General features: G+C 59.6%; 225 protein-coding genes, 1 tRNA gene, 9 pseudogenes and 1 riboswitch (1 of these 236 only partly in view). Of the genes and pseudogenes, 111 read left to right on the top strand and 124 right to left on the bottom strand.

From position 1 onward, the window contains the following. The 15 genes from R1A29_RS12885 to R1A29_RS12815 form a co-directional block, all read left to right on the top strand. Positions 1–616, top strand: partial view of a D-2-hydroxyacid dehydrogenase family protein gene (locus R1A29_RS12885; protein ID WP_438301750.1) — the 3' portion only. 338 nt of this gene lie to the left of the window's left edge; 616 of the gene's 954 nt are visible here — the last part of the coding sequence; its start codon lies beyond the left edge, outside the window; its stop codon occupies positions 614–616. A 528-nt stretch (positions 617–1,144) separates the two neighbouring features. Next, positions 1,145–2,731 carry a glycogen synthase GlgA gene (glgA, locus tag R1A29_RS12880; RefSeq protein WP_085708204.1) on the top strand — a complete coding sequence of 529 codons (1,587 nt, stop codon included), beginning with the start codon at positions 1,145–1,147 and terminating at the stop codon, positions 2,729–2,731. Between the two features lie 18 nt (positions 2,732–2,749). After that, positions 2,750–4,552, top strand: a complete 1,803-nt coding sequence (gene treZ / locus R1A29_RS12875; protein WP_438301749.1) for a malto-oligosyltrehalose trehalohydrolase — start codon at positions 2,750–2,752, stop codon at positions 4,550–4,552. Next, on the top strand, positions 4,549–6,627 hold the full coding sequence (malQ, locus tag R1A29_RS12870) for a 4-alpha-glucanotransferase (protein ID WP_438301748.1): 2,079 nt from the start codon (positions 4,549–4,551) through the stop codon (positions 6,625–6,627). The genes treZ and malQ overlap by 4 nt, the downstream gene beginning before the upstream one ends. Then, positions 6,624–9,398: a malto-oligosyltrehalose synthase gene (locus R1A29_RS12865; protein ID WP_438301747.1), complete on the top strand. Its 2,775-nt coding sequence runs from the start codon at positions 6,624–6,626 to the stop codon at positions 9,396–9,398. Before malQ ends, R1A29_RS12865 begins: the two co-directional genes overlap by 4 nt. A 29-nt stretch (positions 9,399–9,427) precedes the next feature. After that, on the top strand, positions 9,428–9,748 hold the full coding sequence (locus R1A29_RS12860) for a DUF2934 domain-containing protein (protein ID WP_438301746.1): 321 nt from the start codon (positions 9,428–9,430) through the stop codon (positions 9,746–9,748). A 103-nt stretch (positions 9,749–9,851) separates the two neighbouring features. Continuing rightward, positions 9,852–12,011, top strand: coding sequence for a glycogen debranching protein GlgX (gene glgX / locus R1A29_RS12855; protein ID WP_438301745.1), 2,160 nt, complete (start codon positions 9,852–9,854; stop codon positions 12,009–12,011). 1 nt (position 12,012) lies between these two features. Then, positions 12,013–13,011: an acyl-CoA dehydrogenase family protein gene (locus R1A29_RS12850; RefSeq protein WP_438301744.1), complete on the top strand. Its 999-nt coding sequence runs from the start codon at positions 12,013–12,015 to the stop codon at positions 13,009–13,011. Continuing rightward, positions 13,008–13,766: a PIG-L deacetylase family protein gene (locus tag R1A29_RS12845; RefSeq protein ID WP_438301743.1), complete on the top strand. Its 759-nt coding sequence runs from the start codon at positions 13,008–13,010 to the stop codon at positions 13,764–13,766. The genes R1A29_RS12850 and R1A29_RS12845 overlap by 4 nt, the downstream gene beginning before the upstream one ends. Further along, entirely contained in the window at positions 13,763–14,362 is a 600-nt protein-coding gene (locus tag R1A29_RS12840; protein ID WP_438301742.1) for an SAM-dependent methyltransferase, read from the top strand. Before R1A29_RS12845 ends, R1A29_RS12840 begins: the two co-directional genes overlap by 4 nt. After that, positions 14,359–15,018: a glycosyltransferase gene (locus R1A29_RS12835; RefSeq protein ID WP_438301741.1), complete on the top strand. Its 660-nt coding sequence runs from the start codon at positions 14,359–14,361 to the stop codon at positions 15,016–15,018. The genes R1A29_RS12840 and R1A29_RS12835 overlap by 4 nt, the downstream gene beginning before the upstream one ends. Before the next feature lie 175 nt (positions 15,019–15,193). Further along, positions 15,194–15,955, top strand: a complete 762-nt coding sequence (locus R1A29_RS12830; RefSeq protein WP_438301740.1) for a PIG-L deacetylase family protein — start codon at positions 15,194–15,196, stop codon at positions 15,953–15,955. Between the two features lie 89 nt (positions 15,956–16,044). Continuing rightward, positions 16,045–16,842, top strand: coding sequence for an endonuclease/exonuclease/phosphatase family protein (locus R1A29_RS12825; protein ID WP_438301739.1), 798 nt, complete (start codon positions 16,045–16,047; stop codon positions 16,840–16,842). A 129-nt stretch (positions 16,843–16,971) separates the two neighbouring features. Further along, positions 16,972–19,539, top strand: a complete 2,568-nt coding sequence (locus R1A29_RS12820; RefSeq protein ID WP_438301738.1) for an autotransporter outer membrane beta-barrel domain-containing protein — start codon at positions 16,972–16,974, stop codon at positions 19,537–19,539. Positions 19,540–19,862: 323 nt separating this feature from the next. Next, complete coding sequence (locus tag R1A29_RS12815; RefSeq protein WP_438301737.1) at positions 19,863–20,933, top strand: autotransporter outer membrane beta-barrel domain-containing protein; 1,071 nt, start codon at positions 19,863–19,865, stop codon at positions 20,931–20,933. 54 nt (positions 20,934–20,987) lie between these two features. On the opposite strand, the gene glgB is transcribed toward R1A29_RS12815, so the two are convergent. From glgB to R1A29_RS12800, 3 genes are read right to left on the bottom strand one after another with little or no spacing between them, the layout of a single operon-like run. Beyond that, the gene (glgB, locus tag R1A29_RS12810; protein ID WP_438301736.1) at positions 20,988–23,219 is read right to left on the bottom strand and encodes a 1,4-alpha-glucan branching protein GlgB; all 2,232 of its coding nucleotides are present in this window, start codon (positions 23,217–23,219) and stop codon (positions 20,988–20,990) included. A 2-nt stretch (positions 23,220–23,221) separates the two neighbouring features. Continuing rightward, positions 23,222–26,563 carry a maltose alpha-D-glucosyltransferase gene (gene treS, locus R1A29_RS12805; protein ID WP_438301735.1) on the bottom strand — a complete coding sequence of 1,114 codons (3,342 nt, stop codon included), beginning with the start codon at positions 26,561–26,563 and terminating at the stop codon, positions 23,222–23,224. Positions 26,564–26,602: 39 nt separating this feature from the next. Beyond that, a complete protein-coding gene (locus R1A29_RS12800) occupies positions 26,603–28,600 on the bottom strand; it encodes an alpha-1,4-glucan--maltose-1-phosphate maltosyltransferase (protein ID WP_438301734.1) in 1,998 nt (665 codons plus the stop codon). 218 nt (positions 28,601–28,818) lie between these two features. Here R1A29_RS12800 and R1A29_RS12795 point away from each other — a divergent pair, with 218 nt between their 5' ends. From R1A29_RS12795 to mapR, 4 genes are all read left to right on the top strand, one after another. Beyond that, positions 28,819–28,977 carry a hypothetical protein gene (locus R1A29_RS12795; RefSeq protein ID WP_167443771.1) on the top strand — a complete coding sequence of 53 codons (159 nt, stop codon included), beginning with the start codon at positions 28,819–28,821 and terminating at the stop codon, positions 28,975–28,977. 89 nt (positions 28,978–29,066) lie between these two features. Then, positions 29,067–29,300, top strand: a complete 234-nt coding sequence (locus R1A29_RS12790; RefSeq protein WP_119426223.1) for a DUF3203 family protein — start codon at positions 29,067–29,069, stop codon at positions 29,298–29,300. Positions 29,301–29,495: 195 nt separating this feature from the next. Next, the gene (ccoG, locus tag R1A29_RS12785; RefSeq protein WP_085708223.1) at positions 29,496–30,926 is read left to right on the top strand and encodes a cytochrome c oxidase accessory protein CcoG; all 1,431 of its coding nucleotides are present in this window, start codon (positions 29,496–29,498) and stop codon (positions 30,924–30,926) included. Positions 30,927–31,207: 281 nt separating this feature from the next. Beyond that, positions 31,208–32,617, top strand: coding sequence for a GntR family transcriptional regulator MpaR (gene mapR, locus R1A29_RS12780; RefSeq protein ID WP_085708224.1), 1,410 nt, complete (start codon positions 31,208–31,210; stop codon positions 32,615–32,617). A 340-nt stretch (positions 32,618–32,957) separates the two neighbouring features. Here mapR and R1A29_RS12775 read toward each other — a convergent pair whose 3' ends face one another. The 10 genes and pseudogenes from R1A29_RS12775 to R1A29_RS12730 all read right to left on the bottom strand — a co-directional run bounded on the left by R1A29_RS12775 (position 32,958) and on the right by R1A29_RS12730 (position 47,264). Further along, a complete protein-coding gene (locus R1A29_RS12775; protein WP_438301733.1) occupies positions 32,958–33,518 on the bottom strand; it encodes a Kelch repeat-containing protein in 561 nt (186 codons plus the stop codon). Then, a pseudogene (locus tag R1A29_RS12770) lies at positions 33,506–33,718 on the bottom strand (hypothetical protein); the annotation flags it as partial. The gene R1A29_RS12775 and the pseudogene R1A29_RS12770, both read right to left, overlap by 13 nt. 199 nt (positions 33,719–33,917) lie before the next feature. Next, positions 33,918–34,663 (bottom strand): annotated as a pseudogene (locus R1A29_RS12765) (SDR family oxidoreductase). Between the two features lie 83 nt (positions 34,664–34,746). Then, entirely contained in the window at positions 34,747–36,828 is a 2,082-nt protein-coding gene (locus R1A29_RS12760) for a putative bifunctional diguanylate cyclase/phosphodiesterase (RefSeq protein WP_438301732.1), read from the bottom strand. A 205-nt stretch (positions 36,829–37,033) separates the two neighbouring features. Further along, positions 37,034–38,503 carry an efflux transporter outer membrane subunit gene (locus R1A29_RS12755; protein ID WP_085708227.1) on the bottom strand — a complete coding sequence of 490 codons (1,470 nt, stop codon included), beginning with the start codon at positions 38,501–38,503 and terminating at the stop codon, positions 37,034–37,036. Further along, entirely contained in the window at positions 38,500–41,607 is a 3,108-nt protein-coding gene (locus R1A29_RS12750) for an efflux RND transporter permease subunit (protein ID WP_438301731.1), read from the bottom strand. Before R1A29_RS12750 ends, R1A29_RS12755 begins: the two co-directional genes overlap by 4 nt. Next, a complete protein-coding gene (locus R1A29_RS12745; protein ID WP_438301730.1) occupies positions 41,604–44,708 on the bottom strand; it encodes an MdtB/MuxB family multidrug efflux RND transporter permease subunit in 3,105 nt (1,034 codons plus the stop codon). Before R1A29_RS12745 ends, R1A29_RS12750 begins: the two co-directional genes overlap by 4 nt. Next, positions 44,705–46,012: an MdtA/MuxA family multidrug efflux RND transporter periplasmic adaptor subunit gene (locus R1A29_RS12740; protein ID WP_438301729.1), complete on the bottom strand. Its 1,308-nt coding sequence runs from the start codon at positions 46,010–46,012 to the stop codon at positions 44,705–44,707. The genes R1A29_RS12745 and R1A29_RS12740 overlap by 4 nt, the downstream gene beginning before the upstream one ends. A 175-nt stretch (positions 46,013–46,187) precedes the next feature. Then, a complete protein-coding gene (gene tpx / locus R1A29_RS12735) occupies positions 46,188–46,688 on the bottom strand; it encodes a thiol peroxidase (protein WP_085731150.1) in 501 nt (166 codons plus the stop codon). 132 nt (positions 46,689–46,820) lie between these two features. Beyond that, positions 46,821–47,264 (bottom strand): SRPBCC family protein, encoded by a 444-nt coding sequence (locus tag R1A29_RS12730; protein ID WP_438301728.1) that lies wholly within the window; start codon positions 47,262–47,264, stop codon positions 46,821–46,823. Positions 47,265–47,395: 131 nt separating this feature from the next. Between R1A29_RS12730 and R1A29_RS12725 the strand changes: the two genes are divergently transcribed. After that, complete coding sequence (locus R1A29_RS12725) at positions 47,396–47,821, top strand: YciI family protein (RefSeq protein WP_438301727.1); 426 nt, start codon at positions 47,396–47,398, stop codon at positions 47,819–47,821. 60 nt (positions 47,822–47,881) lie between these two features. Here R1A29_RS12725 and R1A29_RS12720 read toward each other — a convergent pair whose 3' ends face one another. Both R1A29_RS12720 and R1A29_RS12715 read right to left on the bottom strand, forming a co-directional pair. Further along, entirely contained in the window at positions 47,882–48,553 is a 672-nt protein-coding gene (locus tag R1A29_RS12720; protein WP_438301726.1) for a DUF3313 domain-containing protein, read from the bottom strand. A gap of 141 nt (positions 48,554–48,694) precedes the next feature. Beyond that, entirely contained in the window at positions 48,695–49,669 is a 975-nt protein-coding gene (locus R1A29_RS12715) for a hypothetical protein (RefSeq protein WP_085708235.1), read from the bottom strand. Positions 49,670–50,208: 539 nt separating this feature from the next. On the opposite strand from R1A29_RS12715, the gene R1A29_RS12710 reads away from it, so the two are divergent. The 3 genes from R1A29_RS12710 to R1A29_RS12700 are packed head-to-tail and all read left to right on the top strand — an operon-like array spanning position 50,209 to position 53,156. After that, a complete protein-coding gene (locus tag R1A29_RS12710; RefSeq protein ID WP_438301725.1) occupies positions 50,209–50,913 on the top strand; it encodes a dialkylrecorsinol condensing enzyme in 705 nt (234 codons plus the stop codon). Continuing rightward, entirely contained in the window at positions 50,910–52,067 is a 1,158-nt protein-coding gene (locus tag R1A29_RS12705) for a beta-ketoacyl-ACP synthase III (RefSeq protein WP_438301724.1), read from the top strand. The genes R1A29_RS12710 and R1A29_RS12705 overlap by 4 nt, the downstream gene beginning before the upstream one ends. 48 nt (positions 52,068–52,115) lie before the next feature. Beyond that, the gene (locus R1A29_RS12700; RefSeq protein WP_438301723.1) at positions 52,116–53,156 is read left to right on the top strand and encodes a methyltransferase; all 1,041 of its coding nucleotides are present in this window, start codon (positions 52,116–52,118) and stop codon (positions 53,154–53,156) included. A 36-nt stretch (positions 53,157–53,192) separates the two neighbouring features. Here the strand turns inward: R1A29_RS12700 and R1A29_RS12695 are convergent, their stop codons facing one another. Together R1A29_RS12695 and R1A29_RS12690 are read right to left on the bottom strand one after the other, a co-directional pair. After that, on the bottom strand, positions 53,193–53,672 hold the full coding sequence (locus R1A29_RS12695; RefSeq protein ID WP_438301722.1) for a DUF934 domain-containing protein: 480 nt from the start codon (positions 53,670–53,672) through the stop codon (positions 53,193–53,195). Further along, a complete protein-coding gene (locus R1A29_RS12690) occupies positions 53,669–55,342 on the bottom strand; it encodes a nitrite/sulfite reductase (RefSeq protein WP_438301721.1) in 1,674 nt (557 codons plus the stop codon). The genes R1A29_RS12695 and R1A29_RS12690 overlap by 4 nt, the downstream gene beginning before the upstream one ends. A gap of 325 nt (positions 55,343–55,667) precedes the next feature. Between R1A29_RS12690 and ccoN the strand changes: the two genes are divergently transcribed. Together ccoN and R1A29_RS12680 are read left to right on the top strand one after the other, a co-directional pair. Further along, positions 55,668–57,095, top strand: coding sequence for a cytochrome-c oxidase, cbb3-type subunit I (gene ccoN / locus R1A29_RS12685; protein WP_207986088.1), 1,428 nt, complete (start codon positions 55,668–55,670; stop codon positions 57,093–57,095). A gap of 15 nt (positions 57,096–57,110) precedes the next feature. Further along, the gene (locus tag R1A29_RS12680; RefSeq protein ID WP_438301719.1) at positions 57,111–57,332 is read left to right on the top strand and encodes a cbb3-type cytochrome c oxidase subunit 3; all 222 of its coding nucleotides are present in this window, start codon (positions 57,111–57,113) and stop codon (positions 57,330–57,332) included. 63 nt (positions 57,333–57,395) lie between these two features. On the opposite strand, the gene R1A29_RS12675 is transcribed toward R1A29_RS12680, so the two are convergent. Beyond that, on the bottom strand, positions 57,396–57,905 hold the full coding sequence (locus R1A29_RS12675; protein WP_438301718.1) for a GNAT family N-acetyltransferase: 510 nt from the start codon (positions 57,903–57,905) through the stop codon (positions 57,396–57,398). Positions 57,906–58,285: 380 nt separating this feature from the next. Here R1A29_RS12675 and R1A29_RS12670 point away from each other — a divergent pair, with 380 nt between their 5' ends. Further along, positions 58,286–58,636 carry a hypothetical protein gene (locus R1A29_RS12670; protein ID WP_438301717.1) on the top strand — a complete coding sequence of 117 codons (351 nt, stop codon included), beginning with the start codon at positions 58,286–58,288 and terminating at the stop codon, positions 58,634–58,636. Here the strand turns inward: R1A29_RS12670 and R1A29_RS12665 are convergent. The 13 genes from R1A29_RS12665 to R1A29_RS12605 all read right to left on the bottom strand — a co-directional run bounded on the left by R1A29_RS12665 (position 58,597) and on the right by R1A29_RS12605 (position 71,944). Then, entirely contained in the window at positions 58,597–59,574 is a 978-nt protein-coding gene (locus R1A29_RS12665) for a LysR family transcriptional regulator (RefSeq protein WP_438301716.1), read from the bottom strand. The genes R1A29_RS12670 and R1A29_RS12665 overlap by 40 nt on opposite strands. Before the next feature lie 69 nt (positions 59,575–59,643). Next, positions 59,644–60,576 carry a peptidylprolyl isomerase gene (locus R1A29_RS12660; protein WP_438302041.1) on the bottom strand — a complete coding sequence of 311 codons (933 nt, stop codon included), beginning with the start codon at positions 60,574–60,576 and terminating at the stop codon, positions 59,644–59,646. 11 nt (positions 60,577–60,587) lie between these two features. Then, entirely contained in the window at positions 60,588–61,055 is a 468-nt protein-coding gene (locus R1A29_RS12655; protein ID WP_438301715.1) for a YbjN domain-containing protein, read from the bottom strand. 17 nt (positions 61,056–61,072) lie between these two features. Beyond that, the gene (locus R1A29_RS12650) at positions 61,073–61,702 is read right to left on the bottom strand and encodes a DNA repair protein (RefSeq protein ID WP_438301714.1); all 630 of its coding nucleotides are present in this window, start codon (positions 61,700–61,702) and stop codon (positions 61,073–61,075) included. A 17-nt stretch (positions 61,703–61,719) separates the two neighbouring features. Then, positions 61,720–63,417: a putative porin gene (locus R1A29_RS12645; RefSeq protein ID WP_114882637.1), complete on the bottom strand. Its 1,698-nt coding sequence runs from the start codon at positions 63,415–63,417 to the stop codon at positions 61,720–61,722. Positions 63,418–63,456: 39 nt separating this feature from the next. Next, the gene (locus R1A29_RS12640; RefSeq protein ID WP_438301713.1) at positions 63,457–64,161 is read right to left on the bottom strand and encodes an energy transducer TonB family protein; all 705 of its coding nucleotides are present in this window, start codon (positions 64,159–64,161) and stop codon (positions 63,457–63,459) included. A 3-nt stretch (positions 64,162–64,164) separates the two neighbouring features. Continuing rightward, positions 64,165–64,590, bottom strand: a complete 426-nt coding sequence (locus tag R1A29_RS12635; RefSeq protein WP_007955109.1) for an ExbD/TolR family protein — start codon at positions 64,588–64,590, stop codon at positions 64,165–64,167. 11 nt (positions 64,591–64,601) lie between these two features. Further along, complete coding sequence (locus R1A29_RS12630) at positions 64,602–66,401, bottom strand: DUF2341 domain-containing protein (RefSeq protein WP_438301712.1); 1,800 nt, start codon at positions 66,399–66,401, stop codon at positions 64,602–64,604. Between the two features lie 15 nt (positions 66,402–66,416). Further along, positions 66,417–68,012 carry a ShlB/FhaC/HecB family hemolysin secretion/activation protein gene (locus tag R1A29_RS12625; RefSeq protein ID WP_438301710.1) on the bottom strand — a complete coding sequence of 532 codons (1,596 nt, stop codon included), beginning with the start codon at positions 68,010–68,012 and terminating at the stop codon, positions 66,417–66,419. 73 nt (positions 68,013–68,085) lie between these two features. Further along, positions 68,086–68,697, bottom strand: a complete 612-nt coding sequence (locus R1A29_RS12620; RefSeq protein WP_438301709.1) for a transposase — start codon at positions 68,695–68,697, stop codon at positions 68,086–68,088. A gap of 205 nt (positions 68,698–68,902) precedes the next feature. Beyond that, on the bottom strand, positions 68,903–70,111 hold the full coding sequence (locus R1A29_RS12615) for a DSD1 family PLP-dependent enzyme (RefSeq protein WP_438302040.1): 1,209 nt from the start codon (positions 70,109–70,111) through the stop codon (positions 68,903–68,905). Positions 70,112–70,185: 74 nt separating this feature from the next. Then, positions 70,186–71,514: a D-arabinono-1,4-lactone oxidase gene (locus tag R1A29_RS12610; protein ID WP_438302039.1), complete on the bottom strand. Its 1,329-nt coding sequence runs from the start codon at positions 71,512–71,514 to the stop codon at positions 70,186–70,188. Between the two features lie 76 nt (positions 71,515–71,590). Beyond that, complete coding sequence (locus R1A29_RS12605; protein WP_438301708.1) at positions 71,591–71,944, bottom strand: c-type cytochrome; 354 nt, start codon at positions 71,942–71,944, stop codon at positions 71,591–71,593. Between the two features lie 266 nt (positions 71,945–72,210). On the opposite strand from R1A29_RS12605, the gene R1A29_RS12600 reads away from it, so the two are divergent. Continuing rightward, positions 72,211–73,836: an NADP-dependent glyceraldehyde-3-phosphate dehydrogenase gene (locus R1A29_RS12600; RefSeq protein ID WP_438301707.1), complete on the top strand. Its 1,626-nt coding sequence runs from the start codon at positions 72,211–72,213 to the stop codon at positions 73,834–73,836. A gap of 46 nt (positions 73,837–73,882) precedes the next feature. Continuing rightward, positions 73,883–74,923, top strand: coding sequence for an FUSC family protein (locus R1A29_RS12595; protein ID WP_273536557.1), 1,041 nt, complete (start codon positions 73,883–73,885; stop codon positions 74,921–74,923). 3 nt (positions 74,924–74,926) lie between these two features. Here R1A29_RS12595 and R1A29_RS12590 read toward each other — a convergent pair whose 3' ends face one another. Continuing rightward, positions 74,927–75,820, bottom strand: coding sequence for a DMT family transporter (locus R1A29_RS12590; protein ID WP_438301706.1), 894 nt, complete (start codon positions 75,818–75,820; stop codon positions 74,927–74,929). 139 nt (positions 75,821–75,959) lie between these two features. Here R1A29_RS12590 and R1A29_RS12585 point away from each other — a divergent pair, with 139 nt between their 5' ends. Continuing rightward, entirely contained in the window at positions 75,960–76,397 is a 438-nt protein-coding gene (locus tag R1A29_RS12585) for an Lrp/AsnC family transcriptional regulator (RefSeq protein ID WP_064381847.1), read from the top strand. Positions 76,398–76,437: 40 nt separating this feature from the next. Then, complete coding sequence (locus R1A29_RS12580) at positions 76,438–76,764, top strand: YceK/YidQ family lipoprotein (protein WP_438301705.1); 327 nt, start codon at positions 76,438–76,440, stop codon at positions 76,762–76,764. Between the two features lie 72 nt (positions 76,765–76,836). On the opposite strand, the gene R1A29_RS12575 is transcribed toward R1A29_RS12580, so the two are convergent. Beyond that, a complete protein-coding gene (locus tag R1A29_RS12575) occupies positions 76,837–77,508 on the bottom strand; it encodes a Bax inhibitor-1/YccA family protein (protein WP_027613775.1) in 672 nt (223 codons plus the stop codon). A gap of 123 nt (positions 77,509–77,631) precedes the next feature. Here R1A29_RS12575 and R1A29_RS12570 point away from each other — a divergent pair. The 5 genes from R1A29_RS12570 to R1A29_RS12550 all read left to right on the top strand — a co-directional run bounded on the left by R1A29_RS12570 (position 77,632) and on the right by R1A29_RS12550 (position 80,014). Beyond that, a tRNA-Ser gene (locus R1A29_RS12570) sits at positions 77,632–77,719 on the top strand. Positions 77,720–77,984: 265 nt separating this feature from the next. Then, positions 77,985–78,194, top strand: a complete 210-nt coding sequence (locus R1A29_RS12565) for a hypothetical protein (RefSeq protein WP_438301704.1) — start codon at positions 77,985–77,987, stop codon at positions 78,192–78,194. Between the two features lie 236 nt (positions 78,195–78,430). Beyond that, a complete protein-coding gene (locus R1A29_RS12560) occupies positions 78,431–78,802 on the top strand; it encodes an NUDIX domain-containing protein (protein WP_438301703.1) in 372 nt (123 codons plus the stop codon). A gap of 319 nt (positions 78,803–79,121) precedes the next feature. Next, complete coding sequence (locus R1A29_RS12555; RefSeq protein WP_438301702.1) at positions 79,122–79,367, top strand: hypothetical protein; 246 nt, start codon at positions 79,122–79,124, stop codon at positions 79,365–79,367. 290 nt (positions 79,368–79,657) lie between these two features. After that, positions 79,658–80,014 (top strand): hypothetical protein, encoded by a 357-nt coding sequence (locus tag R1A29_RS12550; protein ID WP_438301701.1) that lies wholly within the window; start codon positions 79,658–79,660, stop codon positions 80,012–80,014. On the opposite strand, the gene R1A29_RS12545 is transcribed toward R1A29_RS12550, so the two are convergent. The 9 genes from R1A29_RS12545 to R1A29_RS12505 all read right to left on the bottom strand — a co-directional run bounded on the left by R1A29_RS12545 (position 79,986) and on the right by R1A29_RS12505 (position 88,762). Next, positions 79,986–80,507: a lysis system i-spanin subunit Rz gene (locus R1A29_RS12545; RefSeq protein ID WP_438301700.1), complete on the bottom strand. Its 522-nt coding sequence runs from the start codon at positions 80,505–80,507 to the stop codon at positions 79,986–79,988. The genes R1A29_RS12550 and R1A29_RS12545 overlap by 29 nt on opposite strands. Beyond that, positions 80,507–81,055, bottom strand: a complete 549-nt coding sequence (locus R1A29_RS12540; protein ID WP_438301699.1) for a glycoside hydrolase family 19 protein — start codon at positions 81,053–81,055, stop codon at positions 80,507–80,509. The genes R1A29_RS12545 and R1A29_RS12540 overlap by 1 nt, the downstream gene beginning before the upstream one ends. A gap of 62 nt (positions 81,056–81,117) precedes the next feature. Beyond that, a complete protein-coding gene (locus R1A29_RS12535; protein WP_438301698.1) occupies positions 81,118–81,537 on the bottom strand; it encodes a hypothetical protein in 420 nt (139 codons plus the stop codon). A gap of 5 nt (positions 81,538–81,542) precedes the next feature. After that, complete coding sequence (locus tag R1A29_RS12530) at positions 81,543–82,799, bottom strand: hypothetical protein (protein ID WP_438301697.1); 1,257 nt, start codon at positions 82,797–82,799, stop codon at positions 81,543–81,545. Positions 82,800–82,860: 61 nt separating this feature from the next. Then, positions 82,861–83,586, bottom strand: coding sequence for a hypothetical protein (locus R1A29_RS12525; protein ID WP_438301696.1), 726 nt, complete (start codon positions 83,584–83,586; stop codon positions 82,861–82,863). Between the two features lie 9 nt (positions 83,587–83,595). Then, the gene (locus tag R1A29_RS12520; protein WP_438301695.1) at positions 83,596–83,892 is read right to left on the bottom strand and encodes a hypothetical protein; all 297 of its coding nucleotides are present in this window, start codon (positions 83,890–83,892) and stop codon (positions 83,596–83,598) included. Next, positions 83,892–87,497 (bottom strand): host specificity protein J, encoded by a 3,606-nt coding sequence (locus R1A29_RS12515; RefSeq protein WP_438301694.1) that lies wholly within the window; start codon positions 87,495–87,497, stop codon positions 83,892–83,894. The genes R1A29_RS12520 and R1A29_RS12515 overlap by 1 nt, the downstream gene beginning before the upstream one ends. A 204-nt stretch (positions 87,498–87,701) precedes the next feature. Beyond that, positions 87,702–88,310 carry a tail assembly protein gene (locus R1A29_RS12510; RefSeq protein ID WP_438301693.1) on the bottom strand — a complete coding sequence of 203 codons (609 nt, stop codon included), beginning with the start codon at positions 88,308–88,310 and terminating at the stop codon, positions 87,702–87,704. A gap of 50 nt (positions 88,311–88,360) precedes the next feature. After that, positions 88,361–88,762 (bottom strand): hypothetical protein, encoded by a 402-nt coding sequence (locus R1A29_RS12505; RefSeq protein ID WP_438301692.1) that lies wholly within the window; start codon positions 88,760–88,762, stop codon positions 88,361–88,363. Here R1A29_RS12505 and R1A29_RS12500 point away from each other — a divergent pair. Further along, positions 88,761–89,357 (top strand): hypothetical protein, encoded by a 597-nt coding sequence (locus tag R1A29_RS12500; protein ID WP_438301691.1) that lies wholly within the window; start codon positions 88,761–88,763, stop codon positions 89,355–89,357. The genes R1A29_RS12505 and R1A29_RS12500 overlap by 2 nt on opposite strands. 62 nt (positions 89,358–89,419) lie before the next feature. On the opposite strand, the gene R1A29_RS12495 is transcribed toward R1A29_RS12500, so the two are convergent. The 21 genes from R1A29_RS12495 to R1A29_RS12395 form a co-directional block, all read right to left on the bottom strand. Beyond that, complete coding sequence (locus R1A29_RS12495; RefSeq protein WP_438301690.1) at positions 89,420–89,551, bottom strand: hypothetical protein; 132 nt, start codon at positions 89,549–89,551, stop codon at positions 89,420–89,422. A gap of 37 nt (positions 89,552–89,588) precedes the next feature. Beyond that, entirely contained in the window at positions 89,589–90,341 is a 753-nt protein-coding gene (locus R1A29_RS12490; protein WP_438301689.1) for a C40 family peptidase, read from the bottom strand. Between the two features lies 1 nt (position 90,342). After that, positions 90,343–91,092 (bottom strand): phage minor tail protein L, encoded by a 750-nt coding sequence (locus tag R1A29_RS12485; RefSeq protein WP_438301688.1) that lies wholly within the window; start codon positions 91,090–91,092, stop codon positions 90,343–90,345. A 9-nt stretch (positions 91,093–91,101) separates the two neighbouring features. Further along, the gene (locus tag R1A29_RS12480) at positions 91,102–91,440 is read right to left on the bottom strand and encodes a phage tail protein (RefSeq protein ID WP_438301687.1); all 339 of its coding nucleotides are present in this window, start codon (positions 91,438–91,440) and stop codon (positions 91,102–91,104) included. Further along, a complete protein-coding gene (locus tag R1A29_RS12475; RefSeq protein ID WP_438301686.1) occupies positions 91,440–94,700 on the bottom strand; it encodes a phage tail tape measure protein in 3,261 nt (1,086 codons plus the stop codon). Before R1A29_RS12475 ends, R1A29_RS12480 begins: the two co-directional genes overlap by 1 nt. Next, positions 94,697–94,999: a DUF1799 domain-containing protein gene (locus tag R1A29_RS12470; protein ID WP_438302038.1), complete on the bottom strand. Its 303-nt coding sequence runs from the start codon at positions 94,997–94,999 to the stop codon at positions 94,697–94,699. Before R1A29_RS12470 ends, R1A29_RS12475 begins: the two co-directional genes overlap by 4 nt. Before the next feature lie 14 nt (positions 95,000–95,013). Then, the gene (locus tag R1A29_RS12465) at positions 95,014–95,394 is read right to left on the bottom strand and encodes a phage tail assembly chaperone (protein WP_438301685.1); all 381 of its coding nucleotides are present in this window, start codon (positions 95,392–95,394) and stop codon (positions 95,014–95,016) included. Positions 95,395–95,403: 9 nt separating this feature from the next. Next, entirely contained in the window at positions 95,404–96,060 is a 657-nt protein-coding gene (locus R1A29_RS12460; RefSeq protein WP_438301683.1) for a phage tail protein, read from the bottom strand. Positions 96,061–96,130: 70 nt separating this feature from the next. After that, positions 96,131–96,547, bottom strand: a complete 417-nt coding sequence (locus tag R1A29_RS12455) for a phage tail terminator-like protein (protein WP_438301682.1) — start codon at positions 96,545–96,547, stop codon at positions 96,131–96,133. Further along, positions 96,544–97,197 (bottom strand): hypothetical protein, encoded by a 654-nt coding sequence (locus R1A29_RS12450; RefSeq protein ID WP_438301681.1) that lies wholly within the window; start codon positions 97,195–97,197, stop codon positions 96,544–96,546. The genes R1A29_RS12455 and R1A29_RS12450 overlap by 4 nt, the downstream gene beginning before the upstream one ends. Next, the gene (locus R1A29_RS12445) at positions 97,194–97,562 is read right to left on the bottom strand and encodes a hypothetical protein (protein ID WP_438301680.1); all 369 of its coding nucleotides are present in this window, start codon (positions 97,560–97,562) and stop codon (positions 97,194–97,196) included. Before R1A29_RS12445 ends, R1A29_RS12450 begins: the two co-directional genes overlap by 4 nt. 16 nt (positions 97,563–97,578) lie before the next feature. Then, positions 97,579–98,082 (bottom strand): DnaT-like ssDNA-binding protein, encoded by a 504-nt coding sequence (locus tag R1A29_RS12440; RefSeq protein ID WP_438301679.1) that lies wholly within the window; start codon positions 98,080–98,082, stop codon positions 97,579–97,581. A gap of 57 nt (positions 98,083–98,139) precedes the next feature. Further along, entirely contained in the window at positions 98,140–98,730 is a 591-nt protein-coding gene (locus tag R1A29_RS12435) for a hypothetical protein (RefSeq protein WP_438301678.1), read from the bottom strand. A gap of 45 nt (positions 98,731–98,775) precedes the next feature. After that, complete coding sequence (locus R1A29_RS12430; RefSeq protein WP_438301677.1) at positions 98,776–99,738, bottom strand: major capsid protein; 963 nt, start codon at positions 99,736–99,738, stop codon at positions 98,776–98,778. A gap of 12 nt (positions 99,739–99,750) precedes the next feature. Next, complete coding sequence (locus R1A29_RS12425) at positions 99,751–100,461, bottom strand: hypothetical protein (protein ID WP_438302037.1); 711 nt, start codon at positions 100,459–100,461, stop codon at positions 99,751–99,753. 101 nt (positions 100,462–100,562) lie between these two features. Continuing rightward, the gene (locus R1A29_RS12420) at positions 100,563–101,648 is read right to left on the bottom strand and encodes a minor capsid protein (RefSeq protein WP_438301676.1); all 1,086 of its coding nucleotides are present in this window, start codon (positions 101,646–101,648) and stop codon (positions 100,563–100,565) included. Beyond that, the gene (locus R1A29_RS12415) at positions 101,623–103,041 is read right to left on the bottom strand and encodes a DUF4055 domain-containing protein (protein ID WP_438301675.1); all 1,419 of its coding nucleotides are present in this window, start codon (positions 103,039–103,041) and stop codon (positions 101,623–101,625) included. The genes R1A29_RS12420 and R1A29_RS12415 overlap by 26 nt, the downstream gene beginning before the upstream one ends. After that, positions 103,038–104,339: a terminase large subunit domain-containing protein gene (locus tag R1A29_RS12410; protein ID WP_438301674.1), complete on the bottom strand. Its 1,302-nt coding sequence runs from the start codon at positions 104,337–104,339 to the stop codon at positions 103,038–103,040. The genes R1A29_RS12415 and R1A29_RS12410 overlap by 4 nt, the downstream gene beginning before the upstream one ends. Beyond that, positions 104,311–104,787 (bottom strand): DUF2280 domain-containing protein, encoded by a 477-nt coding sequence (locus R1A29_RS12405; RefSeq protein WP_438301673.1) that lies wholly within the window; start codon positions 104,785–104,787, stop codon positions 104,311–104,313. The genes R1A29_RS12410 and R1A29_RS12405 overlap by 29 nt, the downstream gene beginning before the upstream one ends. A 30-nt stretch (positions 104,788–104,817) precedes the next feature. Then, the gene (locus R1A29_RS12400; RefSeq protein ID WP_438301672.1) at positions 104,818–105,441 is read right to left on the bottom strand and encodes a putative metallopeptidase; all 624 of its coding nucleotides are present in this window, start codon (positions 105,439–105,441) and stop codon (positions 104,818–104,820) included. A 249-nt stretch (positions 105,442–105,690) separates the two neighbouring features. Further along, positions 105,691–105,933: a hypothetical protein gene (locus tag R1A29_RS12395; RefSeq protein ID WP_438301671.1), complete on the bottom strand. Its 243-nt coding sequence runs from the start codon at positions 105,931–105,933 to the stop codon at positions 105,691–105,693. A 456-nt stretch (positions 105,934–106,389) separates the two neighbouring features. Here R1A29_RS12395 and R1A29_RS12390 point away from each other — a divergent pair, with 456 nt between their 5' ends. After that, a complete protein-coding gene (locus R1A29_RS12390) occupies positions 106,390–106,596 on the top strand; it encodes a hypothetical protein (RefSeq protein WP_438301670.1) in 207 nt (68 codons plus the stop codon). Between the two features lie 220 nt (positions 106,597–106,816). Here R1A29_RS12390 and R1A29_RS12385 read toward each other — a convergent pair whose 3' ends face one another. Then, positions 106,817–107,149: a phage holin, lambda family gene (locus R1A29_RS12385; protein ID WP_438301668.1), complete on the bottom strand. Its 333-nt coding sequence runs from the start codon at positions 107,147–107,149 to the stop codon at positions 106,817–106,819. 246 nt (positions 107,150–107,395) lie between these two features. Between R1A29_RS12385 and R1A29_RS12380 the strand changes: the two genes are divergently transcribed. Next, positions 107,396–107,644, top strand: a complete 249-nt coding sequence (locus R1A29_RS12380; protein WP_248739485.1) for a DUF6555 family protein — start codon at positions 107,396–107,398, stop codon at positions 107,642–107,644. An 83-nt stretch (positions 107,645–107,727) separates the two neighbouring features. Beyond that, positions 107,728–107,964 carry a hypothetical protein gene (locus R1A29_RS12375; RefSeq protein WP_438301667.1) on the top strand — a complete coding sequence of 79 codons (237 nt, stop codon included), beginning with the start codon at positions 107,728–107,730 and terminating at the stop codon, positions 107,962–107,964. Between the two features lie 157 nt (positions 107,965–108,121). On the opposite strand, the pseudogene R1A29_RS12370 reads toward R1A29_RS12375, so the two are convergent. The 9 genes and pseudogenes from R1A29_RS12370 to R1A29_RS12330 all read right to left on the bottom strand — a co-directional run. Further along, positions 108,122–108,313 (bottom strand): annotated as a pseudogene (locus tag R1A29_RS12370) (hypothetical protein); the annotation flags it as partial. A gap of 552 nt (positions 108,314–108,865) precedes the next feature. Next, a complete protein-coding gene (locus tag R1A29_RS12365; protein ID WP_438301666.1) occupies positions 108,866–109,537 on the bottom strand; it encodes a hypothetical protein in 672 nt (223 codons plus the stop codon). Beyond that, positions 109,534–110,115: a recombination protein NinG gene (locus R1A29_RS12360; protein WP_438301665.1), complete on the bottom strand. Its 582-nt coding sequence runs from the start codon at positions 110,113–110,115 to the stop codon at positions 109,534–109,536. Before R1A29_RS12360 ends, R1A29_RS12365 begins: the two co-directional genes overlap by 4 nt. Further along, entirely contained in the window at positions 110,112–110,516 is a 405-nt protein-coding gene (locus tag R1A29_RS12355) for a recombination protein NinB (RefSeq protein WP_438301664.1), read from the bottom strand. Before R1A29_RS12355 ends, R1A29_RS12360 begins: the two co-directional genes overlap by 4 nt. Next, positions 110,513–110,776, bottom strand: a complete 264-nt coding sequence (locus tag R1A29_RS12350; protein WP_438301663.1) for a hypothetical protein — start codon at positions 110,774–110,776, stop codon at positions 110,513–110,515. Before R1A29_RS12350 ends, R1A29_RS12355 begins: the two co-directional genes overlap by 4 nt. Further along, positions 110,773–111,570, bottom strand: a complete 798-nt coding sequence (locus tag R1A29_RS12345) for a hypothetical protein (protein WP_438301661.1) — start codon at positions 111,568–111,570, stop codon at positions 110,773–110,775. Before R1A29_RS12345 ends, R1A29_RS12350 begins: the two co-directional genes overlap by 4 nt. Continuing rightward, on the bottom strand, positions 111,557–112,528 hold the full coding sequence (locus R1A29_RS12340; protein ID WP_438301660.1) for a phage replication protein: 972 nt from the start codon (positions 112,526–112,528) through the stop codon (positions 111,557–111,559). Before R1A29_RS12340 ends, R1A29_RS12345 begins: the two co-directional genes overlap by 14 nt. 179 nt (positions 112,529–112,707) lie before the next feature. Continuing rightward, entirely contained in the window at positions 112,708–113,130 is a 423-nt protein-coding gene (locus R1A29_RS12335; RefSeq protein ID WP_438302036.1) for a phage regulatory CII family protein, read from the bottom strand. An 80-nt stretch (positions 113,131–113,210) separates the two neighbouring features. Further along, positions 113,211–113,414 (bottom strand): Cro/CI family transcriptional regulator, encoded by a 204-nt coding sequence (locus tag R1A29_RS12330; protein WP_438301659.1) that lies wholly within the window; start codon positions 113,412–113,414, stop codon positions 113,211–113,213. Positions 113,415–113,530: 116 nt separating this feature from the next. Here R1A29_RS12330 and R1A29_RS12325 point away from each other — a divergent pair, with 116 nt between their 5' ends. The 5 genes from R1A29_RS12325 to R1A29_RS12305 all read left to right on the top strand — a co-directional run bounded on the left by R1A29_RS12325 (position 113,531) and on the right by R1A29_RS12305 (position 117,065). Then, positions 113,531–114,319, top strand: coding sequence for a LexA family transcriptional regulator (locus R1A29_RS12325; protein ID WP_438302035.1), 789 nt, complete (start codon positions 113,531–113,533; stop codon positions 114,317–114,319). Positions 114,320–114,360: 41 nt separating this feature from the next. Further along, entirely contained in the window at positions 114,361–114,561 is a 201-nt protein-coding gene (locus tag R1A29_RS12320; RefSeq protein WP_438301658.1) for a hypothetical protein, read from the top strand. Between the two features lie 298 nt (positions 114,562–114,859). Continuing rightward, positions 114,860–114,988, top strand: coding sequence for a hypothetical protein (locus R1A29_RS12315; protein ID WP_438301657.1), 129 nt, complete (start codon positions 114,860–114,862; stop codon positions 114,986–114,988). 433 nt (positions 114,989–115,421) lie between these two features. After that, the gene (locus R1A29_RS12310) at positions 115,422–116,237 is read left to right on the top strand and encodes a hypothetical protein (protein WP_438301656.1); all 816 of its coding nucleotides are present in this window, start codon (positions 115,422–115,424) and stop codon (positions 116,235–116,237) included. 192 nt (positions 116,238–116,429) lie between these two features. Next, entirely contained in the window at positions 116,430–117,065 is a 636-nt protein-coding gene (locus R1A29_RS12305; RefSeq protein WP_438301655.1) for a hypothetical protein, read from the top strand. A 137-nt stretch (positions 117,066–117,202) separates the two neighbouring features. Here the strand turns inward: R1A29_RS12305 and R1A29_RS12300 are convergent, their stop codons facing one another. Further along, the gene (locus R1A29_RS12300) at positions 117,203–117,424 is read right to left on the bottom strand and encodes a hypothetical protein (RefSeq protein ID WP_438301654.1); all 222 of its coding nucleotides are present in this window, start codon (positions 117,422–117,424) and stop codon (positions 117,203–117,205) included. Positions 117,425–117,569: 145 nt separating this feature from the next. On the opposite strand from R1A29_RS12300, the gene R1A29_RS12295 reads away from it, so the two are divergent. The 12 genes from R1A29_RS12295 (at position 117,570) to R1A29_RS12240 (ending at position 124,155) form a co-directional block, all read left to right on the top strand. Beyond that, positions 117,570–118,151, top strand: coding sequence for a superinfection immunity protein (locus R1A29_RS12295; RefSeq protein ID WP_438301653.1), 582 nt, complete (start codon positions 117,570–117,572; stop codon positions 118,149–118,151). Between the two features lie 438 nt (positions 118,152–118,589). Beyond that, complete coding sequence (locus R1A29_RS12290; RefSeq protein WP_438301652.1) at positions 118,590–118,775, top strand: hypothetical protein; 186 nt, start codon at positions 118,590–118,592, stop codon at positions 118,773–118,775. Continuing rightward, a complete protein-coding gene (locus R1A29_RS12285) occupies positions 118,772–118,957 on the top strand; it encodes a hypothetical protein (protein ID WP_438301651.1) in 186 nt (61 codons plus the stop codon). Before R1A29_RS12290 ends, R1A29_RS12285 begins: the two co-directional genes overlap by 4 nt. Beyond that, positions 118,954–119,790, top strand: a complete 837-nt coding sequence (locus tag R1A29_RS12280; RefSeq protein WP_438301650.1) for a hypothetical protein — start codon at positions 118,954–118,956, stop codon at positions 119,788–119,790. The genes R1A29_RS12285 and R1A29_RS12280 overlap by 4 nt, the downstream gene beginning before the upstream one ends. Positions 119,791–120,816: 1,026 nt before the next feature. Further along, positions 120,817–121,221, top strand: a complete 405-nt coding sequence (locus R1A29_RS12275; RefSeq protein ID WP_438301649.1) for a hypothetical protein — start codon at positions 120,817–120,819, stop codon at positions 121,219–121,221. Next, positions 121,218–121,409, top strand: a complete 192-nt coding sequence (locus tag R1A29_RS12270; protein WP_438301648.1) for a hypothetical protein — start codon at positions 121,218–121,220, stop codon at positions 121,407–121,409. The genes R1A29_RS12275 and R1A29_RS12270 overlap by 4 nt, the downstream gene beginning before the upstream one ends. Further along, positions 121,406–121,600 (top strand): hypothetical protein, encoded by a 195-nt coding sequence (locus R1A29_RS12265; protein ID WP_119428319.1) that lies wholly within the window; start codon positions 121,406–121,408, stop codon positions 121,598–121,600. Before R1A29_RS12270 ends, R1A29_RS12265 begins: the two co-directional genes overlap by 4 nt. A 156-nt stretch (positions 121,601–121,756) precedes the next feature. Further along, positions 121,757–122,494 carry a hypothetical protein gene (locus R1A29_RS12260; protein WP_438301647.1) on the top strand — a complete coding sequence of 246 codons (738 nt, stop codon included), beginning with the start codon at positions 121,757–121,759 and terminating at the stop codon, positions 122,492–122,494. Further along, entirely contained in the window at positions 122,491–123,054 is a 564-nt protein-coding gene (locus R1A29_RS12255) for a siphovirus Gp157 family protein (RefSeq protein WP_438301646.1), read from the top strand. The genes R1A29_RS12260 and R1A29_RS12255 overlap by 4 nt, the downstream gene beginning before the upstream one ends. A 7-nt stretch (positions 123,055–123,061) precedes the next feature. Beyond that, entirely contained in the window at positions 123,062–123,304 is a 243-nt protein-coding gene (locus tag R1A29_RS12250) for a hypothetical protein (RefSeq protein WP_438301645.1), read from the top strand. After that, positions 123,301–123,765, top strand: a complete 465-nt coding sequence (locus R1A29_RS12245; protein WP_438301644.1) for a hypothetical protein — start codon at positions 123,301–123,303, stop codon at positions 123,763–123,765. Before R1A29_RS12250 ends, R1A29_RS12245 begins: the two co-directional genes overlap by 4 nt. Positions 123,766–123,846: 81 nt before the next feature. Further along, positions 123,847–124,155: a hypothetical protein gene (locus R1A29_RS12240; protein WP_438301643.1), complete on the top strand. Its 309-nt coding sequence runs from the start codon at positions 123,847–123,849 to the stop codon at positions 124,153–124,155. On the opposite strand, the gene R1A29_RS12235 is transcribed toward R1A29_RS12240, so the two are convergent. After that, positions 124,156–124,449 carry a hypothetical protein gene (locus R1A29_RS12235; protein ID WP_438301642.1) on the bottom strand — a complete coding sequence of 98 codons (294 nt, stop codon included), beginning with the start codon at positions 124,447–124,449 and terminating at the stop codon, positions 124,156–124,158. A 133-nt stretch (positions 124,450–124,582) separates the two neighbouring features. On the opposite strand from R1A29_RS12235, the gene R1A29_RS12230 reads away from it, so the two are divergent. Continuing rightward, a complete protein-coding gene (locus R1A29_RS12230; RefSeq protein ID WP_438301641.1) occupies positions 124,583–124,945 on the top strand; it encodes a hypothetical protein in 363 nt (120 codons plus the stop codon). A 39-nt stretch (positions 124,946–124,984) separates the two neighbouring features. Here R1A29_RS12230 and R1A29_RS12225 read toward each other — a convergent pair whose 3' ends face one another. After that, the gene (locus R1A29_RS12225) at positions 124,985–125,335 is read right to left on the bottom strand and encodes a hypothetical protein (protein WP_438301640.1); all 351 of its coding nucleotides are present in this window, start codon (positions 125,333–125,335) and stop codon (positions 124,985–124,987) included. 80 nt (positions 125,336–125,415) lie between these two features. On the opposite strand from R1A29_RS12225, the gene R1A29_RS12220 reads away from it, so the two are divergent. Then, positions 125,416–126,585 carry a DNA-methyltransferase gene (locus R1A29_RS12220; protein ID WP_438301639.1) on the top strand — a complete coding sequence of 390 codons (1,170 nt, stop codon included), beginning with the start codon at positions 125,416–125,418 and terminating at the stop codon, positions 126,583–126,585. 68 nt (positions 126,586–126,653) lie between these two features. Here the strand turns inward: R1A29_RS12220 and R1A29_RS12215 are convergent, their stop codons facing one another. Further along, a complete protein-coding gene (locus R1A29_RS12215) occupies positions 126,654–127,118 on the bottom strand; it encodes a hypothetical protein (protein ID WP_438301638.1) in 465 nt (154 codons plus the stop codon). A 272-nt stretch (positions 127,119–127,390) separates the two neighbouring features. Between R1A29_RS12215 and R1A29_RS12210 the strand changes: the two genes are divergently transcribed. Then, positions 127,391–128,314 (top strand): DNA cytosine methyltransferase, encoded by a 924-nt coding sequence (locus tag R1A29_RS12210; RefSeq protein WP_438301637.1) that lies wholly within the window; start codon positions 127,391–127,393, stop codon positions 128,312–128,314. On the opposite strand, the gene R1A29_RS12205 is transcribed toward R1A29_RS12210, so the two are convergent. After that, positions 128,315–128,800: a hypothetical protein gene (locus tag R1A29_RS12205; RefSeq protein ID WP_438301636.1), complete on the bottom strand. Its 486-nt coding sequence runs from the start codon at positions 128,798–128,800 to the stop codon at positions 128,315–128,317. It abuts the gene before it with no gap. Positions 128,801–128,970: 170 nt separating this feature from the next. Here R1A29_RS12205 and R1A29_RS12200 point away from each other — a divergent pair, with 170 nt between their 5' ends. Then, positions 128,971–129,372: a hypothetical protein gene (locus R1A29_RS12200; protein ID WP_438301635.1), complete on the top strand. Its 402-nt coding sequence runs from the start codon at positions 128,971–128,973 to the stop codon at positions 129,370–129,372. A 75-nt stretch (positions 129,373–129,447) separates the two neighbouring features. On the opposite strand, the gene R1A29_RS12195 is transcribed toward R1A29_RS12200, so the two are convergent. Next, positions 129,448–129,798 (bottom strand): hypothetical protein, encoded by a 351-nt coding sequence (locus tag R1A29_RS12195; protein WP_438301634.1) that lies wholly within the window; start codon positions 129,796–129,798, stop codon positions 129,448–129,450. Between the two features lie 106 nt (positions 129,799–129,904). On the opposite strand from R1A29_RS12195, the gene R1A29_RS12190 reads away from it, so the two are divergent. The 10 genes from R1A29_RS12190 (at position 129,905) to R1A29_RS12145 (ending at position 137,511) form a co-directional block, all read left to right on the top strand. Then, entirely contained in the window at positions 129,905–130,231 is a 327-nt protein-coding gene (locus R1A29_RS12190; protein WP_438302034.1) for a hypothetical protein, read from the top strand. Between the two features lie 85 nt (positions 130,232–130,316). Further along, the gene (locus R1A29_RS12185) at positions 130,317–130,679 is read left to right on the top strand and encodes a hypothetical protein (RefSeq protein ID WP_438301633.1); all 363 of its coding nucleotides are present in this window, start codon (positions 130,317–130,319) and stop codon (positions 130,677–130,679) included. Then, a complete protein-coding gene (locus tag R1A29_RS12180) occupies positions 130,676–130,990 on the top strand; it encodes a hypothetical protein (protein WP_438301632.1) in 315 nt (104 codons plus the stop codon). Before R1A29_RS12185 ends, R1A29_RS12180 begins: the two co-directional genes overlap by 4 nt. Beyond that, positions 130,987–131,160 carry a hypothetical protein gene (locus R1A29_RS12175; RefSeq protein WP_438301631.1) on the top strand — a complete coding sequence of 58 codons (174 nt, stop codon included), beginning with the start codon at positions 130,987–130,989 and terminating at the stop codon, positions 131,158–131,160. The genes R1A29_RS12180 and R1A29_RS12175 overlap by 4 nt, the downstream gene beginning before the upstream one ends. Before the next feature lie 51 nt (positions 131,161–131,211). Continuing rightward, on the top strand, positions 131,212–131,592 hold the full coding sequence (locus tag R1A29_RS12170) for a hypothetical protein (RefSeq protein WP_438301630.1): 381 nt from the start codon (positions 131,212–131,214) through the stop codon (positions 131,590–131,592). A 36-nt stretch (positions 131,593–131,628) separates the two neighbouring features. Further along, entirely contained in the window at positions 131,629–131,871 is a 243-nt protein-coding gene (locus tag R1A29_RS12165; RefSeq protein ID WP_438301629.1) for a DUF4224 domain-containing protein, read from the top strand. Position 131,872: 1 nt separating this feature from the next. Beyond that, positions 131,873–132,922: a tyrosine-type recombinase/integrase gene (locus tag R1A29_RS12160; RefSeq protein ID WP_438301628.1), complete on the top strand. Its 1,050-nt coding sequence runs from the start codon at positions 131,873–131,875 to the stop codon at positions 132,920–132,922. 784 nt (positions 132,923–133,706) lie between these two features. After that, positions 133,707–135,314 (top strand): caspase family protein, encoded by a 1,608-nt coding sequence (locus R1A29_RS12155; protein WP_438301627.1) that lies wholly within the window; start codon positions 133,707–133,709, stop codon positions 135,312–135,314. After that, a complete protein-coding gene (locus tag R1A29_RS12150) occupies positions 135,311–136,303 on the top strand; it encodes a S1 family serine peptidase (RefSeq protein WP_438301626.1) in 993 nt (330 codons plus the stop codon). Before R1A29_RS12155 ends, R1A29_RS12150 begins: the two co-directional genes overlap by 4 nt. Next, a complete protein-coding gene (locus tag R1A29_RS12145) occupies positions 136,300–137,511 on the top strand; it encodes a hypothetical protein (protein ID WP_438301625.1) in 1,212 nt (403 codons plus the stop codon). The genes R1A29_RS12150 and R1A29_RS12145 overlap by 4 nt, the downstream gene beginning before the upstream one ends. Before the next feature lie 462 nt (positions 137,512–137,973). On the opposite strand, the gene R1A29_RS12140 is transcribed toward R1A29_RS12145, so the two are convergent. Then, the gene (locus R1A29_RS12140; protein ID WP_265814600.1) at positions 137,974–138,414 is read right to left on the bottom strand and encodes a hypothetical protein; all 441 of its coding nucleotides are present in this window, start codon (positions 138,412–138,414) and stop codon (positions 137,974–137,976) included. Between the two features lie 296 nt (positions 138,415–138,710). On the opposite strand from R1A29_RS12140, the gene R1A29_RS12135 reads away from it, so the two are divergent. Beyond that, positions 138,711–140,570: an ABC transporter ATP-binding protein gene (locus R1A29_RS12135; protein WP_438301624.1), complete on the top strand. Its 1,860-nt coding sequence runs from the start codon at positions 138,711–138,713 to the stop codon at positions 140,568–140,570. A gap of 37 nt (positions 140,571–140,607) precedes the next feature. After that, on the top strand, positions 140,608–141,672 hold the full coding sequence (locus tag R1A29_RS12130) for a YncE family protein (RefSeq protein WP_438301623.1): 1,065 nt from the start codon (positions 140,608–140,610) through the stop codon (positions 141,670–141,672). A 3-nt stretch (positions 141,673–141,675) separates the two neighbouring features. Here R1A29_RS12130 and R1A29_RS12125 read toward each other — a convergent pair whose 3' ends face one another. The 4 genes from R1A29_RS12125 to R1A29_RS12110 all read right to left on the bottom strand — a co-directional run bounded on the left by R1A29_RS12125 (position 141,676) and on the right by R1A29_RS12110 (position 148,125). Next, the gene (locus R1A29_RS12125; protein ID WP_438301622.1) at positions 141,676–144,753 is read right to left on the bottom strand and encodes an efflux RND transporter permease subunit; all 3,078 of its coding nucleotides are present in this window, start codon (positions 144,751–144,753) and stop codon (positions 141,676–141,678) included. Next, the gene (locus tag R1A29_RS12120; RefSeq protein ID WP_438301621.1) at positions 144,750–145,916 is read right to left on the bottom strand and encodes an efflux RND transporter periplasmic adaptor subunit; all 1,167 of its coding nucleotides are present in this window, start codon (positions 145,914–145,916) and stop codon (positions 144,750–144,752) included. The genes R1A29_RS12125 and R1A29_RS12120 overlap by 4 nt, the downstream gene beginning before the upstream one ends. Beyond that, positions 145,913–147,331 (bottom strand): efflux transporter outer membrane subunit, encoded by a 1,419-nt coding sequence (locus R1A29_RS12115; RefSeq protein WP_438301620.1) that lies wholly within the window; start codon positions 147,329–147,331, stop codon positions 145,913–145,915. The genes R1A29_RS12120 and R1A29_RS12115 overlap by 4 nt, the downstream gene beginning before the upstream one ends. 104 nt (positions 147,332–147,435) lie before the next feature. Further along, positions 147,436–148,125: a response regulator transcription factor gene (locus R1A29_RS12110; RefSeq protein WP_114882989.1), complete on the bottom strand. Its 690-nt coding sequence runs from the start codon at positions 148,123–148,125 to the stop codon at positions 147,436–147,438. Positions 148,126–148,242: 117 nt separating this feature from the next. On the opposite strand from R1A29_RS12110, the gene R1A29_RS12105 reads away from it, so the two are divergent. Together R1A29_RS12105 and R1A29_RS12100 are read left to right on the top strand one after the other, a co-directional pair. Beyond that, complete coding sequence (locus R1A29_RS12105) at positions 148,243–148,935, top strand: response regulator transcription factor (RefSeq protein WP_119430041.1); 693 nt, start codon at positions 148,243–148,245, stop codon at positions 148,933–148,935. Next, positions 148,913–150,286 (top strand): ATP-binding protein, encoded by a 1,374-nt coding sequence (locus tag R1A29_RS12100; RefSeq protein ID WP_438301619.1) that lies wholly within the window; start codon positions 148,913–148,915, stop codon positions 150,284–150,286. Before R1A29_RS12105 ends, R1A29_RS12100 begins: the two co-directional genes overlap by 23 nt. A 13-nt stretch (positions 150,287–150,299) precedes the next feature. Here R1A29_RS12100 and R1A29_RS12095 read toward each other — a convergent pair whose 3' ends face one another. Next, positions 150,300–151,217 (bottom strand): LysR family transcriptional regulator, encoded by a 918-nt coding sequence (locus R1A29_RS12095; RefSeq protein WP_438301618.1) that lies wholly within the window; start codon positions 151,215–151,217, stop codon positions 150,300–150,302. Positions 151,218–151,283: 66 nt separating this feature from the next. Here R1A29_RS12095 and R1A29_RS12090 point away from each other — a divergent pair, with 66 nt between their 5' ends. Both R1A29_RS12090 and R1A29_RS12085 read left to right on the top strand, forming a co-directional pair. After that, the gene (locus R1A29_RS12090) at positions 151,284–151,901 is read left to right on the top strand and encodes a LysE family translocator (RefSeq protein ID WP_438301615.1); all 618 of its coding nucleotides are present in this window, start codon (positions 151,284–151,286) and stop codon (positions 151,899–151,901) included. Positions 151,902–152,026: 125 nt separating this feature from the next. Continuing rightward, positions 152,027–152,446, top strand: a complete 420-nt coding sequence (locus tag R1A29_RS12085; protein WP_085709867.1) for an organic hydroperoxide resistance protein — start codon at positions 152,027–152,029, stop codon at positions 152,444–152,446. Between the two features lie 13 nt (positions 152,447–152,459). Here the strand turns inward: R1A29_RS12085 and R1A29_RS12080 are convergent, their stop codons facing one another. Together R1A29_RS12080 and R1A29_RS12075 are read right to left on the bottom strand one after the other, a co-directional pair. Next, positions 152,460–153,890 carry an amino acid permease gene (locus R1A29_RS12080; RefSeq protein WP_408985314.1) on the bottom strand — a complete coding sequence of 477 codons (1,431 nt, stop codon included), beginning with the start codon at positions 153,888–153,890 and terminating at the stop codon, positions 152,460–152,462. A gap of 108 nt (positions 153,891–153,998) precedes the next feature. Further along, positions 153,999–154,457 carry a GNAT family N-acetyltransferase gene (locus R1A29_RS12075; protein ID WP_438301613.1) on the bottom strand — a complete coding sequence of 153 codons (459 nt, stop codon included), beginning with the start codon at positions 154,455–154,457 and terminating at the stop codon, positions 153,999–154,001. 185 nt (positions 154,458–154,642) lie between these two features. On the opposite strand from R1A29_RS12075, the gene R1A29_RS12070 reads away from it, so the two are divergent. Next, positions 154,643–154,804 carry a hypothetical protein gene (locus R1A29_RS12070; protein WP_248741598.1) on the top strand — a complete coding sequence of 54 codons (162 nt, stop codon included), beginning with the start codon at positions 154,643–154,645 and terminating at the stop codon, positions 154,802–154,804. Positions 154,805–154,903: 99 nt separating this feature from the next. Here the strand turns inward: R1A29_RS12070 and R1A29_RS12065 are convergent, their stop codons facing one another. Together R1A29_RS12065 and R1A29_RS12060 are read right to left on the bottom strand one after the other, a co-directional pair. Next, positions 154,904–155,329: a cupin domain-containing protein gene (locus tag R1A29_RS12065; RefSeq protein WP_438301612.1), complete on the bottom strand. Its 426-nt coding sequence runs from the start codon at positions 155,327–155,329 to the stop codon at positions 154,904–154,906. A gap of 122 nt (positions 155,330–155,451) precedes the next feature. Continuing rightward, positions 155,452–156,348, bottom strand: coding sequence for a transcriptional regulator GcvA (locus R1A29_RS12060; protein WP_438301611.1), 897 nt, complete (start codon positions 156,346–156,348; stop codon positions 155,452–155,454). A gap of 107 nt (positions 156,349–156,455) precedes the next feature. On the opposite strand from R1A29_RS12060, the gene gstA reads away from it, so the two are divergent. Then, positions 156,456–157,067, top strand: coding sequence for a glutathione transferase GstA (gene gstA / locus R1A29_RS12055; RefSeq protein ID WP_438301610.1), 612 nt, complete (start codon positions 156,456–156,458; stop codon positions 157,065–157,067). 23 nt (positions 157,068–157,090) lie between these two features. Here gstA and R1A29_RS12050 read toward each other — a convergent pair whose 3' ends face one another. Next, positions 157,091–157,777 carry an alpha/beta hydrolase gene (locus tag R1A29_RS12050; protein WP_438301609.1) on the bottom strand — a complete coding sequence of 229 codons (687 nt, stop codon included), beginning with the start codon at positions 157,775–157,777 and terminating at the stop codon, positions 157,091–157,093. Between the two features lie 166 nt (positions 157,778–157,943). On the opposite strand from R1A29_RS12050, the gene R1A29_RS12045 reads away from it, so the two are divergent. Together R1A29_RS12045 and R1A29_RS12040 are read left to right on the top strand one after the other, a co-directional pair. Then, positions 157,944–158,540: a paraquat-inducible protein A gene (locus tag R1A29_RS12045; RefSeq protein WP_114882977.1), complete on the top strand. Its 597-nt coding sequence runs from the start codon at positions 157,944–157,946 to the stop codon at positions 158,538–158,540. Beyond that, positions 158,537–159,208 carry a paraquat-inducible protein A gene (locus R1A29_RS12040; RefSeq protein WP_085709859.1) on the top strand — a complete coding sequence of 224 codons (672 nt, stop codon included), beginning with the start codon at positions 158,537–158,539 and terminating at the stop codon, positions 159,206–159,208. The genes R1A29_RS12045 and R1A29_RS12040 overlap by 4 nt, the downstream gene beginning before the upstream one ends. 10 nt (positions 159,209–159,218) lie before the next feature. Here R1A29_RS12040 and R1A29_RS12035 read toward each other — a convergent pair whose 3' ends face one another. After that, on the bottom strand, positions 159,219–159,968 hold the full coding sequence (locus R1A29_RS12035) for an SDR family NAD(P)-dependent oxidoreductase (RefSeq protein WP_248741593.1): 750 nt from the start codon (positions 159,966–159,968) through the stop codon (positions 159,219–159,221). 165 nt (positions 159,969–160,133) lie between these two features. Here R1A29_RS12035 and R1A29_RS12030 point away from each other — a divergent pair, with 165 nt between their 5' ends. The 9 genes and pseudogenes from R1A29_RS12030 to R1A29_RS11990 all read left to right on the top strand — a co-directional run bounded on the left by R1A29_RS12030 (position 160,134) and on the right by R1A29_RS11990 (position 169,192). Further along, entirely contained in the window at positions 160,134–161,030 is an 897-nt protein-coding gene (locus R1A29_RS12030; protein WP_438301608.1) for a LysR family transcriptional regulator, read from the top strand. Between the two features lie 100 nt (positions 161,031–161,130). Continuing rightward, positions 161,131–161,991 carry a putative selenate ABC transporter substrate-binding protein gene (locus tag R1A29_RS12025; protein ID WP_085709856.1) on the top strand — a complete coding sequence of 287 codons (861 nt, stop codon included), beginning with the start codon at positions 161,131–161,133 and terminating at the stop codon, positions 161,989–161,991. Continuing rightward, positions 161,988–162,785, top strand: coding sequence for a phosphonate ABC transporter ATP-binding protein (locus R1A29_RS12020; protein WP_438301607.1), 798 nt, complete (start codon positions 161,988–161,990; stop codon positions 162,783–162,785). The genes R1A29_RS12025 and R1A29_RS12020 overlap by 4 nt, the downstream gene beginning before the upstream one ends. Beyond that, positions 162,779–163,606: a PhnE/PtxC family ABC transporter permease gene (locus tag R1A29_RS12015; protein ID WP_085709854.1), complete on the top strand. Its 828-nt coding sequence runs from the start codon at positions 162,779–162,781 to the stop codon at positions 163,604–163,606. The genes R1A29_RS12020 and R1A29_RS12015 overlap by 7 nt, the downstream gene beginning before the upstream one ends. After that, positions 163,603–164,369, top strand: a pseudogene (gene phnE / locus R1A29_RS12010) (phosphonate ABC transporter, permease protein PhnE). The gene R1A29_RS12015 and the pseudogene phnE overlap by 4 nt, the downstream one beginning before the upstream one ends. Before the next feature lie 408 nt (positions 164,370–164,777). Continuing rightward, positions 164,778–165,158: a metallophosphoesterase family protein gene (locus R1A29_RS12005; RefSeq protein WP_438301606.1), complete on the top strand. Its 381-nt coding sequence runs from the start codon at positions 164,778–164,780 to the stop codon at positions 165,156–165,158. A gap of 233 nt (positions 165,159–165,391) precedes the next feature. Continuing rightward, entirely contained in the window at positions 165,392–167,878 is a 2,487-nt protein-coding gene (locus R1A29_RS12000) for an NACHT domain-containing protein (protein WP_438301605.1), read from the top strand. Positions 167,879–168,119: 241 nt separating this feature from the next. Next, complete coding sequence (locus R1A29_RS11995; RefSeq protein WP_438301604.1) at positions 168,120–168,476, top strand: DUF7079 family protein; 357 nt, start codon at positions 168,120–168,122, stop codon at positions 168,474–168,476. A 356-nt stretch (positions 168,477–168,832) separates the two neighbouring features. Continuing rightward, positions 168,833–169,192, top strand: coding sequence for a DUF6124 family protein (locus tag R1A29_RS11990; protein WP_114882967.1), 360 nt, complete (start codon positions 168,833–168,835; stop codon positions 169,190–169,192). A 47-nt stretch (positions 169,193–169,239) separates the two neighbouring features. Here R1A29_RS11990 and R1A29_RS11985 read toward each other — a convergent pair whose 3' ends face one another. From R1A29_RS11985 to R1A29_RS11955, 7 genes are all read right to left on the bottom strand, one after another. Then, complete coding sequence (locus R1A29_RS11985) at positions 169,240–169,689, bottom strand: hypothetical protein (RefSeq protein ID WP_438301603.1); 450 nt, start codon at positions 169,687–169,689, stop codon at positions 169,240–169,242. 82 nt (positions 169,690–169,771) lie between these two features. After that, positions 169,772–170,596, bottom strand: a complete 825-nt coding sequence (locus R1A29_RS11980; protein ID WP_438301602.1) for an ArnT family glycosyltransferase — start codon at positions 170,594–170,596, stop codon at positions 169,772–169,774. A gap of 286 nt (positions 170,597–170,882) precedes the next feature. Then, entirely contained in the window at positions 170,883–171,404 is a 522-nt protein-coding gene (locus tag R1A29_RS11975; RefSeq protein ID WP_438301601.1) for an AidA/PixA family protein, read from the bottom strand. A gap of 322 nt (positions 171,405–171,726) precedes the next feature. Beyond that, positions 171,727–171,999, bottom strand: coding sequence for a YkgJ family cysteine cluster protein (locus tag R1A29_RS11970; protein WP_438301600.1), 273 nt, complete (start codon positions 171,997–171,999; stop codon positions 171,727–171,729). Further along, positions 171,996–173,618 (bottom strand): hypothetical protein, encoded by a 1,623-nt coding sequence (locus R1A29_RS11965; protein ID WP_438301599.1) that lies wholly within the window; start codon positions 173,616–173,618, stop codon positions 171,996–171,998. Before R1A29_RS11965 ends, R1A29_RS11970 begins: the two co-directional genes overlap by 4 nt. Positions 173,619–173,683: 65 nt before the next feature. Beyond that, positions 173,684–174,784 carry a hypothetical protein gene (locus R1A29_RS11960; protein WP_438301598.1) on the bottom strand — a complete coding sequence of 367 codons (1,101 nt, stop codon included), beginning with the start codon at positions 174,782–174,784 and terminating at the stop codon, positions 173,684–173,686. Between the two features lie 27 nt (positions 174,785–174,811). Beyond that, entirely contained in the window at positions 174,812–175,846 is a 1,035-nt protein-coding gene (locus R1A29_RS11955) for a helix-turn-helix transcriptional regulator (RefSeq protein WP_438301597.1), read from the bottom strand. Between the two features lie 735 nt (positions 175,847–176,581). Between R1A29_RS11955 and R1A29_RS11950 the strand changes: the two genes are divergently transcribed. Continuing rightward, positions 176,582–176,962: a c-type cytochrome gene (locus tag R1A29_RS11950; protein ID WP_438302033.1), complete on the top strand. Its 381-nt coding sequence runs from the start codon at positions 176,582–176,584 to the stop codon at positions 176,960–176,962. Positions 176,963–176,971: 9 nt separating this feature from the next. On the opposite strand, the gene R1A29_RS11945 is transcribed toward R1A29_RS11950, so the two are convergent. The 5 genes from R1A29_RS11945 to R1A29_RS11925 all read right to left on the bottom strand — a co-directional run bounded on the left by R1A29_RS11945 (position 176,972) and on the right by R1A29_RS11925 (position 180,393). Continuing rightward, positions 176,972–177,469 (bottom strand): hypothetical protein, encoded by a 498-nt coding sequence (locus R1A29_RS11945; protein WP_438301596.1) that lies wholly within the window; start codon positions 177,467–177,469, stop codon positions 176,972–176,974. 97 nt (positions 177,470–177,566) lie between these two features. After that, the gene (locus tag R1A29_RS11940; RefSeq protein WP_438301595.1) at positions 177,567–178,271 is read right to left on the bottom strand and encodes an alpha/beta fold hydrolase; all 705 of its coding nucleotides are present in this window, start codon (positions 178,269–178,271) and stop codon (positions 177,567–177,569) included. 108 nt (positions 178,272–178,379) lie between these two features. Further along, positions 178,380–178,898 carry a G/U mismatch-specific DNA glycosylase gene (gene mug / locus R1A29_RS11935; RefSeq protein WP_438301594.1) on the bottom strand — a complete coding sequence of 173 codons (519 nt, stop codon included), beginning with the start codon at positions 178,896–178,898 and terminating at the stop codon, positions 178,380–178,382. 73 nt (positions 178,899–178,971) lie between these two features. Then, positions 178,972–179,871, bottom strand: coding sequence for a pirin family protein (locus R1A29_RS11930; protein ID WP_438301593.1), 900 nt, complete (start codon positions 179,869–179,871; stop codon positions 178,972–178,974). Positions 179,872–179,955: 84 nt separating this feature from the next. Further along, entirely contained in the window at positions 179,956–180,393 is a 438-nt protein-coding gene (locus R1A29_RS11925; protein ID WP_119429075.1) for a DoxX family protein, read from the bottom strand. Positions 180,394–180,562: 169 nt separating this feature from the next. Between R1A29_RS11925 and R1A29_RS11920 the strand changes: the two genes are divergently transcribed. The 13 genes from R1A29_RS11920 to arsH all read left to right on the top strand — a co-directional run bounded on the left by R1A29_RS11920 (position 180,563) and on the right by arsH (position 191,664). Then, positions 180,563–181,471 carry a LysR family transcriptional regulator gene (locus tag R1A29_RS11920; protein WP_438301592.1) on the top strand — a complete coding sequence of 303 codons (909 nt, stop codon included), beginning with the start codon at positions 180,563–180,565 and terminating at the stop codon, positions 181,469–181,471. Positions 181,472–181,505: 34 nt separating this feature from the next. Further along, positions 181,506–181,711: riboswitch (cobalamin riboswitch) on the top strand. A gap of 92 nt (positions 181,712–181,803) precedes the next feature. Continuing rightward, complete coding sequence (locus R1A29_RS11915) at positions 181,804–183,741, top strand: TonB-dependent receptor plug domain-containing protein (RefSeq protein ID WP_438301591.1); 1,938 nt, start codon at positions 181,804–181,806, stop codon at positions 183,739–183,741. Further along, positions 183,741–184,100, top strand: coding sequence for a (2Fe-2S) ferredoxin domain-containing protein (locus tag R1A29_RS11910; RefSeq protein ID WP_367253497.1), 360 nt, complete (start codon positions 183,741–183,743; stop codon positions 184,098–184,100). The genes R1A29_RS11915 and R1A29_RS11910 overlap by 1 nt, the downstream gene beginning before the upstream one ends. Next, positions 184,097–185,008 (top strand): ABC transporter substrate-binding protein, encoded by a 912-nt coding sequence (locus R1A29_RS11905; protein WP_438301590.1) that lies wholly within the window; start codon positions 184,097–184,099, stop codon positions 185,006–185,008. Before R1A29_RS11910 ends, R1A29_RS11905 begins: the two co-directional genes overlap by 4 nt. A gap of 119 nt (positions 185,009–185,127) precedes the next feature. Then, positions 185,128–186,165 carry an alpha/beta hydrolase family protein gene (locus tag R1A29_RS11900; RefSeq protein ID WP_438301589.1) on the top strand — a complete coding sequence of 346 codons (1,038 nt, stop codon included), beginning with the start codon at positions 185,128–185,130 and terminating at the stop codon, positions 186,163–186,165. A gap of 65 nt (positions 186,166–186,230) precedes the next feature. Then, positions 186,231–186,554, top strand: coding sequence for a gamma-glutamylcyclotransferase family protein (locus R1A29_RS11895; protein ID WP_438301588.1), 324 nt, complete (start codon positions 186,231–186,233; stop codon positions 186,552–186,554). Beyond that, complete coding sequence (locus R1A29_RS11890) at positions 186,511–187,233, top strand: phytanoyl-CoA dioxygenase family protein (RefSeq protein WP_438301587.1); 723 nt, start codon at positions 186,511–186,513, stop codon at positions 187,231–187,233. The genes R1A29_RS11895 and R1A29_RS11890 overlap by 44 nt, the downstream gene beginning before the upstream one ends. Before the next feature lie 56 nt (positions 187,234–187,289). Next, positions 187,290–188,213: a bifunctional helix-turn-helix transcriptional regulator/GNAT family N-acetyltransferase gene (locus tag R1A29_RS11885; RefSeq protein ID WP_438301586.1), complete on the top strand. Its 924-nt coding sequence runs from the start codon at positions 187,290–187,292 to the stop codon at positions 188,211–188,213. A gap of 168 nt (positions 188,214–188,381) precedes the next feature. Beyond that, positions 188,382–189,206, top strand: coding sequence for a PDZ domain-containing protein (locus R1A29_RS11880; RefSeq protein WP_438301585.1), 825 nt, complete (start codon positions 188,382–188,384; stop codon positions 189,204–189,206). A gap of 199 nt (positions 189,207–189,405) precedes the next feature. After that, the gene (locus tag R1A29_RS11875; protein ID WP_438301584.1) at positions 189,406–190,026 is read left to right on the top strand and encodes a LysE family translocator; all 621 of its coding nucleotides are present in this window, start codon (positions 189,406–189,408) and stop codon (positions 190,024–190,026) included. A gap of 109 nt (positions 190,027–190,135) precedes the next feature. After that, positions 190,136–190,483 (top strand): metalloregulator ArsR/SmtB family transcription factor, encoded by a 348-nt coding sequence (locus R1A29_RS11870; RefSeq protein ID WP_438301583.1) that lies wholly within the window; start codon positions 190,136–190,138, stop codon positions 190,481–190,483. Between the two features lie 9 nt (positions 190,484–190,492). Continuing rightward, positions 190,493–190,963: an arsenate reductase ArsC gene (locus tag R1A29_RS11865; RefSeq protein WP_438301582.1), complete on the top strand. Its 471-nt coding sequence runs from the start codon at positions 190,493–190,495 to the stop codon at positions 190,961–190,963. 11 nt (positions 190,964–190,974) lie between these two features. Continuing rightward, complete coding sequence (arsH, locus tag R1A29_RS11860; protein WP_438301581.1) at positions 190,975–191,664, top strand: arsenical resistance protein ArsH; 690 nt, start codon at positions 190,975–190,977, stop codon at positions 191,662–191,664. 54 nt (positions 191,665–191,718) lie between these two features. Here arsH and R1A29_RS11855 read toward each other — a convergent pair whose 3' ends face one another. The 5 genes from R1A29_RS11855 to R1A29_RS11835 form a co-directional block, all read right to left on the bottom strand. Next, positions 191,719–192,069 (bottom strand): copper-binding protein, encoded by a 351-nt coding sequence (locus tag R1A29_RS11855; RefSeq protein ID WP_438301580.1) that lies wholly within the window; start codon positions 192,067–192,069, stop codon positions 191,719–191,721. Continuing rightward, positions 192,066–195,224 (bottom strand): efflux RND transporter permease subunit, encoded by a 3,159-nt coding sequence (locus R1A29_RS11850; RefSeq protein ID WP_438301579.1) that lies wholly within the window; start codon positions 195,222–195,224, stop codon positions 192,066–192,068. Before R1A29_RS11850 ends, R1A29_RS11855 begins: the two co-directional genes overlap by 4 nt. Then, positions 195,221–196,468 (bottom strand): efflux RND transporter periplasmic adaptor subunit, encoded by a 1,248-nt coding sequence (locus tag R1A29_RS11845; RefSeq protein ID WP_438301578.1) that lies wholly within the window; start codon positions 196,466–196,468, stop codon positions 195,221–195,223. The genes R1A29_RS11850 and R1A29_RS11845 overlap by 4 nt, the downstream gene beginning before the upstream one ends. Beyond that, a complete protein-coding gene (locus tag R1A29_RS11840; RefSeq protein ID WP_438301577.1) occupies positions 196,465–197,715 on the bottom strand; it encodes a TolC family protein in 1,251 nt (416 codons plus the stop codon). The genes R1A29_RS11845 and R1A29_RS11840 overlap by 4 nt, the downstream gene beginning before the upstream one ends. A 99-nt stretch (positions 197,716–197,814) precedes the next feature. Continuing rightward, positions 197,815–198,156: a hypothetical protein gene (locus tag R1A29_RS11835; protein WP_432219476.1), complete on the bottom strand. Its 342-nt coding sequence runs from the start codon at positions 198,154–198,156 to the stop codon at positions 197,815–197,817. Between the two features lie 156 nt (positions 198,157–198,312). On the opposite strand from R1A29_RS11835, the gene R1A29_RS11830 reads away from it, so the two are divergent. Continuing rightward, a complete protein-coding gene (locus R1A29_RS11830) occupies positions 198,313–200,691 on the top strand; it encodes a DUF3772 domain-containing protein (RefSeq protein WP_438301576.1) in 2,379 nt (792 codons plus the stop codon). Positions 200,692–200,720: 29 nt separating this feature from the next. On the opposite strand, the pseudogene R1A29_RS11825 reads toward R1A29_RS11830, so the two are convergent. The 3 genes and pseudogenes from R1A29_RS11825 to R1A29_RS11815 form a co-directional block, all read right to left on the bottom strand. After that, positions 200,721–201,697, bottom strand: a pseudogene (locus R1A29_RS11825) (saccharopine dehydrogenase family protein). Continuing rightward, positions 201,694–202,095: a VOC family protein gene (locus R1A29_RS11820; RefSeq protein WP_134826620.1), complete on the bottom strand. Its 402-nt coding sequence runs from the start codon at positions 202,093–202,095 to the stop codon at positions 201,694–201,696. The pseudogene R1A29_RS11825 and the gene R1A29_RS11820 overlap by 4 nt, the downstream one beginning before the upstream one ends. Before the next feature lie 27 nt (positions 202,096–202,122). Continuing rightward, positions 202,123–202,866 carry an SDR family NAD(P)-dependent oxidoreductase gene (locus tag R1A29_RS11815; RefSeq protein ID WP_438301575.1) on the bottom strand — a complete coding sequence of 248 codons (744 nt, stop codon included), beginning with the start codon at positions 202,864–202,866 and terminating at the stop codon, positions 202,123–202,125. 139 nt (positions 202,867–203,005) lie between these two features. Here R1A29_RS11815 and R1A29_RS11810 point away from each other — a divergent pair. Then, a pseudogene (locus R1A29_RS11810) lies at positions 203,006–203,892 on the top strand (AraC family transcriptional regulator N-terminal domain-containing protein). 141 nt (positions 203,893–204,033) lie between these two features. Further along, positions 204,034–204,294 (top strand): annotated as a pseudogene (gene crcB, locus R1A29_RS11805) (fluoride efflux transporter CrcB); the annotation flags it as partial. Positions 204,295–204,380: 86 nt separating this feature from the next. On the opposite strand, the gene R1A29_RS11800 reads toward crcB, so the two are convergent. From R1A29_RS11800 to R1A29_RS11785, 4 genes and pseudogenes are all read right to left on the bottom strand, one after another. Beyond that, a complete protein-coding gene (locus tag R1A29_RS11800) occupies positions 204,381–204,545 on the bottom strand; it encodes a DUF2986 domain-containing protein (RefSeq protein ID WP_438302032.1) in 165 nt (54 codons plus the stop codon). A 52-nt stretch (positions 204,546–204,597) separates the two neighbouring features. Then, positions 204,598–205,293 (bottom strand): tRNA (adenine(22)-N(1))-methyltransferase, encoded by a 696-nt coding sequence (locus R1A29_RS11795; protein ID WP_438301574.1) that lies wholly within the window; start codon positions 205,291–205,293, stop codon positions 204,598–204,600. Positions 205,294–205,386: 93 nt separating this feature from the next. Continuing rightward, positions 205,387–205,982, bottom strand: a pseudogene (locus R1A29_RS11790) (LysE family translocator). 51 nt (positions 205,983–206,033) lie between these two features. After that, positions 206,034–206,870, bottom strand: coding sequence for an AraC family transcriptional regulator (locus tag R1A29_RS11785; protein ID WP_438301573.1), 837 nt, complete (start codon positions 206,868–206,870; stop codon positions 206,034–206,036). A 160-nt stretch (positions 206,871–207,030) separates the two neighbouring features. Between R1A29_RS11785 and R1A29_RS11780 the strand changes: the two genes are divergently transcribed. After that, positions 207,031–207,225 (top strand): PLDc N-terminal domain-containing protein, encoded by a 195-nt coding sequence (locus R1A29_RS11780; protein ID WP_438301572.1) that lies wholly within the window; start codon positions 207,031–207,033, stop codon positions 207,223–207,225. A 220-nt stretch (positions 207,226–207,445) separates the two neighbouring features. Beyond that, positions 207,446–208,507 carry an alpha/beta fold hydrolase gene (locus tag R1A29_RS11775; protein ID WP_438301571.1) on the top strand — a complete coding sequence of 354 codons (1,062 nt, stop codon included), beginning with the start codon at positions 207,446–207,448 and terminating at the stop codon, positions 208,505–208,507. Positions 208,508–208,528: 21 nt separating this feature from the next. On the opposite strand, the pseudogene R1A29_RS11770 reads toward R1A29_RS11775, so the two are convergent. From R1A29_RS11770 to R1A29_RS11735, 8 genes and pseudogenes are all read right to left on the bottom strand, one after another. After that, positions 208,529–209,553 (bottom strand): annotated as a pseudogene (locus tag R1A29_RS11770) (GlxA family transcriptional regulator). A gap of 127 nt (positions 209,554–209,680) precedes the next feature. Then, positions 209,681–211,171 (bottom strand): aldehyde dehydrogenase, encoded by a 1,491-nt coding sequence (locus R1A29_RS11765; protein ID WP_438301570.1) that lies wholly within the window; start codon positions 211,169–211,171, stop codon positions 209,681–209,683. A gap of 1 nt (position 211,172) precedes the next feature. Continuing rightward, positions 211,173–212,075, bottom strand: a complete 903-nt coding sequence (locus tag R1A29_RS11760; RefSeq protein WP_438301569.1) for a dihydrodipicolinate synthase family protein — start codon at positions 212,073–212,075, stop codon at positions 211,173–211,175. Positions 212,076–212,141: 66 nt separating this feature from the next. Further along, positions 212,142–213,470, bottom strand: coding sequence for an MFS transporter (locus tag R1A29_RS11755; protein WP_438301568.1), 1,329 nt, complete (start codon positions 213,468–213,470; stop codon positions 212,142–212,144). A 63-nt stretch (positions 213,471–213,533) separates the two neighbouring features. Then, positions 213,534–214,850, bottom strand: coding sequence for an NAD(P)/FAD-dependent oxidoreductase (locus tag R1A29_RS11750; RefSeq protein WP_438301567.1), 1,317 nt, complete (start codon positions 214,848–214,850; stop codon positions 213,534–213,536). A 165-nt stretch (positions 214,851–215,015) separates the two neighbouring features. After that, entirely contained in the window at positions 215,016–216,038 is a 1,023-nt protein-coding gene (gene proX / locus R1A29_RS11745; RefSeq protein ID WP_438301566.1) for a glycine betaine/L-proline ABC transporter substrate-binding protein ProX, read from the bottom strand. Between the two features lie 42 nt (positions 216,039–216,080). Beyond that, positions 216,081–217,034 carry a glycine betaine/L-proline ABC transporter permease ProW gene (gene proW / locus R1A29_RS11740; RefSeq protein ID WP_085708380.1) on the bottom strand — a complete coding sequence of 318 codons (954 nt, stop codon included), beginning with the start codon at positions 217,032–217,034 and terminating at the stop codon, positions 216,081–216,083. A 54-nt stretch (positions 217,035–217,088) separates the two neighbouring features. Continuing rightward, positions 217,089–218,123 carry a quaternary amine ABC transporter ATP-binding protein gene (locus tag R1A29_RS11735; protein WP_432219458.1) on the bottom strand — a complete coding sequence of 345 codons (1,035 nt, stop codon included), beginning with the start codon at positions 218,121–218,123 and terminating at the stop codon, positions 217,089–217,091. Between the two features lie 366 nt (positions 218,124–218,489). Between R1A29_RS11735 and R1A29_RS11730 the strand changes: the two genes are divergently transcribed. From R1A29_RS11730 to R1A29_RS11720, 3 genes are all read left to right on the top strand, one after another. Next, on the top strand, positions 218,490–219,449 hold the full coding sequence (locus R1A29_RS11730; RefSeq protein ID WP_114882519.1) for a LysR family transcriptional regulator: 960 nt from the start codon (positions 218,490–218,492) through the stop codon (positions 219,447–219,449). Between the two features lie 123 nt (positions 219,450–219,572). After that, positions 219,573–220,913: an MmgE/PrpD family protein gene (locus tag R1A29_RS11725; RefSeq protein WP_438301565.1), complete on the top strand. Its 1,341-nt coding sequence runs from the start codon at positions 219,573–219,575 to the stop codon at positions 220,911–220,913. 103 nt (positions 220,914–221,016) lie between these two features. Next, positions 221,017–222,252, top strand: coding sequence for an aromatic ring-hydroxylating oxygenase subunit alpha (locus R1A29_RS11720; RefSeq protein ID WP_438301564.1), 1,236 nt, complete (start codon positions 221,017–221,019; stop codon positions 222,250–222,252). A gap of 27 nt (positions 222,253–222,279) precedes the next feature. Here the strand turns inward: R1A29_RS11720 and yddG are convergent, their stop codons facing one another. Further along, a complete protein-coding gene (yddG, locus tag R1A29_RS11715; protein WP_438301563.1) occupies positions 222,280–223,179 on the bottom strand; it encodes an aromatic amino acid DMT transporter YddG in 900 nt (299 codons plus the stop codon). Between the last annotated feature and the right edge of the window lie 56 nt (positions 223,180–223,235).

Here is a 223,235-nt window from a genome sequence, read left to right as displayed (position 1 = left end):
GGCGCTGATCATGGCCGCCACCCGCAATCTGGTGAACGAAGCCAACGCCTTGCGCGCCGGTCAATGGCAGCAAGGCCTTGGCGGCGACCTGCATGGCAAGACCCTTGGCATTCTCGGGCTCGGCAGCATCGGCCAACGGGTCGCGCAATTCGGTCAGGTGTTCGGCATGCGCGTCATTGCATGGAGTGAAAACCTCACCGCCGAGCGCGCCGAACAGGCCGGCGTCACCTATGTCAGCAAGCAGCAATTGTTCGAACAGGCCGACGTGCTGTCGGTGCACCTGGTGCTCAGCGACCGCAGCCGGGGATTGGTCGATGCCCGGGCGCTGGACTGGATGAAACCGACCGCACTGCTGGTCAACACGGCGCGCGGGCCGATTGTCGACGAAACAGCGCTGATCAAGGCCTTGCAGAAACAGCGCATTGGTGGTGCAGCGCTGGATGTGTTCGATGAAGAACCGCTGCCGGCGCTGCACCCGTTTCGCACGCTTGAGAATGTACTGGCCACACCTCATGTCGGGTACGTCAGCCGGCAGAACTATGAACAGTTCTTTTCGCAGATGATCGAGGACATTCAGGCCTGGTCGGCGGGAGAACCGATCCGTCTGCTGAATTAATCCAAGCCTGCTTCGCGGGCAGCTCATGCCCGTGAAGCAGCACCCGCTGCCCGCCTGCCAACACAACTGTCCGCACCGCAACAGTGCATCAGCACGTTCCTTGCGCCCGAAAACGTGACCGACCGGTCACTGTTTTGCACCGTTCGCCCCTTCAAACCTGCACTTCGTCGGTGCGATGCCCCGCTCAAAGCCACGGTTTCCGTGGCCCTGCAACACATTGTCGAACAATTCGTCCGATTGCCCTGGCCCGCTCTAGGATCTGGCCTAGACTGGTTTTCGCGAGGCAAAACCGACCGGTCACAACACGGAAATTTTGTCGAAACTTTTGCTGATCGCGACGGGTCATCTGAAAGACAGGGCCAAAGCGACTGGTTCATTCCTTGCAACGGCCTCTTCACCCATTCTGCTTGCGCGTGTTGGGTAGCGTTTGCTCACCGATGCGTGGCGCGTTTGCGCCCGGCCACAGGATTTGGCCATGGACATCGCTTGTTCAAGACAAGAATCAGATCAACAAAACGGGAGATTCATATGATCAGTGCGGCATTGGATATTCAGGGAGAGCGTGCTCACCAGCCGGTCGGCGAGTCGAGCACCGCAAGCGTTCCCGGCAGCCGGTCGATCAACGTCCCGGGCACCAGGACGCTGGCACCGGTAGCCAGTCAGAATCCCAACAAGAAGAAAGTGTTGTTCGTGACCTCGGAAATTGCCGATCTGGTGAAGACCGGTGGTCTTGGTGACGTTTCTGCCGCCCTGCCCCGCGCCATGGCGCATCTGCATGATGTCCGGGTGCTGATCCCCGGTTACCCGCAAGTGATGAACAGCGAGAATCCGATTCATATCATCGGTGAACTGGGCGGCCATGCCGCGCTGCCGCCCTGCAAAATCGGACGCATGGACATGCCTGACGGTCTGGTCATTTATGTATTGATCTGCCCTGAACTCTATGCCCGCGACGGCGGCCCTTACGGTGCCAACAACGGTCGCGACTGGCCCGACAACCACATCCGCTTTGCCCGCCTAGGCCTGGCCGCTGCCGATATCGCCGCCAACCTCGCACAAATCCACTGGTGCCCGGATCTGGTGCACGCCCACGACTGGCCGGCCGGGCTGGCGCCTGCCTACATGCACTGGCGCGGGCAACGCACGCCGACCCTGTTCACCATTCACAACCTCGCCTATCAAGGCGTGACCAGCCTCGGTTCGTGCCCGGAACTCGGGATTCCCGCCCATGCCCTGCAACAGGAAGGCATGGAGTTCTACGGCAAGATGTCGTTCCTCAAGGCCGGCATGGCCTATTCGAGCCACATCACCACGGTCAGCGCCACCTACGCGCAGGAAATCACCACCCCGGATTTCGGCTGCGGTCTCGACGGTTTTCTCGCCGCCAAGACCCAGCAAGGCTTGCTCAGCGGCATTCCCAACGGCATCGACGAGAGCTGGGACGCCGCCACCGATCCGCACCTGTTCGCGCCGTTTGCCATCGGTGACTGGGAAGGCAAAGCGATCAACGCCGCCCATGTGCGCGAACTGTTCGGCCTGAAAGACTCGGAAGGCCCGCTGTTTGCTGTGGTGTCACGGCTGGTCTATCAGAAAGGCCTGGACCTGACCGAAGCGGTGTCGGAATACATCGTGCAGAACGGTGGCCAGATCGCGATCATCGGACGTGGCGAACCCGAAGAAGAACAGGCCATGCGCGAACTGGCCCTGCGCTTTCCCGGCCAGATCGGCGTGCGCATCGGCTTCAATGAAACCGACGCCCGACGGATGTTCGCCGGCAGCGATTTCCTGCTGATGCCTTCGCGTTACGAACCTTGCGGTTTGAGCCAGATGTACGCCCAACGTTTCGGCTCGTTGCCGGTAGCACGCAACACCGGCGGGCTGGCTGACACCATCGAAAACGGCGTCACCGGGTTCCTGTTCAACGAGTCCACGGCCGACAGCTACCGCGAAGCACTGAGCCGAGCCTTCAAAGTGTTTGCCTTTCCGGACCTGCTGCACGCCATGCGTTGCCGGGCGATGGCGGCACCGTTCAACTGGTGCCAGGCCGTCGAACCCTACGCCGAACTCTACGAACAACTGGTGGCCAAGGCGCTGGGTAAAACGCACCACAAATAACCAGGGAGGTTGTCAACGATGCCGTCACGGTCCCCTGAAACCTGGCCCCACGGCGCGATCATGCTGGATGCCGACCACACGCAATTCGCGTTGTGGGCGCCGGATGCGTTTTACGTCAGCGTCGAGCTGGACAATGGCCAGTCCCTGCCGATGCTGCCGCAGGGCGATGGCTGGTTCGTGATCAAAAGCCACTGCTCCGCCGGCCGTCGCTACCGCTATAACATCGACGGCGAACTGGAGGTGCCCGACCCGGCCTCCAGGGCGCAGGACGGCGACCTCGACCGTCACAGCGTGGTGGTCGATCCGCACGCTTATCACTGGCGACACAGTACATGGCAAGGCCGGCCATGGAACGAAGCGGTGATCTACGAACTGCACGTCGGCGCTCTCGGCGGTTTTGCCGAAGTCGAGCAGCATCTGGCGCGACTGGCCGGGCTGGGCATCACCGCCATCGAGCTGATGCCGATCGCGCAGTTCCCCGGCGATCGCAACTGGGGCTATGACGGTGTGCTGCCCTTTGCGCCGCAGGCTTCCTATGGCACGCCGGAACAGCTCAAACACCTGATCGACAGTGCCCACGGTTATGGTCTGGCGGTGATTCTCGACGTGGTCTACAACCACTTCGGCCCTGACGGCAACTATCTGCACCGTTATGCCAAGGGCTTTTTTCGCGAAGACAAACACACGCCCTGGGGCGCGGCCATCGATTTCCGTCGCCGCGAAGTGCGGGACTTCTTCGTCGAAAATGCGTTGATGTGGCTGCTGGAATACCGTTTCGACGGCCTGCGCCTGGACGCGGTGCATGCCATCGAAGACCCGGATTTCCTGCAAGAACTGGCGCAGCGCATCCGCCAACAGATCGACCCTGCGCGGCATGTCTGGCTGACCGTGGAGAACGAGCACAATCAGGCCAGCCTGCTGGAAGACGCCTACGATGCCCAGTGGAACGACGACGGCCACAATGCCCTGCACGTACTGCTGACCGGCGAAACCGACGCCTATTACGCCGACTACGCCGAACATCCCACCGAACAACTGGCTCGCTGCCTGAGCCAGGGTTTTGTGTTTCAGGGTCACCTGACCCACCACGGCACGCCCCGTGGCGAGCCGAGTGAACATCTGCCGTCCACCGCGTTCGTGCTGTTCCTGCAGAATCACGACCAGATCGGCAACCGCGCTTTCGGCGAACGCCTGCATCATCTGGCCGATCCTCGCGCCCTGCAGGCCGCCACCGTGTTGTTGCTGTTGTCACCGATGATTCCGTTGATGTTCATGGGCGACGAGTTTGCCGCCGAGCAACCCTTTCTGTTTTTCACCAGCCACCACGGCGAACTCGCGAAGTTGGTGCGCGAAGGCCGGCGCAACGAGTTCGCCGCGTTCAGCGCGTTTGCCGACCCACAGCGCCGCGAGCAGATTCCCGATCCCAACGCCGAGCAGACGTTCCACGCCTCGCAACCCCGGCTGATCGGCAGCGGCACGCCGAAACAGCAGGCCACCCTGGCGCTGTATCGACAGCTGTTGCAGTTGCGCCACCAACACATCATTCCGCACTTGCCCGGTACCCAGGCACTCGGTGCTCAAGTGCTGGGGCCTGGCGCCGTCAGTGCACGCTGGCGTCTGGGGAATGGCAGCGAGCTGCGAATCGACCTGAACCTCGGCGACAGCCCGGTGGTCAACCCACCACAGGCCGAATCGGTGCGGCTGCTGCGCCAGCCGCCCGCTGCCGACCTGACGGATGAAGGGCAACTGCCCCCGTATTGCGCGCTCGTCAGCCTCACGGCCGCAACCCCTTTGCCACCCCTGGATGGAGAGCGCCTATGAGCGATGCGCAACTGGAAATTCTCGCCAGCCGAGCCGGCCTTGCGGTCGACTGGATCGACGCCAATGGCCGTCAGCAAAAAGTCGCCCCGGCGGTGCTGCGCAATGTCCTCACCGGGCTCGGTCACCCGGCCGGCTCGGCCCAGGAAATCGACGCCAGCCTGCTGGAACTGCAACAAGTGCAACAGGACCGTCAATTGCCGCCGCTGCTGACCGCCGATGTCGGCGTAGGACTGGACCTGGCGCGTTACTTCGAACCCGAAAGCCCCTGTGAGATTCATCTGGAAGACGGTACGCGGCTGTCGCTCAAACTCGATGCCGATGCGGTGCTGCCCGGTGAAATTCCAGTCGGGTATCAGCAAATCCATATCGCCGATCAACATTTCACCTTGGCCGTAGCCCCCGAGCGTTGCTACAGCGTGGGCGATGCCGTGGACAACCCGATCCCCCGCGCCTGGGGCCTGAGCGTGCAGCTTTACAGCCTGCGCCGCCCCGGCGACGGCGGTTTCGGCGACACCCAGGCCCTCGAGGAACTGGCCCGCAGCGCCGGCGAACGCGGTGCCGACGCCCTGGCGATCAGTCCGCTGCATGCGATGTTCAGCGCCGATACCGGGCGCTATAGCCCTTATTCACCGTCCAGCCGCCTGTTTCTCAATTCCTTGTATGCCGCGCCGGGGACCATCCTCGGCGAGCGCGCCCTGCGTGATGCCATCGACGCCGCAGGCCTCAATGATCAGTTCCAGCAACTGGAAAAGCTGAAACTGATCGACTGGCCCAGCGCCGCCGACGCCAAGCAAAAACTCCTGCAAGCGCTGTATGAAGGCTTCATCCGTGGCGAGCATCCGCTGCAGGCGGATTTTTCCAGCTACCGCGATGCGGGTGGCGAAGCGCTGGAGAATCACTGCCGCTTCGAGGCTATCCAGGAAATGCGCGCCGCCCGTGGCGAGAACCTCGACTGGCGCGAATGGCCCGAACACTGGCACGACCCGCGCGGCGCGGCGCTCAGTGCATTTGCCGAGGAATACGCCGAACGCATCGGCTATTTCGCGTTTTGCCAGTGGTTGATTCACCGCTGTCTTGAGCGCGCGCAAAACGCCGCCCGCAGCGCCGGCATGGGCATCGGCCTGATCGCCGACCTGGCGGTTGGTGCCGATGGCGCCGGCAGTCAGGCCTGGAGTTTTCAGGACGAGTTGCTGGCGTCACTGACCGTCGGTGCGCCACCGGACATTCTCAATCGCTCCGGCCAGGGTTGGGGCATCTCGGCGTTCTCCCCGGAAGGTCTGGTGCGCAATGGCTTTCGGGCGTTCATCGACATGCTGCGCGCCAATTTCGCTCACGCCGGCGGTCTGCGCATCGACCATGTCATGGGCCTGCAACGGCTGTGGGTGATTCCCAACGGCGCGGCGCCGGCGGACGGCGCGTACCTGTATTACCCGGTGGACGACCTGCTGCGTCTGCTGACCCTCGAATCCCACCGCCATCAAGCGATCGTGCTGGGCGAAGACCTCGGCACCGTGCCCGACGGGCTGCGGGAAAAACTGGCCGCCCGGGCCATGCTCGGCATGCGCGTGCTGTTGTTCGAACAGGACAACACCTGGTTCAAACCGATCCTCGACTGGCCGGACAACGCTTTGGCCACCACCAGCACCCACGATCTGCCGACGCTCAACGGCTGGTGGCATGGCCGGGATATCGACTGGAATGCGCGGCTCGGGCTGATCGACGCCAACGGCGAAATCGACTGGCGCCGCTATCGCGAACGTGAGCGCGACGGTTTGCGCAATGCCCTGAGCCAGGACCCGCAAAACTTTCGCGAGGAATCCCACGAGGCCGATCAGGTGGTCGACGCCAGTGTCCGCTTCCTTGGCCACACCCGCGCGCCGCTGGTGTTGCTGCCGCTGGAGGACGCGCTGGGCCTGGACGAACAGGCCAACCTGCCCGGCACCATCGACACTCATCCGAACTGGTCGCGGCGCCTGCCGGGCACCAGTGACACCTTGCTCGATGGCGTCGATGCCGCGCGGCGTCTGGAACTGCTCGCCTGTGCCCGCCTTCAGGCCGCCGAGCGTGACCAATGAGTGCAGTGCAAAACCTGACCTTGCGCGCCACGGTGCGTCTGCAGTTTCACAAGGGTTTCACTCTCGATGAGGCGGTGCCGCTGGTGGCGTACTTTGCCCGGCTCGGCATCAGCCATGTTTACGCCTCACCGCTGCTCGCCGCCCGCGCCGGCTCCATGCACGGCTACGACGTGGTGGACCCGACCCGGGTCAACCCGGAACTCGGCGGCGAACCGGCGCTGCGCCGGCTGGTCGCGGCCCTGCGTGAACACGGCATGGGGCTGATCCTCGACATCGTCTCCAACCATATGGCGGTCGGCGGTGGTGACAACCCGTGGTGGCTGGACTTGCTGGAATGGGGCCGGCTCAGTCCCTATGGCGAGTTCTTCGACATTCAATGGCACTCGCCGGACCCGTTGATGGAAGGCCAGTTGTTGCTGCCCTTCCTCGGCAGCGATTACGGCATTGCATTGCAGGATGGCACGCTGCCGCTGGTGTTCAACGCCGGGGCCGGCACCTTCCACGTCGAGCATTACGAGCATCACTTCCCGATCTGCCCCGGGGATTACGGCGAACTGCTGAAAGCCGACGAGCCGGCGAACGAAGCGCTCAAGTCGCTGGCCGATCGCTTCAGCAGCCTCAGCTACCAGACCGATGCCCGCTCGCAGGCCATCCCGCTCAAGGAAGAACTACAACAACTGGCGAGCGACCCGCACATCCTGCAAACCATCCAGCGCAACTTGACGCATTACGACTCGAAAACCGCCGAGGGCTTCCAGCGTCTGCATCAACTGCTGGAACGGCAAAGCTATCGCCTGGCCAGTTGGCGCACCGCCGCGGATGACATTAACTGGCGGCGCTTCTTCGACATCAACGAACTCGGCGGTCTGCGGGTCGAGCGGCCAGCCGTGTTCGAAGCGACCCACGGCAAGATCTTCCAGTTGATCGAAGAAGGCCTGATCGACGGCTTGCGCATCGACCACATCGACGGGCTCGCCGATCCTCGGGGTTACTGCCGCAAGCTGCGGCGACGCCTCGACTTTCTGGCACCGGGACGACACTTGCCGATCTACGTCGAGAAGATTCTCGGCGAAGGCGAAACCCTGCGCACCGACTGGGCAGTGGATGGCAGCACCGGTTACGAGTTCATGAATCAGCTGTCGCTGCTGCAACACGACTCGGCCGGCGAGCATGTGCTCGGCGACTTGTGGCAGCGCCGCACCGAGCGCCCCGCCGCGTTTATTGAAGAAGCCCGGCTGGCGCGTCAGCAGATTCTCAACGGTTCGCTGGCCAGTGATTGCGAAAGCGTTGCCCAGGCGTTGCTGCAAGTGGCGCGGGACGACCTGATGACCCGCGACCTCACGCTCGGTTCGATCCGCCGGGTGTTGCAGGCGTTGATCGTGCACTTCCCGGTGTATCGCACCTACATCACTGCAATGGGCCGTTCGGCGCAGGACGAGGTGTTTTTCCAGCAGGCCATGGAAGGTGCACGGCAGACATTGAACGAAAGCGACTGGCCGGTGCTTGAGTCCGTGTCTGCCTGGCTCGGTGGCCAGCCGTGGCGGCGCAAACCCCGTGGGCGTTCACGCAAGATTCTGCGCCATGCCTGCGTACGCTTTCAGCAACTGACCTCGCCTGCTGCCGCCAAAGCCGTGGAGGACACGGCGCTGTATCGCTCGGCAGTGCTGCTGTCGCGCAATGACGTGGGCTACAACACCGAACAGTTCAGCGCCCCGGTCAGCGATTTTCATGCGGCAAACCAGCAACGTCTGGCGACATTCCCCGACAACCTGCTGGCCACCGCCACCCACGACCACAAGCGCGGCGAAGACACCCGTGCACGGCTGGCCGTGCTCAGCGAGCGCAGCCACTGGTATGCCGAACAGGTCGAGCTGTGGCGTGCCCTCGCCCGGCCACTGCGCCATGACGATCAGGTGCCGTCGTCGGCCGACGAGCTGATCCTCTATCAAGCGTTGCTCGGCAGTTGGCCGCTGGAGCTGCACAACGACGATCAGGCGGGTTTCGCCGACTACGCCAGACGCATCTGGCAGTGGCAACAGAAAGCCCTGCGCGAAGCCAAGCTGCAAAGCAGCTGGAGTGCGCCGAACGAAGCCTATGAAAATGCCGCCCAGTCATTCACCGAGCAACTGTTGCTGGCGCCCGAAGGTGAACTGCTGCGCGGGGCGCTGGCCAAGAGCGTCAACAGCATCGCTGCTGCCGGCGCCCTCAACAGTCTGGCGCAAACCTTGCTGCACATGACCGTACCGGGTGTGCCGGATCTGTATCAGGGCAACGAGTACTGGGATTTCAGCCTGGTGGATCCGGACAACCGCCGGCCGGTGAACTACGACTTGCGAGAGCAATCCGTGAAACCCGCGCCCGTAGCGCAACTGCTGTCGAACTGGCGCGACGGGCGCATCAAGCAGGCGTTGATCAAGCAGGTACTGAACCTGCGCGCCGAACACACCGAGCTGTTCCGCCAGGGTTCGTACCAGGCCCTGGAGGTGCTGGGCAGCCAGGCGCACAACGTGCTGGCGTTTGCCCGCGAGCACGAGGGGCAACGGGCAATCGTCATCGTGCCGATCCGTTGCGCGACCCTGCTGGAAAACGGTGCCGTCCCGCAGGTCGATGCGCTGGGTTGGGGCGATACGCGGGTGGAATTACCGTTCGCCGCCTCCGACGAAAATCTGAAGGGACTTTTTTCAAGCACCGCAGTCACAAAAAACAGGGAGCTGGAGGTCAGCGCTGCGCTGGGGGATTTCCCGGTCAATCTGTTTATCCAACACTTCTAGAAGCATGAGTTCAGTTCAGGAGCATTGCGATGAGTACCGACGATAAACGCATCCGCGAATTCGCCTATCAGATCTGGGAATCGGAAGGTAAGCCAGAAGGTCAGGAATCACGCCACTGGGAGATGGCGCGCAAACTGGCCGAAGCCGAGGCACTGGCTCCGAAAAAATCGCCGAAGGCTGCCGCTGGTAAAACGGCGAGTACCAAGGCCGCTGCCCCCAAGGCAACGACGGCCAAGCCCAAAGCCACAACGGCAAAAGCCAAGCCAGCCAGCGCCGCCAAAGTGATTCCCCCGGGCGAAAAAGCCGCCGAGAAAAAGCCCCGCGCACCGCGCAAGCCCCCGGCCATCTGAGGCTTTTCCAACCGTAGAACTGAATGACCGTGTGGCGGGTTCGCTCGCCACAACGGGTTCACTCGCCCTTTAAAAATGCCCACCCCGATTTGCAGGAGCAATCATGACCCGTCCAAAGAAAGCCGAGCCCGCCGCACATGCCGAACCCACGCGAATCCGCGAGGGTCTGCCCTTCCCGCTCGGTGCGACCTGGGATGGGCTGGGGGTGAACTTTGCGCTGTTTTCCGCCAACGCCACCCGCGTCGAACTGTGCATTTTCGACGATGCCGGCGAAGTCGAACTCGAACGCATCGAACTGCCGGAATACACCGACGAGATTTTCCACGGCTATTTGCCCGACGCCCATCCAGGACTGATCTATGGCTACCGGGTCTACGGTCCCTACGATCCGGCCAACGGCCACCGCTTCAACCACAACAAGTTGCTGATCGACCCCTACGCCAAGCAATTGGTCGGCCAGTTGAAGTGGTCCGAAGCACTGTTCGGCTACACCATCGGCCACCCGGATGCCGACCTCAGTTTCGACGAGCGTGACAGCGCGCCCTTCGTGCCCAAATGCAAGGTCATCGACCCGGCGCACACCTGGGGCAACGACCACCGCGTCAGCGTGCCGTGGGACAAGACCATCATTTACGAGACTCATGTGCGCGGCATCAGCATGCGTCACCCCGCCGTGCCGGATAACGTGCGCGGCACGTTTGCCGGGCTGATGGTCGATGATGTGCTGGAGCACATCCGCAAACTCGGCGTATCCACCGTCGAGCTGTTGCCGATCCACGCCTTCGTCAACGACCAGCACTTGCTGCACAAGGGCATGACCAATTACTGGGGCTACAACAGCATTGCGTTCTTCGCCCCGGACCCGCGTTACCTGGCCAGCGGCAAGATCGCCGAGTTCAAGGAGATGGTCGCGCACCTGCACGAAGCCAATCTCGAGGTGATTCTCGACGTGGTCTACAACCACACCGCCGAGGGCAATGAACAGGGCCCGACCCTGTCAATGCGCGGGATCGACAACGCCTCGTACTACCGGTTGATGCCGGACGACAAGCGCTTCTACATCAACGATTCCGGCACCGGCAACACCCTCGACCTGAGCCACCCGTGCGTGCTGCAAATGGTCACCGACTCGTTGCGCTACTGGGCCAGCGAAATGCACGTCGACGGTTTCCGCTTCGATCTGGCGACCATCCTCGGGCGCTATCACGACGGTTTCGACGAACGCCACAGCTTCCTCGTCGCCTGCCGCCAGGATCCGGTACTGCGTCAGGTGAAACTGATCGCCGAACCCTGGGACTGCGGCCCCGGCGGCTATCAGGTCGGCAACTTCCCGCCGGGCTGGGTCGAATGGAACGACAAATTCCGCGACACCGTGCGCGCGTTCTGGAAAGGCGACGACGGTCAGCTCGCCGACTTCGCCAGCCGCATGACCGCTTCCGGCGAAATGTTCAACCAGCGGGGCCGACGGCCTTATTCGTCGGTGAACTTCGTCACCGCCCACGACGGTTTCACCCTCAACGATCTGGTGTCTTACAACGACAAGCACAACGAGGCCAACGACGAAAACAATCAGGACGGCAGCAACAACAACCTGTCCTGGAACCACGGCGTCGAAGGGCCCACCGACGATCCGGAAATCAACGCGCTGCGTCACCGGCAGATGCGCAATTTCTTCGCCACCCTGTTGCTGGCCCAAGGCACGCCGATGCTGGTGGCCGGTGACGAGTTCGCCCGCACCCAGGACGGCAACAACAATGCCTACTGCCAGGACAGCGAGATCGGCTGGGTCAACTGGGACCTGAGCGAGGACGGCAAGGCGCTGCTGAAATTCGTCAAACGCCTGATCAAGCTGCGCCTGACCTACCCGATCCTGCGGCGCGGGCGTTTTCTGGTGGGCGAATACAACGAAGACATCGGGGTCAAGGACGTGACCTGGCTGGCACCGGATGCCACGGAGATGACCACCGAGCACTGGCACGATGCGCACAACCGCTGCCTCGGCATGCTGCTCGATGGCCGTGCACAGGAAACCGGCATCCGCCGCAAGGGCGCCGACGCGACGTTGCTGCTGGTGGTCAACGCCCATCACGACATCGTCAACTTCACCTTGCCCGAAGTACCTGAAGGCAGTTTCTGGACCTGCATGATCGACACCAATCAACCGTCGATCCGGGGTCAGGAACGCTTTGACTTCGGCCATCAATACTCGGTAACCGGACGCTCGCTGTTGTTGTTCGAGCTGCAGCGGGATGAGGAAGACTGACATGGAGCTGTCTGACTATCTGGCGCTGCACGCACCGGACTATGGCGATACCGCCGCCCTTGGGCGCTGCCTGCGTGAGATGGTCGAGGCAGGACTGGATCGACTGCCGTTGCCCGGCAGCGGTCGCACACTGGAACGCTGGCAACGGCTGTCCGAGGTCGGCGGCCATGATCTGGGGTTGTGCAAGCTCTACGAAGGCCACACCGATGCGTTGGCCATCATCGAACAACTCGGCGGCTCTCCCACACCCGTCAGCACTTGGGGCATGTGGGCGGCCGAGCCACCCCAGGCACGGGTCCGCGTCACGCCTTCAGGTCATATGGTGCGATTGAACGGGCGCAAGGCCTGGTGTTCCGGAGCGGCGGTGCTCAGCCATGCACTGCTCACCGCCTGGGATGACGATGATCGCCAGCAACTGGTAGCGGTGGCCCTCGATCAACCGGGTGTGACCGTCACCGACCAAGGCTGGCAAGCCATCGGCATGGCGGCCACCGGCAGCGTCGAGGTGCTGTTCGACAATGTCGAGGCTCAGGCCATCGGCGACCCCGGGGATTACCTGCAACGACCGGGGTTCTGGCACGGCGGCATCGGCATCGCCGCGTGCTGGTATGGCGCCGCGAAAGAGATCGCCGAGCGCTTGCGCCAGCAGTGTGCGCGACATGAAGAGCCTCACGCGCTGGCCAGTCTCGGCGCCGTCGACAGCACCTTGCACGCCGCGTCTCAAGTGCTGCGTGTCAGCGCTCTGGACATCGACAGCGATCCCGGGGCCGACGCAGAACTGCTGGCCCGCCGCGTTCGCGCCGTGGTCGAAGATGCCGCCGAGCAGGTCATACGCGAGACCGGACGGGCACTCGGGGCCGGGCCGTTCTGCAAGGATCCGCACTTTGCCCGTCTGGCGGCCGACCTGCCTGTTTACCTGCGCCAGAGCCACGCCGAGCGGGATCTGGCAGCACTAGGTCAAATGATTGCGCAACAACCACGCGGATGCTGGGCGTTATGAAACGTAACCCGATCGTCGGCGAGGGAACCTCCCTGCATGAATGGCAGGGCTCACGGCATCTGACGGCGTTGGACAGCATCGACATTCTCGACCTGGTGCCGCCGGGATCGAGGGCCGTTGTGATTGCTCCACACCCGGACGACGAGGTCCTGGGATGCGGCGGACTGCTGCAGTTGCTCGCTGCAGCGGGGCGCACACTTCAACTGATTTCGGTCACGGATGGCAGCGCCAGTCATCCCGGCTCGGATCGCTGGCCGGTGGAGCGCCTGAGCGTGGTGCGCCCGCAGGAATCCGCAGAAGCCCTGCGCCGCCTCGGCCTGCCCATGCACCAGTTGCAATGGTTGCGTGGTGGCTTCCCCGACACGCAAGTCGCCGCGCGCGAGTCGATGCTGTGTGAATACCTGACCCACTACCTGCAACCCGACGATGTGATCTTCACCACCTGGCGCGAGGACGGCCACAGCGACCACGAAGCCGTCGGCCGCGCCAGCATCGAAGCGGCCCGGCGCGTGGGTGCGATTTGCCACGAACTGCCAGTCTGGACCTGGCACTGGGCAACCCCCGAAGACGCCATCGTGCCCTGGGAGCGGGCGCGCAAAATCCTGCTCAGCCCGGCGCAGGTCGCGCGCAAGCGTCATGCGGTGCATGCGTTTGCCAGTCAGTTGGAAGGCGATCCCGACGCGGGCCTGCCACCGGTGCTTGCGCCCTATGTCATCGATAGACTGCTGCAACCGTTCGAGGTGGTCTTCCTGTGAGTGTCGAGAATCGCTACTTCGAAGGCCTGTTCGCGGGCAATAACGACCCCTGGGGATTCCGCCAGCGCTGGTACGAGCAGCGCAAACGCCTCGTGACCCTGGCGGCCCTGCCCCGCCCGCACTACCGGGCAATCTTTGAACCGGGATGCGCCAACGGTGAACTGAGTGCGGCACTGGCCGAACGCTGCGATCGACTGGTGTGCTGCGACACGTCTACCGCTGCGGTCAATCTGGCGCGTACCCGACTGAGCCTGTTCGACCACACCGAGGTGCGCCACTGCCGACTGCCCGGCGAGTGGCCCGAGGAGCGTTTCGATCTGATCGTATTAAGCGAAATCGGTTACTACCTGGATCGACAGGATCTGACAGAGGTCATCCGCCGCGTCAGCGATTCACTGACCGCAGACGGGCAACTGCTGGCCTGCCACTGGCGCCCGATCATCGAAGGCTGCCCGCTCAATGCACGTCAAGTCCACGATCTGATCCACGAACAATTGCACCTGCCGCGACTGGTGCTGCATCAGGAAGCGGATTTCCTGCTGGAGGTATGGAGTCGCGAGCCCCGCTCGGTGGCCACGCTGGAGGGCTTGCGATGATCGGCATCCTGATCCCCGCGCACAACGAAGAAGAGCGGCTCGATGACTGCCTGCGCGCGGCCCTGCGCGCTGCCGCCCACGCCATGCTGGCCGGGGAGCCGGTCGAGGTGCTGGTGGTGCTCGACAGTTGCACCGACCGCTCGGCACAGATCGTCAGTCAGTACCCGGTGCTGGCGCTCACTATCGATGCGCGCAATGTAGGCCAGGCCCGGGCCGCCGGAGCGCAACAATTGCTCGAGCGCGGCGCACGCTGGATCTCCTGTTCGGATGCCGACAGCCGCGTTGCCGACGACTGGCTGGTGGCGCAGCTTGGGCTGGGTGTCGACGCGGTTTGCGGCACCGTGACAGTCGAGCACTGGCAGGATTCTCTGGATGAAGCGGCGCAAATTCGTTATCACCGCCACTACCAGGCTCGCGACGGGCACCGGCACATCCATGGCGCCAACCTTGGGGTCAGTGCACAAGCCTATCGGCGGGCCGGCGGGTTCGAGCCATTGGCCTGCGACGAGGACGTGCAACTGGTACGACAACTGGAACGTTGCGGGGCCAGTATTGCGTGGAGTCATCGGCCGCAGGTCGTCACCAGCGCCCGTCTCGACAGTCGCGCACGCGGAGGCTTTGGCGACTATCTGCGACAGCTGGCACAGACTGAATAAAAAAAAGCGGATCAGATTGATCTGCGACGCGACGAACCGCCAGTCTTGAGCAATACTCTGCATCGCGGCAATCCAGGGTTCGGAGCGCTGCCGGGTTATCAACCAGCCTTCAAGGGTCAAGCACGCATGGCCGTGCGCGACGGAAGGCCAGACATCACAAGGACGTCCTGCCCCCATGAAACCGTTATCGCTCCATGAAAGCGGCCTGCCTGCACAAATCTGGAACAGTGCGGCGCAACTCGACAACATTCCCGTCATCAGCACCCATAACCTGGTCCCGGCCGGTGCCCGCGCCGTGGTCATCGCCCCGCACTCCGGCGACGAAGTGGTCACCTGTGGCGGCCTGCTGCAGTTGCTGTGCAGTCTGGGCCATCCCCTGCAATTACTGTCGATCACCGATGGCAGTGCCAGCCATCCCGGTTCGCGCCAGTGGTCGGAGAAACGCCTGAGCGTATTTCGCCCCCAGGAAAGCGTTGAGGCCCTGCGCCGCCTGGGCCTGCCGATGCACAGCCTGAAATGGGTGCGCGGCGGCTTCACCGACAATGCCCTGCTCGACCAGGAAGCCCAGTTGAGCGAATTCATCTCCCGATACCTGCGCCCCGGCGATGTGGTGTTCAGCACCTGGCGCGAAGATGGCACCGACGATCATGAAGTGGTTGGGCGGGCCAGCGCTCAGGCTGCCCGTCAAGCCGGCGCCGCCTATCACGATGTACCGGTCTGGGCCTGGCACTGGCCGGAGCGCGATCAGGCACAGATTCCCTGGCACCGCGCACGCAAGCTGCGCCTCGACACCTGGACCGTCGCGCGCAAGAGTCACGCCACTCACGCCTACGCCAGCCAGCTCAATGGAGAGCCGGCCATCGGCATTGCACCGCTGTTGCCCAAGGCTATTCTGGAGCGTATGCGTCTGCCCTATGAAATCGTTTTCGTGGATTGATCAACCGTCGCGGGCACGTCATTCAAAGTGAACTGCCCGCTGTCCTGGCCAGTCGCATGAACAGGCAGTCATGATTCAGAGGAGCGACCGTGTCCAGCGACCCCAAACGTCATGCCATCGACGCACAACACTTGAACCCCGCCGTCATCCATCGGCTGCGGGTGTTGACGGTCAATACGCACAAGGGTTTTACCGCACTCAATCGGCGTTTCATCCTTCCCGAGCTGCGTGAAGCGGTGCGCAGCACCAGCGCTGACCTGGTGTTTCTTCAGGAAGTGGTGGGCGAACACGAACGGCATTCCAATCGCTACAACGAGTGGCCGCAAACCTCGCAATACGAGTTCCTCGCCGACAGCATGTGGAGCGATTTCGCCTACGGGCGCAACGCCGTCTACCCCGACGGCCATCACGGTAATGCGCTGCTGTCGAAGTACCCGATTCGTGAATTCCGCAACCTCGACGTCTCGATCACGGGCCCCGAACGCCGTGGCCTGCTGCATTGCGTGCTGGACGTACCGGGGCATGCCGAAGTCCATGCAATCTGCGTGCACCTGAGCCTGCTGGAAAGCCACCGGCAATTGCAGCTGCAGCTGCTCTGCCAGTTGCTGGAGTCCCTGCCGGACGATGCACCGGTGATTATCGCCGGTGATTTCAATGACTGGCAGATGCAAGGCAACGTCGCCCTCGCCCGTCGCGACTACCTGCATGAAGCCTTCGAGCGCCATCACGGGCGGCCAGCCAAGACCTACCCCGCACGTTTTCCGCTGTTGCGACTGGATCGGGTCTATCTGCGCAATGCCAGCAGTCATGACCCGCAGATTCTCGGGAGCAAACCCTGGACGCATCTGTCGGATCACTTGCCACTGGCGGTCGAGGTGCACATTTAAGGCATAAACGCCGCATTTCTGCAGTTATGCCCTCATCCACTGTCAGTTCTGACAGTAGTCGATTGTCACAAGCCTTGTTAGGTTCAAGCCATTGCGCCGCGCGTCGGCGCCAATGAGCGGAGACCTTCGATGAAAGCTCCCGGCACTCCCACTACCCGCCATTACAGCCTGCTGGCTGTTTCCATCTGGTTCTTGCTCGAATCGCCCGATCCGGCGTTCGCCCTTTGCACCTTCAATCCCACGCCCGGAGATGACCAGTACACCTGCGACAGCCCTGGCAGCACGCCGCTCACTGACCTGTCGGGAAACAACGGCCTGACGTTCCCTGCCAATGGCAACGGCAGCATTCCTGGCAACGTCACATTCGGTGCCGGAGCCGACCGTGTACTCATGCAGTCGGGCGCAATCAGGGGCGTTCTCGACATGGGCAATGGCAACAATGTGCTGCAGATCGACAACGGCACCATCAGCGGCGCCGTTCACCAGGGCAATGGCGTGGACACCTTCATCATGCATGGCGGCAACATCGCGTCGTTGAGCCAGGGTAACGAATTCGACCTGTTCATCATGACAGGCGGCACCATCACCGGTGCCTTCGAAGACGGTGACTTCGCACAAATGAGCGGCGGTACCATCGGCCGCGTCGACATGAAGCTCGATGACAATGTCTTCGAACTGTCCGGAGGACAGATCATCGGCAATCTGGTGACCGGCTTCGGCAATGACACCATCCGTATTTCCGGCGGGCGGATCGGGGGAAACCTCAGCGTCAGCGGTGGCAGTGACAGCATCACGCTCACCGGTGGCGAAATCGTCGGCGAGATACGGGCCGGCACGGGCGATGACCGGTTAGTGTGGGACGGTGGCGGTATCGTGCGCTCGGCGATCCTCATGGGGGACGGCAATGACAGTGCGCTTCTGCGCAACCTCGACGACAGCCTGCTCGCGCTGACGCCACGGATCGATGGCGGCAATGGCAGCGATGTGCTGACGTTCGACAACAGCCGCACTGCGCTTGCACCTCGTTATACCAATTGGGAAACGGTAAACCTGAACAACGGCTCACGGATGGATCTGGGCGCAGACAGTCTGACCCTTGGCGATGCCACCACAGGCCGGGGCGTACTGAATATCGACGCCAGCAGCACGCTGATATCTGCTCAAGGTGTCGTCTCGCCTGCCGTAGCCGGACAGCCTGCGACCCTCAACAACGCAGGCGTCATCGACATGACCGCCAACAACAATCGCACCAGCGATACTCTGACGGTGCAAGGCAACTACGTCGGCGCCAATGGTCAGCTGCGATTGCAGAGCGTGATTGCCGGCGATGATGCCCCCAGCGACAGACTGGTGGTCAGCAACGGCAGCCTGAGCGGCACGACAGCCATTACCGTGACCAACCTGGGCGGCAATGGCGCCCTGACCGCACAGAACGGCATTCAACTGGTGCAGGCACAGGGCAGCACACTCAGTAGCGACAACGCGTTTTCCCTGGCCAGTCCGGTGTCGGCCGGCGCGTACGATTACCGGCTGTTCAAGGGTGGCGTGACGGCAGGCACGGAAAACAATTGGTATCTGCGTTCGGCCATCGTCGCACCGGCAGTGGTAAGCGTGCCCAATCCCGATCCGGGCCTTGCGCCGATACAGGTTCCGGTGGTGGCCACTCCCGTGGCAGCCGTCGCTCCCGTCGGCAGCCCGCCGTTACCGGCGCTGCCTGCCGCTATCCCCGGCGCTGCGCCGATCGCCCTGTACCGTCCGGAGGTTCCCGTCTGGTCAGCACTGCCCCCGGCTGCAGCGCAATTGGCACTGAATGCACTGGGGACTTTCCATGATCGTCAAGGCGCTCAGCAATTGCTGGACCGGACCGGAACCTTGAGCTCCGGATGGGCCCGGCTCTATGGCAAGAACCTCGACCAGACCTGGGCAGGAACGGTGACCCCGCGCCTGGACGGCTCGCTCAGTGGCGTACAGGTTGGACATGATCTTTACAGCGAGCACTCGGATGCCATGACCTGGCGAGTCGGCCTGTTCATCGGTCACAGCCGTTTGCAGGGTGACGTCAGCGGCTTCAGCGACGCCATCGAAGACAACAGGGCTGGCAACATCAAACTGCAGGGCGACAGCTACGGGTTGTACTGGACACTGATCAACCCGCGTGGCGCTTACCTCGACACCGTACTGATGGGCACCCGCTTCGATGGCGACAGCCGCTCGGTTCGTGGCGCACGACTGGATAATCGCGGCCACGCCTTCAGTGCTTCGGTCGAAAGCGGGTATCCGCTTCCCATCAATGACAGATGGATAATCGAACCGCAGGTTCAGGTCATCCATCAGGCGGTCTCTCTCGACAGCCAGAACGACGGAATCTCACGTGTCTCCTTCGACTCCGACAGCAGCCTGACCGCTCGGCTGGGAGCCCGCATCGTCGGACATTACCGCCTTCAGGGTCAGACGCTGGAACCCTACCTGCGCGCAAATCTTTGGCACACCTTTTCCGGGACCGATTCCGTCACCTTTGCAGACACCGATGTCATCCGCAGCCAACAGAAGGCCTCCACGGCAGACATCGGCCTGGGTGTGGCGCTGCGCCTGGACCCGTCGATCAGTGTCTACGCCAGTACCGATTACAGCCGCAATATCGACAGCAACGAGCAACGCAGCGTGGCCGCCAACCTGGGTATCCGTATCGACTGGTAGACCGACCGTCGGTTGCTGAACCCCTCTACCCTGCCGCTTTCGCGGTGATACTCCATACAAACAAGAACTTATATAGATAAACAAAAACAGAAGGTTGTGACTCCCGATTCGAACCCACCGCTCATCGTCCATTTTCTTGACGCAATGTCAGCCGTCTTCTTAGCTCTACCTTACTACCCCCGGAATCACTACTCGGGGCGAACCTTCGGACACTCGTAAAACGGGCTGCCCCAGGGTTCGCCTCGCTCCATTCGGTCGCCCCTCATTCGGGGTAGGAGAGACGCCAAGGCGAGATACCGCATGCGCTAGCAAGGTAGACCTTCATGAAAACCTCACTCACCCCACACGAGATCAAAATCACCTTTTGCACCGTTTCAAGTTCTATCTTGCTCTGCTCATCCATGGAGGCGCAGGCGGGTCCTGTGGCGGTTGAGACTACGCCCTGGTATCGCCAGGACGTGCCGATCCTGACGCTGCCCGCGACCGTCATCACGCCCGATTCGCAACGCCTGAGCCCGCGCCCTGACCTGCGCGGCACAGATTTGCTCACCGAGGATCTCGCCCCCTCGGACTGGGATCAGCTGTACGGGCAGCCCTCTCGCCTGGCACAGACCGAAATCCTCGGCACCGGGTTTGCGGTGCCCGGCTCGGGGGAAGTCAAAGGGCCGGCCGTGCTGACCTTGCATGGCAGCGGCGGCCAGACCCAGCGCATCGGATTGATCGGTGGCCTGAATCAGATCCAGGGCAACAGCAACGGCCTGATCGTCAACCGCGCCCTCGCCGATCCGACCACCGACACCCTCAATCTGCAGGGCCAGAGCCTCGGTGCCTATTACAGCCTGATCGGTGCCGAAGGCTGGCATGTCGACCTGGCGGCCAGCGGTGGCCGGGTCAGTGGTTTCAGCCGCAATGAACAGGGCGCGCGCCTGGCCACGGAAGGCAGCGCGATGACCCTCTCGCTGGAAGGCGGCTTTCCGATCGGCCTGAGCGAAAACTGGGTCGTCGAGCCCCAGGCGCAGTTGATCAATCAGCGCATCACTCTCGATACGCCTTACGCGGGCTCGGGCAATGCTTCATCGACTGACATTTCGTCCTGGAGCGGCCGGGTCGGTGCCCGCCTCAAAGGCAGTTACGACCTGAGCGGTCTGCCGGTCGAGCCCTACGTGCGCACCAACCTCTGGCACACGGTTTACACCGGCAACGCGGTGACGCTCGATCAAGTGGACAAGATCAGCAGCAGCCGCAAGTCGTCGACGGTGGAACTCGGACTGGGTCTGGTGGCGAAGGTCACGCCGACCGTAAGCCTGTACGTCAGCGCTGACTACAGCAGTGATGTGGATGACAACGATCTGAACGGGCTGATCGGCAGTCTGGGGGTGCGGATGCGCTGGTAAGGAAGCTCGCGAATTCACTGCGGGAGCAAGTCGTTTGCTCCCGCAGGTTCATCATCACCCCTCGGGTTTGAGGATCAACACCGCCAACGGCGGCAGATTCAGCTCCAACGACAACGCCTGACCGTGACTGGCCACGTCTTCGGTAAACGCCCCGCCGCCGTTGCCATAGTTGGAACCGGCATAGGTGTCGGCATCACTGTTGAGCAGCTCCTTCCAGCGCCCGGCAAACGGCACGCCCACCCGGTACGACTGACGCGGCACCGGTGTGAAGTTGGCCACCACCAGCACCGGCGTCCCCTCCTTGCTCCAGCGCAGCCACGCATAGACGCTGTTGATCGCATCGTCACCGATCAGCCACTGGAACCCTTGCGGTGCATCGTCCTGCTCGTGCAGTGCCGGCTCTTCGCGGTACAACCGATTCAGATCGCCAACCAGTTTCTGCACGCCTTTGTGCTCGGAGTACTGCAGCAGATACCAGTCCAGTTGCTGATCGTGATTCCACTCGCGCCACTGGCCGAACTCGCACCCCATGAACAACAGCTTCTTGCCCGGATGAGTCCACATGAAGCTCAGATAGGCGCGCAGGTTGGCGAACTTCTGCCAGCGGTCGCCGGGCATCTTGTCAATCAGCGAATGCTTGCCGTGCACCACTTCGTCGTGGGAAATCGGCAGGATGAAGCGCTCGGACCAGGCGTACACCAGACCAAAACTCAACTCGTTGTGATGATGGGCGCGGTACACGGGATCCTGCTGGATGTAGTGCAGCGAATCGTGCATCCAGCCCATATTCCATTTGTAGGCAAAGCCGAGTCCGCCCTGCTGGGTGCTTTGACTGACGCCCGGCCACGCCGTGGATTCCTCGGCGATCACCAGCGCGCCCGGTGCTTCCAGCGCCACCACATCGTTGAGGTGACGAAGGAAGTCGATGGCTTCCAGATTCTCCCGTCCGCCATGGCGATTGGGCACCCACTCCCCGGCCTTGCGTGAATAGTCGCGATACAGCATCGACGCCACCGCATCGACCCGCAGCCCGTCGACGTGAAAATGCTTCAACCAGTGCAACGCCGATGCCAGCATATAGCCGTGCACTTCGGTGCGGCCCAGGTTGTAGATCAGCGTGTCCCAGTCCTGATGAAAGCCTTCCAGCGGGTTGCCGTATTCGTACAGCGCGGTGCCATCAAACTGCGCCAGACCGTGGGTATCGGTTGGAAAATGCGCCGGCACCCAGTCGAGAATCACCCCGATATCGGCCTGATGGCAGGCGTTGACGAACGCCGCGAACTCGTCCGGCGTGCCGTAACGGGCGCTCGGGGCAAACTGCGACAGCAACTGATAACCCCAGGAGCCACCGAACGGGTGCTCCATGATCGGCATCAGTTCAATGTGGGTGAAGCCCAGCTCCTTGACGTAGGGAATCAGTCGCTCAGCCAATTCCGGCCAAGTGTACTGACGGGCCACTTCACCCAGATCGTCCACCTCGCACTGCCAGGATCCGGCATGCAGCTCATAGATCGACAGCGGCGCATTGTGTTGCTGGCGCTCGCGGCGGCCGGTCATCCAGCCCTGATCCTGCCAGTCGACCTGCAACGGCGAGGCGACTTTCGACGCGGTGTCCGGCGGCAGGCTGGTGGCCAGGGCCATCGGGTCGGCCTTGAGCGGCAGGATGCCGTGAGCGCCAAGGATTTCGTATTTGTACAGGTCGCCCGCCTGCAGGCGCGGAATGAACAACTCCCAGACCCCGGACGGATGGCGCAGCCGCATCGGATGCCGGCGCCCGTCCCAGACGTTGAAGTCGCCAACCACCGACACCCGCCGGGCATTCGGCGCCCACACGGCGAATCGTACGCCGTCGACGCCATCCACGGTTTTCAGTTGTGCGCCGAGGCAACTGCTGAGGTCGCGGTGATTGCCTTCAGCGAACAGATACAGATCCATTTCACCGAGCAACTGGCCAAAGCTGTAGGGATCTTCCGCGACCTGCTCGCCACCGGCCCAACGCGTACGCAACAGATAAGGCCGCGTCGATTCGAAATGCCCGACAAACAGCCCCGGCGTCTCGGTCGCCTCCAGCGGGCCGCGCTCCTCGCCGTTGTCCTTGTCCAACACCGTGACACTCAATGCGCCGGGCAGATACGCCCGGATGAACTGCCCGCCGGCACCATCGCCGTGGGGCCCGAGAATGGAAAACGGGTCCTGATGTTCTGCGCGCACCAGGGCATCGATGTCCCTGGCCCCGGGCAGCAAACGTTCTTTAACCTGACCCTGTTCCTTGTTCGAGAAACTCATGACTACTCTCCACCAAGATCGGAAAAGGGTTCCAGCCCCGTCAATAACCCATACAGACCGTGCAACGGCACGGGCAGCCAGGTGGGGCGATTTTCGGCTTCATAGGCCACTTCGTAGGCCGCTTTCTCCAGACCGAACAACGCCAGTGCGGCGTCGGCACCTTCAGGATCCTGCCAGGCATGATCAAGACTAGCTGCCGCTCGCTGATATGCCTCGACAAATGCCTCGCGGGCCTCACGCAGATAACGCTCGGCCACCCGCCGACGCGCCGCCTCGGCCTCGGGACTGTTGTCGACGTTGTGCACGTTGATAGTCATCGCGGCCGCGTAATCGAAGGAACGCAACACACCGCTGACATCCTTGTAAGGGCTGTGCTTGCCACGACGCTCGGACAGTGGCCGCGCCGGTTCGCCTTCGAAGTCGATCAGGTACGCATCGCCCTTGATCACCAGCACTTGCCCCAGATGCAGGTCGCCGTGCACCCGAATGCGCAAGCCACCGGCGGATTTCTTCGCCAGTTCCTGCACATGAGCGAGGATGGTTTTCTTGTGGTCGAGCAAACGACCGACAAGCTTTTGATCCGCTGCATCGAGTTCACCCTGATGCTGCTTGAGCAGCTTGAGCGCGTGCTCGACCTGAGCGCCCACGTCCTTGCCAGTGGCCTGCGCATCCTTGGCCGAACTGACCTGCGGCGCAAAGTCCGGGTTGTCGGTGGGAGCCGCCAGTACCTGATGCATTTCCCCCAGGCGCTGCCCCAGCATCCCGGCGAAGTCTTTCAGCTCGCCGAGGGCTTTGTAGTGCTGCGACTGCTCGGACACGGCGTCCGCCAGTTCGTCACGCAACGCCCGCTCGAGGTTGTTCTGCGTCCATTCCCAGGCGTCGCCCTGATTGCTCAGGTAGCCCTGGGCAATCATCAGCAGATTGTCTTCGCCCTGCCCGTCGCGGCGAATCACCGAGCCCAACAGCGGGGAAATATTGGCAAATCCGGCGGCGGTCAGGTAAGCGCTCATCTCCAGTTCCGGGTGTACGCCAGAAGCGACTTTGCGGATCAGTTTAAGCACCAGACTGTTGCCGATCACCACCGAACTGTTGGATTGCTCGGCGGACAGGTAACGCACTTCGGATTCGGCCCCAAGGCCAAGTTCGTCGAGCTGCGGCGTGGCCTCGAAACGTATTTCGCCATCGCTGGAGTCCAGCACCGTGCCACTTTGCATGCCTTGTAAAACCGCCCGAATAAACGCTTCAAGGCTGAACGCATCGGTAATCAGACCGACCTGACGGACCCGACGCACACGGGACAACGCCAGTTGCTGCGGCAACGCCGGCCCGACCTGATCTTCCGAGATAAAGCCAAATGGCAGTTGGTAACGACTGGTCTGCCCGCCGCTGCTGACTTCGATCTCACTGAGCAGCACCGGATGCTGCGCGTCGCCGAAACGCACACCGTAGGCCAGCCGGACTTCCTCGATGGCCGCGTCCTTGCCGGCGAACCAGCGGCGGTTCTGCAGCCAGTTCGGCAGGATGGCCTGTTCCAGGGTGGCCCGGGACGGCGCCTCCAGCAGTTCTTCCATGCGTTTTTTCAGCACCAGCGTCGTGAAGTCCGGCAGGCTCTGCGCCGGCTCGACGTGCCAGCTCGGCATCTGGTTTTCTGCCGCGAGGCCGAACCAATAGAAGCCGTAAGGCGCGAGGGTCAGCAGAAAGTTGAGCTGGCCGATGGGCGGAAACGCATTACCGCCGAGCATCTCCACCGGCACCATGCCGACGTAGGCCGACAGGTCCAGCTCCACCGCCTGGGCGCTGCGCGAAACGTTGGCCACGCACAGGATGATTTCGTGTTTGCCGTCCGGCCCGGTGTATTCGCGGGTGTAGGCCAGCACGCGGCGATTGGCCGGCGATAGCATTTTCAAGGTGCCGCGACCGAACGCCTTGGACTGCTTGCGCACGGTCAGCAGGCGACGGGTCCAGTTCAGCAGCGAATGCGGGTCGCCGGCCTGGGTTTCGACGTTGACCGACTGAAAGCCGTACTGCGGGTCCATGATCGGCGGCAGCACCAGACTGGCCGGATCGGCCCGGGAGAATCCGCCGTTACGGTCGATAGACCATTGCATCGGCGTGCGCACACCGTCGCGGTCACCCAGATAGATGTTGTCGCCCATGCCGATTTCATCGCCGTAATACAGGGTCGGCGTGCCGGGCATCGACAGCAACAGACTGTTGAGCAGCTCGATGCGCCGGCGGTCGCGCTCCATCAGCGGCGCCAGACGCCGGCGGATGCCGAGGTTGATCCGCGCGCGACGGTCGGCGGCGTAGTAGTTCCAGAGGTAGTCGCGTTCCTTGTCGGTGACCATCTCCAGCGTCAGTTCATCGTGGTTGCGCAGGAAGATCGCCCATTGGCAATTGGCCGGGATCTCCGGGGTCTGGCGCAGGATATCGGTGATCGGGAAGCGATCTTCCTGGGCCAGGGCCATGTACATGCGCGGCATCAGCGGGAAGTGGAATGCCATGTGGCACTCATCGCCATTCACGCCCTCGGCGTCGGTGTCGCCGAAGTACAACTGAGTGTCTTCCGGCCATTGGTTGGCCTCGGCCAGCAGCATGCGATCCGGGTAATTGGCGTCGATTTCGGCACGGATCTGCTTGAGGACGTCGTGAGTCTCCGGCAGGTTTTCGTTGTTGGTGCCGTCGCGTTCGATCAAGTACGGAATGGCATCCAGGCGCAGACCGTCGATGCCCATGTCCAGCCAGTAACGCATCACCGACAGCACGGCTTTCATGACTTGGGGGTTGTCGAAATTCAGGTCCGGCTGGTGCGAATAGAAACGGTGCCAGAAGTACTGGCCGGCCACCGGGTCCCAGGTCCAGTTGGACTTTTCGGTGTCGAGGAAAATGATCCGCGTGCCGTCGTACTTCTGGTCGTCATCCGACCACACATAAAAGTCGCGGGCCGCCGAACCGGGTTTGGCCTTGCGCGCCCGCTGGAACCACGGGTGCTGATCCGAAGTGTGATTGATGACCAGCTCGGTAATGACCCGCAAACCGCGTTTGTGCGCCTCGGCGATGAAGCGCTTGGCGTCGGCCATGGTCCCGTAATCGCTGTGTACGCCACGGTACTCGGCAATGTCGTAACCGTCATCGCGCCGCGGCGACGGGTAGAACGGCAGCAGCCAGATGGTGTTGACGCCCAGTTCGGCGATGTAATCGAGCTTGGCGATCAGGCCGGGAAAATCGCCGATTCCATCGTTGTTGGAGTCGAAAAAGGATTTGACGTGAACCTGATAGATCACCGCGTCCTTGTACCAGAGCGGGTCCTTGATGAAGGTGGCTGACTTGGGTTTCTTCGCCATGTGAAACTCCTGTTCAATGCATGAATGCGTCGGCCCGTATCAGGCAGCGGTGATCCGCCAGATCCCGAACGGCTGATAAGCCGGGTCGATCCGCATGAACTGGTACTTGCCGTGCCAGTCCCAGCGATGGCCGTTCATCAGGTCTTCGCCGTGAGTAGTGGCGTCGTCCGGCAGGCCCATTTCCCACAGTGGCAACTCGAAATTGGCCTCCTGCGGGTGATGCGGATCAAGGCTGACGGCCACCAGAATGAAATTGCTGCCATCGGCGCTGCGCTTGCCGAAATACAGAATGTTGTCGTTCCAGGCGTTGTAGATCTTCAGGCCCAGATGACTGTGCAGCGCCGGGTTCTGCCGGCGGATGCGATTGAGCTGGGCGATCTCGGCGATGATGTTGCCGGGCTGGTTGAAGTCGCGGACGCGGATTTCGTACTTCTCGGAATCGAGGTATTCCTCCTTGCCCGGCACCGGCGCCGATTCGCACAGTTCGAACCCTGAATACATGCCCCACAGGCCCGAGCCCATGGTCGCCAGCGCCGCACGGATGAGAAATCCCGGGCGCCCCGATTGATGCAGGAACGCCGGGTTGATGTCCGGCGTGTTGACGAAGAAATTCGGCCGGTAGCACTCGCGCCAGGGCGATTCGTTGAGTTCGCTAAAATAGCTCGCCAGTTCGGCCTTGGTGTTGCGCCAGGTGAAATAGGTGTAGCTCTGGGTGTAACCGACCTTGCCCAGCCGCGCCATCATCGCCGGGGTGGTGAACGCCTCGGCGAGGAAGATCACTTCGGGGTGCAGCGTGCGCACATCGGCAATCAGCCATTGCCAGAACGGCAGCGGCTTGGTGTGCGGATTGTCGACGCGGAAGATCTTCACGCCCTCCTCGACCCAGCCGACGACGATGTCCCGCAGTTCGACCCACAGGCTCGGAATCGCTTCCGGCGCATAGAAGTCGACGTTGACGATGTCCTGGTATTTCTTCGGCGGGTTTTCCGCGTATTTGATCGTGCCATCCGGCCGCCAGTTGAACCAGCCCGGATGCTGTTTGAGCCACGGGTGATCCTGGGAACACTGGATGGCGAAATCGAGGGCGATCTCCAGACCATGGTCAGCGGCCGCCGCCACCAGCCGACGAAAATCCTCACGGGTGCCGAGCTGCGAATGAATCGCTTCGTGGCCGCCCTCTTCGCTGCCAATCGCGTAAGGACTGCCAGGATCGTCCGGCCCTGCAGTCAGGGAATTGTTGCGGCCCTTGCGATGACTGCGGCCGATCGGGTGAATCGGCGTGAAATACAACACGTCGAAACCCATGTCCTGAATCATCGGCAGGCGCGAGTGCACATCGTTGAACGTGCCGTGACGGGCGGGATCGTCGGTGATCGAGCGCGGAAATAGCTCATACCAACTGGCGAACTCCGCCAGCTCACGTTCAACGTCCAGCGGAAATTCCGGGCTGATGCTCAGATACGGGCGGTGATCGGCCTCGGCCATCAATTGCGCACTTTGCGAGTGCAGAAACAACGCGACCTGCTCGGTTTCGAGCAGGCCGGACAATTCGTGGTGCAGCGCCGCCAGCCGTTCGCTGAGCGGGCCTTCACTGCGTTCGGCCGCTTGTTGCACCATCGTGCGGCCTTCTTGCAGCTCAAGGCTGACTGGGACGGCGGCCAGGTGTTTCTTCTCCAGCTCGTACTGAAAACTGGCGAACTGGTCGATCCAGGCTTCGATCAGGTACAGATAGCGGCCCATGCGCTGGGGCCGGAACCGGCCTTCCCAGCCGTTGTTGCCCTGATCGCTCATGACTTCGCTTTGCCAGACTTCCTCGCCTTCCTCGCGCCAGCGGATGCGCACCGCCAGTTTGTCGTGACCGTCGGCGAAGATCTTGCTGGTGACCACGATCTCGCGCCCGACCACAGCCTTGACGGCAAACTGCCCGCCATCGAGGGTCGGCCGGGTGTTTTCAATGACAATGCGCGGCAGCAGCAACGCCTGCGACAGCGGGATGTGCGGGTTGTAGCTCTGTTCGGAGGGTTTTTCAGCAGTCATTGAGCATCTCTCCTTAACGCCCCAAGGACGCTCGTTTGCCTGTTCGATACTCACGGCCGGACCTGTGCCCGACCATGAACGCTCTCAGGTTCCGAGCGAACCTCGGCGACAAAAGTTCACAGGGATTTGCCCCGCCACAAAATCGGATCGATTTCGCGCAGAAGTGGTCAACCCACTTAAGCACTTCTCACGCCATGTGCCACACGGAGGTTCATCTGATGACGATTCCGATCCCCGCTGAAACGCCCGATCCGAACATCGACAAACCGGTGCTGCCCGAAACCGAGCCGCAGCCGATCCCGGAACAGGAGCCACCGGGCACCACGCCGCCGCCCAAGGAAGAGCCACCGTCGACCATGCCGCCGGTGATTGTCTGATCGCCCGGTGACCATTAATCGGTTGCGCAGAACGATCCCCCGGGGCTGCGCCCTAACCTTTCAACACCCCTTGAAAAAAGGACAGCCCCATGACCGTGCGCATCGAAAACCAGACCTGTTTTTTCGCCACCGAAAACGGTGAACAGATTCGCCTGTGCGGCGACCTGACGGTCATCACCGACAGCGACAAATCGATGTCCGCCGTAGAAATCGAAGGCCGGCGCATTTACATCACCGAGGCCGAAGCCGATGCCCTGACCGTCGCAGGCGCCAAGGACGGGCGCAAACACCTGAAAGCCACCGACAGTGATTCGGTGATTTGACTGACCCCGGTCAATATCCCGCGCAGCCGTCCGGGATAGGCGTCTGCGCCCCGCTCCGCCAACTGCTTCAAGTTGTCGCAGGGCCGGGCGCAAAACCCATCTGATACGCTTTTTATTGAAATACCTGAGTCTGTTATGCAAACAGATCGACGCTCATAGTTCACTGGCCTGATGGAGGCTGATGAGCGAACGACCATGAGCGAACGAATCCCCGTCCGAACCGTAGAAGCATCTCCCCAGATAAAAAAAGTACCGGCGCGCCCAATGAAGGCGAAACACGCCACCAGCGACAACCAGATTTTCACCCGCAGCTTCACCGGCCTGTTCCGCACCTTGCGCATGAGCGGCGCGGGATTTCTGTTCCTGCTGTTTTTCGGCACCGTGTGGCTGAACTGGGGCGGGCGTCAGGCGGTGCTGTGGGATCTTTCCGAAAGCAAGTTCCACATCTTTGGCGCGACCTTCTGGCCGCAGGATTTCATTTTGCTGTCGGCGCTGCTGATCATCGCCGCGTTCGGCCTGTTCGCCATTACCGTGTTCGCCGGTCGCGTCTGGTGCGGCTACACCTGTCCACAGAGCTCGTGGACGTGGATCTTCATGTGGTGCGAGAAGATCACCGAAGGTGAACGTAACCAGCGCATCAAACTGCAAGCGGCGCCCTGGAGCCTGAACAAACTGGCGCGGCGTGCGGCCAAGCACACCCTGTGGCTGGCGATCAGCGTGCTGACCGGTCTGACCTTCGTCGGCTACTTCACCCCGATCCGCCCGTTGGCCGAAGAACTGCTGACCTTGCAGATCGGCGGTGTCAGCCTGTTCTGGGTGCTGTTCTTCACCGCCGCCACCTACATCAACGCCGGCTGGCTGCGCGAGGCGGTGTGCATGCACATGTGTCCGTATGCGCGGTTCCAGAGCGTGATGTTCGACAAGGACACCCTGGCGATTTCCTACGACGCAGCCCGTGGCGAAAACCGTGGTCCGCGCAAACGCGACGTGAAACCGGCCGAAGCCGGCCTCGGCGATTGCATCGACTGCCAGTTGTGCGTGCAGGTCTGCCCGACCGGCATCGACATCCGCGACGGTCTGCAAATGGAATGCATCGGCTGCGCGGCGTGCATCGACGCCTGCGATTCGATCATGGACAAGATGAACTATGCGCGAGGCCTGATCCGCTACACCTCCGAGCGTGAGTTGCAGGGTGGCAAGACGCATCTGCTGCGACCACGACTGATCGGCTACGTCGCGGTGCTGGTGGTAATGATCGGCGCCCTCGCCCTGGCCCTGGTCGAGCGGCCGATGGTGTCGCTGGACGTGACCAAGGACCGTGGCCTGTTCCGCGAGAACGGTCAGGGCCAGATCGAAAACATCTACACCCTCAAGGTCATCAACAAGACCCAGCAGCGCCAGGACTACAACCTGACCCTGGTGGACGGCGACGGCTTCCAGCTGCAAGGCAAGACCGAGCTGAGCCTGGCACCGGGCGAGATCGTCGATGTGCCGGTGTCGGTGGCCATGACCACAGAACGCCCGGCCAGCAGCTCGCAGACCTTGAGCTTCAAGATTGCCGACAGTGACGAGCCAGAAGTTTATAGCGTGGCGAAAAGCCGGTTTGTTGCGCCGATGAATCGATGAGGCTTTAAGATGGCGGCGGTTTCTAGGGTTGTGGTGTATCAGCGCGATTGACCCTCACCCTAGCCCTCTCCCGGAGGGAGAGGGGACCGACCGAAGTGTATTTCGATAATCAGCGACCTGAAAAACCCAGTCGATTATGGATTCACAGCAGAACGTTCAGGTCGGCGTAACTCTGAAGCATTCCCCAATCAGTCCCCTCTCCCTCCGGGAGAGGGTTAGGGTGAGGGCTGATGTCCCTGACCCACCACAAAAACACCCAACACCACGCACCAAGGCCCCCGATGAAACGCTACGAAAAATTCGCCGACGACATCGCTGAACTGATCCGCTCCGGCGTCCTCGGCCCCGGGCAGCGGGTGCCGTCGGTGCGCTACGCGAGCCAGACCTACGGCGTCAGCCCGTCCACGGTGTTCCAGGCCTATTACCTGCTGGAACGTCGCGGCCTGATCCGCGCCCGGCCGCGCTCCGGTTACTTCGTCAACACCCACGCCCCGAGCCCGTTCTCGGAGCCGGTGATCAGCAGTCAGGTCAACGAATCCACCAAGGTCGACGTCAGTGAACTGGTGTTCTCGGTACTGGAATCGATCAAGGATCCGAGCACCGTGCCGTTCGGCTCGGCCTTCCCGAGCCCGGAACTGTTCCCGCTGCAACGCCTGTCACGTTCGCTGGCCAGTGCCGCCCGGGAAATGGACCCGCGCATGGTGGTCACCGACATGTCGCCGGGCAACCCGCAACTGCGTAGGCAGATCGCCCTGCGCTACATGGTCGGCGGGCTGATGCTGCCGATGGAAGAACTGCTGATCACCAACGGCGCCCTCGAAGCGCTGAACCTGTGCCTGCAAGCAGTGACCGAACCCGGCGATCTGGTGGCCATCGAGGCCCCGGCGTTCTACGCCAGCCTGCAAGTGCTGGAGCGGCTGAAGCTAAAAGCCGTGGAAATCCCCGTGCACCCGCGCGACGGCATCGACCTCGGCGTGCTCGCCCAGACCCTGGAACGGCACCCGATCAAGGCCTGCTGGTGCATGACCAGCTTCCAGAATCCGATGGGCGCGACCATGCCCGAAACCAAGAAACAGGAACTGGTTGAACTGTTGAAACGGCATCAGGTGCCGCTGATCGAAGACGATGTCTATGCCGAACTCTATTACGGTCAGCAGGCACCGAAACCGGCCAAGGCCTTCGACACCGAAGGTCTGGTGATGCATTGCGGCTCGTTCGCCAAAAGCCTGGCCCCCGGCTACCGCATCGGCTGGGTCGCCGCCGGACGCTACGCGCAGAAGATCGAACGCCTGAAGCTGATGACCTCGCTGTGTGCCTCGATGCCGGCCCAGGCGGCCATTGCCGACTACCTGCAACACGGCGGCTACGACCGCCACCTGCGCAAACTGCGCTACGCCCTCGAAGAACAGCAAAGCGCGATGCTCGCGGCCATCGCCCGCTACTTTCCGGCACAAACCCGCGTGAGCCAACCGGCGGGCGGCTATTTCCTGTGGCTGGAACTGCCACCGCAGATGGATTCGTTGAAGTTGTTTCAGATGGCGCTGGCGCAGGGGATCAGCATTGCGCCGGGGCCGATCTTCTCGCCGACCCAGCGCTTCAGGAATTGCATCCGTTTGAACTACGGCAGCCCGTGGACCGAGGCTTCGGAAAAGGCGATGGAGACGTTGGGGCGGATTGTGCGGTCGTTCTGAACAGCCACTCAAGGCGTGTTGCTGAACAGTTCAACACTGTTTGTATATCCCGGGTCGGGTGTCGGGATCTGTCCTCCTGCAATCAGAACCGAGCCTGAGTCGAGCAGAGTGGCGCTGTGCGAATAGCGCCCGTCGCTCAAGTCACCGACTCGGGCCCACTCATTGGAGGCAGGTTTGTAAATTTCGGCGGACCACGCATCTCTTATGTCGATAACCCCGGTACTCCCCGTCAAAAGCACCCCACTCTTCAGCCTGGTCGCCGTATGCCCACTGCGAGCAACCGTCAGCGCATTCGTCGGCTGCCAGGTACCGTCATTCGGACAATAAAGTACGCCACTGCTCAACGGTAGCCCGAAAGGTTCGTCAGCTCCCCGGCCAGCAGGACACGCCCATCCTCCAACAGCGTCGCTGTTTGCAACATTCGGAGTGTCGGCATTGGCTCGATTTCTCTCCAGATAAGCCGCTGGGGGTCGAAAATACAGGCGCTGCGCAATGCGGCGTTGCCGGCTGCCGAGTAGCCACCAGCAACCAGAACCTGGCCCGTCTCGAGCAATGTAGCGGTGTGATTCATTCGTGCGACAGGCAGGCTGGGCATATCGGTCCATTGACCGGTTGCCGGGTCAAACCTCTCGACACTGTCAAGCACATCGCCACCACTCGGCTGCAGATTGTTTCCACCCACCACCAACACTTCCCCGGAAGCCAATAACGTGGCGGTGTGAGCAAAGCGCGGAATCTTCAGGTCAGCGGATGCGATCCATCGATTGCTCGGGGCGTCATATAACTCGCTGCTTCGCAGCGTTGTTCCATCGCTGCCACCTGTGACCATGACCAGACCGGAACGAAGAAGAAGCGCAGTGTGACCCGAACGTGCGCCACGAAGGGGGCGGCCAATGACCATTTTTGCTGGTTCGGATCATAGCGCTCAACGCTTGATGTGAATGTTTGCTGATCAAGGTGCGTCCCGCCCGGGAGCAACGCCTCAAAGCGAACGGACTGAGGGGACGCTCCAGTTGGCGCGGCAGCGTTAAGGCCACCGACAACCAACACATCGCCACCCGCAAGCAAGGTCGCCGTATGCAACGCACGCGACACCCTCATGGGTGATGTCGGTTTGAAAGTCCCGCTTTTGATTATTTGCATCACGCTACCCCTGCTTCGCCAGAAACGGACAGCGCGATACAGGAATTGAATCGCCTAAGTCCGCTGCACCTAACCTAGGCGCAGCGGCAAGCGGCGTAAACTGTCAGAACCAACAGTTGACAACGATAAAAAACAGGTAACGGTCACCTGATTTGGTCTAACGCCCGCCGCCAAGATCGACAAAAGTCCCGGTGGCATACGAAGCCTTGTCCGACAACAACCAGACAATCGCCTCCGCCACTTCATCCGGCCGCCCGCCCCGGGCCATCGGAATCGCCGACTCCAGCTTGCTGACCCGGTCCGGATCACCGCTCAGGGCGTGAAAATCGGTGTAGATGTAGCCCGGACGCACCGCGTTGACCCGAATCCCCTCGCCCGCCACTTCCTTGGACAGACCGATGGTGAACGTGTCGAGGGCGCCTTTGACGCGGCGTAGTCGACGTACTCGTTCGGCGAGCCCAGGCGTGCGGCGACCGAGGAGACGTTGACGATGCTGCCGCCCTGCCCGCCGTGTTTGGGCGACATGCGCAGGATCGCGTGCTTGGCGCAGAGGATCGGCGCCAGGACGTTGGTTTTCATGATTTTGAGGATGCGGAATTCGGACATTTCGTCGACCCGCGATTTGTGCCCGACGGTGCCGGCGTTGTTCACCAGTGCGGTGACCCGGCCCAGCTCGGTGTCGACCCGATGAAACAGGCCGATCACTTCGTCTTCGATGCTGACGTCGGCGCGAACGGCAATGGCGGTGGCGCCGCGCTCGCGTACCTGATCGAGTACGTGGTGGGCTGCCTGCTCGTCCGACTGGTAATTGATGCAGATCCGATAGCCTTGCTCGGCAGCCAACAGCGCCGTGGCGGCCCCGATTCCGCGCCCGCCGCCGGTGATCACAATGACTTTATCCATGCTGGCCTTCCCCCAATGCACACGTAACAGTCGGGGCAAGAATAACCGTCATTGCGGGGTTTTGCATGGCCTGCGTCAGCCGTTCAGCTTGCCGCCAATTGTTTGCCGCGCTCGATATCCTGCAGGAAGCGATCCGCCGGCATCGGATGGCCCAGCAGATAACCTTGCAGCGAATCACAGCCCAGTTGCGTCAGGAAGTCCTGCTGCACGCCGGTCTCCACGCCTTCGGCGACAATACGCAGGCCCAGTGCCTGACCCAACGCAACAATCGCCGAGACAATCGCCGCGTCATCACTGTCGTGTTCCAGGTCACGGACGAAACCGCGATCGATCTTCAGCTCGTTGGCCGGCAGACGCTTGAGGTACATCAGGCTCGAATAACCAGTGCCGAAGTCGTCGATGGACAGGTCGACGCCCATGTCGGACAGTTCCTGCAGCACTGTCATGCTCGCGTCGGCGTCGCTCATGGCGGTGGTTTCGGTGATTTCCAGGGTCAGGCTGTTGGCCGGCAAGTGGTGTGTGGCCAAGGCCTTGGCCACGCTGCGCACCAGTCCGGTGTGACAGAACTGCAAGGCCGAGAGGTTCACCGCGATGCGCCAGTCGGTGTACCCCAGCACGTACCATTCGCGCATCTGCCGGCAGGCTTCGTTGAGCACCCATTCGCCGATCGGAATGATCAGACCGGTTTTCTCGGCGAGGTCGATGAACTTGTCCGGCATCAGCATGCCGTGGAGCGGGTGTTCCCAGCGCAGCAGTGCCTCGGCACCGACCGGGTGACCATCGGCGGCATGGAACTTGGGCTGATAATGCAGGCTGAACTGATTGTGTTCGAGCGCCGCGCGCAGGTCCTGCAACAGTTGCAGTTGCTTGCGGGCGTTGCTGTTCATCGAGGCGTCGAAGAAGCTGTAGCCGTTCTTGCCGCCGCCCTTGGCGTGGTACATCGCCGCGTCGGCATTCATCAGCAGTTCCTGGGCGTTCTGGCCGTTGCCCGGATACACCGCGATGCCGACGCTGGCGGAAATCTGCAAATCATGCTCGGCGACTCGAAACGACTGCGCGATCAAACCGACCTGACGTGCTGCCAGGCCCAGCGCATCGTCGGGCTCGCTCAAACGCACCAGCAGCACGAATTCATCACCGCCGATCCGCGCCAGGGTGTCGAGGCTGCGCAGATCTTCGCGCAGACGCACCGCCACTTCACGCAGCAACTGATCACCCATGTGGTGACCGAACGCGTCGTTGACCGGTTTGAAACCGTCCAGATCGATGAACATCAGCGCAAAACAGCCACCCTGCTCGTTGACCTTTTTCATCGCCTGATTGATCCGGTCGTCCAGCAACATGCGGTTCGGCAGGCCGGTCAACGTGTCGTGCAGGGCCAGTTGGGTGAGTTCGCGGTTGGCCACGGTCAGTGAATGGGCCAGATCGGCGGTGCGCGCTTCGAGGCGGGCATCGAGAATCGAGGTCAGCAGCGCAATGGTCAGCACCGCCAGCGTGGTGATCAGCACCAGGTTGTCCAGGCCATTGCCGTTCAGACCGCTGAGTGCCGCACCGCAGAAACTGCCATCGGGAAAACGCGCCGCCGCCATGCCGGTGTAGTGCATGCCGACAATCGCGATGCCCATGACAATCGCTGCGCCGGCACGGAACAGGCGCACGTAAGGCGATTGCTGCCGCAGGCGGAAGGCAATCCACAATGCCGCCGCCGAAGCGCCGACCGCGATCAACAGCGAAGCGCCAAACAGGGTCGGGTCGTAAACGATGCCCGGCTGCATGCGCATCGCGGCCATGCCGGTGTAATGCATGGCGCTGATGCCGGCGCCCATGATCAAGGCACCGAAGGCCAGTTGCCAGGCCGGCAGTTTCGGCTGGCTGACCAGCCACAAGGCAAAGCCGCAGGACAGCACCGCGATCAACAGTGAAAGCGCGGTGATCGGAATGTCATAGCCCAGGCTGATCGGCAGTTTGAAGGCCAGCATGCCGATGAAGTGCATCGACCAGACGCCAACCCCCATGGCAAAGGCGCCGCCGGCCGTCCATAAATGCACGGCGCGCCCTTTGGCGGTGGCGATGCGCCCGGTGAGGTCGAGCGCGGTGTAAGACGCGAGGATCGCCACACACAGCGAAATGAAAACCAGCGTGAAGGAATAACTACCGATGAGCATGGGAATTCTCGTGACCACCCCGCCGTACTGCTTCCGTTCTCGGCGGGGCCAAATGCGCCGATTGTACTGATTGCACGGAAGAACGCACTGACAAAGTAATCAAATGGCCATCAAGCCGATGAAACGCTTGTTTGATCGTACGACAAGGCTCTAGACCGGCAGTCACGACACTGATCATTCCCACGCTTTGCGTGGGAATTCAGCGTCAGGGATTCTGGCTGGTTTCCAGTTGCCCGTCCCAGCCACCGCCCAGCGCCGCGATCAACTGCACGCTGGCGATCAATCGACTTTGCAGGATGTTGAGCACTGTGCGCTCGTTGCTCAGCGCTGTCGCCTGCACCACCACTACGTCGATGTAGGCAATCAGCCCGGCCTTGTACTGGTTCTGAGTCAGACGCAGGGAGTCGCGCGCCGCATCCAGCGCTTCCTGGCGTACCGCCGCCTCGTCCTCGTACACCTTCAACTGCACCAGATAGTTTTCAACTTCACGGAAGCCGTCGAGCACGGTCTGCCGGTATTTGGCCACGGTTTCGTCGTATTTGGCTTCGGTGCGATCGACTTCCGCCGAGCGACGGCCGCCATCGAACAGCGGCAGGCTCATTTTCGGCCCGACCGACCAGAAACGGTTCGGCAGGCTGATCAGATCCCGCGAAGTACTGCTGCTGTAGCCGCCGCTCATGCTCAGGCTGAAATCCGGGTAATACGCCGCTTTCGCTACACCGATATTGGCGTTCGCTGCGATGACCGAGCGTTCCGCCGAGGCGATGTCCGGGCGACGTTCCAGCAATTGCGACGGCAGGCTCAACGGAATCTGCGGCAGCTTCGGGATGTCCTGGGTTTCAGCAATCTTGAACTGCGCCGGTGGCTGGCCGGTGAGCACCGCGATGGCGTTTTCGAACTGTGCTCGCTGCCAGATGAGGTCCACCAGATCGCCCTGGGTGGATTTGAGCTGTGTCTGTGCCTGCGCCACCGCATCACGCCCGGAAATCCCGGCGTTGTACTGGTTCTGGGTCATTTTCAGCGAACGCTCGTAGGCCTCCACCGTCGACTCGAGCAAACGCTTCTGCTGATCGATCACGCGCAACTGCAGGTAGTTCTGCACCAGTTCCGATTGCTGGCTCAGGCGCATCGCCGCCAGATCGGCGAAGCTGGCCTGAGCACTGGCTTCATTGGCTTCCAGACCACGACGCAACTTGCCCCAGACATCGGCTTCCCAGCTCACGCCCAACTGGGCGTTGTAGGTGTCACGAATGCCGCTGGAAGAACTGCTCAGGCTCGAACTGCTGCTGCCGGTGCCTTGGCTGGAGCGGGTTTTGCCCAGGCTCAGGTCGAGCGTCGGGTAAAACGCTCCACGGGCATCGCGCACCAGGGCCTGAGCCTGGCGGTACTGCGCTTCGGACTGGGCGACGGTTTGGTTGGAGCTGTTGAGTTTCTCGATCAACTCGTTGAGCTGACGGTCGCCATACAGCTCCCACCAGGCGCCACGGGCCAGGGAGTCGGCCGGACTGGCCTGACGCCAGCCCTCGGCCTCTTTGTATTGGGCGACTTCGGCGGTCTGCGGGCGCTGGTAGTCCGGGCCGACGGCGCACGCACTGAGCATCGCCACACACAGCGACAGGCTCAGCAGACGCGAGCCGCGAACACTGGCCAGTTGGATAAGCGAACGGTCATTCATAGCGGAGTTTCCAGTGCGGCATCGGTACGTACGCCACGCCATTTGTTGAAGCGATGGCGGGCCTTGTCGAGATAGAGGTAAACCACAGGTGTGGTGTAAAGGGTCAGGATCTGGCTGAAGATCAGCCCGCCGATGATGGTCAGGCCCAGCGGCTGACGCATTTCCGCGCCTTCGGCCCGACTCAGCAGCAACGGCAAGGCGCCGAGGATCGCTGCCAGCGTGGTCATCAGGATCGGCCGCAGACGCTGCAGGCAGGCACTGCGAATCGACTCCAGCGGCGCCATGCCCTGATGACGTTCCAGTTGCAGCGCCAGGTCGATCATCAGGATCGCGTTCTTCTTCACCACACCGATCAGCAGGAACAGCCCGAGCAGCGAGATCAGGCTGAACTCGCCGCCCAGCACATAGATCGACAGCAGCGCGCCGACCCCGGCCGACGGCAGTGTCGACAGAATCGTCAGCGGATGAATGTAGCTTTCATACAGCACGCCCAGCACCAGATACACCGCCAGCAGCGCGCCGAGGATCATGAACGGCTGGCTCTTCTGGGTGGCCGCGAAGGCGTCGGCGGTGCCGGCCATTTTCGCGATCACGTCTTCCGGCAAACCGACCTTGGCAATCGCCCGCTCGATGGCCGCGCTGCCCTTCTCTACCGTCACGCCTTCGGCCATGTCAAAGGAAATGCTTTCGGAGGCGAACTGACCTTCGTGGCTGACCCGGTCGTCTTCCAGGCTGCTTTCATAGTGAGCAATGGTCGACAGCGGAATCCGCGCACCATCAGCCGTGATCACCTGCACCTGATTCAGGGTGACCGGGTCCTGGGCGTATTTCGGGTTGACCTCCATCACCACCTGATACTGGTTGAGGCTGTCGTAGATCGTCGAAATCTGCCGCTGGCTGTAGGCGTTGTTGAGCACGGCGGTGACCATGTTCATGTCCACGCCCAGGCGCTTGGCCTGATCGCGATCGACGATCAGCGTCACTTGCTGCGCACCCCGCCCTTCACGGGCGTCGATGGCCGTCAGTTCCGGCAAAGCCCGTAGCGCGGTGACCACTTTCGGGTACCACTCCCGCAAGGCGCCCAGATCACCGCTCTGCAGAATGTAGCTGTACTGCGAAGTGGTCTGCTCGCGACCGCCGCCGAATTGCAGGTCCTGGTCGGCCATCAGCATCAATTGCGCGCCGGGCACCTTGGGCATTTCCTTGCGCAGGCGCTCGATGACTTTCTGCGCCGAGATGTTGCGATCCTTGATCGGTTTGAGGCGCACCAGCATGAAGGCGTTGTTGGTGCCGTTGTTGCCACCGATGAATCCGGCGACGCTCTCGACCGCGTCGTCCTTGAGCACGGCGCGGCGGAAGGTCTCCATTTTCGGCTGCATCACGCTGAACGACAGACCGTCGTCACCGCGCACAAAACCGATCAACTGGCCAGTGTCCTGTTGCGGCAGGAACGTCTTCGGCACCACCACGTACAGCGCGACGTTCACGCCGACCGTGATGATCAGGCTCAACAGCGTCAGGCGCCGATGACGCAACACCCAGTCGAGACTGGTGGCGTACTTGCCGACCATCCAGTCGTTGGTACGACGGCTCCAACGTTGCAGGCGGTTTTCCTGGCCCGGCGTGTGGGGCTTGAGCCAACGGGCGCAGAGCATCGGCGTCAGGGTCAGGGAAACCACCAGCGATACCACGATGGCAGCGGCCAGGGTGATGGAGAATTCGCGGAACAGGCTTTCGATAATCCCGCCCATGAACAGGATCGACAGGAACACCGCCACCAGCGACACGTTCATCGACAGCAAGGTGAACCCGACTTCCTTGGCCCCGAGGTACGCGGCCTTCATCGGTTTGACGCCTTCGTCGATGTGCCGGGAAATGTTCTCCAGCACCACGATGGCGTCGTCCACCACCAGCCCGGTGGCGAGAATCAGCGCCATCAGCGACAGGTTGTTCAGCGAGAAGCCGTAGAGGTACATCACCGCAAAGGTGCCGACCAGTGACACCGGCACCGCCAGGGTCGGGATCAGCGAAGCGCGGAAGTTACCGAGAAACAGGAACACCACCAGGATCACCAACGCCACGGCGATCAGCAGGGTCATCTCTGCTTCGTGCAGCGTGGCCTTGATCACCGGCGAGCGGTCCATCGCCAGATTCAGCTTCACACTGGCCGGCAGCACAGCCTGCAACGCCGGCAACTGCGCCTTGATCTCGTTGACCGTCTCGATGATGTTGGCGCCGGCCTGACGGTTGATCACCAGCAGCACCGCCGCGTCGTCATTGAAGAAACCACTGTTGTAGCGGTCCTCCACGCCGTCGGTGACCTTGGCCACGTCCTTCAGACGCAGGGCGGCACCACCGTTGTAGTGGATGATCAGCGATTCGTAGTCCTTGGCTTTCTCCAGCTGGTCGTTGGCCTGGATCTGCCACAGGCGCTGGTCGTCCTCGACCGAGCCTTTCGGCCGGCGCACGTTGGCGCCGGCGATGGTCTTGCGCACATCGTCCAGCGCCACGCCGTACTGGTTCAGCGCCTGGGGTTCGAGTTCGATGCGCACTGCCGGCAGCGAGCTGCCGCCGATCTGCACTTCGCCGACGCCCTGCACCTGGGACAGGCTCTGGGACAGGATGGTCGAGGCCAGGTCGTAGAGCTGACCTTTTTCCAGCACATCCGAGGTCAGCGAAAGCACCATGATCGGCGCCTGCGACGGGTTGACCTTCTTGTAGGTCGGCATGCTGCGCATTCCGCTCGGCAACAGGTTGCGCGAAGCGTTGATCGCTGCCTGCACTTCCCGCGCCGCGCCGTTGATGTCGCGGTCGAGGTCGAATTGCAGAATGACCCGGGTCGAGCCCTGGCTGGAGCGGCTGCTCATGGTGTTGACGCCCGCGATGGCGCCGAACGAGCGTTCCAGCGGCGTGGCCACGGTGGACGCCATGACCTCAGGGCTAGCGCCGGGCAGGCTCGCCTGGACCACGATCACCGGGAAGTCCATTTGTGGCAGTGGCGACACCGGCAGCAGGCCGAAGCTCACGCCGCCCAGCAGCATGATCGCCAGGCTCAGGAGCATGGTCGCCACCGGGCGCTTGATGAAAGGACCGGACAGGTTCATGGCTGTTCTACCGGCTCCACGGCCGAAGGCGCACGGCCCCAGCGCCGACCGAGGCGGTCGAAGTACAGGTAGATCACCGGCGTGGTGAACAACGTCAGGATCTGGCTCAGCAGCAATCCGCCGACCATCACCAGACCCAGCGGCTGACGCAATTCAGCACCGGAACCGGTGGCCAGCATCAGCGGCACCGCGCCGAACAGCGCGGCCAGCGTGGTCATCAGGATCGGGCGGAAGCGCAGCAGCGCCGCCTGATAGATTGCCTGTTCCGGCGCCATGCCCTGGTTGCGCTCGGCGTCTAGGGCGAAGTCGATCATCATGATCGCGTTCTTCTTGACGATACCGATCAGCAGGATGATGCCGATGATCGCGATCATGCCCAGGTCATTACCGCTGAGCAGCAGCGCCAGCAAGGCGCCGACCGCCGCCGACGGCAGGGTCGAAAGAATGGTGATCGGATGGATGTAGCTCTCGTAAAGCACGCCCAGCACGATGTACATGGTAACCACCGCCGCCAGGATCAGCAGCAAGGTGCTCGACAGCGACGCCTGGAACGCTTCGGCCGCGCCCTGGAACTGGGTCTGCACGCCGATCGGCATGCCGATGTCCTTCTGCACCTGCTCGATGATGTCCACCGCATGCCCCAGCGCCACGCCGTGGGCCAGGTTGAAGGACATCATCACCGCCGGGAACTGGCCGATGTGAGTGATCGCCAGTTGCGCCTGACGCTCCTCGACATGGGCCAGGCTCGACAACCGCACCTGACCGCCATCGGTGGTTTTGACGTGAATCTGATCCAGCGCCTGTGGGCCAATCTTCTCCCCTGCCTGGGCCTGCAGCACCACGCGGTACTGGCTGGCCTGGGTGTAGATGGTCGAGATCTGCCGCTGGCCGAAGGCGTCATACAGTGCGTCGGTGATGTTCGCCACCGACACGCCGAGGCGTGAAGCCGCGTCACGATCGATCACCAGGAACACCTGCAAACCCTTGTCCTGCAAATCACTGGCAACGTCGGTCAGCTCGGGGCGCTGGGCCAATGCCTCGACCAGACGTCCGCTCCACAGGCTGAGCAGTTCGGCGTCCGGCGACGACATGCTGAACTGGTACTGGGTGCGGCTGACACGGTCTTCGATGGTCAGGTCCTGCACCGGCTGCATGAACAGGCGGATGCCCACCAGTTTGTCCAGTTGCGGTTGCAGGCGGGTGATCACCTCGGCAGCCGTCAGATCACGCTGACCGTGGGGCTTGAGGTTGATCAGCAGGCGACCGCTGTTGAGCGTGGCGTTGTCGCCGTCGACGCCGATATAGGACGACAGGCTTTCCACCGCCGGGTCTTCGAGAATCACCTTGGCCAACGCCTGTTGACGTTCGCCCATGGCGGCAAAGGAAATCGACTGCGGCGCTTCGGAAATCCCCTGGATCACCCCGGTGTCCTGCACAGGGAAGAAGCCCTTGGGCACCACCATATAAAGGAACACGGTCAGCGCCAGGGTGCCGATGGCCACCAGCAGGGTCAGCGGCTGGTGCTTGAGCACCCACTGCAACTTGCGCCCGTAGGCAGCGATCATCCAGTCGATGAATGCGCCGCTGGCACGGTAGAAACGGCCCTGTTCATGTTCCTCAGGCTCACGCTTGAGCAGGCGCGCGCACATCATCGGCGTCAGGGTCAGCGAGACCACCAGGGAAATCAGGATCGCCACTGCCAGGGTGATGGCGAATTCGCGGAACAGCCGCCCTACCACATCAGCCATGAACAGCAGCGGAATCAGTACCGCAATCAGCGAAAGGGTCAGGGAAATCAGGGTGAAGCCGATCTGCTTCGCGCCCTTGAGCGCGGCCTGCATCGGGTTGTCGCCCTCTTCGATGAAGCGGGCGATGTTCTCCAGCATCACGATCGCATCGTCGACCACAAAACCGGTAGCGATGGTCAGTGCCATCAAGGTCAGGTTATTGACCGAGAACCCGGCCAGGTACATCACGCCGAACGTACCGATCAGCGACAGCGGCACCGCTACGGACGGAATGATGGTGGCACTGGCCCGACGCAGGAACAGAAACGTCACCATCACCACCAGCGCGATGGCGATCAGCAGTTCGTGCTGCACGTCGGTGACCGAGGCGCGGATGGTCTGGGTGCGGTCGGTCAGCACGGTCACTTCAAGGCCGGCCGGCAGGTTGTCGGTGATGCTCGGCAACAGCGCCTTGATCCGGTCGACCACCTCGATCACGTTGGCGCCCGGCTGACGCTGGATGTTCAGCAACACCGCCTGATTTTGGTTGGCCCACGCCGCCAGACGCTCGTTTTCTGCGCCATCGACGATCTGCGCGACATCCTTGAGCCGCAGCGGCGCACCGTTCTTGTAGGCGAGGATGAGGTTGGCGTAGTCCTTGGGTGAAGTCAGCTGGTCGTTGGCGTCGAGCATCGACACCCGGGTCGGGCCGTCGAAGTTACCCTTGGGCTGGTTGACGTTGGAGGCGCCGATCAGCGTGCGCACGTCCGACAGGTTCAGGCCGTTGGCCGCCAGTGCCTCCGGGTTGACCTTGATCCGCACCGCCTGACGCTGGCCGCCGGCAATGCTGACCATGCCGACCCCGCTGATCTGGGCGATCTTCTGCGCCATGCGCGTATCGACCAGATCATTGAGTTTTGGCAGCAGCATGGTTTTGGAGGTGATGGCCAGGGTCAGCACCGGGGTGTCCGCCGGGTTGACCTTGTTGTACACCGGCGGCGCCGGCAAGTCGGTCGGCAGCAGGTTGGTCGCGGCGTTGATCGCGGCCTGCACCTGCTGCTCGGCGACATCCATGTTGATGTCGAGGCTGAAACGCAGGGTCAGCACCGACGCACCGCCAGAACTGGTCGAGGCCATTTGCGTCAGGCCCGGCATCTGCCCGAACTGGCGTTCCAGCGGTGCGGTGACGGCACTGGTCATCACGTCCGGACTGGCGCCCGGGTACAAGGTCATGACGCGGATGGTCGGGTAATCCACCTGCGGCAAGGCCGAAACCGGCAGCAGGCGATAGGCGATCAGGCCGGCCAGCACGATGGCCAGCATGCTCAGCGTGGTGGCGACCGGGCGGAGGATGAACAGACGCGAAATGTTCATGCGCCCTTCTTGGCCTTGTCGGTGACGGCAGCATCAGGTGCGCTGGCGGCGGACTTGCCTTGCAGGTGTCCGGTCGGGGTGGTCGGTACATCCTGACTGTCGTTGACCACTTCCACTTCACTGCCTTCCTTCAAGCGGTCGGTGCCTTCCAGCACCACGCGATCGCCGGCGGCCAGGCCTTCGGTGATCACGGTGTTCTGCCCGTCGCTGGCGCCGATCTTCAACTGGCGGATGGTGACTTTCTTGTCGCCGTCCAGCGCGTAGACGAAGGTACCGTTGGTGCCGAACTGGATCGCGGCCGACGGCGCCAGCACCACGCCCTTGAGGGTGTCGGCCAGCAAGTGGACGTTGACGAACTGGTTGGGGAACAGCGACTGATCGCGGTTTTCGTAGCGCGCCTTGAACTTCAGGGTGCCGGTGGTCACGTCGATCTGGTTGTCGAGGCTTTGCAGTACGCCCGTGGCCTGAATTTTCGTGTCGCCACGGTCCCAGGCTTCGGCGGGCAGTTTGGCGCCGCTGTGGTAGCGGGCCAGTACGGTTTCCAGGGTGTTTTCCGGCAGCGTGAAGACCACGCTGATCGGCTGGGTCTGGGTGATGACGGCGAGGAACGTGGTGTCGTTCGCGGCTACAAGGTTGCCGACGTCGAGCTGACGCAGACCGACTCGACCGGCAATCGGTGCGCGGATCTTGGTGAATTCGAGATTGAGCTTGGCGTCGTTGACCGCCGCCTGGTTGGTCTTCACAGTGCCGAGGAACTGGCCGACCTGTGCTTCGGCAGTGTCCAGGGTCTGCTTGGCGATGCTGTCCTCTTTATACAGACCGCGATAGCGCTCGACATCGACCTGGGCGTTTTTCAGCTGTGCCTGGTTCTGCAGCAAGGTGCCTTCGGCCTGAAGCAAGGCGTTCTGGTACGGGCGCGGGTCGATCTCCGCCAGCAGGTCGCCGGCCTTGACCATCTGCCCTTCTTCGAAATAGATCTTCACCAGCTCGCCGCCGACCCGGCTGCGTACGTTGATGGTGTTGAGCGCCGTCACCGTGCCCAAGGCCTTGTAGTACAGCGGGAAGTCACCGGTCACCGCCGGCGCCACGCGCACCGGGATCGGACCTGCCGCCCCGCCGAAGCCCGGACGCATCATCCCCGAACGACCGGCATGACCGGCCGCGGCTTTCTCGCCGCCCTCCTTGTGGGTCGATCCGGCAGGCCAGAATTTCCAGCACAGGCCGGCGATGACCAGCAGGACAAGCAGGCTCAGCAGCCAGCGACGGGAGTTTCGGGAAGACGATTGCATGGAGTGATTAACCATTGGGCGCGTGGGCTTCTTTTACGGGAGGCTGAACGATAAGCACTGGTGGGGGTAAAGCAAAGCAGCTTTACCGGCAATTTACCTTCAACTTACGTTTCAAGGTGTGAGCCAAAACACTGATACACAAATGAAAACGGCCTGGACAGGGCCAGGCCGTTAACAATTGTAAAAGCGCTTATTTCAGTACTGCGAGCGCTGCATCGTAGTTCGGCTCTTCAGCGATTTCCTTGACCAGTTCGCTGTGCAGGACGTTGTCGTTTTCGTCCAGAACAACCACCGCACGGGCAGTCAGGCCTTTCAGCGGGCCGTCAGCGATGGCCACGCCGTAGTTCTGAATGAATTCGGCGCCACGCAGGGTCGACAGGTTCTGTACGTTTTCCAGGCCTTCGGCGCCGCAGAAGCGAGCCTGGGCGAATGGCAGGTCAGCCGAGATGCATAGCACCACGGTGTTGGCCAGTTCGTTGGCCTGAGCATTGAACTTGCGCACGGAAGTGGCGCAGGTCGGGGTGTCGACGCTTGGGAAGATGTTCAGCACTTTGCGCTTGCCGGCGAAGTCTTTCAGGGTGACGTCGGACAGATTGCCGGCTACCAGGGAAAAGGCTGGCGCCTTGGAACCGGCTTGTGGCAGTTGGCCATTGACTTGAACCGGGTTGCCTTTGAGAGTGACTTGAGCCATGAACGGAGTCCTTCTTAACGTTGTTGGGAAAGCATGCAAGAGGCGGAAGTTAACCACGAAATTGTCCGACGACCTATGCCTGAACTGAAATTGTCATGTGCCATCGCTAAAGATTGGATACAACCTTGAGCGCTAACCGAGCAATTGCAGCATGTTGCGATGCCGGGCCTCGAAGATGCGGCGCATGTAACCTTTCACCAGCAGTCCTTCGCTGAACGCCCCGCCAATCGCCGAATACGTCACGCGGTCGGTGTACAGCGTACCGCCCTCGCCCGCTGCCACCCGATGTTCATGACGAAAGGCACGCAAAGGCCCCTTGAGCATTTCATCGACAAAATGCGTGTCGCCGACTTCGCGGATCGTCACCGTCCAGTTCGACGGAATCAGGTTGAACATCCAGTGCCGGAAACGAAATTGCCGGCCCTCCTCGATGCGCAGGTTGTTCAGGTCGATATCTCCCAGCGGCGTCACGCGTTCGGGGAAGATCTTCGGGAAATTGACGCCCTCCAGACAGAAATCGAGCACTTCTTTCGGGGTGCGATCAGGGATCAGCGTGGTGAGTTCCAGGGTGGGCATGGCGGACACATTCCGTATGAAGGCGATGCTTGTTAAAACGCGGTTCTGCATCTTTTCTTTAACGAGCTGTCGATTCAAGCCCTGGCCGTTCGACAAAGCAGTGAATCCCCCATTTCTCACGGAGAAACACCATGCGCTTCATGATCATTGTCAAAGCCAGCCAGGATTCCGAAGCCGGCGTGATGCCCAGCGAACAGTTGCTGACCGACATGGGCAACTACAACGAAGAACTGTCCAAGGCCGGCATCCTGGTGTCCGCCGATGGCCTGCACCCGAGCAGCAAGGGTGCCCGGGTACGTTTCAGCGGCGAAAAACGCAGCGTGATCGACGGCCCGTTCGCCGAAACCAAGGAGTTGATCGCCGGTTACTGGATCTGGGACGTGAAATCGAAGGACGAAGCCATCGAGTGGGTCAAACGTTGCCCTAATCCCATGCCGGGCACCGAGGCCGAGATCGAGATTCGCCAGATATTCTGCCCGGAAGACTTTGGTGCCGAGTTCACCCCGGAACTGCGCGAGCAGGAAGAACGGATTCGCGAACAGGCGAAAAAGCACTGACAGCCCTGTTCTCGCAAACCGGCCTCCACGACTCATACCGTGGAGGCCATCAGGTCCACCTTATTTTGACTTCATTTTCAAATAGGACTGGTGCATGTCCGACGCCCAGCCATCGATCACGGCTTTCACGTCATCGGCCTTCATGACCTGAGAATCGTTTTCCAGAGGTTTGCCGGTGCCCTTGCGCACAACCTGCGCCACCACCTTGTTGTTGCCGCCATCGATGAACACCGCTTCGGTGGCCAGGGTGGTTTCCTGATCGCGACTGCCGCTGGCGGTCGTGACCGCTGCCGCCACCAGAGCAATCGGGATCACTTCATAGGCATGCAGGCCTTCGGTCTTGCTGCTGACGGCGGTGATGGCTGCGCGCACAACGATCACGCCCGGGCCGGGGCCGCTGGCCAACGGCAGGGATTTGCCCACTTCACGCTTGAGCGCCTGATCATAGTAAGCCGTGATGCCGTTGAGGGTCTGTTGCGGGATTTTCACCGTTGGCTGAGGCTTGGGATAGAGCTGGGTCGGTTCGATGTAGACGCTGGTGAACTTGTTGATATCGAGTTTGGGATCGACCCAGCGCATCACCTCGGCACCGGACGGTGACTTGGCCTCCTTGAGTTGGCTGTAGTCCTTGAGAAAGCCTGAATACTCATCCGGAGCGACGGTCTTGCTGGAGCAACCCACCACGCCAAGCGTGGCAATGCACAGGGTGCTCATCATTAGGGCTAGCTTCATGCTGTAACTCCTGTCAGAAGGCCTGATTTATTGCATCGGGGAGTTACAGGTATAGCTAAAACCACAGGCTTTGCGCTTGCCGGACGGGAAATGAATCCCGCCCCCGGCCTGAAGTACGAAAGAACCCGATTCAGATCAGATTCACCAGGTCGACGTCTCCCCGCTGCGCAACGCCATCTCCCGCCGACTGTGAAGCCGCATCGCCTTGATCAGCGACACCGTGCCCACCAGCAACAACGCAGCGCCAAACAGGAAGTCGATGTTGTACAGCTGGAAATCCTGCACCGGCCCCACCAGCACCGTGCGCACTACGCCGATGCCCACCAGTGTGGCGAGGAAGTCGATCCCCGGCTCGTCACGGTAGAACACCAGCAGCAACGGCAGGCACAAGACCAGCAACATCAGCAGCACCACAACCTTGAACGCGCCTTTGCGCTCGACGCTGAACGCACATTCGTGGTGGCCGTAGGCTTTGTAGTCTTCGTCGCGGACCATCACGTTTTTCTCGTTGATGTAGTCGGCGCGGTTGTACTTCTGGATCGGCGTGAAGGTGTTGGACATCTCCATCAGCGTGGTGATGTTCTTGAAGCGCAGGTCGACGCGCTCGTTGCCCTTGACGTAATACAGCACCGGTTTGTAGCCGTAGCGATAGGTGTCGAAAGGAAACTCGGTGACCCGGCCCTGAACGCCGATCGGACGTGATTCGAGCTGGGCGAAGGCGCTTTTGTCGGTCGAGGCGAGGTTGCGGCTCAGGGGCAGAACCTTCACTTGCTCAAGGAAGATCGGCGTGACGCCGTAGGACCACTGCAACGGTTCCAGGCGCAGACGCAGTTCGTTGCGGCCCAGGTCATAGCGGTTGAAGGTGCGCTCGGAAACCACCACCGCACCGCTGAGCATGAACTCGCCGCGCAGGTTGTTGGTGATGCGCAAGGTCAGTTGGTCCTTGCCCAGCAGCGCCGCATCCGAGGACGGCGGCGTGCCGCACCACGCGGTGCTTTCGCCGACACCGCCGAGCTGACCGCCACGGTTTTCGTTGAATACGTAGATGTAACCGGCCCACAGCGTCAGCATTAAAAGCAACGCGGTGAGGCCCAGAATCTTTTTGCCCGGACCCACTGATCAGACTCCCTTCTTCGTTCCGTCGTCCAGCCGAAAACCCGCTGGCGACGGGGACTCTACCAAAAGGCCAGCATCGACCCAAGGAAAAATCCCCGAAATACGTCCGCCATAGGGGATTCCCCGGTACATGGCGTTCGGACCTGATCGTGCAATCATTCACTCCCATATAACACTTTCCACTTATAACTTATCGACAAAACAAAAAAAATCTAAAAACCTGTAATTTCTGACAGTTGAAAACTGACACTAAAACTAGGAAATTAGCCCCAACTCAAAACTCCTGACTCAACATCCATGAAACATATACTTCTGATCTATTACTCCCAGACCGGACAACTGAAACAGATCGCAGAATCCTTCATACGTCCGATCATTGAAAATCATTCCATTACGGTAGACGTGGAAGAACTAAAACCAATAACGCCGTATCCATTTCCCTGGCCCTTTGGTCAGTTCATCGATCAGTTTCCGGAAGCTGTCTCACTAATCCCCCCGCGCTGCACCCGTTTCAATTCGACGAGGGCAAAAAATACGACTTGATTATTCTTGCTTACACTGTGTGGTTTCTATCGCCGAGCCCGCCGATCACTGCTTTCTTGAAATCCGCGGAAGGCAAAACGGTGCTCAGCGAAACTCCGGTCGTAACATTGATCGCTTGCCGCAATATGTGGCTAGAGGCTCAAGAGCAAGTTAAACAGTTGATAAAACAGGCTAACGCATACATCCTGGATAACGTGGTATTAACAGACAGAGGAAGTGCGTTAAAAACACTTGTAACAACGCCACGCTGGATGCTGACGGGAAAGAAAAATGCTTTTTGGCGCATTTTTCCCAGAGCCGGGATTCACAATAATGACATCGTCGCAGCGCAACGCTTTGGCAAGGCTCTACTTTTTTCACTTCTCCATGGAAACGTGAAAAACAAGAATCCGGTCCTGACCGGACTGAAAGCCGCAACGGTTGATCAACGACTGATCGGTAGCGAAAAAATTGCACGTCGCAGTTTCCTAATCTGGGGAAAAATCTTTCGGACACTTGGACCGCAAGGACACCTGCTCAGGAAACTTGCGGTCATTATTTACGGACTTTTTCTGATAATTGTCGTCGCAACCATTGTTCCCTTGACAATGATCATTAGAACGCTTTTAAAACCTTGGCGAAAACTAGCTATTGAGAAAGAGCTTAAATACTTCGAAGGCCCATCCGGTTCAAATGATGATCGCATGGAGAAATTCTCGTGAACAACACCGTATACATCAACCGTACTGGTGCCTTCTTGCCAGGAAACCCTGTTTCGAACGATGAAATTGAGGGTATTCTTGGCATGGTTGCAGGTAAACCATCAAATCTCCGAGAAAGGATTCTGAAAAGCAATGGAATCAAGAGTCGGCATTACGCTATTGAACCATTTACAGGGAGAACAACTCACACCAATGCACAACTTACCGCAGAGGCAATCCGCAATGCATTATTCAATTGCTCGTCACTATCTGACATCTCATTAATAAGTTGTGGAACAAGCAGTCCCGATCAAATTCTTCCTAGCATTGCCTCCATGGTACATGGTGAGCTAGGAAATCCACCTTGTGAACTTGCATCTTTCAGCGGTGGTTGCTTAAGCGGATTATCTGCGATGAAATTCGGTTACAGCTCGATCCTTTCTGGCTTGGAAAACAATGCAATTACGACAGGCTCAGAATTGACCTCGACAATGATGCGCGGAAAAAACTTCGCTGAGGAGTTACATTCAGCTGTCGAGAGATTCGACTCCAATCCTGAAATAGCCTTTGAAAGAGACTTTCTTCGCTGGATGCTGTCTGACGGCGCTGGCGCTTTTTTGATGACCAATAAGCCCAACGAATCAGGAATATCCTTGCGTATCGACTGGATTGAAATGTTTTCGTATGCGAACTTTCTGCCGCCTTGCATGTATTTAGGTGCAGAGAAACTTAAAGACGGCTCTCTTAAAGGCTGGCGAGAATTTAACTCCTATCAAGAACTCGGAGATAAATCCATTTTTTCATTCACACAGGACGTGAGGCTTCTCAATGAATATGTCATCGATTTCACGGTTGCCAGAGGATTACAAGACACCCTTAAAAAGCACACGATAAATCCGCAAGAAATCAGTTGGTTCCTACCCCATTACTCCTCGAATTATTTCCGAGAAAAAGTTTACAACTCGCTCAAATCCATTGACTTTGAAATACCGCTCGAGCGCTGGCATACCAATCTTGAAAGAGTTGGAAATATTGGATCTGCCTCCATTTATTTCTTGATAAACGATCTACTTGAAAGCAAGAAACTGAAGCATGGTGATGAAATTCTCTGCTACGTCCCGGAGAGTGCTCGTTTTTCAACCGGCTTTGCAAAAATGACTGCCATTAAGCACTGATCACGAAATCCACCATGCAGTTCAATTGAAAACTTCAAGAGAGCCGTCATGAAATACAGTTTATCCACACAAGACAAAAAAGCTCCGAGCAGTACCAATGAGCTATTCGATCTGATCATTGGCTCCTGGGCTTCACAGATCATTTACACCACCGCAAAGGCAGGAATCGTCGACAAGGTCCAGACAGGTTTCAACTCTATGGAAAAACTTGCCAGCATCCTCAGCATCAATAAACCGGAACTCAACCGGCTGCTGAGTGCAGTCGATGCTTTAGGTCTCATCCGCCTGCATGACACGGGTTTGATCGAACTGACCGAGATGGGCGAACTACTGCGCTCAGACAAGGATGAAACACTGTACCCTTTTGCGTTGCTTTGTGGCCAAGACTGGCACAACAAGACTTGGGAACATTTGTTCGCACGTCTTGGATCAAACAAACCTGCGTTTGATGAAGTCATGGGCGAACCCGTCTTCGAATACCTCACAAAAAACCTGGGTGCAGGTGCCTTGTTCGATAACGCCATGAATGCCCTTTCATCACTATGGGGTCCTTACGTAGTCTCACAACTGGACCTTTCGGAACTACATTCGGTCCTGGATATTGGTGGTGGTAGTGGAGTTTTTCTTGCACAAATCCTCACACACCAACCGCATTTAAAAGGTCATTTGCTTGATTTGCCCGACGCCATTGACCGGGCTCGGCAAAGCAAACACTTGAGCCACTTTGCCAGCGCTCAACGCTGTGACTTCATAAAGGGCTCTTTCTTTGACGCAATCCCGGTGAAAGCCGATGCGCATGTCATGAAGTTTATCCTTCATGACTGGGCGGACCACGATGCCCTGACCATTCTTTTGAACAGTCATCGAGCACTCAATCCTGGAGACCGTCTGTTTATCATTGAACAGGTTATTTCCGCCTCCAGTCCTCCTCTCGCCAGAATGAGTGACATTGAAATGATGCTTTTTGGCAATGGGAAAGAGCGCACAGCTCAGGAGTTCATCAAGTTACTCGAACGAGCCGCTTTCAAGGTAGAAAGCATCAAAACAACGACTACCCCCTTCTCGATCATTGAGGCCACCGCGCTCTGAGCCAGATACTCGAAATCACAGGTTGAAACATCTGAGTCAACGCCGCCGAAACAACGGCCGTGGCTCGATCACCGAGCGCCCGTACAACACGCTCATCCCGGCCAGGCCCTTGAGCGCATCCTCGGCGGATTTGTCCTCGCGCACCGCGAAACTGTCGAAACCGCACTGGCGCATGTGGCTCAGTTGATCGCGCAGCACATCGCCAATGGCCCGCAACTCGCCTTTCCAGCCGAAACGACTGCGCAGCAGATAGGCCTGGCTGTAGGCGCGGCCGTCGCGAAAGCTCGGGAAGTCGAGGGCGATCAGCGGCAGCGAGTTCAGCCATGGCAGCAGGCTTTCGACGCTATCGTCCGGGCCCAACCAGACTGCGTGGGTCGAGGGTGATTCGAGCCAGTGGGCCAGCGGCAGAATCAGCATCCCGGAACCGGGCGCTGTTTCAGGTGAACGGATCAGCGTCCACGGATCATCGAGCACAATCCGCGCCCCGCCCTCTTCCATCCGCAGCAGATTGTTCATGCCGACACCTCCAGCGCTTTCGGGTAGACCCGTTCCTTGAACGGTTCCAGGCCGATGCGTGCCACGGTATCGACGAACAGTTCTTCGGCCTCGCGGTAACGGACGAAGGTGCCGATGATCCGCTCGATCACCTGTGGCACCTCGGCGGCGCTGAACGACGGGCCGATGACTTTGCCCAGCGCGCTGTTCTTGCCTTGGGCGCCGCCGAGGGTGATCTGGTACCACTCGCTGCCGTTTTTATCGACACCGAGAATCCCGATGTTGCCGATGTGGTGATGGCCACAGGCGTTCATACAGCCGGAGATGTTCAGGCTGATGTCGCCCAGATCATGCAGGTAATCGAGATTGTCGAAACGCGCCTGAATCGCCTGGGCAATCGGGATCGACTTGGCGTTGGCCAGCGCACAGAAATCACCGCCGGGGCAGGCAATGATGTCGGTCAGCAGGCCGACGTTGGCGGCGCCCAGCCCCTGCTCTTTCGCCAGTTGCCACAACGCAAAAAGCTCTGATTTGGGTACATCCGGCAGGACGATGTTCTGCTCGTGGGCGATGCGAATCGCGCCGAAACCGAAACGCTCGGACCAATCGGCAACCGCCAGCATCTGCAAGCCGGTGACATCCCCCGGTGCGGCCGCAACGCCCGGTTTGGTCGACAACACTACGCTGGTGTAGCCCGGAACCTTGTGCGGTTGAACGTTGCGCGCAACCCAGCGGGCGAACGCCGGGTTGTCGGCCAGGTGCGTGCCGAAATCCAGATCGGTGCCGGCCAGCGTGCGGTAGCTCGGCGGCACAAAGGCGTTGGCGACCCGCAGGTATTCATCCTCGGTCAGTTGCGCCGGGCCGTCCTTGAGGTGTTGCCATTCCTCCTCGACTTCCTTGGCGAATGCTTCGATACCCAGCGCCTTGACCAGAATCTTGATCCGCGCCTTGTACTTGTTGTCCCGGCGGCCGTGGCGGTTATAGACCCGCAACACTGCCTCGACATAGGACAGCAAATGCTGCCACGGCAAGCCGTCGCGAATCTGCAAGCCAAGGATCGGCGTACGCCCCAGACCACCGCCGACAATCACCCGCAACAGCATCTGCCCGTCGCGGCCGGGGTAAAGGTAGAGGCCGATGTCATGCATCATGATCGCCGCACGGTCCTGCTTCGCCGAGCAGATGGCGATCTTGAACTTGCGCGGCAGGAACAGGAATTCCGGGTTGATCGTCGACCATTGCCGCAGGATCTCCGCCAGCGGACGCGGGTCGATCAACTCGTCCGCCGCAACCCCGGCGAAGGCTTCGGTGGTGATGTTGCGCACGCAGTTGCCCGAAGTCTGGATCGCATGCATGTTGACCTGCGCCAGACGTTCGAGAATGTCCGGCACCTCGTGCAGTTCGATCCAGTTGAACTGCATGTTCTGCCGCGTGGTGAAGTGGCCGTAACCACGATCGTAGTCACTGGCGATGCTCGCCAGCGTGCGCATCTGTTCGGCGCTCAGCGTGCCGTAGGGAATCGCCACCCGCAGCATGTAGGCGTGCTTTTGCATATACAGACCGTTCTGCAGGCGCAGCGGCAGAAACTCTTCTTCGCTCAACTCCCCGGCCATGAAGCGCTCGACCTGATCGCGAAACTGCGCAACGCGCTCGAACACCAGCGCCCGGTCGTAATCGTCGTATTGATACATCGGCTACCTCATCAGGAATGCACAGATTCCTGTGGGAGCGAGGCTGCTCGCGAATGCGGTGTGCTTTCTGACACACCGCATTCGCGAGCAGCCTCGCTCCCACAGTATTTTCCCTGACTATGGACGAACGGCGCAGTGCACAACAGATTCACCTGAACGCATAAAAACCGTATCAGGGCGCGGCAGATGGCCGCAGGCAGCGCTTCGATCTGATCCGCATAAATGAATAATTCCTGAGCCTGTTTTGTTTCTGGCGGGGTTTCTACAGTGCAGCTCGTGCCAGACCGGGTGGCCTGGCAAGACTTTGACCGTGGAAGAATTGACCATGAGCACAGCAACAATCGGACAGGCTTATAACTACAAGGTCGTCCGCCAATTCGTCATCGCGACAGTTTTCTGGGGTGTCGTGGGCATGGCGATGGGGGTATGGATCGCCTCGCAACTGGTATGGCCGGACATGAATCTGGACTTGCCGTGGACCACCTTCGGCCGCTTGCGACCGTTACATACCAGCCTGGTAATTTTCGGCTTCGCCGGCAGCGCACAATTCGCCGCCAGCTATTACGCGGTGCAGCGTACCTGCCAGGTGCGGCTGTACTCGGACAAGCTCGCAGCGTTCACCTTCTGGGGCTGGCAATCGGTGATCGTGATCATGCTGGTCACCCTGCCGATGGGCTACACCACCACCAAGGAATACGCCGAGATCGAATTCTCCGGCGCGGTGTGGATGGCGGTGGTCTGGGTCGCGTACGCCATCGTGTTCTTCACCACGGTGGTGCAACGCAAGACCAAGCACATCTACGTCGGCAACTGGTTCTTCGGCGCGTTCATCCTGGTGATCGCCATGCTGCACGTGGTCAATCACCTGTCGATCCCGGTGGACTGGTTCAAGTCCTATCCGGTGTATTCCGGCGCCACCGACGCCATGGTGCAATGGTGGTACGGGCACAACGCGGTGGGCTTCTTTCTGACTACCGGCTTCCTCGGGATGATGTATTACTTCGTGCCCAAGCAGGTCAATCGGCCGGTGTATTCGTACCGGTTGTCGATCGTGCACTTCTGGGCGCTGATCACCCTGTACATCTGGGCCGGCCCGCACCATTTGCATTACACCGCACTGCCGGACTGGGCACAGTCGCTCGGCATGGCGATGTCGCTGATTCTGCTGGCGCCGAGCTGGGGCGGGATGATCAACGGGATGATGACGCTGTCGGGTGCCTGGCATCAGTTGCGCACCGACCCGATCCTGCGCTTCCTCGTTCTGTCGCTGGCGTTCTACGGCATGTCGACCTTCGAAGGCCCGATGATGGCGATCAAGACCGTCAATGCCCTCTCCCACTACACCGACTGGACCATCGGCCATGTACACGCCGGCGCCCTCGGCTGGGTGGCGATGATTACGTTTGGCGCGACCTATCACATGGTGCCAAAAGTGTTCGGCCGCGAGCGGATGCACAGCACGCCGCTGATCAACCTGCACTTCTGGCTGGCGACCATCGGCACCGTGTTGTACATCGCTTCGATGTGGGTCAACGGCATCACCCAGGGCCTGATGTGGCGGGCGATCAACGAGGACGGCACGCTGACCTACTCGTTCGTCGAAGCGCTGCAGGCCAGTCATCCTGGGTTTGTCGTACGGTTTGCCGGTGGGGTGTTCTTCCTCAGCGGTATGTTGCTGATGGCCTATAACGTGTGGCGCACGGTGCGGGTGGCGGACGTTGCGATTGCCCACCGTGAAGCGCAGATCGCCTGATCAAGGGAGCCGGTCATGTTCGATATTTTTTTGAATGTGTTGGGCGTGCTGTTTTTGTGGTTGTCGGTGGAGTATTGCTTGCGCCATGAAACGGCTGAAAGCCTGGATGATGCGAGCCTGACGCCGTTTGCCGATGATCCGGAGGTGGCGCGGCGGGTTGAGCTGGCCACCGGCAAGACCGTGAAAGCGGTGGCGCCGGAAACGGCGAAGCCGGGCTGGATCAATCTCGACATGTAGCCGCAAATGGCTGTCCACTGTTGATCGTTCCCACTCCGCGTGGGAACGATCTTTCACAGCAATTCAGACCCTGCGCAGACGCGCCATGCTCAGGGTGTCGACCCATTGCCCGTCACGCACGGCGTAATCGCGGAACAGGCCTTCGTTTTCGAAGCCGAACTTGCGGTAGAGGCCGATGGCCGCTTCGTTGTCGGCGTACACCGAAAGCTCGACCCGGTGCAGGTTCATCCAGTTGTCGGCGACATCCAGCGCCGCCGACAACAGCTTCGAACCGACGCCCTTGCCCTGCCACGCCACCGCAACGGCCATGCCGACACTGCCGGCATGGCTGCGGCGCACACGGGAAAAAGCCTCCAACCCCAGATGACCGATCACCGCACCCTGATGCAACGCCACCAGTTTCACCATCCGTTCGTTTTCCGGCATCAGTCGTTGGCGCCAGATCTCGGCAGACTGAAACGGCATCTGCAACACCTGCCGGGTCACGGCCGGGTCGTTGTAGAGCGCGGTGACACCTTCGATGTGGGACTCGCTGAAGCGTTCGAGGTGAATGACGGGGTTGTGCTCAGGCATGAAAGATCCCTCCTGGATCAGTGCGTGGCCGGTCACTTTAAACCGCTTCTTCACGGACTCGCCATGCCTGTTTAAAGCCGTTGACCGAAACTTCCGGCAAGCTACAACGCCTTGCGCCATTGCCTACGCATCCGCCAGAATCCGCCGGCTTGTGCGCCTTGAGGGCCGGCCCTATCGTTTCCGGGTCGCTGACGAATCAGCGATCGAGTCTCGCAGCCCGCGATCTCTGGACGCACAACACCCTCCAGTTTTATGGCGGCTGTACGTGGGAGACCTTCGGGTCTGCCGGTTCTAGAGTCCCGGTCTGCGACCCGCGTATAGCTGCCACCTCTTCGTATCGCAGCGAATCGTGGCGGCTCCATGACTCTGGAGATTCAATCATGATCAAACCAACACCAAACCCACCCGAAACCGACCCGACCTCGCCCTACGAAACCCTCGATTCCAAGAAATTCCACGAAGCCGCCGACCGCGCCCTCGATCACTACCTCAACCCGTTCCACCCCAGAAAACCGCTGCTCAAACCCAACACCCGCTACCTCATCGCTCCCGGCATCCCGAATGAAGAACTGCTGGCCGACGCCTGCGAAACCCTGACCTCGGCCAAAACCATCAACAAAGGGCATCAACAAAGGGGACGTATTAACAAAGGGGACGGATTTATTAAATTAAGTCCGTCCTTTTTACGCGATTATTCAAACCACTCCTGCCGCTCATTGAAGGTGCGTTGAATCAACTCCACCAACACCTGCACCTCCCCGACACTCTGCGAGTCACTGTTCACCGCCAACCACGCCTGCAACCGCATCGCCTCCTCAAACAACCCCGGCAACGCCACCAACCCGCGATCAAATCGGCTCATGTACATCGGCAGCAACCCGATGCATGCGCTGCACCGAATCATCTCCAGCATCAGTTCATAAGACTGCATCTGAACCACCCCAGCCAGACGTTGCTCGACCAGATTGTTCCACGGTCGGAAGCTGTCGATCTGCCGGTCATGCTGCCATTGCACCAGCATGAAATCTGCGAGGTCATCAGGACTTTCCGGGCGTGCAGTCACGCGGGAGTAGCGTTTGGCGATGTGCGGCTGGTATTCCAGTTGCGCGAGGCGCTGCGGTTCGCTGGTGGCGAAGGTCGGGCCGGGATGCGGGGTGTCGCCGTGGGCGAGCCACAGCACGATGTCGGCACTGACCGCGCGCAGGGCCAGTTCGCTGTCGAGGGCGATGATCTCGAGGCGCACGCTGGCGTTGCGGCGCAGCAGTGCGATGAGGTCGCGGCCGAGGATGTCGTGCAGGATCGATTCGGCGACGGCCAGCCTGATCAGGGGTTGCTCGATCACAGGGAGTTTGCGTTCGTGGGCCAGGGCCACCAGTTGCGCCTGTAATTGCTGGCCTTCGCGGGTCAGCGTCAAGGCACTGCCCTGAAAGCTGAACAACGCGCATTGCAATTGCTGTTCAAGCTGCGCCAGTTGTTTGCGCAGCAGGGTCGAGCGCACGTTGAGGCTGCGGGCGGCCTGCATGAAGCAGCCGCAACGGGCGCTGACCAAAAAGTATTGCGCGATTTCGCCCTCGATCTTCGCAACCTGCGCCAGCCAGGGTTCGGCCTTTTCCTGCGGCCAGCGAAAATCGGGGCTGCCCTGTCGTCCTGCGGGTTCGGTGAATGACATCGATGACTCCCTGTCGATCTTTGTTGTTTGCCTTTGCACATCTCCTGTGGGAGCTGCGGTGAATCTGAATTACAGCTTTTCCTCCAGCACCTTGTTGAGTTCGGCCCCGTCGATGCTCAGGGTCGCGGTATTGAGCATGCCATCGAGATACGCCTGGGCGATCTGTTCCTGACGCTGGGCCCGCAAGGCCTGGGTCAGTTGGTCACGCAGTTCGTCGAGGGTCGCGGTGCGGGCCGGTTGTTGTTCGGTGAGTTTGATCACATGGAACCCGGCGCTGCTTTGCACGGGATCGGAAACCGCTCCGACCTTGAGTCGAGCGACGGCGCCACGCACTTCCGGCACCAGTTGCTGCAACGGTTGCAGACCGGTGTCGCCGCCGCGTTCGGCAGTGAGGCGATCCTGGGAAAACTCCTTGGCCATTGCTGCAAACTCCGCCGGAGCCGCCTGAGCTTTCTTGCTCAAATCCGCCGCCTGCTTGCGCACGGTTTCAAGGTTCTGCGGCTCGTTCACCCCGAGGAAAATCTGGCTGACCCGATACAGCGCCGGCGTCTGCCAATTGGCCTTGCCCGCGTCATAGGCCTGCTGCAATTCGGCGGCGCTCGGATAGTCCGCCGGCACTTTGCTCACCGACTGCAAATAGTCGCGGAACACGATCTGCTCGGTGGCCGCGCGGGTCTGCCGCACTACGTCCGGACGCTGTGCCCAGCCCTGGGCGTCGGCCTGTTCCAGCACGGCTTTTTCAGCCAGGCGTGAACGAATCCAGCGCTCCAGCGCCTCACGATTGCCGCGCAGTTGCTCGCGGGTCTGCGGTGGAACAGCCGCCAGTAACGCCTGCAATTCCTCCGGCGTGACTTGCTGATTGCCCAACCGCGCCACCGCCGGCCCGGCACTGGCGCCCACGACCGGCGCCGGTTGCTGGGCGGCGACCGGGTCATTGCCCGGCCGCACCACCAGCGCCACGGCCACCACCAACAGCGCCACCGCAGCGGCGCTGATCACCATGGCAGGTTTCGTCACAGCGCGACTTCCTCTTGCTCAACCTTTGGAGCCTGGGCGGCAGCGGAGTTCTGGGTGAAGTCACGCAGGTACACAATGAATTCCTGCAGCAGGCGATCCCACAGTTCCAGATTGCCGCGCAGGTAATCGCTGCTGACGCCGGCGGCCACCACCACGTCCATCTCCATCACCAGAAACTCGCCCTGCAACGACAACCGGGCAAAGCGACGGGTCGCGTTCCACTGTTCGGCCACACCCGCCGGCAATTCACCCTGTACGCGCAGTGCGCAGCTGAAGGTGAAGTCGACGTAGCTGCCCTGCTCCACCACCGCCGGGTTGCCGAAACGCACCGCGTAACCGATGCCCTGACTGGCGCTGAGCAGTTGAACGATGCCGTTCTGTTCGGTCTGGTTGACGCGGTAACCGGCGGCTTGCAGCACTTCGGTCAGGGATTTCGGGGATACGTGGCTGATCAATTGAGTCATGACTTCTTCCTTGTTCATTAATGTGCGAGCGCCGCTTGCGGCGCATCGAATTGTGTCTTGTACAGCTCATCGCCGAAGCCCTGAGCCAGTTCATCGAACTTGACCCGGGCGCTGCCGGCGAAGGGCTGGCGGATCTTCATCACCTCGGCCACATCGATGTTTTCGTAGGCGGTAAGGATCTGCTTGGCCACGCCGTACATTTGCTGATTCTTGACCGAACATTGCTGCACTTGTGTGTCACGTTCGGCCAATTGCGCTTGAAGCTTAGACCGTTCTGCCTCTTTGGCACGGGCCATGACCAACAGCTCGTCATAGGCCTTCTTGAACTTGCCGGTCTGTTCGTTGCTGGCCGCCACCTGCGCCTGAGCCTGGCTGTGCAGACTCTGCTGCTGCCCGGCCAATTGCTCGGCGAGGCCTTTGGCCTTGGCCAGTTCGGCAGTCAATTGCTTGATTTGCGCCTGCGCTGCCTTGGCTTCGTTCTGCGCCGCCAGTTGCGCGGCGCTGGCCTGGGCCTGCTGGCTTTGCAGGGTTTGCAGCTGCTGGGTGGTGCTGCGCAACTGGGTGCGCAAACGCTCTTCCATGCCTTCGGCGCTGGCCCCGCTGGCGACTATCAAGCCCAGACCCAACAGTAAAAATCGCGCGTTCATAACCCTCTCCCGGCGCCTTAGAAGCGCGTGTTGATCTCGAGCTGCAAGACGTCGATGTCGAACGGCGCGCCATACACCGCCTCGGTGCTCATCCAGCGACCGGTGGCGTAGACGTTCTTCGCCAGACCGTAGTTGCCCCCGAGGATGTAACCCTTGGCGTTGGTGCCGCCGAGGTGGAACGACGAGTCGTTGAAGCCGTCCGGCAAGGCATCCGGCTGGATGTACTTGTAGCCGGCGAACAGGTTCCAGTCGCCCTGCTTCTTCAGGTCCAGCGCGTTGCCGAGGGTGAACTGCACCATCCACGCATTGGCGCCGCTTTCGATGTTGCCGCTGCTGTCGAGGTTGTTGACCAGTTGCCCGGCCGAACGCTTGCGCATGTCGCCTTCGTCGTAGCCGAGGTTGTGGATGTAGTTGCCCTGGCTGCGCAGTTTGAAGTCGGCAGGCAGGTCGGCGTCCCAGACCAGGTTCAGGTCCAGCAGGTTGAATTCCGAAGCCAGGCCAACAAATTGCGGCTGCGGCGTGGTGGTCGGGTTAAGCGGGTTCGGCGTGATGTCGCGCAGCAGGAACACGCTGTTGCCCTTCTGCATGAACGCCGCGCGGGTGCCGTCGCTGTCGCAACCCGGCGCGCCGGCCCACGGCTCGCAAGGGCTGGAGCGCTGGCCCTGGATGTCTTCGAAGCGGTAGTAGGCCAACGCGCCTTTCAGGCGGTTGTTGCTGTTGATCGCCCACTTGGCGCCGACCTGCGCGCCGTACAGCCATTTGTTGTCGCTTTCTTCCTTGTCGAAGCCGTTGCTGGTGGTGGTGTCGCTGGTGTAATCCACCGGGAACGCGCCGACGGTGCCGAACACGCCCCAGTCGCGGTTCAGTTTGTGGTCGAAGATCGCCGCCACACCGTCGAAGTTCAGGTCATTGGAATACAACATGTCGGTGGACATGAACGGGTTGCCGAAGCGGCCACCGGTCAGGGTCAGTTCATCCGACGGTTTCCAGGTCAGGTAGCCCTGATCGAGCCAGATGTCCTTCTTGGCAAAACCGCCGCCGAGGTTCTGGGTGGTCGACACCGGGTTGTTGTCCGAGCCGGTGCCAATGCGGATGCCAGCAGTCCATTCGGGCGAAATCTCCGCTTTCATGCCCAGCCGCGCACGCAGGCGGAACAGGTTGGTGCGGTCTTCACGGGTGTTGAGCAACGGCGGCAACGCGGTGCTGCTGTTGGGGTTCACGTCGTATGGGCCGTTGTTGTTGAGCCGGGCGAAGTCGACGATTTCGTTGCTGTTGCTGCCCGAGTAGTAGCGCGATTCGTCGCGCAGACGGATGTCGCCGTCGAAGCTGATGCGTGACGCCCAGTCCGGGAAAGTGTTGGGCGCGGCCCAGTTTTCCTGTTTGGCAGTGGCCATGACTTCAGCCTTGACCTGATCGCGGATCTGGTCGCGTACCGCCGCCGGCACGTATTGCACCCGTACATCGCCCGGTGCGGCGACCGGCCCGGCCGCCACGGCGGTAGACGCCGCAGCCTGTTTGGCCTGGGCCGCTTCGTTCTGGGCCTGGGCGATCAGCGCGTCGGCTTTGTCCTGTTTCAGAATGCCCTGCTCGACCAGCAAGCGGATCAGATTGATCGTGGCGTTCTCCGAGGGCGCAGGCGCTGCCGCGGCCTGACCGACCAGGGTCGCGATGACCATGCCGACCGCCAGGGACAATCGATTCACGTTGGAAATCATCTGCACACAACTCCTTTTCATACAGCTTTATGAATTCGGTTAACCCGGACGCCGCCCTTGCAGGGACATGCGCACAGGCAAGGTGATGGAGGCCGGTGGCCGTTCGCTCAGATGGGGCGCGTTACGCAACGCGGCCAGCACCTGCGTATCGATCTCGGGGTTGCCGCTGGACTTGACCAGTTCGACCCGGGTGATCTCGCCGACGCCGCTCAGCCAGACATCGGCCTGCAACGAAAATGCGAGGTTGCGCAGGTCGGGGTTCTCCCGAAGCAGCTTCTGGAAGGTGAACGCGAGGAACTGGCTGTAGGTGCCGTTGCCCACGCGCCCACCACCGGCGCCGGCCATGCCGCCGCCCTTGCCCGCGCCGATGTTGAAGGCGTCGTTGCCGCTCTGGGCGTCGCCGTCCATTTGCATCGGGTTGGCCAGGTCGTCCGCCGGCGATGGCGGCGCTTCTTCCTCGGGTTTCACTTCCTGTGGCTCGGGTGTCGGCTCCGGCTCGACGACTTTTTCTTCTACCGGGGTTTCCGGCTCCGGCGGTTTTTCCGGCGGCGGAGGTGGCGGTGGCGGCAACGGAATGATCGTCGGCACCTTCGGCGCTTCCCGGCGGATGCCGCTCATGTCGTTGGCCCACTGCCACAGGAACCACGTGGCAAGTGCGCCGAGGATCAGCCCGGCGCCCCACTTCACGTAGCGCACTGGCGACTTCTTCACCGGCAGCGGTTCGATTGGCATCTGTGCAGTCATGACTCAGCCCTGCGTCGGTTTGCCGGTGACGAGACCGACCTGGGACAGTTCGAGCCGGCGCAACAGATCCAGCACTTCGATGACCTTCTGGTACTGCACCGTGGCGTCGCCGCGCACGATCACCGGGAAGTCCGGGTTCTGCGCCTTCTCAATGCGCAGGCGTTCTTCCAGCTCCGGCAGGGTCACCGGGTAGGCGTCGAGGAACACCTGGCCGCCGTCGTTGACCGAAATCGCCTTGGTCTTGGCCTCGGACAGCGACACCGCGGCGCTGGCCTTGGGCAGGTTGATCTGGATCCCGGAGACCTGCGCGGTGGCGGTGAGGATGAACATCACCAGCACCACCATCAGCACGTCCACCAGTGGCGTGATGTTGATGCTGTCAACCGCTGCATCTTCATCATCGTCGTGGGAGGCATTTACGGACGCCATGTCAGTGCTCCTCAGGCCGGTACGGAGTGGTTGGCGTGATGACCGCGCTGATGCGCCGCTTCACTGGACTGGCCTTCGCCGTGCATCTCCGCCAGACGGGTGATGAACTCGTCGACGAACACGCGCATGTCGGCGCTGACTTCCTTGTTGCGGGTGATCAGGCGGTTGTAGCCAAACAGCGCCGGGATCGCGACGAACAGGCCCATGGCGGTGGCGAGCAACGCGGCCGCCATACCCGGGGCAATGGCGTTGATGTTCACGTCGCCGGCCATCGCCGTGCCGAGGAACACCACCATGATCCCCAGCACGGTGCCGAGCAGGCCGATGTACGGGCCACCGGCGATGGCGTTGGACAGGGTCGAGAGTTTCGAGCTCAGTTGCTGGTTTTCCCGGGTGCGCACGCCGTCCATGGAGCAGCGGATCGCTTCGATGGTCGCCGCCGAAACCGACGAGGTGTCGGCGCCCTGCTCGCGGCGGGTGCGGATTTCTTTCACCGCCACCTGATACAGGCGCCACAGCGGCGAATGCTGCAGACGCTGGGCGAGTTGCGTGTCGTCGGCGAACATTTCCAGGCGAGTGCCGACCTTGGCGAATTGCACGCGGAAGTCTTCGTTGGCAGCGGTGACGCGGCTCAGGGTGCGGTTCTTGCGCAGCATGATGATCCACGACTGGAACATCATCAGCACCAACACCGCGATGATCACCCAGGCATCTACCGGCACGGCATTGAGCAGGAAGCCGAGGCTGCCGAAACCGAAGCCGGACTGTTCTTCATCGGCGCCGTAAGCCACCAGTTTCGACTCGGCGCCCTGGGAAGTGGCGTCGGCCAGCAACAGCGGCGCCGGGCGGGCAACTTTCGACAGGCGCAGTTCGTCGATGGCGCCCACGAACGGCTGGAAAGGACCTTCGTGCAGGTCGGCGCCGATGGCCATGACCGAGTTGAACGCCGGCATCGCTTGAGCCAGCGCTGCGCTTTCGCGACCGTTGATGTACAGCGTCACCTTCGAACCTTCAGCGGTCAGGGCGACGTGTTGCCATTGACCCGGATTCAGCGGTTGCGTGGCCACGGCGCGCTGTCCATCGATTTCCACGAACGGCACACCTTGGTTCACACCGACCAGCAGGTTGTTGGTGCCTTCGCGGCGGGCCAGGATCAGTTGCTCGCCGTTGGCCTGATCCAGTCGCAGCCAGGCACTGAAGGTGAAGGCGCTGCCAGCGTTGTGCTGCAACGACGGGCTGGCCGGCAGCAACAATGGCTGACCGCTGAACTGCAAGGCCCGCCCTACTACGCCGTCAATCGCGGCGCCGGTGGCGCTCTGCGCGGTGTTGCCGTAGGCGGTGGTGTCTTTGGCCGGGGTGCCGGTGGCGCCGTCGAAGTGGTAGAGCGCGGTGTAATTCGGATCGAAGGTCAACTGGCCGTTGCCGGTGGCCGGGGCTTTCTGGTTGCCGTAGTACATCCAGATGTCCTGGCGCTGGCCGCCCTCGACATTCGGCACATCGACCCAGATCAGCGCCATGCCCATCAGCGCGTCGAAGCTTTCAATCTGGTGGTTGAGCACGGTCTTGTCGTCGGCTGCGACAAAGCGCAGGTCCGAGCCGTCCTCTTTCACGCCGTCAAAGGTGAAGTTGCCGGTGTGCAGGCGCACCAGCAGCGCGGTGCGGCCGAGGGCCTGATTGATCCCGGCGCCTTGGGGCGTGGTGTCGACGGCAATCTGTTTGCGGTAATGCCAGTCGTCCTGCCACCAGGCCTGAGCCGTGGCCGGGAGCACGAAGCCCAGGCAGATCAACAACGAAAGGAATAGGCGCTGCATGGAAAGTGCTCCTTGTTAGAAAGTGGCCTGTAGGTTGAAGTGCAGGCGCGATTCCTGTTTCGAGGTGTTCGGCCCTTCGAGTAACGGGTAGCCCCAGTCGACGCTGCCGGACAGCCATTTGCTCAGGCTGGCGCGGGTGCCGAGGCCGACACTGGCCAGGCCGTAACTGGCGTCCTGGTCCGGCAGTTCGTCGCGCAGGTAGAGTTGCGCGCCTTCGGCGAAGGCGTAGAAGCGCCAGTCCTGCATCCAGGTGCCGGCGTACCTGGCCAGCGACGGTGTGCGGACTTCCTGGCTGAGCAACACGCCGTCATCGCCGGTGCGTTCGGCGGCCAGATAGCCGCGTACCGAAGTTGCGCCGCCGGCGGAGAATTGTTCGTTGGAAACCAGTGGCCCCGACGCCAGCTGGAACGCGGCCTTGCTCGCGCTCTGCCAGTCGTTGTCGAAGGTCCAGGTGAAACTGGTGTCGCCCTTGAGCACGGCGAAACTCGGTTTGGCGCGGTAGCGCTTGTAGTCGAACTCTTCGTCGGAGCTGCCGTAGCCGAAAATGCTGCGGGTAGCCGCAACGAGGCTCAGGCCGAGGCCGAGCTGGCTTTTTTCGGTGTAGCGATAGCCGTTGTAGGCGAAGGTGAACGGCGCGTATTTCAGCGGCACCTTGTCGCTCTCGCCGGACAGGGTCAGGCGTTCGTCGAAGTCCTTGAAGTCGATGCCGGCCGACAGCAAGTTCGACCAACTGCCGCTGGACGGGATGGTGTAAATCGCCGACACGCCGTAGGAGTGACCCTTGCCGAGCACGTTGCTGCCGCCGATGGTGGCAACGTTACTGTCGGACTGGTAACCGGAGAACTGCACGCTCCAGCGGTCAGTCAGCGGCGCGGTGTACGAGCCGGACCAGACCTTGGCGTTGTCGGTGTCCTGCGGCGCGGTGAAGTAGGTCAGGTTGATGCTGTGACCGAGCTGCCAGAGGTTGTTGTAGCCGAGGCTGGTGACGGCGCGCAGCTTTTCGGTGTCGGCGCTGTAGTCGTTGTTCAGACCCACGCTGGCGGTCCACGGGTTCTGGTCTTCGACTTGCAGATCGACGTCCATGGTGCCGGGGCGCTGGCCTTCGCGCACCAGCGGCATCACCTGCCGGCCCGGGGTCTTGTTGAGTTGCGCCAGTTCGCCCTGGACCTTGGCGAAGTCCGGCACCTCGCCTTCCTTCAGCGCCGGGACGTTGTCGCGGATGTCCAGCGGCGAATAGTGTTTGGCGCCGACCACCCGCACCCGGCCGACCTTGGTTTCGCTGACTTGCAGATAGACGATGCCGTCGGCCACCGCCTGCTCCGGCAGCTCGACGAACACCGACTGATAGCCGCGTTCCTGATAGACCTTCTGCAAGGCATCCCGCGCGCCTTCGATGTCGCTCAGGGCTTTTTGCGGGCCGAGGAACGGGTACACCGCTTCTTCGATGGCCCGGGCATCGAGCACAGTGTTGCCGCGCACGAAGTATTCGTTGACGTCCACCAGACGCTGCGCACCTGCGTTTGCAGCCTCCTCGGCGAACGCCGGCTGCACGCCGGCCGTCACCAGCAGCCAGCCCCACAGCGCCAGCCGTGACGTGAAAATCTGCTCCACACTACCCCCTGAAATTCGCGATGACCTGTTGGCGTCTCGGCGCCCTGTGTATTGCGTCGGTTGCTGGCCGCCGTCAGTTGCTGACGTGCGGGGCGCAGGCGTGCTTGCCAAGCCAGGTGTGCAGCAGCGCGAAGTTCAAGGAGAACTCGGGCATTTGCAGCAAGGCACCGCAGAACACTTCGCCAATGATTTTCTGAATGAGCAGCACCGCACGGGGCTCGTTGAGCAGCGTGGCGATGTCGCGACTAAGGACGTTGTAGCTCCAGACTTTCTGGTTCAGGCCCAGGCCGACGAACCAGCGGAACAGCAGGTTGTAATTGAGTTGTTCGAACAGCTGCTGCTCGCTCGGCACCGAATACAACAGTTGCAGGAGCAGGATATGCATGACCGTTTGGGCCGGGATCAGCATGCCGGGCTGGGTGTTGAGTTCGTGCAGGAGATCGGCGTGGGCGTCGAACAGGTCGTCGATCTGCGGGCGCAGCAGCACCAGCGAATGACCCGGCGGAATGTAGCTGGAAACCTCTTTCAAGGCGCCCTGCCAGTCATCCTGCGACACGATCCAGACCCACGGCGCGCCGTAGCGATACACCGAAACCGGCTTCTTGCGCGCGGCTTCGACGATCTTCGACAGGCGTTGATCGAGTTCCTGCATGCCCACTTTCGAGTAGCGTTCCATAGTCCCCATTGCCTCACTCCCGGCGTCCCGCCTCGGCTTGTGAAAAGCGCCCAAAGGGCCCCTCAAGCGCGTTACATAGGCATGACCGGACTGGCGATGTGCTACCGAACTTTTGTCATAAAAGCTTCATTACAGAATTTGATCGGGAAACGGCGGGCATAAAAAAACCTGTGGGAACTGGCTGGTTCCCACAGGTTTTCGTCGTGATTGAACGTCAGGAATAAACCGGCCAGGTATCGACGATCTTGCCGCCACGTACCGCCAGCAAGTCACCGAATTGCAGAAGGACGGCTTCAGTCTGCGTCGGCCGCAGAAAGACTTGATCCTCCACCGTCAGCCCCACGGCATTCGAACCATTGACCATCTCCTGATTCGAGCTGCGCCCATAAATACCATTGCTCTGCAGCCCCGGCGGCGATTCGAACTCGGCCATCCAGTTGCCGCCGTAGATGAAAAAGGTCTGGCGCTGGTTGGCGTCCCACCACGAAAACAGTTTGGACTTGTCGTCCAGCGCCGGGATGTTCACCGCCCCCGTGCTTTTCAACACCGGGGTGGCGATGTACGTGGCAGGCACATGCTCTACCAGTGACGGTAGATCATAGTGCGTCGGCTTGAGCATCGCCGTGCCCACCGAGACTTCACTGCTCAGGCTTTCGTTTTCGTGCATGCGATAACTTGGACTTCCGGCAGTGTTCAGACACAAGCCGTCATGCCACAGCGCCGGGTATTGCTGCCGGGTGAAGTCGACGCAGCGCTGATAAATCACCATCACCTTGGCGAACAGTTCCTCGGGTGAGCCGAGAATCCCCGGCACGCCCATGCCCACGAACGGGTCGTAGCCCATGAACCCGGCGAACTCCAGGTGCTGCGGGTTGGCGGCGATCAGCGCGAGCATCTGCCCGAGCACGTTCACGTCACTGACCCCGCCCCGGTGCAGGCCGACGTCCAGTTCGATGTTGATCCGCATCCGGGTGCCCAGTCCTTGGGCCAGCGCGAGGTATTGCTGCAGGCGTTCGGGGTTGTCGATCAGCCATTGCAGTTGCTTCGCCGGGTCGAACGGGCCTTTGTGGGTCTGGTAGAACAACTCGGCCGAGCGCACCGGCAACGGCTTGCCGAGCAAGATGTCGGACTGCGGATAGACCTGCGCATCGTGATTGAGAAACGGCTGATGAAACGACATCAACCGTTGCGTTCCTGCCCGTTGGCCTATGTAGCTGAGCAGCCCCGGCGACGGCAGCGATTTCTCCACCAGTCGCAGGTGTTTGCCGCTGCGTTTCACCGAACCCATCACCACGTCGATGTTGTGGTCGAGGCGATCCAGATCGATCAACAACACCGGGCGCATCGGGCCTTTGGTCTTGAGTTCGTTGTTCAGCGCCCGGAAATACTCGCTGTAAGGCCCGCCGCGATCCCCCGGCCGCAGCCACGCACCCACACCCACCAGCAAGGCGCCGACACCCAAGGTGCCAAGCACAAAATTGCGTCGATTGACCGCCATCAGCTCACCCCCAGAATCGACGACAGATGCCCGTTGAGAAACTTGCCGCTCGGGTCCAGCGCCTGGCGTACCTGAATGAATTCCTGCCAGCGCGGGTACAACGTCTGCAACGTCCTGGCATTGAGCGTGTGCAATTTGCCCCAGTGCGGGCGGCCGTTGTACTTCCAGAAGATCGGCTCGACGGCGGCGAAGAAGTTGTGATGATCCATCTGATAATGCTGGTGGACCGAGATCGAACAGCTGTCGCGGCCCTCGAACATGCTCAAAGGAATGTCGTCGGCCTTGACGTAGCGATACTCGATGGGAAACCAGGTGCGCAGGTCCTTGTCGCGGATCAGCTTGAGAATCTCGCGCAGGCACGCCGGGCCATGTTCGGCGGGCACCGAATATTCCATTTCGTTGAAACGCACGGTGCGCACGTTGGCGTAGATGTCGAACGAGTCGCCGACCCGATCCTCGAAACTCGCCAGATGCCGCAGGCTGTTGAGCAGCGAACTGCGCAGGCCCGGGAAGTCGCTGCCGTACTTGTCGATTTTCTCGATCAGGGTCACGAACTCGTTGCCGCCCTCCTCTTCGGGCGGGATCGGCGGCGTGGCCGGGTCGGTGGTTTCGTTGAGGGCGATCGACAAGGCGTAGTCGGAATGGGTGACGACGAGCATTTCCCAGTGCTGGTTTTCCGATGTGTTCTTGTCGATGTCTTCCAGCAGTTCTTCGGTCTTGGCGATCCATTGGCGTTCGCGCAGGCGGTAGGCCGGGCGATTTTGCAGGCGGATTTTGGTCGCTACGCCCAACGCGCCGAGGGACACCCGGGCGGCGTTGAACACTTCGGGATGACGCTGGCTGTCACAATCCAGCACCTCGCCGCTGGCGGTCACCAGTTGCATGCCGCAGACGTGGGCGGAATAGGACTGGAAGGTTTTGCCTGTGCCATGGGTCGAGGTGGAAATCGCCCCGGCGAGGGTCTGGTAGTCGATGTCGGCCATGTTTTGCAGGGCCTGGCCGACGTCCTTGAGCGGAACGCCCATGCGCGACATCGGTGTGCCGGCGGCGAATTCGGCTTGCAGGGTTTTCGGGTCGTGATTGAGCAGCCCGTTGAAGTAGCTCAGGGACAGCAACGTGCCGTCGGTGGGCACCAGCGCGCTGAAGGAATGCGCCGAGCCGACCGGACGGATCTTGCCCGGTGCCTGCTGAATCACTGCCGTCAGTTCATCCAGGTTCTTCGGCGCCACTCGCGCCGCCGGCAGGCAGCTCTGGCCGCCCGACCAGTTGCGCCACGGGATCAACCGGGGTGCGCGCATCAATTGGCCCAAGACCGGATTCGTCGCCAGCGCACTGAACGCACCGACGATGCTTGCCCGTTGCAACAGCTGACGTCGAGTCAGATCCATCGTCATGCGCGCACCCTTATTGTGGCAGCGGCTGATCGGCCATGAAGCCGATCAACTGGAGGAATTGTTCTTCCGAGCACTCGACGCACTGGCCCATCGGCGGCATGCCGTTGTAGCCATTGATGGCGTGGTCGAGCAGCGTGTCGGCGCCCTGCTGGATGCGTGGTTCCCAGGCCTTGCGGTCACCGGTCAGCGGCGCATTGGCGGCGGGGTTGGCGTGACAGAGCTGGCAGCTGTTGGCGTAGATCTGCGCCAGCGCCGGGTCTTTGGGAATGGCGTTGTTGGTACTGGCCGGGGGTTTGGGGTCTTCGCCGCAGCCGGCCAGTGCAGCGACCAGCATCAGCGGCAACATGATTCGGGATGCCCGCATAACGATCCTCGCGTGGGGTGCCACTTATTGTTGTGATCACACCTTAAGGCAGCGACGCCAGCGCGTTGAGGGCATTGCGGGCCAGCAAAGGGGGCATCCGGGGACAGCCAGGACGCAGCTCGACATCGTCTAAACGGCGGATATTTTGCTGAGCCCTCTGCCCTGCGCCTTTGCGTGACATTCGCGTGACATTTGCGGGTTTAAATTGCAGCGCGTTCAGGCGTATAACCTGTACAGACTTTTCAATTGGCAAGCAGGGTAGCGACATGACCACAGCAAACATCCTTGGCAATCTGTTCCCTTCTGTCAGCGACATCCCGGAAAAATACCGCCTCGACGGTCAGGTCGAACAACGCGAATACCTGGTCGATGGCGAGTTGCGCCGCTGGGACGGCCCCCTCGCCACCGTGCGCAGCCCGGTCTATCTGCACGGCGAAAACGGCGATGAACAAGTGATCCTCGGCAGCACGCCGCTGCTGGACGCCGACACTGCCCTCACTGCCCTGGACGCCGCCGTGCGCGCCTATGACCGGGGCCAGGGCCTGTGGCCAACCATGCGCGTGGCCGAACGTATCCAGCACGTCGAAGCCTTCCTCGGGCGCATGCGCCAGCAGCGCGACGCCGTGGTGAAACTGCTGATGTGGGAAATCGGCAAGAACCTCAAGGACTCGGAAAAAGAGTTCGACCGCACCTGCGACTACATCGTCGACACTATCAACGCGCTTAAAGAACTCGACCGCCGCTCCAGCCGTTTTGAACTGGAACAGGACACCCTCGGCCAGATCCGTCGCGTCCCGCTTGGCGTGGCGCTGTGCATGGGGCCTTACAACTATCCGTTGAACGAAACCTTCACCACGCTGATTCCGGCGCTGATCATGGGCAACACCGTGGTGTTCAAACCGGCCAAGCTCGGTGTGCTGCTGATCCGTCCGCTGCTCGAAGCCTTCCGCGACAGCTTCCCCACCGGCGTGATCAACGTGATTTACGGCAGCGGCCGCGAGACCGTCAGTGCGTTGATGGCCAGCGGCAAGATCGACATCTTCGCCTTCATCGGCACCAACAAGGCCGCCAGCGACCTGAAGAAACTGCACCCGAAACCGCACCGTTTGCGCGCCGCACTGGGGCTGGATGCGAAAAACCCCGGGATCGTCCTGCCGGAGGTGGATCTGGACAATGCGGTCAGCGAAGCGGTCACTGGCTCCCTGTCGTTCAACGGCCAGCGCTGCACTGCGTTGAAAATCCTGTTCGTGCATGAAGACGTGGTCGAAAGTTTCATCGAGAAATTCAACGCCAAACTGGCCAGCCTCAAACCGGGCATGCCGTGGGACAGCGGCGTGTCGCTGACGCCGCTGCCGGAGTCGGGCAAGGTCGATTACTTGCACGGTCTGGTGGCCGATGCGCAAAGCAAGGGCGCCCAAGTGGTCAACCCGAATGGCGGTGAATCGCGGGAATCGTTCTTCTATCCGGCGGTGCTGTACCCGGTGACACCGCAGATGCGCGTGTATCAGGAAGAGCAATTCGGCCCGGTAGTGCCAATCGTGCCGTACCGTCACCTCGATACCGTGATCGACTACGTACTGGAATCGGACTTCGGCCAGCAACTGAGCATCTTCGGCACCAACCCGGTGGCGGTTGGCCGTTTGGTCGACACCTTCGCCAACCAGGTCGGACGGATCAACCTCAACGCCCAATGCCAGCGCGGCCCGGACACCTACCCGTTCAACGGCCGCAAGAACTCCGCCGAAGGCACGCTGTCCGTACACGATGCGCTGCGGGTGTTTTCGATCCGTACGCTGGTGGCGACCAAGTTCCAGGAACCCAACAAGGATCTGATCAGCGAAATCATTCGCGGGCGCGATTCGAATTTCATCGCCACCGATTACATCTTCTGAGGAGGAATCACCGCTGAGCACTTTCAGCCCTCACCGCTGGCCGCCGCTGTTGCGGCGGATTCTGCGGCCATTGTTGGACCCGTACCGTCGCTACCGGCACGCGCGGTTGATTCATGCGGTGCGGGTGGCACTGGGGTTGCTGGCGACAATCCTGCTGACCACCGGCATCAACCTGCCCCACGGCGAGTGGGCGTCGGTGACCATGCTGGTGGTGATCGGCGGCTTGCAGCACCACGGCAACATCGGCAAGAAAGCCGCCGAGCGCGCCACCGGCACCTTGATCGGTGCCGGCGTCGGTCTGTTATTAGTGGCGCAACAGGCCTGGCTCGGTCTGCCGTGGCTGACCTATTTTGCAATGGCGGTGGTGTGCGGATTCTTCTCCTATCACGCCATCGGCAAGGGTGGCTATACCGCCCTGCTCTCCGCCATCACCGTTTTCATCGTCGCCGGGCATGGCGACAACCCGATCACCGACGGGCTGTGGCGCGGGGTCGATATCCTGATCGGTATCGCCCTGGCCCTGGCCTTTTCCTTCGCCCTGCCGCTGTACGCGGTGTACTCGTGGCGCTACAACCTGGCCGATGCGTTGCGCGATTGCGCCACGGTGTACGGGCGGATTATCAGCGGCGAGCCGGTTTCCGCCGATGAACACCTGAAACTGATGGGCCGGTTGAACACGGTGATGGTGCAACTGCGCTCGCTGATGCCGTCGGTGTCCAAGGAAGTGAAGGTCTCGATGACCGAACTGGACGCGATCCAGCGCAACCTGCGCATGTGCATCAGCACCCTGGAAATCCTCGGCAATACCCGACCGGACACCAACGATCCTGAAGCGATGGCCCATCTGCAATCAGCGTTGAAGGCCGAGCACCGGCAGATCCGTGTGCAACTGATCGGCATGGCCCGGGCCTTGAAAACCGGGGCGACCCAGCGCCTCGGGCGCCCGGTGGAGTTGCCGGACGCCAGCCTTGACGCCCCGGTCTACAGCCCGTTGGACGGTTACCGTCTGCTGACCCGGCAACTGGCGTCCAACATCGGCGAAATGCGCCAGCGCCTGGCGAAGACCGCACCGCGCTGGAACATCTGAGGATTACTGCGCCGCCAGACGTCGCGACTTGAAGCCCCAACCCTGTTGCATGCCGGCGGCGGCCAGCAGGATCGCCGCCACGCCAACCCATTGCAGGGTCTGCAGTTGATGGCCGAAGGCAAACCAGTCGACAAAAATCGCTGCAATCGGATAGATGAACGACAGCGCGCCGGTCAGTGCCGTCGGCAGTTTCTGGATCGCGCCGTAGAGCAACACGTACATCAGACCGGTGTGAACGATGCCCAGCGTCACCAGGCTGGCCCAGGCACTCGGCGCCTGTGGCAGCGCGTTCAAGTGGGCGAACGGTGCCAGTAGCAACACACCAGTGCAGACCTGTATCAGCGCAATCAGGTGTGGCGGCGTGCCGGTCAGGCGCTTGATGATCAACGCGGCGATGGCGTACAGAAACGCCGCCCCCAGCGCCAGCGCGATGCCCATCAGGTAATCATTGCCGCCCTCGCCCTGCCCGCCGTGAGCACTGACGATGGCCAACATTCCCATAAACGAAATCGCCAGCCAGAACAGCTTTTGCAGGGTGATCTTCTCGCCCAGAAACAACGCCGCCAATCCCACCAGCATGAACGGCTGCACGTTGTACACCGCCGTGCCGATGGCGATCGAGGCTCGGGAATAGGAGGCGAACAACAGCACCCAGTTGCCGACGATCGCCATGCCGCTGAGCACGGCCAGCAAGAGCGTGGTACGGGTCAGAATCCCCGGGCGCAAAAAGCCGAAGGCGGCGCAGATCAGGAGCAAGGTCCCGGCGCCGAATACGCAGCGCCAGAACACCACGTCGAACACCGGTTGCCCGGACACCAGCACAAACCAGCCGATCGTCCCGGATATCAGCATGGCTGCGGTCATTTCGAATGAGCCGCGACGGATTGTTTTGTCCATCATCAATCTCCTTAATGTGTGGCAAAAGTATGCCAAGCGAGACCGGAGCTTCTCCAGCGCAAAAAGCAGGCTAAACTCGATTTCTGCCTTTTTTATCAAGGGTAGTTAGCGTCATTCGCCTAATGCGGGAGTTATTTGTATGACCGACGATATCGACCAGATTCTGATCGGGGCCTTGATGGAAGACTCCCGGCGTTCGCTCAAGGCCCTGGCGCAGATCAGCGGATTGTCTTCACCCAGCGTGGCCGAGCGCTTGCGACGACTGGAAGAGCGCGGCGTGCTCAAGGGTTACACCGTTGAGATCGACCCGAAATGCTTCGGCTACCAGTTGCAGGCCATCGTTCGCGTACGGCCATTGCCGGGGCAGTTGCAGGAAGTGGAGCGGCAGATCCTGTCGATTCCCGAGTTCACCGAGTGTGACAAGGTCACCGGCGAGGACTGTTTCATCGCCCGCCTGCATGTGCGTTCGATGGAGCAACTGGATACCTTGCTCGATCGGCTCAATACGTTGGCCGAGACCAACACCGCGATCGTCAAGAAGACTCCGGTCAAACGACGATTGCCGCCGATGGCGTGAGCGGCGTAGATTGAGTTTTTTTCGGCGAAGGATTCGCGGCATGAAAATTCAGGCAATGATGCTGGCGGCATTGATGCTGGCTGGGTGCGGGACGGTGCAGACCGTGGCGTTCAGTGACAAGCACTCCACGGAGCAGTTGAAAGCGAACAAATCCTACTGCGGCGCCGTACCACGCATTTACAGCGGCGTGACTTACGACTTCTGCTTGCTGCATGCCGAAAAGCCGGATGACGTCGATGCGTTCAACTACAAGAACGCGACGCCGGGCATGCTGGTCGATGCGGCCGTGTCGGGAGTGCTCGATACATTGCTGTTGCCCTACACGATCTATAAGCAACAGGCCGATGGCAGCATCGTGATCAATTGATCGCCTGCTCTCTTTTTCGCAGACAACAAAAAACCCGCTCTCGCGGGTTTCTTGTTTTTAGCGGTGTAGCGATCAGTCGTCGCGGCTCATGATGCCGAAGATCTGCAACAGGCTGATGAACAGGTTGTAGATCGATACATACAGGCTGATGGTCGCCATGATGTAGTTGCGCTCGCCGCCGTGGATGATGGCGCTGGTCTGGAACAGGATGCAGACCGACGAGAACAGCACGAAACCTGCGCTGATTGCCAGTTGCAGGCCGCTGATCTGGAAGAACATGCTCGCCAGCGTCGCACCCAGCAACACGAAGAAACCGGCGGTGATGAAGCCACCGAGGAAGCTCATGTCTTTGCGGGTGATCAGCACGTAGGCCGACAGTCCACCGAACACCAGTGCAGTCATCGCGAACGCGGAGCTGACCACTTCAGCGCCGCCCTGCATGCCCAGGTAACGGTTGAGGATCGGGCCGAGCAGGAAACCCATGAAACCGGTCAGGGCAAACGCCGACACCAGGCCCCAGGCAGAATCACGGAGTTTGTTGGTGAGGAAGAACAAGCCGTAGAAACCGATCAGCACCACGAAAATATTCGGGTAGCCGACGCGCATCTGCTGAGCCACGAAAGCCATCACACCGCTGAAAGCGAGGGTGAGCGCCAGCAAGCCGTATGTGTTGCGCAGGACGCGGCTAACCTCTAGCTGCTCAGCCTGCACGCTGTTGTGAACTGCGTAATCCTGTTCGCGCATGGCGACACTCCTGTTGGTTTGAAACGTTCAGTCGCAAAGATCATAACAGACGCTCTGTAACAAGCCATGCACAGAGTTTGACAGTGTGTTTCATTCAGGTATTATGGCGCCCGCAACGCAAACGGAGGTGTGGCCGAGTGGTTTAAGGCAACGGTCTTGAAAACCGTCGACTGTAACAGGTCCATGAGTTCGAATCCCATCGCCTCCGCCATATTTGATACGACAAAGCCCTGATTATTCAGGGCTTTGTCGTTTCTGGAGGTTGGATTGCGCCAATGCAGAAAGATCGATTCGTTGCAGCGTTTTCGGACGCGTCCTAAAACTAAGCTGCCGAAATCGAATTACCATCGCAGCCGGTGGCCTTTATCCTAACCTGCGATATGCACATTGCGCATACCGTGCACGTCCCTCCCCCGGCGTTCTGCCGACTGAAAACTTCCCCTGCTACTCTGGTTTCGTCCACGGAGGAAACCGCAATGTCCAATTCCGATCTGCTCCCTTCCCTACTCTTCAAAATCAACGAAAACCAACTCGCCCTTGAAGCTGCCATCATGGAGCTCGCGCTATGGGTGGAGCAGCGCGGATCTGCCGACGTCGCGGAAAACGTTCGCGAGGCCCTGGCCGCAATCGATCGGAATGAGGAGTTCATCAAGATGACCCTGGCCGTGTTAATGACGCCTGATTGACCGCTTTCGGCCATGAGCGGTCATCGCGCTCTTACGTAAATAATGGTCTACTCAGTATTAACCGCTTGTCGACACACCTTCGGTACAAGCTACCCTTCAGGGATCCGAGCTTTCGTCGGATGCTGTAATTAAATTTGCAATCTAAAAATTGTGACGATTTCATGACATCGCAGTCCTATAGCTAAGAAACTCTTTTGCACCCGCCTAGATTTAGCTGCGCTGCAGTGGAGGCCGACATGAAGGCTAGGGCTACAGTGATATGCCGAAAGGATGACCGCGTCCTTTACGTTCGAAAAAGAAAATCCAAATGGGCGCTTCCCGGCGGCAAGATCGAGTCAGGAGAATCTCCTGCTGAAGCCGCCGCGCGGGAGCTTGAGGAAGAGACCGGACTGGTTGCTGACGAACTAATCTATCTCGCACGATTCGAGAAAGACGGCGTTGTCCACTTTGTCTTCATCTTCATGCTTGAGTCTGGTGAAAAGCCATTTCCGAAAAATGAGATTGCCGCATGTCGATGGAACTCTCGGAGGCGACTTCACACTATCGAGTCAAGCCCCGTGACCAGGGCCATTGTGAAAAATTTCGCTGACTTTCAACCAAGGCTCTGAGCCTCGTCTAATTTTCTACGCATCCTGACAGGCTGCTTTTGGCCGATATCCGACGTTCACGACTGACCGCCTTCGGCCACAGGTAGTCCTTCGAAGAATCAACGAAATGAGGGGGGCTATTTATTGGCTGGAAGAGCCCGCCCCTCGAGTCTGTCAGGGACGAGCTGATATAGCGCGACTTGAGAGGCGGGTATCTGAACCCTAGACTAGTATTCAATTTCTTTCGACTCACTCCATCTGCCACTGACAACGGAATGCGTTTATTGAGCAGCCCGCGGCAGGAAAAACCTCAAGCTCAGTATTTTTTCTGGATTCTGGTATGCAATTTTTTGCCGCCGCCATCGTCGGTTTAACACTGATTTTCTGTCTAGGCGCTATTTTTGGCAAAGATGATCACGATGTATGTGACGCGGCCTTAGAAAAACTCACGTCAATCGGCGAGCAGAGTTTTCCCGTTGGATTGCAAGAGGAATACCGGAAGGTCATAGACGCACACGCTTCCGGTGAATACAAAACCTGTGTGAATCTAGCGAATAAGACTCTTGAACATTTAAAGCGAGGATGACGAGGCAGAAATTAGAGCAGCAGGCTCACTGCTGATGACCTAAAAAGACACTAAAACGGTTTCACAAGTTTTTCACAGCCCTCTCTCTAGGGTGGAGAAAGCTCCTCGTGAACTTTCAGCCCGCGCTCCCCATGTGGGCTTTTCTTTACCGACACGAAGCTAATCTATGTGTCTCCCAGATCAGCCTTTTGGCCGGGGGCTGACGCTTACTACAGCTCGTCGCCTCACCCTCGCCCGCCAGACATGTCTCGATTACTGTACATCCAAACAGTACATGGCAAGGCACTTCCGTGGATCCCTCCGACATCGAAAACACCAACGACTGGCTCGGCTGCCCGACGCCGCTTGAAACCTGCCGACAGCAGCTCAGGCTCTACGAAAATGAATTCGAGGAACTGAACCTACAGCTTCGCCAAGCCCGGGAGCAGATATTCAAGCTGGTCGAGATGAACACTGAAACCGGAAACGAGCGCGACACATTCCGGAGGCAGTTGCTGTCAGCCCAGGCCGATGTGAATCGCCTTCAGTCTCAAACTACCGAGCTTTCGAGCCAGCTTCGCGTGTTCAACGATATCAAGCGTCAGAACACGCACCTCTTCCATGAAAACCAGCGCCTTCTCAGGGAGGCGCGGGAGCGCGAGAGCTGATCGCCTTCACGTAATCTTGGCACGCCTGCAGAGCAATCAGTCCCCGGTCGCCTTCGTCGGTGATGGCGACAATTCGTTGAGCATGCGCTGGGTCAAGGTCGGCTCGTATGGTTGCATGAACCACGCCGCCGGCGCCGGTGGCGGCAGGCACTGAACAGCCACCGGTTGAACCCGCGTCGAGGAGGACTGACAGCCGCAGATCAGAAGTGGCAAGGCGATCGCGCAGAAGAGCCTGTTCTTTTTGAGCATTGGTCATTTTCTCGGTGTGGGTTTTGTCACTGGCCGCCAGCCGCTGCTCGAGCGCCAGCCGCCTGTCCTGCTCGGCCTGCTGCGCGGATGCGGCTGCCATGGTCAGCTGATTCAGGGTTTCGGTGTGCAGCCGGGCCTGCTCCGCCAATTTCTCGCCGTAGCGCCAATCCTGGAACTGCCAGGCGCTGCCGGCGCCGATCAGCAACAACGCCAGCGCGCCGATCAACTTCCACGGCACGGTCATCACGCCAGCACCTTCAGTGCTTTCTCGTAGAAAGCCTGGCGTTCAGCAGAACCATTCGGTGTACGACCGCGTCGGCCGGTGTTGATGATGCTGCCGATGTTCGCGTTGTCGCCGGCATCGGCCAGCGTATTCAGTCCGTGCGTGGCCCACCACCAGGCTGCCGACATCGCGGCATGCTGCGACAGTTCCAGCAGCTCCGGGTGATTGATCAGGTCCAGGCCCAGCGCCTCGCCGCACTCGGCATAGTTCACCCGGCCGGTGATCTGAATCAGGCCACGGCCGCAAAATTTCCGGCCATCACCTGACACGGTGTTGCCCAGGTCTTTGCGGCCCTCGTACCCACGCTGGGCATCTGTCGGCCCCCAAATCTCGCGCACCCAGCGCAACTGACCGGATTCGTGGCCGGTCTGTGCAATGAACGCAGCAACACGCTTCGTCCCGACGATCTGGTAACGCTGCATCGCCGTGTTGAGGGCAGGCACAAAAACGCCGGCATTGGCGCCGGCGTTCGGGAGGATCTGCAGCAACTGCTGCTGAGTGATGGGCATGGCTTTCTCCAGGCAAAAAAATACCCGCTCGACGGCGGGTGCGGTCTGACACGGCGATCAACTCAAGACTGGGTTGCGCGGGCCACGGTGGTTTCTTCGTTGTACGGCTCAGGCTGATCCGGCCAGGTCGGGGCGCCTGGCCAAACAGGCAAACCAGTCACGCGCCCCAACAAAACGCGGTATTTCTTCCAGGCCGCCAGCGCTGCTACCCGCAGAGGCTTCTCGTCGACCTCTTCCGGCAGCGCGTAATCACCATCGATGGCGTCATTGATTGCATCGACCCGGCTTTGCAGCGCGGTGACCTGGGCGGTTGCAAGGCGCGTTCTGGCATTGAGAATCGCCGTGGTGTCGCGCAAGAGTTCCTGATCAGCGATGGCGTCAATCAAGGACTGTGGAATCTCGTCGACGAAGGTTTCGCCCTCCAACAGTTCCATTTCGGGGTTGATCGCCCGCCAGCCGGTGGCGGTAATTGCATAGGGCATTTTCATCACCTGTCGAAGTAGTAGCCGAGCGCGTAACAGTTGGCGCTTCCGCCACCGGTTGCGCTGTAAGTAATGGTGCCGTCTGAGGCAATCGGACAGCGGCCATTGAAAATGGCACTCGGCGGCACGAACACCATCCATCCGGACGCGATCGGCGTACCCGCATCAGAGGGTGTGAATTTCACCGAGACGGTACCGACGTTTTGCCAAGCCGCCTCCAACGTGTGCGCTGTAACCGGTGCGATGGTGCGCGTATTGAATGCAGCGACCGAGGCTCCACCGCTGAGCAGGCGGAATGTGGTGCTTTCCGGATTGGCAACCGTGTACATAATCGAGCTGTCGGCCAGCCGATGGGCAAACTGATAAGCGCCCGCTGCGTTGGTGTTGATCAGAATCGAGCCGATGTATCGGCGAGTGTTGTCGCCTGTTTTCTGGTGCGCTTGGTTGTAATATCGCACCGGCGCGGCGGTGGTGGACTGCTCAATAGCACCAGCATCCGTGAGATACAGGTGGATGAAGGTGTTGACGGCCCCCACCGTCATCGGGTTGATCGTTCCGCCAGCGTACGTCACCACCTTGTTTGCTGATGGCACGTACGCGCTGCCCGGGCGGATCGCGATACTCGTTCCTGAAAGCCAGACCAGGCTGAGACCTTCGATAAAGCCAAATGCGCCGCCGATGCCGCCCTGTTCTCGGGAAAGTGGAGTGGTGAGCCCGGCAAGAGAGGTGATGTCGGAGTTCTGCCCTTTGGCGGCCTTGCTGAATTGCAATTTCGCCAAGGCAGCGATCACCGTGTCGGCCGCCGTTACCGCCGAGGCAGCTCCAGGCAGCGTAAAACCTGTCAGGACGGCTGCCCGAACCCGTGTATCAGTGAAATACTTGTTCGTCGCACCTTCCGGAAGGCCATCGGTGGTTTCGAGGCCGAGCGCCCAGCGCACGCCGGCCAAAGTGGGATCAGTGCCGAGCACCGCAATAACGCCGCCGAACTGGTTTTTCAGTGCGTTGAACGAGTCAGCCAGCGCTTTCGGGTACCCCTGTACGGGCATGATTGCGTAGGCCGAGCCGCTCACTGTCGGCCCCTTGTAAGCAGGAATGATCGAGATCACGGATTCGCTGGCGATGTTTGCGATTTCATAGTTCAGGCCATCCGGGCCAACAAAGGCGTCACCAACTCGTGAGTTGCCTGCGAAATACGCATTGGTTCCTACGACTGTGGTTGATCCCGTGGTGACAGCTACTGTTCCACCTCTGAGCCAGGGCATGGCATATCCTTAATTTGGTCAATAAAAAACCCGCACGTTGGCGGGTCATTTTTCGTTGTGTTTACAGGGGCCGCATGGGCCTAGCCGCGAAAGTAGTTCGGCCATTTTTTGCGGTCCCCCCTTCCGAGCTCACCATTGCCCCCACGTAACCATTGAGTGTTGAGCGCACTCCAGCATGGAATCCGCAAGGCGTTTGAAGCGTTGTGTTGCCGTTGTAGATTTTCCCGCCGAGCAGCGTGGAAGCGAGAAAGTAATCGTCAAAGGAGCCCGTCCAAGGCATTTGGCAACCGCTCCAATAAATTCCGGAAACCTCACCACCCCGATTGTCCAGACTCCAGCCTTCGTTGATGGGAAATCCCGTCATGACAAGGAGATTGTCGGCTCCCACGAAGATTTGCTCATTAGCGGCATTACGCAGGCGCAGGTCGTATGCGCTCGCGGGCGATGTTGACCGGAACGTCGCGACAAGCCAGCGACCGCTGCAATCAGACGCATTGAACGGTGTAATCAAGTGCAGTTGGAAGCGAAATCCCGTCCAGTTACCGGGCCCACCCATCTGCACCAACGAGTGGTACATACCCTGGTTGGTTGGGTTGAGGAAAACGTGCGGCGCCTCGGCGGTGGTTATGGGTGCCGGGTAAGTAATGATGGCCTGGGTGATCGTCACAGGCGCGCTCGGAGGTTTACCGATCGTGTAACTGCCAGATGCAGCAACGTTTAGAACCCTGTTCTCGCTATCGATTTGAAAGAAGTTCTGTCCGTTGCGTGACCTGAATCCGTAGTCCATGCACACCTCCTATTGGTAGGTCAGGATGAAAACGTTGAGCACCATCCCTGGCCCACGCCGAACTCTGAGCTGTCCCGTCGACCAGAAGACTGCAGGCAAGATGGAGTTTTCATCTGTTGGGTTTGGCAGGGTCACGCACACGAACGACTGCGCAGTGATCTCGGGCATATTGATAAAGCTGGTGAAATTACTGGTTATGGGAGGGACGGTGATCTGTCTCGTCACAATCGATCGAATGGTCATGGTCGACGTTTCCAGTGTCACCCGTCCCGCAGCATCCTTTGTCCTCGCGCCGTAGTAGTCCATTACGTCATCTTCCCGAGCGCTGCGCGCTCGATGTAGTTGAGGTCGTAGACATAGATGCCGTTATTGTTCAGCAGCGTGTAGCCACTGTCTGATTGACCTCGCAGGGTGAATGTCCCGGCCGGAATGTTGATTTCCAGCAGTGGTAGCCCCTGATTGTTCAAGGCCGAAGACCGAAGCGTCATCCCAAGCACCAGTTCCTTGATGAAAGCTTGGCTGATGATCGCGGTGTTCATGAACACCTGGCCGCCCTGCACCACGAACGGCGCAATCATCTGACCGCTGACCTCGTCCAGGATCGCGAAGCGCTGGGCAAATGCGAGGATCTGCGACTCTTGCTGCTCCCCTTCCACACCAATGGCTAGGCCTGCCATGACCGTGTGACCGCCGACCGTTGTCGATGTTTTGATGGTGGTCAGCGCCGACACTTTGCCGTTCAACCCCGCGACCACAGTGCTGACAGTTTCAGCCTTGGCGGTTGCTTCGCTTGTTTTCGCCGTCAGCGTATCGATTTTCTGCGCCGTCGCCTCCTTGTCTGTGGCGACTGCCGTCGCGAGCGAAGTGAGATTCGCGGTATTCGCCCCTACCGCCGCATCAAGCGTGGTGATGCGGGTGGCCGAGGCTAGTTTCTCCTCTGCGCGAACCCTGTCGTTGGTGGCAATGGACGCAGTATTACTCCAGCCCTGGAGTGCATCCGCCATCGCTCCCGGGCCATCGTCCTCGCGCCATGCAGCCTGCAGCGCCTGCATGGTTGATGCTTGGGCGGTGACCTTCCCATCGATGGAATCGATCTGGGTTGTGTGCTGCTGAACCTGCAACGCCAGCGCATTGGTCGTTTCGGCAATCGTCCCCATGTCATACCAAAACTCGGCATTTGGTGGCGACGTACCGACCGGTACTGCTTTGATCGCCGAGTACAGCCGGCCTTCCAGGCGAACCACTTCCCCTTTGCCGTAGGGTTTGGTCGGGTCATACACCATGGCATCGGTGATTTCGCCGATCAGGTCTTCCAGCTGCTGCCTGGCTTGCTCGATTCGATCGTTGACGGAGCCTTCACCGTCACCTGAGATCTTGCCGACTTCATCCAGAAGTTTTTGCCCCAGTGCCGACTCCTGAATTTTTCCGAGGAAATACTGCTCGTATTCGGACTGATCAGCACTGACTTGTCCGTTCACGCCATTCACAGCAGGAAACCACGGCCCGACGTTGCCAATACGATCAACCAAGCGCCCCCAGAAAAAAAGGCTGGTTCCTGGCACGATGTTTTGCATTTCGTGGTGCGCTTGCGGATAGGCAAAATCCGCCAGCTTGGCGGCGCTGGTCAGGTCGTTGACCTTGTTATTCCAGATTTCTGTGCGTTGGGTGTCCCCGGCCCCTTCTGGGAATCCCCAGTCCAGGCCGATGCCATAAACCTTGCTGGTCGTTCTGAGGTAAGCCAGCGCCGGCGGCAATCCCTCTTTGCCGCTCAAGTTGGTCAGGATCGAGTTGCGCCATTGCGACGAGATGTCGTACGCACTCACCGCGCGGACGCGGGCTACATAAGCACCGGCATAGATGCCGACCACGTCGACGTTGGTCATGCCGGTGCGCTGCACCTTAATCCAGTTGCCACTGTCCTTGCGCCATTCCACGTCGTAGCCAACCGCGCCATCTACGGCGGGCCAACTGATCGTCATGGTGGCCACGGCCAGGCCCTGGACCACCGACGATGTCGCCGCGAGAGTCACGCTGGCCGGCGCCGGAACCACCGTGATCGGAATCACGCTGATCGGCCGATCTTCCAGGCGTGCACCGGTGTCGATGTGCGCGAACTTGCTCGGTTCGAACTGCAACGCGCTGATTTCGAAGTCACCTTCGGTCGTGCGCTTGGTGCGCAACACTCGGTACAGCGGAATTGCCAGGTCGTCGGCGTCGAGCGCCCATTGCAACTGCGCGACCGGCGGCTCGCTGTAGGCGACGGTCACGGTCACGGCACGGCCGTTGACGCTTTGCACAGTGCGCCCTTCGGCACGGCCGCCCGACAGGTTGATAATCAATCGATCACCGGCTTTGGCCTGGGTGTCACGGTCGAGCGTCACCACGCGGCCAGACGCCGATGAGATCCGGCCGCCGACCTCCCGCCCCGCCAGCAGCGAATCCGCGACAGCGATGATGTGACCCGGCAGTGGGATCACGCCTTCCATGCCGGTCTTGAACGACACGGTGCGGTCCTGATTGTTGCTGAGGATCGCCCACTTGCCACGGCGCTGCGCCTCCGATGCACGGGTGCAGCCAATGGCGCTCAGCTCGGTTGGTCTGTCGCCGTAGCGACGTTGAAGATCCAGGTCGGCGAACGGAATGACGTCAGTGTCGTAGTTGTTGGCCGGGTTGTCGTAGCTGACCAGGGCCCGGGTGTACCGGGTCTTCGCCGAGGCGCTGCCATACGAGAATTTCCCGTCGATGACGTTGGCCCGGGTGAAGACATAGTCGAAGTCCTGTGCGCGCGGCATGTCGGCCTGCATCACCAACTGCCCCTGCGCCCAGTACGTCATGCCCCGATAAATCGCAGAGATGTCGCGCAACAGCGACCAGGCATCGGCCTTGCCCTGCAAGTTCATGTCGCAAAGGAAACGTGGTTCGGTACCGCCCAGCCCGTTCGGAACAAGCTGATCACAGTACTGCGCGATCCGGTACAGCTCCCACTTGTCGACCATGAACGGTTTGATGCGCTTGCCAAGGCCGAACATTTCGTTCGTGCAGATGCCGTAGGTGATCCACGCCGGGTTATTGGTCCAAGCCGATTTCATCGAACCGTCCCACGTACCGGTGTAGGTACGCGCGATCGGGTCGTAATTGCTCGGCACCATCCAGCGCCGGGCCTTGCACTTCACGGTTACGGCTGGGATGTTGGTGAACTGCTCGGCGTCAAATTCGATGTAGAGCAGCGCGGTGTTCGGGTAGCGCAGCTTGGCGTCGATCACCTCGGTGTAACCAGCCACCAGCATCGTGTCGGCGATCTTGTTGCTGTTCTGGTTCGGCGTCAGGCGGCGCACGCGGATCTGCCAGCCGGTGGTGGCGTCCGGCAGATCAATACGACGCGAGCGCTCATAACGGGTCGTGGTCTTGCCGTCGACCGCGTCCACCAGCACCTGCTGATAGGCGCCGCCGTCGGTGGCCACGTCGATGGCGTAATCGATGCGGTAGCCGCCGACGTTGCCTTGGTCATCGACCCGCTGAAGAGCTGGCCAGGCCAGACGCATGCGCACGGCCGAAAGTTGAGTGTTGGTGATCGAGCGTACCCATGGCGCATCGCTGCGCAATTCGATGTTCAGCGACGTCTCGTTTTCCACGGACGGAATGCCCGGGATGTAGGTCTGATCCACAGAGCCCGAGCGCCAATCCCATTTCACGTTCGGAAAGTTGTAATTGCCGCTGGCATCGCGAATCGGCGTGTTGTCCAAATAGATGTCGTATTCAGTCGGGACGTTGTCGAACTCGCCCTCGCCCACGGCGATCAGCAGCTTTGCCAGGTTGGTCGAGCGCAGGCTGTCGCTTGCTTCGACCGGCGATTTCGGCTTGCTGCTGCCGCCCTTCTCGCCGTAGACCTCAATCTGTTCCGCTGCGCCCATGCTTTCCTCCAGGCGTAAAAAAACCGCCTCGAGGGCGGTTTGCTCACAAGCCATGAAGGCTCGCGTAAAGTTTCATCGTAAAAATGGCGACTCGGATCAAACTCCAAGTAATCGCACGAACCAATGGAAACCATTTTTTCATCAGCAAGCTCCTCCTTTATCCCGGAAGGCCAGTCCTTCCCAGGTAAGTGAGGGGTTTTGCTGCTACACCTTATCTTCGGCGAGAATCGAGGCTGAGATAATCATCCCGCCCCACCGGCGCTCACCGATGCAGATCGGCACCGGGTTACCGCTGGCTGTGGTGTTCTTGGCGCTGCCGAAGGCGTAGGACGGTGAGTTTTCGGGGGATGCGCTTTGCGACAGACCCTTTGCTTGAGGGCTGATCATCTGAATGACGCCGCCGGCGGTCGAGGCAATACCACCAGCGATCAATGCTGCACCTTGGGCCGTAGTTGACCCGTAAGCGAAAAAACCAACGGCGATCAGCACGATGCCCAAAACGGTCTGCATCAATCCGGCGCGCTTGCTTCCCGCAACGACTGGGACGACTCGGATCTCCCGAGTGCCACCAAGATCAAAACCCTCTACCGCTTCGTTCTTCCGGTTGCGAAAGATGGCGAATCGCATCCCTATCCGATCAAGCCGCCGGATTTCATCTTCAAAGCCCTCCAGCGTCACCTTGAGCGCCTTGAAAGCCTCCCATACACGCTCACTGTCTACTTGGCGGCGATGGACTCGCCCAAACTTTTTTGCTAATGAGCCAGATAAAAGGATGGTGGTCATTGGGTTGTAAGCAGCTGCAACGTCAGCCATGGTTTTCTCCGGGCATAAAAAAGCCCGCAGACGCGGGCTTGGGAATGCATTTAAATTGCCGTGGGCGAAATATCGAAATTGTCACCCGAAAGCGTGATTCGACGCCTGACCGTCTCTCCGGTTTTTACATCTACCTCGCGCTCAACCAAGCCCCATCCACCACATGCAGCGCTCGGCTTAATTCCAAGGATATGTTTTCCGGCTTTTACTCCAAACCGAGCTACCTCGCCTGAGGCGAATTCAGCTGCCAGGGTTCCATCAATGTACAGACGGTAATTACAACCAGATCCATATAGGCCACTGTCGCGCGTGACCAGCAACTGCGACTCCGACTTGGCACTGAATGCATACAGACGGTTGCTTGGAACCGGATCTGCTTTATCCGCCGGAACAGGCGAAGTCGCACACCCCGCCAACAGCGTTAACGCCAGCGCTCCTACGATCAATTTCATGCAGATCACTCCTGTGGAAATGCAGCAATGTAGCACTCCTGCCTCAGCTAAAGAATGCAGCGCCGGGGACGATACTAAAGCTTCACTACAAGGAATTTTCAGCATGCACTGTCGCGTTGCTAGCACACTCCTCATCTCCGCCCTTATGGCGGCGACCGCCACAGCTGCCCAACCAGTTGTCAGCGACCAATTTCCGCATCTTCCAGTGATGTCCCATCAAAAAATGATTCACAACGGAAAGGTCATATACGAAGCAGATGTGGATCTAAACGACCCAAAGCGCAAGCCGTTTGTACTCCAATTGAAGGTCGATGATCTAATCAGTGACTGCGCCTCTGTTACCGGCACTGTCGCGAGCTCTGCCTCACAGGAGGGAAAGCCGGGACATAATGCATCAACTGCTTATATGGTGAGTTGCGTGGTTACGGAACTATCATCTGATGGCCAAGCGAAAGCCGATGTCATATACAATATCCAAGATGAAACGCGCAACATACATAAGTCCGGGCACGTGAGAGCGAGCTTACAGGTAGGAAAAGTATACAAAACTGCCAGCAATGACTCCCAAGTATCTTTGCTTCTGCAGACCTACTGAGAAATAGGAACACGCCCCAGAGTCTGTTCCAGCCGTGAAAGCCGATACTCCAACAGGTCGGCTTACTCTTGCGCCTTTTCTGCAAAGTCGGACGGCAGTGAAACTCCAACAGCCGAAGCGATTGCTTGGGATTTCAATACAGCATCACTGATAAATACACTTCCATCTTCAGTTCGCGCGAACGGCAGATTCATACATCTCTACTGCATCAATGCCGTGCCATCTGAGTGGTCATGCATCTTTGTGCCTGAGAATCAGACGTATTCTGTCCAGCCACGGCCCACCGAAAACAATGACCTCTGACGGCCGGCCATACAGGTGGTGCAGCACGAACGGCCCAGGGCCGAACGTCGCTGCGTCCTCGCCGGGCAGTGCTGGATCGGAGCCGAGGAAGATCCCGGCATGGTTTGGGTAAACTGTCCGCCCCACTTCCATCACGATCATGTCACCGCGCTGCGGCTGGTCGACCCGGTAGAAACCGGCGGCCTCGTAGTTCGCCTCGTACAGGCTGGTGTTGTCCTTGCTCTCCCACCAGCCGTCAGCGCGCTTGAATGCTTCGAACTCCAACCCCCAATCGCGCTTGTACCAATCGGCGCAGACCTGCCAGCAGTCCCAGGCACCGTGTACGAATGGCCGCTTGAGCAGCGGCACCTCACCGGACGGCACGACGGTGCGCAGGTCGCCCTCGGGCCAGCTGATGATGTGCCACGGCATGGCCGTCGCCTCACACATGGCCAGGTCGCGCGGTGACGGCCGACTGGTGGCGTCCGGATGCGAGTGCACCACGCCAATCACTTCGCCGACGTCTTCGGCCGCTGCGTACTCCTCGGGATCGATCCGGAACTCTTCGTTCGGCTCGGTCGAGACATTGCGACACGGGTAATACTGCTGTTTACGACCCACAGCCAGCAGCAGGCCGCAGCACTCTTTCGGGTACTCGGCGGCTGCGTGCGCCTGAATCGCGTTGAGAATGTGTTTGCGCATGTCAGCTCCGTGCGATCAGCGATACGGCCGGGAAGCCACCGAACGGCAGCGGGTTGCCCTCGCCGAAGCGTGGAATGCATCCCTTGCCTAAGGTGGCGTCGCATTCGTCCAGTTCGGGGTTGTCAGTAACGACGCCGTCCTTGGTCACGTACGGGCCTGTGTAGCCACAGTTCGGCCCTCGGTAACCACCGGTGAGGCACCAGTGGCACAGCGTAGTAGCCTGCCGGCCGATGGACTCGTTACCGACGTCGCCCGGGCTGGCCAGCTCCCAACTGACATTCTCCCCGTCCTCGTTCGTTTTCTGGTCGATGTACCAGACCTCGATCGTCTCCTGGGTCGGATCTGCGGTTGGGTTGCCTGCCGGGAAGTTCGCCGCGTCCAGATAGGTGCCCAGCGTGTGACGCATGGTCAGCTTGAACTCGAGCAGATCCTCGAACGCCAGACAGAGCGCGGTGATGCGCCCATTGACGTTGCCGACCGACAGAGTGGGCCGAACAGCCGTGCCGTCACCGTTCACTTCGATGCCGTCGATCTGCATTGGCCAGGCGCTGTACTCGTTGCCCTGCCAGTAGATCGCCTTCGCCGGCAGCTGGTCCGCGTCGTCGCCGGCGGCGATCAGCTCGGCCGCGGTATGCGGTATCGCGTGCCCGTGGAAGCGCAGAACATCCGCGCCGTAGTCCGTGCCGTCCAATTCAAAGAGCAGCACTTCGCTGCCAGGCTCAAGCACCTGAATGTCACTGATCAGCGGCATGATTGCCCCTTATGGATGGAATGCCCGCTCGAACGTGGCGGTGAGTTTGAAAACGCCGCCGCCCACCGGAGTGGGCACGGGGTTCTTGCAGGTGAACAGGCCGAGCTGGCCCAGAGGTGTCGTCCAGAGGAACGCTTTCGCCCCGGCGTGCCGGTCGAGGAACGCCATGATCTCCAGAACTTTGGCCTGCGGACCGCTGAAGGTGATCGGATAGGCGTCTTCCTTGTTGTTCGGCCCGTCGCCGACCTCCTGCTTGTAACCGCCTCCGAACTGCGAAGTGCGCACCCGATACGAGATCTCAGGTGAATCACCGTGTTGAGTCGGCCAGGTAAATTTCTCAATGGCCATCAGCCCCTCCCATTTGTCAGACGCCAGATCGAACCGCCCGGCTGCAACGCTCTGGCAATCGCAGTTTCCGCCTCGGTTTTGGCGGCCTGCTGGATGCTCTTGCCAAGCTGGTTGGATGTCTCTTGCGAAACACCCGCCCCGTCGCTCCCAGATGTCTGCACCGAGACCGCCACCGGAAAGTTGTACGTGTTGCCCCCACCACCAGACATCGCGGCCAGTGCAGGCCCACCACCGGTGGTCAGTGGCGTGACGCTACCGCCGTTGGCACCAGTCATCAGAAACGACCGGCCACCCTCGTTATAGAGCTCTGGCCCCAGTTCGTTGACTTCGTACAGAGAGTTCGGCGCAACAGGTCCACCAGCAGCCCGGTATCCAGAAAAATCGATACCGGTATAGCCAGCCTGCGATGCACCGAGATCTGACGACACGGCACCGGCAGAACCAGCCGCGAGGCCATTCCCGCCACCACCACCGAAGTACGACCCCGCCGCTGATGCGGCAATACCGAACAGAGCGCTGAGCCCTTGTGAGGTGGCCTGCCGAGTGGCGATCTTCGCCATATCCGCCAAAACCGATTTGGTGAAGTCAGAAAACGAGAATTTGCCGTTGATGGCGAAACTGGCGACAGCGTCCTCTGCCGAACTGAACGCATTGGTGAGCAGGCTTTTCGTCTGCCCCGCGGCGTTCTGCGCGGAATCGAGATAGTTCTGCCACGCCGACGAGGCTCCGGCACTCCAGTCGCCCTGGGCTGCTGTCATCTCGTCGTAGTTGGCTTGAACCGTATCGTGCAGGTCCTGCTGAGTGGCCTTCAGTGCCGCCAGCTTCTGCGTGTACTCGTCGAGGCTCATGCCGCGCGAGCCATCGCCGTACTGATTCGCCAGTTCGAGCTTCTGCTGGTTGAAGCGATCATCGATGCCGTTTTGCTGATTCATCAGATCGCGCTGACGATCACCCAGGCCAATGCCCGCTGCTGCTCGCTGACCTTGCTCGCGTAGAGTGGCGACTTGCTGCTGCAGTGCACTGGTGTAGGTATTGACCGCCAGGGCCTGTTTTTTCAGCCGTCCTTCTTCGTTTTTCGCCAGCACGCTCAGTTCGGTGTCAGCATCCTGCTGAACTTTAACCATGGCGGCCCGGGCGTCGGCGATTTTCTGGTCAAGCTGGATGCGCTGCGCGGCCGATGTGCCGGCTTTGCTCTTCGCCGCTTCAAGTGCGACGATCTCAACTTCATACGCAGCAGTGACCTCGTCGCGCTCGTTGCCGATCATGGCCTCGCGCTTCAGTAGATAGTCAGACTGAGAAATCAGCCCAGCTTTCTGTGCTGCATCAAGCTCTTTCTGGGCATTTTTGTACTCGGTAAGAATGCCGGCAAGGGCATTTTTCGAGTCGTTGAATGCGCTAAGGTCAGCAGCAGAAGCTGTCTTCTTTGGCTCCTTGAACTTGTCGTTGATCGCCTGAAGGGATACCGCATACTCACGATTGATTCGATCAGCATCGACATTGTTGCCGCCCAACGCCTTGGCTCTGTTGCGATCAAGCTCTGCAATTTCGAGCTTTTTCTTCTGTTCCTTGTCGAGACCCGCCAAGTAGCTGGAGTGCAGCGACTTACCAGCCTCTATTGCATCGTCCTCAGCTTTCCTTCGGTCGCCTTCGGCTTTGGAGTTCGCCTCGACTTCAGCCTTCTGCCTTTTCAGGGCGGAAATTTGCTCCTCTATGAACTTGGTAGAACTACTTCCACTCCCGAGGTCATCAGGAAAGAGTTTTGCCAGAAAGCCCGATTTCCGTTCATCAAGGATTTTCTGATAGTTGGCGATCTGAGCATCGAATGATTGAGTGCGGCCGACATCAAGAGTGGCATCCAGCGCTTCCGCGGCCGCAGACTTAATACCCTTCCAGCCCTTCTCAATCAGTCCAAGGTTCTGGGTGATCTCGCCAGCTCGTGACCTGACAGCTTCTGCGTAGGTGTCGGTCAAGAGCTTTACCGCACCGACCTCATCACCCTGCTCCTTCAGTGCCACGATCTGCGAGTACACGGACGCTGTTAGGAAGTGGTACTGATCATTGAGTGACTTCGCTGCTTCAACCGGGTCATCGGCGATTTTCACGAACTCAGCAACGGTCGTATCAATGGACTTTCCGGTCGCTTTTTCCATGGAGAGCGCGGCTTCAGCAATCTCAACGAAGCTTCCACTGGCCAGCTTGCCGTTGCCAGCCAAGTTCGCAAGAACATCAGCAGCGGCGCCAGTGGTGCCGACGACAGAGCTGACCTGACGCGCCATCTCAGTGAGCTGATTCGCGCTGGTCCCAGCAGCATTTCCCGTGAGGATTAGTCCCTCGCTGTATGCGCTCTGCTCCTCGCTACCTTTGTAGAAGGCGTACGCCAATCCGCCAATTGCAGCAGTAACCAGAGCGATAGGTGCAGCCAACGCAAAAAAACTGGCAGCACTTGCGCCAGCACCAGCACCAAGCTGAGCAACTGCCCGTGCACCGCTCCCCCAATCCCCAGACTGCAGGGCATTGGTCAGCTGCATTAAGTTTTCTTGAGCCTGGCGGGTGCCAAGCTTCAGCTTGTCGAATGCCGTTTCTGCCGCGGTTAGGCTGTCACGGTCTTTGCCGATCTTCGCCAGCGCCTCGCCGTAACGAGTCGCGTCGATCTGGCCGGCCTTGTACAGATCGTTGAGCGCTTTCTCCTGCGCCTCCAGCTTTGCCAACTTCGCAGTGACCGGGTCGATGCCGTTGACTGTGCGCTTCAGCGCTTCGATCTGACGGTTTTCAGCGTCGATCAGCCGCTGTTTCTGTGCCATCTCCTTGGCTTCGGCTTTCTCAATCTTGTCGTAGGCCTTGGCGAGCCGGTCCTGATAAGCCTCCTGCTGCTCGATGGTGACGAGGCCGCCCTTCCGGGAACGCTCCAGCAAACCTTCAGCCTGGATCAGTTGCTCCATGCTGCCGATGTTGCCGGACATCGCCTTGTCGAGCTGGCTGATGATCGCGATTTCACCGGCTGCACTGGCACCGGCCTTGCGACTTGCATCGACTTGGCGCTCTTTGGCACCCGTGGCTTTGTCGATTCCCTGAGCAGCCTCATTCTCGGCTTGGCTGATCTTCTTGCCGGTATTGGCCAGCCCCTCGCCAGACTTGCCGAGATCATCGATCGCTTTTTCGGCATCGGCCGCCGAATCGACCAGTTTGTCGAGATCGTCAGCCGCCTTGGATGCAGACGAGGAGTTCACCTCGATGCCGAGGGACGCGAAAGTGGTGCTCATTTACTGTCCCTCTGTTCCGCCATCACCCGCAGGGCTTCGGCTTCCATGACGCGGATATCAGGAAAGACGCCGGCGACCTCCGACCGGGAAAGCCCGAGGAAGCCGGCGACATGGCGAATTGACGTGTAATCGAGTCCGGTAGCGCCGCACGCGCCTGTACGCCACTGGGTGCCCATGGCCTCGAAGACTTTGAAGGCTTGCCAGACATCAGGCCAGACCTCACAGACTTCGTCAGGTATGTCACGAAGAGAGAGGCCAAAGGCCGCCAGCGATTCGGCTGACGGTCCCGGCTCGTACAGCTTGCGGGAGACGCTTAGGAGTTTCCCAAGCGGGCGTTACTGAAGGCATCGGAATAAGCGGCCAACACTGCGCCCGGAGCGGCGGCGATGGACTTGACCAGGATGCGCAGGTTTTCGTCGGTGAACTCTTCGGCGATATCCCAGCCGGCAACAACCGCCCGCAGTTGCTCTACCTGCAGATCAATCAGCAAAGCGGTGAACTGCTCAATACCGGCCTCTTCTGCTTTTTCCTTGAGCGCCTTGTGACGCTCGCCCCAATCCGCGTAGAGGCCAGCCAATTCGGTCCGATCGCGATACTTGAACTCGAACTCGACGCTAACCGGATCGCCGCCGACCGTTGGCAACATGACGACATGCTTGAACGTTGGATTCTGCGCGAGTGTGAACTTTGCCATGTGCCTTCCTTACGCCGAGGCGCTGTAACGGGTTGGGCGGCCGGTCAGCGCGATGCTGATCACGCGAGTCATCAGGTTGTTGCGCGACATGGTCGGGGTCGACGTGATCGAGACGTAGCCGTTGTAGATGATGCGGCTACCGCCCGGCAGGTTCAGGCGCAGAACACGGGCCTGCTTGTCGTCGTCCGCCTCTTCGCAGACATCGACATATGGCTGCGACGGATCGTCCGCGACGGTGATGGTCAGCGTGATCGGGTTCTTGGTGGTCGGCATCTGGCGGTCATCATCGTCAGCCAGGAAGCCGAACGTCAGAAACTGCTGGTCGCCGCCGCTCGACCCGAGCTCGGTGATTTTCGAGATTTCAGTGAAGGTGGTCACCTCGCGCGCGGTACCGACGCCCGAACCGGCCGGATACTGCTGAATGTTCGTGGTGTTCACGCCATCGAGCGCAAAGGTGCCGCTGGCAATCTCGCCGACTTGCACGGCGCGGCCGTCCAGACGGGTCCAGCCAGAGCTGACGGCGATGATGTCGCCTTCGGCCAGGCCGTGCGCTGTAGCAGTAGCCACTGCCGGGTTGGCATTGGTCAGGGCAGTGAATGGGATTGCAGTGCCATAGGCGGAAGCAATTTCGAACGTTGCGCCGTTGGGCATTTGAATGCCGGCCATGGGGTTTTCCTCTCTTCAGAAATGACAAAACCCGCTCAATGGCGGGTTCTGGGTTTGCCCAATGGGCGGATTAGTTGGTGTCGGCGCGGTACGCGAAGGAAACCGGAACGGTGTAGGTCGTGTCGTCTGGAATACCTGGCCCTTGATCGACTGGCGTCATGGTCACCACGGTCAGTGCATGCTTCGTGATTCGCTCGTACAGCGGAAACAGCGCGGCGATCTGGTCAGCCAGCGCGCCGGCCGCGCCGCGATACTTGCCCGCCGGCGACACGATGCTGACTTGAAACACACCGGTGAACAGCTTGTGATCACCGCCGAGCGTGCCGCTTGCGGTGTCGCCCGGCAGAGTGAAAGCTCGAAGATAGGTGACGCCAGTTCCGGGCTCATAGGTCTCGTTCTCGACGACAACCTTGATGGGCACCGGCAGCGCTTTCGCCCAGGCAATCAGTCTGGCCTCGTAGATCGAAGCGATGATGTTGTGGCTCATACCTGGTTGTTCCTGATGGCTTCGTCGACGATCTGCTGGAATCGCGCGAGCGTGATCCGCACCATGCCGCCCGGTGCCTGTTTGGAATGTCCGTACTCGAGCGGAACCGCATATGGCAGGTTGTTCACGATGTACGCCGTTTGCCCAATGGTCAGCTGCTCGACCTGAAGCCTGAGCTTCGCCAGCGTGACGCCGCCGGCCGGATCGACCTGATCAAGCTCACCTTCAGCCGGCGTACCAATCGAGAATTGCCAGTTACCACGGAATCGGCCGCCGACGTAATCCTTACCGGCAACCAGTCCATTCACGTTGAAGTTTTGGTCGCGCTCAGTTTTTGTCAGCGGCTTCGCATACTTCACGCCGCGCTTCAGTTTGCCGGCTTTGGTGAAATTGCTCTCGTCGAGATTGATGAGTGTGTTTCGCACGGCGACCTTGAAATCGTAGTGATCAGCGGCACGGGTGTTGGTAGCGCGATGCGCCGCGTTCGCGGCCCAGATCTCGGGGTTACCCACCGGTGACATGCGGATGACGCTGCTACCGATCTCGATCACGATTTCGCGGAAGGTGGCGTCGAGCCCTGCCTGGGCCTGCTCGGCAAACTGGCGGATGTTCTCGGCAAAGCTGCCGTTGAGACCCGAGTATTTGCTCATGACCGCACCTGCAGCTCATACAGGATTGGGGTGCCGGCCGAATTCACCTCTTTCAGCGGCGGCACGATGGACCAGATGCGGCCCTGAATGATCACCTTGTTAAGCAGGTCTGGTATCCACTCCAGCCCCTGCGCGGCGATCTTGAGCTTCTTGTCGCCCTGCTTGATGAGGCTGTTGTTCTGGAATTCCTGACCGGTGAAGTCGAGCAGGATCCCTTGGGTGGTCTGCTCTTTGGTGCTGTCGGGAGGTGCCGAACCGGTTTCCGGGTCGTACTCGCCGACGGTTGTGGCGCGGATGGTCACCAGTTGGCCGAACTCTGTGATCATCTCCAGAGCCATCTCGGCCATCTCGTCGTAGAAGGCCATGGTGGCTCCTGGTCAGCTATGCGCGGATGGCGAACAAGCCCCGCCTCTGTAGGTAATCGGCAAACTGTGTGGCGCTCGGCCGATCTGGCGCAGCCGGCAACAGGCGTCCGCTGGTGTTAGGAATCGTCGCGTACTCGCGTGTCACCGCGCCCTCGACTCGCTCCAGCGTTACCGCGCCTTTGCGCTTTTCGATCGGGTCGACGTCGTCGGTATGGATCTCAGCAGCCAGCGCCATCTGCCCGTACTGGATCCGCGCCGGAAGGTAGTTGTCAGGCTTGATCTCGCGATCCAGCTCAACGCCCCGGCGCGGCCAGGACAGGGCCTGCTCGCTGTTGGTCTTCCGCCCCTTCCACGTCATGCCATCCATCGCCAGTGCGGCACGACGCAGCAGCGCTTCCTGTGCTGGCACTTCCGTCGGGATGGCCACGCCGAACTTCACGGCGTACATGGCCAGGTCTTCGGCAGATGCGTAGCTTTCGGCGTCAGGCTTGCCGGTACCGTCCTCGATGATGAGAGTCATGAATCAGCTCGCTGTGATGTTCTGGATGGGATGCCACGTTACCGGGCACCCGGATTGTTACGCCCGCTGCAGATCAGCTACTGCCTTTTCCAGCGATTCTACCGAAGCATTTGCCCGATACGTCACGCTGGCGGCGTCGAGTTGCGCTTTGAGGTTCGCGATCTTCTCAGCATTGTCGACCGGTTCCGCTGCCGCCTTCAGGCGTTCGACTTCAGCGCGGAGAGATTCAACCTCGCCCGCCAAGTTGTCACGTTCACCCGTGAGGGTTTCGAAACCCTCATGAATGGCTTTCAGCGCACCGAACAAGCGGATCGGCAGTTCACCGGCGCCCGGGTGTTCTAATTCCGATTGCCCCTCGGCGGCGTCGATCAGTCGCAGCAGGCCGTCGCGCTCAGCGCGCAGCGCGGCGTTGTCCTGTTCCAGACCGACAATGGCGTCAGCATTACCCGGAGCAGCTGGCTGGCTGATCAAAGGCTGTAATACCGAAACCTCGACGCCCAGCGCCTCATAAGCTTCGACCACTTTCGGCCAGTCGCCAATCACAACCGCATGGGTCACACCTGCCTCGGGCCGGTCAAAGTGAGCCGGATTGCGGTACCGCTTTTCCGGATCGAAATCCGAATTCTGAGTGGAATAAACCAGTTCCATAAAAGTCTCCGTAGCGGCCATCGCTGACCGCTGTCAGGGCCAGTATCAGCCGCCAGCTGGTGGCGTAGTGGTCAGGGTGATCATCACGCCCGCAGTGACCTTGTTGCTGTCAGCATGCTTGACCCAGTTGGCAGCCGAGCCGACCGCAGCCAACGTCGGATTCGAGCCCCCGGTGGCGTCCTTCCAGCTGTAGCCCAGCACATCGATGTTAACGGTGCCCTCAGCACGGTAGCCGATACCGAGGTTTTCTTCGTCGTCGACGGTGTAGGAGCGGAAACCTGGGGCCTGAGACTCGGTGATGACTACAGCGTTCGGCAGCAGACCGAAAATCACGTCGGCCGGCGCGGTGTCCGTCACCAACACCGGTTTACCGAGCGTACCCGGCAGGCCGCCATAGATGACGACGCCTGCTTCTTCGTAGATCTTGTTGGTGATCGCCTCGTCGACGATGTCGAAGTAGGCGCTGGAGTGCATGACCCACAGAGCAATACGGCCGAACTTGTCGCCAAACTTGCGCATGCCGCGCGTCAGGGTTTTCTTGCCGTCGGTCTCGATGTTGGCGGTGACCACCATGCCGGCGTTGGAGCCGATAGCAGCACGCAGTGCGGCGGTGGCGTACTGGATGAAACCTTCCAGAGTGGCATCAGCAACGTCGGCACCGATGATCTGAGAGAACTCGTCGACCGGACGACCGCGGCGCTTGAACGCCTCTTCGGTGGTTTGGTACGGGCCGTATTTCCATGGCGCTTTCACGCCAATAGCCTCGCCGGCGCCGATCTTCTTTGCGGTCACTTTGCCGGTGGAGTTGACGTCGCGATGCTCCAGCGAGCCGCCGATCTTGTAGAACGAGCGCTTACGGAAGTCGCCTTCGATCAGTTCGTTGTCGAGCACAATCGCGCCGTTGGACGATGCGTTGAACACATCGAGGTTGTCCTGGACACGCTCCAGGTATGCGGTTTGCGCCTCATCGTTGTAGATGATCAGGTCGCTGTTCACAGTCGTTGCCATGGGTGAATCCCCTTACTTGGGCAGTTGCAGATATGCGGTTTGGCCGTGCTTGCGTTGGTAATTGCGCTTCTGCTCGGCATTCATTTCGGAGCGCTTCAATGCAGCCTGGCCGCCACCCCCGCCCGGGGCTTGTGTCCCTGAAGCCCTTGGCCACAGATGAGGTGCGCTTTCGCGCAGGGATTCCGCCCATTCGAGCGGGGTTAGAGGGGTCTTGCCATCTTTGCCGAGGATGACCTGGCCGGATTCATCAACGGCGACCGCTTCGCCCTCTTCGTTCAGCGAGAACACGCCCTTGGCGCGCAGGATGATGTCGTCGGTTGCTTCCGGCAGAGCGCCGGCTTTCAGTGCTGCACCGCGTACCGAATCGCCCAGAACTTTGCCCTGGAACTTAGCGGCGAACGCTTCGGCCTTTTCGGCGCGCGCGGTGACAGCTTTCAACTGCTTGTCGTTGTCCGCACGCAGCCGCTCAGTGCGACGGTTGAACACCTCGTCTACCTTGCCCTCAGTCAGCAGCTTGGTTTCTTCGTCCTGGCCGGCCCGGCTGAGCAAGCCTTTGACGGCGTCGATGTCGATGCCTTCGAACTGGGTTTCGAACTGTGTCAGCTTGGTGGTGGCGTCCTTCAGCTTGCCCAGCAGTTCGGAGTTTTTGGTTTTCAGACCAGAAACGGAGGTCTCAACGGCAGTCGCGATAGCGGCCTTGATTGCCGGATTGTCCAGGTCGATTTCGTTTTTCTTCTGCCACGTTGATGCACCCCTTGGGTATGTGGTGCCCGCTTTGCAGGCATAAAAAAACCGCCCGGAGGCGGCTGATTGAGTTCGTTGCGTCAAATTCCGGCGCGCTCAAATGCCAAAGGCTCCAACTCCTTCATCTGCGCCAAAGTCAGCGGCGCAAAATTGCGATCGAGCTGCAACTCTGCGAAGCGCTCCACGCTCAGCCCGCCCTCTCGGAACAGCTTTGCCCGCACCGGTCCGATAGCCACGTCCTGAAAAGACGCCGGCTGCTGCTGAAGCCAGTGGTAATAGTCGAGGCTCGCACTAACCTGCCCCGCTCCATCGGCGCTCACCGCCGCCCGCGTAGCGCCCTTGGCGAACATCTCGCTGAGCTTGGTTAGCAGGACAAACGTGGTGCGGCAATTCGGGTGAAACGGTGGCCGCGGCCCGGAGTCAACCGGAAACCGTCGCTTGTCCATCGACCGACATTGCTGGCTGGTCTTACTGTCCAGCGTGGCGACCATCTCAACTTCGGACACAATGTCCGTATTGGCCTTGGCCACTTCCATGCGCGCCTGGGACGACACATGCTGAATCGCGGTGCGCACCACCGTACTGGCATTGCGGTTGGTGGTGGCGAGAATGCCGTCCTTGTATCCGGCTGACTTGGTACCGCGGATGTTGCGGATGATCTGGAAGTTCGTTTGTCCTTCGAAGAAGCCCTGTTGGATTGTGCCGGTGACGCGCTCGCGCTCGGCACTGGTCCAGCCCTTGATAAACGACTTCAGCAGCTTACCGCCCCCGGTGCCGCGCACACTGAGGGGATTGGTCTGTACTGCGGTGCGGATAGCCGCTGCCGTCGGAGCAACCACATCCAACGAGACACCAACGGGCGCCGACCGGGCCAGGCTCGACGCCTCAAATTCAGCCTCGTAGTTGGCGATGTCGATCAGGTCAAGGTTCAGTTGCGCGCTGTAGCGGTCGAAGATGCCCAACAGCAGACTATCGACCTCTTTTAGCAGTGCCTCCAGCCGCTTCACGTTGTACTCGGTCAGATCCGACTGGGTGAGCCGGTCACGGATTGAGCGGTCGATCTCCTTGAGGAATGGAGCGAATTTACCGACCTCGCCGGCCTTCAACTTTTCGAGGAAGACCGCGTGCCGAATCGTGGCGTCAAGGATTGCTTGGTTTGCCGCCATCTACTTTGTCCTCGTCGTCCAGGCCTAGGCCGTCGCCCTGCTCTGCAAGCTCGCCATCGATCTGCTGGTCTGTGCGCTCAGGCGCAATCAAGCCCAACTTGCGCAGGTACGCCCGAAGATCCGCTTTGGCGAATCCGCCGTTCTGCCAAAGGCCGACCAATGCGGTGATCATTTGTGGATCGGCCGTCAGTTCCACGAACTCTTGGTTGATCTGATAAGCAACCTTCGCGTCGTCGACGCCCATGTAGGTGCAGCACCACATGATCGCCCTGGTGTAGGCCTCGCTGACGTTTGCTACGCAGCCGGCAAGGACAGATGTCGATGCAGACTGATCGCCACGGGCTTCAGTCGCCGTCTTGGATGAAAGCGAAGCCACGACCATCCTGGCGCCCAGCTCGATCATCATCTGGTTCTTGTCAGCCATGGCCTCCTTCACCAGCGTGTTCGGCAGAGGCTGGGCGTACCCAAACTGGCCACCGGCAGGCAGCATCATCGGTGCGCGCGAGCCGACGTAAACGCCGTTTTTTTCCATCCAGTCGCGCCACTGTTCGTCCAGGCCGGAAATCCATGGTTGAGCCTGGCCGCACCAGAACACACTGTCTTCGTAGTCGGCACTGTTTCGGTAGTGACCAAGATTGATCATGGCGATGTCGTAGAGCGGCGACTCATCGATACTCGGATCGTTGTTCTGCGCGCCGACGAAGGTGAACGGGATTTCCTTCAAGCGCCCGGCGGTACCGGTGGGCCTGAACTCTTCAACTACCGCCAGCGGTCCACCTCCTTTCGGCCCGGACCGGCGCCAAACGCGACATACAAAACCTTCAGCTTCAAGCGCCAGCTCCCGGTATTGCTCGACCACCTTGAAACCGAAGCCGTCTTCGATCTCAGGCGACTCACGCAACACCACGAGGGTCAGCACGCTGTGACCGTTCACCATCCCTGTACGCCAGTTGATGATGTCCTCGGCGCAGTACGACAGGATCACCGAATGGCCACCGGCGCCGCTGTCTTGGTGATAGTCGACGTACAGACCATGCCGCCCAGCCTCGAGCACTTTTTCTAGCGTGCCTTGTGAGTGCTGATAGATGCTCACACCGGATCCGTTGGCGTTGTCCTGCAGGTACTCCAGCTTCTTCGCTACCGCCAGCGTCGGATCCTTGTGAAAGGCCAGACCGAGCAGCCCGTTACGTGTGTGACCGGTGGCGTTCTTGAAAACTGCACGCTCGCGGTAAGCCTTGTTGCGATCCTTATTCTCAGGCGACGTGTCGTGAGCGTTGATGTACGGCAGCCGGTCGACAACGCGGTGCTGTCCTGCACACACGTCGCGCACGGTGGACCAGCGACTCAGCGCTTCGATATAGTCCGCCCGCTTGAAGGAGACGTCGTTGCTCATCGGGCGTATCCCATTTTGATAGCGGTGACCGGTTTGATGATCGGGTACTCGCGGTGAATGAAGTAACCGCCGCCGTCGTTGGCGTGGTCGTTGCCTTGGCTCTTGTCCGGCTCGCCGTTTGGCGACCAGATCTGCTGTTCCAGGCCGTCGGCGTACGTCGGGCAGGTAAACGGGTTGACCAGGTAACGTCGCTCGCCCTGCGCGTTGCAGAACATCGCGTTCATGGCGTTAATCCGATCCTTAACCGGTGGGTTGGCCGCCGGCGCGATGACCGTGAAGCCTGCCTGCTTGAGCATGGCGATATCGGTGAGGCTGGCGTTGACCGATTTGCGTGAATCGCCGGAGGCATCCGGGTAGATCCGGATCTCGCAGGTTTTCCGGAAATCGTTGCCGGTGTGTTCCCAGTAGCGTTCCTTGATCCGGCGGATCATGTCCGGCGTGTCGTAGCCATCCATCAACTCGTCCACGGCGCGCGGCAGGCCTTGGTCACGCTTCACATGCGTGATCGCCGCCATCTTGCCGACGTTGAAGTCCATACCGATGAACAGCGGCTCGCCGGCCTGCACGGTGTCGAAGCATTGGTTCAGCTTGCGGTCGTAGGCGTGGTAGATCGATCCAGACGTCAGGTTGACGAATTGGCCATTCAGATACGCGCGGATCAGCTGTTCGGGGTACGACTCCATCAGCGAAGGGATGTAGTCGTCCGGCAGGTTTAACTCGTTGTCGAAGGTACTGGCTTGGACCAGCCCGTACATCTCGGCCAGCGCCGGCTTCTCGCGAATCTGCTTCACGAACTGCTGAAAGACGAACTTAAACCCTTCCGGGGTCGTGGTCACGTCCACGCCGTTCTTGAGCCCAGCGACGTTGTAGCGCATCCGGGCAATGATCTTGCGCCAGGCGTGCTGCGCCTTCAGCGAGGGCAGCACGTCGAGCTCATCCACCAGTGCGTGGCCGATCTTGAAGCCGACGATGGTTTGCGGCTTTTCCATCGAGCGACAGATCGTGGTACTGCGGTACTGCCGGCCGCTGTAGAAGTCGACCTCTTTGTCGCTCTCCTTTGTCTTGACCTTCAGGCCCCAGTCGTAGGCCACTTCCTCAATGGTTGGGAAGAAGATGTCGCGGATCTGCGGGTAAGTCGGAGCGAAGTAGCCGGAGTTGATGCCAGGCCACTCCCACACATGCTTGCACAGCGCCGCGCAGCCAACCCAGGTCTTGCCCGAGCCGAACCCGGCAACGAAACCACGGAACTTGTGTGGAAGCTGGAGGAAGTCAGCCTGCGGAACATTCAGGCTCGGCATCCGGCTTCCTCGCATTGATCACTTGAACCGTCACCGACGTCGGCACGGTTGGTTCGCCCTCGTCGTCGACCTTCTTCTGCCGGTTCACGTAGACGTCACCGACTTCCTTCGCGGCCTGCTCCAAGATCTGCATGGCCAGGCCGATGTTCTTCATCGTCTCGGCCTTCTCCACGAACCGGTTCATGGCGCGCAGGCGGTAGGCGCGGTTCGCGATCGGGATCTCGGCGGTCTCCTCCCGGAAGCGGGCGCGCGTATCTTCAAACAGCGTCTTCCACTTCTGGTTCAGGCTCCGCCCGACGTATTTGGTTGGGTCGTATGCCTCGCACTGTTGGCGGGTGACATCGATTCCGAAGGTTTCTTTGACCGAGGCCACCACTTGAGATGGCGTGTCAAAGCAGGCCAGCGCCTGTACAACAAAGGCTTTCACCTCGTCTCTGAGTGCGGCCATAAATGGGCATCCGTCAAAGTGCTGTCAAAGTCAGGCCGACTTGAGCAGACAGGTTCCGCAGGCCCTCGCAATGTTCATTTTCCCTACCTCAGCAGGATTGTTTGCAGCGTCCACCAGCTCTTGAACCGCCGGGCTTGCACCGTAGCGGCGGACAACACCGACGAACTCTTCAACGTCGTGTCCGCGCATCTCAAGCTTGGGCAATCCGTCTTGGGTGAAAGCTGGCTGACCGTACTTATCGGTCGCCTGAGCAATGTGATACAGCTCATGCTCGACCAGGGAGCAGAAGTCCGCGTCGCTGCACTGGGCGCAGTAATCGGCAGCCAAGGTGATGATGTAGGCCGGCACGTCGCCGAACCAATCCAGCATCTGCTGCTCCATCCGGGCCTTCTGCCAGCCGCCGGCGCGGAACGCGACCTGCTCAGCCTGGCCGACGACTGTGCGCCCCTTTTTCGTGAAGGCGGCAGACGCCCACATGACTCGCACGTCCGCATCGATCAGATGGGCATGGTCTGGGTTGTGGATGCTGCCGGTGTCGGCGAGGATCTCGGCTTGGAGCCACTCCCAGACCTCAGAAGCTGGGACCAAACGGATACCAAAATCGGATAGATCGGACAGTTCAAGCAAATACGCAGGAGGGTATGGCCTGTCCATAAATCACCGAGGGTTGAAATAGTGGCGTGTTGCCGCTATTTGTGGGGATTAATTCAATCGCAAGGAAAGCAGTATGGGTATCTCGGAAGACGCAAAAGTCGCTATCAAATCTGTGAAAGGCAATCCGAACCTTTCCAGATCAAGCGCCGTCGCAGCGGCCATAGGATTGATTGCGTTACAGGCCCAAGCGGGCAAAGTAGATGACCTTGAGAAGGCCCTAGACAAACTGTCCTGTCTCGCAACAAAGATTCAGAACGCAGCATCGTAACCGACTGGTGCCGCATCAACATGCGGCACACCTACCGCTCCATTACTACTTTCGAACCACTCCTCAATGATCCGGCGCAGAACCGGCTCGGTCAGCATGGTTGATGGTTTGTCGCCGGCGATCACTGAGCGCACTAGGTCGCAGGGAATCACGTGGACACCACCATCGGCCGCTACCGTCAGGTGCGGGCGCTGTTCAGCAATGTCATGGATGTCTGCGGTCATGACTTGATCCGGTGTCGCGACACAATTTGCTGATTCGCCAAACATGTCGCTTTTTCGGATTTAGGTATAGGGCCGCTTGCTGACTAAGCTCAATATGTCGTTCACGATGCCCGCGCAGTCTCAACTCTTGGAAAACTCGATGCCCACTGATCCCAACATCGCAATGAGCCACGCTCGAGCAAATTACAGGTACCTGGGAGAGGCACGAAATATTGAGCATCTGGAGAGACTCAAAGCTGGGGCGGACGGCTTCAACCGGTCATTGCATCTCGCAAAAGTCATAAGTGACGATCAGCTGCAGCAGCTCTCAGATGAGCTGCATGAAGCGTGTGCCACGGAAACTCGACGCCTGCAAAGCTAGCAAGCATGCCGATGCCTTCCCCTTTCGTCCGCGAAAGCTTGAATAAAAGCCACATACGACTAGGGTCAATCGATCACTCACGATGGTACGACGATATGGAAGAAGTTTTTATCGTTCAAAAAAGGCCAGCGCACTCAAGCTCTGGAGAGAATTTTTATTACCGAATCGTCAACATCCGCACTGGCGAGCCGCTGATGGCGAACTTTTTGAGCGAGACTCAAGCAGAGGAGCGCTGCAACCAACTGAACGAGAGAACAGTGGATAGCTCATTGCAAAACGTCGTTATCCCATTCGGACGATGACTACATGACCCAGCTTAAGTGAACATGCGAAGCGATCCATGGCGTGACCTTTAACCATACCCAGACGCCAATCAGAACAAGGCTCAGGTAAACCGCAAAAAACTTGAGCTCCCATTTCATTACTGCCCTCACGCTCTAACGCTCGTTTTGATGCAGTGTAGCCTTAAATGAGAATTCTTCTTCTTTAACGACCGCACGTAAGATCCTGCCGATTCAAATTCTATTCGGGTTTGCGACTCGGCAGTTTGAAGTCCGTCACCCGGTCCGCGATATTGCGGATCTTCTCCACTCCCAGAAAACCAACCCAGCCACCGGCAAAGGTAGCCATGCTCTGTGGTAGGCCGAAGAAGTCCAGGCCGCTGATGATGGTCAGTGTTAGGCCGCCACAGATCGCGCCCTCCACAAGCATCTGGCGACGTGTGCCACCACCGTAGGTGATTCGAAGCACGGCCATCGCACAAGACAGCGCAGCCGCATAGAGGATCGGCGAATGCTGGCTCAACCACGCGAGCGCTATCGCCCAGGTGTCTGGTTTGTCTGGCATTTTTGGCATCTCTGTTCCTCCCCGTCAGGGAGCGATGATTAGGTGCAGGCATACCCTGCGAATTTGGATCAGCTCAAGCAGCACTCACAACTCAGAGCCGGAATTGAAAAACCTCTACAAATGCGGATGTTCTGTATAGATAAAACGCCGTAAAAATGTGATGAAAATCAGCAAAATAGGAATTGTCAGACAATTATTTGAATTATCTCTAATAGCCAATATCACTAGCTCATGAGCCAAGAAGGAGCAGTACTTGTGAGTCAGGTAGAAACTTTTGTGATTGAGTACAAGCTCCACGGAAAACCGATGTCGTTTGTCATCCGAACCAAACTGATGAACAACGCGGAAGCTTGGCAATGGGCGAGCTGTGATGCTGGCATCGCTCCAATACCCAAGCCCGGACGCCCTCCTCTCAAGCGGTTTTCAAAACCCATGGCGGAACGATTTGGAATCACCGACGTGGAGTGGCGGGCCACTACCGCAGTCACCTGGGATGACGTCTGAGCCATGCAACTGAAGAAACAATCCACCGCACAACGGCGCTCTTTGCGACGAGATGGCACACCTGACAGGAGTGGGAGGCACATATGAAATGCAAACCCATAACCACATCCGACTGGCACGCAGCGACCGACCGCAGTAACGAATTGTTTAAAGAAGCGGATCGCCTCAACGCCATCGCCTACGAGCTGCTTACCCATGCGGCTGAATCCCCTGAAGCGATGGAGCGCTACAAAAAAGCGAAAGATGCTGCTGATGCCAAAACACTGGAGGGCAAAAAGGCCTGGGACGAAGCACGGGCGAAACTCAACAAACGTACATGAAAAAGCCCGCACATGGCGGGCAAAGGGAATGTGCGGTGTATTAGGCTCCTGATTCAGGATCGCTGGAAGGTAATCCTCTGGGTTCCTTTACATCCACGTCCTGAACGTTTGGTGTCTCAGTCTTCTCAGACTCACGGGAATCGCCACTACTGCCAGGTTCAGGGTGATCGGTGGCTACCGAGTTCACCGCATCCACGTCCGTCATATCTTCATCAACGGGAGCTTCATCATCTGGGGGCAGTGGCGCTTCCGATCCCCTGTAACGGGGATCATGCCCTGTTTCATTGTCAGTCGTGCGCGTCACGGCCTGCTGCGATTGATTGCCCGGCGCTTTCTCATCAATCTCCATGATACCTCTCCGCAATTCGCAAGATAATTCATGCGTAAACTTGAGAAGCCGTGAAACAGCGCGAGTGCATAGAAATAGACAAATGGCGGTTAGAAAGCCCGGCAGCTTGCCGGGCTCCTTTTAACGCCTGTCATCAGATAGCGGCGTTTGCTCATCCGCTTCTGGAGTCACCCTCTCAGGGGGTTCTTTCCAGTCCTCTGGACGCTCATCCGGCGGATTCTTCAGAGGGTCGTACTTGTTTGGATCGTCAGGATCAAGTATCGGCTCATCCGTGCCTGGCTCTGGTTTGGATGGAACAGAACCTTGGGTTTGGTCTTCGAAGCTCGAATCGGTAGACATAACCACCTCACCAATGAAGACCCAGAAAGATTGGGCCGTAATTGTTGGAAGCCGTGGGAGTCAACGAGTGCTTTCGAACAGATGAGCGGGCAATAAAAAACCCGACGCGGTGGCCGGGTTTCCTTTGTCACTCCTACACACGCAGGAATGACAGGATGGGGAAATAATCGGACATGCGGACATCAATTGCAAGCCCTTTTGAGGGATTTCTTTTCAGGCCGCTTCGCTGGTCAGCACCTCAGCCTCTTCTAGAAGCGATTGAGCCTCCACCAGCGCCTCGTCAACCAGCTTCTCCAGCGCCCGTTTGATCGCCTGGTTCCAGCGGCGATAAGTGCGTTCGGTCAGGCCCTGATTGTCCCAGGTGTTCATATCGTAGTTCGAGTCGGCCAGGACGATCATATCGCTCGATCGCGTCTCGGCTTTCTGCTGTGAGTGTTGGTTTGCCCGGGCCATGGCCAACTGCGCCGCGTCGTTGCGCCAACCCCACTTCTCCTCGTCGTCTCGACGTTCAGGCGCGAGAGCCTTCACAGCCTCTCGCCGAACACCCTTGACCTGCGGGATCGCCCACACGGTGACAGCCTTCTGCGTGAATAGCATCGGCGCAGGGCTGACCAGCACGGCGATCAGCCGGCCGATCGACTCGACCTTGCGCCCCTTGTGCGTGCTGTACTTAGCGGTCAGCGCGTTCCAGTGTCGCGGCGAGAGCTGGGCGTGCAGCACCTTGTGAACCATGCAGTCGATCAGCAGGGCTGCGTCCTTGCCGGTGATCTCGCCCTTGAGTTTGCTGGTCTGCACCTTGGGTTCGAAGTCGCAGCCGCCGGCGCTGTTGATGGTCTCGGCCGCCAAAGCACGAACGACCGCAGAAATAACGTTGTGGTAGATCATGCTGCAGCCCTCTTCAGTTCGCGGGTCTTGGCCCGGTATTCGGCGGTCATCGCCTTGAGTTGTTCGACGGTGTACTTCTTCGGCTCATGCGGCCCCTCCAGCCACTCGACCGCCTCGGCGCCGATCCGCTTCGTCAGCTCAATGCGGTAATTCAGGATGTCGCCGGACTTGTGGTTGTTGCATGGAGCACATTGCTTGTGGACGTTCAGCGGTTCGAAACGCAGCTCGGGGCTGGCGGCTACGGTCCGGTAGTGCCCGGCGTGATATTGGCCGTCGTGGTGGCGACCACAGCTCACGCACGGGAGCAGTGCGTCTCGCAGGCGCACCCATTCGTTGAAAGCTTGCTGAGTATCCTTGGCATGAGCCGCCCTGCTCTTCAGTTTCTCCTTGCGGACCTTGATCTCGCGGCGGTCACGCTGATCGATCGCCTTCCGAGCCAGCTGCTGGTTCGCCGGCTGCTTGGCCAGGTCCAGCGCACACTTCACGCTGCAGGCCTTCTGCGTCGAGAGTGAAGGCCGGAACTTCTCGCTGCAGGCCTTGCAGGTTTTCTGCTTCACATCCTTGAGGGCAGTTCTCATCCGTAGCGCCCTCCCCACTTGTCCTGCTCAGTCCAGCGCACGCCATGCTCGGCGCCGAAGGCATGTATCAGTTCGAACAGGTCGCTGAACCACTTCTGCGACTGCTTTCGGGTCGAAACGGCCATCACGACGAACCCGCCATCAAGGCCTGGCTCCGCGCGCTGCTTCTCCAGCGAAGCACTGAAAAGGCACTTCCAGTCCTCGCTGGTAAGCTTCTTGCCGTGCCAGATCACCTGTTCGGAGACGTCCTTGAGCATTGCCCACATCTTCCGGTTGCAGACGTCCGGGCGCTTCTCGTCGCGGATAACCACCACTTTCGGCTTGCTGAGGTCGATGGCGTGTAGGACGCCCGCCAGGCGGTTGATGTCGCGCTGGTCGCGGATCGTGTATTCGGGATTCATGGTTTCACCTTCAGGCGGAGAGCCTCTACCTGCTCCTGGAGCTGGCCGGCAGCGCGCTGCAATGCCTCAACTTGCCCGCGTAACGCAGCGTTCTCCGCGTTGACGTGGCTCAGCTGCGTGGCGATGTGCTCTTCCAGCGAGACCTGATCACGTTGCCAGTCGATATCGTCATGGAAGTAGCCGAATCGCTTGCATAGGTTGCGGTGGAAGTTTTTGAAGCCGGCTTCAGCCTGCTTTTTCTGTTCAGTGATATCGGTCATTGAGCCGCGCTCCTTGCTTTCAATTGTTCGGCCTGCTGAATGAGCAGCGCCCGGCGATCGGCCAACTCGTTGGCTGCCAGAATTCGCAGTTCTGTTTGTTCCTCTGCTGATGCTTTCCGCATGGCGAGCATCGAGTCCTTTACCGCAGCGAGCTTTTCGCGCAGTTTTGCCGAAGGCCGCGCGACCTCGCCGGTGAGCAGCGCAACGACGGCCCTACCGTCTTCAGTAACCGGCGCGACACTCAAGTCGGCCAGGTACTGCTGGGCGCGCTCCTGTGGGATGCGCTGCATTTGCACGGCTTTGGTGATCGCCTGTGTGCGGCGGTTGGCGTCGAAGCCAACAGATACGTGCCAGTTCACCTGTTTGTTGTCCTCCCGGGCCTGGCCCACCAGCCGTTCGTAAGCGCTGTTGAACGCCATGCGGGCGCCGACCTTGTCGCCGGCATCGAGGACAGGTTTTGCGGCGGACAGCGCGAGCTGGATTTCGCCGGTCAGCACCACGGTTTCGAACTCGTCGTTCGTGGTCATGGCGATCGCCCATGCTTCGTCTTTGCCCGGGCGACCGTCGGCGGCCTGCACCCGTTGGAGAATGTCGGCCATCGCCAGCTTGCCCTTCACCTCGAAGCGGCAGGCCTTCAGGGCAGCCTTCACGGTTGGTACAGAGTAAGCGCAGAGGTCTTCGGCCATCATCGCCGCGGTGCCTGGGTTCATTTCCTGACCCATGGCCTCGGCGGTGGCGCAGATCGCGGCAGCGAGGCTGGCAACCTGCTGATCATCCATTTCAAATGTACTCATTACGCTCCCCTGCTTTGCGCTTGGCCAAGACCATTTGCGCGGCCTGTTCGGCGGCGGAGACGTTTGCCTCGGTTCGCTCCATCTGGCGGGCGGTGGTCCCGTTGATGCGCTGACCGGTCACCCACTGGGTGTGGTAGCTCTCGGCGTTGGCCAGCAGTTCGTTGAGGCTATGGCATTTGCGCAGGACGCCGGCGTCGCTGGTTTTCAAGTAATGCGCGGCGACGTGATGTGCGACATCGGCGCCGAGTCGGTCGACCAGTTGGCCGAGCTGGCCACCGACCTTGGCGTTCCACACCGGCCAAGTGCTGTAGCGCTTGCGGTAGGCCATGGCGTAGTTCGCCCAGACCTTGAAAGTTTTGCAGGACTGGTCTTTCGGCCCCGGCATGTCAGCGGGAATCTCGACCCGTGGAGCGTCGGTGCGATCAACCACCAGCACCAGATTGCGGGCCGGCTTGCCGGAGCCGCTCTGCAAGTCCTGACTGGTTCCCTGATTGGTATCCTGATGATTGGTATCCTGATTTGTCGGAGATTTTTCCGACCCTAGTTCGGATTTTTCTCCGACCTTGCTCGGATTTTTTTCCGAGGTAGATCGGATTTTTTTCCGACCTTCGTTCTTTGGTGGGGTCGGATATTTTTCCGACCCATCCAGCTTCTGGTTCCATTCGATCGCCTTCTCGGTCAGGCGAAACAGCGTGATGTTCGACGTGCTGGACAGCTCAATCAAACCGGCCTCTTCCAGGGCCTTCAGCATGCGGTAAGCCGTGTCCGGTTTATCGGTGAGCAACGGCAGCTCTTCAATGATCTTGGCCTTGCTCAACGCGAAGAAGATCCCGCCGTCAGTCTTGATTGGCTTGGTCCAGCTGGGGCAGCCGTAGACGAAGGCGAAGAGCAGGGCTTGCTGAGAATTCAGCCCCCACTCCAGCGCCTTCACTTGATTGATCGTAACGGTGAACTGCATGTCAGGTGTTCCTGACGTAAACGGAAAAGATAAAAGTTCGCGACACGGTTTGAGAGTTCTGAAAACGTGTCGCGACACTGTTTGGGGTATTGCTTGAATGGGGTTGGCTCTGCATAATCGGGCCTCTCTGGTTTTGCGAATCAGCCGACCTTCTCCGTCGGCTTTTTTGTGCCCTGGATTCAGGCAGCCTTCACCGAGGCATCCATCACGTCCAGGCTCTGACGAACGTGATTGATCTCCTGGCGGATCAAGTTTTTCTCGAAAGAACTGACGTGGTTATCATCCAGCGCCTGGTGCACTGCAATGGTCAGATCGGCGACCTCCTTGCCAACGTTGATAAGTGATTTGGTGAGCGCTTGCGGCTCCGGTGCAGATTTCGCGACGAGGTTGAAACCGAAATCGCTCGCCAGTGCCGCCAGAGGGCGCATGTCGCCGGTGTGCAGCAGAATCCCGAACAAATGCTCCACGGTCAGGTGGTGTGCGTCGTTGTCCGGGTTGGCGCGCTGAAGAAGGCCAACGTGCGGAACGCCCATCTTCGCAGCGAGGGTCTTGGCTTCGTTGTCCAGGACAGCGCTCTGGCAGGCCCGCAGAAAATCTTCCATTCGTAAAACCTCAAATTTATTTCCGTGGCGCCCTGCCAGTGCCTGGGCGATCATTTGTTCAGGCAGTGAGCAACTAATGCTCAGGCGGCTGTGCGCTTTGGGCGCGCCGGGATCGGGCGAATCTCATTCGCCTCAATGCGCCCATCGTAATAAAGAGTGACTTCGATGCTTCTGCCGGCTCGAACCATTTGCGAGATCGCGCTCTGGTTCACGCCGAGAGCAGCAGCGAGCGCGGCTTGAGTGCCGTGCTCTTCTAGGTATTTGCTCAAAGGGATCTTTTTCATGGAATTTCCACGGCTTGATATCTGCCATGGATAGTAGCAGCGCTGCTTTTTATCAGCAACAAAATACTAGCAGCGCTGTTTGCTTGGGTATCAGCTCTGCTAATACTCTTGTCCGCATGAAAATACGCCGCCCCCTTACCCCCGAAGAAATCGCCGAGAGCACCAGGCTCAAGGCCATCTACGAACAGCGGAAATCAGCTGCAAAAGCTGCCGGGCGTAGCCTCACGCAGGCGGATGTGGCCGAGGCTTGTGGCTGGTCTGGCCAGAGCGCTTTCAGTCAATACGCAACCGGCAAGGTGCCACTGAATGTAGAAGCGCTGCTGAAGCTCGCAAAGGCTTTGAATTTCGACGCGAGCGAGGTCAGTTCTCGACTGGTCTCTACTGTCGCCAACGTGCAGCAAGAGCGCATCCAACCCAGTGTCAAATTAGGAAATATCGAGACCTGGGACGACGATACCCCGCTCGATGACGATGAGGTCTACGTCCCCTTCCTTCACGAAGTTGAGCTTGCGGCCGGATCTGGCAAATTTGCGATCGAGGAAAATGCCAACTCACGCCTGCGCTTTAACAAAAAGGACCTGCGCCACAATGGCGTTCAGTTCAGCAATGCGAAGTGCGTGAAGGTCGGTGGTAACAGCATGGTTCCCGTGCTGCGCGACGGCGCAACGGTCGGCGTCAACGTGGGGAAAAACTCACTGAGCGATATCGTCGACGGCGAGATGTACGCCATTAACCACAACGGCCAACTTCGCGTGAAGCAGGTCTACCGGATCCCGATCGGCATTCGCCTGCGTAGCTTCAACCGGGACGAGCATCCAGACGAGGACTACACGTTCCAGCAGATCCAGGAGCAGCAGATCTCCATCCTGGGTCATGTGTTCTGGTGGGCAATGTACTCGCGGTGAGAAAAGGTCACCTACATAATCACCGTGGGATGGGTTACAGAATGCCGAAACATCCGTTAGAACAGACCGCGTCTGCTGCCGAAATACAGCGCTCCATTCAAACTCTCAATCGGATGGCGGAGAGTTTGTGGGGAGATGGTCGCCTTGCTGAAGCGGTTGCTCTGATTAATGCCCTCGATGATCTCAGCGGTGCCCTGGATAAAATCAGTAAAGGCGACAGCGGTGAGATGACGCTACATTGAGCCGACAGGTTGAATCGACCTGGTACAGGAGTGCCGATGGCTCGCCCGATTGAAATGCGAAAATCATTCGCCGCACGCCTCAGGCTCGCCTTGTGCAATGCCGGCGTACCTGAGTGCGATCATGCGAAATATCTGGGGAGGCTGGCTGTAGCAAACAGTCAACTCCCTACCAAATGGCTGCAAGGATTGTCCGAACCTACCCGCACAACCTTGACGCATATAGCGCTTAACCTCAACGTCAGAACTGAGTGGTTGCTAAACGGGTCTGGTGAGATGAGACGCGGCGAGGAGCAGGGGAATGATGCTGAACAAACTGAATCAAGACCTTCGCACTGACTTGCAGCAGGCCGCCGCCCTTCTCAAATGGTCCGGCGTGGATCTGATGCAGGCGGCTGCGAAGCTGTCCGAAACCGGACAGGGAGGCTAAAGAGCTGCTGAGGATCGCTGCTGGCTTCCAGGAAACTGAGAATGAGCTGGCCGCATATGCGAACGAAGTGACGATTCGACGAATAAAGCGGGATGCGGAAGAGCGCGGATGATCTCATTTAGAAATCTGGGCTTCTAGGGCAAGGTATGGGCCTGTGTTTGGACGGTGTTCCTGGTGCTGGCGTCAACCGAGTCAGACCTTAGCTGGATGGGAGGAGGCTCACCCGGCCGCAAGCGAGTTTTCAGTCTTGGATTCGTCATGCTGTGCATTTTCGTGGCGGTGGTTGAGCTGATACTGCTTAACCACTTTTCTGGTGCACAATGAGGTGAAGGCGGGAAGAATTGTGCGGAAGTAGATTAGCTGATGTACCGAACACCTATAAAGGCTGTGCAGGTTAGAAATTCAACTACTCGAATAGCAAAGGAACGTCGAAATGGCATCGGAACGCAAGCCTGTAACGATCCACTACCGCAAATTTTCCCGTCCTGATGGTGTACCAGTCACTCTGGAGTCGATGATCAGGTCGGCGATGGAGTCCACTGGACCGTCTGGCAGTACAATCAAAAATCGCTACCTTGAAAGGCTTTATGAACAAGGTAACGATAGTCTGTTCATCAACTGGTATAACGACTCAAACGAACAAACCTCATTCGTTTTTGGCGACATTCTTCACTTCACGAAAGGTCACCTTCAGGCCTTATGCCAGACTGCGGATGAAACTGCCGAGCTCGTTCCAGTTCATCAATTGCGTGCACCCGAACAATCAGAGTATGTGCATTCCGAAATGTTCTGGATGGTTAAAGATGATCATGCATTTATCGTCCAAAGCATGTCGCTTAAAACTGCTGAGTTTGAGGAGTACCTGTCGTGGCTGCTTAAGAGTAAGACTTCAATCATGCCGGCGACTGCCACTATAACGTTGAACGCTAAATTCGATGTAGATGAAGTGGGTGGAGATCTTGAGGATATTCAGGAAATCATCATTGGCGGCGTGGCCACGCCACCTCCGACTGTGCCTGATGATCCGCCTCAGACTGTTGAAAGGATTAGTGAAGTCACCCAAACAGGCCAGATTGACACCGGCAGGCGGACAGGTTGGGCGACAGCTCGGAAGATATTGAGCGAACTGCTGGGCGGGGACGCTAATGTGGCATCATTAATGGAAACAGTCCCCCCTGATGCGGAGCTGAATGTTCAAGTCCATATCGGCTTTCAAACGAAAAAAGGAAAATCGATCGCGTTGCGCTAGCGCAACTTGAAACAGGACTACGCAATCTGCCTGATAGCCAGCTCCAGGTCAGAGCAAAGGGTGGGAAAATAGGAGCTGACGGGTCAATTCGACTGCACCATAACGCTTCTATACGCCTCATCAAGGCTCAGGATGGTGACAACCAGATCATTGGTACGCTTTTAGACCCCATAGATGTGCAGCGTGCTACAGTTGAAGCGTATTCAAATTTTCTGGCAAACGGAAAAATACCTGAGTAGGCAAAATGCGGCTCATCGTGATCTCCAAGCTCGCTGCGATCATCCTCCCCTTGCGTCAGGGGTCGCAGCAGCCTACTGGACGCCACTGGCGTTCTGGTTCGACATGAAAGAAGGCCTGATCGCTTTTTTGGGGTTCCTTTGCGCAGCTGTCGTACAAGTCATGCCGATAACGGCGAACTTTCTTCAGTCTGATCAACTGAATCCCAGTGAGGCTGAACGCCTAACGCGCTCATTGACGAAGCAGCAACATTACTGGATCGCGCTTCTCAGCTGCTCCATTCTTGCAATGCTGATCATTATTATTAGCTCCGCAATGAAGACGCGTCTTGATGGTCTCACCCAAGAGTGGCACGGACTGACGTACTCCAGCATTCCTTGCTTTCTCATAGCCAGCACCACATGCTTCGTTATGGTAAAAATGCTTGGGTTGTTCGAGGGGATGCTTTCCCTGCACCACCTCAGAGGCGAATTGGTAGTGAACGCAGCCAAGCGCTCGGCTGGAATAAAAATGAAAGCAGTTCCATCTGCCGGAAAGGTGAACAAAGCGCTACCCGAGAATTACGGTCAGATTTTGCCTCCCCGACAATAAGAGCCCGGCCCAGCGCCGGGCTTCTTGTTTCTGGCAATCCCTGCTCATTGGTCTATCCTCAATGCGTGTGCCCTTCCGCGCGGGTTGGAAGCCCAAGCCCGCCAACTTCTCCCCTGAACGGCGGGCTTTTTTCTGTCCTACGTTCCGCCCTCGAGCCCTTCAGTTGCCTGGGCGAACATCTCTCCGGCCTTCCGCACGAGCTGACGCCACTCAGCAGCAGTAATCAGCCCGCCCTGCTCCATCGCATCGGCCATTTTGAGCAGTTCGTCGTATTGCTCCTCGGCGCCCATCCGGATTTCTGGATCCTCCAGCAGCTTATTCCACGTGGCCAGTGCTTCTTGCTTTCGTTCTTCTTTCATGGCGACTCACCTTATGGACTTTGGGTGAGTAGAGCATGCCTTTCGCTGGCTTGTTCAGGGGCAGCGACTGACGGTGCAGAAGATGGTGGCGCACAGCCACGAATGGTAAAATCCGCGTCTCCCTCAATGGATCAGGTTTTACGATATGGATAGTGGAAGTCCTACGGCTGGCTTTCTGTTTCTGGTGGTTGGCTTCGTACTCTATTTCCTGCCCACATTCGTTGCCTCAAGTCGGAAGCACCTCAATGGAACGTCGATTTTCCTAGTCAATCTTTTCCTTGGCTGGACGTTTCTAGGATGGGTCGTCGCATTGGTTTGGGCTTCCTCCGCAAACACAGAAAAACCAAAAAACAGTTTGGCGCTAGGGGCCGGCGCGCAGGCCGAGCGAGCCTGCCCTTTCTGCGCCGAAACGATAAAGAGCGCAGCCATCAAGTGCAAGCATTGCGGTGCAGATATTGAAGCTATTCAGGCCCCACGACTCCGAAACGGGTGGGTCGCATCGGTACCCTGTAAGGCAGGTGCAGAGCAGCTAAACACCATCGAGGCGATCAAGGCGCTAGGCCTGCCAGTTGTTCCAATGATTGGCGCGGCAGTTGGAGCCGGCCCTTTTGAAACGAAGGACGAAGCCAAACAAGCCTCAGCGCTCCTTCGGAATGAGCCGAGGCTCTTCAGCGAAATCATGTACCGGGATTCCGTAAGCGGAAAATACCCACCAATCCTCGACTGAACCCCGCTTTTCCCAAGCCCGCCATGTGCGGGCTTTTTTGCGCCCGCAGAAATTATTATCAGCAGCGCTATTTACATTTAATAACAGCACTGCTACTTTTATTCGCAAGCCAAACAGCAACGGCCCAGCAGCGAAAGCCGCGCCGCTCTTTAACAACCCGCGCCATAAACGATTACCCGGCTCACGCTGGGAGGTCAGCCCCGGCCATACCTGTGGGGCGAGATGAAGTCAGGTGAACAAAATCGCGCTGCCACTACTGGCGACCGGCGATCCGATAGCCCCGAAAGGCTACCAACGCGCAGAACTGCGACGGCGGACGAGGTGTTGACCGAACTGGCGAATGACCTGGTAGGAGGTGCGAGCAACACGGAATTTTTCACTGATGCACCCAGTCGCTGATTGGTCGGGTGCATTGGGAAAACAACCGAGGGCAACACGATGAACAAAGTACTTCGTATCACCCTTGCCGGAGAGCGCGAGGTGTTTGCGGACGCAGATCTGGACACCTGCATTCGCGAGGCGAACCGCATCAACACCGAGCGCGGCTACACCAACGGCGTGGGCGTGGTTGAGCTGGAAGATGGACAGCGTATGACGGCGGCCGACTGCAAGGCGGCTGCATGAGCCTTCGCGACCAGGGCTTCAAATTCTGCATCAGCCCAGACAAGCAGCAAGGCCGGTGGCTACACCCGACCGAATTCAAAGTTCTGCACTCCGACTGGACCGACGTTACGGAATGGCCGACCGAGAAACTGGTGACCTTCCTGATGCCGGAACCTAAACAGAAAGAGCTTTTCGCAGCATGACGATTTCACCGGTTGGCCTTGGCGACAGGGCCAGACGGAAAATCAACCGATCAAGCACGGAGCATCAAATGAGCGAACAAACACTTCAAGCGCTGCTCGCCGAGCGCGTCACTGCTTTCGCAAACAGCGACAAGCCAGTCGAAATCATCGATGAGCATGTAAAGAAGATGTTCACCAGCGTGGTCGACAGTTGCTTCGGCCGTTACGGCGAAATGGGCAAGCAGGTCGAGGAGGCAATCAAGGCCGCGCTGCCAGCCAATTTGACCGAAATTTTTGAGCTGACCCGCTACAACGCGATGGTCGCTGCTGCTTTGAAGGAGAAGTGGGAAAACAGCGGCGTCGAAGCTGACATGGTTCGCCTCGCGCAGAAGCAGATCGATGAGGTGCTGAACAAAGATGCGATGCCGGAAGTGATCAGCTTACAGGCGCTCCTGGAAGCCTTCGTCGAAGACCACAAAGAGTCGGCAGCCGAAGATCACTGGGAAGCTCCGGACATTCGCTTCCAGCCATCCGACTACGGAGGCATGCACATCTACTTCGACAAGGAACCGAAGGATCACGGGATTTCAACCTATTCCCGAAGCTCCGAGCGCAGCGAGTACATGCTCGGTAACGCGATCCACATCAGCTTCGACCGTCATGGGAAAGACCGAAACGAAAAAGGTCATGAGGTTGGCTCGGTGTACGCCGCCAAAATCGACAACGAGAAGATCAGCCAGACCCTGAAATTCCGTACAGCCTTCGAAAAAATGGTCGCCGCGCTCTACTTCGGCTCTTCGAAGATTGTCGTCGACTGCGATGAGGATGATTTCAGCTACGGCATTTACGACTGAACAACCATCGCCACGACAGCCTGCTTTTAACTGCCCGATCGTCTCGAACGAGGCTGCATCGGAATGTCGGCGCCCCATGAAAAAAGCTGATCCAAGCCAACTGTTTGTATGCGAATGGGCGGACGTAGTTGAGCATCTTGGTCAGGACCGACATTCCAATGCAACTTTGAAAGTTGGCCACTACCTAGCAAGAGAGTTTCAACAGCGAATACTACCTGACACAAACGGGAAGCTGTTCACGAAAACCTTGCCCAAAATCAAGAAGATACCTTCCCTTCTAGTCGGCAAAACCTGCAGATAATGGGTGCGGGCACCCAAGTGCAATGATAGCGGAACGGCGTCTTGCAACATTCACAGGTCGCTTCAGGCCATTCCTTATCTCTGCGTTCTTTACTCAGGGAATTTCTGAGCTGTCGCATCGAACCAAGATTGCTCGCGCTCATCACAATCGCTCCGGTTTTTCTTTGATCGTAGCAGGCCACTTCCACAAACGCTTTTGTCACTGACGAAATACCACTCGTCTGTTGTCTGAAAAAGTCCCTAGCGCAGAGCTCTCCCTGCCCTAAATCTCAGATGAAGGGGACAGTCAGGGAGCGCTCTGCGGTAGGGATTAGACCAATCGCAAATGTAGAAAAAATGAATTAGTAAATTGCCTTTTAAGTCAGGAAATATGAACGCAGTAAATCTGACGAGGTGACAGCAATGACTATCCAAGCAGAGACACTCGTACAACTGACCGAAGCACTGCAAGAGCGAGGTATGAATCTCGTTTCAGATGTCCACTTTACCCGCGCGCCATACCGGCACAACCACCTCTGGATCTGCACCGTAGCGTAACCATGCTCGTTGCCGGCGGCTCGGACTAAGACTCCACCGTCGGCCCCCTGCCCCGCCATATCGTTTCCCTCCCGACACCTACCCGACACCACCCGAATGCACTCCCCTCTGCGCCCAACGGCAACCAGCGGAGCGGATGAGTGCATCCGAGTTTTGTTGAATCAACGCCCCGCCACCCTGGAGACGACTATGTCAGCTCTACGCAAGCTCATCCCCAAAGACGACTTTCTCGATACGGAGGCTGGCCAGGAATGGCTGGCCGAGTCGGTCGACGATCTGCTGCGCCGACGCCATATCGAAGCGCCAAATCCGGTGGGCCGAAGCAAGGTTCTGGTGAACGCCGACCACTTGCCGGAAGCGCTGGCGGATCACATGGCCGCGAACCCAGATCCAGACCGGTATATCGAGAAGATCCTGATTGAGCTTGTCCGGTGCGGCGACGGCGGGATCTTGCACGCCTGGGCCGTCGAAGCCGTGGGCGGCGACCCGCTGATCGTTCGAGCGTTGGCCGGCGACCTGGTCGCGGTGCACGCCAACGAGTACCGCGATGCAAAACGCGAAAGTGATCGCGTTGAACAGGAGTGCGGCTTTTGAGCCCGCATATCCTGATCGACAAAGCTCTTGATGGCGTAACCGCCCCTTACGCCCATGAGGAAACAGGGCTGCTTGTACAGCAGATGATCACCCGCCTCTTCACTGACGGCGCCATCACCATCGATGAGTTCAACCACTACTGCGAGCGGCTGCGCGACATCTGTCGGCAGCGCAAGGAGACTGTATGAGTACGGCACCGGTTAAATCGCTGATCGATGAGCAACTCGACGACATCGAAAACAAGATCGCTTTGCTCGGCTTCGGCCTTCCTTTCAACGAGGTGATCGGTCGCAAGCGCGAGGAGTTGGTTTCGAACCTCCCGCAACGCCTGGCGCCGTCCATGAAGGGCAAACGGATCGCTGTGAAGGTTCGGCCGTGACCGGTCGCCAGCTTGCCCGCCGCATTCTGATCCGGCGCGGCTCGTTCTCCGCCATTGGCGTTTTCACCTTCCTGATGCTGCTCAGCGCCCTCGCCGACCGCATCACTCAATAAACCATGCATTCAATCGCTGCGCTGGGCGCGGCAAGGATTCCTCATGTCCACGAATACGCGGATCTGGGATCAGGTCAACACGACCGATCCAAGTGCCACAAAGAACTTCACCGGGATGGGCGGCTTCAAGGGCACAGCCATCAAACCGACCTACCTGATGCGTAAGGCCACTGAAGTATTCGGCCCGTGCGGTGAAGGCTGGGGCTGGACGATTCTTGAGGAGCGATTCGACGAAGGCGGTCCGTTGCAGGCACCAACCAAGGAATGGCCCACCGCGCCACTGATCAACGCGAAAGTCCACACGGTGAGAATTGAGCTTTGGTACCAGGGCGAAGGGGGACAGAAATGCACCGTGACGCACTACGGGCACACGCCGTTCGTACTCCTGCAGCAAGGCAAGATCATCACCGACTGGGAGGCGGCAAAGAAGTCGCTTACAGATGCAATCGGTAAATGCCTCCAGCCGCTCGGATTCGCCGCGGACATCCACATGGGACTGTTTGATGACGCCGCATATGTAGAGACGGTGCGTGATGAGGTTGCGATCGCCAAGGCAGAAGACAGGCAGGAAGAGGTCGACCGCCAGCAACAAGAGCGGCTGGAGTACATCAAGTCGGTCATCGAAACCATGAGCGGTGCGCAGTCCGCTCAGGAGCTGAAGAAAATACACGACGTTGCCGTGCGCAAACTGACCCTTCGCAAAGACACCAAGGGCGCCGAGCGAGTCTCGCTCGAGTGGAAACGAATCACCGAGGCAGCTGAGCGGGAGAACGCAGCATGACTCAACTTTACGCACTGACCGGCAAGCTCGCCGAACTTCAGGGAATGGCCGACACCGATGACGAGGGCCTGAAAGAAGCCCTGCAGCATGCAATGGACGAGATCCAAGGCGAGTTTGAGGTGAAGGCCGACAACATCGTCATGCTGCGTCGCAACATCGAGAGCGATATCGACGCCATCGATAAAGAGGTCGAGCGCCTGAACGAGCTCAAGCGAGTGAAGAAAAACAGCGTTACGCAAATCAGTGATTACCTGCGTAGGAACATGGAGGCCGCGTCGATCAAGTCGATCAAGCGCCCGCTGTTCACGATCACTTTGGCCTTGGCACCGGAAAAGGTGATCGTCGATAAGGAGGATGAGATCCCCGATGACTTTATCGAAACGAAGACTGTGTTCGCTCCTGACAAAAAGTCGATTGCGGCGAAGCTCAAGGAAATCCGTGATCACAACGACGCTATCCGCAAGCGCATCGAAGCCGGCGAAGACGCGGAGCAGGAACTGCTACCGGAACCAGCCTGGGCGCACCTTGAGCGCGGCGAAAGTTCGATCCGGATCAAGTGAGGCCAGCATGATCAGCAACCATCTCAACCTGGTCGAGCAGCGGCGCGGCGCTGCCGCCGCCCTTTCCGACCAGATCGCCCAGTACTTGGCCGCCAATGGAAAGATTGATCAGCTTGAAAGCCCGCCAATCAATCCAGAGCCCGCCAAGCGCTCCAACAAAATAGACCCTGAAACGGTCCTCAAGCGGCGCCCGAAGCCGATATCGGCAGCTGAACGAAAGGCGCTGCGCAAGATGGCGGACTCGCTATGAAATCGAAACGCAAACCCAACAACGGTTTCGCCCGGGCCGAGCGTAGTTGCCGGGCGCTGCTCAGCACCAACCATGTCGCGGTGGTGAACATCGACCCGAGCGGAAGCCAGATCATGGTGAACTGGAAGAACTGCCGCCAGATCCGGAGTCTGGCGATAGCCAACGCCCTCTTCGACTTCTCCTATCACTGGACCATTTACATCGCCGCCATGTGCCGCGATGAACTGGGCACCGAGTACCTCAAATCCACGGAGATCTCGCCGCAGGGCATGTACAAGGTCGAGCGCCTGACTGATGCGATCGAGCATTACTACCTGGAGCTGCGAAACGGCTGCAACCCGAACCACATACTCGCTTCAGGGTGGATCGCCATCCCTGCCGAGATCACGTTGGAAGAGACGCAAGCCGCGAAGCTGTTCTACGCCGCCGGCGCCTGGAATCAGGCGAAGGTCGCAGCGTGAAAAGAACCACCAACCGGACGGCCACGCGCCGCCGACAGACCTGGCTTGACTTGCCAGCCAGCGGAATTGAAGAGGTAGGCCATGGCCAAGAGCAACGCGCAATTGCAGAAGGACAAGCGCGCCAAGGAGAAGGCGTTGCTCGAGCGGATCGGCGCCGAGAAGCGCTCGCTGATTGTCTCGAAAGCGCTTGATGACGCCCTGCTTATTCTCGGCGAGCGCCACGACTTCGAGGAATGGCAAGAGACGGTTTCGACGTTCATCATCAATCTAGCTGCGTCGCCTGCCGAGGATTCGGAACGGTTCGCCAGCATGTCGCGACCGGAAATAGTCGTTAAGGATAAGTGGTCGCGGCAGCTTGAGGAATTTGCCGCGACCGGCGTCGAAGCGTAATTAATCGAAATCACCGGCAAGGCGCCGAGCTTCCTCGCGCCCCACTTCAAGGGCCTTTGCTACAGTGATATCCGCAGTGCCCAAGCGCTCGACCAAGACCCGCTCATCTATCAGGATTTCATGCGCGAGGCTTCCATCTTCTTCGTAAACCAAGACGAGCACATCCTCAACCACTCCGAATTGGCTTCCAACTCTCACGTCCGACTCCTGCTGCGAGACATGACGTCGAACATTTTCTTTAGCTGACGAATAGCGTCTCAAAAAATCGGAAAGCTTTTGGCTGCTCTGGCGCATCGAATGACTCCTTTTGTCGATTCGCAAACCTACCCCACTTCAAAACTATTCGCCACCACCGGTCACGGAGGGCGGCGCCTGACTGGAGAAATCCACGAGCCACAACTGCACATATGTCCGGCAGCACTATCAAGTGCCCGCCGAAATCGGCCGCCGCGTCATCGCCTACGGTAAGCCCGGTACCATTCTTGCGGATCGCGGCCACTACATCGGTGTAGTACTGGACGAAGACCCGAAGAAACGGATCAGCAACTATCACCCGACCCATGAAATGCAATACGGGGAGATGGCCGAGACGTTGCCGCTCAAAGAGTGGTTGGTCCTACCGTTCAAGCATGACTGGGACGACCTCGACTGGAATCGGGAAGCCCGCGAAGACCTCGTCAGGGTGTGGGCAGCCACTCGCAGTCAGGCCAAATACAAGGCCTACGAGCGGCTTCAGGATTACTTCCACAGCATCAAGGCGATGTTGCATTTCAAAGTGCGCCGCGCCTGATCCAACGCTCGTTTGTGCCAATAAATGCAAGCTGACCGATTAGAACTTGCTCGGGCACTTGAACAACTGAATGCTCGCACTACTGAGCTTTGGGTAGCTGCCCAGCACATACAGAGTCTGCACATTGTTTTTCTGAGCAATGAACCCTTCACAGCTGTATCCGCATGACGCGCTTGTCGTGAAGCACACATTTTCGCCGGTCAGCTCAAAGAGGTCATGAGGCCACGAAAGGCAGTCGTATTTCCCGCCAATTGGACACGTGATCTGCTGAATATCTCCTGCAGCGAGTATTTGCGACCCTGGAAGACTTTGCATTTCACCGTAAGCAAATGCTTGGGCACTCGATGCAACGACGCTCGTTGCGAGTATCAGCTTTAAAAAATTCAACACCACTCCTTGATCCGGCCCCATGCCGGGCCGAACACAAATACCCCACTTCTACGAATCACGCCAGCCGGCGAGGATCCCCTATGCCACCCTCTTACCAGATCCTGGTCGGCGACTGCCTTGAGTTGCTGCGTCGGATGCCCGATTGCAGCGTCGACAGCGTGGTCACCGACCCGCCATACGGCCTGTCTTTCATGGGCAAGAAATGGGACTACGACGTTCCTACGACCGAAGTCTGGGCTGAGTGCTTGCGCGTTCTCAAACCAGGCGGTCACTTGCTGGCCTTCGCCGGAACGCGCACCCAGCACCGAATGGCAGTCCGTATCGAGGATGCCGGCTTCGAGATCCGAGACATGATTGCTTGGGTATACGGGTCGGGCTTTCCGAAGTCGCACAACCTCGGCGGTTCGCACGCTGGCTGGGGTACAGCATTAAAACCTGCGCTCGAGCCAATCACCGTTGCTCGCAAACCTTTCTCCGGAACAGTCGCCGCCAACGTCATCGCCCACGGAACGGGCGCACTGAATATCGATCGGAGCCGAGTGAGCACCGGAGAAGACACGGCGCGGATCAGCAATGGAGCCATCAAGGGCGGCAATTTCGCCTCAGGGGGATCTGCGCCAGGCCCGATCGCCGGCGGTCATTCAGCCGGACGATGGCCGGCAAACCTTATCCATGACGGCAGCGACGAGGTCGTCGCACTGTTCCCCACTCAAGCGGGCGCAGCGGCGCAGGTGACTGGCAACGAACCAACGGCCAATGGCTTCAGCGGCTCAGTCAAGTACAGCGGCATGCGAGAGCGGGTTGCCGGCGCCTTCCACGACGATAGTGGGAGCGCCGCCCGGTTCTTCTACTGCGCCAAGACCAGCCGCAAAGACCGAAATGAAGGACTGATCAGCTCGGACTCCCCCGCTGTCGGCAGGGACGCGACCATGCGCCACTGCGAGACGGCTGAGTGGAGTATTCGAAACGGCAACAGCCATCCCACGGTGAAGCCGACTGACCTAATGGCCTACCTGCTGCGCCTTGTGACGCCTACCGGCGGCGTGGCGCTCGATCCATTCATGGGCAGCGGAAGCACAGGCAAGGCCGCAATTCGCGAAGGCTTCCACTTCATCGGATGCGAAATTGACGAGCAGTACGTGGCGATCGCCCGGGCGAGAATTGAGCACGAATTTTCGCGGGTGGCAGAGGAGGCGATTGAAAGCGATCAGCTCGAGCTGTTCGATGCTGCGTGCGCTGAACCCCAATAACCAATCACCCTACCTTGGCGAAGCCAGAGACTGCACGGAGATTGCCTCGTCGAGGCAAGAAAGTGGAATCACGAATTAGATCTCGCATCTTGCTCCAATAGATCAAGCTCCTTCATCCATCGATCAATCAATGCGGCGTTAGCTTTAACTTTATTTACAACGTCTAAAAGTATTATTGGTTCTGGATATTGCGTGAGCTTTTCCGCTATGAACTCACCAAAATTGCTAACTTCGCGCAAGGCAACCAAAAAGTGAACCATCTCATTTGATAAAGCGGTGACAGGGATTTCACGTAGCATTGCCGCTGACTGTTTAAGATCGTGCGAAACCGATTGACGCTCAGGATCTGCCCACTTGCGATTATATAGAAAGACTGATACCAGGCGTTTGTGGGTTTCGGCTACGTGATTCATCAGTGCGTAAGTTGCGCTGATTCCATCCAGCCGCTGTTTCAGAGCTGAGTCCTCACGCTGTCTCTGTTGCGTGTAATTTTGATAGTAAGGAATAGCGATCGCAACAACGATGGCGACCATGGCTCCAATCGCCTGCGCCCATCCCGCCGCATCACCGGGCAACCACCCGCTGCGAACCCAATATGCAACTGCCCCCACAAGCAGCCAGAGTGTAGAACCCAAAACAAGCAATACCCACATCGTCCAAATGGTGTATCGAGCAATTCGTTCGAAAAAAGACCTTTCCAATACCATCCCCTAAACAATTAGAAATTCTACTCAGACCCTAACGCGCTGAATATCAAATAGCCACCCTACTCCACCGCCCGGGCATGCCCCGGCATAGGACGCACATGCCCACTGCAATCGATTTGTTCGCCGGCCTCGGCGGATGGTCAACCGGTGCCCGAGATGCTGGCATTGAAGTAATCTGGGCGGCCAACCACTGGCCGGTCGCCGTCGAATGGCACAGCGCCAACCACCCAGAAGCGATACACGTCTGCCAAGACTTGCATCAGGCAGATTGGTCGAAGGTCCCTGCCCACGACATCATGCTGGCCTCGCCATGCTGCCAGGGCCACTCGAAAGCGCGCGGCAAGAAGTCAGGCAACGCTCAACACGATGCCTCCCGCTCGACAGCCTGGGCCGTGGTTTCTGCCGCCGAGTTCCACCGCCCCGAAGTTGTTCTGGTTGAGAACGTCGAAGAGTTCACGGACTGGGCGCTGTATCCGGCCTGGTCTCAGGCCATGGCCGCGCTGGGCTACATGATCGCGCCCCATGTTGTGGATTGCGCAGACCTCGGTGTGCCTCAGCACCGCGTCCGGCTCTTTCTGGTGTGTACGCGCAGTAAGTCGCCACTAATGCTCGAGCTGCACCGCCGCCAGCACGTACCAGCCGCCAGCTTCCTTGAGTTCGACGCCGGCCGCTGGTCATCAATCGAGAAGCCGGGGCGCGCACAGGCCACGCTTGACCGGGTCAGAAACGGCCGGGAACGCTTCGGCGACCAGTTCATCATGCCCTACTACGGAAAAGGCTCGGGACTGACCGGTCGCGACATCAATCGACCGATCGGCACCATCACAACGCTTGACCGATGGGCCCTCGTGCGCGGCGACCAGATGCGCATGCTTTCTGCAAATGAAGCGCTGGCCGCGATGTCCTTCCCCGCTAACACCCTGCGCCCCGACAACCACCGCCTGACAATGCACATGGCCGGTAATGCGGTACCGCCGCTGGCTGGTCAGCGTGTTATCGAGGCACTTCTGAAAGCTGCCTGATTAATCAAAGCGCCCAAGCTCCCGGAAGGTCATAAGGTCGGAATAGGTACTGCTGAACCAGCCTAACGTTCGACGGACGTGATCAATCGGGCGGGAAAATTTTTCACGAAAATCGGCGATATCTAGCACTTCTTCGACGGTGAAGGTCGATAGAAAATTGTCTGTTTCCGCCACCAGCACTTCCGGCTGGGCGTAACCCTTTTCCCTGAATTGGCTACCCGTTATATCGATCATGAAGCTATCCAGTTGGAGCCAAACATGCGAACCAAGCTCTTCGTTGTCACCGCCAGACTCCCCTTGAACCCGCAAAGCGCCAGGATGGCCGTTATCGGTTAGGAAAGCTGCAAGTAGCAGAGACGCGTCATCGCAAGATCCTCTCGGAAAATCCTTACCTAATGAGCACTGAGTATCAAGTCCGTTATCGATAGCGCCTTTGAGTATCCCTCGAAACTCCGTAGCCAATTGCTCCAAACGCTCTTTGCTCATTTACCTCTCCTTTCAAAACTGACAAATGTACAACCAAGGTGTCCACATGCCCACAGAAAAAAAAACCGTCCGAGCCGCTGCCGGCACTGGCGACCGGCGCCGAGCTAAAGCGCTATCCTGACCGTCTGTGCCATATCGACTACACGGCACACCCATATCGCTGCGGGTGCTTGAGTGGCGACGAAGAAGCGCAGCGCCGCTTTGACGAATACCAACGCGACACCAGGCTGGCTACAGTTGAGGATGATGTTTCGCGACTCACCGCCGAGCGTGACGCTCTGCAGCAGCGCCTGAACGCAGCGGATCAGCGGATTGATGAGGTGGTCAGCGCCGTTCGATCAATCAATCGCGGCCGGCATCACGAGGTATTTATGCCAGGTGATGATGAACCGAGGTACGCGCAGCGAAAGGAGTGGGTCGACTGGATACTGGCACTTTGCGACGAAACTTCGGCCACACCAAAACCCTTCACCGAGCAGTTCCTCGAAGACCACCTCGGCAAGCAGCCTGATCAATTGCGTGACCACACGAAAATGATCGCAGCACACAACCCAGATCCGGACTTCTCCTGATCGGCATCGTGCACACGCCTTCTATGGAGTGCGACGAGCCATGAGCGAAGCTAGGACGGAAGACCAAAACTCATACTAAAGACAGGATGCTAGCCCCTCTAAGCGTTTTTTGGCGATCCAAGTTTTGCCAGCTACGTAGTACTTTACTTCTGTTTTCGAATCAGTGCCTTTCACATCAACAAAATATTCATGCCCAACGGTATATACGGTGAAACCGCCATCGCGTGCTGGCTGCAAATATGCGTCAGAAATATTCCCAAAGAGCGATTGGTTCTGCCACTCGTACTGAATGCATTGAGCGACGTCTTTATCTATTTTTCTAGTGATGAGAGTTTTATAAGGACCCTCTTGCCGCGCCTCGTTCATCGTCGGTGCCATACACCCCGTCAACGTAATTGCCAGCAGCATCCCTACTAATAATTTCATGCAAGCCACTCATTGGGAAAAGCGCAGCATACCACTGCAATTCCCCGCGACTAACTCCCTCCCCTTCAAAGTCAGCCGCTATAGCGGCAAGGACGAAGTCATGCCCATGGAAACGATAAAACTGATTGAGCCAGCCACCGTCGTGCGCGATGAGGATGGCATGTTCCAACACCCTGACCTGCCAGATTTTGATGAGGGCGATCAGGAGAAATGCAAAGCCTGGATCGCCGAGCAAGGCCTGCAAGTGAAAATGGTCGAGCTTGAGTACCACAGCGACCAAGCAATCTCTGACCGTTACTTCGATGCAGGCGATTCGGATTGCAGCTACTGGGATCCGGACAAGCCTGAAGGCGAAGGTTGGTTCTGCCTTTCGATCCACGACACTGACAATGGCCCGGTCTGCTGGTGGGCACGCCGCGAGGTGACGCCATGATCTTCCTGACTCCCGCCCTGCTTCCCGTTCTCGCGGGAGGCGCCCCGCTCTACATGGCCTTGCTCATCTATCGAGGGCCACAGCGATGAAAGCTCGAATCGAGAAGAAACTCAGCAAGCGACTGGTGCTGATTCATCCAGCGCTGTATCGCGATGCTTGGATTGATGAGGATATTTCAGAACGCGCTTACGAGCAGGGTGTCCGCGTCAGCCACTACCCAAGCGTTGGCGGCGGCCTGGACTACTGGGGCGAAGGCCAAGATGCCTACACCGTGTGGGAAGACTGGAAGATGAACTGGGAGTGGCGTGGTACTTTCGATTTATTCCCGGCCGGACACCGCTTTGAAGATTGCCCGGATACTGGAAACTTCAGACCGACCACGCGAAATCTGCTGAAGCTGGCGGCCGACTGTGAAGCGGCCGAGCTAGCCAAGTGGCGCCCGCGATGAGATGCCTGGTCAGCGTCCGCACTGAGGAACTGACCGGCCAGGCACTGGACTGGGCAATTAACGCGATCGAGGGTGACCAGCAGCCCGGCACCGGCCAGCTGAATCTGTTCGCCATGCCCGACGCCGAGTATCTGATCACTAAGTACGGCGTCTGGGTCGATGTTGGTCACCAGCACCCGTGGCTGGCCGACATGACCAACGATCCGTTCAACCGTCAGATCGGCGAAACCCGGACCATCGCAGTGTTCCGCGCAGTGGTCTTCGCCAAGCGCGGCACCACGCTCAACGTCCCAGAGGAGTTGCTGCGATGAACTACTGGGCTGTACTGAGCGTTATTGCCACGCTCATCGGCGGCGTCCTGCTCTGGTACGCCATCTTTTTCAATGAGGGTCTCGGGCTCATCGCAGCGCCCGTGATTATGGCCTCGGCCTATCTCGACCACCTTGCAATTGAGAAGTCGTTTCGCGACTTCCCCTCATAACCCCTCACCCAACTCAACAGCTTGCCGGTGTACGGCGGGCGAGGAATTCGTATGTCTGCAGCGAACTGCGATACCGCAATTCAACAAATCAGCACTCCCGACTTTATCGCCACCCTATCGCTCGATCAGCCCCGGGCTGCCCGCGACATCATCAAAGAAAAGATCAGTGCGGCCGAAGCGCAGCCGAAACGCATCGTTTGGCAGGTATGCCGTGGCGGAGTGATCGACAAGTACTTTCGTGAAGAGCAGTTCGAACGGGCGGCAGATCACCTGATCGCCATATTCAAGAACCGGTTCGAAGAGGTTGCGGCGGACTTCGTCGTCAGCCCTTACGAAGCGCGCCGGCTTGAACGTGAAATTCCACATATCACTGCCGAGCTGGTTCCTCAGTTTGAATATGACACCCAGTGGTTCCCAACAAAAACAGAATAACCACCTTTTGCTGCCGCCGGCGGCGTGGAGAATCTTATGGAAACCGAAATACTCTCCGACGATGAGCTGGCGGAGCTGACAGGCTACAAAGCCAGGGGCTGGCAGCGCCGATGGCTGCTCGATCGTGGCTGGACCTTCGTTGAGAGCCGTAGCGGACGCCCGCTTGTTGGCCGTCAATATGTGCGCATGAAGCTGGGCGTAACTCTGCAGGTGGTTCCGCTGATGCCGCCACCAGCAGCCACGCCCGCTTGGACTCCAGACATTTCAAAGGTGAGGTGATATGCGCCCAAGGAAAACCCAAAACAGAAACCTCCCGCCCCGCATGTACGTCAGGCAGAGGGCTCGCCGGAACGGGAGCATCTGGGTCAGTTATTACTATCTCAACACGCAGGGAAAGGAGGTCTCGCTCGGTGGGGATCTGAACCTGGCACGCCTCAAATGGGCAGAGCTTGAGGCAAAGGACAAGCCTCTAGATCTATGCATCATGCGGGCAATCTTTGATCGGTACGAACGCGACATCATTCCCAAGAAAGGCGAGCGCACACAAAAGGACAACCGGGCAGAGTTGCGCCAACTTCGTCCTTACTTTGACGAAGCACCGATCGACGCGATCACTCCAGCACAGATCGCCCAATATCGCGATGCCAGAAGCGCAAAGGTACGTGCAAACCGAGAAATTGCCACGTTGTCCCACGTCTTCAACATGGCGCGTGAATGGGGGCTTACCGTAAGGGAGAACCCGTGCCAAGGCATCAGAAAAAACAAGGAGAAACCGCGAGACTTCTACGCGAATGATGCGGTTTGGAGTGCGGTGTACAAAAAAGCCTGCCAAGAGCTACAGACCGCAATGGACCTAGCGTATCTGAGCGGTCAAAGGCCGGCTGATGTGTTGGTTATGAGGAAAGATGAAATTGAGGGCGGCGCACTCAGCGTCGTGCAGAACAAGACCCACAAAAAGCTCCGGATCTTGCTCGAGGTGGAGGGGCGCGAAACAGAATTTGGCGTGTTGATTCGGGGAATTCAAGCGCGGAACGAGAGACATAGCTCGCCGTATCTGATTCTGACTGAGGAAGGACGAAGGGTGACAACGTCAATGCTTCGGCACAGGTGGGACGATGCCAGGGAGGATGCGGCAAAAGCCGCTACGGAGATGGGTGACGCTGTTCTGGCTAGCAAGATCCGTCAGTTCCAGTTCCGCGATATTCGACCAAAAGCGGCGTCGGAAATCACCAGCATCGAAGACGCAAGCCTTCTGCTGGGTCATACCAAAGGCGACATAACAGAGCGAGTTTATCGGCGCGTCGGTGCTGTCGCGAAGCCTACAAAATGACTTTAAATCAGTCCTAAAACTAAACGTCGCCCCCTTGTAGTTTGCGGCCTGTAGAGGCGCCGTTAAGCATCCGTTTTCGGACGCCGAATAGGCCCAAAGCCACGGCCTGCATGGCTTTTTATAACGGTCTTGAAAACCGTCGACTGTAACAGGTCCATGAGTTCGAATCCCATCGCCTCCGCCATCTTATGTACGACAAAGCCCTGATTATTCAGGGCTTTGTCGTTTCTGGGTTTGCAATTGTCACTCCAGTCTTACTGGATCGCCTCCGCAACCTTCTGGTCTTTTCCGCAACTCTCCCATTCATCCAGGCTTTTCCTGCCCGGATCATGAAACTCAGCACTTAACCCTGATGGGTATTCGGTGATGTCGAGAAGCTGTCTCCAGCCACAAGCTGCTCGTCGTGAAAATCCGAAACCGGCCAAAAGCAGACAGTCAGAAGACATCAGAATTTATCTCGGAATCTGAAAACTCGACTCGATAATCGCTGCATGTCTATGCGGCCTCCAAAGCAATGCATTCATTTACGCGCACCCCAAGCCTCAAACCTGCAAGAACGTGTCCAAATGTTCGCTGGATACCTGCAGAACAAGCGCTACAACACATGCAAAACAACGCGATTGAAACAAGCACAAGCAAATCTATCCATCGCTGGTTGATGGCCATTTGCTGGCTAATCTTGTTTCCTAACAGGATCCAGTAAGGCCTCACAGAATGACAGACCTTCATCGCTGTGCACGGAAGCATCGAGGCCCGATGTTTTGGCTCGCCGCAACAGCACTCTATGCCGGAGCATCGCTCGCTGATCTGCAGTCCCCCCACCGAAACGGAGCTGGCCAGTCTGCCGGCCTGGGCTCAGGAACGAATAGCGCCAGTAAAGCGCGCGCTCGTTGTAGGCATTAGCAATTACAAGCACGCTAATCCGCTGACCACCCCGCCATTCGACGCCGATTTGGTTTCACAAGCCCTCAAGAAGCTAGACCCACAAACGAATATAATGCGACCACTGTCCGATGACCATTTGGGTCGCGATGACCTGTTGGATCTGTTCGAAAAATTCAGAGACAGCCTGCACCCTGGCGACATCGCCATCCTGTACTTCAGCGGGCATGGCATCGAAGTCGACAGGACCAACTACCTTGTACCTGCAGATGCGCAGCTCAGTCCGCCGGGCGATGAGACAGCAATGTACATAAGCCTGCCCTACCTGGTAGCGGAAATTCAAAAAACGGGAGCCGGTACCACGGTCATCATCCTTGACGCCTGCAGGAGCAATCCTTTTTCGACACCCATCGCTGAAGAAGAGCACCTGGATCCCAAGAAGCCTGCACCGATACAGCCTGTGCGAGCAATTGCCAGCAATCAGTACCAAGAGACAGGGTCGGATAGCCTGAGGCAACCCAAAGGTTTCCTTGTCTACTTCGCCGCGCAGGCGGGGCGACCCTCTTATAGCCTGCTGCTTGGCGACGACCCGAAGTCCGGCAGCATTTTCACCCGAAGTCTGGTGCAACTGTTGACCACAAAGAACCAGCCTGCCTACCAGGTATTCAGCTCAACCAGCGGAGTCGTTGCACGCCTTACACACAGTCGGCAGGAACCTTTGATCGCGTCCTTCAATTCCGGCCAGATCATGTTCATGGATAACCAGAATCTAGCGAAGGACGAGATGGAAAACTGGTTCTACACCGTTACCAATGCTACCGACGATGAGTTGGTCTCGGCACTTCCACTGTTCATCGACAACTATCCGGCCGGGCCGTTTACAACCGCTGCCCGCAAACACCTGACCCAACTGGAAAGTACACGCGTGGTGACCAGCGCATTCACCAACAGTAGTCAGCGCGACGTTGGGCTGCTGGCGGGATCGCTCAAGATTCCCTCGGTAAACACCCACATAAACACCACCGCCTTTGCACGCTACGACATCACGGTCAGGGATATACCCAACAGCCGCGGATCCCGAGCGCTCACCTATCTCAAGCAGGGGCAGCAGGTCGAGGTCCTGCAGAGCAAGACGCCTCGAGGCTGGGCGCAGGTAATGCTGCCGGATGGCCAGATCGGCTATGTTGGCAGCGTCAAACGTCAGGACAAGCCTACCGAAGTCATCCGCCTTGAATCAGGCAATCGGCCAACCCAGAACGATATATCTACCTTTCAACGCTGGCGTGAGCAACTGAAGCAAAGCCGAGCCACCATTGAAGTCAAGGTGGGTGTGATCACTGATCCGAACCCAATACAAGCCTCGCGCAGCGCCATGCTCCGAGGGCTGCGACTTCGAGCGCTGATCGAGGCTCAAGGAATCGCACGGTCGCGTGTGGCCTTGCGACTCAGTAGCCCCGACGTCCTGCAGGATACCGTGAGCATCAACCTCATGAGAGAGGGTACGCAATGAAGGGTCGAACTCTGCTTGTGGCACTCCTGCTACTTTGCGCCGACAACACCTTGCAGGCTGACCCGTGGAATTGGCCCGCCGAGGCCACTGGTTCCGACTCACTTCGCAATGACTATTTGCTAGATCGTTACGGAGTACAGTTGCTAGAGCCCAGAATTATCGGAGGCGATGAAGCGAGGCTCGGCGATGATCCGTGGCAGGTAGCCTTGATCCGCAGTGACAACCTCGGCCCGGACCGACGCCCGTTCTGCGGTGGTGTGCTGGTCGCCGACACTTGGGTGCTGACCGCAGCGCATTGCGTCGATAAGAACACTCAACCGTTTCAGGTCAGCGTGCTGGTCGGCGCCACTGACGTCGGCCCGAACGGCGGCGCAATGCGTGTTGAAGTACAAAAAATCATCGTCCATCCCCACTACCTTTCCGGTGAACCGCCCCTACATGACGTTGCCTTGCTGCAGTTGGCTTCATCGGGCAGTGGAAAATTTTCCCGCGCCATTCCAGTACTGCCTACGCAGGCTGAGCCAAAGGCGTTGGCCAGCCAGGCATCCGCCAGGGTCACTGGATGGGGAACCGTTATATCGGGCGGCGACCAGGGGGTGCGCAAACTTCGCTACATCAATCTGCAGATTGTCTCCAACAGCACCTGCAATGACCGTACAAGCTACCACCGCAAGATCACTGATTACATGGTCTGTGCTGGCTTCGCCAAAGACTCAGATCCCAAGGACTCGTGCCAAGGCGACAGCGGTGGACCTTTGACGGTGATGTTTGATGGAAACCGTTATCTCGCGGGTATCGTCAGTTGGGGAGACGGCTGTGCGAGAAAGGGCAAACCCGGGGTCTACGCCAAGGCTTCGCACTACAGCGAATGGGTCAACGATTGCCAGAAAGGAAAAGCAACCTGTAAATCACCCACCTTCAGCGTGATTGGCCCTAACGCAGTAGAAGGAACAGAGTTGGACGTACAACATCAAGGAGCAGGAATATGAATAAAAAAAATCCCGCAACATTGCTCGCCGGCACCTTTTTTCTGGCCGCTTGCGCGCACCAGCCCCAACAGGAATTTAAAGATGCTGGTCCAGTGGCCGGACTTCAGATTGCAGTCGGCGATTGCATGGTTATCCCTCCCCCGCCCGAACCAAAGATCCAGGACCAGGATAACGGCACAAGGGATCTGTTAGCTGCAGGCGTCGCAGCGGCAATCAGTCAGGGAGTCAACTATCTGGGCAGGGCTGCTACTGCGGCCGGAGAGTCAAAGACCTGGAAAATCCAAGGTGCTCGCAACTTCCAGACACCACAGAATCAGTTCCCGAAATGCATCCAGGTCGTTCGAGGCCGCTTTCTTACCTCAGGGACATCAGCCGAGGGGTGGACCCCTCCGAAAAACTCAGGTTGGCCGAGCGATACCAAGACGAAATTTGCAGAGCGCGGGTTGTACCTGACCGATATGCCGGACTTTCTGTTTGAAGGGCAGATTGTTCCTTCTCTGGACAAACTTACCTTCGCCATTCGACCTGGAAAAGCGACCTTCCTGGCTCCAATTGATACCCGATTTCTACGTCCGAGTGAGGAACGCAATATCGCGCTGTTCTTCGCCTTCACGCCTGCCGGTACCAAGCCGACGCTCGACGACAACCCAGGCGCCACCCTGGCATTGGGGGCATTTCAACCGGGAAGTACTCGTACGTATGCAGTCAACGGTAAAACATCAAGTCCCTATGAATCCGCCTGGTTCTCAGTCGGACGAGAGGATACCGTCAAACCGCTGACTCTGTCGGTGCTGATGACCGAATCACAGGGCGAACAAGCATTTCTGACATTCATGGGGTCGTTGCTCAGCGATCCGAAAGTGGTCGCTGCAGCCAACGCAGATCTCGCCAACCGGCTCATTCCGACTGTTCGCAGCGCAAACCAGAACGAGGCAACGGCCAAGGAAAACGATGCGATCGTTAAGCGCAATGCGGCGTATGTGACGGTACAGGCCAAGCTGCAAGAGTGTGCCAATGCAACTGCCTCCGAAGATATTAACCGGGCGGCGCAAGAGGCCACTGCTGCGATGGCAACCTATGACGCAGAGGATAGAAAAACGCACTCGCCTTTCGGTGACCTAACCCCCAGCCTGCTCAACCTAAAGGATAAGCCAAGCAACGTGAAGAGTATGTGCAAGAAGTTGTTCGATCAAATCTCGCACAACTGAAGGTCCGGACAGGTGGCGCCTTCGCCAGATTTGATACGACAAGGCCCTGATCACTCGGGCCTTTGTCGTTTCCGGGATTTTCGATTGCTACTTCGGTCTTTCTGGATCGTTTCCGCACCCTTCTGGCCATTTCCGCCCCCCTCCCGCTCTTCCTAAACGGAAGTCGGCAGGCTGGCTGTGTTCAATGTTTGGTTTTGGCAAAGCGTGACAGAGCACAGCAGACTGGGGACGAATTCAGACCAGAATGAGAAAAGAAAATAAATCTGTCCCCAATAAACTCGTAAACGGAAGTCGGCAGGCTGGCTGTGTTCAATGTTTGGTTTTGGCAAAGCGTGACAGAGCACAGCAGACTGGGGACGAATTCAGACCAGAATGAGAAAAGAAAATAAATCTGTCCCCAATAAACTCGGGGTCGCGGCGATTTGACACCGCGACCGGTGCACAAGCTGAAGTCAGGAAACCTTACGCGGCCGCCCTCTCATGCTCGCTTTCATGGACGTAAATCCACGAGATACCCGATGGTGAGTTCTCATCAAGTCGCATGAGCGCCGAGTCGACTTTCTTCTTGGTGATCCCGTCCTTGACCAGATCGAACACCGTCAGGAAGAAGCCACCGGGTAGCGGCGTGATCGAGAGATTGGTGATATGCGATTCGGGGCTTCCGGCACGCTTGCCATGCAGGCCCCAGAGTCGCTCCCAGTAGTCGGCCCGTTCCATGATCTGGCCATCCGTGAGCACCACGCGAAAATCGTCCGCCAGCGCATCGTACAAAGGTTTTATGGCGCCTTCCGATTGCGAAGACATGCCCCGTGACCACGGGAAAAACAGGTTGTACCAGCGATACACCTCGGCTTCGACGAGCGCTGTTTTGTCTGAGGTGTCGAGTACTCGATTGCTTGCCATCTGCGTTCTCCTTAACAAGTGAAAAGGCGCGGGATCTCCGTTACGCATCGAGCGAACGATGCTCCGCGCCTTTCAAGATCCATCCTGAAAGCTGCGTCACCGGGCTCAACTAAAGTGATTGTTTCCCAAGGGCTGCTGTCACTTCGCTGACCCGGATAAAAAATAGTCTTTACCCTGCTGGATAGTATTGAGAACTGACCAATGGTCAAAGATGGCCGAGCGATCGCTGTCCTCCTATCCGGGGCCAGCGACGAAGATGGCATACTCCCCTGAACCTGATCATTTCGGAGACCCTTATGCTTCGCGTGTTTGAACGCAGGCTCGATCCTTTTCCGCCCGACGAGGCGCCGCCACCGCCCGTTGGCCTGATGCGTTTTCTGTGGGCCTGCACCCGGGGTGCCCGTGGCTACGTGCTTGCGCTGGCGCTGCTCAGTGCCAGTGTGTCGATCTACGAAGCCTGGCTGTTTTCGTTTCTCGGGCAAGTGGTGGACCTGCTCTCGACCTGGCAGGCCGGCGGCGCCGTGAGCGGTCAGGAAAGCCGTGTGCTGTGGGGCATCGCCATTGTCTTGCTCACCAGCGTCGGTCTTGTGGCATTGCGCACGATGGTCCAGCACCAGATTCTGGCGATCAATCTGCCGCTGCGCCTGCGCTGGGATTTCCATCGCCTGATGCTGCGGCAAAGCCTTTCATTTTTTTCCGATGAATTCTCCGGCCGGGTCACGACCAAAGTGATGCAGACCGCGCTGGCCGTACGCGAAGTGCTGTTCACCCTGATCGAAATTGCCCCCGGCATCGGCGTTTATTTCATTGCGATCATCGCCCTGGCCGGTGGTTTTGCCCTGAAGCTCATGCTGCCCTTTCTTGCTTGGGTCGCCCTGTTCGGGCTGGCGATGCTGTACTTCGTGCCGCGTCTGGGACAGGTCGGGCAGGAACAGGCCCATGCACGCTCTTCGATGACGGGGAGAATCTCCGACGCTTACACCAACATCACCACCGTCAAACTGTTCTCGCACTCCAATCGTGAAGCGCATTTCGCACGCGCGGCGATGGAGGATTTCAAGCAGACCGGTTTTCGTCAGATGCGTCTGGTCAGCCAGTTCGAGATCGTCAATCAGGCACTGGTGGTCGGGCTGATCCTCGGCGCCGGCGGGTATGCCCTGTGGCTCTGGCATCAGGGTCAGGTCGGTGCGGGCGCGGTGGCCGCGATCACCGCCATGGCGTTGCGGATCAACGGCATGTCCCACTGGATCATGTGGCAGATGACGTCGCTGTTCGAAAACATAGGCACCGTGCAGGACGGCATGGAAACCCTGACCCGAGGCCCGAAAGTGCAGGACGCGCCCGACGCCGGCGTGCTGGTGCCTTCCGGTGGTGCCGTGACCTTCGACAACGTGCACTTCAACTACAACGGCGAGCGCCAGGTGCTCGACGGCTTGAGCCTGCACATCCGCGCCGGGGAAAAAATCGGTCTGGTGGGCCGCTCCGGGGCCGGCAAATCGACGCTGATCAATCTGCTGCTGCGCTTTTATGACGTCGACAGCGGTACGATTCGCATCGACGGGCAGAACATCGCGCAGGTAACACAGGACAGCCTGCGCAGCGCCATTGGCATGGTCACTCAGGATACGTCGCTGTTGCACCGCTCGATCCGCGACAACATTGCCTACGGACGCCCGGACGCCACCGATGCGCAGGTTCACCGCGCCGCGATCAACGCCCAGGCCGACGGTTTCATCAGCCAGCTAAGCGACCGCCAGGGCCACACCGGTTACGACACGCTGGTCGGCGAACGCGGCATCAAGCTGTCCGGCGGCCAGCGCCAACGTATCGCCATTGCCCGGGTGATGCTCAAGAACGCGCCGATCCTGCTGCTTGACGAGGCCACCAGTGCACTGGATTCCGAAGTCGAAGTCGCGATCCAGGAAAGCCTCGATGAAATGATGCAAGGCAAGACCGTCATTGCCATTGCGCATCGATTGTCGACGATTGCCGCCATGGACCGGCTGATTGTCATGGACGAGGGCCGCATCATCGAACAAGGCACCCACGCCGAGTTGCTGGAGCGAAACGGCACCTACGCGCGGCTCTGGCAGCATCAGAGCGGCGGCTTTCTCGGTGAAGATCAAGGGCTGGATGAAGCGATGGACCGGGCATGATCCGTTCCTGCCGAACACTGAAATTTTGAGGTTTTGAATGGTATTTGCAAAAACCTGGCGAGCGCTTGCTGTCCTGACGGTCTGCCTGTCCGGCGCCCAATATGCCGAGGCCGACGCGCCGCTGCTGTACACCCTGAATGCTGCCAAGGCATTGCCCGGTGACGGTCACAGTTGGGGTTTCGCCGCCCTGCAACCACAGAGCGCGCAACTGTTCGTCGCCCGCCGCGAAAACGGTTTGTCGGTGTTCGACGTTGAGCAGCAGAAACTGCTGAAGACCCTCGACAACTCAACCGGCGCCAACGCCGTCGCCTTCGTACCGGAACGCAACCGCGCCTATGTCGCCAACATGGATGGAACGCTGGGCGTCGTGGCACTGGATCGGCTGCAAGTGCTGCAACGGCTCAAGCTCGATTCGGGCAACCTCAACAACCTTGTGTACGACGCCAGTCGCGACCGGTTGATCGTCACCAGCGGCCGGCGCGGCGATCATTCGACGCTGTATCTGATCGATGCCAAGACCGATCGCCTGACCGATGCGGTAGACATTCCAGCGCAAAAACTCGACGGCCCGGTGATCCTTGAAAACGGCCACTTCATCGTCCCTATGCGCGACGAAGATAAAGTCGCCGTGCTTTCAGGGGCGAAGCTTGAACAGCAGCAATTCTGGACATTCAAGGGTTGCAGCAAACCCAGCGCACTGGCCGTCGACGAATCGCTTCAACGCCTGTTCGTGGCTTGCCGTGGCGCTGACCCGACTCTGGTGGTCGCCGACCTGAAAACCGGCAAGGCCTTGAGCACCCTGCCCCTCGGCCGCGCCGTGAATGCACTGGCTTACGATGGGGTGAAAGACCAGTTGCTGGTGCCCAGCGGCGCCGACGCCAGCCTTGCGATTGTCCAGCGCGACACTCAGGGGCAATACCAGTTGCGCGGCAGCGTCGGGACCCGGCCATGGGCGCACAACATGGTGCTCGACGCCCAACGCGGTCAGGTCTACCTGTTCACTGCCGACTTCACCCAACCGGCACCGAGCCGGGAGCAACCCAAACCCGACCCGGCATTTCACCCCGACACCTTCACCGTTCTGACCTACAAGGCGCAGTAAGCGTCAGGATGCCTCGATGACCTCGGCGGCTTGCGTCTTGCGCCGCCGACGCTCGAACCACAGGTAAACCACCGGCGTGGTGTAGAGCGTCAGGATCTGCGAAACCGCCAGACCACCGACAATCGCAATGCCCAGCGGCTGACGCAACTCCGAACCGGCACCGTGCCCGAACGCCAGCGGAACCGCGCCCAGCAATGCCGCCAGCGAAGTCATCAGGATCGGCCGCAAGCGCAACAGGCATCCTTCCCTCACCGCTTCACGGGGCGACAAGCCACGCTGCTGCGCCTGCAGAGTGAAGTCGACAATCATGATCGCGTTCTTCTTGACGATGCCGATCAGCAGAATGATCCCGATCATCCCCAGCACCGACAGATCCTGCCCGCACAGCATCAAGGCCAGCAGCGCGCCGAAACCGGCGGACGGCAAGGTCGAGATGATCGTCAGCGGGTGGATCGCGTTTTCATACAACACGCCGAGCACGATGTAGACCGTCAGGATTGCCGCCAGAATCAGCCACGGTTGCGACTTCAGCGAATCCTGAAACGCCTGGGCCGTGCCCTGGAAACTGCCCGCCACGGTGTCAGGCATCGCAACCGCCAGCGACGCCTGATTGATCGCGCTGACCGCCTCGCTCAGGGCATGCCCCGGCGCGAGGTCGAACGACAGGGTAATGGCCGGGAACACGCCCTGATGGTTGATGATGATCGGCACCTGTTCGGTCTTGAGACTGGCCAACAGGTTCAGCGGCACCAGTGCCCCGGAGCTGGCGCGAACGAACAGGTGCTCAAGGGTTGCGGTGGACGTTTGCCAGCTCGGGTCCAGCTCCAGAATCACATGGTTCTGATCCAGCTGCGTGAACATGGTCGCGATCTGCCGCTGGCCAAACGCGTCGTACAGCACGTCATCGATGGCTTGCACGGTCACGCCCAGACGCGCAGCGGTCGGACGATCAATCACCAGCGTCGATTGCGGGATGGCCTGCTGCTGGTCGGAAGTCACGTGCTGCAATTGCGGCAAAGTCTTGAGTTTGGCCAGCAGCACCCTGCTCCAGTGATCCAGCTCGACGCTGTCCGGGTCTTGCAGGGTGTACTGATACTGGGTCTTGCTGGCCCGGCCGCCGATCTGGATGTCCTGGTTGGCCTGCATGAACACCTTGACCCCGGACAACCCGTCCAGCGCCGGTTGCAGGCGCTGGATGACCTGCACGGCGCTGGCCGTGCGCTCACTGAACGGCTTGAGGTTGATCATCACCTTGCCCTGACTGACCGTCGGGTTCGGGCCGATCCAGAAATACACCCGCGCCACCGCCGGATCCTGACCGATGATCTCCGCCGCACGGTTGACCTGCGCGCGCATGGCCGTCGGCGAAATGTCCGCCGCCGCTTCCGCCACGCCCTGGATCAGACCGTTGTCCTGCTGCGGAAAGAATCCCTTGGGAATCCCGACATACAGCACCGCCGTGGCCGCCAGCGTGGCAATGGCCACCGCCATGGTGATGCGCTGATGGTCCAGCACCCAGTCCAGGCTACGCCGATAGCCGTTGTGCAACCGGTCGAACACCCGCTCGCAGGCCTGGGCAAAACGCCCCTCCTCCTGATCGGCATGGGGTTTGAGCAGCCAGGCGCAGAGCATCGGGGTGATGGTCAGCGAGACGATGCCGGACATGATGATCGCCACGCTGACGGTCACCGCAAACTCACGCATCAAGCGCCCGACGATGCCGGACATCAACAGGATCGGCAGGAACACCGCAATCAACGACACCGTCATCGAGACGATGGTGAAGCCGACTTCGCGCAAACCATCGACCGCCGATTGCAGGCGCGACTTGCCCATTTCCAGGTGCCGGACGATGTTTTCCATCACCACAATGGCGTCGTCCACCACAAACCCGACGGCAATCGCCAGGCCCATGATCGACAGGTTATCGAGGCTGTAGCCGAGCAGAAACATGACGCCGAACGTCGCCACCAGCGACAGCGGAATGGTCAGGCTGGGAATCAGCGTGGCGGTGGCCTTGCGCAAGAACACGAAGATCACCACGACCACCAGCGCAATCGACAACAGCAAGGTGAACTGCATGTCATTGACCGACGCTTCGATGGTCTGGGTGCGGTCGCCCACCACTTGCACCTGTACGTCGCGGGGCAAGGACGCGGTCAGCTCGGGCAACTTGGCCTTGATCGTCGCGATGGTCGACAGCAGATTGAAACCCGGTTGCTTGTGGATGTCGACGATGACCGTCGGTTCGCTACCCAACTGCGCGGCTTGCTGGGTGTCCTCGGCTCCAGCGATCACCCGGCCCAGATCGCCGAGCTTGATCGGCATGCCGTTTTTATAGGCGACGACCTGATCGCGATAATGCTGCGGATCGAGCAACTGGTCGGTCGCGCCCAGGGTGATCGAACGGCTCTGGCCATCGAGCGTGCCTTTGGGTTGGTCCAGGGTGCTGACGCCAATCACGCTGCGTACGTCTTCAAGCGTCAGACCGCGAGCAGCCAGCGCATCAGGATCAATCTGCACGCGCACCGCCGGTTTCTGCTCGCCATGGAAATCCACCAGCCCGACGCCGGGCATTTGCGACAGGCGCTGGGCGATGTAGTTGTCGGCGTAGCGATCCAGCTCCGGCAGCGTGCGGGTCGGCGACGTCACCGCCAGCGACAGCACGGTGCCTTCCGCCGGGTTGACCTTGTTGAAGGTCGGCGCGCTGGACATGGTCTTGGGCAGGTTCGGCGTGGCGGTGTTGATCGCCGTCTGTACATCCTGGGCGGCACCGTCGATGTCCCGTGACAGGTCGAATTGCAGCACCACCTGGGTCTTGCCGGCGGCGCTGGACGAGGTCATTGATGTGACTTGCGGCACGGCGGCGAAGGCCCGTTCCAGTGGGGTTGCCACCGACGAGGCCATGGTTTCCGCGTTCGCCCCGGAGAGTTTGGCGGTGACCTGAATGGTCGGGAAATCCACTGTCGGCAGCGGCGCCACCGGCAACTGGAAGTAAGCGAAAGCCCCGAGCAGCATGACGCCGAGCGCCAGCAGGCTCAGCCCCACACGCCGTTGAATCAGTCCGGCCAGCGCATTCATCGGGCGGCCTCCGCCAGATCGGCGCTGGTGTCGGTCTTTACCGGCACCACCTTCAACCCCGGTGCGACCCGCGACTGGCCCTGCACCACCACGGTTTCGCCGGCATTCAAGCCCTGACGAATCCACTGCTTGCCGTCCACCACATTGGCGGCGTCCACCAGACGCGGCTGTACCCGCTGATCGGCATCGACCACATAGACGAAATTGCCCTGACGCCCCAATTGCACCGCATCGGCCGGGACAACGGCCACGTCGCGATGGGTCTGCACCAGCAGGCGCGCACTCACTAGTTCACCCGGCCACAGTTTGGCGTCAGCGTTGTCGAACTGCGCCTTGAGCTGGATCTGCCCGCTGGCCGCCGTCACCTGGCTGTCGATGAAGCTCAAATGACCTTTGGCGATTTCCTGCTGGCCATCGCGGGTCATGGCGACCACTTGCAAGGCACCTTTGGCGTTCTCTTCGAGGATCTCCGCCAGTTCGTCCTGGGACACGGCGAACGCGACGGAGATCGGATTCATCTGGGTGATCGTCACCAGCCCCGTCGCCTCGGCACCGTGGGCAATCGCGCCGACGTCCAGCAGGCGCTGGCCGGTGCGGCCGGTCAGCGGCGCCTTGACCTGAGTGAACTCCAGTTGCAGCCGCGCCGCATCCAGTGCCGCCTGATCGGCCTGCACCGTCGCCTGTTGCGCGGCCAGTTGTGCGCGGTAGGTGTCGACGTCCTGGGTCGGCCCGGCTTTTGCGGCTGCAAGTTTGCTGGCCCGGTCGAGATTGACCCTGAGGTTCGCCAGTTGCGCCTGATCCTTGGCCAGCAGCGCCTGAGCCTGAGCGACCTGAGCCTGATAGACCCGCGGGTCGATCACCGCCAACAGGCTGCCGGCGGTGACGGTCTGCCCTTCGTTGAACAGGACCTTCTGCAACTCGCCGTCCACCCTCACCCGCACATTGACGCTGTTGAGCGCCTGCACGTTGCCGATGGCACTGATCCACACCGGCAGATCCTGTCGGCTGACCTTGCTCATCTGTACCGGAATCGCGCCGGCATTAGTTTTTACCGGCGCAGCGTGAGCCTGTTTGATCCATTGAAAACCGCCGACGGCCACCGCCAGCGAAAGTGCCGCGACGCCCAGGAAAACGGTGCGACGACGTGGGTGCAGGACAGTCATGGATGAGTCACCTGAACAGAAGAATTGAGTGCCAGAGCGTCAGCGGAAAAATCCCCGCCCAGGGCCCGGAACAGGCCGACCGCCGCTTGAAGGTGTTGCAGACGGACCTGCAACAGCGTGTCTTCGGCCTGATATTGCGTGCGCTCGACGATCAGCAGCGTCTGGAAGTCGGTGGAGCCGAGGCGGTAGCGAACCTGCGCCAGACGCGCCGCTTCCCGCGCCGAATCCACTGCCGAGGCGTTCAACGCGTAACTCTTGTCGAGTTCACGGGCAGCGCTGATCTGGGTTTCGACGTCTTGCAGGGCTTCGACGATGGACTCGCGATAACTGGCGGTCAGTTCCTGAACGTGGGCCTGATCGAAATGCAGTTGGCCCTTGAGCTGGCCACCGGCAAACACCGGCTGGCCGAGGGTGCCGATGACGCTCCAGATCTGCCCGCCAGCCAGGGTGTCGATACCGCCCAGCAGGTCCAGCGACAGATTGGGCAGGAACGCCGCACGGGCCACGCCGACATCGAAGTTGGCAGACTTCAGCCGCGCTTCGGCAGCCTGAATGTCCGGCCGCTGACGCAGCAGGCCGATGGGCAGACCGGTCGCCGGTTGCGGCACCCGCACGGCGCCGAGGCTGTCGCCCTGCAAATGGAAACCCTCGGGCGGCGCGCCTACCAGAACCGCGAGTTGATACAGCGCCTGATCCCGTTGTTGACGCAGCGGCGGCATTGCCGCTTCAAAGGTCTGCATGGCGTTGCGCTGCTGAGCGACTTCGAGGTTGGAAACGGCGCCCTGACTGGCCTGGATTTCCACTAGGTCCAGCACTTGCCGGGCATCGTCGGCGATGGACTGGGCCAGACGCAGGCGCTCTTCCAGCGACAGCACCTGAAAGTAACTGTCGGCGATGCTCGCGCTCAGGCTCATGCGCAGGGTCTGGGCATCGAATGCCGTGGCGTTGGCCAGGGCATCGGCTGAGTCGGCGGCGGCGCGCTGTTTGCCCCAGAAATCCACTTCATAGGTGGCTTCGGCAAACACGCTGCGCTTTTGCGTGGTACCGTAGTTGTTCTGGCGCTGATAGTTGCCGCCCAGATTCAGCGCCGGATATTGCCCGGCGCCGGTGACCTGCGCGGAGGCCCGCGCCTCGTCGATACGGCTGATCGCCGCTTTGAGGGTGAAGTTGGAGGCCAGCCCACGGTCGATCAATTGATCCAGCTCGGCGCTGTGAAACTCGCGCCACCATTGACCGCCCGCAGCGGATTGACCGCCAGAAGCCGCGTTCCACTGCTGGGCCAGCGGCAACTCGGGCTGCCGATACTCGGGCACCATCGAACAGCCGCCGAGGGTCAATACGCCCAGCAGGATCAGCGTCGCTGATGATTGAAATGCAACGCGCCGTCTGCGCGCCTTGGTCTTTGGAACCGACATGAGCAAGCTGTCTCCCCGCTTGAGCCTTTGTGGAGCGATCCACGAATGCGGCGAAGATAGCGAGGGGTGCCTGCCAGAGCGTTCCCCGGCAGATAAACTTTTGTTTAGCCTTGCTCGGGCGTCGTCTGGAAGCTGTAGCCGGCGCCGGGGATGGTCCTGATCAACGAATAGTCGAAACCGTCATCGAGTTTGCGCCGCAATCGATGGATGTGTTTGTCGATGACGTTGTTGTTGGGGTCGAAATCGTAATCCCAGGCACTGTCGAGCAGCATGTCGCGGGTGACGATCTGGCCGCTGTGGCGCATGAGTTTTTCCAGCAACAGGGCTTCGCGGTGCTGCAAGGCAATCACCTTGCCTCGGCGTACGGCCGTGCGTGTCGCACAATCCAGCTGCAACTCGCCAACCACCAGTTGCCGCGCTGGCCCCGCGACCTGATCGCGCCCGCGCAGCAAGGCTTCGAGCCGCGCCAGCACTTCGGCGAAGGCATAAGGTTTGGCCAGATAATCATCACAACCGGCCTGCAAGCCTTCGACCTTTTGCTCGGTCGAGGCCTGGGCACTGAGCATCAGGATCGGCACCCGCACCTGCCGGGCGCGCAAGGCCTTGATCAAGCCGATGCCGTCGAGTCCGGGCAGGCGCCGGTCGACGATCAGCACGTCGTGAATGCCTTCCAGCGCCATGTCCAGACCGCTGTTGCCATCGCCGGCGACGTCGACCACATGCCCGCTTTCACTCAAACCGCGCAGCAGGTAAGCAGCGGTCTGGGCATCATCTTCAACCACGAGAATGCGCAAGGCACCTACTCCATCAAGCCAACCTGAACTTTTATTTATCCGGCGGGAACGTGGCGCAACCGCAGGCTTTGCCACACTATGCCATCTCTGCCTGATGATGTGAGTGGTTCAAAAGCCATGACCCATGTTCTGGTCGTCGAGGACGACTTGCCCACCCGCCGCGAAATCGAAGCGGCGCTGACTGACCACGGTTTCACCGTGAGCAGCGTCGATAATGGTCGTGAAGGCCTGTTGAAAGCCCTCGGCGAGCCGTTCGACCTGATCGTGCTCGATCGCATGCTGCCCGGCGGCCTCGACGGTCTGGGCGTGCTCACCGCGTTGCGGGCCGCCAGCGTCAACACCCCGGTGCTGATCCTCAGCGCCCTGAGTGCGCTGGATGAACGGGTACGCGGCTTGCGCGCCGGTGGCGACGACTACCTGACCAAACCTTTCGAATTCATCGAGCTGACCGCCCGCCTGGACGCCTTGAACCGGCGCCGGGCCGAACCGGTGGCCGTGACTCAGGAAACCCGCCTGAAGGTCGGTAACCTGGACGTCGATCTGCTGAGCCGCACCGTGCGCCGTGGCGAACGCACCATCGATCTGGTGCCCCGGGAATACGCGCTGCTCGAACATCTGGTGCGCCACGCCGATCAGGTGGTGACCCGCACCATGCTCTTCGAAGCGGTGTGGAATTACAGCTACGACGAGCGCACCAACGTGATCGAAGTGCACATGAGCCGCCTGCGTCGCAAGGTCGATGGCGACGGCGAGCCGCCGATGATCCATACCATTCGTGGAGCCGGGTATGTCCTCCGTTCACCTGAGTGAAATCCCGCGCACCATCAGTTTTCGCACGGCGTTGCTGTTTCTCGGGCTGTTCGGCTGCTCGTTTCTGGCGTTGTTCGGTTACGTCTACTGGCAGACCGCGTTCTACCTGAAGACCGAAGCCGACACGGCCCTGTATCGACAAGTGGAAAACCGCAGCGCCCAGCCGCCGGAACTGCAATTACAGGAGATCCGCAAACACGCCCTGCAGGACGTCGAAGCACGCCTGCCCCACAGCCTGTTCGATGCCGACGGCAAATTCATTGCCGGTGTGATCAAAGAACTGCCGCCCTTCTCTGCTTATGACAAGCCGCAGGAGTTTCGCTGGCTCAAGTCCAACGGGCATCACCGACCGGTGCGCTTCATCGTGCATAAACTGGCGGACGGCAAAACCTTGCTGGTCGCCCAGGACGTTCACGACATTCGCGAGTTCGACGAACTGCTGATCAACGCGCTGATTTCCGGTGGCCTGCTGCTGTTGCTGGTCGGGTTGCTCGGCGCCGTGGTGCTGGGTTATTCGGCACACCGACGGCTGGACAAGGTCAGCCGCTCGATCAAGGGCATCATCGAAGGTGACTTGAAAGGACGTTTGCCGGTCAAGGGCAACAACGATGACATCGACCGCCTCGCCTCGGTGGTCAACAGCATGCTCGATGAACTGGAGCGTTTGATGAGTGAAGTCAAAGGCGTGTGCGACGACATCGCCCACGACCTGCGCACGCCCCTCACGCGCCTGATCGCCGGCCTGGAGCGCACCCAGCGCAGAGGTCTGGATGAGGAGCAATATGCTGCCAGCATCGACGCGGCGCTGACCGAGGCCAAAGCCTTGCTGCTGACTTTCAAGGCACTGCTGCGGATTTCGGAAATTGAAAACAGCGCCCGCCGCAGCCACTTCGCTCCGCTGGATCTGAACCTGATCAGTGCCGATGCCGCCGAACTCTACGAACCCTTGGCCGAAGAACGCGGCATCAGCCTGACCATCGAAAACAGTCAGGCCCCCGCGATCATGGCTGGCGACGCACAACTGCTGTTCGACGCCCTGTGCAACCTGCTTGACAACGCCATCAAGTTCTCGCCCGACCACAGTCAGGTGCGCCTGAGCGTGATTGCCGATCAGGACAACGTCGGAATCCGCGTCACCGACAACGGCCCCGGCATTCCCCCGGCCGAACGCGAGGCGGTGTTGCGCCGGTTGTACCGCGCCGAATCCAGCCGCCATACGCCGGGCAACGGGTTGGGTTTGAGCATGGTGTCGGCGGTCGCGCGCCTGCATGACATGCGGGTGACGGTGAACGATGCGGCGCCGGGGTGCCGGATTGATTTGTTGGGCAAGGCAACGCCGGCCAGCCATTGAAAACCGACGGGCCTCAACCTACCGACCGTAACCACTCCAGCAAATCCAGCTCCAGGCTGCCCGGTTTGGGAGGCGCAGGCGACAGCAGGCAATAATGCGAGCCGTCTTCAACGAAGCCTGCCGGTGCGGCCAACACCCCGCTTTCGATATCGTCGCGGACCAGATGCCACGGACCGATGGCCACGCCCAGGCCAGCGACAGCCGCCTGAATGCTGAAGTAAAAGTGTTCGAAAGACTGCATTTGCGTCGCAGGAACAGACAGGCCCGCTGCGAAGGCCCACTCCTGCCAGGCCGTGGGTCGGCTGCTCGTTTGCAACAGAGGCGCCGTGGCATGCAGGCCTTTGGCGCTTTCATCGAACCACTCACCGACTTTATCCGGACGACAGACTGGCCCGACCTTCTCGGCAAACAAGCGCTCGGTGTGGTAACCCGGAGGCCGGGGGAAATCGTCGCGCCGAATGGCCAGGTCAATTCCTTGTTCAAATGAAAACGGACCGCCACCCGCCACCAAATGAATGTCCAGGCCGTGATGCTGTTTCTGGAAATCACTCCAGCGCGGAATCAACCAGCGCATCAACAGCGTCGGCTCGCAGGACAGGACCAGCCGCCGCGTACGACGTGCCTCAGTGCGGATCTCACGGACGGCCTGGTTCATCACCCCCAACCCTTCGCTCACCGCTTTCAGCAGTCGCCTCCCCGGCTCAGTCAGGAAAACCCTTCGCTGGCGCCGCTCGAACAGGTCAACGCCCAGATCCTCTTCCAGCAGGCGCACCGCCCGGCTGATGGCGCCGGGTGTCAGATGCAGTTCGTCAGCCGCACGGGCGAAGTTCTCGAACCGGCCTGCGGATTCGAAGCAACGCAGTGCCAGCAGAGACGGCATACGCCCCTCGGTAAACGGTGAGTCAGACTCACCATCAGCTTCAGAAATCATCGTTAGTTCCAGCGTTCGCTATCTGTAAACATGGCTTTCTATCACCAACCCACCCAAGGTTCCACCATGAGCGAATGGATAGTCGTAATCACCATTACCCTGCTGGCATGCATCAGCCCCGGACCGGACTTCGCCCTGGTCTCGCGCAACGGCTTGCTGCTCTCCCGACGCGCAGGCGTACTTACGGCGATGGGCATTGGCCTGGGCGTGCTGGTGCATGTCGGCTACACCCTGCTCGGGCTCGGATTAGTGCTGCAAAAATCGCCCTGGTTGTTCAATGCACTGAAACTGGCGGGGGCTGCGTATCTGGTTTATCTGGGCATCAAGATGCTTCGTTCCAGACCTGACGTTCAACAGCCGGATGCTGCGTCACCTGCCCTGTCGGATCTGGCCGCGTTGCGTTCAGGTTTTCTCACCAATGCGTTGAACCCCAAAACCTCGATTTTCATCGTCAGCCTGTTCATGGGCGTCGTCCGGCCGGATACCGGCCTGCCGGTACAAATCGCCTACGGGCTGTTCATTGCCGGCGCGCATGTGCTGTGGTTCAGCCTGGTGGCGCTGTGTTTCTCGGCCGGGCGGGTGCGGGAGAAACTGCTGGCGGCACGGCAGTGGATTGACCGGGCGTTCGGCGGCCTGCTCGTGGGCTTCGGGGTTCTGCTGACGCTGTCTCAGCGATCAGGCTGAACGCATTGCTACACAGCGATACATAACCCCTGTTTCATGACACATCCCCGGTACATGCCGATGCAAAAGTGTGGGCCATCGGAGCCTTCCCTCCGACTCAACCACTCACACAGGCAGGCCTTCTCATGATCAATCAAATCGACACCGTGCTGTACACCGGCAAGACCCGCACCACCGGCGGACGCGATGGCGCCTCGCGCAGTTCCGACGGCAATCTGGACGTCAAACTGTCGCCACCGGGCTCCAACGGCAGCGGCACCAACCCGGAACAACTGCTGGCGGCCGGCTGGTCGGCGTGTTTCATCGGCGCCATGGGCAAAGCGGCGGCTGCGCTGAAGATCAGGCTGCCGGCGGATGTGGCGGTGGAAACCGAAATCGATCTGGGCAAGACCGGCGACGCATTTTTCCTGCAGGCACGCTTGAATGTCAGCCTGCCGGGGCTGGAGCCCTCGGTCGCTCAGTCGCTGGTGGAAGCTGCGCACCAGACCTGCCCTTACTCCAAGGCCACGCGCGGCAACATCGACGTGACCCTGCGGCTGATCTGAATCCCGATCCTCCCTATACGCCCGAGGCAGTGCCTCGGGCGTTTTGTTTGACCGGGACAGAAGCACCCGCCTGCCCATGCTGACGGGTGGTCACCAGCCCGATAAAGGAAATGGCCAGCGCCAGGCCAATGGTCGACGTCACTTCCAGGCGATGCTCCGGCGTCAGCATCATCACCGCGAGCGCGGCGCAGATGAACGCCATCACCAGATAGGTCAGCCACGGAAACAGCCACATGCGAAAGGTCAGCTCGACATTCTGCCGAAGCAGCATCCGCCGCATACGCAACTGAGAAACCGCGATCACCAGGTACACTAGCAACGCGATGGCACCGGAACTGGCGAGCAGGAATTGAAACAGGCCGGCGGGCATGAAGTAGCTGAGCAACGTCACCCCGGCGCCGATGACGCTGCTGGCAATCACCGCCGCCCTCGGCACGCCTGCACCGGAAGTCACTTTCAACGCGTGCGGTGCGTCGCCGCGCAGCCCCAGTGAAAACAGCATGCGCGAAGCGATATAGATCGACGAGTTCATGCAACTGGCCACGGCGATCAACACCACCACATCGACCATGAATTTGGCGTGGGGAACGTTCATCAACTCCAGTGCGCGCTGATAGGAACCGACGGACGCCAAAAGCGGATCGTTCCACGGCACCACGGAAATCACCACGAAAATCGACAGCAGATAGAACACGCCGATGCGCCAGATCACCGAACGCGTAGCCTTGGCGATGTTTTGTGCCGGATTGTCCGATTCGGCGGCGGCGATGGTCACCGCCTCGGTGCCGATGAAACTGAACATGATGGTGATAAAGGCGCCGACCACCGCCGACAAACCATTGGGGGCGAACCCGCCATGTTCTTCCATCAAGCGGCTCAGGCCGCTGGCTTCACGCTCGGGAATCCAGCCCATCAGCACGGCGAAACCCACGCCGATGAAACCGATGATCGCCACGACCTTGGCCATGGCGAACCAGAATTCGAACTCGCCGTACTTGGAAACACTGAACAGGTTGGTGATCACCAGCAGAATGATCGACACCAGCGCAAACAGCCACGCATCGACCTGGGGAAACCACTGATTCAAGACGTGCCCGGCGGCCAGTGCCTCGATGGGAATGACCAGCACCCAGAACCACCAGTAGAGCCAGCCGATGGTGAAGCCGGCCCAGCGGCCGATGGCCTGATCGGCGTAGGTGGAAAACGATCCGGTGTCCGGTCGGGCCACCGCCATTTCCCCCAGCATGCGCATGACCAGCACCACCAGCAGGCCGGAAAACAGATACGCCAGCAACACCGCCGGCCCCGCCGCTGCTATGGCGTGCCCGGAACCGACAAACAACCCCGCGCCGATGATTCCTGCAATTGACAACATGGTCACGTGGCGAGGCTTGAACCCCTGCGCCAGTTGACCGCTCGATTCCTTCGAATTCAGGCTGTTCATTGTTTTTGTTGTTCTCTGATGGACGCCTCACCTTACGTGGCTGAAGTTCAACGCAAATAGCCCGGGTGCGGCATGCCGATGCCTGATTTCGACATGCCTGGGTGACGGTCAGCGAGAACCAGCAAGCGTTTTGCGCATGAAAACCCGGGCAAATCCGTCCTCGGTGGCGCGATGGGTTTCCACAAAACCGAGCTTTTCATAGATGGCGACGTTCTCGGTCATCCGCTCGTGGGTGTAGAGCCGCACGGCATCGCAACCGAGGCTCCGCGCATGAGTTTCACAGAGGGTCATCAACACTTTGCCGAGGCCCTTGCCCTTGTGCCGGGGCGACACGGCGACGTTGATCAGCAGCAGCTCCTTGCCTTCCTGGCTCATCACCAGCACACCGAGGATTTCATCGTTGTCGGTCAGCACGAACGTCTCGGTTTCGCGCAGTACTTGCTCGTAGTCGTCGAGCATCGGCGCGGGTTTGCGGCCGATTCGCGGGATGTAAGGGCTGTAGGCCTCATCGACCAGTGCGGCGATGGGCGCAGCGTCTTCGGGTCGGGCGCGGCGGAGGGTCTGCAAGGGGAGCCTCTTCAGTGGTGGCGAATGGGGCGCTCAGCATGCGATGGATGACGATCCCGGAGCAAATCCACCGCCGCCCCGTAGCACAATCGAAGCGCCCGAGGATGAACATACGTTCACCAAAAACCTCGCTGGATGCGTCTAGTCTGCGGGTTCCAACATAGTGACTACAGGAGTAACCCACCATGTTCTCGCACGAAAGCATCCCGCTGATCATCCTTTTCATCATCCTGCTGCTTGGCGTGCTGACGGCTGTTTTGCATCCGGTGCATGCGTTTTTCAGCTGGCTCAAGCGGCGCAAGCAAAGGGCATCTGCCGGGGTTGTGAAAGAGGTGGATGCGCGCTGAAGTTGCTTCAGTTCGAATCGGGCAACATCAACCTGCGTTAAGTCCGCCGACAACAAAAAAGGCCTGCCACATTGGCAGGCCTTTTCAGTATCCCGGGGGTTATTGCTTGAGGATCAACAACGGCTCGCCTTTCTTGACGATGTAAGTCGCCAGCTCCGAACCCTTGTCATTGCCGACATTCTTCGCGATGTGCGCCACGCCTTCCGGGATGAACAGCGAATCGCCGGCCTTCAGCGTCACCGGTGCCCGGCCTTCGAGCTGGTATTCGAAGGTGCCGCTGATCACATAGGCGACTTCAACGCCCGGGTGGGCATGTCGGGGCGAGGTGATGCCCGGTTCGAAATCGACCCGGGCCTGGATCACTTCGCGATCCGCAGCGCCCAGGTCCTGATGGACCAGATCGGTACGGCTCAGGCCTTGTTGCCAGCTCTTCGCCGGGGCGGCAGATTGAGTGTCGGCGGCGTGTGCCAGGCCGATCATTGAAACCAGTACGGCGGCTGCGGTCATCAGGAGTGTGCGGCGCATGGTGTTGCCCTCTTGGAAGTAGTGAAGTGACGCCACTACTTTGAAGAGGGCATGTACCGGGAATGTGTCCCGATATCGGCACTTGTTAGCTCACTGTGTACGAGGGCGGGATTGATACACGCTCATACAACTCTCGCCATCTGCGACAGCCACTGCCTGAAGGCGACGATCTTTTTCGAACCGGCGTTTTCATGGGGCGTGACGAAGTAGAAACCCGAGTCAGACTTGAGCCGCAAATCAAACGGCGCCACCAGTCTTCCGGCCCGTAAATCGTCCTCGACGTAGGTCGATCGCCCGATGCACACGCCCTGCCCGTCAATCGCCGACTGCACCGCCATCATGGCCAGGTCGAAGGTCAGGCGCGGGCCTTTGGCCGAGGGTGGCGGTTGACCTGCGGCGTTCAGCCAGGCGCTCCAGTCATCGGCGGTCTGCGCGCTGACGTGCAGCAAAGTGTGCCGGGCCAGATCGGCCGGCGCTTTGATCGGATCCGGCCCGCTGAGCAAACGCGGGCTGCACACCGGGAATATCTCGTCGGCCATCAGCCAGTCGGCGCGCAGTCCCGGCCAGTTTCCGTTGCCGTAGCGGATCGCCGCATCGATGCCACCCTTGCGAAAGTCCACCAGTTCGGTGGATGCACTGATACGCACATCAATCTCGGGAAAGGCCTCACGAAAGGACGGCAGACGCGGTAACAACCACTTAGACGCCACCGACACCAACGTGCTGATCGTCAGGACGCTTTGATTGTTCGCCTCCAGCAAGCGCTCGGTCGAATGGCGCAGTTCCATAAACGCCGAACGAACACCGGGAAAATAGGCGTTGCCCTCTTCCGTCAGCGCCAGTCCGTCCTTCAAGCGCATGAACAGGCGCACGCCGAGTTCATCTTCGAGGCGACGAATCTGATGGCTGATCGCGGTTTGCGTGACGTTCAGCTCTTCGGCGGCGCGGGTGAAACTCAAGTGTCGGGCCGCGCATTCGAAGGCACGCAATCCGTTGAGCGAGGGTAATCGGGTGAGCATGGGGCTTCTTCGGTCCATGAGATTTTGTCATACGCTAGCACTGCAGATGTCCTTTGCGAAGCGCCGCCAAAATCCCGGATTCTGGGCCTTCATTTGAAGGAGACCCCATGAAACTGTACTTCGCCCCCATGACCTGCTCGCTGGCCCCGCACATTTTGCTGCGAGAACTGGCGCTGCCGTTCGAACTGATCCGGGTCAACAACCAGACCAAGCGCACCGCCGACGGCCGCGACTTTCGCGAGATCAATCCGAAGGGTTACGTGGCCGCGCTGATGCTCGATAACGGCGAGGTGCTGACCGAAGGCCCGGCGATTCTGCAATACCTCGCTGACCTTGCTCCCGACCAGAGACTGGCCCCGGCCAATGGCACGTGGGAGCGCTCGCGCCTGCAGGAGCACCTGAACTTCATCAGCTCGGAAATCCATGGCGGCAGCGCGCCGCTGTTCAGCAGAGAAATCCCGGAATCCACCAAAACGATCTTCAAACACAAACTCTTCAAACGTCTGGACTACCTGAACCGCATCCTTGCGACGCAACCGTATCTGATGCCGGTGTTCGGCGTGGCGGATGCCTATCTGTTCACGGTGCTGAAGTGGTTGCCGACGTTCAGCATCGCCATCGAAGACTGGCCAGCGCTGGCGAATTACATGGCGCGCATCGCCGAGCGGCCCGGCGTGATGGCTGCGATAGCGGAAGAGGTAGCCACGCAACCGGTGTGAATCGCCCGGTTGCGTGGTCGTTTTCAGGCCTTCGCGGCCTCGTCGATCAGCGCCGCCACTTCTCCGGCGCAGGAGGCCAGCGAGGCGTGGCTGGCGTCGAGGGTGATGACTTTCTTCGCATTGAGCCGGGCGGACATGCGTTTCTGGTTGTCCGGGTGGATCATGTGGTCCTGACTGGAAATCTGATACCACGACGGTTTGTGCTTCCATGCCGGATCACTGATGACATCGCCAAAGGTACTGGCCAGCGGCGCTTTCTGGGTGACGGCCATCACCAGCGCTTCATCCTCCGACAGGTCCTGACAAAAGCTTTCATGGAACTTGTCGGCCTTGAGCCAGAGGAAACCGTCGCTGTCCGGGGCGAGATTCGGCGCGGCGGCGGGCAGATGTTCCTGAGTGATGCCGCCGGGGCTTTCGCCCTGATCCGGAGCGAACGCAGCGATGTACACCAGCCCCGTCACATTCGGTTGATTGCCGGCCTGGGTGATCACCGCCCCGCCGTAGGAATGCCCGACCAGCAGCACCGGGCCGTTGACTTGCGCGACCATTTTGCGCGTGCGCTCGGCATCGTCGGCCAGCGACGTCAGCGGCATCTCCACCGCCTGAATCGCGCGGTAGCCCTTACGCGACAGTTCGACAATCACCTTGCCCCAATGCGCGGCCCCGCCCCAGAACCCGTGTACCAGCACAATCGTCGGTTTTTCACTCATGGCCCTGCTCCTGCTCGTAATGAATTCGGCGCCAAGGAGTATGGAACGCTTCCACAAACCCGGCGGGCCGGCAGACCAAAGGTGCATTTCGGGATGTGACAGTTGTCGGATGCCCCAACGCGCCTATATTGAAGAAGGTTCAAGCCCTCCTCCCCTCGAGCGCCCCATGGCCACGACTGATCACCTGATCATCTGCGAGCATTGCGACTGCGTGTACGAAAAAGCCACGCTCGCGCGCTACCAGAAATCCCTCTGCGCCCGTTGTGGCGGCGTGCTCCAGCGCCACAACAACCTGAGCGTGGAGCAACGTCTGGCCCTGAGTTTCACCGCCGCGATGCTGTGGCTGTTCGCCAATTTCTACCCGGTGATGAGCATCAGCATGAAAGGCCTGAAAAACAGCGCGACCCTGTGGGATTCGGTGCTGGCCCTGAGTCAGGGGCCGATCACTTTCATGGCCATGGTCGCGGCGATCTCGATCATCATCGCCCCGGCCTTCCAATTGGTTTTGCTCATCTGGGTATTGAGCTTCGCCCTCGCCTCGCGCCGCTCGCCGGCCTTCAAGCTGTGCATGCGCTGGCTGGAAGCGCTGCGGCCGTGGAGCATGCTCGAAGTGTGCCTGCTCGGGGCAATGGTGGCGGTGTTCAAACTGGCGGGCATGCTCGATGTGATCCCCGGCATCGGCCTGTTTGCGCTGGCCGTGCTCAGCCTGTTGCTGATCCGCGTCGCCGGACGCGACATACGTGATTTGTGGGACATCCTGTGAAACGACCACCGACCGCCAGCGAACTCAACCTCTGCCTCTGTCACAGCTGCGGACTGGCCTGCGACATGACCGACGAACCGCACCAGTGCCCGCGCTGTGACGCGCCGCTGCACCGGCGCAAGACCAACTCCCTGGCCCGCACCTGGGCCTACATGTTCGCCGCCCTGGCGTTTTACGTGCCGGCGAATCTGCTGCCGGTGATGAACACCACCCTGCTCGGCAACGGCGCCGACAGTACGATCATGAGTGGGGTGCTGGAGTTCTGGGAGCACGGCGCGTGGGACATTGCGCTGATCATCTTCATCGCCAGTATTGCGGTGCCGGGGATCAAGTTCATCGCGCTGACGCTGCTGCTGGTCACCGTGCAACGGGACAGCCACTGGGCGCGCCGGGAACGTTCGAAGCTGTACCGGTTCGTCGAGCTGATCGGCTACTGGTCGATGCTTGATGTGCTGGTGGTTGCGCTGGTGGCGGCGCTGGTGAAGTTTCAGGCGCTGGGGGATATCGAGCCGCGACCGGGGATTCTGTTCTTCGGGCTGGTGGTGGTGTTCACCATGCTCTCGGCCATGAGCTTCGACCCGCGCCTGATCTGGGACAAGGCGCCGGCCGAAGAAACCGATGAAACAGACGAGCCCCGGCACTCGAATGAACAAGTGCCGGGGCATTGAATGACTCCAATCAGATCTGCGCGGTGCCGCCGTCGACGAACAACTCGATGCCGTTGACGAAGCTGCTGTCATCCGAAGCGAGGAACAGCGCAGCCTTGGCGATCTCGCTCGGTTCGCCCAGACGCCCGATCGGCACCACCGACGCCAGTTGATCGAACAGACCTTGAGCGTGTTCCGCCGGCACCAGCCCTGCCAGACCTGGCGTACGCACCGGGCCGGGGCTGATGGCGTTGACGCGGATGCGCCGAGGTTTCAAGTCCAGCAGCCACGAGCGGGCGAAGTTGCGCACCGCGGCTTTGCTCGCGCTGTAGACGCTGAAGTTTTCCGTGCCTTGCACCGAGGTGGTCGAAGAAGTCAGCAAAATCGAACCGCCATCGCGCAGCAGCGGCAGCGCTTTCTGCACGGTGAACAGCGTGCCCTTCACGTTGGCGTCGAAAATCCGGTCGAAGTGCTCTTCGGTGATCGCCCCCAGCGGCAGCATGTCACCGCCCCCGGCATTGGCGAACAGGATGTCGAGGTGCCCGGCCTTCTCGGCGATTTCGCGGTAGATGCGGTCCAGATCGTCCAGCTTCGCCACGTCGCCCTGGATGCCGATGGCACGAGGGCCGATGGCGGCGACGGCTTTATCCAGTTCGGCCTGACGACGGCCGGTGATGAATACGGTGGCGCCCTGAGCGACGAACTCCTGCGCCGAGGCCAGGCCGATGCCGGTGGTGCCGCCAGTGATCAGTGCGATTTTGCCTTCAAGTCTGTTGCTCATGATGTGTCTCCAATAACCGTTTCAAGGAAGGTGACGGGTCGTAGGTGAGCCGTTGGAAGCGACTTTAGGCCGATGGATTGAATTGAAAAATCCGCAAAATCGGTTTTGTTTGTGCACAGATATGCACAATACTCAGCCCTGTCTTCGATCCTTGAGTGCAGCCCGATGAATCAGTTATTGGCGATCCGCGTGTTCGCCCGCGTCGTGGAAAGCGGCTCGTTCACCAAAGCCGCCGACTCGTTGAACCAGCCGAAAACCACGGTCAGCAAACTGATCGGGCAACTGGAAAGCCACCTCGGCGTGCGCCTGCTGCAACGCACCACCCGGCGCCTCACCGTGACGGCCGACGGCGCTTCCTACTACCAGCTGACCCAGCAACTGCTGCATCAACTGGACGACATTGATCAGGGTTTCAGTCAGGCCCAGGGCTTGCCCCGTGGCCGGATTCGTGTGGACATCGGCGGCTCCACCGCGACCATGCTGGTGATTCCCGAACTGCCGAAGTTCTTCGAGCGTTATCCGGACATTCAGGTGGATCTAGGCGTCAGCGACCGCCCGGTGGACTTGATCAGCGAGCGCGTCGACTGCGTGATTCGCGGCGGCCCGCTGACCGAACAGGCCCTGGCTGTGCGCCGCTTGGGCGAAGTGTCCTGGACCACCTGCGCCACGCCCGACTATTTGCAGCGCCACGGCACGCCGGTGCATCCGCTGGAGCTTGCCCGGCATCAAATGATCGCCTATCGCTCGGCCTCCACCGGGCGCATCCTGCCGTCGAACTTCCAGCGCAACGGCGAGCGCCATCAAATCGAAGGCAAAGGCCTGGTCAGCGTCAACGAAAGCAACGCGCATCTCGCGGCCGGATTGGCGGGGCTGGGGATCATCCACACATTCAGCTACACAGTCAGGGCCGCCATCGAGCGCGGCGAACTGGTGCCGATCCTCACCGACTGGCGCCCGCCGGCGTACCCGTTCCACCTGCTGTATCCGCCGAACCGGCACCTGAGCAACCGCGTGCGGGTGTTCATCGACTGGCTGGTGGAGCGCTTCGCGCAGGTGGACTGAGCCTCGCTGTCGCGCCGATTCGTCTAACCTGACGTTGCAGCCGCCGACGTTTTTCCGCAGGCTACGCACCGATCCTGACGCCCATGAAACGGAGATTCCCATGCTCAAACGCACCCTGGCACTGACTGCAGGCCTGGCCCTGTCCTTTTCCACCCTGCTGGCCCAGGCCGCAGACGTGTTGAAAGTCAGCGCGATTCCCGACGAGGCCCCGACCGAACTGCTGCGTAAGTTCGAACCGCTGGGGGCTTATCTGGAGCAGCAATTGGGCATGAAAGTGCAATTCGTTCCCGTGGCCGACTACCCGGCCGTGGTTGAAGCCCTGGCCACCGACCGCCTCGACATGGCCTGGCTGGGCGGTTTCACCTTCGTCCAGGCACGGCTGAAAACCGATGCCACCACCCCGGTGATCCCGCTGGTGCAGCGTGAGCAGGACGCGCAGTTCACCAGCAAATTCATCACCGCCGACCCGAACGTGAAGAGCCTCACCGACCTCAAGGGCAAGACCTTCGCCTTCGGTTCGGTATCGTCGACTTCCGGCAGCCTGATGCCGCGCTACTTCATGCTCAAGGACGGCATCAAACCCGAGACCTATTTCAGCCGCGTCGGCTACTCCGGTGCTCATGACGCCACCGTCGCCTGGGTGCAGGCCGGCAAGGTCGATGCCGGTGTGCTGAACGCCAGCGTCTGGCAGAAACTGGTGGACGCCGGCAAGGTCGACACCAACAAGGTCAAGGTCTTCGCCACCACCCCGGCCTACTTCGATTACAACTGGACCGTGCGCGGCACCCTCGACCCGGCGCTGGCAGCGAAAATCAAAAAAGCCTTCCTCGCCCTCGACCCAGCCAACCCCGAGCAGAAGAAAATCCTCGACCTGCAGGCCGCCAGCCGCTTCATCGAAACCAGTCCGGACAACTACAAAGGCATCGAGGAAGCCGCCCGCGCCGCCGAACTGCTGAAATGACCCTGAGCCTCAAGCAAGTCTTTCTGCACCACGCCAACGGCGTCGAAGCCCTGCGTGGTGTGGATTTGCAAATCAACAGCGGCGAGCAGGTGGTGATCATCGGCCCGTCCGGCGCCGGTAAATCCAGCCTGCTCAACCTGCTGGCCACCGCCATTCGGCCGAGCAGCGGCGACATCGACGTGCTGGGCCAACGGGCCTGGCACTTGTCCGCCCGCCAACGCCAACACCTGCGCGCAAAAATCGGCCTGGTGCATCAGGCGCCGCCCCTGCCGCCCCGGCAACGGGTGGTGACGGCGGTGCTGGCCGGCAAGCTCGGGCAATGGAGCCTGGGCAAAAGCCTCGTCAACCTGCTGCATCCACTGGACATTCCCGGCGCCCGCGCCGCTCTGGCGCGGCTGGATCTGGCGGACAAACTCTTCAGCCAGTGCCAGCAACTTTCCGGCGGCCAGTTACAGCGGGTCGGCATCGCTCGCGTGCTGTATCAGGCGCCGGAGGTATTGCTGGCGGACGAACCGGTATCGGCCATGGACCCGGTCCTCGCCGGGCACACCCTGACGGTGCTGTCGCGCCATGCCCGAGAGCACAACGTCACGCTGGTGGCGAGCCTGCATGCGGTGGACCTGGCACTGGCGCACTTCCCGCGCACCATCGGTTTGCGTGAGGGGCAGATCCTCTTCGATTGCCCGTCCGATCAAGTCAGCCACGACATGCTCGACAGCCTGTACGCCAACGAACAACTGCAATCCCCGGCGCCGGCCCTGACGCCGCTGATTGTGCAGATTCCACGATGCTGAGCACCGACACCCGCGACCCCGCCGCACTGCCTCGCCTGTTGCTGACACTGCTGGCGATTGCCCTGCTGTGGCCGGGCATTCAGCTCAGCGAACTCGACCTCGGCGTGTTGCTGCACGCCGACAGCCAGAGCGAAATGGGCCGCTTCGTCTCGACCTTCTGGCCGCCGGCCCATGACCGGGACTTTCTGCAACTGCTGCTCAAGGCCACCCTGCAAACCCTGGCCATCGCCACGGCCGGCATGGCGTTGGCACTGATACTGGCGGTGCCGGCCAGTTTGCTCGCCAGTCGCGCCTTGTCGCTGTCCGCTGCGTCCCACGGCGGCCGCCCGAGCCTGCTGGGCCGGTTGCTGCGCTGGCCGGTGCGCGGGTTGCTGATCTTCCTGCGCAGCGTGCCGGAAATCGTCTGGGCGCTGCTGTTCGTGCGCGCCGTCGGCCTCGGCCCGGCGGCGGGTGTGCTGGCGATCGCCATCACCTACAGCGGCATGCTCGGCAAGGTCTACGCGGAAATCTTCGAATCCACCGACCAGCGCCCGGCCCACGCCTTGCTCCAGGCTGGCAGCGGACGCCTGGCCAGTTTCGCCTACGGCGTGCTGCCCAACGTCGCGGCGGAACTGCTCTCCTACACCGTGTACCGCTGGGAATGCGCGATCCGCGCCTCGGTGGTGATGGGCTTCGTCGGCGCCGGCGGCCTTGGCCAACAGATCGACCTGTCGATCCGCATGTTCGCCGGCGGCGAAGTCGCCAGCATGCTGCTGACCTTCCTGCTGCTGGTACTCGGCGCCGACCAACTCAGCCGCCTGCTGCGCTGGAGACTGACATGAAGCGCCTGATCAACACGACGCTGATCCTCGCCATCGTCTTCGCCGTCATCGCCTCGTTCGCCTACCTGGGCCTCGACCTCGAAGAACTCGGCAGCGCCACCAGCCTGAAACAAATGGGCTCGTATGTCGCCCGCTTCCTCAGCCCCGACTTCAGCGCCGGTTACCTCAACGCCATCCTCCACGGCGCCATGGAAACCCTCGCCATGTCCGCCCTCGGCACCCTCCTCGCTGCTGTCCTGGGACTGCTGTTGGCACTCCCCGCCGCTGGCCGCTTTGGCTGGTTTTTTCAGAGCGCCGCACGTCTGCTGCTCAACGGCCTGCGCGCGATTCCTGAATTGGTATGGGCTGCGTTGATGGTGTTTGCAGCTGGCCTCGGGCCGAACGCCGGCACCCTCGCCTTGGCGCTGCATACCACCGGGGTGCTGGGGCGGTTGTTTGCTGAAGCGCTGGAAAATACGCCGCCGGAACCTGCCGAGGCGATTCGGCTGCAAGGGGGAATCCGGTTGTGGCGTTCTGCTACGGGACCCTGCCGAACCTCGCGCCGCAGTTGCTGGCGTACTGTTTGTATCGGTGGGAGAACAATATCCGGATGGCCAGCGTGCTGGGGTTTGTCGGCGCTGGCGGGCTGGGGCAGATGTTGTATGTGAGCTTGAGCCTGTTTCAGGAGGCGCAGGCGGGGACTGTGATTTTGGCGATGTTGGGGTTGGTGTTGGGGGTGGATTCGTTGAGTGCGTGGAGTCGGGGGCGGTGGGTTAAGGCGTAGGTTTTATCTCCCCGACTTTCATTTTTTTGAACGCGAAACGCGGTCAGCTACATAGCTAAGCAGTTTCAATTGGGTGTGACCCACCAAAGCGGCCTACACGATATATCTTAAGACAGCAACCCACCAAGCCTATAAAAACTTCCACTTAGGTAGTGTATGCATTCATAATGGCACTGTGCTAGTCTGAAAAATCAAATTTTAATAAAAACAACACTACAGTCGGCGAAGAACATGGAAATAGTTCTCAAATATCTCAAGCCAAATACAATCCACTCTCTACAAATTAAAGAGCCTCCAACTTCTCGAAAAACGAGCACTTTCGAGAGCGCTTCTTATTAAAACTCTATTCTAGCAATATGGCTAAATTTACGAATTATTAGTACCTATCTAACTGGGGAACCGGATAAAATGAGAATTTTACACATTTCCGACCTGCATATAACAAATAGCGCCGACCATGCTCGAACAATCGAAGCCTTGTGCCTAGATATAAATAAAATCGATAAAATTCAAAAAATAGACGCAATACTCTGCACTGGAGACATAGCTAACAGAGGTGACACATCCGAGAGCGCTATTACGTCTCAAGAAGCTGTTATCCGGAGGATATTACAATCAACTATCACTCCCGCAATTTTTTTATGCTGCCCGGGTAATCACGACGTAAACCTGAAAGCAAGAGAAGAGGTTTACGAGCCGATATTTACTGGAATTAAAACCCCCGAGGAAGCGAACAAACTAATCGACAATCTCATTAGCAAGGAAACTCTGAACTATGGGGACACTTAAAGGGATACATTAATCTTTCAAAAAAAATAGACCCTACAACATACTCCGAGAATATTTTATTTACCACAAAAATAATCAACACCAATTCAATTAAAGTAGGCATAGCCTCCCTAAATAGTACATGGAGAACGACGGGGGGAGGTAGCAAAGATAGAAATTACTTATATGTTGGTGAGCGACAGATTGAATTAGCTCTAGAGCAATTACATGGATGCGATATCAAAATTGCCTTAATGCATCACACTCTGGACTGGCTCGCACCAGATGAAAAAAACAGAATCCAGCGCGTACTCTCAAATAATTTCGATGCACTTCTATGCGGCCATAATCACAACAACAATGCTAGCCACACCACGTCAACACTTGGGGATCTATTAGTTAGCAATACAGGATGCATTTACGAAAATAGAGACCATTTCAACGGATACTCCGTCATCGATATTTGCAATGATAACGTGTGGAAAATAGAGGCCCGGGAATACTACAGCCAACGAAATGTATTTGACATATCACCAAGATTCTCTGAAGACGGCGTCTGCGAATTTAACATTTCAAAAAGAAACAGCATATCAAAAACAATTATCTCAAGCACCGCAATTAATGCAGCTTTGGAGAAGGCAAACTCAAAACTTTTGTCCTTTTCTGCCTCTGAAATTGCACCTAAACATTTATCGTCGATATTTGTAGAGCCTCCGCTAGCCAAAAAAAGCGAGAAAAGCTTAGCAGCCAGTGAGAGCATAGATACAGACGATAGCGACGAGTTTGTGAGCCTTCATAGCTTATCCCAAGAAAAGTCTGACATCATGTTTATTGGGAAAAGGGAATCGGGAAAATCAACCCTCCTCAATCATATTGCCGTGAATCGCTTTATGGAATTCCATGGCAATGCTAGGGTTGGACTTCTCGTTGACGTATCGATACTTAACAAACTAACGATCGCTGCCATTCTCACACAAGCGATTGAGTTCCTTGATAATGAAATAATAAAGCGAGATCTCATAGCCCTGCTCGAAAGCGGCGAAGTACTTGTAATCTTCGACAGTTTCAATATACACAATCCGACACACCGGAAGGTCATTGAGGAATTCAGAGACAAATATCCTGCACCGCGCTATATATTGGCAACCAGTGAGGAAATGCAAGACGATCTTAGCCTTGAGAAACTACCCACACTAAAGAAAAATCCAGTAGCCATATACATCCACTCATTCAAAAGAAGACAAACCAGAGAACTTGTCAAAAAGTGGTTTGGTGAGCACGACCAAGGTTCCGAAGAAAAGTTAGCACTCGTAAAAAAGTTACTTTCGAAACTAAACGTACCACAAACACCTTTTTTGGTTTCCATATTACTTTGGGTAATAGAGCAGCAGCCTACCGCAAAATTAATCAACCAAGCATCCGCCGTAGAGGCGTTAATCTATGGATTGCTTGAGAAATTTACAGAGTCAAAATTACGATCAAGCTACGACTCCAATATCCAGTCCCACTTCCTATCCGAACTTTCCAGCAGCATGGACGAGCAAGGCGTGGAATGGATAGAGTCTAACAAACTTGAAATTTTTGTCGCATCTTATTTCCAAAGACGAGGGCTCGCCGTACCTTCACGCGGCTTCACAGAAGAACTTCTAAGAAAGGGATTATTATATGAAAGCAACCAGATGATCACCTTTAAGTTCGACTGTTTTAGAGCATTCTTTCTCGCAAACAAGCTCGCTGAAAATGGTGACGCATTAGCAAAAGTCCTCACACCACTATCAATCGCAAAATACACAGCCGAACTGGATCTACTTACAGGACTGCATCGCGGACGCAAAGAAATACTTGCGATGGCTAAAGACTGCTGCCAAAAACTACTGTCCCTGTCCGAATTTGATGTGGACATTTCTCTTTTTGAAAGTTATGGAAAAGAGCGAGGTATTTTCAATCACGAGGAAACGCTGACAAAAATAGAAGACGAGTTTTTAAATGAACCTTTCGACGACAACAAAAGAGCTCAGCTTATCGAAGATGTTGATTTCTCTTCCAAAGCGTCCATTGACCACAATCACGCAAGAAAACGATACCCGACTGCTCCACTGTCCAGTCAAATGCATTTCATTGGGGCACTAAGAGCGTATTCAAACATACTAAGGAATAGCGAACTAATTGACGACATAGAATTAAAGACAGCATGCCTAAATGATGTCCTCACCATGTGGTCAAAAGTAATCGTATCCACGATAAACTATATCAATAATGCCGAATCCACCGAATTTCCAGATGATCTTGGAGACATGACCCAAGCCGAATTCAAAGTATTCGCAAAGCTAATGATCCCACAACTCGTATCCTCTTTAATGGCAGAGTCACTATCCACGCCAAAGCTTGAAAAGTTCATATTGGCCGAAGCGAATAGTTCAATTCAGTGCATCAGCTTCCTATCTACTATGCTGACCATAGAAAACCTGAACAAATCCAGCATACAAGCAATTCAAAAACTACTGAAGGAATCGGGAACCAACAACATCGTAGCGCAAGCAGTCTTTATAAGATTATTAACCTTATACCACTACGAAGCCCCAACCTACTCTATAAATGCTATAAGGGATTGCATTGGCGAAGCCTTCGTTGTCCTGCGAGGTTCCACCCTTAAAGAAAAATCAATAGTAAAAGGCAAATTTTTACAGCATATTGATGAAAAACGCGCAAGTAATCTTGAAGAGCTTGACGCCGCCGACTAATGATTATTAATGCTATAGGATTTTGGGCAGGTTCGTATTCTCTACACAACTCTGCCCTCCCACCTTCACTTCACAGACAGCTCATTCATACACTAACGCCCTCTAAAGAATCAAAGGGGGGGCAGAACCAAAAGGAACATATTTACACCCCTTTTCACCAGCGACCCAGAGTTTTCATTCGAGAAACAACCACATCACCTTGCCCCTACTCAATGAAAGGCGGACTTAAGGAGTTTTGGGTTTGGGACATCTTCTGACTGAGCCACAGCTGACCAACGTCAGAGCTGCCCTCTCCTGGCCTTTCAACGATTTACCCGTCGAATACGATTACGTAGCCGCGGAAGTCAGAGGCATCGATCCTGACGTGCTCTACGACATCCTTTATTCAGAGGTCGCGCCGGTGTGTTTCACCAACCTTCTGGCCGCTGTGCCCTCGGTATGGACTGGCTTCGATCCAGACTCACTCAGAATAATGATCGAGCAAAGGCTGGCAGCCAGGGAGAACAGCTGGTTTCGCAGGCAATTCGATAAGGCGTTGGTTCGCTGGCTGCAATACAACTACGGCTACATCTGGAAGGAGATTTCTTCCAGGCTTTGAGCGGTTAAACAGGCCGCGTTTAAAGCAACCCGCCGTAACTTCCCCAAGGCTACAACGCCTTGCGTCATTGCCTACGACTACGCCAGAATCCGCCGTCTTGTGCGTCTACGCTGCGGGTTTTATCGTTCCTGGGTCACTGAAAAACAGTGATCGGGTTTGGTAGCCCGAGCAAACACAAGAAGCAAGGCTCACCGTTGCGGCGTTCAATCGTCCCGGTTTTATGGTGGCCATGCACAGGGCACTTTCGAGTGCGCCGGTCTCCTTGTGTCCCGGTCTACCAACCTGCGTATGGCCACCACCCATCGTTTGGTAGCGAGTGGGTGATGGTTCCTGATGACGACACAAGGAGTTCCACCATGATCAAACCAACACCCAACCCACCCGAAACCGACCCAACCTCCCCTTACGAATTTCCCGATTCGAAGAAATTCCACGATGCCGCCGAGCGTGCTCTGGATCACTATCTCTCCCCGTCTTCCCGGGTGATGTCGTGCTGCATCGATCCCGAGCCGATGTTCCGGGCCAATCCCAAGTACAACACTGAATCCCTGCTGGCCAATGCCAGCGAATCCCTGGGTTCGGCCACCGAGATGTTGAATAACTTTGCGTCCACGCTCGAACCCTCGCATCGCAAGACGGCGTTGGGGATTGCGCAGGTGGTGATGGTCGCCGGGTTGGCGGTGAATCAGGCGCTGGATCACGTCGAAGTGGCGTAAGCGGTCGGTGGCTGTAGAAGCAGTCGATGGCTGCTTCTACATCCGCTTCACCAAAACCAATACGGCAAAAACTTCGGCGTAGGCTCGATCATCAGTTCCAGGTGATAGGTGATCGGATTGAAGAAAAACATATCCAGAATCAAAAACGCCCCTACCCCAAACGACAGCGTCATGAACTCACGATAAGGATGCTCGGCGAAGTACTCGCGTTTGGCGTGATAGAAGCTCAATAGCGCAATCAATCCCAGGCCTGCGCCCAGATAGTTGGGCTGCAACGGGACTTCGGCGAAGTTGTTGTAGACCAGCACCGACACCAGCATCCCCAACCCCAGCATGGGCAACTTCAGGCAGAACTTCAGTAGGCCGTTTTTGGCGCGTACGAAGGCGGCTTCCTGGCTGACGAAGAGGTACGCGGCCAGCAGTGAAATGGCCGGGGTGATTGCCAGGATGTAACGTGCTTTTTTGGAGCTCGGGATGGTGAACAGCACCAGCAACACCAACAGCCACCCGGTCAGATAGAGCAGCAGGTCGATGTCTTTGTCGCGGGTCGAACGAAAAAAAGTTTGTACTTCTTCAGGATCACGTTGATGGCGTAAAACACCGTGAAACCATAGGTAAACAGGCCTGCGGAGAAGTAGAAGTAATAGCGCGGTGCGTGGTCGGAGCCGAAGCGGCCGATGCCCTGCATGTTAAGCACTTCTTCGAGAAACGATTGCCCCCTTGCGCGTAGGCTGCCCATGCCAACAGCACAACTCCAGCGGCCAGAATCAGGCCCGACAGGAATGAAAACACCAATAACATGCGCCATTGACGACTCAGAAAGTAATAAGCCCCGATGACACTTGCCGGCCCGATCAAACCGATCGGCCCACGAAACGCAAAGCCCAGTGCCAGTCCCACGAACAGAAGCGCCAGGCGTCGCGGGTCTTTTTTCAATTCGGCCGAATAGGCAATGTAAAAGCACATCACCGTAAACAGCGCCGGGTAGATATCCAGTGCCAGCGAGTTCACGCCGTCGAGAAAGGCCCAGGTCAACAGGCTGAAAAGCACGCCGTACGCGCCCCACTTCTTGCTATGCAGCGCTCCCAGCCGATAAATGAACACCAGCATCAGGGACGCCGCCACGCAGGACGGAAACCCCATGGAAAGTATCGACACCCGGCCAAACGGCAAGGAAACCAGATAGACCAGCAAAGTATTGAGGACGGTGTAGTCGGGATAAGGCTTGAGGTCGTCGGCAATGGGAAACAGCGTGACGCCGTGCAGCAACATGTACTCGGCAAAGTCGACAAAGCGTGTGGTGTAGTTGAGGACAGCAGGTTTGTACTGCAACACCATGAACACGGCCAGTGTCATGAAGAAAATGCTCAGGCATGGATTTCTTGCAATCAATCCTTTCAACATGCCTGCCCGCCAAGTGCGATCTACAACAAGCGGGGCATCATATCGATCCATCGGTAACCCTTTAGTGAAGTTGTTCTTTTTGGCCAGAATCCTGAAATTCCGGTAACGCAGGAATTGAAGTTCTGCTTTCCGGAAAGTTGAATTTGAGCCTAGCCCACGGCAGGGACTATTCAAGCATGACGCGCCCCAACACTCCCTGAACGAGGCGGATGAAAGACAACAAAAAGCCCGGCCAGAGACTCTCGTCATCGACGAAGAGCCTCTGGCCGGGCTGTGTACTTTTCAGTTACTGGTTATTCACAGTGATGTAGGGGTCCCAGGTGTGGTCTGTGCCAATCTGGTTAAGGTCACGGTCGTACAGGGCGAAGTTGATGGTGTACCAGAGTTTGCCTGGATTCAGCGCAGTGGCTTGCCACAGGGAGTACGTCACATCGGTTTTGGAAATACCGCCGGGAGCCGCTTTGTTCAAGTAGATCACCACACCCGGCACGTTGAAAGAGACCGGTGGCGAGATGGTGCCTTTGTAATCGCCGCCCTGATGAGGATCGCCCGGCTGGACGTTCTTGATCTGTGCGATGCGGTCGAAGTTGCGCGACAGCGTGGTGGCACGCCAGCGGATGTTGTCGCCGGTTTTGACATCGATCCACAACTCGTTACCGCCTTCGCCGGTGTTGCCGCTGGCATGTGGATCGACGGCATCGCGCGTCACCAGCATGGAAATCGCACCGCCGACGTCGTTTGGATGGGCAATTAGGTAATCGGCATCGATATTGACGAGCACGTCAAAAGTATTGGTCGCACTGGACATGTTGCTGCTCCTTGTTGGAATGGCATGACGACCGCGCCCGCAAAGGCTGTCCGGCTCATCCGGTCCCTGGATGCGGTCTGCGGAGAACGATAGGAGATGGCTTTATAGTGTCAACGTGCGATCAGTTGACGCGGGAACAATGGAGCGTAATTCAGCGAGACCAAGCCGTTGATTTATTTCTGAGATAGTCGATCTCTTAAAAAAATTGAGGTGTTTTCTGACTGCTCCATTTGGCAAAGGCGCACAACCGTTGTCGGCAAGTACCGCACGGCGTACGCCTGTTGTAGGTGATGGCGGCCAGCGCGCCGTGATCGGTGGCGTGCTACCCGTCCGCCTGATGTTGCAGTAGTCGGCAAACCTCGACATTCACTTCCACGAACGCCTCCCAGCTGTACTGCTGCGCATAATGCATCCGGTACTGCCGGTCGACCCGGCAGATATCCGGTCGCGTCTCGTAGATCTGGCAGCGCTTGTCGGCATCACTGTAGTGCCGACAAGCCCCGTCTCCCCGATCCAGATAACGTGTTTGCTCTGCCAGATGCACGTTGCGACAACATAGCCCGCATTGCGTACAGGGAAACGCCAGTAGCGTCATACCAACGAGGCCAGCCAGTTGCGCGTGCTGGCCGCACTACCCATCTCGAACGGCAACTCGATACCGCGAGCTTCAACGGCCTTCTGCAACACGACGCTACGCTGGATTTCATCGTTGCAGGCGTCCAGTTCCACGGTGAACGCTTGCAACTCCTCGACGTCCAGGTTGAACTCCAGCTGGCTGAATTCCAGCAGGTAGCGGTCCAGTTCGGCGTTGATGGCCTGGAACTCACGCACGGTCCCGGCATGAGGCGTCAGCGATTCGACAAAAGCCCAAAGTTTTTGCGCCAAGTCGCTGTGCAGTAAAACGTAGTTCAGACCAAGGGTGACCACGCCCGTCACGAGTGCGCTGGCAAACGCTGCCAGCTCACCACCAAACGGGAAGCTGCAGAACGGTAAAAGCTGGGTGTAGGCCAGCGTGCCAACAACCGTGGCCGCGCCGACGGACAACAGCGAAGTCACCGCCTGGCAAAGCTCGACGAAACTCAGTTGGTCGGGGTTGAAGACCATCAGTTTGATGGCTTTGACCAACTGCCCCCAGATTTCGCGAATGATCTTGATCGCCATTTTCTGGGTGGTGGCGAAAATGTTGAACAAGGTCGTGGTCAAGCTGCCGAGTACGCCGGCAAATACACCGTCCTTGAACGCCACCAGGAACGCGCTGAAACGTGCCTGAACCCGCTGCCAGATGCCTTTCAGCGACTGGGCAATGCTGTCGACGAATGCCTCGAAACTGAATTTGTGCTTGAGCTTGTCCAGTAGCGCGGGCAATTGCTCACGCAATTCGAACCACACTTCCGCCATGACCATCCCGAGCATCTGTCGGGTCCCCATGGCCAGACCTGCCATACCCGCCACACCGGCGGTCTGGTGCAGGAACTTGCTGCTGGTGTAGTAGCTATGGTTGATTTGCTGCTCATATGGGGCGCGAGCTTCGGCATCGCGCTTGAGCATGGCATCGGGATCTATGGCTTTGAGCTCGTTGACCTTGCTTTCGGTCTTGCGGATTTTGTCTTCCAGCTCGCGGGCCTGGTGTTGCTGCTGTGGTGTTTCGCGGGGCAAGGTCGCCAGGCGTTCGCGGTCTTTGGTCAGCGTGTTCTCATGGGTGCTGATCAGGCCCGGCAACTTCTGCAGATACTCGCCGATGGGCGTCTGCTTCTTCGATTTGTTGACGGTTTCGTGGGTGGTTTGCAGGTTGCTGCTCTGGTTCGCCAGTTCAACGCCGCTCAGCCCGGCCAGCACACGACCGGCGTCATCATGGATGTCTTTCGCGCTGATGACATGGTCGAGATTGCGCTGTTCATGAGCGCCCATGACGGTATTGCGATACGGGTCATGCAGCGTGCCGGCGGCTTGCTCGGCCTTGTCTCGCTGGCCAGTGGCAATGTAATTCGCATGCTGATGGTAGGGCGTGGAGTCGTACTCACCCTGTTGCTCGTAACGTTGCTTTTCCGCTTCTGTCGCCCACACACCGTTGCGCACGTTGTGGATGGTGTCCACTTCGCCGCCCTTCTGGTCCTTGAACAACAGAAAGTCCAGGCCAAAGCTGGTGGCCAGGCTATTGATGACGGTTTTCTCGAGCTCATCGGCCCAGGGGTAGTCTTTTGCTGCGGCGTGCATAGTGGCTTCCGTGGCGAATAATCAGGGAGCGAAGCAGACGCGGGACCTTTCGGTCCCGCTCCGGATCAGGCGGCTTCGATGAGCGCGGCCTTGGCTTTGGTTTCGCTGAGCTGCTGGTCCAGTTGCTCGCTGTTGAGGATCATCGAGCCATCGGCATCGGTGGCCATCACTGGCATGTCATTCTTGTCTTTGACGACGTTGCCGTTGACTTCCTTGACCCGGAACAGAGGTGTAGTAATCAGGTCGACCAGGATGGCGGCCAGTGCGTAGCCGTTGTTGATCAGGCGCAGAATGGCATCGCCCAGTTTGGCAATTTCTGTCTGCGGGTCGAGCTTGCGAGACCGGATGTCTTCAAGGTGACGGTTGACTACTTTGAGGTGCTCGAAGTAGTCATCGAACTGTTTGTAGACCGACTGCAACACGTCGTTGATGTCGAATGCGTAATCTTCTGTCTTGCTGAGCTGCTTTAGCGCGCTTTGCAGTTTCTTCACGGCGCTGTCGACTTCGCGATCGGCCTTGCGCGCATTCTTGAGTGCTTCTTCTCCGTGGCTATCGTAAGCCCAGCCGGCGATGGCCAGCACCGGCCCCGCTACCGCAGCACCGAGGATTGCAGTACCACCCGCCATACCCAGACCGCCGGTGGCGAGGGAGCCGCCGCCGATCGCTGCCAGCGTTGCGTTGGTGGCGGCAACACCGGCCAGCGAGGAGATGGCAGTGCCAGTAGACGCCGCGCCCAAAGCCATGACGCCGCCGTATACGGCAAAGCCCGCCGCAGCACCGGCAAAACCTGCCCCGGCAGCGGCGCCCAGCACGCCCACCGCGGTGTAGCTGTAGCTCGCGATGTTTTGCAATTTATGCTTGGGAATGTTGACTTCCAGTTTGTTCTGGCGGCCCGCGTTGAGTTGCTTCAGCAAGGCGTCGGCGAGGGTCTTGAACTCATCGAATTGCTTGCCGATGTTCAGCTCTTCCTTGCCCAGTGCTTCAAGTGCGGAAGTGGTGGCTTTTTCCTGGACATCGAAGGCGTCTTTCTTATCGGCATAACGCTTTTTCGCGGCGTTGACGATATCGTCCGCTTCGGAGTGTTTCTGGTAGCCGTCGTAGCCTTTTTTGGCACCGTAGGCTGCGCTTACCAACGCCGCAGCGCCGAGGATGAGGGGAAGAGGCATAGCAATGTCCTTTTGATTGTTGGAGGGTCAGGCAGGTTGTAGTTGCGGGACCGAAGGGGCCAGGTAAAGCGCTTGCATCGCGTTCAGTCGCGTGCGGACTTCTTCCACCCACACCTGTGGCGCATGCAGGCGAATGTTTTCGTTCAGGGCGAAGATCCACCACAGCGTTTCCCGGTCCAGTGGCACGGTTGCCTCAAGTCGGTGCCAGCCTTCTGCGGAGATACCGCTCAAGGTCTGTTGATGACTCAGAGGGGTTTCGCTGAGCAAAGCAGCGATCTGCGGGCGCACATCGGCTATCAGCTCTACATGCATCTCTGCTTCACGGAAGCTGAATACGCCACTGGCGATGTAGGCATCGACATCGAAGCTTTCATGCTCATGGCCGGCCTGGTCGAGCACGGCTGCTTCGCTGATCCGGTGCAAGGCGAACTGACGCAGGTCGCTGTAACCATCCACCGAGGCGAGCAGGTAACTGACGGAATGACGTGACACGAGGCCGGCCGGGTGCAGGCGAAAGTGCTTGAGCTCCCCCTTGCTTCGGCTCAAGTAGCTGACTTCAAGCTGCTTACGCTCAAGCAGGCCGGCGGATACTTGCGCCCAGGTGTGAGCACTGACCTGGGCCGGAAGCAGCGTCTTGCCATTGGGCAGTGTTCGAACACGCTTCGCCCAATCCGCCAATCCGTTGCCACCCAGGCCACTGAGGAAATTACGCGCCCGGCGAAACTGAGGGCTCAACTGGTCCAGAACGCTCTGTGGCAGTATCGGGCTAAGGTGGCTTTCCGACAGGAACAGTGCCAGTGCGGTCGGCGCATCCATGTCTTCGAGCTTGAGTGGCGCCTCACGTGTGAAGCTCCAACGGAAGGGAGTCTCGCTGTCATCACACTGCAAGGAGAAAGGAATCGACAACCGGCTCAAGTCGCGCTGGATTGACCGCAGCGTTACAGAGAAACCTCTGTCACGGAGCTTTTCGAGCAGGGTCGGTGTTGCGATGCGCTGAGGTTCGGTGGGGATCAGGCGCAATAATGCGAATAGCCTGAGCAGCGTATCCTTCGCTTGGGACATGATGACTTCCTTGTTCTATGTCTCGACTACCGCCAGCAGGCTGGCGCAAGTGACATGATGGTAATGAATTTGATGGCGTTGTGCCACCCACCCTTCTGCGGATTGCAGAGACACATGAAGCCGTGCTGCAGCTTCCAGTTTTCTGCCTTCGCTCATGTGGACGAAGGCTGGCGCGTCTCCCTTTCACGCTTCATTTCGCTGTACTCGCGATACAGTTCGATGCCTTTTTTCAGGACGACCAAAAATCCGATTGTGGCGAACAGGTTTTTCATCGATGTAACCTCGTGTGTGTTGTGATCAGTTTCTCGATGCACGCGACAACCTGTGTCGCGGTACCGAATATTCCCCCGTTGAGCGCGAGAATTGCTCCAGTCGCACTTTGAGCATTTCCTTGGGAGTTGCGAGGCGACGTTGAAGCGAAGGGGTTCGGCAGTGGGGACAACTGGACATCCAGTCGCGCAGCGGTACGAGTACGTCACTGCAGGGAAAAATGGTTTTTTTCCATGAGCAGTACTGGCAAACAAGAGTGAACGGGTGTGGAGGAACTGGCATGGCTGCACCTGCTGACGACCGGGTGAAGCCATGTTGCTCACCAGGGACGACAGCCTGCGTCGCATAGGTTACTTGTCGGTGCGTGGCTCATTACAGCGGCGGGTAGTTATCCTTCACTTGCGTCAACTTCTAAAGCGCATGAAGCGTTTCATCGTCAAAACTCATCAATATCGACCTATAAAAATGAAAACATCCACCATCGCTTTACTGGCAGTTCTATCGCTTACTCAAACAACACCATCCTTCGCAGACAACCTCAACGGAAAGAATCTCTACTCACAGAGATGCGCCGTGTGCCACGGGCCCGATATCAAGGGAACAGGCCCACTGGCCCTTAAAAGCAATCCACCGACACCTGATCTGACAACACCCGCCTTCAAGAAACGACTGAGTGATTACCCGGGCGTGATCGTGTCCTCGATCATCCTTCGCCCGAACGGCGACCTGATTCCGAAAACCTTGCGCGAGAACGGCGTAAAGATCCCGCCGCATGCCTGGAGCGTTAATGATTTTCGCGATTTGAATCAGTACATGAACGAGGTCATTTCAAAAAAACAGAACTAAGTGCCTGCTTCAGTCAGTCTTTTTATCGCTGCCCTTTATGTTTTCAATCAGGTCAACGACATAGTCCTGATTGAAGCCCGCGACAAATGACCAGAACAGCAACTTGGCGTAAGCCGCGTACCCTTCTGCATGTTGGCAAAAGATGTCATTGAAAATTTGCTTCAGACATTGCGGATCCTCATCCGGAACGATCACCGGAAACAGATCGCCCCTGATAACGCCGGAAAGGAACAAGAGATACAAGAGCCCCGCCAGTATCCCGCCGATGAATGAAGGCAGTATCAAGGCGAACCATGATCGGGAGAGGTTTTCGATTTCCGGGTCGGTAAGCATTGACAGTCGCCGGTGAAACCCGACGTAGCCCCCGACATTGCCGGCGATACAAACGATAAACGGCACTTTGTAGTCGGGCAGGCTGTAAGTGACGGCAATCGCCAGCACCAACAGGGCTATGAAAATCCAGAATATCCGCTTCCAGATAACGTTGAGGTCTTCCTGACGATTCATGATCAGCTCCCTGATCGTGGCCATGTGTTGATCTTCATGACGATAGACGATTCCTGTCGCCCGGATGGAAGATCAGACGGCCCTCACAGGCTTGCACTCAACCGCTCGACGCCAGCCCCGCAGTGATCGCGGCCAGCCACTCGGGATTCTGCAACACCAGCGGCAACAAACCGTTATGACCGGCATCCGGAACAACCCACAACTGCCGGTCCTGTGCCTGAGTTGCAGCGGCCAGAAGACGCTCGGGAATTTCCAGCGGAATGACTTCGTCCCGTTCCCCCGCAATCACCAGCAACCGGCCCTTGAATCGACCGAGAATGTCCCACGCATCGCTCGCCAGCCAACTGCGATGCTGACGAATGATCGCCGAGAACTCAGGGCCGAACGGCACCTTGTACGCCTGCGGGGTATAGATCCCGGGCACGACCAGGATCAGCATCCGGACATCCAGGATTTCGCTCAGGCGCACGGCATTGTAGGCGCCCATGCTGATGCCGATCAGAGCGGTCGGCCGGGTTCCGCTGTGCTCGATGACCGATAGCGACTGTTGGTCGCGCCGGTGTAGGGAAGACTCGGCGAACACGCCCCCGGTTTGCCCATGCCCGATGCAGTCCAGCGCGGTGGAGCCTATGCCCTGCCCGTGCAATATCTGCCGCAGGTCTGCAAACACCTCTCGGCTGCGGGCTCCGCCACCGTGGATACAGAACAAATGCGGGCGACCACTGCCCGGTAGCGTATCGGCGTAAAGCTTGTGGCTTCCGAACGGGACGGTGAACTCGTTTGCGGTTTGGAGCGAATGCATGGATTGCGGGTTTCCTGGACGACAGACCGGGTGCCATTGGGGCGATTGCTGCCCGGCGCGGGATTATGCCTGAGCGCACAGCACCGATGATGAAAGTCACGCGGCGCTTTATCGCGACGCGCTCGACGCCAGATAAAGCGCCCGATACGCCGTCACCAATTGATCCTGATTGAACGCCAGATTGCGACCGCTGGGGTTGGGCAGGATCCACACATCGGCCCCGCCGAACGTGCTGTCCTGCGGGCCCCATTCAAGCGCTTTTTTCCCGGACAATCCGGCATAGGCAGCCTTACCAAGAAACGCCACATAACGCGGCGCATAGCGTTTGATCTTGTGCTCGAAGTCCCCCGCTGCCGCGGTGAACTCCCGCGCCGACAGTTGATCCGCCCGCGCTGTCGGCCGCTCGACCACAGCAGTCAGCCCGCAGTGGTAATGCAGGATCGAGCGGTCGTTTTCCGGGGCCACTTCTACAGGCGTGAACCCGGCCAGATGCAGCGTGCGCCAGAACCGATTGCTCCGCCCGGCAAAGTGATGCCCCTGCTCCGCCGCCAACAGGCCGGGATTGATCCCGCAGAACACCACGGACAGGCCTTCGGTCAGGATGTCTTCAAGTTTCTCGTCCGCCATAAAAGCCTCTGCCACCCATGTTGTCGACAGTTATAGCCGTAGCGTCCGCATCATCAAATGACTTTTTACTGGACTACTTGAACACCGGCACCGCCCCCACCCCATCCGCCTGCTTGAGATACTCGCGCAACCGCCCACCGATTTCCGCGATCTTCGCTTCGCCCTCTCGCAAGGCCTGCGGGTTGGTATGCACAGAGTAATTACCCAATGCCAGATCGTAGGGATGAGACTGCGCCGAGCCGATCACGAACACGGTGCCATCGCGCAGGGCCTTCAGGGTAACGGCACCGTTGCCCGGCTCGAAAACGGCCATTTCGCCGGCGCTGACCAGATCCGGTGTCGCCAGCAATCCACGGCCGACGCTCAGCCATAACGACTCGTGGCCTTCGGGTGGCGTGTAAGTCCAGGTTTCGCCGGCACTCAGCGTGACCAGCAGATAGTTGATACCGGCGGGTGCCCGAACCGGGCTTTGCACGCCTTGATGGGCACCGAGAATCACCCGCGCCGGTCCCACTTCAGGCATCGCGGAGGATTCCAGATACTGGCTGTCGACACTGGCGTTTTCCAGCTCCGGCGGCAAAGCCACCCACAGTTGAAAACCCTGTATCCGCTGCGACGTGCCCACCGACATTTCCTTGCCGTGCCACACACCGCCACCGGCGCGCATCCACTCGACACCGCCGTAATCGATCATGCCCTTGCCCGATTCGGCGTCCTCGAAACGCAGGTTGCCTTCGGTAATCACCGTCACGGTGGCGATCCCCGAATGCGGGTGCATCGGCATGTTGTGAATGAACGAGGCCTCGCCTTCGAACAGGTCGAGGAACACGAAAGGTTTGATCAACTGGCCCAGATCCGAAGGGCTCATCAGTCGCACGATCGAGCCGTGCCCGCTGCCGCTGGTGCGATAGCGCAGAGTGCGGTGAGTGACAGGTTCGCGGGTGTAGCCGGAGAGGTGTTGCTGAACGGTCATGATGATTACTCGATTCTGATGCGGGGAACGGCCAACAAACGGCAAAGCGCCGCGAGGGAACCAGTCCCTCGCGGCGCTCGGCTTTCAGCGGCGACGGGCGTCGAGGCTGAAGCGACCGGCACCGAAGGCCACGACTTGCAGCAGGCCGCCGGCCATGGCGATGTTCTTGAAGAAGTGGATGAACTGGTTCTGGTCAGCCAGCGCATTGTGGAAGGCCAGTGCGGTGAACACGCTGAACGCGGCCAGCACAGCGGCGACGGTGCGGGTGCGGTAGCCGGCAATCAGGGCCAGGCCACCACCGATTTCGACGATGATTGCCAGTGCCAGCGCCACTTGCGGCAGCGGCAGCCCTACCGAGCCGATGTAGCCGATCATCATGGCCGGCGCGGCGAGTTTGGAGAAACCGGAGAGGATGAAAATCACGCTGAGCAAGACGCGGCCGATCAAGGCAGCCGAGGCTTGTTTGGTGTCGGAAGCGTTCTGTACAGCAGTTGCTTGGGCGATGTTTGCAGAAGTAGCCATGGGAGTATTTCCTTCAATGGGGTCCGGTTCGACTTGAACCGTCCGGATGAAGAAATGTTGCGCCTCGACGGCTCATCTGAATAGCCGACTAATTTAGATCTTTATGTTCGAAAAAATAGGTAAGCTGTGCATCCAGTAACGTCCCCCCCGGTAACTCAAGGACACCGACATGATCTCCGACCCAGGCACACCGACACTCGATCAACTGCGGGTCTTTCTTACCGTCGTCGAAGTCGGCAGTTTTGCCGGGGCGGCGCGCAAGCTTCACCGGGCGACGTCGGTCATCAGCTATTCGATTGCCAATCTCGAAATGCAGCTGGGCGTCACCCTGTTCGATCGTGAAACCACCCGCAAGCCGCAGCTCACCGAAGCCGGCCGCACGGTGCTGGCTGAGGCCCGGACCATCGCCAACGGCGTGCATGGCTTGCGCGCCAAGGTCAAAGGCCTGCTGCAAGGGCTTGAGGCCGAGGTGCATGTGGTGCTCGACGTGATGCTACCGGCCGAGCGTGTGGTCGATGCGCTGAAATCCTTTCGCGAGGAGTTCCCCACTGTTGCCCTGCATCTGCACATTGAAGCGCTCGGTGCCGTGACGGAGCGAGTGATCAATCGCGGTGCGGTAGTAGGCGTCAGCGGGCCAATGAACGACGGTATCAACGGCATCGAAAGAATCGGCATCGGCAGCGTCGAGCTGATTCCGGTGGCAGCACCGAATCATCCTTTGGCGACCGCCGAAGCCAATGCTCCCGGTGCCGGACGCGAGCACACGCAACTGGTGCTGTCCGACCGCTCGCAACTGACCAAAGACAAAGAATTCGCAGTGCTGAGCAACCGCACCTGGCGCCTGGCGGACCTGGGCGCCAAGCACATGCTGCTGCGCGAAGGCATCGGTTGGGGCAACATGCCCCGGCCGATGATCCAGGAAGACCTGGACAGCGGCCGACTGGTGCAACTGGATCTGCCGGAATACACCAGCGGGCAATACACCTTCGACGCCATCTACCGCACCGATGTGCCACCGGGGCCGGCGGCGCGGTGGTTGATCGAGCGTTTCGTTCAGCAGAATACGCGCGAGGCTTGATCCGGCAAGTTGACGAGCGGTCATCCGAGTGTTCAGATGCCGCCCTGTTTCAGGTGTCCCATGCCGCCGTGCATGGGGTGAAACGGGAAACCGGTGCGTTCGTTTCGAACCAGTCCGGTGCTGCCCCCGCAACGGTAGGCGCGTGATGCTTTCGACACACCACTGTGGCCAGACGGCCATGGGAAGGTGAAAGCGTCCAGACGCGCGAGCCCGGAGACCGGCCTGAAATGCTGTTTGGCAAACTCCTGCGGTGGGCGGGCATGGGCCGGTGTCGGCGTGTGCGCGATGCCTTCTCCTGCATGCTCTTCTGCGAAGATCCTTTCGAGAAGACGATGATCAAACCTTTCAACACCCCGGCTCCATCCCTGTTGCTTGGCTGCCTGTTCAGCCCCCTGTTGCTGGCAGACGACGCGCCACTCGAACTCACCCAGCAAATCGTTTCCGCGCCCTCCGTGGAGTCCACGACCGTGGCCGACATGGCGCAGTTCGGCAGCAAGGTCGAGATCGTCACCCGCGATCAGATCGAACGCGCCGGCCCGAGTGCCGATGTCAGCCGCGTGATGCAGATGTTCATTCCCGGCCTGTACGTCGCGCCGAAAAACGGCCCGTTCGACTACGGCACCTATTCCCTGCTGGGCGGCCGCAACGACGACACGCTGATCCTGCTCGACGGCGTACGCCTGAACAATCGCCTGTACGGCGGCCTGTACCTTGACACCCTGCCAGCCAACGCCATCGAACGTATCGAAGTGCTCAAGGGCGGGCAGAGCCTGCTGTTCGGCACGCAAGCCGTGTCTGGCGTAATCAACATCGTCACCCGTAGCCCGCAGAGCCGCAAAGCCTCCGGGGAAGTGAACATGGGTGTGGATACCTTCGGTGGCACCACCGAGGATGCGCGGGTCGAAAACATCTTCACCAACGGTTTCGGCGACCTGGGCCTGCTGGCCTACGTCAGCCATAACGTTTCGGACGGCTACCAGCCGTTTCGCAATCGCGACATCAGAAACAGCAGCGAAAAGGACCGCGCCTACGAAGTCACCACCTTCGGCGCCAAGGCGATTCAGTCCTTTGCCGATGACGCGCGCCTGGAACTGTTCTACCAATACGCCGACGCCAACCTCGATTTCGCCCGCCCGGTGGACAACCACAAGACCACCAACGACCGCATCCAGCAGATCGCCACGGCCACCTTCGAACAGAACGTCAACGAACGCCTGAGCTATTTCGTCAAAGGCCACATCAACGACTGGGACACCCGCTACACGCGCATCAACAACACGTCCGATGGCGGTGTAAAAACCATCAACCACAATGACTACTGGGGCTTCACCGACTGGGGTGTGCAGGCCGAAGGCAAGGCTGAATTGCCCGGCGGCCATGTGCTGGTGTTCGGCACGGACAACCAGTGGTTCAAGGGCCAGGACGATGTGTTGATCATCGACAACGACAAGGCCGAAGCCCACGCTTTCTACACCCAGTTGCGTCCGAAGATCGACGCCCTGCCCGACTGGCACCCGAGCATCGGTATCCGCCACGAAGCCATGAGCGGCGGCGACAGCGCCACGGTCGGTATGCTCACTTCGCTGTACGACCTCAATGAAAACTGGTCTGTTCGTGGGCAGTACGGCACGGCCTACAAACTGCCGAACGCCGAGCAACTGTTCGTCAACGAACCGGGTGATGAACTGGGCAACCGCAACCTGAAACCGGAGAAAAGCCGAAACGCGGAGCTCGGTCTCGACTACAAAGGCTTGCTGATTGACCGCGAGTTCAGCGCCAGCGTCACCCTGTTCAAACGCAAGATCGATGACCTGATTACCCTCGACGACATCCAGTGGGTCAACGGCCAGGGGCGGATCCAGATGCGTGGTTTCGAGGCGGACGCGAAGCTCGCACTCAACGATCAATGGAGCCTGCAGGCGGACATGACCCGCAACCTGACCGAGTCCCGCGCGGGGGTGACGATCAATGACGTACCGAGCTTCTTCGCCCGCTCGCGCATCGGTTACGAGTCGATTGACCGGATGTGGGGCGCCGGCAGCGCGATCCGCTACATCCGCGATGTGATCAGCTCGAAACAGGTCGAGTACGGCCATTATTCGGTGGTGGACGCCGATGCTTATCGCTATCTCGACGGTGCCCATCAGCATCGCCTGAGCCTGCTGGTGGAAAACCTGTTCGACCGCGACTACGTCACCAGCCGCTCGAACAACGTCGACAATCTCGGACGGCCGTTCACCTCCGAAGTCCGCTACACGTACCGTTTCTGATGGCTGAAATCAAAACCATCGACGGCGTCGACACGCACCCGGACTGGTCGCATGTTCCCGCTCATGCTCGCCATGTATTCCTCTGCACCGGCCCACGCTGCACCCAGCGCGGGGCGTTGCAGCTATGGAAAACCCTGCGCCGGCACTTGCTCGCGCATGACCGCATCGAGACGCCGGGCGGGGTTTTGCTGACCCGCACGCACTGTCAGTTCCCGTGCAATCTCGGGCCGGTCATGACGGTGTATCCGGAGACCTGCTGGTATGGCGTACGCAGCCACGCCGATGCGCAGCGATTGGTCGAGGTGCATCTGGTGGGTGGCGAAGTGGTCGAGGATCTGCTGATCAAGGAGCGCTCGTGAGAAGGCTGTACTTTCTGGCCGGTGCCCTGCTGTGCGGTTCCCCGGCTCTGGCAGATGACTACCGCAATTGTGGCGAGGCCTGGCACCTGCCGGTGTCTCCACCGTCGCGGATTGTCGCGCTCAATCAGCATGCGGCCGATCTGGTGTTGGCGTTGGGCGCAGGCTCGGCGCTGGCGGGTGTGGCCTATCTGGATGATACCGGCGCGCCTCTGACCGAGTACTTCGGCGTGCCAGTGATCTCACACCGCTATCCGTCGAGCGAAGTGCTGTACGCGCAGAAACCGGATCTTGTGGTGGGTGGATTTGCGACGGCATTCGGCAACGGCGTAACGTCACGCAGCGGACTGGGGCGCAACGGCGTGGCTTCGTATTTGCTGGAGTCAGCCTGCAACGGACACTCGCTGGATTACTTCGAACACATCCGCCGCGACCTCTTGGCCCTTGGTGCCTTGCTGCACCGACAGCAGCGCGCTCGGGAACTGAGCGATGCGATGGATGCCGATCTGGAAAAGGCCAAGGCTTTAACCCGTCCGGGTAGGCCACTGTCAGTGTTTTACCTCGACAGCGAGGTCAACGGTCTCGACAGCGAAGGCCGCCGTGGTTTTGTCACCACTCTGCTGGCCGCCGCCGGGGCGCAAAACCTGTTCGCCGGCATCAGCCAATACCGGGTGACCGTCAGCCGCGAAACCCTGCTCGCCACGGACCCGGACGTGATCCTGCTGGCCGACGCACAGTGGTCGCCAGCCACTCGCAAGCGCCAGTTGCTGATGCAGGATCCGGTGCTGTCGACCCTGCGGGCCGTGCGTGAGAACCGGATGATCGATATTCCGTTTACGCATCTGTTGCCGACCGTGAGCAGTGGTCGGGTGGCGCTGGAGTTGGCAGAGCGGCTCAGTGCCTTATATTGAACCTCACCGCGAGATTTATTCGCAACGGCAATAAATGACGAGACAGTTATCCCGAGAGACTGGTAGAACGTCTGGACGAGCGTCCCGTTTGCTCACTTTGATCAAGGAAGATAAAAACAATGAAAATAGCTTTCGGCATCCTGCTACTGGTCTGCCTTTCGGCCAGCGCAAACGCTGACGAAAACCCCATCGGTTTCCGGACCTCCACATTGACGGACGCGCACAACGACCGTCCGCTGGAAATGGTCGTCTGGTATCCCGCCAGAACCAGCGCCACCCCGCAATTGATTGCCGACGATATCGTGTTCGTCGGGACGTCCGCCGTGCGCGATGCGCCACCGACTGCCGGTGAGCATCCGTTACTGGTGCTCTCCCATGGTTATCGGGGGAACTGGAGCAACCAGGCGTGGCTGGCCACCGCGCTGGCCCGTCAGGGTTACATCGTGGCGGCGGTCAACCATCCCGGCACCACGACGCATGACCGCAGCCCGAAAGCCGCTGCACAGCTGTGGCAACGACCTGCCGACATCAGCCGTGTCATCGATGCGGTCACCGCTCGGCCCGAGCAACTGGGCGCCGTTTCGATGCATCGAATTGCAGTAGCCGGTCATTCACTCGGGGGCTGGACCGCCCTCGAACTCGCCGGCTCACGTTTCGACCCCGTGCGTTTTGCCAAGGACTGCGCAGCCCATCAAAAACTGGCCAGTTGTTCCGTCTACAAGACGATCAACGTCGCCGACACACCAGAATCCAAAAGCCGGATGAGCGCGGACTTGCGCGATAAACGCGTCGGCGCAATCGTGTCACTGGACCTGGGCCTGTCACGGGGGATGACCGACGCAAGCCTCGCCGCGTTGCCGGTCCCGACGCTGGTGATTGGCGCTGGTGTGCCGTCCGAAGACCTGCCCGCCCAATTGGAGTCGGCCGATCTCGCCAAGCGCCTGCCTTCGGCATCGTCGCAGTATGTCGAGATTAGCGACGCCAGCCATTTCAGCTTCGTGGCATCTTGCAAACCCGGCGCCGTGGAGTTGCTTGAAGAAGACTCGCCAGGCGACGGCATCATTTGCGGGGATGGCGGCGGTCGTTCGCGTGAGGCGATCCAGCAACAGGTTGTGGCATTGATCGACGGGTTTCTGAACCGGTCACTGCCCAACTGATGACGCTGTTGCCTGTGCATTCGTGATACGTCAGGATTCCTCCCTTTTGACCATCAGGAGCAATCGTGGAACGTCTCTTCGTTTATGGAACTCTGGGGCCTGGCCGTCCGAACGAGCATGTGATGCTCAACATCGGCGGCACCTGGCAGGCCGCTTCGTTGAAGGGGCGTCTGTCGCACGCCGGCTGGGGTGCGGCGATGGGTTTTCCCGGGCTGGTGATTGCTGAAGATGGCGATGTCATCGAGGGCTATATTTTCTCGTCAGAAAACTTCCACCTGCACTGGGCGGCGCTCGATGAGTTTGAAGGGGCCGAGTATCAGCGGGTTCTGACCAAGGTGACTCTGGATGACGGGACGGCAATGGATGCCTGGGTCTACGCCCTGCGCTAGACAACTTCACGAAAACGGCTACGCCCTGCTCCGACAGGCAATCCCGGCTGCAGGGCTGGCCGAGCTTCGAAACACGTTCGACACCGGTGTAAAGCCCTCAAGCGAATGGCCCGTGCCCCGCGGCATCGACTGGCGCCATTCGCTGCTGGACACCGACCCGAGCGTTCAGGCTGTGTGTCGATTGCCACCATTGCTGGCGGTGGTGGGTGAGTTGATCGGTGAGCGCTTCTTCCTTTCCCAGGTCGAGGGCCGCGAACCACTTGCCGGTGGCGGCCACCAGCAACTGCACCGCGACTTGTCGGCACAACGTCCCGGCGATACCGCCATCGCGCTGGCCTACCTCGATGACTACGGGCCAGAAAACGGCGCCACCCGCCTCGTCCCCGGCAGCCATCGCCCTGCACCGGGCGAGCCCCCGTTCGATTTCACTGACGAATCCCGATCCGTGCAACTGACGGGCAACGCCGGCGATATCCTGATTTTCGATGCCGATCTCATTCACGCCGGCAGCCTGAACGCCACCGGCGCCCGTCGTCGCACGCTGCTGATCACTTATTTTTCGGAAACGCTCTACGCATCACACCTGGAAACGGTGGTTCTCAGAAACATTCGAATGGACACCAGCGAAAGGTTCGATCCGGCAGAGTTTGCCCTGAAAGAAGCTGAGCAATTCATTTGACTTGATTGCCTTAGGCAACTATATAGTTGCTCAAGGCAACCACTCGAGCACATGCCATGTCCGCGACCCCACTGATCGAACGCGCCGACATCGTCCGGCAATTCAACCGCTTCTACACCCACCAGATCGGCGTTTTGCAGGAGCACCTGCTGCAAAGCGACTATTCGCTGACCGAGCTGCGCATCCTCTACGAACTGGCCTCCGGCGGCGATCTGACCAGCGCCGACCTGCGCCAGATGCTGAGCCTGGATGCCGGTTACATGAGCCGGATCATCAGCGGCTTCGACAAAAAAGGCCTGATTCAGAAAGTCCCCTCCGCCACCGACGCCCGCGCCAGTCTGTTGCACATCACCGACCTCGGCCGCTCGATCCTGGCACCGCTTGAACAGGCCTCGCGACAGGAAGTCATCACCCTGCTCGAACGCCTGGCCGAGCCGCAGCAACTGCAATTGATCGAGTCCATGAAACAGATCCAGACCTTGCTCGAGGGAGGCAAGCAACCAGCCTACCTGTTGCGCGACCCGCAACCCGGCGACATGGGCCTGGTGGTGCAGCAGCAAACCGTGATCTACACCCGCGAATACGGCTGGAACTGGGAGTTCGAAGCGCTGGTCGCCGAGATCGTCGCCAAGTACCTGCGCGAGTTCGACCCTGCCAGCGAACGCTGCTGGATCGCGGAAAAGGACGGCAAGGTTGTCGGTTCTGTATTTGTCATCCGGCACGACGAAACCACGGCAAAACTGCGCATGCTGTTTGTGGACGCCAGCGCGCGGGGGCTGGGAATCGGCAATCGACTGGTCGAGGAATGCCTGAGGTTTGCCCGGGATGTCGGGTACAAAAAGATGATTTTGTGGACGACCAGCAATCTGGTGGATGCGCGAAAGTTGTACCAGCGGGCGGGGTTTGAGTTGGTTGAGGAAGAGTCGATATTCAGCTTCGGGAAGGAGCTGGTGAGTCAGACGTGGGCGATTGCGTTGTGAGCCATGCACTGGTCTCAGTTTGAATCGCCTCGGTGTTTCGTAGAAAACTCCAAGGTTACGCAAATATCAGTCGGATCCAGCCCCTCCACTAGACGGGACAAATCGAATCCATGCTAAATTGCCATCACTGCAATATCGGAATGCCAGAATGAACATAGGGAAGAAAAAGTGAAAAAACACGCAACCAACTTTATTGCGCTCGCGTTTTTTTATGCCGCACTATCGGGCTGTGCAAATCACAACCCATATACCGATTACTACTCAGCCCTGAACGGAACTACACCAGAAAACATTGCCAGATTTCGATCTGCGCCTGCGCCTCAAATCCCACAAGTCGACAACGTAAGCCCTGCACAAGGACAAGAACGACTGGATATGTGGGCACGCAGGGGCTATCTGGCGATTGGCATAGCATCATTCAACAGTGCACAGCCCATTCCCGAAAAATTTGCAGTCGATCAAGCAAAAGCCGTAAAGGCTGATCTGGTCGTTATCAGAAGCCCTGAATACACCGGCAGTTATGCAAGCTCGACAGCTGTCGTAAAACCCACAATCAGTACAACGGAAGGCTCAGCGCTATTGATGGGCGCCAATGGGCGCACCAACGCTCTGGTCAAAGGGACGGGGACAACGGTCACCACAACCACCGAATATGTTCCGACAACAGAGCATAGGGCTGACTACGCCGCCGTTTATTTTGTCAAGCAACAGGTAATATTTGGAGCCCGCTCGGCAGACCTTACAGACAAGGAGCGCCAAGAGCGCCAGTCAAACTTTGGCGTCAAAGCGATCATGCTCACCGAAGACTCTCCGGCTTACAATGCGGACATTCTGGTCGGGGATATACTTGAAGCGCTCGACGGCGAAAAGATAAAAAACGCCAATCAATTAGGCGAGATGGTTGGCAAAAGACAAGGCAAGAAAGTCGATGTCACGCTTAGTCGCGACGGGAAAACAATCACGAAAAGAGTTCAGTTCAACAATCCTTCCTGAGGTTTGTTCGAAGTCTCGGCTCGACGGACATTGATTCCACAGCAGCACTTCCGCTATTTTTACGACAAAGCCCCGAATATTCGGGGCTTTGTCGTTTCTGGCATTCACGGCAGTCTCCGGGACCGAGGAGAATCTTGGCTGGATCACTCACCCTGGAACCGCTAACGTTTGCCCAATCCCATCACAAGCACAAACTGCCATGTCCATCGCCGACAACGTCCTCGCCTTCACCCTCGCCGCCACGCTGCTGACCCTGACACCCGGCCTCGACACCGCGCTGGTCCTGCGCACCGCCACCGTCGAAGGCAAGCAACAGGCCTTGCGTGCTGCGCTGGGCATCAACGCCGGTTGCCTGATGTGGGGCGCGGCGGTGGCGTTCGGGCTGGGGGCGTTGATTGCAGTGTCGGAGCTGGCCTACAACCTGTTGAAGTACTGCGGCGCGGCGTATCTGGCGTGGCTCGGGCTGAACATGCTGCTGCGCCCTCGCCGCTCGCTGGCGCCCGCCGAAGCCAGTGGCAAGCCGGGAGGCAACTGGTTCTTGAAGGGCATGCTGGGCAATGTGCTCAATCCCAAGGTGGGGATTTTCTACGTGTCGTTCCTGCCCCAGTTCATTCCGCAAGGGCAGCCGCTGGTGCCGTGGACGTTCGGGCTGGTGAGCATTCATGTGGTGCTGGGATTGATCTGGTCGCTGGTGCTGATTGGCGCGACGCAGCCGCTGTCGAGATTTCTGCGCCGGGAGAAGGTGATTCGCTGGATGGATCGCACCACCGGGGTGATTTTCGTGCTTTTTGCGGCACGGCTGGCGTTCAGCAAGCGTTGAGCCGCGCAACGCTTTCTATCGACGCGTGCAGTTTCATCGATTCGAGTGCTTGCCCTATACATATGGATATCCGTATATTCGAAACCCCATATGTATCCAGGGCAACTTCATGCTCACCCCCGCCACCGTTTTCAAATGCCTCGCGGACGAAACCCGCGCCCGGGCCACATTGCTGATCACCCGTGAAGGCGAGTTGTGCGTCTGCGAGCTGGTCTGCGCCCTCGACGACAGCCAGCCGAAAATCTCCCGTCATCTGGCGCAATTGCGCACCTGCGGTTTGCTGCTGGATCGTCGTCAGGGCCAGTGGGTGTATTACCGACTGAATCCGCAGTTACCGGAATGGGTACGCGAGATGTTGCAGACCACTCTCTCCGCCAACACCACATGGCTGGAAGAAAACAGCGCGCGACTCGCCGCCATGGGCGACCGCCCGCTCAATACATCCGCCTGTTGCTGAGGACCGATCATGCGCGTTCTATTCATGTGCACCGCCAACAGCTGCCGCAGCATCCTGTCCGAAGCGATGTTCAATCACCTGGCGCCGCAAGGTTTCGAGGCAGTCAGCGCCGGCAGTTTCCCCAAGGGCCAGGTGCTGCCGCGCAGCCTGACCACGTTGCAGGAGGCCGGCATTTCCATCGCCGGATTGAGCAGCAAGGGCAACGACGCCTTCGAAGACAATCCGCCGGACATTGTCATCACCGTGTGCGACAAGGCCGCCGGCGAAGCCTGCCCGGTGTACTTCGGCCCGGCCCTGAAAGCCCATTGGGGACTGGAGGATCCGTCGGAAGTGCATGCCGATGAGACCGCTATCAATGCAGCCTTCCACGCCACCCTGGCCCGGATCGAAACCCGCTGCCGGGCCTTTCTCGCCCTGCCCTTCGCCCAACTTGATCGCGATGCCCTCAAGCGCGAGCTCGACCGCATCAGCCTGCTATGACCGGAGCCGTCATGACCGACTTGCCCAATCTCGACCCTTCACTGATTCAGAAAACCACCCACAACGATGGCGCGCACAAGCCACGCATCCTGTTGCTCTACGGCTCGACCCGCCCGCGTTCCTTCAGCCGCTTGCTGGTGGAGGAAGCCGCCCGGCTGCTGGAGCACTTCGGCGCCGAAACGCGGATTTTCAATCCGTCGGGCCTGCCGCTGCCGGACGACGCGCCCGGCGATCATCCGAAAGTCCAGGAACTGCTTGCGCTGATGCAATGGTCCGAAGGCCAGGTCTGGTGCTCGCCCGAACGTCACGGCGCGATGTCGGCGGTGTTCAAGGCGCAGATCGACTGGGTGCCGCTTGCCCTCGGCGCCGTGCGCCCGACCCAGGGCAAGACCCTGGCGGTGATGCAAGTCTGCGGCGGTTCGCAATCGTTCAACGTGGTCAATCAACTGCGGGTGCTGGGACGCTGGATGCGCATGTTCACCATCCCCAATCAATCGTCGGTGCCCAAGGCCTATCTCGAATTCGATGAAGGCAACCGCATGAAACCTTCGGCGCTGTACGACCGGGTGGTCGACGTGATGGAGGAACTGGTGAAGTTCACGCTGTTGCTGCGTGATCGCCCGGACCTGGTGGATCGCTACTCGGAGCGCAAGGAATCGGCGGAAGAGTTGATGAAGCGAGTCAATCAGCGCTCGATCTGAAGCCCTGAACCAAAAACGGCGCGATGATTCGCGCCGTTTTTTTATATCTCGACCTTACTTGCTGATCGAAACCAGCGTCGCCTTGCTGCCCTCCATCCGGAACGAAAATTTCACCCGGTCGCCCACCGCCAACCCGGCCAATTGTTCCTCAGTCGCGGCGAAGCCCATGGTCATCGGCGGCCACTGCAACGACGCTACGGCACCATGTGCAATGGTCACAGTGTGCTCCGTGGCATCAATGGCCTTGATCGTACCTTCGGCATTCGCGGCCGGTGCCTGTTGAGTGGCGGACTGCATCTGCATGCCCTGCATGTCGTCCATCTTCATGCCGGGCATGTCTTCTGCCTGCACAGTAAAAGCGAACGCAACCAGCGTGCCGGCAACAGAGATCGGGATCAGTTTCATGAGGCTTTTCCTTCAGTTTGGAGGGTTTCAACGGACAAGTGGCGACGGCGCATCATTCGATACGCCGCCGGGATGACGAACAGGGACAACAGGGGCGCGGTGACCATACCGCCGACCATGGGCGCAGCGATGCGGCTCATGACTTCGCTGCCGGTGCCGCTGCCGAGCAGAATCGGCAACAGGCCGGCAATGATCACGGCCACGGTCATGGCTTTGGGGCGTACGCGCTGCACGGCACCTTCGCGAATCGCCGCGACCAACCCGCGCTCGGTGCGGTCGCCGCCGTCTTCGCGTTCGGCCCAGGCGTTTTTCAGGTACAGCAACATGATCACGCCGAACTCGGCGGAAACCCCGGCCAGTGCAATGAACCCTACCCCGGTGGCAACCGACAGGTTGTAGCCCAGCAGATAGAGAAACCACGCACCGCCACTCAGGGCGAACGGCAGCGTGGCCATGATCAGCAGCGCTTCGTCGAAACGGGCGAAGGTCAGGTAGAGCAGCACAAAGATGATCAGCAGCGTGGCCGGCACCACGAGTTTCAGGCGAGCGTTGGCCCGTTCGAGAAACTCGAATTGCCCCGAGTAACTCAGGCTCATGCCGGGCTGCAGTTTCACCTGCTCGCTGACTGCTCGACGCAGATCAGCCACCACTGACGCGATGTCTCGGCCCCGCACATCGATGTACACCCAGCCGGACGGTCGGGCGTTTTCACTCTTGAGCATCGGCGGGCCGTCCGTGACCCGGATTTTCGCCAGCATGCCGAGGGTGACCTGACTGCCCGAAGGCGTGTAGATCGGCAGTTGCTGCAGGGCGCCGGGTGAATCGCGCCACTCTCGCGGGTAACGGATATTGATCGGGAACCGTGCCAGCCCCTCGATGGTTTCTCCGACGGTTTCGCCGCCGATGGCCCCCGCGACGATGGACTGCACATCACTGATGTTCAGCCCGTAACGGCCGGCGGCGTTGCGGTCGATATCGACGTCGATGTAACGACCACCGGTGAGGCGCTCGGCCAGCGCCGAACTGACGCCGGGCACGTCTTTGGCCACACGCTCGACGGCCTGGGTCACCGCATCGATCTGGGCCAGATCGTTGCCGGCGACCTTTACGCCGATGGGGCTCTTGATCCCCGTGGCGAGCATGTCGATGCGGTTGCGGATCGGCGGAATCCAGATGTTGGTCAGGCCCGGCACTTTCACCACGCGGTCCAGTTCTTCCACGAGTTTTTCCGGGGTCATGCCCGGGCGCCATTGCTCGTGGGGCTTGAACTGGATCGTGGTTTCGAACATCTCCAGCGGTGCCGGATCGGTAGCCGTTTCGGCGCGACCGGCCTTGCCGAACACATGCTCGACCTCGGGCACAGTCTTGATCAAACGATCAGTCTGCTGCAGCAACTGCGCGGCTTTTTGCGCTGACAGGCCTGGCAGTGCCGACGGCATGTACAGCAGATCGCCCTCGTCCAGCGGTGGGAGAAACTCGCCACCCAGGCGCGAAACCGGCCATGCGGCACTGATGAACACCAGCAGCGCCATCACCAGCGTGAACTTCGGTCGGTGCAACACCGCATCCAGTGCTGGCTGGTAGATCCGGATCAGCCAGCGGTTGAGCGGATTGTGGCGCTCATCCGGAATCCGCCCGCGAATCCAGTAGCCCATCAGCACCGGCACCAGCGTCACCGACAACCCCGCTGCCGCCGCCATGGCGTAGGTCTTGGTGAACGCCAGCGGGCCGAACAGCCGTCCTTCCTGAGCCTGCAAGGTAAACACCGGGATGAACGACAGCGTGATGATCAACAAGCAGAAGAATAGCGCCGGCCCCACCTCCGCCGCCGCGTCGGTCATCACCTGCCAATGGCGTTCGCCCTTGAGTTCCTGCCCCGGATTGGCGGCGTGCCATGCCTCGATTTTCTTGTGTGCATTCTCGATCATCACCACGGCGGCATCGACCATCGCACCAATGGCGATGGCAATCCCGCCCAGCGACATGATGTTGGCGTTCAGCCCCTGATGACGCATGACGATGAAGGCGATCAACACACCCACCGGCAACGAGATGATCGCCACCAGCGACGAACGCAGGTGCCAGAGGAAGATCCCGCACACCAGCGCCACGACGATGAACTCTTCGAGCAGTTTGTGGCTGAGGTTGTCCACGGCGCGATCGATCAGCTTGCTGCGATCGTAGGTGGTGACGATCTCCACGCCGGGCGGCAGGCTGCTTTTCATGTCCTCGAGCTTGGCCTTGACCGCCGCGATGGTCTCCCGGGCGTTCTTGCCGCTGCGCAAAACCACCACGCCGCCGACGGTCTCGCCCTGGCCGTCCAGCTCGGTGATGCCCCGGCGCATGTCCGGTCCGGTCTGGACCGTCGCGACATCGCCCAGGGTTACCGGCACCCCGCCGGCGCCGAGCTTGAGCGGGGTCGCGCGGAAATCATCGAGGGTTTTCAGGTAGCCGGATGCGCGCACGATGAACTCGGTTTCGGCCATTTCCAGCACCGCACCGCCGGTCTCCTGATTGGCCTTGCCGATGGCTTCGCGCACTTGCGCCAGGGTGATGCCGAGGCTGGCCAGTTTTACCGGATCGGGCTGCACCTGATACTGCTTGACCATGCCGCCGAGGGTGGCGACTTCGGCGACGTTGGGCAGGGTCTTGAGCTCGAACTTGAGGAACCAGTCCTGCAACGCGCGCAACTGCGCCAGATCGTGCTGGCCGCTGCGATCCACCAGCGCGTACTGATAGATCCAGCCGACCCCGGTGGCGTCCGGGCCCAATGCCGGTTTGGCACTGGCCGGCAGGCGACTCTGGATCTGGCTCAGGTATTCCAGCACCCGCGAGCGCGCCCAGTACTGATCGGTGCCGTCCGCAAAAAGCACGTACACAAAGCTGTCACCGAAAAACGAATAACCGCGCACGGTTTTCGCACCCGGCACCGAGAGCATGGTAGTGGTCAGCGGATAGGTCACCTGGTTCTCGACGATCTGCGGAGCCTGTCCGGGGTACGGCGTGCGGATGATCACCTGCACATCGGACAAGTCCGGCAGTGCATCGATCGGCGTGCTCTGCACCGACCACACTCCCCAACCGGTGACGAACAGCGTCGCCAGCAGCACCAGAAAGCGGTTGGCCACGGACCAGCGAATCAGCGCGGCGATCATGGCTGGCTCCCGGAGGCTTGGCCATCGGTCTCAAGCGGCGCGGCAACAATGCCCTTCAGGCTGGCTTCGGAATCGAGCAGGAACTGGCCGGAAGTCACGACCTTCTGCCCTTCTTCCAGGCCTTGGAGGATCAGCGTTTTGCCGTCGCTTTCCTCGCCGGGCCGCACCTCCACCGGGCGATAGTGACCCGCGTCCTCGGCCAGCATGACCAAGGCCCGCTTGCCGGTGCGGATCACCGCTTCGCTCGGCACCCACAGGCTGTCCTGTCCGGTCGAGCGGTTCAGCCGTACTTGAGCGGTCATCCCCGGACGCAAGCGACCCTCGGCGTTGGCCAGTTCGACCCGCACGCGCAGGGTGCGGCTGTCCGGGTTTGTGTCCGGCAGGATTGCGCTGACCTTGCCGTTGAACACGGTGCCGGGAAATGCCGGCAATCGCGCTTCGATGGCTTGTCCTTCGGTGATGGAACCGGTCTGCGCTTCCGGCACCGCCACGGCGAGCCAGACACTACTCAGCCCGTTGACCCGCGCCAGCGTCTCGCCGCTCGCCACGGTCATGCCGGTGCGCACGTTGAGTTCCTGTACCACGCCGCCCACCGGGCTGGTGACGGTGAGGTTCGGCTGAACCTTGCCGCTGCGTTCCACCTGGGCAATCAGGCTCGACGGCATGCCGGTCAGTTGCAGCCGTTGGCGCGCCGCCGAAATCAGCTCCCGGTCGCCGCTGCGCTTGAGGGCCAGAAACTCGGTCTGCGCTGCCGCCCAGTCCGGTACGAGAATGTCCGCCAACGGCGCCCCCGCCGCCAGCACATCCCCCGGTGCCCGGGCGTAGACCCGTTCGACAAAACCGCTGGTGCGGGTCTGGATCACCGCTACATCGCGCTCGTTAAAGGCCAGCACACCGGTCACATCGAGGCTGGAGGAAAACCGCCCGCGCACAACCGTTGCCGTGCGCAGCCCCAGATTCTGGGTCAGGCCCGGATCGATGCTGACCGTCGCATTGCCTGCGCCTTCGCTGGCGTATCGCGGCACCAGTTGCATGTCCATGAAGGGCGACTTGCCCGGCTTGTCGAATTTCTGTTGCGGGTACATCGGGTCGTACCAGTACAGGGCCTTGGGTTCGGCACCCTGCTCCGCTGCTGCACCGGTTGCGCCAGGCATGCGCTGATAAGCCACGCCGTAACCCGCAGCGACACCCACTGCAAGGGCCAAGCCGGCCAGCCATAAGCTGTTGTGTTTTGGTAGGTTCACAGGCTGCTCTCCCCGTAAGCGAAATGCAGACGCGCAGCGGTCAGTGCGCGCTGTTCTTCCACGTCGATCTGTTTGAGGCGCGCCTCGATGAGTTCACGACGGGCGCTGACCACGGCGTTCAGATCGCCCTTGCCGGCGCGGTAGCTTGCAAGGCTCAGCTCGACCTTCTCTTTGGCCAGCGGAACCAGGCTTTGCTGGTTGCGCAGCACTGCCCGGTCGAGGCGCGCATAGTCGGCCAGCTCGTTTTCCAGTTGTTCGGTGTGCTCCCGGGACAGGGCTTCGCGTTCCGCTTCGATCTGGCTGAGTTCAGCCTGGCGGGCGGCGATCTTCGGGTTCTGTCGCGATTCGGGAAACAGCGGCAGATCCCAGGAAAACTGCACGCTGACCATGTCGCCGAATTCGCGGCCACGGTGCTGGTAATCCACTTCCCAGCTCCAGTCGGACTTTTTCTCGGACACCGCTTCCTGCACCTTCGCCTGTGCTTCGCGGGCCATGGGCGCAAACGCGGCCAGTTCGGGATGGTGTTGCAGTTGATGATTGAAGGTGGCGGGCTCAACCGACCATTGCGGCAGGTTGCCTTCGGGCCTGTCGTTGGCGGCGGTGCCGATCCAGCGCTTGAGCGCCGCGCGAGCCTGGGTGCGTTCCAGCGTCAGGTTGTCTTCTTGCTCCGCCAGTAGGGCGGCTTCCTGCTTCGGCGTCACCGCGTCGGCAGGTTGCGCCCGGCCACCGGCGATCTGCGCCCGCACGGTATCGCTCAGCAGGCGGTTTTCCTTGTAGAAGTCCTGAAGCAGCGCCTGTTTGCGCTCCACCGAATAGCTGCCGATCCACGCCAGCGCGGTGGCCTGACGGACTTTCAGACGTTCGACGCGACGTTCCGCCGCCGCGCGCTCGACGCCCGCCTCGGCGACTTCGATGCGCGCCTTGCGCTTGTCGCCGTTGGGCATGTCCTGGCGCCAGCCGACCATTTGCATGGTCATGAAGTCCTTGTCGAGGCTATAGCGATCCGGGCCACCCACGGGATAGTTCTGCACGCCCAGCACCAGTTTCGGATCGGGCAACTCCCCCGCCGGGATGGCAGCACTGCTGGCGGCCTGGATTTTTGCATCTTGAGCGTTCAGCGACGGCGCGTTGGTTTCCGCCAGCCGCAGCGCTTCATCGAGTGTCAGCGCGGCGGCGAGACCCGGCCACGCGAGCACGCTTGCCGCGAGGCCGGCCGCGAAGGGCCAACCTGTGCACTTGAATGTCATGTTTACGATTCCTGTGATCGTCCGCTGTGCGCGGCGTAAAACACGCGCACAGCCAATCCACTCCGCCGGGGCGGAATGAGTTTTCAAGGGAGACAGGAATCAGACGCGGGGCGGTCGCCAGACCCCGGACGGGGTCGCTACGGGCAGGGAATCACTGAAGAAAGAATGCGCAACGGGGCTGAACACGGTGACGGGCGGCTTGAGGATCGCGACTTGCAGCAGGCCGCCAGTCTTGCACTCCTGGCCCGGCTTGCAAGGCGCGCCGTGATCGGTAGGGCTTTTCATGTCCTTGCAGCAATCCATGCCCATGCCATCCATCATCGCCATGCCCATGGCTTGCATCGGGCAGGGTTCTGTCGGTGCCTGCACGCCCGCCATCCCGCTGAGGGGAAGCGCCAGGCTGATCAGGAAGACGAGACAAAACCGCAGGTAGCGTTTCATGGCCGGAAGTCTAGTTGCGAGAAACGGGATTCACAATCAAGTGCCGGCGATATCAGCGGATGAGCATTAAGCCAGGATTAGCAACGGAAAATCATGCAGCGCTCGAACGATCACCTAACCTCATTGATTGTGTGTTCAACCGGAATCGCCAGTCCCATGCGCAACGCATTGAAGTCATTGATGTTCGTCGCCCTGATCCTGCTTGTCCCGGGGCTGGCCATGGTGTCGGCCGCAGATTTGTCGCCCTCGCCCGACAGCGGTGCTCCGCTGCCCGGGGTCACCCAGAATGATCTGCAAGCCCTGCAACAACGCCTTGATGGCCTCAAGCAGCAGATCTCGTCCGCCAACAATTACAACCAGCTCGAAGGCCCCCAGGATCGGGTGCAGACGTTCATTCTGGACATCGATCGGCTATCGGCTTCGCTGTTGCCGCAGCAGGCACAACTGACCGTACAACTGGGCGTGCTGGGCGCAGCACCGACGGAAACGGTAGCCGCCGAACAGGCCGATATCGCCGCACAACGGGCGGCGCTGATCGAACAGAAGAACAAGGTCGATACCGCGCTGAAGAATCTGGCCACGCTCAAGCAGAACGCCACGGAGCTGATCACCCAGATCGCCGGCATTCGCCGCACGTTGCTGGAAAGCGAACTCACCCTGCGCACCGACAGCGTGCTCAGTCCTGATTTCTGGTCGCCGATGATCGATCCAGACCCTGCGGATCGCCAACGCCTGCAGATGTTCGTCGACCAGATCAAGGAAACCGGCACCGAGGCCTGGCAGCCGGGGCAACGGTTCTACACCAGCGTGCTGGTGGTGCTGTCCTTCCTGGTCTGGACCCTGGGCCGACGTCTCGCCGACCGCTGGCTGGCGTGGGTGTGCATTCATCGCATGCCCGAAGGCCGCTTACGCCGCAGCTCGCTGGCCTTCGCCTCGGCGCTGGCGACACTGGCGACCACCGCGATTGCCCTGGAACTGCTGTATTACGCCTGCACCCGGCATGTGCCGCTGCCGCCGATGCTCGCGACGTTCTCCGACGAATTCCAGAAAGTCGTGTACGCCTGCGTGATGATCACCAGCCTGAGCCGCGCCTTGCTGTCCACCGAGCACCCGTCGTGGCGGTTGCCGGCGATTGCCGAACCGGTGGCCCTGACGCTCAAGCCTTTCGCCAGAGTCCTCGCCGCGACGCTGCTGGTGCTGGTAACGGCGGTGCAGGTCGGCAATTCGTCCGGCATGAGCAGCCAGATCGTGATCACCGGCCGTGGTGTGATCGCACTGGTGGTATTGGCCATCGTCACCGTGCTGCTGATGCGCGTCGGCAAGGTGCGCAAGGCGCTGGCGGCGACCGGGGATGCGCAGGTGACGGGCAACACCCTGGCCGGGGTGATTTACACCGTGACCACGCTGGCGATGGTCATTTCCCTCGGCGCGTTGCTGACAGGCTACGTATCGCTGGCGCGGTTCATCACCTATGAACTGGTGTGGGCGTTTATCGTGCTGTCCGGTTTCTACCTGTTGATGCAGTTGCTCAAGGACAGCTGCGAATACGTCTTCTCGCCCCGCCATTCCAGCGGCAAGGCCTTGAAGCAACTGCTGGGCGTCGGCGACCGGCGCCTCGAACAGGCCTCGACCCTGCTGGCCGGTGTGGGCCGGGCGGCGTTGCTGTTGCTGGCGGTGATCACGCTGTTCGTGGGCGGCATCGGCACCACGCTGGGTCAATTGGCCAACAGCATCGGCACCATTCTCGGCGGCGCCGGCCTGCGCAAACTGAACATCGTTCCCGGGCATTTGCTCAACGCCATACTCGCCCTGCTGATCGGTATTTACCTGATCCGTGCCCTGCGCCGCTGGCTCGACAACGAGTTCCTGCCCAAGACCGACATGGACCCGGGCATGTGCGCGTCGCTCAGCACGCTGTTTTCCAACATCGGCTACGCGGTAGTGATTCTGCTGACGCTGTCGTCGCTGGGCGTGCAGTGGACCAACCTGGCGTGGATCGTCAGCGCACTGTCGGTAGGCATCGGTTTCGGTCTGCAGGAGATCGTGAAGAACTTCGTCTCGGGGCTGATCCTGCTCACCGAACGCCCGGTCAAGGTCGGCGACCTGATCAGCATCAGCGGTGTCGAGGGCGACATTCGCCGGATCAACGTGCGCGCCACGGAAATCCAGCTCAGCGACCGCTCCATCGTGATCGTACCCAACTCGCAACTGATCTCGCAGAACCTGCGCAACGTCACCCTCGGCGGCAGCGCCCAGGGCGTGGCGACGCTGGAGCTGATGTTCCCGCTGGACATCGACCCCGAACAGGTCAAAGGCCTGCTGCTCGACACCTACAAAGAGCACGAAACCATCCTCGGCAAACCGGCGCCTTTCGTGCGCTTCAGCAAACTGTCACCCGATGGCATCACGTTGACCGTGACCGGTTACGTCGACAGCCCGAGGATTGTCGGCAAGACCAAGAGTGATCTGTTGTTCGAGATACTCAAGCGGCTGGGGGCGGCGGGGATTGAGTTGGCGAAGCCGCCGAGTACCTGATGGAAAGACGGCTCGTCGTCCCGATGGTTTTAGAAGTCAGTCACGGTTGTTCCTGCAATGCTCCGGGCAAACTCGATGCCGAATACCCGAGCCGGTGTTTCAAAACCTGGCCGTCGTTCCCCCGCCAACACTCTACGAGCAGCCTCCACGGCCACCAACGGCGTATAGGTATAGCCGTTGACCGTTTCAATGACCGACCGCGCGGCACTGCCGTTGACGCCAGAGACTTCGGCCACCGCACGGGCGCGATGAGCCTCTCGCTGTTCGGCGCTGGGACCGTCCGGCAACAGCGACAGATCGCCCTCGGGAAACGCGTCGCCACTGATGTGTACATACATGGCGATGTCGGGAATGCCGGTGGAGTGCCAACCGGTGACCAGGTCGCCGAACGATAGCGGTACGCAAACCACCGGTCCGTCGCCGAAATCGAATTGGCGGGGCTCGGCATCGGGCGTGGCGACCAGTTGTCCGTCGACCCTGGCCAGCAGGCCCGCGCCAACGATTTCACCGACGCTCAGAGCAGACCCGCGAGACATGGAGCCGGCCACTTGCAGGGCGATCTTCAGTGAACGCGGTTCCTGTACGCGTCGAGCGACATGCATCGCCAGGCAATCGGTCGGTACCACATCCCAGCCGACGCCAGGCAGCAACATGACACCGGCCTTCGCGGCCTCGGCGCCCAGTTGCTCGGCCCGCCGATAGACATTGATCTCTGCGGTGATATCCAGATAGTCCACCCCGGCCTTGATACACGCCTGCATGAAAATGTCCGCCGTCTGCGCGAACGGCCCTGCAAAGTTCAACAGTACTGCAATGCCCTCCAGTGACTCTGCTGCGACGGCATCCGCAGCGAACACTCGATAAGGCACATCCAGCTGCGCTGCGAGGGATTGAGTTTTCCCGCTGTCCGGCCGGCGATGACGACATCGAGGCCCAACGACCGAGCGTACTCGGCCGCCATGCGCCCGGTGTAACCCGTCGCGCCGTAGATCATTAATGTACTCATTGGGCGTGCTGCCATTTTTTATAGACGAATTCCAGGCTGTAACCGTCCGGATCGAGGACGTTGGCCGCGTAATAATCGGGGTCATAATGCAAGCGTGCGCCCGGCGGGCCGTTGTCGACAGCACCACGTTCAATGGCCACCGCGTAAGCCGCGTCAACCTCGGCCTTGCTGCTGGCGACAAAACCTACATGCACTGCCCGCCCCTCTACCACACCTGCGCGCAACCAGAAAAACATCCGGCCATGGGCACCGAAACCTTTCAGGTCGGGATGCCCCGGCGGCCCGTCCTTGCCGTCGTAATCGAGCCTGGCGGTGATGCCCAGCGGGTTCAATACAGCCGTATAGAAATCAATGGAGCGCTGGATATCGCTGACTGACAGAAAAATATGATCAAGCATGGTGCTGCCTCGCGTTCAATGGTCGGTTCAGATGAAATAGCCGCCCGCGACTTCAATGGATTGGGCGTTGATCCAGCCGCTCTCTTCGCACAGCAACAGGGAAATGACACGAGCAACGTCCTGCGGCTCGCCCACCCGGCCGAGCGCCGTTTGCGAGGCCAGCAAGGCCTCGAATTCATCATTCAAACCGCCGCCCAATTCAGTGCGTATCGCGCCCGGCGAAACCGCGTTGGCCCGAATCCGGCGATCCGCGAACTCCTTGGCCATGTAACGCGTCAGGACCTCAAGCCCGCCCTTGGCGGCGGCATATGGCGCCACGCCCGCTGTTGCGACACGGGTGGTCGCACTGGTCAGATTGACGATACTGGCGCCCTCATCCATTAGCGGCAGCAAGGTCTGTGTGAGAAAAAACGGGCCCTTGAGGTGGGCGTTCAATAAACCGTCGAACTGCGCCTCGGTCACCGTTTCCAGCGAATTGAACAAGCCGTGGCCGGCGTTGTTGACCAGCCCGGACAGTCTTTCCACACCCCAGGTGGCCTGTAATGCATGCACTACCTTCTGGCGGAAATCGTCGAACTGGCTGACGTCGGCCACGTCCAGTTGAAGCGCCACGGCGCTGCCGCCCGAAGCCTGGATACCTTGGACAACAGAGGCTGCCGCGTCGACATTGCGTTGATAAGTCAGGATGACGCCCATGCCGCGCCGGGCACACTGCTCGGCCGCACTGGCGCCAATGCCACGGCTGCCGCCGGTAATAACGATAACGCTCATGCGCTGCTCCAATGTCGTTTGAGGTGAGTCACCACAGTAGCCATCGGGCGGCCGGCGAGCGCAGCCGTTCCTCTTCGAAACCTGCCTGTTTCTGCTTTTTGCTTGCGTGGACGTATTCGCGTGGGGTCAGATGCTCGGCATGAACAGCCAACTGACAGAACTTCGTACCCTGGCCCGACACGCCGAAAACCGCCGCACGGAAACGGGTATTCCGCGCGTCGCCATGGTTCAGGGCGAAATCCCCGAGCATTTGCTGGCGGCGGTTTACCAACCGATGATCAACCTGATTCTGCAAGGCAGCAAAACCATGACCATCGCCGACCGTACGCTGCATTACGACCCGGCGACCTACTTTGTCATGTCCATCGACCTGCCGGCAGTCGGCCAGGTCCACCCCTCTCCTGCCGGCGAGCCGTACCTGGCGGTCAGTCTGACGCTTGATCCGGTTGTCTTGACGACGCTGCTGGCCGATCTGCCCAAACCATTCGGCCAACATGAACAGGACACCGGTTTTTCGGTGTCGGCTGTCACCCCGTCCTTGATGGATGCGTGGGTGCGCATGCTACGCCTGATGGGAAAACCTGAAGAAATCGCGGCACTGGCACCGGTCTACGAGCGGGAGATTCTGTACCGTGTCCTGCAAGGCCCCCATGGCTGGATGCTGCGTGACATCGCCGCCCCCGACAGCGCCATGGCGCGCGTCAACCTTGCCATTGCGCACATACGACAGGACTTCGCCGAACCGATCCGGGTGGACGACCTGGCTCGGCTTGCGTCAATGAGCGTGTCAGCCTTCCACCGACACTTCAAAGCCGTTACGGCGCTGAGCCCATTGCAATATCAAAAGCGGGTTCGTCTGTTTCAAGCCCGAACGCTGATGGTGGCGAGTACCAGGAATGTCACCCAGGCAGCGTTCGAAGTCGGGTATGAAAGCGCTACACAGTTCAGCCGTGACTACACACGGGTATTCGGCCTGCCCCCTCGCGGGACGCGGCCCGGATACTCGGAGAAACCCGAAGCGGTTGAACCTGTTCAATGCATCCCCCCACCCCCAAATGGGGACAGATTTATTTTCCCCCAAACAACACAAAAGGGGACAAACACAAAAGGTGACCACAAAAGGGGACAGATTTATTTTCTGAAAATAGATCTGTCACCTTTTGTGCTTTGGGCGCCTGGTTGTGCTGGCTTCTGGGCATGAAACTCAATGCGCTGTTCCCCGCAATTCCTCCGGGCACAGTGGTCGCCAACATGGTCGGCGGCTACATCATCGGCCTGGCCATCGCATTCCTTGCTGCTTCCCCTTCCCTGAGCCCCGAGTGGCGGCTGCTGATCATCACGGGCTTCTGCGGTGGCCTGACGACTTTTTCTACATTCTCGGCCGAAACCGTTGCCCTGATTCAGGAAGGACGGTTGCTCTGGGCACTTGCTTTAAAGGGGACAGATTTATTTTCTGAAAATAAATCTGTCCCCTTTAAATGGAAAATAAATCTGTCCCCTTTAAAGAAAGCACATCACTCTTCAGTGGAAAGGCTCGGCTCCTGGCTGGCTTCAGCTTCCATCTTCAAGCGGTCAGCCTTGCTGATGTACTTGGGCTTGTTGCTTTTCGGCGCCAGTTTGGCGTTGGCCTTTCTGGATTTTCCCTTGAAGAGTTGTTGCAGTTTCTTTTGGCGATTCATGGTGTCTTGCCCTGCTTGAAAGTTGTTGAATGATATCAGCCCTGAGTCGGGTTCAAGCGAGCACTTCGGTGATCCACCGCACCTGCCGGGTCAGGTCCTGTACCTTCTCTTCGGGCACCGCATGCCGCGCCCGCCCGAAGTGGTTCAGGGTCTGTTGCTTGTGCCGCAACCGGTGCTGCCACTTGCTGACAAACGCCGGGCTGCGCGCCTGCAATTGCAACGGGCCGAAGTACAGTTCTTCGGCGGTATAGGTCACCGGAACGCCACGCTCGGCGACGATGATTTCGTAATCGAAGCGGTTTTCCCGCAGGACTTCTTCGCAGAGGATTCGGTAGTCGTTGTCCATCAACCATTGGCGCAGCGGTTGCTCGCCGCCGTTGGGTTGCAGGATCAGGCGTTCGTGGCCGCTCAAACGTGCCTTGCCGGCTTCGAGAATGTCGCGAATGGTCTCGCCGCCCATGCCGCACATCGTAATTGCATTGATCCCGTCTTTTGGCTCGATGGCCATCAGGCCATTGGCAAGGCGCACGGTAATCTGCTCACCCAGGTAGTTCTCACGCACAGTGCGCTGGGCCGCACGAAACGGCGTCAACGCCATCTCCCCCGCCACCGCCGTCGTGATCGCGCCGCGACGCATCAAAGCCACCGGCAGGTAGCCGTGATCCGAGCCGATATCGGCCAGGCGCGCACCGGCGGGTACGTGCGCAGCGACACGCTCCAGGCGCATGGACAATGTCTGTTCGTTCAACCGCAACCTCTTTCAACTTGGGCAACCGGGATCGGGGCGCGATTCTGGAGGGCAACGTCGTGTATTTCAAATTTAAATGACCAAGCGCGACGATCACACCAACACCGTCAACCACGCCGACAGCAACAACAAAAACGCCAGCCCGGCATTCATGCGCCTGAATGCCCGTGGCGAGCCAAAGAACCGCGCACTGCCCACCCCCAGCACCGCCCACGCCGTCATGCACGGCAGGCAGACCAGCAGAAACACAAAGGCCAACAGCGCCATCCGCGTACTCTCGTCACCGCTCCCGCCAAACACGCTCACCACCGCCACCGCCATCATCCACACCTTGGGATTGATCAGTTGCAGGCCGGCGGCGCCATAAACACCAATTCCCTCTTCCCCCGCCGTTGCCGGGTCAAGGGATGGCGGCGTGCTGCGGAAGATCTGCCACGCCAGCCAGCTCAGCCACAGCACCCCGGCCCAGGCCATTGCCTGCTGCACACGGGGTAACGCAGCAGCGTTTCACCCACGCCGAGCCCGACCACCAGCACCACCAGGGCCGCCGACACGCAGGCGCCGAAGATGATCGGCAACGTGGCGAGCATGCCGCGCCGCGAACTGTGGCTCATCACCAGAATATTGGTCGGCCCCGGGGTGATCGAGGCGACGAAGGAAAACAGCAGAAAAGGCAACAACGATTCCATGGCATGGACTCCGGATCAGAACAGGAGTCCATGGTCGCGGTTGTGCGCGGTTCAGTCTGGAAGGTTTGAGCAACGCTTGCGGTAATCCGCTGGCGTCAGGTGATAGGCGCGGCGAAACCAGCGGCCGAGGTGGCTTTGATCGGCAAACCCCAGCGCACTGGCGACGTCGGCAGGCGTTTCGCCTCGTGCCAGCATTTGCCGGGCCCGAGCCAGTCGCAACTGGATCAAGTAACCATGGGGCGCCAGCCCGAAGGCCGACTTGAAGGCCCGGGTCAGCCGAAAGCGGTCAACCCCGCAGGCCCGGGCCAGATCATCCAGCCCGATGTCTTCGAAGGCATGGGCATGCAGGTAGTCCCGCGCCACCTGCGCCACGCGCGGCAAACGTGGATCGAACGCCTGACGCTTGCGCCAGTCGAGGTGGGACGTCAAAGCCCTCAGCAAGTGGTCGACCGCGCTCTGCCGGACGATACGCAGGTCACCGTGATGCAGGGCCTGAAAGGCTTGATTGATGGAGGTGGCCAGTCGCGGGTCCTGGCTCAGGGTGTCGGCGAATCCGAGCTGACTGTTGTCCGGCGCCTGCTCGAACAGCGCCAGCAACTCGCGCTCCAGCCAGTGCGGATCGAGATAGAGCATGGAATAGGTAAAGCCTTCCTCGGTGGGCGCATGCCCGTCGTGGATCTCCCCCGGCTCCAGCATGAAGATCTTGCCCGGCGTACTGAAATGCCGCACCCGCCGGCAATCGAACTGCTGAACCCCTTGCTCGGTGACGCCCACCAGAAAACTGTCATGCCAGTGCGGATCGTAGGCATGGCCCTGGAAATGGGCACGGATCGACTCGATGCCGGTGTCGGCATCCTGAGACAGGTCGATCCAGTTGCGTTTGTCCACGCAAAGGCTCCGGAGAATTGGGTTCGATGCCTAACTTACCGCGCTTCACGTCGAAGCGTTTAGAAGATTTGTGCAGGTTGCCCGACGCAGGCGGGATACAAATTTAATGAACCCACGGTTTCACCGCCCGCCTAACCGAATGACCATCAGGAGGTAGCTCATGCAAATCGAAACCACGTGGATCGTACTGGCCATCATTCTTTTGCTCGTCGAACTCTGGGCAATCAACCGGGTACGCAAGAGCGAAGGAAAATCGAGCAACAAGGGCGTCTGGATCGTACTGATCGTGTTTGTACCGTTAGTGGGACTGATCGCCTGGGCCCTGGCCGGACCGAAACACATTACCCAGGCCTGAATCTGCCAAAAGCGCAAAACAACCAGGCCCCGATCATTCGGGGCTTTTTCATGGTCGGCGGATTTGTATCGCACTGTGTACGCAATGCCTGCTGATACACACGCCCTTAACTTGGGAGCAAAACCGAAACAGCACGGATACACCGGCAGGCTTTACTGGGCTCCAGTTCAGAAGGGTTCACCCAGAACCCCATCCCCGTCGATTGCAAAGGAGCCTGACCATGAAGCACGCACTGCACACCTCCGCCACCGGCAACACCCGTCGTCGCCTGCTGGGCCTGTCGATTCTCGCCACCGCCCTGATGCAATTCGGCGCGTTCGCCAACGCGCAATCGGCGGCACCGGAGCCGGTCAAGACCGTAGCCGCCAGCGTGAAGGCCGACCTGCCCTTCGGCGCACTGAAACATGTGAAAGCCGGCGTGCTGGACGTGGCCTACGCCGAAACCGGCCCGGCCGATGGTCCGGTGGTGATTCTGCTGCACGGCTGGCCGTACGACATTCACAGTTACGACGAAGTCGCACCGATTCTGGCGGCCAAGGGTTATCGCGTGCTGATGCCGTACGCCCGGGGTTATGGCGACACGCATTTCCAGTCCGACAAGACTGTGCGCAACGGCCAGCCTGCGGCACTCGCCAGCGACGTGATCGATTTCATGGATGCGCTGAAAATCAAAAAAGCCGTACTCGGCGGCTACGACTGGGGCGCGCGCTCGGCGGACATCGTCTCGGCGCTGTGGCCTGAGCGCGTCAAAGCCCTGGTGTCGGTCAGCGGTTACCTGATCGGCAATCAGGCCGCCGGCAAGAATCCGCTGCCGCCCAAGGCCGAGCTGCAATGGTGGTATCAGTTCTACTTCGCCACCGACCGCGGTGCCGCCGGTTACGCCAAGAACACCCACGACTTCGCCAAGCTGATCTGGCAAACCGCCTCACCGAAATGGGCGCTGGACGACGCCACGTTCGACCGCAGCGCAAAGGCCCTGGAGAACCCCGATCACGTCGCCATCACCGTGTTCAACTACCGCTGGCGTCTGGGCCTGGTGCAGGGTGAAAGCCAGTACGAAGCGCTGGAGCAGAAACTCGCCACCGCGCCATCAATCAGCGTGCCGACCATCACCCTGGAAGGCGATGCCAACGGCGCGCCACACCCGGCGCCCGAGGATTACGCCAAACGCTTCACCGGCAAGTACGAGTTCCGTCTGATCAACGGCGGCATCGGTCACAACCTGCCACAGGAAAGTCCGCAGACCTTCGCCAAGGCGATCATCGACGCCGATCACCTCTGAAGCAGTACGCCGAACGGCTCGTCATTTGACGAGCCGTTTTTCCTTGACGGCCGATAACCGAAATAGGCGCTGTAGCACTTGCTGAAGTGGCTCGGCGAGACGAACCCGCAAGCCACCAGCACGTCCACCTGGGACAGCTCGGTGTGCTGCAGCAGACGCCGGGCCTCGGTGATGCGCAGTTCCATGTAATAACGCTGCGGCGTGGTGCCCAGTTGTTCCTTGAACAGCCGCTCCAGCTGACGCCGGGAACGCCCGGCGTACACCGCCAGTTGTTCCAGCTCCAGCGGTTCTTCGAGGTTGGCGTCCATCAGCTTCACCACTTCGCGCAACGGCGCACTGACGCTGATGTTCTCGGTGGGCTTGATCCGCCGGTAGCGCGACTCCTCGAACGCCAGAATGTCTTCGATGCCCTCGACCAGCGCCTTGTCGTGCAGGCTCTTGATCCAGTCCAGCGCCATGTGAAACGCCCCGGACGGACTCGACGCCGTCAACCGGTCGCGGTCAATCACATAGGGCTCGCTGCTGACCTGGGTCGCTTTGGAGATTTCCGCCAGCGCCGGTCGATGCTCCGGGTGAATTGCACAGCGATAGCCTTCCAGCACCCCTGCCCGCCCCAGAAACCACGAACCATTCCACAACCCGGCGAGCAACACGCCAGCCTCGGCAGCCATTTTCAGCAGGCCGATGAACTCGTCGCTGGCCTTCAATTCCGTACGGTAACCGCCGCAGATCACCAGCAGATCCAGTTCCTGCAACACACTCGCGTCAAGCCGTGAATCCGGGCGGATCACCAGCCCCAGATCGCTGATCACTTCGCCGTCGCTCAGGCCAAAAGTGCGGGTGGAAAACAGACCGGGGCGCAGCAGATTGGCAGTGACAAGGGTGTCCAGCGCCTGGGTGAAGGCCGGCAGGGAAAAATGCTCCAGCAGCACGAACCCGGTACGGGTCAGGCGCCCCGCCCCGGAGGAAGGCTCGTTCAGGTAGCGAAGGTTCTTGCCCTTCATGCCACCGCTGAATTGACGTCGTTCGATCAAGATGCGGTCCATCAGTTACTTGTTATGCCGCCATGCTAACCGCCGGGGCGGCAAAATACTCGGGAATGAATGCAATTCGCCCCAACCGGTACAAACGTGCCGATCGGGGCGAAAAAGACCTGCGAAAAACCGCGATGAATCAGGACGCGTCGATCCAGATTGTTTTCAGCTCGGTGTACTGGTCATGGGCCCAGATCGACTTGTCGCGCCCGCCAAAACCCGACTCCTTGTAACCGCCAAAAGGCGTCGACGCATCGCCCTCGCCGAAGCAGTTCACGGTGACGATACCGGCGCGAATACCCCGCGAGAGTTTCAGCGCATGGCGCAGGCTGCCGGTGTAGGCCGAGGCTGCCAGGCCATAAGCCGTGTCGTTGGCCAGGCTGATCGCTTCGTCGACGGAGGTGAACGTGGTCACGCTCAGCACCGGGCCGAAGATTTCTTCCTGGAACAGACGACTGTCACGGCGGACGCCATCGACGATGGTCGGCTCGACGAAAATGTTGTCGGCCGTGTTGCCCCCCGCCAGCATCGACAGGTTTTCCTCCCGGGCATGGTCGAGGTATGAACGGACCTTCTCGAAATGCGCCTTGCTGATCATCGAGCCCAGACGGTTTTCCGGGTCCAGCGGATCGCCCATTTTCCAGTCGGCCAGATGCACCTGCACGCGCTGGAGCAATTGGTCCTTGATGTCTGTGTGCACGATCAGCCGCGACGAAGCCGAGCAGTTTTCGCCCATGTTCCAGAACGCGCCGTTGACCACGTGTTGGGCGACCAGATCAACGTCTTCGACATCGTTCATCACCACCGCCGGGTTCTTGCCGCCGCATTCCAGCACGATGCGTTTCAGGTTGGACTCACTGGAGTACTTGAGGAACAACCGCCCGGTGTCGGTGGACCCGGTGAAGCTGACCATGGCGACGTCCGGGTGACGGCCCAGCGGTTCGCCCGCTTCCTTGCCGCCGCCGGGCACCACGTTGAACACGCCGGAGGGAATCCCGGCCTGATGCGCCAGTTCGGCCACGCGCAGGGTGCTCAGGGTGGTTTCCTTGGCCGGTTTGACCACGATGGAGCAACCAGCGGCCAGCGACGGACCGATCTTCCACGCAAGCATCAGCAGCGGGAAATTCCACGGCAACACCAGGCCGACCACCCCAATCGGTTCGCGCACGACCATGGTCACCGCGCCGTTACCGGTCGGTGCGGTCGAGTCGTAGATCTTGTCGATCAGTTCGGCGTGCCAGCGCAGGGTATGAATCGTTTCGGGCACGTCGATGTTCTGGCATTCACGGATCGGTTTGCCGCTGTCCAGGCTTTCCAACACCGCCAGTTCATGGGAGTGGTCGTCCAGCAATTGGGCGAATCGCAGCAACACCGATTTGCGCGCCGATGGCGCCAGCCCTTGCCAGCGCCCGTCCTCGAACGCAGCCTTGGCGGCGGCGACGGCAACGTCCACGTCCTGGGCACCGCAGGCGGTAATCTCGGTCAACACCGCTTCAGTGGCCGGGTTGGTCGTGGTGAACGTCTTGCCGGACAGCGCGCTGCGAAACTCGCCGTTGATGAACGCCTGATTGCGAAACTCAAGCTTCGCCGCCAGTTCGCGGTATTGCGCTTGACTCAGAAGATCGGCCATTTCAAACCTCCGCGACGATGCGCGCCACATTCTGCTTCAGGGTTTTGATCACGCTTTCCAGCACTTCCTTCTCGGACGCTTCCAGCGGCTGCATTGGCTTGCGCACGCCGCCGGCACGCAGACCGACCAGTTCGCTGCCGTGTTTGATCGACTGAACGAACTTGCCGCTCTCCAGCACATCCATCAGCGGCAACAGCGCCGACATGATCCGTCGGCCCTTGTCGAAGTTCTTCTCCAGAACGCAGGCTTCGTACAGCGCGATGTGCTCGGCCGGAATGAAGTTCGAACCGGCACAGACCCAGCTGCGCGCGCCCCAGGCGAAGAACTCCAGGGCCATGTCGTCCCAGCCGCAGGACAGCTGAATCGAAGGATGCGAATGCGCCAGACGATGCAACTGGGCGGTGTCGCCGGAGCTTTCCTTGATCGCGACGATGTTCTTGCAACCGGCAATCGCCTCGAAGAACTCAGGGCCCATCGCTACGCCCATCCGCGCCGGGTAGTTGTAAAGCATGATCGGCAGGCCGGCGGCCTTGTCCACGGCCAGCACGTGGGCGGCGATTTCCTTTTGCGTCGGCAAGGCATACGGCGGCGAGCCCACCAGAATCGCGTCGGCCTCGATCGACTTGGCGTGCTCGGCGAAGGCCACCGCATCTTCGGTGCGGATCCCGCCCGTGCCGATCACCAGCGGAATGCGGCCGTTGATCACTTCCCTGGCGCGTTCGGTCACTTTCAGCCGCTCGGCGGTGGTGTGGGCGTAGTACTCGCCGGTCGAACCACCGATGACGATGCCGTGAACCCGCGACTCGATCAGATACTCGAGCACTTCGGCGAAGGCCGAATAATCGATCTGGCCATCGGCGGACAAAGGCGTAATGGCGGGGGTAAAGATGCCGTCAAAGTTCATAGGGTTTTCTCCAGTGGTTGCAGTGTTCGATTCGTTGGCCCGACGCCGCTACGGCCCGGGCAAGGTTCAATTCAGCGAGGCTGCCTGTTGCAGGTTGAGCGAGCGGGTTTCCGGTGCGAGCACCCACGACAGCACAAGGCCGACCAACGTGACGGCCGCCGCGATGTACATGGTCTGGGCGATGCCCAGCGTGCTCAGGGAAACCGGCACCAGATAAGTCCCCGCCGCAGCGCCGATGCGCGACAGTGACGTGCCGACGCCGACGGCGAAGGCGCGGATTTCCGTGGGGAACAGTTCATTGGGGTACACCAGCGTCAGTACCTGGGCGCCGCCGATGAACAAGGCGTAAACGGCAAAGAACGCGAGCACCAGCGCATTGGGCCCGGCGTGTCCGACGGCCAGCCCGAGCAGCGCAAGGCCGGAGCAGAGAAAGCTGTAGATCAGCAGATTGCGTCGGCCGACGCGGTTGATGATCCGGGTCGAAATCACGCAGCCGATGACAAAGAACAAGGTAATCGCCACCGAGCCCAGGGATGACCAGTCGCCCTGCAGATTCAGCGCGGCCAGCACCTTCGGCGCAAAGGCATACACGGCAAACAGCGGCACTACCGAACAGGTCCAGAACACCACGACAAACAGCATCCGCTTGCCGTAACCGGAGTGCAGCAGGTTAAGGATCGTCAGCTTCTCGCCCACCCGGTGCTCGGGAAGATTGGCCAGGGAGAAGTCGTTGCCGTAGACCTGTTTGATGATCGCCTCGGCTTCGGCCGCGCGGCCCTTGCTCAACAGCCAACGCGGCGATTCGGGTGTGCCGATGCGCACCAGAAACAGCATCGCGCCGATGACCGCCGCGCTGGCCAGCACCAGCCGCCAGGCATCGGAGCCCCACAGCTTGAACATCAGCTCGCCGACCACATAGGCCATCGCCGCCCCGGCGAACCACATGATCGTCAGCGTCGCCAGACGCGGGCCGCGATATTTGCGTGGCATGAACTCGACCAGCAGCGAGGTCGCCACCGGGTACTCGATGCCGACCGCCACTCCCAGCAGCAGCCGCAGCACAAACAGCGCCACCGCCGAATCGACCCACAGCTGCGCCAGCGACGCCACGATGAACAGGGTCGGCCCGACAAACAGCAGACGCTTGCGCCCCAATACATCAGTCAGCCAGCCGCCAAGAAAACCGCCGAAGAAAATGCCGATCAGCGCCGAGGCGGCAATCATGCCTTCCCAGAAATCGTCCAGCGCCAGAGACCTGGACATGTGCACCAGCGCCACACCGATGATGCTCAGAACATACCCGTCGACAAAGGAACCACCGGCCGAACGGATCGTCAGCAGACGATGAAAGCCATTGAGCGGTACGTCCTCGATTGATACAGCAACGTTGTTCATTTCTTGTCCTTGTATTCAGTGCATCGTTACTTCAGCTCATCGCGCAGGGCGTGCCATGAGCGTTCAACTTTCGCGGCCGGCGCGGTATTGCCCCCACTTCAGGTTCATGTTCACGCCCAGCGACAGAAACGGTTCGGGCGGGTTGCCCGTCGGCCCCGGGGCCTGCAACAGGAAATCGATCAAGCCGTCGCGCTGCCCGGCCAGCCAATCGGCCAGCAACTTGCCGGTGACCGTGCCACGGGTGACGCCCAGGCCATTGCAGCCCAGCGCGCCGTACACGTTCGGCGCCAGTTCGCCGAAGAAGCCGTTGTGGTTCCTCGACATGGCCAGCGCCCCGCCCCAGGTGTATTCGAATTGCACCCCCGGCAGCATCGGGAAACGCTGATCGAACGAGGCGCGGTGCCGGTGCACGAAGCGCTCGTTGTATTTGCTGTTGCTGCGGCCATCGGGGTTGAAGCTGAAGCTGTTGCGGATCAGCAAACGGTTGTCGGGGGTGCGTCGCACCGTGGTGCCGAACGGATCGGCGGGAATCGCGCCCCAGAACGGTTTGCCACCCAGACGCGCCTGCTCTTCGTCGGTCAGCGGGCGGGTGATGCTGGCGTAGGTGTAGATCGGCAACATGCGGCCCTGCAGAAAACCGAAGCGCATGCCGAACGAGTTGTTGGCGAGGATCAGTTTGTCGGCGGTGATGCTGCCGTGAGCGTGCTTGAGCAAGGTTTTGGCGCCGTATTCCACTTCCAGAATCGGCGTGCGTTCGTACAGGGTGACGTTGGCCGGCAAACTGTCCGCCAGGCCTTTCACCAGCGCCGACGGCTGAACCAGTACCGCGCCGGGAGTGAACAACGCCTTGCGGTAGAAACGGGTGCCCAGATGCTCGGGCAGTTCTTCGGCCTCGATCATCTGATACGGCTGACCGAGCTTGTCGAGACCCCGACGATAAGCCTCCAGCACCGCGATGCCGCGTTCTTCCACGGCGGCCTGATACTTGCCGCAGGCTTTCATCTGGCAATCGATACCGAACTGATCGACCAGATTGCGCAGGATCGACTGGCCCTCCAGGTTCAGCTTCAGACTGATCCTGGCCAGGTCGATATCACCGATATAGTCCTCGGCCCCGATGTCGTGGGGCAGATCGATCGCGAAACCGGCATTGCGACCGGACGGCCCCAACCCCACTTCCTGCGCTTCGATCAGCACCACTTCATCGTCGGGGAAGTTCAGCGCGAGCTGGCGTGCCGCCGCCAGCCCGGTGAAACCGGCGCCGACGACCACCCAACGCGCCGAGCTGTGGCCGCGATGGCCAGGCTCGGGGCTGCGTGGCCGGCTCAGGTGGAACCAGCCACAGCTGTCATCATCGGCGGGCAGCGAACTGACTTTCATAGTGTTGAACCGTTTATTGTTGAAATGACAAATCGAAGCCGACACGAAGCGAACGCGCGGAATCGCGTTGAATGAAAACAGCCATCAAAGTTGCGTAAATGAATGCGTTTGAATGACGGCTTTACGCCACGGGATAACCGCCACTCGAACTAACGAAAAACCCGCTTACTTGGCCGCCGCCCGCGCATCGCTCAGCCAGCCGTCGTAACTTTGCTGGTGGGCCTTGATCCATTCGGCAGCGTGGCGCTTGATGTCGGCCAGGGACTTCTCGCCGTTCTGCATCTTCAGGTTCTGCGCACTTTCGTCGGCGGTGCTGATGCTGACTTCGGAGAGGAACTTGCGGGCCACCGGGTTCTTCTCGGCGAATTCCTTGTTCATGACGGCATTGATCGTATCCACCGGGAAGCCGAGGTTTTTGCCTTCATAGAAGGTGTCCTTGCTTTCCTTGCCGTCAGGCAGGTCGGTGTACGGCACCGGCAGCCAGACCACGTCGCGCCCTTCGACCAGCACGCTGGAAATCCACTGCGGCACCCAGGTGAAGAACAGCACCGGTTTGCCTTGCTGGTAGCGGGCAATGGTGTCGGCCATCAAGGCGAAGTACGAGCCGCGATTGTCGACGACGGTCGGTTCCAGGCCGTAAGCCTTCATGTGGTGTTCGACCATCACTTCGCAGCCCCAGCCCGGGTTGCAACCGGTCAGATCGGCCTTGCCGTCGCCGTTGCTGTCGAACAGCTTGGCGATTTCCGGTTTCTTCAGGTCCGACAGATCCTTGATGTGATAGGCATCTGCGGTTTTCTTGTCGATCAGGTAACCCTGCAGCACGCCTTTCATGATCTGCCCGACCTTGACCATCACGTCATCGCCTCCGGCCTTCTCGTAAAAGGCTTCGTGCAGGTGCTCCCACTCATGCACGGTAAAGTCCGCGTCGCCGTAGGACAGCGCGAGGAACATCGCCGGGTAGTCGGTTTCCTTCGGCTGTTTGACGTCGTAGCCCAGCTCCTTGAGCCCGGCGATCACCACTTCACCGCGAAAGCGCTCTTCAGCGATGGTCGGGAAAATCGGCGTGATCGACACACCGGCACCGGGCTTATTGGCATCAGCCGCAAAGGCTGCCGAACACAGGACCGTGCCCAGCAAGGAAGCAACCAGACTCGCCATGACGCTTTTCTTGAGATTTGCCAGTTTCATGTTTCACCACGCGTTGGAGTTTTAATCGGTGAGCAGAAAGGTTCAGTTAATGACCGCACGAGCAACGTTCTTCTTTTTCTTCAACTTCATGACCAGGCCGACCGGCCCGCTCTCATACCAGCGCTGTCCGGTGGCCAGATCGCTGCTGCGTTCACCCATGGCCTGGGTCAGGCGATCGAGGAACACCGCCAGCAACACCAGCCCTGCTCCGCCGACACTGGCCAGGCCCATGTCGAGGCGACCGATGCCGCTGAGCACCATCAGCCCCAGCCCGCCGACCGAAATCATCGAGGCGACCACCACCATCGACAGCGACAACATCAAGGTCTGGTTCAAGCCGGCCATCATGGTCGGCGCGGCCAGCGGCAGTTGAACCTTCATCAGCATCTGCATCGGTGTGCAGCCAAAAGCCCGCGCTGCCTCAACCTTGTCCGCCGGCACCTGACGGATGCCGAGGTTGGTCAGGCGTACCAGCGGTGCGACAGAGAAGATGATCGTGACGATCACGCCGGGCACGTTGCCGATGCCGAACAGCATCACCACCGGCACCAGGTACACGAACGCCGGCAGGGTCTGCATGGCGTCCAGCACCGGGCGGATGATCATTTCCGTGCGGTCGCTGCGGGCACAGAGGATGCCCAGCGGAATGCCGATCACCGCGCAGAACAACAGCGAGGTCAGCACCAGCGCCAGGGTGACCATCGCGTCGTTCCACACGCCGATCAGCCCGAGCCCGGTCAGGGTCGCCACACTGAAGATCGCGATGCGTTTGCCGCCGATCTGCCAGCTGATCAGCCCGGCAATGATGATGAACACCGTTGGCGGCAGCGAAAGCAGCCCCCACTGGACGCCGTCGAGTACCTGATCGACCGGCCAGCGAATCGAGCGGAAGACATCCCGGAAGTTATGCACCAGGTATTTGAGGGCGGTTTCAACCCACGACCCCAGCGGAATATTCAAACTCTGGAAGGGATCCAGAAAGTTAAAGTCGGACATGACACTACCTCGCACTTGCGGACTGCGTGACCATTCTTTTTTTAAATCAGGATCTCAGCTATTGCCCAGGCAACTTAATAGATGCCCTTGCGAGATCGACCCTTTATAAAGTCCAACTTCATCAACTACCGGCATTGGTGTTGAAGATGCCGCAACAAGATGAAAAATCTCGCGCAAGGAAGCGTCAGCCTTTATCGGAGTTTGACGACCCGGTTCATAAACAATCCCCGAATCGGCTTGTGCGATATCGCCGGCGCGCAATATGCGGCTGGTGTCGAAACCGTTGAAGAAATCCCGGACATACTGGTTGACCGGGTTGCACAGCAGCTCACGGGGCGTACCGATCTGCACCACCCGCCCGCCCTCCATGATCGCGATGCGATGGCCGATGCGCACGGCTTCTTCAATGTCGTGGGAGATGAAAATGATGGTGCGATCCTGCTCGGCCTGAAGCTTGATCAGCTCGCCCTGCATCTCGCTGCGGATCATCGGATCGAGGGCGGAGAACGCTTCGTCCATCAGCAGGATGGCCGGGTCGTTGGCCAGCGCCCGGGCCAGACCGACCCGCTGTTGCATGCCGCCGGAGAGCTGGTGAGGGAAGCACATTTCCTGCCCGGAAAGCCCGACCTGCTCGAGGGCGCCCATGGCCCGGCAGTAGCGTTCCTTTTCGCCGACTCCGCTGATTTCCAGGCCGAAGCTGACGTTGTCGATGACGCTCATGTGCGGCATCAGGGCAAACGACTGGAAGACCATGCCCATGTCTTTGCGGCGCACCTGCAACAGGTCCTTGTCGCCCAGGCCGGTGATTTCCCGGCCATTGAGAAAGATGCTGCCGGAGGTCGGCTCGATCAGGCGATTGAACAGTCGGACCATGGTCGATTTGCCCGAGCCGGACAACCCCATGATGACAAAGATCTCGCCGCGCTTGACCGAGAAGTTGGCATCGAATACGCCGATGGCCTGGCCGGTCTTTTTGAAAACTTCGGCTTTCGAGGCGCCCTCTTCGATCAACTTCATGGCCAGTGCTGGCTGAGTGCCGAAGACTTTATAAACATTCTTGACGCAGATTATTTCGTCGGAGCGATTCATACCTTGCCTCCATCGCGTTGTGCATATTCGAATTCAAACAATATGCAATCGAGCGAAACGGTTTTAGAGCGGCAGCGGTAATAGTTATAAGTCGTCACGACGGGTTTCCTTTTATTATTTTTGGGACCCCAGGAACGAGGGACGTTTCAAATTTATTAGCATCCCCCTGCTTAATCCAACGACATTTACAGGGGCATGTTGATAACGTCGGGTTATCGATCACGCCGGCATCCGCCGCTGGCAGCCGGCATCGCCTGCCAGCGACCGCGACTATCCTTGCAGCGACGTTGGCGTATCCCTGCGCGCAGGCTTGGGCTACCCTCGTCGCGCTTCGCCCGGGAGCCGTTTCGTGAGGAGGCCGTACAAATGACCAAGCATGTCGACCCAGACACCATCTTGCTGAAGATGCCGTCCTTAAGGGCCGTAAAGGCATTTGTCGCCGCCGCCAAGTACCAGAGCTTTACCCGTGCCGCCGAAGCATTGTGCGTTTCCCAGGCCGCGATCAGCCGGCAGATCCGCGAACTGGAAAGCTACCTGGGCGCGCAGTTGTTCACCCGCGTCGGGCGCGCCGTCGAGCTCACCTCGGCGGGTGCGCTGTTTTTCGATGCCGCGCAGCTGTCGTTCGTGAACATCGCCCAGGCCGCCGAGCGCATCCGCAGCAGTCAGTCGGTCAAGAAGGTGCTGACCATCTGCTGCTCCCCGGCGTTCTCGGCGCTGTGGCTGTCGAATCACCTGCCGGAGTTCTTCGCCCAGAGCGAAGGCATCGAGCTGAACCTGATCACCACCCAGAACTTCCTGACCATGGAACCGGGCGTGCAGCCCGACGTGTTCATCACCAAGATTTCGCGCATCCGCGAAGGCTATCGCAGCTACCCGCTGTGCCATGACCTGATCTACCCGGTGTGCACGCCGCAGTATCTGGAGCAGCACCCGGAAATCGCCACTATTGAGGGCGTGCGTGATTCGGCCCTGCTCAACCTCAGCCCCTATGGTCGCTCGCAAGTCGCCGAGCACGTCGACTGGGGCGTGTGGCTGGCGTTTCAGTCCATCGACATTGACGACCGCCCGGCAACCAGTCCGCAGATTTTCAATGCCAACGACTACAACCTGCTGATCAGCATGGTGCTGACCCATCAGGGCATCGCGCTGGGCTGGAATCACCTGGTTGCGCCGCTGCTGCAGCGCGGTTTGCTGGTGCGCCCGATCGAACAGGAAGTGCAACTGCGCAACAGCTGGCACTACCTGAGCTGCCGCGAGAACGCCGACAACGAAGACGCGCTGCGGCGGTTTCGCGAGTGGATCCTGTCGAAGTTTCCCCGTCGTTAGCCATCGATTTGGTTATCAATTGCCCGACGAAAATGTCGTTGGAGCCGCACAACCTTCCTGACTCATTGTGGAGCGGCGCCGGCCGGGATCTGGCCGGTTCCCCTCACAGGAAGGAATTGTTGAATGTCACTCTACGAATTCTGCCGCGACTTTGATTTCCTCCAGGCCCCGGCCAAGACCCGGGAGATCCTGCAGAACAGCCTGCTGGATATCGTCGGCGTCATGGCCGGTGCCGCGTCCAACGACACCAGTGTGGCGCTGCGCCGTTTCGCCGTTGCCCACTACCCCGCCGGCGAGTATGGCAGCCGTCTGTTGTTCGACGGTCAGCGCGTGAACCTGCTGGGCGCGGGTTGGGCCGGCGGTTTTTCCGCCGACAGCCTCGATGCCCACGAAGGTCATTTCCGATCCAAGGGGCACGCCGGCGCGACCGTGGTGCCGGCCCTGCTCGCCCTCGCTGATGCCCTGCATCACCAAGGCAAAAACGTCAGCGGGCATGAGCTGTTGACCGCGTTGTGCATTGGCTACGAAACCGGACTGCGCGCCGGAACGGCCCTGATGGCGACCTCCTCGACTTACCACGCGTCCGGCGGCTTTTCGGCGATTGGCGTGGTCTGCGCCGGCGCCCGTTTGCTGGGTTTTGACGAGCCGACGTTCCGCCATGCCTTGGGCATTGCCGAGTACTTCAGCGCCCGATGCCCGATGATGCGCCTGATCGCGTTTCCGACCATGTTGCGTGACGCCCACGGCAGCGGCGCCTTCGTCGGGTTGAATGCGCTGCTGCTGGCCAAGGAAGGCGTGACCGGCGCGCCGGCGGAAACCGTCGAGGATGCTTCGGTCGCCGAGCACTGGCTCGACCTTGGTCAGCGCTGGGAAATCGACAGCCAGTATTTCAAACCCTGGCCGGTGTGCCGCTGGGCGCAACCGGCGCTGACCGCGATGCTGCAGCTGCAACAGGATCATCCTGCGCTCAACGCTGACGGGATCGAGACCATCCGCGTCGAGACTTTCTACGAATCGATGTGCCTGCAAGGTCACACCCCGGCGGATGCCGATCAGGCGCAATACGCCCTGGCTTTTCCGCTGGCAGCGCTGATCGTCAGGGGCAAACTCGGGCCGGACGAAGTCACCGGAGAATCCATCCACGCCGCCGACATTCGCGCCTTGAGCGCACGCATCGAGATCGTCGAGGCGGCCGATATTTCCGCGCGGTTCCCCAATGAAATCCTCTCGCGGGTTTCCGTCACCCTGAAAAACGGCAACGTGCTCGTCAGCCCGATCACCGCCGCACGGGGCGATCCCGAAACGGCCCTGAGCCGCGAAGAACTGGAGCAGAAATTCGACCTGTTCGCCTCAAACCTCGGCCATGAACGCAGCCTCGCGGTGAAACAGGCGATTCACAATCTGGACCAGTCTGCGTCGGCCATCACCACGCTTGAGCCGATCTTCGAACGGATTCACCCATAACCGCAACGCATCGATTGCCCGCAGGAAATGTCGTTTGTGACGGCTTTCCTGGCACAGATAGGCTGGAATCCGTTCCGGCCCTACGCGCATGACGAGGATAACAATGAACAATAAAGACACCGTGGTTGACCTGATCGCCCAGCGCAAACCCTGGCACTCGTTGCCGGGCGCCCTCTACCAGGATGAAAACGTCTATCGCCAGGACCTTGAACAGATCTGGCACAAGGACTGGATTTTCGCCGGGCACACCTTCGAAATTTCCAAACCCGGCCAGTACTTCACCCTGCAGATCGGCGATTACCCGGTCGCCGTGGTGCGCGGCAAGGATGGCGAAGTCCGGGCGTTTCACAACGCCTGCCGCCATCGCGGCGCCAAGATCTGCGAACACGAGCACGGCAAGGTCGCGAAGATGGTCTGCCCCTATCACAAGTGGACCTACGAGCTGGACGGCAACCTGCTGTTCGCCGGCAACATGGGCCAGGATTTCGACAAGACCCAATACAACCTCAAGTCCGTGCATTGCGAGATTGTGCACAGCTACATCTATGTCTGCGTCGCCACCAGGGCACCGGACTTCGAAGGCTTTCGCAAGGCTGTCAGCCCGTTTATTGCCCCGCATTATCTGGACCACTGCAAAGTGGCGTTCGAGTCGACCATCATCGAGCAAGGCAACTGGAAACTGGTGTTCGAAAACAACCGCGAGTGCTACCACTGCGACGGTTCCCACCCCGAACTGCTGAAATCCTACGTCGACAACCCGTCCGTGGGCGGCGCCGGCGGCGAGGATGATCCGCACCTCACGGCCTACTGGAACACCTGCGAGAAAGCCGGTCTGCCAAGTCGCCTGGTGATGGACATCAACGGCCAGTACCGCATGACCCGCATTCCGCTGTCGTCCGGGGCCGTCAGCTACACCATGGACGGCAAGCCTGCGGTGAACGGGCGTCTGGACAAAACCGCTGAACCGGACATCGGCGCCCTGCTCTACTTCCATTACCCGTCCACCTGGAACCACTTCCTCGGCGACCATGCGCTGAGCTTCCGGGTGCTGCCGATCAGCGCCACGCAAACCATGGTCACCACCAAATGGCTGGTGCCCGACACCGCGGTGGAAGGCGTGGATTACGACCTCGAACGCCTGACCAAAGTCTGGATCGCCACCAACGATCAGGACCGCACACTGGTCGAAGGCACCCAGCGTGGCGTGACGTCCCCGTCCTATGAACCGGGGCCGTACTCGGAAACGGCGGAAACCGGCGTCTGCCAGTTCGATGACTGGTACTGCGCCACGATGATGGACCGGCTCAAGGGGCCGATTCCGTTGAAGTCCGTAGGCTGATTGGCATTCGCGGCAACGGCGGGTTTTTCAGGAGATCTGACGTTGCCGCGTCGCCTGCCAGCAGATCAACGAACCCACGGTCACCAGCACCGCACCCTGCCAGAACTGCATCTGCAAACTGACGCCCAGCCACAGCGCGGCGAACGCCGACGACAGTACCGGCGCGCCGTAGGACGCGGTGGCCAGCAAGGTCAGATTGCCGCGCAGGATGCCGATGTTCCACAGCGCATAACCACCGGCCATGGCGATGCCGGTGGCGATCAGTTCCAGGGAGTTGCCCAGGGTGAAGGTGGAAATATGCTCATTGCTGAAGCCCCACTTCACCCACAGCACAATGGCCGTCAGCACGAAAAACAGCACCACCAGACTCTGCCCGTTGGCGTAGCGGCGCGTGACGTTGCAATACAGCGCAAACGTAATCGCGCAGGCCAGCGCAAGGCTGTAACTCAGCGGGTTGGAATTGACGTTGGCGATGATCCCCGGCAACGACAGACCCTGACCGCTGACCACCCAGAGGATGCCGAACAGCGCGAGTGCACTGCCGGGAACGATGAACCAGCGGGTCTTCTGCCCGTTCATGAAGATCGCCAGCACCACGGTCAGGCACGGCCACAGGTAATTGACCACGCCCAGTTCGATGGACTGTTGCCGGTCACTGGCAAACCCCAGCGCCAGGGACAGGCACACCTCATAGGCAACGAACAATGCACTGCCGAGCAGGAGATAGAGTGTTGACGTGGAGCGAAGGCGCGGCCGCCCGAGAAACATCACCAGCAGGATCGCCCCCAGGGTGTAAATCATCGCCGCGCCGCCGAGCGGGCCGAAATGTTCACTGACGCCCCTGATCAACCCGGCGGCGGTGCTCCACAACACAATCGCCAACAGCCCGCACGCCGTGGCGGCACGCTCGCCTCTTATCTGCATCATTGCCTCTGGATCAATATCGCGATTCGACCGCACAGGCTAACGAGGGAAACCGGATC

This window comes from Pseudomonas sp. NMS19W, from assembly GCF_051554255.1.
Classification (GTDB): Bacteria; Pseudomonadota; Gammaproteobacteria; order Pseudomonadales; family Pseudomonadaceae; genus Aquipseudomonas; species Aquipseudomonas kribbensis.
Note: the sequence above shows the minus strand (reverse complement) of the source record. Positions and strands in the feature narration are given on the sequence as shown.

What these genes read in the sequence shown, in the direction of transcription:
- glgA (WP_085708204.1), top strand. Translation starts at nt 1,145, where the DNA reads ATGATCAGTGCGGCATTGGATATTCAGGGAGAGCGTGCTCACCAGCCG.
- treZ (WP_438301749.1), top strand. Translation starts at nt 2,750, where the DNA reads ATGCCGTCACGGTCCCCTGAAACCTGGCCCCACGGCGCGATCATGCTG.
- malQ (WP_438301748.1), top strand. Translation starts at nt 4,549, where the DNA reads ATGAGCGATGCGCAACTGGAAATTCTCGCCAGCCGAGCCGGCCTTGCG.
- R1A29_RS12865 (WP_438301747.1), top strand. Translation starts at nt 6,624, where the DNA reads ATGAGTGCAGTGCAAAACCTGACCTTGCGCGCCACGGTGCGTCTGCAG.
- R1A29_RS12860 (WP_438301746.1), top strand. Translation starts at nt 9,428, where the DNA reads ATGAGTACCGACGATAAACGCATCCGCGAATTCGCCTATCAGATCTGG.
- glgX (WP_438301745.1), top strand. Translation starts at nt 9,852, where the DNA reads ATGACCCGTCCAAAGAAAGCCGAGCCCGCCGCACATGCCGAACCCACG.
- R1A29_RS12850 (WP_438301744.1), top strand. Translation starts at nt 12,013, where the DNA reads ATGGAGCTGTCTGACTATCTGGCGCTGCACGCACCGGACTATGGCGAT.
- R1A29_RS12845 (WP_438301743.1), top strand. Translation starts at nt 13,008, where the DNA reads ATGAAACGTAACCCGATCGTCGGCGAGGGAACCTCCCTGCATGAATGG.
- R1A29_RS12835 (WP_438301741.1), top strand. Translation starts at nt 14,359, where the DNA reads ATGATCGGCATCCTGATCCCCGCGCACAACGAAGAAGAGCGGCTCGAT.
- R1A29_RS12830 (WP_438301740.1), top strand. Translation starts at nt 15,194, where the DNA reads ATGAAACCGTTATCGCTCCATGAAAGCGGCCTGCCTGCACAAATCTGG.
- R1A29_RS12820 (WP_438301738.1), top strand. Translation starts at nt 16,972, where the DNA reads ATGAAAGCTCCCGGCACTCCCACTACCCGCCATTACAGCCTGCTGGCT.
- R1A29_RS12815 (WP_438301737.1), top strand. Translation starts at nt 19,863, where the DNA reads ATGAAAACCTCACTCACCCCACACGAGATCAAAATCACCTTTTGCACC.
- glgB (WP_438301736.1), bottom strand. Translation starts at nt 23,219, where the DNA reads ATGAGTTTCTCGAACAAGGAACAGGGTCAGGTTAAAGAACGTTTGCTG.
- treS (WP_438301735.1), bottom strand. Translation starts at nt 26,563, where the DNA reads ATGGCGAAGAAACCCAAGTCAGCCACCTTCATCAAGGACCCGCTCTGG.
- R1A29_RS12800 (WP_438301734.1), bottom strand. Translation starts at nt 28,600, where the DNA reads ATGACTGCTGAAAAACCCTCCGAACAGAGCTACAACCCGCACATCCCG.
- R1A29_RS12795 (WP_167443771.1), top strand. Translation starts at nt 28,819, where the DNA reads ATGACGATTCCGATCCCCGCTGAAACGCCCGATCCGAACATCGACAAA.
- R1A29_RS12790 (WP_119426223.1), top strand. Translation starts at nt 29,067, where the DNA reads ATGACCGTGCGCATCGAAAACCAGACCTGTTTTTTCGCCACCGAAAAC.
- ccoG (WP_085708223.1), top strand. Translation starts at nt 29,496, where the DNA reads ATGAGCGAACGAATCCCCGTCCGAACCGTAGAAGCATCTCCCCAGATA.
- mapR (WP_085708224.1), top strand. Translation starts at nt 31,208, where the DNA reads ATGAAACGCTACGAAAAATTCGCCGACGACATCGCTGAACTGATCCGC.
- R1A29_RS12775 (WP_438301733.1), bottom strand. Translation starts at nt 33,518, where the DNA reads ATGGTCATTGGCCGCCCCCTTCGTGGCGCACGTTCGGGTCACACTGCG.
- R1A29_RS12760 (WP_438301732.1), bottom strand. Translation starts at nt 36,828, where the DNA reads ATGCTCATCGGTAGTTATTCCTTCACGCTGGTTTTCATTTCGCTGTGT.
- R1A29_RS12755 (WP_085708227.1), bottom strand. Translation starts at nt 38,503, where the DNA reads ATGAATGACCGTTCGCTTATCCAACTGGCCAGTGTTCGCGGCTCGCGT.
- R1A29_RS12750 (WP_438301731.1), bottom strand. Translation starts at nt 41,607, where the DNA reads ATGAACCTGTCCGGTCCTTTCATCAAGCGCCCGGTGGCGACCATGCTC.
- R1A29_RS12745 (WP_438301730.1), bottom strand. Translation starts at nt 44,708, where the DNA reads ATGAACATTTCGCGTCTGTTCATCCTCCGCCCGGTCGCCACCACGCTG.
- R1A29_RS12740 (WP_438301729.1), bottom strand. Translation starts at nt 46,012, where the DNA reads ATGGTTAATCACTCCATGCAATCGTCTTCCCGAAACTCCCGTCGCTGG.
- tpx (WP_085731150.1), bottom strand. Translation starts at nt 46,688, where the DNA reads ATGGCTCAAGTCACTCTCAAAGGCAACCCGGTTCAAGTCAATGGCCAA.
- R1A29_RS12730 (WP_438301728.1), bottom strand. Translation starts at nt 47,264, where the DNA reads ATGCCCACCCTGGAACTCACCACGCTGATCCCTGATCGCACCCCGAAA.
- R1A29_RS12725 (WP_438301727.1), top strand. Translation starts at nt 47,396, where the DNA reads ATGCGCTTCATGATCATTGTCAAAGCCAGCCAGGATTCCGAAGCCGGC.
- R1A29_RS12720 (WP_438301726.1), bottom strand. Translation starts at nt 48,553, where the DNA reads ATGAAGCTAGCCCTAATGATGAGCACCCTGTGCATTGCCACGCTTGGC.
- R1A29_RS12700 (WP_438301723.1), top strand. Translation starts at nt 52,116, where the DNA reads ATGAAATACAGTTTATCCACACAAGACAAAAAAGCTCCGAGCAGTACC.
- R1A29_RS12695 (WP_438301722.1), bottom strand. Translation starts at nt 53,672, where the DNA reads ATGAACAATCTGCTGCGGATGGAAGAGGGCGGGGCGCGGATTGTGCTC.
- R1A29_RS12690 (WP_438301721.1), bottom strand. Translation starts at nt 55,342, where the DNA reads ATGTATCAATACGACGATTACGACCGGGCGCTGGTGTTCGAGCGCGTT.
- ccoN (WP_207986088.1), top strand. Translation starts at nt 55,668, where the DNA reads ATGAGCACAGCAACAATCGGACAGGCTTATAACTACAAGGTCGTCCGC.
- R1A29_RS12680 (WP_438301719.1), top strand. Translation starts at nt 57,111, where the DNA reads ATGTTCGATATTTTTTTGAATGTGTTGGGCGTGCTGTTTTTGTGGTTG.
- R1A29_RS12675 (WP_438301718.1), bottom strand. Translation starts at nt 57,905, where the DNA reads ATGCCTGAGCACAACCCCGTCATTCACCTCGAACGCTTCAGCGAGTCC.
- R1A29_RS12670 (WP_438301717.1), top strand. Translation starts at nt 58,286, where the DNA reads ATGATCAAACCAACACCAAACCCACCCGAAACCGACCCGACCTCGCCC.
- R1A29_RS12665 (WP_438301716.1), bottom strand. Translation starts at nt 59,574, where the DNA reads ATGTCATTCACCGAACCCGCAGGACGACAGGGCAGCCCCGATTTTCGC.
- R1A29_RS12660 (WP_438302041.1), bottom strand. Translation starts at nt 60,576, where the DNA reads ATGGTGATCAGCGCCGCTGCGGTGGCGCTGTTGGTGGTGGCCGTGGCG.
- R1A29_RS12655 (WP_438301715.1), bottom strand. Translation starts at nt 61,055, where the DNA reads ATGACTCAATTGATCAGCCACGTATCCCCGAAATCCCTGACCGAAGTG.
- R1A29_RS12650 (WP_438301714.1), bottom strand. Translation starts at nt 61,702, where the DNA reads ATGAACGCGCGATTTTTACTGTTGGGTCTGGGCTTGATAGTCGCCAGC.
- R1A29_RS12645 (WP_114882637.1), bottom strand. Translation starts at nt 63,417, where the DNA reads ATGATTTCCAACGTGAATCGATTGTCCCTGGCGGTCGGCATGGTCATC.
- R1A29_RS12640 (WP_438301713.1), bottom strand. Translation starts at nt 64,161, where the DNA reads ATGACTGCACAGATGCCAATCGAACCGCTGCCGGTGAAGAAGTCGCCA.
- R1A29_RS12635 (WP_007955109.1), bottom strand. Translation starts at nt 64,590, where the DNA reads ATGGCGTCCGTAAATGCCTCCCACGACGATGATGAAGATGCAGCGGTT.
- R1A29_RS12630 (WP_438301712.1), bottom strand. Translation starts at nt 66,401, where the DNA reads ATGCAGCGCCTATTCCTTTCGTTGTTGATCTGCCTGGGCTTCGTGCTC.
- R1A29_RS12620 (WP_438301709.1), bottom strand. Translation starts at nt 68,697, where the DNA reads ATGGGGACTATGGAACGCTACTCGAAAGTGGGCATGCAGGAACTCGAT.
- R1A29_RS12605 (WP_438301708.1), bottom strand. Translation starts at nt 71,944, where the DNA reads ATGCGGGCATCCCGAATCATGTTGCCGCTGATGCTGGTCGCTGCACTG.
- R1A29_RS12600 (WP_438301707.1), top strand. Translation starts at nt 72,211, where the DNA reads ATGACCACAGCAAACATCCTTGGCAATCTGTTCCCTTCTGTCAGCGAC.
- R1A29_RS12590 (WP_438301706.1), bottom strand. Translation starts at nt 75,820, where the DNA reads ATGGACAAAACAATCCGTCGCGGCTCATTCGAAATGACCGCAGCCATG.
- R1A29_RS12585 (WP_064381847.1), top strand. Translation starts at nt 75,960, where the DNA reads ATGACCGACGATATCGACCAGATTCTGATCGGGGCCTTGATGGAAGAC.
- R1A29_RS12580 (WP_438301705.1), top strand. Translation starts at nt 76,438, where the DNA reads ATGAAAATTCAGGCAATGATGCTGGCGGCATTGATGCTGGCTGGGTGC.
- R1A29_RS12575 (WP_027613775.1), bottom strand. Translation starts at nt 77,508, where the DNA reads ATGCGCGAACAGGATTACGCAGTTCACAACAGCGTGCAGGCTGAGCAG.
- R1A29_RS12565 (WP_438301704.1), top strand. Translation starts at nt 77,985, where the DNA reads ATGTCCAATTCCGATCTGCTCCCTTCCCTACTCTTCAAAATCAACGAA.
- R1A29_RS12560 (WP_438301703.1), top strand. Translation starts at nt 78,431, where the DNA reads ATGAAGGCTAGGGCTACAGTGATATGCCGAAAGGATGACCGCGTCCTT.
- R1A29_RS12555 (WP_438301702.1), top strand. Translation starts at nt 79,122, where the DNA reads ATGCAATTTTTTGCCGCCGCCATCGTCGGTTTAACACTGATTTTCTGT.
- R1A29_RS12545 (WP_438301700.1), bottom strand. Translation starts at nt 80,507, where the DNA reads ATGACCGTGCCGTGGAAGTTGATCGGCGCGCTGGCGTTGTTGCTGATC.
- R1A29_RS12540 (WP_438301699.1), bottom strand. Translation starts at nt 81,055, where the DNA reads ATGCCCATCACTCAGCAGCAGTTGCTGCAGATCCTCCCGAACGCCGGC.
- R1A29_RS12535 (WP_438301698.1), bottom strand. Translation starts at nt 81,537, where the DNA reads ATGCCCTATGCAATTACCGCCACCGGCTGGCGGGCGATCAACCCCGAA.
- R1A29_RS12530 (WP_438301697.1), bottom strand. Translation starts at nt 82,799, where the DNA reads ATGCCCTGGCTCAGAGGTGGAACAGTAGCTGTCACCACGGGATCAACC.
- R1A29_RS12525 (WP_438301696.1), bottom strand. Translation starts at nt 83,586, where the DNA reads ATGGACTACGGATTCAGGTCACGCAACGGACAGAACTTCTTTCAAATC.
- R1A29_RS12520 (WP_438301695.1), bottom strand. Translation starts at nt 83,892, where the DNA reads ATGGACTACTACGGCGCGAGGACAAAGGATGCTGCGGGACGGGTGACA.
- R1A29_RS12515 (WP_438301694.1), bottom strand. Translation starts at nt 87,497, where the DNA reads ATGGGCGCAGCGGAACAGATTGAGGTCTACGGCGAGAAGGGCGGCAGC.
- R1A29_RS12510 (WP_438301693.1), bottom strand. Translation starts at nt 88,310, where the DNA reads ATGGCTGACGTTGCAGCTGCTTACAACCCAATGACCACCATCCTTTTA.
- R1A29_RS12500 (WP_438301691.1), top strand. Translation starts at nt 88,761, where the DNA reads ATGCAGATCACTCCTGTGGAAATGCAGCAATGTAGCACTCCTGCCTCA.
- R1A29_RS12505 (WP_438301692.1), bottom strand. Translation starts at nt 88,762, where the DNA reads ATGAAATTGATCGTAGGAGCGCTGGCGTTAACGCTGTTGGCGGGGTGT.
- R1A29_RS12495 (WP_438301690.1), bottom strand. Translation starts at nt 89,551, where the DNA reads ATGAATCTGCCGTTCGCGCGAACTGAAGATGGAAGTGTATTTATCAGT.
- R1A29_RS12490 (WP_438301689.1), bottom strand. Translation starts at nt 90,341, where the DNA reads ATGCGCAAACACATTCTCAACGCGATTCAGGCGCACGCAGCCGCCGAG.
- R1A29_RS12485 (WP_438301688.1), bottom strand. Translation starts at nt 91,092, where the DNA reads ATGCCGCTGATCAGTGACATTCAGGTGCTTGAGCCTGGCAGCGAAGTG.
- R1A29_RS12480 (WP_438301687.1), bottom strand. Translation starts at nt 91,440, where the DNA reads ATGGCCATTGAGAAATTTACCTGGCCGACTCAACACGGTGATTCACCT.
- R1A29_RS12475 (WP_438301686.1), bottom strand. Translation starts at nt 94,700, where the DNA reads ATGAGCACCACTTTCGCGTCCCTCGGCATCGAGGTGAACTCCTCGTCT.
- R1A29_RS12465 (WP_438301685.1), bottom strand. Translation starts at nt 95,394, where the DNA reads ATGGCAAAGTTCACACTCGCGCAGAATCCAACGTTCAAGCATGTCGTC.
- R1A29_RS12460 (WP_438301683.1), bottom strand. Translation starts at nt 96,060, where the DNA reads ATGGCCGGCATTCAAATGCCCAACGGCGCAACGTTCGAAATTGCTTCC.
- R1A29_RS12455 (WP_438301682.1), bottom strand. Translation starts at nt 96,547, where the DNA reads ATGAGCCACAACATCATCGCTTCGATCTACGAGGCCAGACTGATTGCC.
- R1A29_RS12450 (WP_438301681.1), bottom strand. Translation starts at nt 97,197, where the DNA reads ATGAGCAAATACTCGGGTCTCAACGGCAGCTTTGCCGAGAACATCCGC.
- R1A29_RS12445 (WP_438301680.1), bottom strand. Translation starts at nt 97,562, where the DNA reads ATGGCCTTCTACGACGAGATGGCCGAGATGGCTCTGGAGATGATCACA.
- R1A29_RS12440 (WP_438301679.1), bottom strand. Translation starts at nt 98,082, where the DNA reads ATGACTCTCATCATCGAGGACGGTACCGGCAAGCCTGACGCCGAAAGC.
- R1A29_RS12435 (WP_438301678.1), bottom strand. Translation starts at nt 98,730, where the DNA reads ATGGAACTGGTTTATTCCACTCAGAATTCGGATTTCGATCCGGAAAAG.
- R1A29_RS12430 (WP_438301677.1), bottom strand. Translation starts at nt 99,738, where the DNA reads ATGGCAACGACTGTGAACAGCGACCTGATCATCTACAACGATGAGGCG.
- R1A29_RS12420 (WP_438301676.1), bottom strand. Translation starts at nt 101,648, where the DNA reads ATGGCGGCAAACCAAGCAATCCTTGACGCCACGATTCGGCACGCGGTC.
- R1A29_RS12415 (WP_438301675.1), bottom strand. Translation starts at nt 103,041, where the DNA reads ATGAGCAACGACGTCTCCTTCAAGCGGGCGGACTATATCGAAGCGCTG.
- R1A29_RS12410 (WP_438301674.1), bottom strand. Translation starts at nt 104,339, where the DNA reads ATGCCGAGCCTGAATGTTCCGCAGGCTGACTTCCTCCAGCTTCCACAC.
- R1A29_RS12405 (WP_438301673.1), bottom strand. Translation starts at nt 104,787, where the DNA reads ATGGCCGCACTCAGAGACGAGGTGAAAGCCTTTGTTGTACAGGCGCTG.
- R1A29_RS12400 (WP_438301672.1), bottom strand. Translation starts at nt 105,441, where the DNA reads ATGGACAGGCCATACCCTCCTGCGTATTTGCTTGAACTGTCCGATCTA.
- R1A29_RS12395 (WP_438301671.1), bottom strand. Translation starts at nt 105,933, where the DNA reads ATGACCGCAGACATCCATGACATTGCTGAACAGCGCCCGCACCTGACG.
- R1A29_RS12390 (WP_438301670.1), top strand. Translation starts at nt 106,390, where the DNA reads ATGGAAGAAGTTTTTATCGTTCAAAAAAGGCCAGCGCACTCAAGCTCT.
- R1A29_RS12385 (WP_438301668.1), bottom strand. Translation starts at nt 107,149, where the DNA reads ATGCCAAAAATGCCAGACAAACCAGACACCTGGGCGATAGCGCTCGCG.
- R1A29_RS12375 (WP_438301667.1), top strand. Translation starts at nt 107,728, where the DNA reads ATGAAATGCAAACCCATAACCACATCCGACTGGCACGCAGCGACCGAC.
- R1A29_RS12365 (WP_438301666.1), bottom strand. Translation starts at nt 109,537, where the DNA reads ATGATCTACCACAACGTTATTTCTGCGGTCGTTCGTGCTTTGGCGGCC.
- R1A29_RS12360 (WP_438301665.1), bottom strand. Translation starts at nt 110,115, where the DNA reads ATGAGAACTGCCCTCAAGGATGTGAAGCAGAAAACCTGCAAGGCCTGC.
- R1A29_RS12355 (WP_438301664.1), bottom strand. Translation starts at nt 110,516, where the DNA reads ATGAATCCCGAATACACGATCCGCGACCAGCGCGACATCAACCGCCTG.
- R1A29_RS12350 (WP_438301663.1), bottom strand. Translation starts at nt 110,776, where the DNA reads ATGACCGATATCACTGAACAGAAAAAGCAGGCTGAAGCCGGCTTCAAA.
- R1A29_RS12345 (WP_438301661.1), bottom strand. Translation starts at nt 111,570, where the DNA reads ATGAGTACATTTGAAATGGATGATCAGCAGGTTGCCAGCCTCGCTGCC.
- R1A29_RS12340 (WP_438301660.1), bottom strand. Translation starts at nt 112,528, where the DNA reads ATGCAGTTCACCGTTACGATCAATCAAGTGAAGGCGCTGGAGTGGGGG.
- R1A29_RS12335 (WP_438302036.1), bottom strand. Translation starts at nt 113,130, where the DNA reads ATGGAAGATTTTCTGCGGGCCTGCCAGAGCGCTGTCCTGGACAACGAA.
- R1A29_RS12330 (WP_438301659.1), bottom strand. Translation starts at nt 113,414, where the DNA reads ATGAAAAAGATCCCTTTGAGCAAATACCTAGAAGAGCACGGCACTCAA.
- R1A29_RS12325 (WP_438302035.1), top strand. Translation starts at nt 113,531, where the DNA reads ATGAAAATACGCCGCCCCCTTACCCCCGAAGAAATCGCCGAGAGCACC.
- R1A29_RS12320 (WP_438301658.1), top strand. Translation starts at nt 114,361, where the DNA reads ATGCCGAAACATCCGTTAGAACAGACCGCGTCTGCTGCCGAAATACAG.
- R1A29_RS12315 (WP_438301657.1), top strand. Translation starts at nt 114,860, where the DNA reads ATGATGCTGAACAAACTGAATCAAGACCTTCGCACTGACTTGCAGCAG.
- R1A29_RS12310 (WP_438301656.1), top strand. Translation starts at nt 115,422, where the DNA reads ATGGCATCGGAACGCAAGCCTGTAACGATCCACTACCGCAAATTTTCC.
- R1A29_RS12300 (WP_438301654.1), bottom strand. Translation starts at nt 117,424, where the DNA reads ATGAAAGAAGAACGAAAGCAAGAAGCACTGGCCACGTGGAATAAGCTG.
- R1A29_RS12295 (WP_438301653.1), top strand. Translation starts at nt 117,570, where the DNA reads ATGGATAGTGGAAGTCCTACGGCTGGCTTTCTGTTTCTGGTGGTTGGC.
- R1A29_RS12290 (WP_438301652.1), top strand. Translation starts at nt 118,590, where the DNA reads ATGAACAAAGTACTTCGTATCACCCTTGCCGGAGAGCGCGAGGTGTTT.
- R1A29_RS12285 (WP_438301651.1), top strand. Translation starts at nt 118,772, where the DNA reads ATGAGCCTTCGCGACCAGGGCTTCAAATTCTGCATCAGCCCAGACAAG.
- R1A29_RS12280 (WP_438301650.1), top strand. Translation starts at nt 118,954, where the DNA reads ATGACGATTTCACCGGTTGGCCTTGGCGACAGGGCCAGACGGAAAATC.
- R1A29_RS12275 (WP_438301649.1), top strand. Translation starts at nt 120,817, where the DNA reads ATGTCAGCTCTACGCAAGCTCATCCCCAAAGACGACTTTCTCGATACG.
- R1A29_RS12265 (WP_119428319.1), top strand. Translation starts at nt 121,406, where the DNA reads ATGAGTACGGCACCGGTTAAATCGCTGATCGATGAGCAACTCGACGAC.
- R1A29_RS12260 (WP_438301647.1), top strand. Translation starts at nt 121,757, where the DNA reads ATGTCCACGAATACGCGGATCTGGGATCAGGTCAACACGACCGATCCA.
- R1A29_RS12255 (WP_438301646.1), top strand. Translation starts at nt 122,491, where the DNA reads ATGACTCAACTTTACGCACTGACCGGCAAGCTCGCCGAACTTCAGGGA.
- R1A29_RS12250 (WP_438301645.1), top strand. Translation starts at nt 123,062, where the DNA reads ATGATCAGCAACCATCTCAACCTGGTCGAGCAGCGGCGCGGCGCTGCC.
- R1A29_RS12245 (WP_438301644.1), top strand. Translation starts at nt 123,301, where the DNA reads ATGAAATCGAAACGCAAACCCAACAACGGTTTCGCCCGGGCCGAGCGT.
- R1A29_RS12240 (WP_438301643.1), top strand. Translation starts at nt 123,847, where the DNA reads ATGGCCAAGAGCAACGCGCAATTGCAGAAGGACAAGCGCGCCAAGGAG.
- R1A29_RS12235 (WP_438301642.1), bottom strand. Translation starts at nt 124,449, where the DNA reads ATGCGCCAGAGCAGCCAAAAGCTTTCCGATTTTTTGAGACGCTATTCG.
- R1A29_RS12220 (WP_438301639.1), top strand. Translation starts at nt 125,416, where the DNA reads ATGCCACCCTCTTACCAGATCCTGGTCGGCGACTGCCTTGAGTTGCTG.
- R1A29_RS12215 (WP_438301638.1), bottom strand. Translation starts at nt 127,118, where the DNA reads ATGGTCGCCATCGTTGTTGCGATCGCTATTCCTTACTATCAAAATTAC.
- R1A29_RS12210 (WP_438301637.1), top strand. Translation starts at nt 127,391, where the DNA reads ATGCCCACTGCAATCGATTTGTTCGCCGGCCTCGGCGGATGGTCAACC.
- R1A29_RS12205 (WP_438301636.1), bottom strand. Translation starts at nt 128,800, where the DNA reads ATGAGCAAAGAGCGTTTGGAGCAATTGGCTACGGAGTTTCGAGGGATA.
- R1A29_RS12195 (WP_438301634.1), bottom strand. Translation starts at nt 129,798, where the DNA reads ATGAAATTATTAGTAGGGATGCTGCTGGCAATTACGTTGACGGGGTGT.
- R1A29_RS12190 (WP_438302034.1), top strand. Translation starts at nt 129,905, where the DNA reads ATGGAAACGATAAAACTGATTGAGCCAGCCACCGTCGTGCGCGATGAG.
- R1A29_RS12185 (WP_438301633.1), top strand. Translation starts at nt 130,317, where the DNA reads ATGAAAGCTCGAATCGAGAAGAAACTCAGCAAGCGACTGGTGCTGATT.
- R1A29_RS12180 (WP_438301632.1), top strand. Translation starts at nt 130,676, where the DNA reads ATGAGATGCCTGGTCAGCGTCCGCACTGAGGAACTGACCGGCCAGGCA.
- R1A29_RS12175 (WP_438301631.1), top strand. Translation starts at nt 130,987, where the DNA reads ATGAACTACTGGGCTGTACTGAGCGTTATTGCCACGCTCATCGGCGGC.
- R1A29_RS12170 (WP_438301630.1), top strand. Translation starts at nt 131,212, where the DNA reads ATGTCTGCAGCGAACTGCGATACCGCAATTCAACAAATCAGCACTCCC.
- R1A29_RS12165 (WP_438301629.1), top strand. Translation starts at nt 131,629, where the DNA reads ATGGAAACCGAAATACTCTCCGACGATGAGCTGGCGGAGCTGACAGGC.
- R1A29_RS12160 (WP_438301628.1), top strand. Translation starts at nt 131,873, where the DNA reads ATGCGCCCAAGGAAAACCCAAAACAGAAACCTCCCGCCCCGCATGTAC.
- R1A29_RS12155 (WP_438301627.1), top strand. Translation starts at nt 133,707, where the DNA reads ATGCCGGAGCATCGCTCGCTGATCTGCAGTCCCCCCACCGAAACGGAG.
- R1A29_RS12150 (WP_438301626.1), top strand. Translation starts at nt 135,311, where the DNA reads ATGAAGGGTCGAACTCTGCTTGTGGCACTCCTGCTACTTTGCGCCGAC.
- R1A29_RS12145 (WP_438301625.1), top strand. Translation starts at nt 136,300, where the DNA reads ATGAATAAAAAAAATCCCGCAACATTGCTCGCCGGCACCTTTTTTCTG.
- R1A29_RS12140 (WP_265814600.1), bottom strand. Translation starts at nt 138,414, where the DNA reads ATGGCAAGCAATCGAGTACTCGACACCTCAGACAAAACAGCGCTCGTC.
- R1A29_RS12135 (WP_438301624.1), top strand. Translation starts at nt 138,711, where the DNA reads ATGCTTCGCGTGTTTGAACGCAGGCTCGATCCTTTTCCGCCCGACGAG.
- R1A29_RS12130 (WP_438301623.1), top strand. Translation starts at nt 140,608, where the DNA reads ATGGTATTTGCAAAAACCTGGCGAGCGCTTGCTGTCCTGACGGTCTGC.
- R1A29_RS12125 (WP_438301622.1), bottom strand. Translation starts at nt 144,753, where the DNA reads ATGAATGCGCTGGCCGGACTGATTCAACGGCGTGTGGGGCTGAGCCTG.
- R1A29_RS12120 (WP_438301621.1), bottom strand. Translation starts at nt 145,916, where the DNA reads ATGACTGTCCTGCACCCACGTCGTCGCACCGTTTTCCTGGGCGTCGCG.
- R1A29_RS12115 (WP_438301620.1), bottom strand. Translation starts at nt 147,331, where the DNA reads ATGTCGGTTCCAAAGACCAAGGCGCGCAGACGGCGCGTTGCATTTCAA.
- R1A29_RS12105 (WP_119430041.1), top strand. Translation starts at nt 148,243, where the DNA reads ATGACCCATGTTCTGGTCGTCGAGGACGACTTGCCCACCCGCCGCGAA.
- R1A29_RS12100 (WP_438301619.1), top strand. Translation starts at nt 148,913, where the DNA reads ATGTCCTCCGTTCACCTGAGTGAAATCCCGCGCACCATCAGTTTTCGC.
- R1A29_RS12095 (WP_438301618.1), bottom strand. Translation starts at nt 151,217, where the DNA reads ATGATTTCTGAAGCTGATGGTGAGTCTGACTCACCGTTTACCGAGGGG.
- R1A29_RS12090 (WP_438301615.1), top strand. Translation starts at nt 151,284, where the DNA reads ATGAGCGAATGGATAGTCGTAATCACCATTACCCTGCTGGCATGCATC.
- R1A29_RS12085 (WP_085709867.1), top strand. Translation starts at nt 152,027, where the DNA reads ATGATCAATCAAATCGACACCGTGCTGTACACCGGCAAGACCCGCACC.
- R1A29_RS12080 (WP_408985314.1), bottom strand. Translation starts at nt 153,890, where the DNA reads ATGAACAGCCTGAATTCGAAGGAATCGAGCGGTCAACTGGCGCAGGGG.
- R1A29_RS12070 (WP_248741598.1), top strand. Translation starts at nt 154,643, where the DNA reads ATGTTCTCGCACGAAAGCATCCCGCTGATCATCCTTTTCATCATCCTG.
- R1A29_RS12065 (WP_438301612.1), bottom strand. Translation starts at nt 155,329, where the DNA reads ATGCGCCGCACACTCCTGATGACCGCAGCCGCCGTACTGGTTTCAATG.
- R1A29_RS12060 (WP_438301611.1), bottom strand. Translation starts at nt 156,348, where the DNA reads ATGCTCACCCGATTACCCTCGCTCAACGGATTGCGTGCCTTCGAATGC.
- gstA (WP_438301610.1), top strand. Translation starts at nt 156,456, where the DNA reads ATGAAACTGTACTTCGCCCCCATGACCTGCTCGCTGGCCCCGCACATT.
- R1A29_RS12050 (WP_438301609.1), bottom strand. Translation starts at nt 157,777, where the DNA reads ATGAGTGAAAAACCGACGATTGTGCTGGTACACGGGTTCTGGGGCGGG.
- R1A29_RS12045 (WP_114882977.1), top strand. Translation starts at nt 157,944, where the DNA reads ATGGCCACGACTGATCACCTGATCATCTGCGAGCATTGCGACTGCGTG.
- R1A29_RS12035 (WP_248741593.1), bottom strand. Translation starts at nt 159,968, where the DNA reads ATGAGCAACAGACTTGAAGGCAAAATCGCACTGATCACTGGCGGCACC.
- R1A29_RS12030 (WP_438301608.1), top strand. Translation starts at nt 160,134, where the DNA reads ATGAATCAGTTATTGGCGATCCGCGTGTTCGCCCGCGTCGTGGAAAGC.
- R1A29_RS12025 (WP_085709856.1), top strand. Translation starts at nt 161,131, where the DNA reads ATGCTCAAACGCACCCTGGCACTGACTGCAGGCCTGGCCCTGTCCTTT.
- R1A29_RS12020 (WP_438301607.1), top strand. Translation starts at nt 161,988, where the DNA reads ATGACCCTGAGCCTCAAGCAAGTCTTTCTGCACCACGCCAACGGCGTC.
- R1A29_RS12015 (WP_085709854.1), top strand. Translation starts at nt 162,779, where the DNA reads ATGCTGAGCACCGACACCCGCGACCCCGCCGCACTGCCTCGCCTGTTG.
- R1A29_RS12005 (WP_438301606.1), top strand. Translation starts at nt 164,778, where the DNA reads ATGAGAATTTTACACATTTCCGACCTGCATATAACAAATAGCGCCGAC.
- R1A29_RS12000 (WP_438301605.1), top strand. Translation starts at nt 165,392, where the DNA reads ATGCATCACACTCTGGACTGGCTCGCACCAGATGAAAAAAACAGAATC.
- R1A29_RS11990 (WP_114882967.1), top strand. Translation starts at nt 168,833, where the DNA reads ATGATCAAACCAACACCCAACCCACCCGAAACCGACCCAACCTCCCCT.
- R1A29_RS11980 (WP_438301602.1), bottom strand. Translation starts at nt 170,596, where the DNA reads ATGTTGAAAGGATTGATTGCAAGAAATCCATGCCTGAGCATTTTCTTC.
- R1A29_RS11975 (WP_438301601.1), bottom strand. Translation starts at nt 171,404, where the DNA reads ATGTCCAGTGCGACCAATACTTTTGACGTGCTCGTCAATATCGATGCC.
- R1A29_RS11970 (WP_438301600.1), bottom strand. Translation starts at nt 171,999, where the DNA reads ATGACGCTACTGGCGTTTCCCTGTACGCAATGCGGGCTATGTTGTCGC.
- R1A29_RS11965 (WP_438301599.1), bottom strand. Translation starts at nt 173,618, where the DNA reads ATGCACGCCGCAGCAAAAGACTACCCCTGGGCCGATGAGCTCGAGAAA.
- R1A29_RS11960 (WP_438301598.1), bottom strand. Translation starts at nt 174,784, where the DNA reads ATGCCTCTTCCCCTCATCCTCGGCGCTGCGGCGTTGGTAAGCGCAGCC.
- R1A29_RS11955 (WP_438301597.1), bottom strand. Translation starts at nt 175,846, where the DNA reads ATGTCCCAAGCGAAGGATACGCTGCTCAGGCTATTCGCATTATTGCGC.
- R1A29_RS11950 (WP_438302033.1), top strand. Translation starts at nt 176,582, where the DNA reads ATGAAAACATCCACCATCGCTTTACTGGCAGTTCTATCGCTTACTCAA.
- R1A29_RS11945 (WP_438301596.1), bottom strand. Translation starts at nt 177,469, where the DNA reads ATGAATCGTCAGGAAGACCTCAACGTTATCTGGAAGCGGATATTCTGG.
- R1A29_RS11940 (WP_438301595.1), bottom strand. Translation starts at nt 178,271, where the DNA reads ATGCATTCGCTCCAAACCGCAAACGAGTTCACCGTCCCGTTCGGAAGC.
- mug (WP_438301594.1), bottom strand. Translation starts at nt 178,898, where the DNA reads ATGGCGGACGAGAAACTTGAAGACATCCTGACCGAAGGCCTGTCCGTG.
- R1A29_RS11930 (WP_438301593.1), bottom strand. Translation starts at nt 179,871, where the DNA reads ATGACCGTTCAGCAACACCTCTCCGGCTACACCCGCGAACCTGTCACT.
- R1A29_RS11925 (WP_119429075.1), bottom strand. Translation starts at nt 180,393, where the DNA reads ATGGCTACTTCTGCAAACATCGCCCAAGCAACTGCTGTACAGAACGCT.
- R1A29_RS11920 (WP_438301592.1), top strand. Translation starts at nt 180,563, where the DNA reads ATGATCTCCGACCCAGGCACACCGACACTCGATCAACTGCGGGTCTTT.
- R1A29_RS11915 (WP_438301591.1), top strand. Translation starts at nt 181,804, where the DNA reads ATGATCAAACCTTTCAACACCCCGGCTCCATCCCTGTTGCTTGGCTGC.
- R1A29_RS11910 (WP_367253497.1), top strand. Translation starts at nt 183,741, where the DNA reads ATGGCTGAAATCAAAACCATCGACGGCGTCGACACGCACCCGGACTGG.
- R1A29_RS11900 (WP_438301589.1), top strand. Translation starts at nt 185,128, where the DNA reads ATGAAAATAGCTTTCGGCATCCTGCTACTGGTCTGCCTTTCGGCCAGC.
- R1A29_RS11890 (WP_438301587.1), top strand. Translation starts at nt 186,511, where the DNA reads ATGACGGGACGGCAATGGATGCCTGGGTCTACGCCCTGCGCTAGACAA.
- R1A29_RS11885 (WP_438301586.1), top strand. Translation starts at nt 187,290, where the DNA reads ATGTCCGCGACCCCACTGATCGAACGCGCCGACATCGTCCGGCAATTC.
- R1A29_RS11875 (WP_438301584.1), top strand. Translation starts at nt 189,406, where the DNA reads ATGTCCATCGCCGACAACGTCCTCGCCTTCACCCTCGCCGCCACGCTG.
- R1A29_RS11870 (WP_438301583.1), top strand. Translation starts at nt 190,136, where the DNA reads ATGCTCACCCCCGCCACCGTTTTCAAATGCCTCGCGGACGAAACCCGC.
- R1A29_RS11865 (WP_438301582.1), top strand. Translation starts at nt 190,493, where the DNA reads ATGCGCGTTCTATTCATGTGCACCGCCAACAGCTGCCGCAGCATCCTG.
- arsH (WP_438301581.1), top strand. Translation starts at nt 190,975, where the DNA reads ATGACCGACTTGCCCAATCTCGACCCTTCACTGATTCAGAAAACCACC.
- R1A29_RS11855 (WP_438301580.1), bottom strand. Translation starts at nt 192,069, where the DNA reads ATGAAACTGATCCCGATCTCTGTTGCCGGCACGCTGGTTGCGTTCGCT.
- R1A29_RS11850 (WP_438301579.1), bottom strand. Translation starts at nt 195,224, where the DNA reads ATGATCGCCGCGCTGATTCGCTGGTCCGTGGCCAACCGCTTTCTGGTG.
- R1A29_RS11840 (WP_438301577.1), bottom strand. Translation starts at nt 197,715, where the DNA reads ATGACATTCAAGTGCACAGGTTGGCCCTTCGCGGCCGGCCTCGCGGCA.
- R1A29_RS11835 (WP_432219476.1), bottom strand. Translation starts at nt 198,156, where the DNA reads ATGAAACGCTACCTGCGGTTTTGTCTCGTCTTCCTGATCAGCCTGGCG.
- R1A29_RS11830 (WP_438301576.1), top strand. Translation starts at nt 198,313, where the DNA reads ATGCGCAACGCATTGAAGTCATTGATGTTCGTCGCCCTGATCCTGCTT.
- R1A29_RS11820 (WP_134826620.1), bottom strand. Translation starts at nt 202,095, where the DNA reads ATGCTTGATCATATTTTTCTGTCAGTCAGCGATATCCAGCGCTCCATT.
- R1A29_RS11815 (WP_438301575.1), bottom strand. Translation starts at nt 202,866, where the DNA reads ATGAGCGTTATCGTTATTACCGGCGGCAGCCGTGGCATTGGCGCCAGT.
- R1A29_RS11800 (WP_438302032.1), bottom strand. Translation starts at nt 204,545, where the DNA reads ATGAATCGCCAAAAGAAACTGCAACAACTCTTCAAGGGAAAATCCAGA.
- R1A29_RS11780 (WP_438301572.1), top strand. Translation starts at nt 207,031, where the DNA reads ATGCAAATCGAAACCACGTGGATCGTACTGGCCATCATTCTTTTGCTC.
- R1A29_RS11775 (WP_438301571.1), top strand. Translation starts at nt 207,446, where the DNA reads ATGAAGCACGCACTGCACACCTCCGCCACCGGCAACACCCGTCGTCGC.
- R1A29_RS11765 (WP_438301570.1), bottom strand. Translation starts at nt 211,171, where the DNA reads ATGGCCGATCTTCTGAGTCAAGCGCAATACCGCGAACTGGCGGCGAAG.
- R1A29_RS11760 (WP_438301569.1), bottom strand. Translation starts at nt 212,075, where the DNA reads ATGAACTTTGACGGCATCTTTACCCCCGCCATTACGCCTTTGTCCGCC.
- R1A29_RS11755 (WP_438301568.1), bottom strand. Translation starts at nt 213,470, where the DNA reads ATGAACAACGTTGCTGTATCAATCGAGGACGTACCGCTCAATGGCTTT.
- R1A29_RS11750 (WP_438301567.1), bottom strand. Translation starts at nt 214,850, where the DNA reads ATGAAAGTCAGTTCGCTGCCCGCCGATGATGACAGCTGTGGCTGGTTC.
- proX (WP_438301566.1), bottom strand. Translation starts at nt 216,038, where the DNA reads ATGAAACTGGCAAATCTCAAGAAAAGCGTCATGGCGAGTCTGGTTGCT.
- proW (WP_085708380.1), bottom strand. Translation starts at nt 217,034, where the DNA reads ATGTCCGACTTTAACTTTCTGGATCCCTTCCAGAGTTTGAATATTCCG.
- R1A29_RS11735 (WP_432219458.1), bottom strand. Translation starts at nt 218,123, where the DNA reads ATGAATCGCTCCGACGAAATAATCTGCGTCAAGAATGTTTATAAAGTC.
- R1A29_RS11730 (WP_114882519.1), top strand. Translation starts at nt 218,490, where the DNA reads ATGACCAAGCATGTCGACCCAGACACCATCTTGCTGAAGATGCCGTCC.
- R1A29_RS11725 (WP_438301565.1), top strand. Translation starts at nt 219,573, where the DNA reads ATGTCACTCTACGAATTCTGCCGCGACTTTGATTTCCTCCAGGCCCCG.
- R1A29_RS11720 (WP_438301564.1), top strand. Translation starts at nt 221,017, where the DNA reads ATGAACAATAAAGACACCGTGGTTGACCTGATCGCCCAGCGCAAACCC.
- yddG (WP_438301563.1), bottom strand. Translation starts at nt 223,179, where the DNA reads ATGATGCAGATAAGAGGCGAGCGTGCCGCCACGGCGTGCGGGCTGTTG.